Consider the following 230,686-nt stretch of genomic DNA (forward strand, 5'->3'; position numbering starts at 1 on the left):
CAGGATCGGCCCGATCCTGGAGTTGACGCGCCAAGAGTGCACGTCCCTTCTGGACTCGATTCGAGCGACGAGCTGACCGGACGTCCCTGCGCGGTCAGGAGGTGGTCAGGAGGTCTTCTTCCTCCGGCCGCCGCGCTTGAGTTTCTTGGGACGCCAGTTCTTGAGATCGTCGTCCGAGATCCCATACGTGCGCTGCTTGTCCTCCAGATACATGGCGTACGCATCGGCCGGGCTTTGCCCGAACGCCGGATCAACCTCGCCGTGCCACTGCCGCACCCAAGGCAGGACTTCGGCCAGGCCGGCGAGCAGTGGAGTCAACCGAGCCGCGTCCCACCCGTCCTGAGTGGCCCGCTCCTCGAGCAACGTCATGAGCGCCTGAGCCTGCTCCCGGTGATCCCAGCCTGCCCACCCGAGAAGCATGGACGAGTCCCCGTCCGGGCTACTCTCCGGGTACGAGATGAACCGCTCCTTGGGTACGTCCAACTTCCCTCGGTTCCGCCAATACGAAATCTTGAGGAAGTCAGTCGAGGCGTACTTAGGAGGTGCCGGAATGTCGAGCCGCTTACCCGTTCGATCCTCTTCCCGCTGCTGCTGCCAGACATCCCACCACTGTGCTCGCTTCCGCAAGCCGGATGCATCCTTGTACCGGAGCGCAGCAAGGTGCGGAACATGCTCGTCTTGCGTTATCTCATCTATCACCTTGGCCAGCTCACCATCATCACCTGCATACAGACGAGCGACATTCACAAAGTTATGGTTGTAGCGGAGTTGGTCAGCGAGCTGGTTCACCGTCATCACACGAGGCTGCCTGATACCTTGTTCATCTTCCACAAACCAGCACGACTGTTCCTCTATCCGTTCCAGCAACCAATCACGAAGCGCCGACTTCTCTTGTTTATCCCACGACTCACCGATCCATCGGCGTTTGCACTCGGGACGCTCGATCAAAGCAATATCCCTACGCATCTCGATCACCTCGATGCGCTTTTTGACTAGGTCTATATAGTCTTGAGGCCAGCAGCTAGGTATTTCCATCACAGGAGTGATTCCGTGCCGTTTGAACCACTCCGTCCGCACTTCTCCTTGCTTCACTTTACCAGCCAACAGAATCTCAAAAGCGCGCTCACCAGAGCCTACCTCAGGGACTGAACCGACCGGGAGATGCAATTTCTCATTTAGCAACCCGTATAGATAGTATGATTCCCAGTCCAATTCCTCCTGCTCCGCAATCATCTCCTTGCGAAGGGCGTTCCAGCGGGCGCGTGCGTCATCAAGAAGCCTCCGCGTCGGCACTACATCCTTGCATATAGATATCGGGTTGACAGCCTTCAGCCTTCCTGCCAAGGCATCGAGCCGCTTAGCCCGCTCAAACGGAAATTCTGGTGGAAGCGGAAACTCCTCCAGCTTAGTACCGGTGAACTCGAATCGACTTTCCCAAGCTTCATCCTGGACCCCACGCCCGATTCCGCTGCCACCTTTAGGATGGCTAACTTGCTTAAGCCAGAAGCAGGCAGTGGAGCTATTAAGCACTCCAAGAAGTCCGTGGTAATCATGCTCTGAAGCGTTGCCGTGGAGACTTATGAACGTTACGGCCTGGGTGGCAAGTACAGAGTCTCTCCTCAAAGCGAATTGCGGATGAGTCGACACAAGAGCCATCATGAGGCCCAGGGGAGCTTCCCAGCGCTTATCAGAGAAAGCCGAGTAGTGATGCCACGGTATGCCTCGACTTTCTTGCGTACCGCTTAGGCTTCGACGCCTCTTCAACAACAGCCTATTTGGCCACAGGACCTTCTCCACCGACTTAGGAATATAATCGGAATCATAATGTGGATGAGTGAACACCGCTCCAGTTCGTCGACGCATGGACCAATCGCGTAGCTGGTCACCCTCTACAAATTTGCCTCGGCATTCTGGTGGTATCCTCTGGCGCAGCAGCGTTGCACTGCCAAGCAAATAGGCATCGTCTTCACGAGTCACGCACAGGAAGCCGAAGTCTGCCATCCTGCTTCGCAGCTTCGCAGTGCCCGCCTTTTCAATTTGGCTTTTCAATTCCGCTGCACCACCGCCAGATAGCGACCAAGGATGCTTTGCAAGACGCGATCTAGGGACGTCTGCCACGCTGATCCACTCGGATTCACTCCCAGGCTGCCCTATTTGGTCAACGATTGCGCTCCAAACCAGGCCCTTTGCTGGATCACCGGGCTGTGCGGGCTCACCGCGAACTCCCATAGCCACACGGATCGGGAGGTCCCCCTTAGGCCACCGGCGGCGACCGAGCAGGATGACCGTTGGCGTTCCATGTCCCGGGATATAGGCTCCCGAACTGTCCACAATGTGAGTTAGGTCGACAGTCGCGAGGTAGCCCTCAATGAGAGCCTTGCCGAACTCCCGCTTCATAAAGGAGTTAGCGGTAATCTGCCCAACATAGCCAGCCGACGCACCTCCATACCCTCCATATATTGCTAACTGAAAGAAGCGTTCCGCGAACGGAGCAGATAGGGCATACTGCCGTGAACTGCTTTTATAAGCCCGATAGTTTTGGTTCTCTTGCTTGTCTTTTACGGTGATGTATGGAGGATTCCCGACAACCACGTGGTAACTGCCAGCCCCGAGCAGATCGACCGCGCCAGCTTTGGCATCGTCCTCACTGCCGATGAACTCGTAGATGTCTTCCGTGGCGTACGTGTGCGGCTCGGCTTCAGAGAGCAGATCCTCCTGAATGCCCGGCGCCCCACGGCCATGCAGAAGAGAGTCTCCAGTGGCTACGATAATGGGGAACTCCGGCGCCTGCGCGAGCATGGAGACCCCGCCCGCCTTCATAACTGCTGCGAGGAGGCGGAAGCGGGCGATGTTAGCGGCGAAGGGGTTCTTATCCACACCGTGCACCGACAGCAGCGTCCGGCGGATCAACTCCCAGATGTCGGTGGCCGGCTCGGCGGCCCGCCACTTGCCCAAGATCCGATGGAACGCGCCCAGCAGGAAGTGCCCCGACCCACACGTAGGGTCGATCAGCCGCAGCCCGGCCAGGCCGAACTCGTCCACGGCCGGCTCAAGGGTGTAGTCGAGGATGAACTCCTCAACGAACTCCGGCGTCTGCAACAGCGCATACGTCTTCTTCGCATGCTCCGACAAATCCTGGTATAGGTCGCCCAGGAACCGGGTGTCCCAGTCGGGGTCGGTGAAGTCGTGGACGATCTCACCGTCCTCGCCACGCCGCCTCCAGAACGCCAGCAGCGCCTTGGCCGCGTGGTGCGGGATTTCAATCTGCCACATCGGGTTGTGCGCACGATCGAACAACCCTGCGGCAACCGGGGAACGCGACATCTCCGCGAACCCCGCCAGAATCCAGTCCCGGTCGGTGTCGTGCGGGTGCTGCCGGATGTACTCGGCCTGCCGCTCCTGCGCCAAGTCCAGCCGCTCCCCCGGACCGGCCAGGAACGGCACCTCGATCAGGCCGTTGTCCTCGCAAAACCGCAGGAACACCGTCCCCAGCACCCAGGCGACCGCCGCCTGCGTCACCCGATCGTCCAGCCACGACTCATACGTCGCCGCGATCCGGCTCGCCGTACGGGCCTGCTGCCACTCCCCATACAGGCGGGCATGGGTGTCCAAATCCTCGGCCGCGCGCTCTCGCAAGTCGCCTTCGAGGGCACCGACCTGCTTCTTCAGGTCGGTGAGCAGCGCCTTGCGGTCGATCATGAAGCTCTCCCGGTCGACAGTTGATCCTGCTGCCCGAAGGTGCCGGGCAGTACGAGGCGTTCGTTGCTGGTATTGGTCTGGACGACCACGTCGTCCAGCAGGGGCAGGGTCTTCGGGTCCTGCATGGGGCACAGCAGCCACACTCCGTGCGGCGCTTCGTGCGGGTCGCGGGCCGCGTCGGCGAGGCGGGACAGGAGTTCCGGCCCACCCCTGTAGCGCGCGAGGGGCGTCGCATCGTGCAGCAGCGGCACGCGGCCGGCCGCTCGAATCACCTTCTCGACGTCCGCGAACGCTTGGGCGACGAGTTGGTGGTAGACGGGCGGGGCGGTGGCCGGGTCCGCGCCGAGCATCGTCGTCCAGGTGGGCTTGCCGCGGGCCGCGACGATCTCGCGGAGCGCCCGCATGAACTCGATGGTCACGTTGATGGGCGTGACCTCGTCGAACACGGCGAGTGCAGCGAGCACGGCCTCGGCGTGCCTCGTGCGGGTCTTGAGGGCGAGGAAACCGCCGCCGTCGATGCTGCCGAGGAGGCGTCCGGTGACCTGGTCGGTGTCCAGGCGTCCGGTCGCGGACGTCCCGGAGCTGCGCCCGTAGCTGTATGTGCGGGCGGCGTTGTCGTACCGCTTGTCGACGAGGCGCTTCCCGTCCTCGTTCCACTCGACCTGGTAGTCCGCCCTGCGGAGCGCCTTGAACAGCGCGGCGGGGGCCCCGTCGCCGTCCGGCAGTGTGGTCATGCGGGGGAAGCGGGCGAGGACGCGGCGGCGCAGGTCGCGGGGGGTGATGCCGTCACCGGCCAGGTATCCGGAGAGTTGCGCCAGCTTCAGCGCGCGCACCGGGTCCAGGTCGCGCGGGTACAGCTCCAGGCGGGCGGTGACGGCCGCGTTCGTGGACGCGGCCGCCGCCAAGGCGACGAGAGCCGTGTCAGGGAGCAGCGGCATCTCGGCCGGGACGATCACTTCGCGCAGCGTCCCGCGGACGGTGACGGCGCTGGGCAGCGGATCGAGCGCGGCCAGGTCGTCGGCGCGCTTGCCGAGGTCCTCGGCGTAGTCGAACAGGTCGGCGGCGGTAGGCAGGTCCGAGTCTTCGGGTGCGCGGAGGGCGACAAGGACGATCTTTCCGCCGGGGCCGGTGCGGCGTTTGGCGAGGCGCGGTTCGTCCAGGCGTTCCTCGGTCTCGATCGCGACGCGGAGCGCAGCGCCGGCGACGGCGCGGCGGGCGTCCGGGTCGGCAAGGCCGCTGCCCCGGCGGGCGAGCAGCTCGGTGGCGAGCTGGTCCGCTTCGAGGACGCGTCCCTTCTCGGCGAGGATCGCGACGACGTCCTCGCGCAGCGGCCGGATCGCGCTGTCGGCCGTCCAGCGGCGGCGCGCGTCGGCGAGGGCCTGCGACACGTCGGTGGGCTTGATGCGTTTGAGGTCGGCGATGTCCCGCTGCGGCGCCCACAGGTCGAGCGGGGCCTTGGCACCGTCCGGGCCGGGCAGGGCGAGGACGAGCCTGATGATCTGGGCGTCTTGGCTGTCGCCCTTGGGAACGAGGCGGCCGGCGATCTCATCGAGGGTGAGGTTCTTGTACCTGTCCTTGGCGGTGGTGCCGGCGACGGAGACGTCCTCGGCGGCGGTCCGCTGGTCCTTCGCGGCGGCGCTGACCGACTCGCGGGAGTGGAACTTCGCCCGCCATCGGGTCGCCAGGTCCAGCAGCTCGTTGCGGGGTCGGGACCCGACTCCGAGACGGCTCAGCCGGTGGACGCGGGTGGCCGGGATCGCCATCAGGTCCTTGACCGTGGACACGCCCAAGCCGTCGATCGCGGCGGACAGCGCGCGTGGCGACAGCCCGGCCTCCACGAGGGGCGTCCCCGGTTCGGCGGCCTCGGCCCGCGCCTTGCGGGCCTGGATGACGTCGTCGGTGTCCTCGTCGGTGCTGCCCGGTGTGGTCGGCGGCGCGGTCTGGTCGAGGTCGAGGAACATGCCGCGCCAGGCGTCCCGCATCTGCTTCAGCGACGCGAACCGCTTCTCCGCGTCGCGGTGCAGCGCCTTGCGGAAGAACGCGGCGAGGGCGTCGCGGAGGCCGGCGTCGAAGCGGTCCTCGGAGATCTGCGGGGTGGACTCGGCCTTGTCGATGAACTCGGCCTCGGCCATGCCGTCGCCCCAGGACGGGCGTTCCGCGGCGGCCATCTCGTGGAGGGTGACGGCGATGGCGTAGCGCTCGGCGTGCTCGTCGTAGCGGGGACGGCGGTCGGTGCCGACGAACGGGTCCCGGTAGTCGGGCGTCCCGGCCTTGACGGCGGTGTCGGGGGTGCCCGCCATGGAGAAGTCGAGCATGACCAAGCGGCTGGTGTTGTTGGCGAGGCGGCGGATGGCGAGGTTCTCCGGCTTGATGTCGCGGTGCCGGACACCTTCTTCTTCCAGGTAGTCGGCGGCGTCGAACAGCTCGTCGCCGAACTTCTCCAGCTCGTCCGGGGAGAGGCGGCCCTGTCGTTTGATGTGCTCGGCGAGGGTGGCCTGACCGGCGTATTCGAGCGCGACGACCGTGCGGCCGGCGACCTCGAACGGACCCTCGATCAGCACGACGATGCGGGTGCTGCGCAGCCGGGCGAGCAGCGCGGCCTCGGCGTGCAGGCGGTCGGCGGCGGCCTCGGTCAGCGCGACCTTCAGGACACCGGTCTGCGTGCCGTCGGGCGCTTCGCGTTCGGCGAGGAAGGTGCGGGACGTGGAGCCCTGGCCGAGGTTTCGCTGGACCGTCCACCCGTGGACGACGGTGCCGCGGACGGCTTCCAGGGGGTCCTGGTCGGGTTCGGCGTCGGGGGCGGTGAGGTCCTCCTCGATCATGTCGAGGTATTCCAGGAAGTCCTTCGCCGACTCGCAGCGTTTGAAGACCTCGACCTGGGTGGCGTCCTGGATGGCGCCGTCCATCAGCGGGGTGATGGACTCGTCCACCGCGGACGGCGTGAGGCAGTGCTCCTCGGTGAGGCGGCGGGCGAGGGCGCCGCGGCTGTCGGCGGGCGGCGCCCCGGTCATGATCAGGTAGCCGAGGGCGCCGAGCCCGAACACGTCGAGCGGGACGCTGTCGGCCTCGGCGCGTCCGAACTCCGGCGCGAGGTACGCCTCGGCGGAGCGTTCGATGTGCCCGGCGGCGGTGGCGGCGTCCCCGGCGAGGGTGGACGTGCGTCCCTGCGCCGCACCACCGGCACCGCCGCCCGGACGGGCAGCGGCCTGCCAGTCGACGATCTTCAGGGTGGGTTCGTAGCCCGCGCCGTGGAACGCGACGTAGACGCTGCGGGCGGCGAGTGCCCGGTGGTACAGGTGGCGGCGGTGCGCGTGCTCGACCGCCTCCGCGAGCTGCCGGATCATGTTCAGGCGGGTCTCGACGTCGAGGCCGTCGCCGTACTGGGCCATGTAGTGGTCGAGCCGCAGCCACTCGGGACGGTGCGGGAACACGATCGCGGGGCCGGCGTCGTGGTCGTCGCTGAACTGCTCCGCCTTGACGATCCCCGGGTGGTCGATGCCCTGCAGGACGAGGTACTCGCGGCGGGCGGCGCGGCGCGTCGACTCCTGCGCCTCGCGGGACGCGCCCAGCTCCGACAGGTAGAGGCGGACCCGCCGGTGGTCGCCTTCGAGGGCGGTGTTCTCGGCGAGGTAGTCCTCCCAGGTGGGGCCGGTGTCCATCGCCTTCGGCTCCAGCCGCCACGTCCCGACCGTGCGGTGCTTGCGGTAGCCCTGGATGCCGATGGCCTCCATCAGCTCGGGCATCTTGCGGGAGAAGGTGGCCTCATTGCGCGCCGACCCGGCGGGACGTCCCGAGCCGAGCAGGTCGTCCCAGATCGCGGGCAGGCCGTTGGAGCGGTCGCGGGCGTAGACGCCGGTGGCCTGCACCTCGTCCAGCTCCGACTTCAGCGCCGGGTCGGACAGGAACACCGCCGCGCGGATGTAGGGGACGGCGAGGCCGCGAGCCGGGTTGCGGCGCAGCGCCCAGATGAGCTGCTCCTTCAACTCCACGGCCTTGCGGTTGGCGAGGTGCAGGGGGTTCTCGATCGTGCTGACCCGGCCGCGGTGGTGGAACATCCATGTGGAGCCGTTGTTGACCAGGCGGCCCTGGTGGCTCTTGATCTCCACCAGGTAGAGGCCGGACGGGGTGACCATGAGCAGGTCGACCTCGCGGACGTGGCCGGACTTGGCGGTGAAGGTGAACGTCGTCCAGGCGCGGTAGGGCTCGGCGGACGGCATGCTTTCACGAACGAAGTCGAGGGCGTCCTGCTCCCAGGGGAACTCGGATCGCGCCCCCCACCAGCGATTACCGCCCTTTGCCATGCCTGTCTGTCCCCCGGTCTAGTCGTGCGTGGACAGGATAGGAGGCGGGACCGACAGTCCGCACCTCGGACCGGTCACGAACGTAAAACGTTGCCGGAAGCGGACGCGCGGCGTGCGTTCACCGAGAAAACCGGCAGGAACAAGGCTAAGTTCGAACGCATCTGAACACGCGCCCCCAGAGGAGTAAGCGGCGTGCCCTTCGAAACCCCACAGTACGAGTTGCGCGAGCTGGTCGAAATGGTCAATGACGGCCGGATGCAGCTTCCCGACTTCCAGCGACCATGGAAATGGGACGATGAGCGGATCATCGCGTTGCTCGCGACCGTGACCAGGCATTACCCGGTCGGGGTCATGATGGCGCTGGAGACCGGCGGGGAGACCCGGTTCCTGCCGCGTCCGCTGTCGGGGGCGCCCGCCGGGCAGGCCGCACCGGCGCTCCTGCTCATGGACGGCCAGCAGCGTCTCACCTCCCTCTATCAGGCGCTCCACTCGGACGCGCCGGTCGAGACGATGGACGCGCGGAAGAAGAAGCTGAAGCGCTGGTACTACATCGACATCGCGAAGGCCATCGACGACGACGTGGACCGCGAGGAGGCGATCCTGTCGGTCCCCGAGGACCGTGTCCTGCGCCAGGACTTCGGCAGAGGCGTCACCTACGACCTCAGCACCGTGGCAAACGAGGCGGCGGCCGGGATGTTCCCGTTGCGGCTGATCCTCGACTCGTCCGGTACCCAGAAGTGGATGCGCGAGTACGTGGCCATCGCGGGTGACCACTGGGACAGGTGGGCCCTGTTCACCTCGAAAGTGCTGAACAACGTCGGCAAGTACATGATCCCCGTCATCCGGCTCACCAAGGAGACCCCGAAGGAAGCCGTCTGCACGGTCTTCGAAAAGGTCAACACCGGGGGCGTCCCGCTGACCGTGTTCGAGCTGATGACCGCCTCCTACGCGGTGGACGACTTCCAGCTCCACGAGGACTGGGACCGGATCTGGAACGAACTGGCGGCCGGCACCATGCTGGTCGCCCCTCCCCGCACGGGGCTGGGCAACACCGACTTCCTGCAGACGATCACCCTCGTGTCCAGCTACTTCACGCGGAACGGGCGGGCGACCTGCAAGCGCAAGGACATCCTCGAACTGCCGCTGCCGGAGTACCGGACGTGGTCGCCCCGGGTCGTCGACGCCTATCACTGGACGGCGAAGTTCCTCCGGCGGCAGCGCGTCTTCAACGTCAGTGACGTCCCCTACATGACACAGGTCGTCGCCCTGGCCGCGATCCGCACCGTCCTCGGCGACGAGACCGACTCCGACGAGGCCCAGGACAAGATCTCCCGCTGGTTCTGGTGCGGGGTGTTCGGCGAGCAGTACGGCGGATCCCCCGAGACGCGGCTGCCGCGCGACCTGGAGCAGGTCGTCGCCTGGGTGCGCGGCGGCGACGAGCCCGCGTCCGTCGGCGAGGCCATCTTCCGAGAAGCGCGCCTGGACACCATGCGCAGCCGCAACAGCGCCGCCTACAAGGGCCTCTACGCGCTCGTCATGCGGCAGGGCGCCAAGGACTGGACCCACAACCGCGACCCGATCGACGAGCAGATCTTCTCCGATCACCAGGTCGGGCTGTACCTGGTCTTCCCGAAGAGCTGGTGCGAGCGGCACAAGGTACCGCGGGAGAAGTACGAGAGCATCGTCAACAAGACGATGCTGGCCCACCGCACGGGCCAGCTCGTCGGGCAGCGCGCGCCCGCCGCCTACATGCGGGCACTGGAGACCGACACCGGGCTGCCGGCGAACTGGCTGGACGACATCGTCGCCACGCACCTCATCGACCCGGCCGCGCTGCGCGACGAGGACTTCGACCGCTTCTACCAGGCGCGGGCCGCCCGGCTGCGGGAGCTGATCGAGGCCGCCATGGGCAAGTCCGCGATCCCGGCCGCTGAGGCCCCCGAGTCCGCCGCCGACTACGAGTCCGATCCGGAGCTGGTGGCATGAGCCTTCCGCCGGAGCTGAAGAACGCCGCGGACGAGCCCGTCGAGCTGACGGTGGCGGACCTGCTCGCGCTGTTCGGCGAACGCAACCGCGACCCCGAGATCGTCGGCCGGATCGAAGCCGGACTCGCCGAGGCCGAACTCGTCTGCGTCCCCGCGCTGCTGCACGGCCACCTGGACTCGACGGTGACCGTCCGCGCCGCCGACGCCGCCGACCGGGACGCCACCGCCGACACCAATGGGCAGAGCGCCACCGCCGCCCTGTGCGTCGGCGACCTCCCCACGGCGCGCCTGCCGGACGGCGCCCTCGTCAGCCTCTCCCCCGCCGACGACCTGGAACGCGCCCGCTTCGTGATGCTGGAGAGCAACTTCTCCCAGCTCCCGGTGATGGCCGGCCCCTACATGCTGCACGGCGTGGTGAGCTGGCAGTCGATCGCGCTGGCGCATATGCGCGGCCAGTGCGAGACGCTCGCCGACGCGACCGCGAACCCGCACGAGGTCGCCATCAACGCCGAGCTGCTGGTCGCCATCCAGGACATCAGTCGGCACGACTGCGTGTTCGTCCGCGACACCGACCAGAAGATCACCGGGCTGGTGACCGCTGCCGACCTCAGCCTGGAGTTCGGCAACCTCACCGGCCCCTTCCTGCGCCTGGGTGAGATCGAGCGGCGGCTGCGCCGGTGTGTCGACAAGATGTGCCCCACCCTGGACGAACTGCGCCAGGCGTCCGGCTACGGCACCGCCGAATCCCCCGACGACCTCACCATCGGGCAGATCATCCGCGTCTTCAAACGCCCGGACCGCTGGGCGCGCCTCAACTGGGGCCTGCCGCAGGACGGCTTCGTCGGAAGGCTCAACGACGTGCGGATCATTCGCAACCAGGTCGCCCACTTCCGCCCCAGCCCCCTCACCCCGGCGCAACGCCAGCAGGTCGACGTCTTCGCCGGCTTCATCAAAAACCTGATGCCGTAACGAAGTTCAAGTTGCGCTAAGGGGCCATCTCATCTACTCAAATCCCGAGTGGTTCGGGCATGCCTGCGGACAGCGCCCGGGGTCAGGCTGGATTTCGTGCGGCGTTGATGACAGCGTCGGCGTCGTCCTGCCGGCCGGCCCTCGCTGCGGCTTCCCGGATCTCGCTGTCTTCCATAGTTCGCGCAAGCTGAATCGCCTCGTGCACACCATCACCGTCACCGAAATCGAGTAGCTTCAGAAACCACCTGACGGCTTCTATTTTTTCAACCGCACCACCAGTGCCATCCGCATACCATTTTCCAAGAGTGATCATCGCAGTCGGGATGCCGGAATCGGCCGCCTTCACATAGAGATTCCTGGCCTCTTCATATTCTCCGCGATCGGCGTGCCAGTCCGCCAGCAGGGCGGCCGCCGCCGCCGGTACCCCATCAGCCAGTGCCTTACGCAGCATTTCAACTGCTCTCGCCTCATCCGGGCGTATGCCAATCCCCTTCATCAGTAGGCTGCCCAGGTTTAATGCCGCGATCGCGTCACCGGACTTCGCAGCCGCTTCGAACAGGTCGGCCGCTGCGGGGACGTCCTGCTGGACGGCGATGCCATTGAGCAGCATGTATCCGAGCCCGCGCCGGCCAGCCGGGTGACCGGCCGCGGCGGCCATGCGGAAATAGCGCAGGGCGGCATCGTGGTCGCCAATGTATTCGAGCGCCAACCCTCCTACCAGCGCCTGAGCGTCCACCCGGCCGGCGTCCGCCAGCTCCTGTAGCGCCGGGAAAATATCGGCCATTTCGTTGCGCGCGGCGGAATCTCCCTGCTTGATCCGAACAAGGAGACCTTCGCACCGCTCGACCAGGTCGTTGCCCATCCATCAAGGCTACAGCCTTCCGGGACTCCATGTAGTCGTAATCCTGAACGGCAACCCGGCATCTTCGTGCTTAAAATCGAGCGACAGCACTGCTGAACTCATCGGCCACAGTGCGATTATGACCGCATTTATATTTTCCGGGAGTCCTTCGTCTCCATAAGTGCCAACGAATGCAGGCCCGCCCAACCGGCGGCCAACTTGGGCCAGAGTCGTTCTGAACCTGATCTCGAAATCCTCCGCTAGCTGCTCTTCGCTCGTCAGACTTTTTGGGTAATCAGGCCATGCGATCTCCAGTGTCGCCTCCAGGAAGGCATGTTCTCCCTGGCCGAACTGGATCGCCACAATATCCCCCTGCCGCCATTCGCGGCGAAGCCCGCTCGAGGTCTCCCTCCAACCGGCGTCCATGAGACGGGATCTCAACGGGGTCCCTGGAGGGCCGACGGCCATTTCACTGAACATGATCAACGCTTCGGACGCTCTCAGGTCGACCATTTCGACGCCTCACATCCCGTTACCTGACACATAGGACACATGGGGTTCTCCACTTCCGCTCTGCTTCGTCGGCCGGCCGAGTTCGTCGAAGGCCCGGGTGACGGCTACGCGTCGGGCTTGGCGAGCATGGCCGGGGCTCCGTCCGGGCTGGGGGCCGGGTGGTCGGGGGTTCGATGGCCTCTATGCTGCTGGGACGTGGTGGCCGGAGCGGGGCAGGGGCCGGCTTCACACGATCGGATCGTGTCTCTTCCGGGCGGAGACGGGCCGCTCTGCGCGTTGCGGTGCCCTGCGGACTTTCGTCGTCGTTGAGGACCTCTTCATGTCGCAGTCAGGCCCCCGCCGCGAGCCCGCCGAGTCGTTGCGGGAGATCGTCGAGGCGCAGCGGCTGGGCGATGCGCAGGAGTGGCTGGAGAGCCAGCCGCCGCATGTGGTCGCCGATGAGCTCGCGCGGATGGGGGACGTCGGCGGCGGGGTGGCGTTCCGGCTGCTGGACAAGGACCGGGCGCTTGCGGTGTTCGAGGAGCTGGAGCCGGTCGACCAGCAGCAGATCCTGACGGGGCTGCGCGACCGCTCCTTCCTCGAACTGGTCGAGGGCATGGATCCGGACGACCGCGTCAGGATGCTGCGGGAGGCGCCCGCCAAGGTCGCGAAGCGGGTGCTGGCGGGGCTGAGCCCGCACGAGCGGTGGGTGACGTCCGCGCTGCTGGGGTACCCGGAGGGTTCGGTCGGCCGCTACATGACGCCCGAGGTGGTGGCGCTGCCGCAGGAGGTGACCGTCGAGCACGCGCTGCGGACCGTCCGGGAGAAGGGCGCGGACGCCGAGACGGTGTACACGCTGCCGGTGGTGGACGCCGGGCGGCGGCTGACCGGCATCGTGGAACTGCGCGAGCTGGTGCTCAACCCGCCGGACATGATGGTCGCGGACCTGGTGGTCACCGAGCCGGCCACCGCGTACGCCACCGACCCGGCCGAGGACGCCGCCCGGCTGATGGTCGAGACCAACGACATGAACCTGCCGGTCGTCGACAGCGAGGGCCGGCTGGTCGGGCTGCTGACGATCGACGACGCGGTCGAGGTGATCGAGGCCGCCGACACCGAGGACTTCGCCCGGCAGGCCGGGACGGCGCCGTGGGAGGGCCACTACATGGCCGCCTCGGTCTGGCAGCTGGCCCGCTACCGGGCGCTCTGGCTGAGCCTGCTGCTGGTCGCGGCGACGCTCACGGTCGGCGTGACCCGGGCGTTCGAGGCCACGCTGGAGCAGGTCGCCGCGCTGGCCCTGTTCATCCCGATGCTCATCGGGGCGGGCGGCAACGCGGGCGCCCAGGCCGCGACCGCGTGCGTGCGCGCGCTGGCGGTCGGGGAGGTCCGCGGCTCGGACCTGCTGAAGGTGATCTGGCGCGAGTTCCGGGTCGGGCTCGTCCTGGGCGGGCTGCTGGCCCTGCTCGGGCTCGTGGTGGGGACGCTGTTCGTCGGCGCGGACATCGCGGTGGTCGTCGGCATCACCCTGGTGCTCATCTGCGGGTGGGCGGCCACCATCGGCGGCACGATGCCGCTGCTGGCCAAACGGCTGCGGATCGACCCGGCGGTCGTCTCCGCCCCGATGGTCACCACGTTCGTGGACGCCACCGGCCTGATCATCTATTTCTTGACCGCGAAAGCCGTCCTGGGCATTTGACCCCGGCGCCGCCCTGGTCGTCACCCGACGTGAGGTGATTCCGACCCAACTGTCGATGGCCGTGGCGGCGACGCGGGCGGTGGCTGCTGTGCTTGTATATGCCGTTGTGACGGCTCCCCTCTACCTCCCCGCGGGAACTCCTGCACAGCAGATCCCGGAAAGGGACGACCGCATTGTCCGCGTGCTGGCGAGCACCGGGCAGCGGCTCGCGGCTCGCGCCATCGACTTTCTCGTGGCGTTCACGGTGGTGTTGGCGGCCATATCCCCCGTCTACGCGGTCGCCTTGCTGTCGGACGCATCCTCCTCGTCTTCGGTGATTCTCTGGGTGGCCGTGCCGGCCGCTTTCATCGGCATGGCCAGTCCGTTCCTGCTGCGTGCCGGGACGATCGCGCGTTGGGGGTGCACGCTCGGCCAGCGCGTCGCCGGAATCCGGGTGGTGCGCCAGGAGGACGGGTTGCGGCCGCCGGGCTGGCGCCGTTCTTTCCGGCGGTATGTGCTCCCCCGGAGTTCATCGTCCTTCGCCTTGTTCACCGATCCCTGGGAGCACAGGAACGACGAGCGGCTCGGGCAGTGCATGCACGACCGGCGCGCCGGGACGGTGGTCGTCCAGGCGCAGGCGCCGCCGGCGCCGGAGGAGTCGGGCGGACTGGCCGTGCTGCGGTCCTCCGGCGCCGCGGTGCCGAGCGATCACGTCCGGCGCTGGGAGCGGCGGGAGCGGGGGCGGCGTGTCGCGCTCGGGTCCGCCGTGGGAGTTCTCGCGGCGGCCATTCTCGTCACCCCGGTCGTCTTGGCGCTCGGGCCCTCCGGGCGGTCTTCCGTCGGGGACCCCGCATTCGAGGTCAATACTTTCTACGACGACATCCATTTCGAGAACGCCTTCGGCGGGCGTTCCGCGACCTACGACCGCACGGCCGCCGAGGTCTTGGACAGCGAGAAGGGATGCCTCGCCGGTGCGATGAGCGAGCAGGCCCGCGGCGTGCTGCGTGAGGCCGAGTGCGAAGGCCGGATCGAAATCGCGTTCAGGAGCACGGAAGGCGTGCTGGTCAGCAGCCACGTCCTCAGATTCCCGGACGCGGCCGCCGCGCGGATCGCCGAGCGGGGTTTGCAGCACACCGATCTGCGCTTCGTTCCAGGTGGCCCGACCGATCCTCCAGGGGGCGCCCGGATCGGCCAAGTCGGCAGCACGGACCGTTACGTGGTCGCCACGACGGCGGTTTCCCCGGCGCAGCCGGACGCCGCGGCCAAGGCGAAGAACGCTTTCACCTTCATTCACGTCCCCACCCTCAACACCATCCTCTGGCTTTGAGGGCGGCAGGTTGAAAGGAAATACAGTGCACTCTGACGGTCAGCGGGTCGTGTTCGCCGCGCCGCGCAAAGCGTGGCGCCGGATCGTCGTCGCGCTCTTCGGGGTCTGCTCGGTCCTGTTCATCGTGCTCCTGGCGACTTCCCCCGATCTGGATTCAGGCCTCGGACTCGCGCTCGTCATCGTCCTGACTCCGCTTTGGTCCATCTCGCTTTTCGGAACGCTGCTCGCCTTCCTCAGCTGGTTCGTCCAGTTTCGGCGCGGCGGCACCGGGTCCGTGGCGTGGATGGACGCGGAGGGAGTCCATGTGAAGGGCGGTCAGTCGGTCGCGTGGCCGGAGGTGGAGTCGGTCTTCACCCGGCGGGCGGAGAGCGGAGAGCTGCTGCTCTGCGTCAGGCCGGCGGAGGCTGCGGCCTTCATCGCGCGGGCACCGAGTGAGCGGCAGGACGGAATGCGGTCGAACCTCGAAACGTATGAGGCGCCGCTCTTCATCAACGTGAGCGTGTTCTGGCAGGGAACGGCCGATGAGCTGGCGTCCGCGATCACCCGTCTCACCGCCGGCCGCCTCTCGCTCGCGGCCGGCGGTTGACGCGGACGGTCAGGAGGCCGGAGGCACCACGCGGGCCGCGAGGGCCTTTTTGCTGATCTTGCCCACCGGGGTGCGGGGGAAGGTGCCGCTCTCCTCCAGGCGGTCGGGGAACTTGTAGGCGGCCAGGCCGCGGGTGCGGAGGAACTCCTTGACCTCGGAGAGGGCGGGGGCCTTCTCGCCGTCCCTGATGACGAGGAAGGCGCAGGTGCGCTCGCCCATCATGGGGTCCGGGACGCCCACTACGGCGGCGTCGTGGACGGCGGGGTGGGCCAGCAGGTGGTTTTCCAGTTCTTCGGCGGAGATCTTGTCCCCGCCCCGGTTGATCTGGTCCTTTTCGCGGCCTTCGACGATCAGGTGGCCGGACGGGAGCCGGCGGACCAGGTCGCCGGTTCGGTAGAAGCCGTCCGGGGTGAAGGAGCGGGCGTTGTGGTCGGGCGCGCGGTAGTAGCCGCGCAGGGTATAGGGGCCTCGTGTGAGAAGTTCGCCCACCTCACCAGGCGCCACTTGCTTGCCGTCTTCGTCCACTATCCGGGTTTCGTCCGCCGGGGAGAGCGGGCGGCCCTGAGTCTGCTCGATGAGGTCGGCGGGGTCGTCCAGGCGGGTGTAGTTGAGGAGGCCCTCGGCCATGCCGAAGACCTGCTGCACCTGGCAGCCGAGGGTGCCCGGCACTTCGGCGGCGCGTTCGGCGGCGAACTTGGCGCCGCCCACCTGGAGGAGTCGCAGGGACGAGATGTCCTCGTCCTGCCAGGTCACCGCGTCCAGCCAGAGGAGGGCGAGCGGCGGGACGACCGCGCAGACCGTCGCGCGCTCGCGTTCGATCAGCGGGAACGCCTCGTCCGGGGAGCCGGAGGGCGACAGGACCACCGTGCCGCCGGTGGCGAGGACGCCGAGGATGCCGGGGCAGGCCAGCGCGAAGTTGTGGGCGGCGGGGAGGACGACCAGGTAGACGGTCGAGGACGTGAAGCCGCAGACCTCGGCGCTGGCCTCCAGGTTGTAGACGTAGTCGCGGTGCGTCCGGGGGATCAGCTTCGGCAGTCCCGTCGTCCCGCCGGAGAGCAGGAAGACCCCGATGTCGGACGGGGCGGGGCCCTCGATCGGCACCGGGTCGGCGTCGACCGCGGACAGGGCGGTGAACTCCTCGGGCTCGCCGTCCACGATCACGTGGTCCACGGGGAGGGTCCGGGCCATCGCGCGGTAGTCGAAGTCGCCGTCGCGGTCGGCACAGATGTAGGCGCGCGCCTCGGAGAGCTCGCAGAGGTAGCGGATCTCGCTTTCGCGGTGGGCGGGGAGGGCCAGCACGGGGGCCGCACCGATGCGCACCAGGGCCAGGAAGGTGACGACGAAGGCCGTGGTGTTGGGCAGTTGGACGACGACCCGGTCACCTCGGCGGAGACCGAGGGACAGGAGGCCGGCGGCGGCGCGGGTGGCGCGCGCGTCCAGGTCGGCGTAGGTGAGGCGATCGGCGCCGGCCACCAGGGCGGTTCGTGAGGGGTCGCCGCGCAGGACGTCGCCCAGCAGGCGGTCGGTCCAGTAGCCCTCGGCCTTGTAACGGGCCTCCAGGTCCGGCGGCCAGGGGGTGAAGCCTTCCACGGTCACCGGACGGTTCACCGCCCCGCCAGCTGCGCGGGGGCGCCGGGGACCGGCTCGGACGGATCGGAGCCCAGGGCCACGATGCGGTTCGCGGCGTCCACGTGGACGACGTGCGGTTCGTGCCGGGACGGGTCGTCCACGGACGCGTAGGTGATGATGATGACCATGTCGCCGGGCTGCACCAGCCTGGCGGCGGCGCCGTTGATCCCGATGACGCCGCTGCCGGCCGCACCGGTGATGGCGTAGGTGACGAGGCGGGAGCCGCTGGTGATGTCGACGACGTGGACCTGCTCGCCCTCGACGATGTCGGCCGCGGCCATCAGGTCCGCGTCGATGGTCAGGGAGCCCACGTAGTGCAGATCCGCCTGGGTGACGGTCGCGCGGTGGATCTTTCCGTTCATCAGCGTCCGCTGCACGGGTTCGTCCTCTTCTCCACGATTCTCCATGAATCTCCACAATCAACTAAGGCTAGGCTTACCTTAGCTATTTCCCCGGCAGAGGAGAACCCCGAGGATGCTCCGGCGACTGGCCATGGACATCAGTCCGCTGCGCGACAGCAGGCCGTTCCGCAACGTGTTCATCGCCCGCACCGTGTCGGTCTTCGGGATCGGGATGCTCGCGGTCGCGCTGCCCGTCCAGGTGTACGACCTGACGGGCTCGACCGTGCACGTCGGAGGGGTGTCGGCGGCGGAGGGGTTCGCGCTGCTCGCCGGGTTCCTGTGGGGCGGCGTGCTCGCCGACCGGGGCGACCGGCGGCGGCTGATGCTGCGCGCCCGGACGGCCGCAGGCATCGGGTTCGTGCTGCTGGCGCTGAACGCGTTCCTGCCGTCCCCGTCGCTCGCCGCCCTGTACGTGCTGGCGGCGTGGGACGGCCTGATGACCGGCGTCAGCGTCACCGCGCTGCTGGCCGCGACGCCCGCGCTGGTGAAGCCGGACAGGCTCGTGGCGGCGGGGGCGCTGAACGCGCTGACCGTCCGGCTCGGGTCGATGGCCTCGCCGGCGCTCGGCGGGGTCGTCGTGTCGGCGTTCGGCGTCGGCTGGAACTACGCGGCCGCGGCGGCCGGCACGATCGGCACGATCGGGCTGCTGACCGCGCTCCCGCCGCTCAGGCCGGCGGCCGAGGAGGCGCCGCCGAACCCGCTGCGGGCCATCGGGGACGGGTTCCGGTTCGTCGCGTCCCACCGGGTCGTCGGTTCGCTGATGCTGCTCGGGCTGCTGTTCATGGTCGCGGGCGGCATCCCCGTGCTGATGCCCGCGTTCGCGGCGCGGAGCCTGGACGGCGGCGCCACCACGGTGGGGCTGCTGTTCGCGGCGCCCGCGTGCGGGGCGGTGCTCGCGTCCGTCACGAGCGGGTGGGCCGGGTCGGCACGCGCGCCGGGGCTGGCGCTGCTCGCCGCGTCCGTCACCGGGTTCGCGGCGCTCGCCTGCCTCGGGCTGGCCCGCCATCCGGCGCTGGCGGTCGGGATCCTGTTCGTCTACGGGTTCGTCGAGTCGGTCGAGGAGATCCTGCGGTACGGGCTGATCCAGTCGCACACCCCCGACTCTCATCTCGGACGCGTCAACGCGCTCTGGGCGGCTCAGGAGACGGGCGGCGGCGCGATCGGGTCGCTGGGGGCCGGGGCCCTCGGCCGGTACCTCGCGCCGGGTGCCGCCATCGTCCTCTACGGGACGGTCAGCGCGGTCCTCGCGCTGGCCCTGGCGCTGACGCTGACCGGGCTCCGGACGGCGAGGATGCGTCCGGAGCCCGAGCCGGGCTGATCATCCGAGGCGGGCGGCGACCTCCTCCTCGGTCATCGCCTCGACCTCCAGCCAGATGGCGGCGACGGCCTCCAGGCGTCCCGGCGCCTCCTCCAGGTCGGTGAAGCGGCGGCAGACGCGGGCGATGGTCCGCTCGGCGAACAGGACGCGCACCGGCAGCGCGGTCGTGTCGAGCGCCTCCCGCAGCCGCGCGACGACCGTGGTCGCGAGGACGGAGTCGCCGCCGAGGGCGAAGAAGTCGGCGTCCGCGCCGACGCGCTCCTCGCCCAGCACCTCGGCGACGATCCGGGCCAGGACCTTCTCCAGCGGCGTCGCCGGTTCGGCGCGGGCCGCCTCGCCCTTCTCTGCGGCGGCCAAGGCGGTGAGGGCCTTGCGGTCGACCTTGCCGTTCGCGGTGAGCGGCAGTTCCTCCACGGGGACGAGCAGTTCGGGCACCATGTGCGGCGGCAGGAGGCCGCGGGCGTGGGCCAGCACCGCAGCGGGGTCGCCCGACGCGACGACGGCTGCGGCCAAGCGGCCGCCGGCCAGCAGCGCGACCGCCCGCCGCACGGAGGGATGGTCCTGCAGCGCGGCCTCGACCTCGCCGAGTTCGATCCGGAAGCCGCGCACCTTGACCTGGTGGTCGCGGCGGCCGAGGAATTCGAGGGTCCCGTCCGGCCGGTAGCGGGCCAGGTCGCCCGTCCGGTACCAGCGCACTCCCTCGTGGACGACGAACCGGTCGGCCGTGCGCTCCGGGTCGCCGGCGTAGCCGTCCGCGACGCCGGCGCCGCCGATCCACAGCTCACCCGCCACCCAGTCGGGGCGGTCGCGGCCCCGCTCGTCCACGACCCGGCACGCGACCCCGCTCAGCGGGACCCCGTACGGGACGGCGTGCCAGTCGGACGGCACCTCCCCCGCGACCTCCTGCACCGTGGAGTGGATCGCCGTCTCCGTCGTCCCGCCCAGCGCGACGAACCGGCATCCGGGCGCGCGCTCCTCCAGCAGCGCGGGCAGGTGCGTGCCCACCCAGTCGCCGCCCAGCAGGACCAGCCGCAGGCTCTCCGGGCGGCCCGCGTGCAGCAGCATCTCCAGCACGGACGGGACGCAGTTGAGCACGCTCACCGACCAGCAGCGCACCAGTTCGGCCCAGCGGGCGGCGTCGCGCCGCTCGTCCTCGTCCGGCAGGACGACCGCGCCGCCCGCCGACCAGGGCGCGAACAGGTCGAACACCGACAGGTCGAAGTCGAGCGCCGACACCCCGAGCGCGACGTCGTCCTCCCCGATCGCGAACCGCTCGATCAGGTCGCCGATGGTGTTCATGGCCGCGCCGTGCGACACCTCGACGCCCTTCGGCTCCCCGGTCGACCCGGACGTGAACAGCACGTACGCGACCTGGTCCGGACGGACGGCGACTGGTTCCGGCAGCCGAACCGCATCGGCGAGCCCGTCTGCGAGAACCGCGCCTCTGACACTGATGCCGACCGTCGGCTCGCCAGCGGCCCCGGCCGCGACGGGGATCAGGGACGCGGCGACGCCGGCACCCGCGCGGATCCTGGCGCGGCGGGCGTCCGGCTGCTCGGTGCCTATCGGGACGTAGGCGGCACCGGCCGCGAGCACGCCGAGGACGGCGGCGACCTGCGCAGGGCTCTTGGGGAGTTCGACCGAGACCCGGTCGCCGGGCCGCACGCCCGAGGCGACCAGCCCGGACGCGATGCGCAGGGCGCGGGAGGCCAGTTCGCCGTAGGTCAGTGTGCCGTCGTCGCCCCAGTGCACGGCCGGGGCGTCCGGACGGCGCCGGGCGTGCTCGAAGAAGCCTCGGGTCAGCGTCCGCGGCGGCGGCGCGGGGGTCGCGTTCAACGCCCGCCGGACGCGGAGCCGGGACGCGGGAGCCGCGATGCCGAGCGGCGCCGACCAGTCGGCGCCGGGCGCACCCAGCCGCGTGATCGCGGACGTGTACGCGTCGAACATCGCCTCGGCGACGCCGTCCCGGAAGGCCGGCACGCGCACGTCCCAGTTCAGCAGCAGCCCGCCGGACACCTCGGTCACCTGCGCGTCCAGCAGCACCTGCGGCCCCTGCGAGATGATCCACTCCGGCTCCCCGAAGTGCTCGCGCACGCGCTCGCCGAACAGCTCCCCCAGGTTCAGGGCACTGGTGTACACGATCGGCGCCAGCACCTGCTCTCCGCGCAGCCGCGACAGGTCGCGCAGCACCTCCAGGCCCGAGTAGTCGCTGTGCGCACCCGCCGTGTGCAGGTTCGCCTGCAGCCTCCGCGCCCGCTCGACGAACGGCAGGTCCTCCCCGAGGTCGGCTTCCAGCATGATCGACCCGGTGAAGTCGCCGACGACCGAGTCCACGTCCGGGTGGACGGGCTCCCGGTGGAACAGCGGCAGGTTCAGCAGGAAGCGCGGCGTCGCCGACCAGGCGCCGACGACCTCGGCGAACACGGCGGCCAGGGCCATGGCCGGGGTGACGCCCTCGGCATGCGCCCGCGCGATGAACCGGCCCTTCTCCTCGGGCGGCAGCCGGTGGTGCCTGCGCTCGACCCGGTCGCCGGGCTCGGGCACGACGGGCAGTTCGGGCGGGCCGGGCAGGTCGGCCAGCCGCTCGGCCCACCACCGCCGGTCCTGTTCCCGTGCGGAGGCCCGCGGGTCGTCGGCGAGGTAGCGCGCGTAGCCGTAGCGGATCGGGTTGAGCGTCTCGCCCTCGTACAGCGCGGCGAGGTCGGCGAGCATGACGCGGTAGCTCATCGCGTCGGCCGCGACCATGTCGACGTCCAGGTGGAGGCGGGCGGTGCCGCCGGGCAGCAGGCTGAGGCGGGCGTCGAAGACGCGGCCGTCCTCGATCGGGAGGCGCTGCTCCGACATCTCGGCCCGGATCCGCGCCAGCTCGGCACCGGAGTCGCCCGAGCGCAGGTCGTGGACGGTCACCACGGGCTCCGGACGTTCGGGCAGGATCCGCTGCGTCCCGTCGTCCGACACCGCGACCCGCAGCATCGGGTGCCGCCGCACCAGCCCGCGCACGGCCTCCTCGAACCGCACCGGGTCGATCGCGCGCCCGTCCAGCTCGACGTACAGGTGCGCGGCGACCGAGCCGAGCGACTGGCCGGAGTCGCGGCCGATCCAGTACGCGTGCTGCATCAGCGCCAGCGGGAACGGACCATCGGGCTCGATGTCGGCCGGTTCCAGCGCGGGCGGCCCGGCGGCCGCCTCCACCTGGCCCTTGTCGGCGAGCAGCTCCCACCACTCGGCCAGCGTGGGACGTTCGGCCAGCTCGGCGAAGCGGATCTCGATGCCGCGGCGGCGCAGCCGGCCGGTCAGCCGCATCAGCCGGATCGAGTCCATCCCGAGCTCGATGAGGTTGTCGCCCGCCTCCGCGCGCTCGCCCAGCACCTCCGCCAGCGCGGTGTGCAGCTCATCCCAGGTCAGCACGGAACCCCTCTCAAATTAGGTAAGGCTAACCTAATTCACGGGGTTTTCACGGTCAACGCCCGCCGCCGGGCGGCCGGGACGATCAGCGGCGTCTCCGTCTCCGGGTCCGGGATGACGCGGCACGGCAGCCCGAACACCCGCTCCACCAGATCGGCCGTCACGATCTCGGCGGGCGGCCCCTCGGCCAGCACCTCCCCGGCCCGCATCGCGATGAGATGGGTGGCGTAGCGGCAGGCGTGGTTGAGGTCGTGCAGCACCGCGACGAGCGTCCGCCCCTCCTCGTGGAGCCGCGCGCACAGGTCGAGGACCTCGATCTGGTGGGCGATGTCCAGGTAGGTCGTCGGCTCGTCCAGCAGCATGATGCCGGTCTGCTGCGCCAGGACGAGCGCGAGCCACACCCGCTGGCGCTGCCCGCCGGACAGCTCGTCCACCACCCTGTCCGCGAGGTCGGTGACGCCGACGGCGGCCATCGACTCCCGCACGACGGCCTCGTCCTCGTGCGACCACTGCCGCAGCAGGCTCTGGTGCGGGTAGCGGCCGCGGGCGACGAGGTCGCCGACCGTGATGCCCTCCGGGGTGAGCGGCGACTGCGGCAGCAGCCCGAGCCGCCGCGCGAGCCGCTTCGGCGGCAGCGCCGCGATCGGCCCGCCGTCCAGGTGGACGGTCCCCTCACGGGGGCGCAGCAGCCGGGCCAGGGCGCGCAGCAGCGTCGACTTGCCGCACGCGTTCGGCCCGACGATGACGGTGAACGACCCGTCCGGGATCTCCACGCCGAGCCCCTCGGCGACGACGCGCTTCTCATAGGCGAGGGTCAGGTCCTCCGCGCGCAACCGGTTCACCCGCTCGTGAGTCACATCGTCCCCTTCCGTCCGGTGGTGGACAGCAGCCAGGCCAGGTACACGCCGCCGAGGACGCCGGTGACGACGCCCACCGGCACCGCGACCGGCAGATGGAGCGAGATCAGGTCGCCGCAGGCGAGCAGCGCGGCGCCGGTCAGCGCGGCGGGCAGCAGCTGCGCGCCGGGGCGGCGGGTCAGCCGGCGGGCGAGCTGCGGCGCGGCCAGCGCGACGAACGGGACGGGCCCGGCCGCCGCGGTCGCCGCCGCGACGAGGCCCACCCCGGCGACCGTGAGCAGCGCCCGCGTCCGCTGGACCGGGACGCCGAGCGCCTGCGCCGCGTCGTCGCCGAGCTCGCCCATGCCGAGCGGCCGGGCGAGCAGCAGTGCCGCCGGGACCAGCACGGCCAGCGCGATCGCTAGCGGGACGGCCTGGTCCCAGTCGCGCCCGTTCAGGCTGCCGGTCAGCCAGAACGCGGCCTCGTACGCCTCCCGCAGCTCGGCGCGGGTGATGAGGTAGGAGTTGAGGGCCTCCAGCATCGCCGCCGCCGCGACGCCGATCAGCACCAGCCGGACGCCGTGCACGCCGCCGCCCGGCCGGTGGGCGACCAGGTAGACGGCGAGGGCGGTGAACACCGCGCCCGCGACCGAGGAGGCCGTGACGGCGAGCGCGCCGCCGCCGAACACGAGGATCTGCAGCAGCGCGCCGGTCGCCGAGCCGGTGGTGAAGCCGATCAGGTCGGGGCTGCCGAGCGGGTTGCGGGAGATGCTCTGGAAGATCGCGCCGCTGAGCCCGAGCGCGAGCCCGGCGAGCAGCCCGGTCACGGCGCGCGGCAGCCGCAGCGTCCGGACGATGAACTCGGTGGCGCGGTCGCCCTGCCCGAGGACGGCGCGCACCACCTCCGGCGGGGAGATCGGGAACTCCCCCGAGCCGACGACGAGCACCGCGGCGGAGGCGGCGACCGCCGCGAGCACCCCGCACACCGCCGCCGCCCGCGGCTCCCACCGCAGCGAGGCGCCGCCCGCCCGCAGCACCCTCATAGGTCGCGCGTCCTTCCCCGCCGGACCATCACGGCGAACAGCGGCGCTCCGAGGAACGCGGTGACGATGCCGGTCTCCAGTTCGCCGGGCGCGACGACGCGGCCGATGATGTCCGCGCCGAGCAGCAGGACGGGCGCGAGGAGCAGCGAGTACGGCAGGACGAGCCGCTGGTCGGGCCCGGCGGCGGTCCGGACGATGAACGGGACGGCGAGCCCGAGGAACCAGATCGGCCCGGCCGCCGCCGTCGCCGACCCGCACAGCAGCACCACGGCGAGCGCGCCGAGCGCCCGCGTCCGGCCGGGGCGGGAGCCGAGGGCGCGGCCCGCGTCGTCGCCCATGGCGAGCGCGTTCAGCGGGCGGGCGAGCGCCAGCGCCAGGACCGTTCCCACCAGGACGAACGGCAGGACGCGGTAGAACACCGCCATCTCCCGGCCGCCGAGCGAGCCGACCTGCCAGAACCGGAAGCCGTTGAAGTTGCCGGGGGCGAGCAGCATGACGCCGGCCGTCATCGCGCTGAACACGGCGTTGACGGCGGCGCCCGCGAGCACCAGCCGCGCCGGTGACGCGCCGCCCCGGCCGCGCGCGCCGATCATGTAGACGAGGGCCGCGGCGCCCGCCGCGCCGGCGAAGGCCGCCCAGACGTAGACGAGCGCGTCGTCCGCGCGGGTGGCGCCGATGACGAGGACGACCGCGAGGGCCGCGCCGCCGTTCACGCCGAGCAGCCCCGGCTCGGCGAGCGGGTTGCGGGTGAGGGCCTGCATCACCGCCCCGGCCACGCCGAGCGCCATGCCGACGGCGATGCCGAGCAGGGTGCGCGGCAGCCGCAGCTCGTGGACGATCAGCTCCGCCCGCGACGTGTCGTCCGGGGAGAGCACACCGGGCAGCACCCGCCCGAACGGCACGTCCCCGGCCCCGACCGCGAGGCTCGCGACGACCGTCGCCAGCAGCACGGCCGCGAGGACGGGGAGCCAGAGCCTGCGCGAGGCCCGTCCCCCTTTCACCGGGGGGCGTGGCGGAGCGGTGCGCGCGGGCGACAACACAAGGTGAGGCTAGCCTAAGCTAACTTCCCCTTCAAGGTCACCCTCCCCGTGCGCCCTTCAGCAATACACGCGTATGGTATACATTCGTATTGGAGATTGAACGCTTGTATTGGAGTCATGCATGGCGGCGGAGAGGGACCCCGCGCCGGAGGACCTGACGGCCCGCGCCCGCATCCGGGACGCGGCGCTGCTGCAGTTCGCCGAGCGCGGCACGAAGGGCGCGACGTTCCGCGGGATCGCCGAGGCCGCCGGCGTCTCGGTGGGGCTCGTCCAGCACCACTTCGGCTCGAAGGACGAACTGCGCGAGGCGTGCGACGCCTACACGCTCGACACGGTCCGCCGGCTCAGCGACGCCAGCGGCGGCGCCGGCGATCCCGGCTTCCAGGCGTGGGCGGACCGGCTCGCCATGCCGGTGCGCCGCTACCTCGCCCGCGCGCTCGTCGACGGCTCCGCCGCCGCGGCCCGGCTGTTCGACGACCTGGTCGCCACCACCGAGCGGTACTTCACCGACCCGCCGCCCGCGTTCACGACCCCCGACACCCGCGACCCGCACGCGTTCTCCGCCGCGATCGTCGCGATGACCGTCGGCATCGAGGTCCTGCACGAGCACCTGTCGCGGGTGCTCGGCGCCGACACCTTCACCACCGAGGGCTCCCTGCGGCTGCGGCACGCCGTCCTGGAGGTCTTCGCCGGGCAGATGCTCAGCCCGGAGATCGTCGAGCAGGGCCACGCGGCCCTGGACGCCTACGAGGCCGCACTCACCGAGGAGCGCAACGATGAATGACGTCGTCGAGGCCGAGGGCCTGGTCAAGACGTTCGGCCGGACGCGCGCACTGGACGGGCTCGGCCTGTCCGTCCGGTCCGGCGAGGTGCACGGCTTCCTCGGCCCGAACGGCGCCGGGAAGTCCACCGCGATCCGCGTGCTGCTGGGGCTGATGCGCGCGGACGCGGGCACCGCCCGGCTGCTCGGCGGCGACCCCTGGCGCGACGCCACCGCCCTGCACCGCCGCATCGCCTACGTCCCCGGCGACGTGACGCTGTGGCCGAACCTGTCCGGCGGCGAGGTCATCGACCTGCTCGGGCGGCTGCGCGGCGGCCTCGACGAGCGCCGCCGCGCCGAGCTGCTCGGCCGGTTCGAGCTCGACCCGAAGAAGAAGGGCCGCGCCTACTCCAAGGGCAACCGCCAGAAGGTCGCCCTCGTCGCGGCGTTCGCGTCCGACGCGGAACTGCTGATCCTGGACGAGCCCACCTCCGGCCTCGACCCCCTCATGGAGGAGGTCTTCCAGGAGTGCGTGCGGGAGGAGCGGCGGGGCGGCCGGACGGTGCTCCTGTCGAGCCACATCCTCAGCGAGGTCGAGGCCCTCTGCGACCGCGTCACGATCATCCGCAGGGGCCGGACCGTCGAGACCGGAACGCTCGCCGACCTGCGGCACCTGACCCGCACGTCCGTCCACGCCGAACTCGCCGGGCCGCCGGACGGGATCCCGCTGCCCGGCGCGCACGACGTCCGCATCGACGGCACCTCCATCACGTTCGAGGTCGACACCCCGCAGCTGGACTCCGCGCTCCAGCAGCTCACCCGGATCGGCGTCCGCGCCCTGACGAGCCGCCCGCCCACCCTCGAAGAGCTCTTCCTGCGCCACTACGAGGACGACCTCGCCGGGGAGGCGGCCTCATGACCGCCACGACCCTGCGCCCGCCCGCGCGCGCCGCCCGCCGACACGGCGGCCTGTCCGGCGCGGGCCCGCTGCTGAAGCTGTGGCTGCGCCGCGACCGGATCATGATGCCCGCCTGGATCTACGGGCTGACCGCCTACGTCTCCAGCAGCGCCTACAGCTTCAAGAACGAGTACGGCACACCGGAGGCCCTTGCGAGCTTCGCGCGCGGCATCAACGACAACCCGTCCACGCGGGCGCTCTACGGGCCCGTCCTGAACGGCGACACCGCCGGCGGGCTCAGCGTCTGGCGCGTCGGCACGACGGGCGCCGCGTTCACCGCCGTCATGTGCGTGCTGCTGGTCGTCCGGCACACGCGCGCCGAGGAGGAGACCGGGCGGCTGGAGCTGGTCGGCGCCGCCGCCGTCGGCCGCCGCGCGCCGCTGACCGCGGCGCTGCTGACGGCCGCGACGGCGGCCGCCGCCCTGGCGGCCGCGGTCACCGGCGTGCTGGTCCTCTTCGGGCTGCCCGCCGCCGGGGCGGCGGCGCTCGGCCTGTCCTGGTTCGGCACCGGCCTGGTGTTCGCGGGCGTCGCGGCGCTCACCGCGCAGCTCGCCGAGACGTCCCGGCTCGCCAACGGGCTGGCGTTCGGGGTCCTCGGGGCGGCCTACCTGGTCCGGGGCGTGGCCGACACCGGCCCGGCGCACCGGCTCTCGTGGCTGTCGCCGATCGGCTGGGCGCAGCACGTGCGCCCGTACGCGGGCGAGCAGTGGGCCGTGCTCCTCCTGCCGCTCGCCGCGTCCGCGCTCCTGGTCGCCGCCGCCTACGCGCTGACCGGGCGACGCGACCTCGGCGCCGGGATCCTGGCCCCGTCCGACGGCCCGGCCACCGCCGCGCCGTCACTGCGCGGCCCGCTCGCCCTGTCCTGGCGGCTGCAGCGCGGCACGCTCCTCGGCTGGTCCGCCGCGTTCCTGCTGTACGGGCTCGCGCTCGGCGGCGTCGCGGCCGGGGCCGGCGACCTGGCCGGCGGCAACGCGGGGATAGCGGACGACATCCGCGAACTCGGCGGCCAGCAGAACCTCACGGACGCGCTGCTCGCCACCGCCATGGGGCTCATGGCCCTGTTCGCCGCCGCCTACGCGGTGCAGAGCGTCCAGCGGCTCCGCGCCGAGGAGAGCGGCGGGCGCCTCGAACCCGTCCTCGCCACCGCCGTCGGCCGCATCCGCTGGGCCGTCTCCGGCCTCGCGGTCACGGTCGCGGGCACCGTCGTCCTCCTCGCGCTCGCCGGCGCCGCCATCGGACTCGTCCACGGCGCCCGCACGCACGACCTCGACGGCCAGCTCCCCCGCCAGCTCGCCGCCGCCCTCGCGCAACTGCCCTCGGTATGGGCCGTCACGGCGGCCGCGTTCCTGCTCTTCGCCCTCCTCCCCCGCGCCACGTCCGCCGGCTGGGCCGTCCTGACCATCTGCCTGCTTCTGGGCCAGGTGGGCCCACTCCTCAACGCACCGCAGGCCGTCCTGGACATCTCGCCCTTCACCCACACCCCGAAGCTCCCCGGTGCGGACTTCACCCCGCTCCCCCTCGTCGCCCTCACCGCCGCGGCGATCGTCCTGGCGGCGGCCGGCCTGACGGCCTTCCGCCGCCGCGACATCACGGCGTGACGCTACGAGCCGGGGTGGTCGGGGTGGGAGAGGAGCCAGGTCCAGATCTCCATCGGGTCCTCGGCGGTGTGGTGGGCGCCGCAGTGGCAGATGCCGGTGAGGGTGTCGGAGCCCGGGGACCATTCGACCCGCAGGCGGCCCGTGCTCATCGGGACGTCTGCCGCTGCAGGATGCGGCGGGCGGCCAGGCCGCCGGTGTCGATGTTGATGGACAGCTCCTGGTAGCCCTCCGGCTCGGAGGCGATGACCTTCTCCAGGATGTTCAGCGCCTTCACGTCCTGCAGGACGACCGTGCGGTTGCTCTCGGCGAGGAACGCGGAGACCTTCTCGTCGTCCAGGGCGAAGTCTCGGGCGACGAGCCAGAAGTCGTGGGTGCTCGTCTCGGTCTCCGGGGTGATGGCGTAGCCGACCTCGACGTGGAACGCCTTCGAGTCGTCGCCGTCCGGGCCGGGCTCCACGCCGGTGGGCGCGATGCGGCTGTGCAGGAGGTAGAGGCACGGCGGGTAGTACTCGATGTCCTGCCAGCGGTCGATACGGCCCTCGATGCCGGTCGACTGGGAGTAGAACGGCGGGCACTCCACGTCCTTCATGCGGCGGCTCACGTAGACGATGCCCGCCTCCTCGTCGACCTCCGTGTTGATCGGGGTCTGCGCCACCTCCGGTGTGCCGATGTAGCCGGCGTGCAGGTACGTCTCGTGGGACAGGTCGAGCAGGTTGTCGACCAGCAGGTCGTAGCGGGCGGCGAGCGGCTCCATCCCGCGGACGGTCGTGTACTCCGGCGAGTCGAACCAGGTCGCGCGCGGGATCGCGGCGGCGTCGCCCTCGCCGTCGCCGATCCACACCCAGATGAACGAGTCCTGCTCGACGACCTGGTAGGCGGGGACGCGGGCGGTGCGCGGGATGCGGGTCTGCCCGGGGACGGCGACGCACACGCCGTCGGGCGCGTAGGTGAAGCCGTGGTAGCCGCAGACGATCCGGTCGCCGTCCCGGTTGCTCTCCGAGAGCGGGAAGCGGCGGTGCACGCAGCGGTCGGCGAGGGCGACGGCCTCTCCGGCCCGGGTGCGATACATGACGAGGGGCTCGCCGCAGATCGTCCGGGCGAACAGGCCGTCGCCGATCTCCTGGCTGTAGGCGGCCACGTACCACTGGTTGCGTGCGAAGACCATGGGGCGTTCCTCCGTGATCGATGGGGGGTCACGACGACCTTCGCGGCGGGACGGTGACGGAGGCCACACCGATTCCGTCCAATGGAAGAACCCGGTCAGCGGTTGTGCAGCGCGGTCTCCGGGGGGCGCAGGGCCCGGGGCGCGCCGAGGGCCCGGGAGATGCCGCGGGCGCTGGCGCGGACGACCGGGATCAGCGCCCGCGCGTCCCAGCCGTCGGACGGGACGACGATCGCGACGGCGGCGGCGACCCGGTCGTCCGGGCCGTACACGGGGGCGCCGACCGACAGCGCGAACGTCTCGACCTGGCCGTCGCTGATCGCGACGCCGGTGCGCCGGACCTCGGCGAGGACGCGCCGCAGCTCCGGCCCGGTGGCGATCGTCCGCTCGGTGAAGCGGCGCAGCGGCGCGGCGATGGCGCGTTCCTGCAGGGCGGGGTCGGCGTGCGCGAGCATCGCGAGGCCGACGCCGGTCGCGTGGGCGGGCCACCGGCCGCCGACGCGGGACAGGACGTGCACGGCGTCGCGGGCGGAGATCCGCTCGATGTAGACGACGTCGAGGCCGTCCAGGACGGCGAGGTGGACGTTCTCGTGCGTCGCCTCGTACAGGTCCTCCAGGAACGGCATCGCGGCGGCGCGCAGGGCGGGGCCGCGCGGCGCGAGGGCGGCGACCTCGAACAGCCGCAGCCCGATCCGGTACAGGCCGTCCGCGTCGCGTTCGAGGGCGCCCCAGCAGGTCAGCTCGCCGACGAGGCGGTGCGCGGTGGACAGCGGCAGGCCCGCGCGGCGGCTGATCTGCGTGATGGTGAGCGAGGCGCGCTCGGCGGAGAACGCCTCCAGGATGTCCAGGACGCGGCTGGTGACCGTCGCCCGCCCGCGCGCCGTCCTGCCGGGGGCCGTCATGGGTCGCCGTACTCCTCCCGCAGCCGCGCCTTGAGGATCTTCCCCGCGGCGTTGCGCGGGATCTCCGCGGCGAGCACGGCCGACTTGGGGATCTTGTAGCGGGCCAGTCTGCCGGACAGGGCGGCGAGCACCTCCTCCGGGCTCACGTCCGCGCCGGGACGCGGCACGAGGACGGCGCGGCAGGCCTCGCCCCACGTGCCGTCCGGGACGCCGATGACCGCGCACTCCACGACGTCGGGCGCGGCGGCGAGGATCGCGTGCTCGACCTCCGCCGGGTACACGTTCTCGCCGCCGGAGATGACGACGTCCTTCATGCGGTCGACGATGAACGCGTAGCCGTCGCCGTCGAGGCGGGCGGCGTCGCCGCTGCGGAACCAGCCGTCGCTGAACACGGCGGCGGTGTCGTCGGGCCGTCCCCAGTAGCCGCGCATGACGTGCGGGCCCTGGACGACGACCTCGCCGGTCTCGCCCGGCGCGACGTCCGCCATGTCGGGGCCGACGACGCGCACGTCGCTGAAGAAGTGCGGCACCCCCGCCGAGCCCGCCTTCGAGACGGCGTGGCCTGCGTCGAGGAAGAGCGTGCCGGGGGCGGCCTCGGTCATGCCGTATCCCTGCAGGAACGTGAGGCCCCGCTTCTGGTACGTCTCGATCAGGGACGGCGGCACCGGGGCGCCGCCGCACGTCAGGATGCGCAGCGAGGACAGGTCGGCCCCGGCCCAGCCCGGCTCCCGGGCGACCCGCTCGAACATCGTCGGCACCCCGAACATGAACGTGATCCGCTGCTCCTCGATCATAGAGAGGGTCTCGGCCGGGTCGAACGCGGCGACGAGCACGCAGGTCCCGCCCTTGAGCAGGACCGGCAGGGTGAGCATGTTGAGCCCGGCCGTGTGGAACAGCGGCGCCGACACGAGCGCCACCTCCCCCGCGACCAGGTCGTGGTCGATGAGGACGTTGATCGCGTTCCAGGTGATGTTGCCGTGGGTGAGCGTCGCGCCCTTGGGCCGCCCGGTCGTCCCGGACGTGTACATGATCATGCAGGGGTCGTCGAGCGCGACGGGGAGGTCGAGCGGGTCGCCGTCCGCGCCCGCCAGGAGCCGCTCGTAGGCGCCGTCGAGCGCGATGCGCTCCCGGACGCCGTGCAGGCCGTCCGCCATTTCCGCGTGCGACGGCCCGTGCACCAGGACGGACGCGCCCGAGTCGTCCAGCTGGTAGGCGATCTCCGGGCCGGCGAGCCGCGTGTTCAGCGGGACGAAGATCCCGCCCAGCATGCCGGTCGCGAACAGCGTCTCCAGGAACGACGGATGGTTGGGGCCGAGGTAGGCGACCCGGTCGCCGTGCCGGACTCCGAGGCCGCGCAGCACGCGGGCGAGCCGCGCCACGCGGTCGAGCAGCCCGGCGTAGTCGAGCGTCCCTCCCTCGTGGACGAGGGCCGCCGCACGCGGGGTCTTCCGGGCGCGGCGGGCGGGCCACGACCCGAGTCCTTCGTTGCGCATGCGCGTCACCCCTCCATCGGTTTCGAGCCCCTGCGGCGATCCCACCACGCGGTGGCGGACGGCACGAGGCCCTTCGGCAGGAACAGCACGACCGCGACGAGCAGCAGGCCGTACACCGCGTACGACAGGACGGCGGGCGCCGACGCCGGCATCCCCTCCCGCGTGCCGATGTCGTTCAGCAGCTGGAGCAGCAGGGTGATGGCGGTCGCGCCGGCGAGCGCGCCCCAGATCGTCCCGGCGCCGCCGACGACGACCATCACGACGTACTCGAACGACAGCAGGACGGGGAACGAGCCGGGCGCGACGTAGCCGATGTAGAAGGCGTAGACGCCTCCCGCGAGCCCGGCGAACCCGGCGGACAGGCTGAAGACGGCCTGCTTGTAGACGGCGACCGGAACCCCGGACGACGCGGCGGCGACCTCGCTGGTCGCGAGCGCCCGCAGGCCCCGCCCGGGACGGGACGTCACGATGTGCCGGGTGACCAGCACGACGAGGCCGAGGGCGCCGAGCGCCAGGTAGGCGTAGGAGGCCTCACCCGCGAACTCGTACCCGGCGACCTTGAGGCGCGGGATCCCCTGGAGGCCGATGTCGCCGCCCGTCCAGTCCTGCCGTCCGACGAGGCTGAGCAGGATGAGCTGGATGGCGAGGGTCGCGAACGCGAGCTGGTGGCCGCGCAGCCGCAGCAGCGGGACGCCGGCGAGCGCGGCGCACGCCGCCGCGACGACGGGCGCGAGCAGCAGCCCGAGCCAGGTCGGCAGGCCGTGCGTCGCGGTCAGCGCCGCCGTGTAGCCGCCGATCATGGTGAAGGACGCCTGGCCGAGCGAGACCTGCCCGGCGTACCCCATCAGCATCGACAGCCCCACGACGACGATCGCGGACAGCAGGAGCAGTACGTAGACCGACACCTGCGTCTCCGGCAGCAGCACCGGGACGAGCAGCGCGAGCACGCCGGCGGCCGCCGCCGCGAGCGTCCCGGGAGCGGGCCGCCGCCGCACCGCGGGGGCGGCCACCGGCGAGGTCTTGCGGACGGACACGCTCATCGGGCGGCCTCCTCCTGCAGCGCGGTCCTGCGCGAGGCCCGCACCATCATGATCGCCAGCATCAGCGCCAGCGCGACGACGGTCTGGTAGGACGCCTCGCCGTATCCCGCGACCATCGCCTCGGCGATCCCCAGCGTCAGCGCGCCGGCGAGCGCGACGACCGGGCGGTTCAGGCCGCCGAGCACGGCCGCCGCGAACCCGTTGGTGATCAGCAGGACGTCGCTGTCGTAGGAGATGGGCTGCAGCGGCGTGAGCAGCACCCCGGCGAGGCCCCCGAGCATCCCGCCGAGCGCGAACGCGACCAGGCCCATCTTCAGCGGGTCGATGCCCATGGTGCGCGCCGCGTACGGGTTGGACGCGCACGCGCTGAGCGCCTTGCCCGCGTAGGTGCGCCCGAAGAACAGGGCGAGCAGCACGAACACGGCGGCGGCCACCCCGATGACGAGGAACGACTGCTGCTGGACGTGCGCGCCGAACAGCGTCACGGCGCCGCGCAGCCCCGGATGCGAGCGCGGGCCGTCCCCCCAGACCATGATCTCCACCGCGTAGGCGAGGAACCCGACCCCGAGCGTGACGATGAGCGCCGACTGCGGGGACGTGCCGCGCTTCCCGGTGGCGGCGACCCCGACCGCGAGGCCGACCGCGCCCGCCACGGCGACGGAACCGGCCTCCGCGGCGCCGTGCGGCAGCCCCGCCGCCAGCAGGGACCCGGCCGTCATGCCGCCGATGACGGCGAACATGCCCTGCGCGAAGTTCACCACCCGCGTCACCCGGTGGATCACGACGAGGCCGCTGGCCAGCAGCGCGAAGCCGCAGCCGACGGCGATCCCGGAGACGAGGTACTGCACGAAGGCGCTCATGTCTCCCCTCCCCGGCCGGCGCGCCCGCCGAGGTAGGCGTCGGCGACGTCGGGGCCCGCCGCCAGGTCCGCGGCGGCGCCCTCGGCCCGGATCCGGCCCGCCTCCAGGACGTAGCCGCGCCCGCACAGGTCGAGCGCCAGCCGCGCGTTCTGCTCGATGAGCAGGACGGCGAGGCCGCGCTCGGCGTTCAGCGCGCGCAGGTGCTCGGCGAGGTCGGCGGTGACGAGCGGCGCGAGGCCGAGCGACAACTCGTCCACGACGACCGCGTCCGGCTCGGCCATCAGCGCCCGCCCGAACGCGACCATCTGCTGCTCCCCGCCCGACAGCGACCCCGCCCGCCGCTTGCGCAGGTCGGCGAGCCGCGGCAGCACCTCGTACACGCGGGCGGTGTCGCGGGCGCCCTTCGCGCGGCGGCGGCGCCAGGCGCCGAGCACGAGGTTGTCATCGACGGTCAGGTCGTCGAACATCTGCCGCCCCTCGGGGACGAGCGCGACCCGCCCGCGCAGGGCCACCCGTCCCGCCGCCGGGCGCAGCACGCCGAGGACCGCGTTGACGAGCGAGGTCTTGCCCGCCCCGTTCGGGCCGATGAGCGCGACCAGCTCCCCGGCCCGCACGGTGATCCCAACCCGGTCGAGCGCGGTCGCCGTCCCGTACCGGACGACGAGATCCTCCACCTCGATGACGGGAGGGCTCATGCGGCCTCCTCCCCCAGGTACGCGGCGATGACGGCGGGGTCGGCGCGGATCTCCTCGGGCGTGCCCTCCGCGATGAGGCGGCCGAGGTCCAGGACGGCGACCCGGTCGGCGAGGCGGGCGACGAACGCGACGTCGTGCTCGACGAGCATCATCGTCAGCCCCTCCCCGCGCAGGCCCTCGATCAGCTGCGCGAGGGACTCCCGCTCGGCGGCGCGCAGCCCGGACGCCGGCTCGTCCAGCAGCAGGAGCCGGGGCCGCGCGCACAGGGCCCGCGCCACCTGCAGCGACCGCTGCTGGCCGAGCGGCAGGACGTCCGCCGAGCGGTGCGCCCAGTCGCGCAGCCCGACCCGGTCGAGCGCGGCCAGCGCGTCCGCCCGGATCGCGGCCTCCTCGCGGCGGTGCGCGGGCAGCCGGAGCGTGGCGGACAGGAAGCCGTGCCGGGTGCGGGCGTGCGCGCCGACCATGACGTTCTCCAGCGCGGTCATCCCGTGGAAGAGCCGGGCGCCCTGGAAGACGATCGCGACGCCGAGCCGGGCGCGCGCGTGCGGGGGCAGCCGGTCGATCCGCCGGCCCGCGTACGCGAGCGTGCCGTGGTCGGCGGCGAGATGGCCGCTGATCAGGTTGAACAGGGTGGACTTGCCCGCGCCGTTGGGGCCGATCACGGCGCGGGTCTCGCCCTCGGCGACCGTCATCGCGACGTCGCGGACGGCGTACACGCCGCCGAACGCGCGCCCGACGGCGCCGATCTCCAGCAGCGCCGTCATCCGGCGGCCTTCGCGGTCTCGGCGAGCTGCTTCACCGACCATTCGGTGGGGACGAGCTTGCCGTCCTTCACCTGGTTCATGGAGATGTCGGTGGGCTTCAGGCCGGAGTGGTCGGTCTTGGAGTAGGTGTACCGGCCGCAGGGGGTGACGAGCGTGAGGCCCTCCAGCGCGTCCCGGATCCTCTCCCGGTCGGTGCCGGCCTTGCCGATCGCGGCGGCCAGCAGCTTGACGCCCGCGTAGCCGTCCATCGCGAACTGCGGCGGCTCGTAGCCGTACTTCTGCTCGAACGGCCCGGACATCTCCTGGACGGACTGCTTGAGCTTCCCGTCCGGCAGGTGGTCGGCGACGACGCCGATCGCGGACTGGACGTACACGCCCTCGGCCGCCTTCCCGACCGGGTCGATCCACAGCTTGCTGGCCTGCGCGCCGGTCATGTAGAGCGGCAGCTTGAGCCCGGACGACGGGTACTGCTTGGCCATCGTGACACCGGGCGGGCCGCTCGCCCACGCGACGAGGGCCTGGGCGCCCGAGTCGCGGACGTGGGTGAACAGCGGGCTGAAGTCGGAGGCGGTCGTCTCGAACGTCTCCTCCTTGACGATCTGCACCCCGTTCTGGCCCGCGTACTTCTGCATGCCCGCGAACCCGGCCTTGGCGTAGGCGCTCTTGGTGTCGTAGGCGACCGCGACCTTGGTGATGTCGTGCGCCTTGAAGTACGAGAGCATCGCCTGCGCGTAGGTGGACGAGATCGCCGGAACGACGAACGTGTACTTGCGGACCGGGTCGACCTGCTCGTCCGCCGGGCTGAGCGAGATGTAGGGGATCCGCTCGCGCTCGGCGAGCGGCTCCACCGCGAGGCCGACGTTGGAGAACGTCGAGCCGATGATCGCCGTGACCTTCTCGGACCTGAGCTTGTTGAAGTGCAGCACGCCCTGGTCGGGCGCGGTCCGGTCGTCGAGGGTGATCAGCTTGATCTTCCGGCCGTCGATGCCGCCGGCGGTGTTGATCTGCTCGACGGCGAGCTCCACGGTCTTCTTCGCCTCGCCGCCGAGCGGCGCGTAGTTGCCGGTCAGCGACTCGATGAAGCCGATCTTGAGGTCGGAGCCGCCGCCGGACCCGCCCGCCGAGCCGCACGCGGCGGTGGCGAGAAGGGCGGCGGCCAGAAGCGGGACGAGTTTGCGCACTTGGGACCTCCCGGGGTGGGCGTGCCCCGAAGTTAGGCGTATTCTTCACGGCAGTCAATGATTTGCCCAACATCAGCGTGACGGCGGTCCGGGGAACCCCGGCGCCGTCGTTACGCTGGCGGGATGACGGGAGCCCCAGGGGTGAGTGCACACAGCGCGGCCGGGCCGGCGCCGTCCGACGAGCCGTCCCCGAGGCTGCGGCCGCAGTCGCTGATGCTGACCTACCTCGGCAACTACGTGCTGGGACGCGGCATCGCGGTGTTCTCCGGAAGCTTCATCGACACCTTCGCGCGGCTCGGCGTGGGCGAGCACGCCGTCCGGTCGACGCTGACCCGCATGGTCGGCCGCGGCCTGCTGGCGCGCCACCGCGAGGGGCGCCGCATGCACTTCGGGCTGACCCCGCGCTCGGAGGGCATCCTGCACGACGGCGAGGACCGCGTCTGGCGGCGCGGCGTGCTCAACACCGACTGGGACGGCAGCTGGACCGTCCTCGCGTTCTCCATGCCGGAGTCGTGGCAGCGCGTCCGGCAGGACCTGCGCGCCCGGCTGACCTGGGCCGGGTTCGGGTCGCTCGGCAACGGCACGTGGATCGCGCCGTCGCGGGTGGACGTCCGCCCGATCGTCGCGGGCCTCAACCTGAACGGGCACCTGAAGGTGTTCGCGGGCCCGGCCGAGGAGCCGACGGACGTCCCGCACATGCTCCGCGAGGCGTTCGACCTCGACGGGCTCGCGAACGGCTACCGGGCGTTCCTGGACCGCTGGGACCGCCCCGGCCCGCTCCCCCACGCCCCCGACGACCTCGCCCGCTACCTGTGGATGACCACCGAATGGCTGCAGCTCGTCCGCGCCGACCCGCGGCTGCCCGTCGAGCACCTGCCCGCCGGGTGGCCGGCCGTCCGCGGCCAGCAGGTCCTGCTGGAGCTGCGCGACCGCTACGAGGCGACCGCGCGGCGCCTCGCCGACGACGCGATCGAGTACGTCCGGGTGGGCTGATCGCCCCGGCGGAGCTGCATGAGCTCCCCTTTTGGCGGGTACGCCCGGTGCCCGGGCACCAACGGAAGGTGATCAGCATGTCTCTCGGAGCCGGCGACCCGGCGGGCCCCTCCGCCGCCGACACGCTGGAGGTGCGCAGCGAGGTCCGCGGCCCCTGCCTGCTCGTGGAGGCGGACGGGGATCTCACCATCCTCACGGCCGACCGGCTGCGCGAACACGTCCTCGCCGACATGCGCGAGATGGCGGGGCCTCCGCGGATCGTCCTGGACGTCGGCGGGGTCGGCTTCTGCGACTCGTCCGGCCTCAACGCGCTCATCATCATCTGGAAGGCCGCGCACCGGGGCGGCGGCGACTTCATGCTGGCCGGCCTGGACCGGCGTTTCCGCACGATCATCGAGCGCAGCGGCCTGGACCGCCACCTCGTCGCCCACCCGACCGCCGAACAGGCCCTCGCCGCCCTGACCGCACCCTAGCCCGCTCCGCGTCGTCGCCCGCTCCGGACCGCGGCGGGCCGGGCTAACGCGGCGCCGGGAGGGTGATGGTGAGGGTGGTGCCCTGGCCGGGTGGGCTTTTGATGGTCACGTGGCCGCGGAGGGCTTGGACGCGGTCGGTCAGGCCGGCCAGGCCGCCGCGGGGGGAGGGGGCGGCGCCGCCCGCGCCGTCGTCGCGGACCTCCGCCACGATCTCGGTGGGGCCGGGGCGGACGGCCAGGTCGACGGAGCCGGCCCGGGCGTGCTTGACGGCGTTCGTCAGGGCCTCGCAGAGGGCGAAGTAGAGCGTCGACTCGATCTCCGGCGCTAAGCGGCCGGGGGGCAGGTCGAGGCGGACGGGCACCGGGGCGCGGGACGCGACCAGTTCGATGGCCGGGCCCAGGCCGGCGTCGGCGAGGATCGCCGGGTGGACGCCGCGGGCCAGGTCGTCCAGTTCGGCGACGGCCTCGGCGAGTTCACGGCGGCAGACCCGGGCCTGCTCGCGGGCGGCCGGGTCCGCCGCGGCGTCCTCCAGCCGGCCGAGGGTCTCCTCCAGGGCGCGGAGGCGGGCGCGGGCGCTGCGCTTCAGGTCGTCGGCGAGCCGCTCGCGCTCGGCGGCCTGGACGCGGACGAGGAGTTCCTGCGCGTCGCGGGCCCGCTGGAGGGCGGCCTGCGCGGCGACCTCCAGGCGGACGGTCTCCAGCGCCCGGCCGCCCGCGGTCAGCGCCGCCTCGACGAGCGGCTCGTGGTCGCGGAGCGCGGCGGCGACGTCGACGGTGGCGAGGGGCAGGCCGGCGGACGTGCGGACCTCGTGCCGCCAGCGCCCCGGCGCGTCCCCCATCGGACGGCCGTCCACGCCGACGTAGCCGCCGTCGGCCCACAGCCACAGGTCGAGGGCGCCGTCGCCGAGGACGCTGCGCAGGGCGTCGCGGACCTTCTCCACCGAGACGGGAGCGGTGAGGCGGTGCATCCGCTCCACCACGGTCAGCTCGGACAGGCGGGCGCGCAGCGCGGTGAAGAGGAAGACGATCGGCAGCGTCGTGGCGCAGAAGCCCTGGATGAAGTAGACCCGCAGGACATCGTCGAGGGTCACCGAAGTGCCGAGGAGCGTGCCCTGGACAGCGAGGGCGAGGCTGACGCCGACCGTCACGGCCGCCGCGACGGGGACGGTGAACGCCCGGTCCAGCCGCCCGGTGCGGGGCACCCGCGCCAGCAGCAGCACCACGAGGGCGCCCGCGAGGGCGACCATGGCGACCGTCACGGCCCGCTGGGCGCAGCGGAAGACCTCCTCGTCGGGGTGGACGGACGGCCAGGGGACCGAGGCCGCGAAGCCGTTCCAGTGGGGACGCGAGACCGCGCACAGCAGCGCCTGCCCGCCGACCATGATGACGACGGCGGCGGCCGTCCACAGCCGGGTGGCGGCGCCCTCCAGGCGGCCGCCCGGATACGTGACGACACCGGCGCCGATCGCGACGAAGAACACCGACTGGGCGAACACCGAGACCACCGGCGCCATTCCGGTGTTCCAGGCCCCCGACCACGTCACCGCCCAGGCCGCGGCGGCGAAGACGAACGCCGCGCCCGTGCGCCGCCCGAGCCGGCCGGCGGCGAGCAGGCCGCCCGCGGCGGCGAATCCGCCGCAGCACGCCAGGGTGACCGCCGCGGCGGCGGGGTGCCCGCGCCAGTACGGCCAGCCGCACGCCAGCGCGGCCGCCGCGACCGCCGTGCCCGCGCCCAGGGCGCGGCGGACCCGCGCGCCCAGCCACAGCGGCCAGCGGGGGACGGCCCTCACCGCCTTCCTTCCCGTGTCGTCCCGGGAAACCACTGTCCGGGAGTGGGGTTTTCCCGGATGTGCGGAGCATGCGGTACCGGGAGCATGGGAGTGTGCCGGACGAGGTGCCCTGGCACGGGGCCCCGGCACAGGCTCGCGGCGCGTGCCGGTGGCGTGCGGGGGCCACCACCGGAGCCACCGACCGACCCGACTCCTGCGGTCAGTTTTCCGCACCCCGGGTGGAAAGCGGAGGGCCCGTTACCCGATTGATGCGCGGCCTGGTCGATATCCGCGGCGTCAGCGGGTCTCGGCGGCCCGCAGCCAGGTGAGGACCGCCAGCACCCGCTTGTTGCTGTCCTGCGGACCGGGCGGCGCGCCCGCCGAGGCGATCTTCAGCTTGGTGAAGATGGCGCGGACGTGGTCCTCGACCGTCCGGGCGGACAGGTGCAGCCGCTTGCCGATGCCCGCGTTCGAGTGGCCCTCGGCCATCAGCCCCAGGACCTCCCGCTCGCGCCCGGACAGCCGGGACAGCTCCTGCTCGCGGTGCCGGGCCTCGACGAGCCGGCTCACCACGTCCGGGTCGATGACGACCTCGCCGCGCATCACCCGCTCCAGCGCGGAGCGCAGGTTGTCCACGTCGGTGACGTGGTCCTTCAGCAGGTAGCCGACGCCGCGCGGCTGGTCGCGGAACAGCTCCATCGCCTGCGGCGTCTCGTTGTAGGCCGACAGGACGAGGACGCCGAGGCCGGGGTGGCGCTCCAGCAGCCGGCGGGCGGCGACGACCCCCTCGTTGGTGAACGTCGGCGGCATGTGCAGGTCGAGGATCGCCACGTCGGGCGGATCGCCCGCCACGCGGGCGAGCAGCTCCTCGCCGGAACCCGCGGACACCACGACCTCGATGCCTACCGTGGTGAGCAGGGTGACCAGTGCCTGCCGGAAGATCCCGCTGTCCTCCGCCACGGCTACTCGCATGGAAGGTCCATCCTTACCTTCGTGCCCCCACCGGGACCGCCGCCGATTTCCACCTGGCCGTGCAGCGCCCGCACCCGCCCGGACAGCCCGGCGAGGTCGGCGGCGGGGTCGCAGGGACCCGTGCCGTCAGAGGTCATCTCCGCGGCCAGCCGGCCGCCCTCGTGGCCGACCCGGACGTGCACCTTGGTCGCATGCGCGCGGTCGACAGCGTACGACAGCGTCTCGCAAAGCACCGAGTAAAGCGTGGACTCGATCTCCCGGGAGAACCGGCGCGGGGCGACGTCGAGCCTCACCCGGACGCCGACCCGCTCGGCGAGGACCTCCAGCGCCGGGCCGAGGCCGTCCTGGACGAGCAGCGCCGGCTGGACCTCGCGGGCGAGCGCGCGCAGCTCGGCGAGGGCCTCCATCAGCTCGGCGCGGCAGGTCCGGGCGTGTTCCTTCACCGCCGGGTCGTCGGTCACGGCCTCCAGCGTGCCGAGCATCGCGCCGAGCGCGAGCAGCCGCTGCTGCGCGCCGTCGTGCAGGTCGCGGGCGAGGCGCTCGCGCTCCACGGTCTCGGCGCGGACGAGCCGCCGGTAGGCGGCGCGGACCTGCTCCAGGCCCGCGTGCACGCCGGCCTGGAGCCGCGCGGTCTCCAGCGCCCGGCCGCCCGCGGCCAGCGCCGCCTCGACCAGGGACTCGTGGTCGCGGAGCGCGCCGCCCAGCTCGACGACGGCGAGCGGGTCCCCGGCGGCGCTGCGCACCCGGCACCGCCAGCGCCCCCCGGCCGTGTCGTCCGGATCGAGGTCGACGGGGTGCCCGGCGGTGTCGACGTAGGTGCGCTCGATCGGCGCCCAGAACCACAGCTCCAGCGTCGGGTCGTGCAGGACGTCGCGCAGCGCGTCGCGGACCCGTTCGACCGACACCGGCGCGGTCAGCCTGAGCATCCGGCCGGCGACGGTCAGCTCGCTGATGCGGACCCGGAGCCCGGACGCCAGCATGGTGAGCGGGACGAGCACGATGACCGCGCCCTGGACGACGTAGACGCGCAGGAGGTCGTCCAGCGGGATCGAGTCCTCCATGATCGGCTTCTGCGTCAGCGCGGCCAGGACCGCCACGAACGCGACGGCGACGGTGACCGGGAGGGTGAGCAGGCGCCGCATCCGGCCCATCCTCGGCAGCCGCAGCATCAGCACGAGGGCGAACGCGAAGGCGAGGAAGACGTAGAGGGTACCGGAGACCCGCAGGACGACCCGGAAGACCTCCAGGTCGGGGAACGGCGCGGGCCACCACACCGACTCGCCGCGGAACGCCGCCCACTCCGGCTCGGAGGTGACCCACAGCGCGGTCGGGCAGCCCAAGAGGATCACGCACGCCAGGACCGTCCAGATCCGGTCGGCCAGGTACTCCAGCCGCCCGGCCGGGTAGAGCAGGACGCCCACGGCGAGCGCGAGGTAGAAGGTGGCCTGCGCGTACGGGGACATGATCGGCCCGATGGTCGCGTCCCAGCTCGCCGCCCAGTTGACCGCCCAGCAGACCGACGCGGCGGTGAACAGCAGCCCGGTGCGGCGGGTCCGCCCGCCGGTCGAGAGCAGCACGCCCACCACGGCGATGGCGGCACAACTGACCAGCGTGATGGCGGCGGCCCCCGGATGGTGCCGCCAGTACGGCCAGCCTGCGAGCAGCGCCAGCCCGGCCACCGCCGGCCCGGCGGCGAGGGCGCGCCTCGTCTCCGCACCGAACCACGGGGGCGACCTGCGCCGCCGCGGTGCGGAAATCACCACGACCACCCTTTCCATGCTCGGACCTCGCGGGACGTCCTGCCACCGGAAACCCACGGGGCGCCGGTCCGTGCTTTCCCGGACACGGCCCGCCCCATGCCGGCCGCCCCGGAATTGTTCCCGACTCGCGACCGGCTTCACAGTGCCGTTATCCGATCGATGCGCACGCCGTTCCGCGTTTCCGTCCCGATCTTGCAGGGCCGGAGTCCCGCGCGGCCGGGACCATTCGGGACGCGCACCCCTTGACGCGGGACGGACTTCCGTCGTGATCCTGGTCAGACGTCCTTTCAACACCCGGTGAAAGGAATTCACATTCACCGGGTAAACACGGTCGGCCGTCCGGTTCGCCTGGGTTGCCGGGCAAGCCGGGGAATGCCAGGATCATTCCCGCGAACAATGGGGGTCATGTCGAGAAAGGGGCGCGGGGGAAATGAGCAACGAGACGGCCGTGCGCGCCGGGGGGCCGGGGGCGGTGCGGCCCGTGCTCGTCGACGCGTCCGGGCCGCTGTGCCCGGTGGCCGACCGGGTACGGGTCCGGCCGCGGTACCGGGCGATCCTGGCGGTGGACATCGAGGGGTCCACCGCCCGCACCGACCCGGTCAAGGCGGAGCTCCGGCGCACGCTGTACCGGCTGCTGGAGGAGGCGTTCAACCGGGCCGGAATCGGGCGGCGGTACCGGGAGGAGTACGTCGACCGGGGGGATGGGGCGCTCGTGCTGGTGCACCCTTTCGACGAGGTCCCGAAAACGCTGCTGCTGCACCCGGTGGTCCCGATCCTGTCCGCGCTGCTCGCCGAATACAATTCGGCGCAGACGATCTCCCCCGGCGGCGACCGGCGAATTCGCGTTCGCGTCGTCGTGCACGCCGGAGAGGTGCAGAGCGACGGCCACGGCAATTTCGGCGAGGCGCTCGACGTCGCCTTCCGGCTGCTGGACTCGGCGGAGGCGAAGGACGCGCTGCGGCGCACCCGCGCGCCGGTGGCGCTGGTCGTGTCCGAGGACATCTACCACTCGATCGTCCGGCACGGGTACGAGGGGATCCGGGCCGAGTCCTACGTCCCGCTCGTCCGGCTGGAGGTGACCGGCCGCAGCCACCAGGGCTGGGTGCACGACGCCGGCGCCGCCCGGGCCGCCGCCCACCGCCGGGCCGGTGTCCCCGCGTGGCGGCGGCGGCTGCGCTCGCTGGCGGTCAGCGGCGGCGGGCCACACCCGCCAGGGTGAAGGTGCGCTCCGGGTGCGCGGCCGGCGGCGCGGACGCGTCCGGCCGCCACTCCGAGGTGTAGGCCAGGCCCGGCTCCACGAGGTCGAAGCACGCGACGATGTCGCGGATCTCGGCCCGGCTCCGGCCCCAGAAGTGGCCGCTGGTCGGCTTGAACACCCGGCCGACGTCACCGCCGGACTCGGGTTCGGGCTCCTGGGTGATGTGCGTGAACACCAGGTGGCTGCCCGGCGCGAGCGCGTCGTGCAGGCGGCGGAGCGCGGCGGCGGCCTCGGCGGCGTCCTGGATGAAGTGCAGGACGCGGTCGAGGACGACCGCCACGGGCCGCGCGAAGTCGATGAGCGCGCGGACCTGCGGGTCCGCAGCGACGGTCTCCGGGCGCACCGGGTCGCACCGGACGAAGGCCGCCCGCTGCGTCCCGGCCAGGAGCGCGCGGGCGTGCGCGAGCACGACGGGGTCGCCGTCGGCGAACACGACGGTCGCATCGGGCGCGACCTCGGCGGCGACCTCGTGGACGTTCCCGCTCGCCGGCAGCTTGCTGCCGATGTCGATGAACTGCCGGACGCCCCTGCGGGCGAGGAACCGGACGGCGCGGCCGATGAAGGCGTGGTTCTCCAGCGCCGCCATCCGCGCCTCCGGGATGACGGCGAGCAGCTGCTCGGCGACCTCCCGGTCCGCCGCGTAGTTGTCCTTGCCGCCGAGCAGGTAGTCGTAGATCCGGGCCGTGTTGGGCGTCACCAGATCCACGTCGGCGGGAGTCCACCTCTCATCGGCCATTCGCAAAACTCCGCTCGTCCCCGGTCAAATGATCGTCTCATAGCGCGCGGAGCACCCGCACCGGGACCGTCCGTGAGGCCGCCCCGGCGCGTGCGTTCGGCGGTGGAGCTATTCGTGCGAGGCCGGGTGGGCGTCGTGCCGGGCGCCGGCCGTGGCGTTCTTGTGGGCGCAGGCGACGCGCTCGATCTCGGCCGCGTCCGCCTTCTCGCTGATGAGGGCCAGGATGCGCTCGTGCTCGACCACCGAGCGGCGGGCCCGGCCGGGGACGTAGCCGAACGTGGAGCGGCGCATGTGGTCCAGGCGCGCCCACTCGGCTTCGAGCAGGGCGCGCAGGTGCCCGTCCGGGCAGTGCTCGTAGATCGAGAAGTGGAACTCGCGGTTCAGCGCGGTGAACGCGGTCGGGTCGAACTCCTCCAGCGCCTCCGCCATCCGGTCGTTGATCCTGCGGGACGCGGCGATGTGCGCGGCCGTCATGGACGGCGCGGAGATCGCGGTGGCGTAGCCCTCCAGCCGGGCGAGGATCTGCAGGGTGTGCCCGACCTGCTCGGCGTCGAACACCGCGACGCGGGCGCCGACGTTGCGCACCACCTCGACGAGCCCGTCGGACTGCAGCCGGCGCAGCGCCTCGCGCAGCGGGATCGTGCTGACCCCGGTCTCCTGGGCGAGCTGGTTGATGACCAGCCGGTATCCGGGCACGTAGGTGCCGTCGAAGATGCGCGACCTCAGCAGCCCGTAGCAGAACTCCGCCTTGCTCTCCTTGGCCCGGTCGTGCTTCTTCGCGGCGCTCACCCGGTTCTCCTCATCCTCGGCCCGCACCTCCCGGTCGTGTCCGCCGGCCCGGTCACCGCGTCAGCGCGGCCAGGACGGCCGTACGGAAGTACGGCCCGCCCGGCCCCTGGTGGGGGGCGCCGGGCACGGTGACCGTTCGGCCCCGCCGAGCCCGCCGGCGAGCCGCCCGGTTCCTCTCGACAGCTCATCATTCTCGCGGACGGCGAAGACGGGTAGGACCTTCGCGTTCCCCGGACCGCCCGCCGACGGCCTCGGCAGCGTGGACCCGTCCTAGTCGGGCAGCATCGGGACGGACATGCCCGGGTCGCGGCCCAGCAGCACGGCGCGGGTGATGGCGGACGAGCCGAACCGGTCCCGGACGCCGTCGACCGCGCCGTCCACGGCCATGGCCCGGTCGAACGGGAGGGCGAGCTGGACGGCCCGGTCGTCGTGCAGGTTGCCGCTCATCGCCGTGCGCACCCCGTGGGCCTTGGCCTCGTAGCTCGCCGCCAGCACCACACCGCCGCCGACGATCACCGGCCGCCCCCGCAGCGCGGGATCGTCCCGCTGCTCGACCGACGCGTAGAACGCGTCGAGGTCGGCATGCAGGATAGAAGCACCACCGGACACGAACATATGTTCGCATAGTCGCGCCGCGGTAGCCTCCTCGGGTGGCCGACGCCCGGTATGTGACGTCCAAGGACGGCAGCGTCATCGGTGTCAGGGTCTTCGGGGCCGGGCCGCCCATGGTGCTGGTGCACGGCGCGGCGGTCGACGGGCGCTGCTGGACGCCGGTGCTGCCGAGGCTCGCCGAGCGGTTCACCGTGCACGTCATGGACCGCCGGGGGCGGGGCCTCAGCCTGCCCGAGGGCGGCCCGTACGGGATCGAGCGCGAAGGCGAGGACATCGCCGCCGTCGCGGAGGCGGCGGGACGGGACGTCTTCCTGGTCGGGCACTCCTTCGGCGCGCTGTGCGCGCTGAAGGCGTCGCCGTTCCCCGAGGCGGTCGGACGGGCCGTCCTCTACGAGCCGCCGATCTCGTCGCCGTGGCGGGAGGTCGCCTCGCCGGAGGTGCTCCACCGGCTTCGCGGCCTCGCCGACGAGCACGACCACGACGCGGTGCTCGAAGTCGTGATGCGCGAGGTGATCGGCCTTTCGGCCAGGCAGGTGGAGGCGCTGCGCGGGGCGCGGCGGTTCTGGCGGACGTCGCTGGAGAACGCCCCGCCGCTCGTCCGGGAGACCGGGAGCGTGGGGCGCATCGAGGACCTCGGGCGGCTCACCGGCGTGCCCGTGCGGCTGCTCGTCGGGGAGCGGAGCCCCGCGTACCAGCGGACGACGGCGGAGGCGCTCGCCGCGCTGATCCCCGGCGCCGGCGTCACCGTCCTGAAAGGGCAGGGGCACATGGCGATGGTCGAGGGGCCGGACCTGCTGGCCGAGACGCTGCTGAAGTTCGCGGAGTGAGGGGCCCGTGGCGGCGGGGTGGTGCCGCCACGGGCCGTCGGAGGCGGGTTACTCGTTGAAGAGGCGGCCGTAGTCGGCCATGGCGAGGGCTACGTCGGCCTGGGCCCAGAACCGGTGGTAGTTGAACACCGGGACGGTCGAGCTGGAGCCGTTGGCGTAGGCCATGACGCGCTGGTAGTCGGGGTCGTTCTTGTAGAAGGAGCGGATGGACATGAAGGTCGAGCTGGAGTCGATCGGGTCACCGTTCGGCATGGTGCCCGTCCAGCCGGACGGGATGTAGACCGGGTCCGTGAGGCGCTTGTAGTCGGACTTCGACTCCTGCACCGAGACGCCCTTGGTGTCGGTGTGCTTCCAGATGGCGTCGAGCAGGTCCTTGGCCATCTGCTTGGCGTCGGCGTCGCCGGACTTCTTCGCGTAGTACATCAGGGTCTTGGCGTACGCCGCGGCCACGCCGACGTCGTTGGTGTAGTCCTGCACGGAGACGTGCAGGCCGGAGTTGGCGGCCGGCATGCCGCTGGCGGCGGACCAGTCGGCGTCCGGCTGCCCGGTCCACTTGAGCGTCGACGGGATCTGCATGCTGCCCGTGGACGGGTCGACCGTCGTCTCCGACAGCGCCCAGCCGACCCACTTGTCGAGGATCGCCTTGGCGTCCGCGTCACCGGTGACCTGGTAGTACTCGGCGACGCGCTCCATCGACCACGCCTGGAACCCGAACCACTGGTTGCTCGGCGGGTCGTGGTAGACGGGCTGCCAGTCGTAGGCCATGCCGTAGAACTCGGTGAGGCCGGTCGGCGGGGTGCTGTAGCTGCCCTCCCAGCTGTTGGTGACGCCGCCGGCGATGCCGCCCTCGGCGGACTGCAGCCACTTGTAGAGCTGCAGCTGCCGGGTGAGGCTCGTCTTCCAGTCGGACTTGGCCGTCGAGCCCTTGGGTGCGAGCGCCGGGTCGTTCACCAGCGCGTAGGCCGCGAGGGGGTTCTGGTAGCCGAAGTGCGACGCGCCGTCGCCGATGCGCCACGCCCAGCCGGCGTTCGTGTCGTTGGCGCCGCCCCACGCGTAGTACCAGGACAGCAGGTAGTGCTCGCTGTCCTTGCCCGACCCGGCGGGGCAGGACGAGGCGGGGTGGCAGTCGCCGATCTTCTTGAAGTACTTGTCGAAGAACGAGTAGCGCAGGTAGTCGCCCATCTTGCCGGCCTTCGCCACGGTGGCCGAGACGTCGCCGGCCTTGCCCTGGCCGTCGGCCCAGACGTTCGCCCAGTACGCGGCCTGGATGGCGCGCGCGTCGGCGTCCGGGGCGTCGGTGAACTTCCACTGCTTGGCGTAGGACGAGTCCTTGATGAACAGGTCCAGGTAGCCGTTGGTGCCGCCGAACGCGAACTTGTCGCACGTCGGCTGCGGGACGGTCTCGAACACCGACTCCTGGGAGCCGCGCTGGTAGGTGTTGATGTAGGACGGGCCGTCGGCGTCCGGGCCCTCCTCGCAGCCGCCGCCCGGCGTGTTGCCGTAGCCGTAGACGTTGTCGACGTCCTGCAGCCAGTGCATGCCGTAGATGTCGTCGGTGCCGTAGGCGGACTTCAGCTCGCCCGCGATCGGGTCCTGGCCGACCGGGATGTTGCCGTCGATCTGCGACGGGTAGTCGCTCGGCAGCGGGTGCTCGGCGGCGTAGGTGGCGGGTTTGGACGGGTCGTAGAACGAGGTCGTCGGCTGGTCCGCGTGCGTCGGGATCATGTACTTCTCCATCAGCGCCCAGGAGGCGTTGAAGGGGGCCCAGTTCTGCGTGACCTTGCCGTACATGGCCTCCAGCCAGATGAGGTAGCTGTAGGCCTCGGACGTGGTCTCGTGCCCCTGGTCGGGGGCCTCGACCATGAACGTCTCGACCGAGTGGTACGGGATGCCCTCGGGGCTGAAGTACCCGTTCGCCGGGTCCTTGATCTTGTTGTACTGGTCGAGGAACCGCTGGGTGTAGGTGTCACCGCCGGTGGCCACCTCGGTCGCGGTGACCTTGGCCGCCGCGAACCCGGTCGCGGACGAGGTGAAGGTCGCCTGGCCCGTCCCGGAGTCGTCCGCGGTGATCGTCACGTTCTGGGCCGCGGACCAGTTCTGCGGCGTGAAGGCCAGCGTGCCGCCGCCGGTCACCGACAGGCCGCTGTTGCCCGCGGTGCGCGCCGTCGTCACGGTGACGTTCGAGGACGGGGCCTCCGACAGCTTCACCGCGAACGTGGCCGTGGAGCCCTGCGCGACGGTCAGCGTGGCGGGGGTCGCCACGACGCTCGCCTGCGCCGTGACCGTGATGCCGACGGGCGCGGACTCGCCCGTCCCGCCCGCGCTGTCGGTCGCCTTCGCGTAGATCGAGTAGTTGCCGGCCGCCGAGGGCGTCCAGTTCAGGCTGTAGGGGGCGCTGGTGTCGGCCGCGCCGAGCGAGCCGTCCTGGTCGAAGAACTCGACCTTGGACACCGACGCGCCGGCCGCGGCGGACGCGGTCGCCGCGAGCGGCACCGAGGCGCCCACCGAGTACGTCGCGCCGGCGGACGGGCTGGTCAGCGCGACCGTCGGGGCGGACGTGCCGCCGTTGCAGGGCGTGCCGTTCAGGGTGAACGCCGTGGGGTCGGTGTTCGTCCCGCTGTAGGTGAACTGCGCGCCGACGGTCACGGTCGCGCCGTTGGCCAGCGAGCCGTTCCAGTTCTCGTTCTGGACGGTGACGTCCTGCCCCGACTGCGACCACTTGCCCGACCAGCCGCTGGTCAGCTTCTGGTTCCCCGAATAGGAGTACTTCAGCGTCCAGCCGTTCAGCGCGTCGCCCTGGTTGGTGATGTCGACGCTCGCCGTGAAGCCGCTGCCCCAGTCGTTCTTCTTGTAGACGACCTTGCACGCGGCGGCCGCGGCGTGCGCGGGTGCCAGCACGCCGAGGCCGCCGCAGAGGAGGGTCAGCGTCGCGCCCACGGCGGTGAGCGCGCGCCATCGTTGCCGTCTTCTCACTTCGGGTTCCTTCCTGAAACGCCCGCCGTGCGGGCATGGCGGGCCCCACCGCCGGCGGACTCCGGCGGCGGCGTCCCTTCGAGGGCCGCGCGCCCGGTGACGGGACGCGCGTCAGACCGGGGCCGTCAGCCGGACTCCCGGATGATCAACTTGGTGCGCAGCACGACGCCTCGCTCGGTGTTCGGCCTGCCGCCGGTGCAGGCGCGCAGCTCGCGGGCCAGCCGGGCGCCGAGGTCCTCGGCGGGCTGCCGGACGGTGGTCAGCCGGGGCCGCACCTGCCGGGCGACCGGGGCGTCGTCGAACCCGACGACCGCGACGTCGTCGGGGACGCGGCGGCCCGCCCGGCGCAGCGCGCTGAGCGCGCCGACGGCCATCTGGTCGGACGCGGCGAGCACCGCGTCGACGTCCGGGCGGCGCTCCAGCAGCCGGCGCATCGCCCGCTCGCCGGACAGCCGGCCGAAGTCGCCCTGGCAGACCAGCCCGTTGACGCCCATCCCGGCCTCCCGGGCGGCGAGCCGGTAGCCGGCCAGCCGGTCGACGGCCGCGCCCATGTCGGCGGGCCCGGCGATGGTGCCGATGCGGCGGCGGCCGGTGGTGAGCAGGTGCCGGACGGCGGCGTGCGCGCCGCCCCGGTTGTCGACGTCGACGTACGGCAGCGCCACCTCGTCGAGGGGGCGCCCGGCCAGCACCACGGGGGCGCCGGCCGCGGCCTGCACGAGCGGGGCGACCTGGTCGCGGCGCGCGCCGACGAGCAGCACGCCCTCGGCCCGGCCGCCGCGCAGGTAGCCGGTGGTGGCGCGCCACTCGTCCGGCCGGCCGGCCATGAGGACGACGAGCGGCGCCCGGCCGTCGAGCTCGCGGCGCACGCCCCACAGCAGGCGGGCGAAGTACGGGTCGCCGAGGACGCGGCAGGCGTCCTCGCACACGACGGCCGCGATCGTGCCGGACGACTCCCGGTCGGGCGAGCCGCTGCGGCGCCGGACGTAGCCGAGCCGCTCGACGGCCGCCTCGACCTGGAGGCGGGCCGACCGGCTGACCCTGGCGGAGCCGTTGAGCACGCGGGACGCCGTCGCGGGCGAGACGCCGGCGAGCTCGGCCACGTGGGCGAGGGTCGGGGGCCGGTCGGGGAGGGTGGGGTCTTCGGGGTGGGTGAGGGTCACGCTTGGCACTCCCTTCGGGGGGTCCCGGGCCTTGGCGGGGTGGACCGGGTCGGGAGTAGTGGGAGCGCTCCCAAGAATCGGTTCGGAGGCCGATTGTGTCAAGTGTCACAGGCCAAACGGTTTTTGCCCATGGTCCGCCCATCCCCCGTCCCGCACCGCGCGCGCGAGGCGCCGTGAAATTTCGTGAAAGGAATGGAACGGGTCTTCCACACCGCGTCCGGCCCGTTCTACGTTCACCGCAGTCCAGGAGTGGGAGCGCTCCCAAGCAGAAAGAACCGACGTGAAAGCGGAGATCTCATGAGATCGCCTTCCCCGCGCACCGCCGCGGTGGCCGCGCTGACCGGCGCGGTCTGCGCGGCGGGCTCGCTGGCCGCCGGAGCCGCGGCCGTGCTCGGCGCGCCGGCGGCCCATGCCGCCGTCGCCTGCCAGGTCGGCTACACCACCAACGACTGGGGCACGGGCTTCACGGCCGCCGTCACGATCACCAACCGGGGCCCGGCCGTCACCGGCTGGACGCTGACGTACTCCTACACCGGGAACCAGCGGCTGGCGAACGGCTGGAACGGGCGGTGGTCGCAGTCCGGCCAGACCGTCACCGTCGTGAACGAGAGCTGGAACGGCTCCCTCGCGACCGGCGCCGCCGTCCAGGCCGGAGCCCAGTTCGGCTACAGCGGCACCAACGCCGACCCGACCGCCTTCGCGGTGAACGGGGTGGCCTGCAACGACGACGCGGACCCGTCCGAGACGCCGACGACTCCGACCACGCCACCGGACACTCCCCCGGCCGACGGGCCGGCGCCGAAGCTGAAGGTCTCCGGCAACACGTTCGCGGACGCCTCCGGGAACACCGTGCGGCTGCGCGGGGTGAACCGGTCCGGCGGCGAGTTCGCCTGCGTCCAGGGCAACGGCCTCTGGGACGGCCCGATGGACGCGGCCTCGGTCGCGGCCATCAGGAGCTGGAACGTCAACGCCGTCCGCGTGCCGCTCAACTCCGACTGCTGGCTGGGCCTGGGCAACGTCGATCCGGCCTATCGCGGCGCCGCGTACCAGAACGCGGTGAAGGACTACGTCGCCCTTCTCGAAAAGAACGGCATCACGCCCATTCTGGAGCTGCATTGGAGCCACGGACTGTGGACCGGCAATGACAACCATTGCGACACGGCGAACGCGGAATGCCAGAAGCCGATGCCGGACGCCGAATACTCGCCGGAGTTCTGGAAGCAGCTCGCCACCGCCTACAAGAACGACACGGCCGTCGTCTTCGACCTTTTCAACGAGCCGTACCCGAACAATCTGCAGGTCATGGACTACGACCAGTCGTGGAAGTGCTGGCGCGACGGCGGCTCGGCCTGCACCGGCCTCGGCTACGAGGCCGCCGGGATGCAGGACCTCCTCGACGCCGTCCGCTCCACCGGGGCGGAGAACGTCGTGATGGTGGCCGGCAGCAGCTACTCCAACGACCTCGGCCAGTGGCTCGCGCAGAAGCCGTCCGACCCCACCGGGAACCTCGCGGCCGCCTGGCACTCCTACAACTTCAACTACTGCAAGGACGCGTCCTGCTGGGACCAGCAGCTCGCGCCCGTCGCCGCGCAGGTGCCGCTCGTCGCCGGCGAGATCGGCGAGAACACCTGCGGCCACTCCTACGTCGACACGCTGATGGCCTGGCTGGACGCGCACAGTGCGTCCTACCTCGGCTGGACGTGGAACACGTGGGACTGCTCCTCCGGCCCCTCGCTGATCAGCTCCTACGACGGCACCCCCACCGCGTACGGCGCCGGGCTCCGCGACCATCTGCGGTCCGCCGGCTGATCCCGCCGGCACGCCCTCGACCCTTCCGGCACGTCCCCTGCCCCTCCCGCAAGAGATCCGCTCAACCAGATGGAGGAAACCCGCATGAAGCACCCCCCCGCGCGCAGGAGGCCCGGCGCCCGGCGCCGCGGCGTATCGGCCGCCGCGGCGGCCGTCCTGCTCGCCTCAGGCACGGTCGCGCTGGCCCAGGCCCAGGCCAGCGCGGCCGCCGGCTGCACCGTCGACTACACGACCAACGACTGGGGCAGCGGCTTCACCGCCAACGTGAAGATCACCAACCTGGGTGACGCCCTCAGCAGCTGGACGCTGGAGTGGGACTTCGCCGGCAACCAGCAGGTGACGAACGGCTGGAACGGGACGTTCACCCAGTCCGGCAAGCACGTCACCGTGAAGAACCCGAGCTGGGCCGGGTCGCTCGGCACGAACGCGACGGTCACCCCGGGCTTCCAGGGCACCTACTCCGGCTCGAACGCGAAGCCAGCCCAGTTCAAGCTGAACGGGACGGTGTGCGACGGCTCGACCGGCGGCGGCGACGACACCGACCCGCCCACCACGCCGCCGGTGACACCGCCGCCGGGTGACCGCGTCGACAACCCGTACGCCGGGGCGAAGGTCTACGTGAACCCCGAGTGGTCCGCCAACGCCGCCGCCGAGCCCGGCGGCAGCGCGATCGCGAACCAGCCGACCGGCGTGTGGCTGGACCGGATCGCCGCGATCGAGGGCGCGAACGGCGGCATGGGCCTGCGCGACCACCTCGACGAGGCGCTCAGCCAGGGCGCCGGGGTGATCCAGCTCGTCGTCTACGACCTGCCCGGCCGCGACTGCTCCGCGCTCGCGTCCAACGGCGAACTCGGCCCGACGGAGCTCGACCGGTACAAGTCGGACTTCATCGACCCGATCGCGCAGATCCTCGGCGACGCCAAGTACGCCGACCTGCGGATCGTCACGGTCGTCGAGATCGACTCGCTGCCAAACCTCGTCACCAACGCCGGCGACCGGCCGACCGCCACCGAGAACTGCGACGTCATGAAGGCGAACGGCAACTACGAGAAGGGCATCGCCTACGCGCTGCAGAAGCTCGGCGCCCTGTCGAACGTCTACAACTACATCGACATCGGCCACCACGGCTGGATCGGCTGGGACGACAACTTCGGCCCGACCGCGCAGCTGCTCGCCGACACCGCCGACATGTCCGGCTCCAAGAGCAACGTGGCCGGCTTCATCACCAACACCGCCAACTACGGGGCGCTGAAGGAGCCCTACTTCACCATCGACGACTCGGTGAACGGCACGTCAGTCCGCCAGTCCTCGTGGGTCGACTGGAACCGCTACGTGGACGAGCAGTCCTACGCCCAGGCGTTCCGCCAGGAGCTCATCGGCGAAGGCTTCGACTCGGGCATCGGCATGCTCATCGACACGAGCCGCAACGGCTGGGGCGGTTCCGAGCGGCCGACCGGGCCCGGCCCGCAGACGGACGTGAACGCCTACGTCGACGGCGGCCGCATCGACCGCCGCATCCACCTCGGCAACTGGTGCAACCAGGCCGGCGCCGGCCTCGGCGAGCGCCCGAAGGCCGCGCCCGCGACCGGCATCGACGCCTACGTCTGGATCAAGCCTCCGGGCGAGTCGGACGGGGCCAGCTCCGAGATCCCGAACGACGAGGGCAAGGGCTTCGACCGGATGTGCGACCCCACGTACACCGGCAACCCGCGCAACAACAACCACATGAGCGGCGCCCTGCCGAACGCGCCGCTGTCCGGGCACTGGTTCTCCGCGCAGTTCCAGGAGCTGCTGAAGAACGCCTACCCGCCCGTCCAGTAACCGGCCTACCAGGAAACAGGCCCCGTGACCCGCTCCCGGTCACGGGGCCTCTCCCTGTCTCCAGGAGGACGGAGTCCACAGAGGTGCCCAGACCGGCCGGGATCCGGACCGGCCAGGGACCATACCGGCGGGGAAACGGCGGGCCGGGGATCAGATTGGCCAGGACCAGACCGGCCGGGAAACGGACCGGCCGGAGACCAGCCGGAGACCAGACCGGCCGGAGACACGGTAGGTGGGGACCAGACCGGCCGGGAAACGGCGGGACGGGGACCGGAGCGGCCGGGGGAACGGCGGGGCGGGGAAAGGAGCGGCCGGAACGCGAGCGGCCCGCGGCGTCCCCTGTCGGACGCCGCGGGCCGTGCCCGGGTCGGGAGCGGGTGCTGTGTCAGGAGGTCATGCAGTGCGGTTCGAGGTCCGTCGCCGAACTCGGGGCGTTGACCGTGAACCCGAACGTCGCCGAGGCGCCGACGGCCAGCGCGCCGTTCCAGGCCGCGTTCTTCACCGTGACGTCCGGACCGGACTGCGTGTAGGTGCCGTTCCACAGGCTGCCGACCGTCTCGCCGTTGGCGAAGGTGAAGTGCGCCATCCAGCCGTTGAGCGGCAGCGTGCCGGTGTTGGTGACCTTGATCTCGCCCTGGTAGCCGCCGCCCCAGCTGTTGATGGACTGGTAGTCGGCGGTGCACACCATGCCGGGCGTGCCGGGCGGGTCCGTGGGATCGGTGGGCGGATCGGTCGGGTCGCCGTCGCCCTCGCCGACGCCGGTCACCTCGCCGTTGCCGCCGTCGAACACGACGTCGGAGCAGCCGTAGAACGTCTCGTTGCTGTCCGAGCGCTGCCACACGGTGTAGATGATGTGGCGTCCGCTCTTGCCGGACGGCAGCTGGGCGTTCCAGTGGTAGTAGGCGTCCTCGTTGCCCGGCGACCCGACGCTCGCCGGGTCGGTGGCGCTGTAGAACGGCTCGCTCTCCAGGTCGTCCCAGCTGAGCGGCCGGGTCGGACTCCAGGTGTCCTTGGTGATGTAGGTACGGAACGTTCCCGGGTGCGCCGCCCACTTGTTGAACCTGAACTCCATGGTCGCGCCCGACGTCAGGTGCGTGACCGGCCAGTCGTCGCGGGCCAGGTCGTAGCCGCTGAAGTCGTACACGACCGCGCCGCCGCTGCACAGGTTCCCGTCCGGGATGAAGCCGCGGGTGCGGCCGGCGCCGTCCGAGCGGAGCACGGCGAACCAGTTGTAGAGCGAGTTCGGGCCGCTCTGCGCGACCGCCGCCGCGCAGGCCGGGTTGTGCGGGACGATCTGCCCGCTCGCGGTCAGCCCGTCCTTCCAGCACAGGTACGTGCGGCTTCCCGGCATCATCATCGCGCCGTGCGCGGACGCCGGCGCGGCCGTCAGCAGCGCGCCGGCGAGCATGGCGGGGCCGAGTACCGCCCCCGCCAGCAGCGCTCTTCGTCGTCGCTTTCCCATCGTCCTCCCGTCCACGGGGTGAGCAGAGTCCTGTCCAACCGGAAGCTAACTCCGCGTCGGCCGGCCCCGGAACGGCCCTTTCAGCCTTTCATCCGGGGCCCGGGAGGACAGGACCATACGGCCCGGACGAGGTCGTCCGGGCCGTCCCCCGTGACGGGCGCTCAGCCCTTCGTGGCGCCGGCGGTGAGGCCTCCGATCAGCTGGCGCTCGGCGACGGCGTAGAACGCCAGCGCGGGGACCATCGCCAGCACGATGTAGGCGATGACGAGCGCGTAGTTCGTCGAGTACTGCCCCTGGAACTGCTGGATGCCGACGGGGATCGTCTGCCATTTGGGGTCGGCCAGCACCAGCAGCGGCAGGAAGAAGTTGTTCCAGCTCGTCACGATGGCGAGGACCGACACGGTGCCGAGGGCGGGCCGCGCCATCGGCAGCAGGATGCGCCAGAAGAACCCGAACCTGGAGCAGCCGTCCATGATGGCGGCCTCCTCCAGTTCCGCGGGGATCGTCCGGAAGAACGACCGCAGGATGATGATCGTGACGGGCAGCGCGAACGCGGCCTGCGGCAGGACGATGCCGAGCGGGTTGTCCAGCAGCCCGAACGAGCGCAGCAGGACGAACAGCGGCAGCACCGCGACCGCGGGCGGGAACATCAGCCCCAGCGCGAACAGGGTGAAGAAGAACTCCCTGCCCCGGAACGCGTAGCGGGCGAACGCGAACGCCGCCAGCGCCGACACCGCGACCGTGATCAGCGTCGTGGCGACCGCGATCAGGATGCTGTTGCTGATCTGCCGCCAGAAGTCGCCGGACGACAGGATGCCCGTGTAGTTCGAGACCTTCCAGTCGTCGGGCAGTCCGAACGGGTCGGCGGTGAGGTCTCCGGTGGTCTTGAACCCGGAGATCACCGCGTACAGCAGCGGGACGACGATGAAGGAGCCGAGCACCCAGACCATGGCGTGCCTGGACATGCTCCGCGCGAGGGTCGTTCTCATCGGCGGCCTCCCGCGGAGGTGACGGCGCCCTGCAGGTCGCGGCGGAGCGCGTACCGCTGGTAGATCAGGGAGAAGATCATGCTGATCACGAACATGGCCACGCTGATCGCGCTCGCGTAGCCCATCTGGTAGCGCTTGAAGCCGAACTGGAACATGGTGACGGCCATCGTCTCCGTGGAGTGCGTCGGCCCGCCCGTCGTGGTGACCCATACGAGGTCGAAGAGCTGGATCGAGCCGATGACGGACAGGAACACGCTGATCCGCAGGGTCGGGGCGAGCAGCGGCAGCGTGACGCTGCGGAACCGCCGCCACGGTCCGGCCCCGTCGATCGAGGCGGCCTCCAGCACCTCCGACGGGACGCCCTGCAGCCCGGCGAGGTAGATCATCATGTGGAAGCCGAAGTACTTCCACGTCATGACGGCGAACAGGGTGGGCAGCGCGGTGCCGGGGTCGGCGAACCACTTGCCGGCGAGGTCGCCGACCAGCGGCAGGCCCCCGACGAGCTGGTCGGCCAGCCCGTCGCCCGGCAGGAAGATGATGCCGAACAGGACGCCGGCGATGACCTCGGACAGGATGTAGGGCGCGAAGAAGACGGCCCGGTACACCGCCCGGCCGCGCATCTTCTGGTTCAGCAGGACGGCGGTGCCGAGCGCGATCGGCAGCTGGACGGCGATCGAGAACACGACCAGCAGCAGGCCGCGCCAGAGGTCGCCGCGGAAGACCGGGTCGTCGGCGAGCTTGCGGTAGTTGCCGAGGCCGGCGAAGTCCTCGGGCTTGCCGAAGCCGCCCCAGTCGAAGAAGCTCGTGTAGAACGCGACGAAGATCGGGATCAGGACGAAGAAGAAGAACAGCAGCAGGGCCGGCAGCAGGAACCAGGTGGTGGACGCCCAGCCGCGCACCCGCGCCCCCATCGACGCCTGGGGGCCCCGCTTGCGCGGGGCCCGGACGGCGTGCCGCGGCCGATTCTCGGTCGTGGCGGACAATGTCATTGGCTCTTTGCCGCCTTGGTGACCGACTCGGTGACCTGCTGAGGCGTCTTCTTGCCGCCGATCAGCGCCGCGACGCTGTCATTGACCTCCTGCCCGACCGCGGGCGGGAACGCCTGGTCGAGGTAGAGCTGGAACCCGGTGGAGCTGTTCAGCGCGTCGGCGACGAGCCTGCGGTTCTTGTCGAGCTCGCTCTCGGCGCCCTTGACGACCGGCATGAACGCGCCCGAGGAGACGAGCTTGCGCTCGTTCTCGTTGTTCACCAGGAAGGCCAGGAAGTCGATGGCCTCCTTGGGGGCGTCCTTGCTGAGCGCGTGCCCGTTGCCGCCGCCGAACACCTCGGTCGCCTGGCCCTGGCCGCCCTCCACGGTCGGGAAGGGGAACCAGCCGAGGTCGTCGCCGAGGTCCTTGCCGGAGGCGTCCTTCTCCACCGCGGGCGCCCACTGCCCCATCAGCTCCATGGCGGCCTTGCCGGCGCCCATGGTCGCGGCCTGCCCGCCGGGCGCGTCGTAGCCGGCGTTCTGGAAGCCCTTCTGGAAGGGCTGCAGGTCGGCGAGCTCCTTGACCTTCTGGCCGGCGGAGACGAAGGCGGCGCCGCTGAAGTCGTTGTTCTGCTGGGCCTGCTGCAGGGCGGACAGACCGCCGATGCGCATCGCGAGGTAGGCCCAGTAGTACATCTCGGGCCACTTGTCCTTGCCGGCGATCGCGATGGGGGTGACCCCGGCGCTCTTGAGCTTGCGGACGGCGTCCAGGTACTCCGTCCAGGTCTTGGGGGTGTCCTTGATGCCGGCCCTCTTGAAGAGCGCCTTGTTGTACCAGAAGCCGACTCCGCCCATGTCGTACGGGATGGCGTAGGTCTTGCCGTCGAACTGGTACGGCTTCTGCGACACCGGCGTCAAGGTGCTCAGGACGGCGGCGCCGTCGGAGGTGACGTCCTTCACCAGGCCGGCGTCGATCTGCTGCTTGAGGACGCCCCCGCCCCAGGTCACGAAGATGTCCGGCAGCTTGCCGGAGGCGGTGAGCGCCGTCATCTTCGACTTGAACGCCTCGTTCTCCAGGTTGGTGAGCTTGATCTTGACGTCCGGGTGCGCCGCCTCGTAGGCCTTCGCGATCTGCGGGTACAGCGTCTTGGACGGCTCGGTCGTCGCGATGTCCATCCACTCGATGGTGACCTTGCCGCCTCCGGAGCCGGAGCCGGAGTCGCCGCAGGCGACGAGGAGGGGTGCTGCGGTGACCACCACGGCGCCCGCGGAGACTGCGGTCAGGAACGAACGGCGCGACAGGTGTGGAATGCCCATGATGGCCTCCTGGATCGGGGGGTGGGCTTGGCCTGGGAGGGACGGAGCGGGACCGCTCCGCTTCGAAAGTTTTCGAAAGTCTTCGAGCTTGCCGTTGCCGTGGAACTCTAAGAAAGGCCCACCCCAGGGTCAAGGGGTCAGCGCCTGTTGACCTAAATGAAATGTTGAGAAGTCCGATACGGGGGCTAGGAGTGAGCGAAACATTGCGATACTGTTCGCAATCGTTTCCTCGGGGAGGAGTGAAGCGTGCCCGTGCGCACCACCGACGAGATGCCGGACCCGCCGTCCCGGCCCACCCTGGCGCTGATCGCCTCGAAGGCGGGGGTGTCCCCCGCGACGGTCTCCAAGGTCCTCAACGGCCGCACCGACGTGGCCGCCGCGACCCGCGAGCGGGTGGAGGCGCTGCTGCGCACCCACAACTACCCGGGCCCGGGCGGCTCCCGCCGGGCCCGCAGGTCCGGCCTGATCGACCTGGTCCTGGCCGGCCTGGACAGCCCGTGGGCGGTCGAGATCATGCGCGGCGTGGAGGGCGAGTGCGCCGAGCACGGCACCGGCGTCGTCGTCTCGCTGGTCCGCGAGGACGACGCCCGGCCGCCGAGCTGGCAGAACCTGCCCGCGCTGCACCACAGCGACGGCGTCATCCTGGTCACGTCCCGGATGACCCGCCGCCAGCGCGAGCAGCTGGAGCGGGCCGGTGTCGCGCTCGTGCTGGTCGACCCGGTGAACCTGCCGGACACCGAGATCGCCAGCGTCGGCGCCACCAACTGGGCCGGCGGCCTCGCCGCCACCGAGCACCTGATCGAGCTCGGCCACCGCCGCATCGCGATGGTCGGCGGCCCGGCCGACATGCTCTGCACCCAGGCCCGCGTGGACGGCTACCGGACGGCGCTGGAGCGCGCCGGGATCGAGGTCGACAAGGACCTCGTCCGCTACGGCGACTTCCACCACCGCGGCGGTTTCGCCCGCACCCGCGAGCTGCTGGAGCTGCCCGAACCGCCGACGGCGATCTTCGCGGGCAGCGACGAGCAGGCCATGGGCGCCTACCAGGCGGCCCGGCTCGCCGGCCTGCGCATCCCCGAGGACCTGAGCGTCGTCGGCTTCGACGACCTGCCCACCTGCGAGTGGCTCTCGCCGCCGCTGACGACCGTCCGGCAGCCGCTGGAGGAGATGGGCCGCGTCGCGGCCCGCACCCTGCTGCAGCTGCTGGACGGCCGCCCCCCGCTGACCCCGCGCGTGGAGCTGGCCACCGACCTGCGTGTCCGTGCCTCCACCGCCCCGCCGCCCCCCTCGGAGGAACGATGACCGAAGCCGTCCCGGCCGCGAGCGCGACCCGCGAGCCCTGGCAGGACCCCGGGTCGCCGGTCGCCGAGCGGGTCGCCGACCTGCTGGCCCGGATGACGCCGGAGGAGAAGGCGGGGCAGCTCGCCGGGTTCTGGGCGATGCCCGCCGAACCGGGCGAGCCCGTGGCCCCGATGGAGGACGACTCGAACGAGACCGCCCCGTCCCTGGAGGAGGTCATCGACCGCGGCCTCGGCCAGCTCACCCGCGTGTTCGGGACCTCTCCCGTCCCGGCCGCCGAGGGCGCCGCGCGGCTCCGCGAGCTGCAGCGCATGGTCTCCGCCGGCAACCGGTTCGGCATCCCGGCGATGGCGCACGAGGAGTGCCTCAACGGGTTCATGACGTGGGGCGCCACCGTGTTCCCCAGCCCGCCCGCGTGGGGCGCCACCTTCGACCCCGGCCTCGTCGGCGAGATGGCCGCCGCGATCGGGTCCAGCATGCGGGCGGCCGGCGTCCACCAGGGCCTCGCGCCCGTCCTGGACGTCGTCCGCGACGCCCGCTGGGGCCGGACGGAGGAGTGCATCGGCGAGGACCCGTATCTCGTCGGGGTCCTCGGCACGGCCTACGTGAGGGCCATGGAACGGTCCGGCATCGTCACGACGCTGAAGCACTTCGCCGGCTACTCCGCCTCCCGCGCGGGCCGGAACATGGCGCCGACGCCGATCGGGCCGCGCGAGTTCGCCGACATCGTCCTCGAACCGTTCGTCATGGCGCTGCGCGACGGCGGCGCCCGCTCGGTCATGCACTCCTACACCGACGTCGACGCGATGCCCGCCGCCGCCGACGAGCGGCTGCTGACCGGGCTGCTGCGCGACGAGCTGGGCTTCACCGGCATCGTCGTCGCCGACTACTTCGGGATCTCGTTCCTGGAGACCCGGCACCGGGTGGCCGGGTCGCGGGGCGAGGCCGGCGCCCTCGCGCTGCGCGCCGGGATCGACGTGGAGCTGCCGACCGTCCGCTGCTACGGCGAGCCGCTGCTGGAGCTCGTCCGGTCGGGCGCCGTCCCGGAGGAGCTGCTGGACCGGGCCGCCGGCCGGGTGCTCACGATGAAGGCCGAGCTCGGCCTGCTCGACGGCGTGCCCGCCGGCGGGGACGGGGCGGCGCTGGACTTCGACCCGCCCGAGCACCGCGCGCTCGCGCGCCGGCTGGCCGAGGAGTCGGTCGTCCTGCTGGCCAACGACGGCGTGCTGCCGCTGCGGTCCGGCGACGGGGTCGTGGTGACGGGCCCGCTCGCGGAGGACCCCTTCGGGATGATGGGCTGCTACACGTTCCCGAGCCACGTCGGCCGCCAGCACCCGGAGCTGCCGCTCGGCGTGGACATCCCGGCGGTGGCGGACGCGCTGCGCGCCGAGCTGCCCGGCGTCCGGGTGGCGGGCTCGAAGGACGTGCTCGTCGCGGACGACGCCGACATCGAGGCCGCCGTCGCCGCGGCGCGGGACGCCGAGGTGTGCGTGCTCGTGCTCGGCGACCGGGCGGGGCTGTTCGGCCGCGGCACGTCCGGTGAGGGCTGCGACGTCGAGACGCTCGCGCTGCCGGGCCGGCAGGCCGAGCTGGCCGAGGCGGTCCTGGGCACCGGCACGCCGACGGTCGTCGTGATGCTGACCGGCCGTCCCTACGCCATCGAGGGCGTCGCCGACCGCGCCGCCGCCGTGGTGCAGGCGTTCTTCCCCGGTGAGGAGGGCGGACGCGCGGTCGCGGGCGTCCTCGCCGGACGGGTCGATCCGTCCGGGCGGATGCCGATCAGTGTGCCGCGCCGCGCGTCCGGCCCGCCGGTCACCTACCTGCGCTCGCCGATGGACGGCGGGCACGACTGGAGCACGGTCGACCCCGTCCCGCTCTACCCGTTCGGCTACGGGCTGACCTGGACGACGTTCGAGTACGAGGACCTCGAGGTCGGCGGGCGCGCCGCCACCGACGGGACCGTCACGGTCAGCGCCGTCGTCCGCAACACCGGCGGCCGGGCCGGCACCGAGGTCGCCCAGCTGTACCTGTCCGATCCGGTCGCGTCGGTGGTGCGGCCGGCGCGCTGGCTGGCCGGGTGGGCCCGGGTCCGGCTGGAACCCGGCGAGGCGGCCCGGATCGAGTTCGAGGTGCACGCCGACCGGACCGCCTTCACCGGGCCGGACCTGCGCCGCATCGTCGAGCCCGGCGCCGTCGAGGTCGCGGTGGGGCGGTCGAGCGCCGACCTGCCGCTGCAGGGCTCCTTCACGCTGGACGGCCCCGTCCGGGAACTCGGCCCGGACCGCGTCCTCACCGTCCCGGTGGAGGTGACGCCGCTTTGACCCTGCAAGGCGACCCCGTGTTCGGCAACCCCGTGCTGCCGGGCTTCCACCCCGACCCGTCGATCTGCCGCGTGGGCGACGACTTCTACCTGATGACGTCCACGTTCGAGTGGTTCCCGGGCCTGCCGGTGTTCCACAGCCGCGACCTGGTGCACTGGCGGCGGATCGGGCACGCGCTCGACCGGCCGGAGCAGCTCCCCCTGGACGGCGTCCCCGCGTCGGGCGGCCTGTACGCGCCGACGCTCCGCCACCACGACGGCACGTTCTACCTCGTCTGCACGCTGGTGGACGGGACGGAGTGGTCGGGCAACTTCGTGATGACCGCCGCCGACCCGGCCGGGCCGTGGTCGGACGCGCACCGGCTGGACGGCGAGGGCATCGACCCGTCGCTGTTCTTCGACGACGACGGCCGCGCGTGGTGCACCGGCACCCGGCTCACCGGGAGGTACGAGGGGCACACCGAGATCTGGCTGCGCGGGTTCGACCCGGCGGCGCTCGCGCTGACCGGCGACGAGCACGTGATCTGGGACGGGGCGGTCAAGGGCGCGATCTGGTCGGAGGGCTCCCACCTGTACAAGATCGGCGGACGGTACTTCCTGCTCACCGCCGAGGGCGGCACCGCCATGGACCACGCCGTGATGGTCGCGCGCGCCGACGCGGTGACCGGCCCGTACGAGGGGAATCCGCGCAACCCGATCCTGACCCATCGCAACCTCGGCGCCGGCCATCCCGTCGTCGGCGCCGGGCACGCCGACCTGGTGGAGACACCGGACGGCGAGTGGTGGGCGGTGCTGCTCGCCATGCGCCCGCACGGCGGCGACCGGTGCGTCCTCGGCCGCGAGACGTTCCTGGCCCCGGTCGCCTGGGAGGACGGGTGGCCGGTCACCGGCGGGCGGCTGGAGGCGATCTGCCCGGCTCCCTCGCTCCCGCCCCACCCGTGGCCGGCCGCCCCGGTGTGCGACCAGTTCGACGGCCCCGAGCTGGACCCGGCCTGGAACATGCTGCGGACTCCGCGGGAACGCTGGTGGAGCCTGGCCGAGCGTCCCGGCCACCTGCGGCTGCGGGTCCGCCCGGAGAGCCTCGCGGACGTCGCCAACCCGTCGTTCGTCGGGCGCCGCCAGCAGCACCACGACTTCGCCGCCTTCACCGCGCTGGACTTCGCGCCCGCCGATGAGGAGCTGGCGGGGCTGGCGCTCGTCCAGAACAGCGACTTCCACGTCCTGCTCGTGTCGACGAGCATGGGGATACGTCTCATCAAGCGCGAGCAGGGCATCGAAACGGTGCTGGCGAGGGGACCGGCCGCTGCCGGGCCGGTCAAGCTCGGCTTCGAGGCGCACGGCCGCTGGTACCAGGCGTCCTGCAGCACGGAGCCGGGGATCTGGACGCCGCTGGGCGACCCCGTGGACGGCGACATCCTCACCAGCCAGGTCGCGGGCGGTTTCACCGGCGCCTACATCGGCCTCTACGCCACGTCCAACGGGCGGGCGAGCGCGAACCACGCCGACTTCGCCTGGTTCGAGTACTCCCCTCTCTAGAGGAGCAGCGCGGGGCCGGCGATCACGCGCTCCACGACGAGCCCGGCCGCGCCGAGGACGGCGGCGCCCTCGGCGAGGCCGGAGACCTCGACCGGCGGCACCGCCCGCCGCAGCGCGCCGGAGCCGTTCGCGAGGACGTCCTGCAGCGGCGGCCGGACCCATTCGGCGAGCGGGGAGAACACGCCGCCGAGCACGATGGTGTCCGGGTCGATCAGGTTGACGACCGAGGCGAGCGCGCCGCCGAGCGCCCGGCCGGCGCGGGCCACCGCGTCCAGCGCGGCCGGGTCGCCGGCGGCGAGCCGCTCGGCGAGCCTGCCGACCGAGCCCCGCGGGCCGCCGGCCGGCCGCGTCACGGGCAGCCCGGCGGCGCGCAGCATCGCCTCCTGGCCGGCGATCTGCTCCAGGCAGCCGCGCCCGCCGCACGAGCAGGGCGGGCCGGACGGCTCGGCGATGAGGTGGCCGAGTTCGCCGGCGAAGCCGTGCGCGCCGCGGAACACCCGCCCGTCCACGACGATCCCGGCGCCGATCCCGATCTCGCCCGACACGTGCACGAAGTCGCCGAAGCGGGCGCCGCCGCCGAACCACACCTCGCCGAGCGCCGCCAGGTTGGCCTCGTTGTCGTACTCGGCGGGCAGCGCCGCCGCGAGGCCGGGCGCGCCGGTGACGGGGACGTCGGTCCAGCCGAGGTTGGGGGCGCGCCGCACCACGCCGTTCTCGCGGTCGAGCAGGCCGGGCAGGGCGACCGCGGCGCCGGCGACGGTGAGGCCCTGCCCGGCGGCGGCCGCGACCGCCTCGGCCGCGAGCGCCGACAGCGCGGCGAGGACGGCGGCGGGCTCGCGCCCGCGGTTGTCGGAGCTGATCACGTGCCGGTAGCGGACCTGCTTGGCGAGGTCGAGGACGCAGGCGGCGAGGTAGTCCACGTTGACCTCGAGGCCGAGCCCGGCGGCGCCGTCGCCGTGCAGGGACACGCCCACGCCGGGGCGCCCGCGCTCCCCCTCGTGGACGGGCGCGCCGACCCGGACCAGCCCGGCGCCCTCCAGCAGGGCGACGAGGTTGGACACGGTCGTCTTGGTGAAGCCGGTCAGCTCGGCGAGCCGCGCCCTGGTCACGGGCTGGTGCCGGGCCACGTGCTCCAGGACGACGGCGAGGTTCCGCTCGCGCATCGTCGCGTGCCGGACGGGGGCGTTCGCGGACTTTGTCATGAACAAACCTTAAATGAAGCGCTTCTATAGGCAGGGCAGCGACCCTCTGCTACCTTAATTAGTCCAAGCTCTTTACGAAAGGGGTCCGGGATGGCCGGGAGCCTGGTCGCGGGCGTCGACTCCTCGACGCAGTCGACGAAGGTCGTCCTGTGCAGGGCCGAGGACGGCGCCGTGGTCGCCGAGGCGTCGGCGCCGCACCCCGACGGCACCGAATGCCACCCCGACCACTGGTGGGAGGCGCTCTCGCAGGCGCGGGGGCTGCTGGAGCGGGCCGACGCGGTCGCCGTCGGCGCCCAGCAGCACGGCATGGTCGCGCTCGACGGCGCGGGCGAGGTGGTCCGGCCCGCGCTGCTGTGGAACGACACCCGCTCGGCGCCGCACGCCCGCGCCCTCGTCGAGGAACTGGGCGGCGCGAAGGCCTGGGCCGAGCGGACGGGCAGCGTGCCGGTCGCCTCCTTCACCGTCACCAAGCTGCGGTGGATGGCCCAGAACGAGCCCGCGAACGCGCGGCGCACCGAGCAGGTCATGCTGCCGCACGACTGGCTGACGCTGCGGCTCGGCGCGTCCGAACCGGTCACCGACCGGGGCGACGCGTCCGGCACCGGCTACTGGTCCCCCGCCACCGGCGCCTACCTGCCCGGCCTGCTCCGCGCCGCGCTCGGCCGCGACGCCGCGACGCCGCGCGTCGCCGCCCCCGGCGAGAAGATCGGCGAGACCTCCTGGGGCGCCGCGCTCGGCCCCGGCACCGGCGACAACATGGGCGCCGCGCTCGGCCTCGGGCTGCGGCCGGGCGACGTCGTCGTGTCGATCGGCACGTCCGGGACGGCGTTCGCGGTGGCGGACGTGCCCGCCGCCGACGCGTCCGGCCTCGTCGCCGGGTTCGCCGACGCGACCGGCCGGTTCCTGCCGCTCGTCGCCACGCTGAACGCCGCGCGGATCCTCTCGTCCGCCGCCGCGATGACGGGGGCCTCGCTGGAGGAGCTGTCCGCGCTCGCCCTCGCCGCCGGACCCGGCGCCGGCGGCCTGACGCTGCTCCCCTACCTGGACGGCGAGCGCACCCCCGACCGTCCCGGCGCGACGGGCGTCCTCGCGGGCCTGACCACCGCGAACGCGACGCGGGAGAACGTGGCGCGGGCGGCGGTGGAGGCGCTGCTGTGCTCGCTCGCCGACGCGGTCGACCATCTCGCCGCGCAGGGCGTCCGGCCCCGCCGCACCCTGCTGATCGGCGGCGGCGCCCGCTCCGCGGCCGTCCGGGCCCTCGCCCCCGTGATCTTCGGGACGCCGGTGACCGTGCCCGAGCCCGCCGAGTACGTGGCGCTCGGCGCCGCCCGCCAGGCGGCCTGGGCGCTCGCCGGAACGCCCGAGCCGCCCGGATGGCCCGCGCCGCCGGCGACCGAACACACCAGCGACCGCACCGGGACGGAGATCCGCGAACGCTACGCCGCGCTGCGCGACTCCGCCCCGGAGATCTGAGGAGGTTTCCCATGAGCGACTACACGCCTGCGCCGGAGGACCGGTTCTCGTTCGGCATCTGGACGGTCGGCTGGCAGGGCGTCGACGTGTTCGGCCCCGGCACCCGGCCGCCGATGCCCGCCGACCGCGCCGTGCGCAAGCTCGCCGAGATCGGCGCCTACGGCGTCAACTTCCACGACAACGACGTCTTCGACTTCGACGCCTCGCCCGGCGAGCGGCAGGAGAAGGTCGGCGCGTTCCGCAAGGCCCTCGACGAGACGGGCCTGGTCGTCACCACCGCCACCACGAACCTGTTCGGCCACCCGATCTTCAAGGACGGCGCGTTCACCGCCAACGACCGCGACGTCCGCCGGTTCGCGCTCCGCAAGGTCATGGACAACCTGGACCTCGCCGCCGAACTCGGTGCCCAGACCTACGTGTGCTGGGGAGGCCGGGAGGGCGCCGAGTCCGGTGCGGCCAAGGACGTCCGGGCCGCCCTGGACCGTTACAAGGAGGCGTTCGACGTCCTCGGCGCCTACGTCGCCGACCAGGGCTACGACCTGCGCTTCGCGATCGAGCCGAAGCCGAACGAGCCGCGCGGCGACATCCTGCTCCCGACCATCGGCCACGCCCTCGCCTTCATCCAGACCCTGGAGTACTCCGGCAACGTCGGCCTGAACCCCGAGGTCGGGCACGAGGAGATGGCCGGGCTCAACTACGCGCACGGCCTCGCCCAGGCCCTGTGGCAGGGCAAGCTGTTCCACATCGACCTGAACGGCCAGCACGGCCCCCGCTACGACCAGGACCTCCGCTTCGGCGCCGGCAACGCGCGCGGCGCGTTCTGGGTCGTCGACCTCATCGACAACAGCGACTACAGCGGCCCGATCCACTTCGACTTCAAGCCGCCGCGCACCGAGGACGACGAGGGCGTGTGGGAGTCGGCGGCCGCGTGCATGCGCAACTGGCTGATCCTGCGCGACAAGGTCCGCGCGTTCCGCGCCGACCCCGACGTCCAGGACGCCCTGCGCCAGGCCAAGGTGGAGGAACTCGCCCAGCCCACCCTCGCCGATGACGAGGACTGGCACTCGGTCCGCGACGCCACCGCCGACGCCGAGACCCTCGGCGCGCGCCGCACCGCCTTCGAGCACCTGGACCAGCTGGCCCTGGAGCACCTGTACGGCGTCCGCTCCTGACGCCGTTTCCGCGCGGAAGCCCGTCCCCTCCTCCCTGGGGGCGGGCTTCCGCATGTCAGGACGGCCGGCTCTCCCGACTAGGGCGCGGCCAGGGCCTCGGTGGGGGCGAGGCGGGCCGCCCGGACGGCCGGGTAGAGGCCCGCCACGCCTCCGATGAGCAGGGTCGCGAGGAGGCCTCCGGCCATCGCCCAGACCGGGACGACGGTGGGCCAGCCCTGTGTCACCGCGAACACCGCGGTGACGACGATGCCGAGGGCCACGCCGCCGGCGCCGCCGAGCGCGGCCAGCAGCTGCGACTCGGTGAGGAACTGGAGCCTGATCTGGCCGCGGGTGGCGCCGAGGGAGCGCCGCAGCCCGATCTCGGCGCGGCGCTCCAGGACCGAGATCACCATCGTGTTGGCGACGCCGACGCCGCCGACCAGCAGCGCGACGCCGCCGAGGCCGAGGAGCAGGCCGGTGAACGCCTTGTCGGTGGCGTTCTGCGCGGCGAGCGCGTCGGAGGGGCGGCTGACCTCGACCTCGGTCGGCGCCTGCGGGTTCGCGGTGGCGGCGAGCAGGTTCCGCGCCTTCTCCACCGCGCCCTTGCGGGCGCGGGTGTAGACGGTGGTGGGGTGGCCGTCGAAGCCGAGGTGGGCGACGGCGGCGTCCCAGCCGACGAGGGCCGTGGAGTCCACCTCCGGCACCAGCTCGTTCGGTTCGAGGATGCCGACCACGGTGAACCACTGCGAGCCGAGCCACACCTGGACGTTCGGCGCCGCCACGCCGAGCCGGCCGGCCGTGTCCGACCCGAGGACCACGGCCGGGTACTTCGCCGTGCCCGCGTTGAGCCACGTGCCGGCGGCCATCCTGAGCCCCACCGTCTCCGGCAGGTCGAGGCGGGCGGCGAGGACGGCGATGCCGCCGTTCTGCCCGTCCGGGATGTGGTCGTTGCGGTAGACGTTGGTGTCCTCCAGCTTCCCGGTCGCCGACGCGGACTCGACGTCCGGCATCCGTCCCACCATGCCGACCGACTCCTGCGGCAGCTCCGCGTCCTCGCCGAAGAAGTCCCGGCCGGGCCCGACCGTGAGGAGGTTGGTGCCGAGCCGGTCGAGAGTGGCCTGGAGCTGGGCGCGGCTGGACGTCGAGATGCCGACCACGCCGATCATCGCGGCGATGCCGATCGCGATGCCGAGCGCGGACAGGAACACCCTCATCGGGCGGGACCGCAGCCCGGCGGCGCCGACGCGCAGCACATCCCCCGGGCCGAGCCGGGGCGGGGTCGTCGCCGTGGTCACCGTTCGGCCTCCATACTTGCGGCCTCCATACGTACGTCGTCCATACGTACGTCGTCCATACGTACGTCGTCCATACGTGCGTCGTCGTGGACGATCCGGCCGTCGCGCATCCGCACCCGGCGGGGCAGCAGCGCGGCGATGTCCCGGTCGTGCGTGATCAGCACGACGGTCGTGCCGCCGCCGGACAGCTCCCGCAGCAGGTCCAGGACGCCCGCGCCGGACGCCGAGTCCAGGGCGCCGGTGGGCTCGTCCGCCAGCAGCAGCGCGGGCTCGCCGACGACGGCGCGGGCGATCGCCACCCGCTGCCTCTCGCCGCCGGACAGCTGGTGCGGCCGGTGGCCGAGGCGGTGCCCGAGCCCGACGCGCTCCAGTGCGCGGCCGGCCCGGCGGCGCCGCTGCGCGAGCGGCACGCCCCCGTACAGCAGGCCGTCCGCGACGTTGTCCAGCGCGCTGACGCCGGCGGCGAGGTGGAACTGCTGGAAGACGAACCCGATCCGCCGGGCGCGCAGCGCCGACAGCCGCCGGTCGGTCAGCCGCGACACGTCCGTGCCCTCGACCAGGACGGTCCCCGCGCTGGGCCGGTCGAGCGTGCCGAGCAAGTGCAGCATCGTCGACTTCCCGGACCCGGACGGCCCGACGATCGCGATCAGCTCGCGCTCCCCGACGGTCAGCGACACCCCGTCCAGCGCGGTGACCCCGCCCGGATAGGTCTTGGTGACCTCTTTCAACTCCACGACGGGTGTCATGAGGGCACCCCGACCCTCATGCCCTCCGCGAGGCCGGATCCCGAGATCTCGACCTCGCCCTCGGTGAACACGCCGGTCTCCACCGGGACCGTGCGGACCCGCCCGTTCCCGACCACCTGGACGGCGTAGCCGCCGTCGCCTCGGGCGAGCAGCGCGCCGATCGGCACGGCGAGGACGCCGCGGTGCCGTTTCGCGGTGAGGCCCACCTTGACGGGCGCCATGTCGTAGGAGCCGAGCGCCTTCTGCGATGCGACCGAGATCTCGATCTCGACGGTCGCCGGCTCCCCCTCCTCCCTGCCCTTCTTCGCGACCTTCCCGACCGAGGCGACCTCGCCCTTGACGGTGTCGCCGGACGGCAGCTCGACCTCCACACCGGCGCCCTTCCTGACGAGCCGCCGGTACTGGACGTCCAGGTCGACGGTCACGACACGGGTCGTGCCGGTGCAGGTGAGGACGGGGCCGCCGATCCGGTCGCCCGCATGGGCCTTGCGCTCGGCGACCCTGATCCGGCCGGACGCGACGACGGCCGCGCCCGGCTCGACCCGGCCGGTCTCCTCGACCCCGAGGTCGTCCTGCCAGCGCTTCACGGCCGCGGCGGTGGCGGCGCCGTAGGTCTCGTCCACGGTGAATCCGGTGTAGCCCAGGGCGCGGAGGTTGCGTTCGAGCTGCTCGACGTCGGCGCCCTCCTTCCCCGCGGAGAGGGTCCGGTACAGCGGCAGCCTCCCGTACAGCAGCGGCACCGGCTCGTCGTCGACCCGGTACACCGGCCGGCCCCTGGAGATCACGGTCCCGGGCCCGGCCAGCCAGGTGAGGGTGCCGCGCCCCGCGCCGGTGACGGTGCGCGTGTCGCCGTAGCCGAGCGTCCCGTCCACGTCGTGGGTCTCGACGAGGGTCGTCCGCTCGATCGGCGCCGTCGCCGGCGGCAGGGCGCTGCGCGCGGCGGCGGGGTCGCCGCCACCGCCGAGGCCCGCGGTCGCGAGCCCGGCGCCGCCGGCCACGACCACACCGGCCGCGCTCAGCGCGATGGTGCGCGTCCTGGCCACTAGTCCCCGCCCCTCGTGGTGGACCGGCCCTTCCCCTGCGGCGCGAGCTTGTCGCACGCCTTCTGCGCGGCCTTGAACTCCGTGCTCTCCGGGTCCAGCCCGGTCCCCGGGCCGGCCTTGAGCAGCATCGAGCCGTCCGGTTTCGGGTCGGGGAACCCGCTGATGCCGTGGTCGCGCATGCACGCGGAGAACGCGCGCATCCTGGCCAGCTCCTCCGGCTTGGGCTTGCGCGGCTTGCCGCCGTTCGGCATCAGGTGCGCGCACTTCTTCTGCGCCGCCTCGACCTCGCCGCTCTCCTCGGGGCCGCCGCCGGCCTCGCCGGGCTTGCGGGGCCTGCCGGACGCGCGGATCTCGATCCTGCCGTCCTTCGGGTCCGGCATGTCGATCCCGTTCTCGCGCATGCACTGGGCGAACTCGCGCAGCTTCGCGTCGTCTCCGGCGGCCTTGGCGGTGCCGCCCGCTCCGGCGCCGCCCCCGCCTCCGCCTCCGCAGGCCTGCAGCCCGAAGGCGAGGGCCGGGAGGAGCGCCAGCGCTCCGAGCGTCTGTCGTCGCATCGGTCGGTCTCCTTGGTCGGTTCCGCCGGGCGGTGCGCCGGCGGCGACCGCAAGTCCAGCGCCGGCCCGGTAACCCCGGCGTAACCGGATCGCGTTATGCCCGCGTTACGCCCGCTGCCCGAAGCTGGGTCGGCGGGAAGGACGGGGCGGGACCAAGGGAGCAAGGGGACGGCAGCGTGCGGGTACTGATCGCCGAGGACGAGCGGATGCTCGCCGATTCGATCGCCGAGGGGCTGCGGGCCGAGGCTCTCGCCGTGGACGTGGTCTACGACGGGGACGCCGCGCTCGAACGCCTCGGCGTGCACGACTACGACGTTCTCGTCCGGGACCGGGACCTTCCGGTCGTGCACGGCGACGACGTGTGCCGCGCGGTCGTGGAGTCCGGGGCGCTCGTCCGGGTGCTGATGCTGACCGCCGCCGTGACCGTCCCGGCGCGGGTCGCCGGGCTGCGGCTCGGCGCCGACGACTACCTGACCAAGCCGTTCGCGTTCGAGGAGCTGGTGGCCCGGGTCCAGGCGCTCGGCCGGCGCGCCCGCCCGGCCTCGCCGCCGGCGCTGGAGCGCGCCGGGATCCGGCTCGACCCGTCCCGCCGGGAGGTGTACCGCGACGGCCGGTACGTGCACCTGGCCCGCAAGGAGTTCGGGCTGCTCGCCGAGTTGCTGCGCGCGGACGGGACGATCGTGTCGGCCGAGCGGCTGCTGGAGAAGGTGTGGGACGAGCACACCGACCCGTTCACCAACACCGTCCGGGTGACGCTGATGAAGCTGCGCCGCAGGCTCGGCGATCCCCCGGTCATCGAGACCGTCCCGGGAGTGGGGTACCGGATCCCATGACGAAGCTCGCCGAACGGCTGCGGCCGACGATCCGGATGCGGCTCACCGTCCTCTACACCGGGCTGTTCCTCGGCACCGGGATCGTCCTGCTGGGCCTGACGTACCTGCTGGTGCAGAACAACCTGCAGCGGCAGACGGACCCGCCCAGCGTGAACCGGGTGGTCGAGAGCGAGATCCCGCAGGGCGTGGAGGCGGCCGCGCCCGGCGAGCCGTCGCGGGCCGAGGTCCGGAAGGTGCTGATCGCGGGGCGGGAGGACTACCGGCGCGAGACGCTGAACGCCCTGCTCACCCAGGGCGGCATCGCGCTCGGGCTGGTGGCCGCGGCCGGGCTCGGGTTCGGCTGGCTGCTCGCCGACCGGGCGCTGCGCCCCGTCCACGCGATCACCGAGACGGCGCGGCGGGTGGCCCGCAGCCACGACCTCACCGAGCGGATCGCCTACGAGGGCCCGCGCGACGACGTCAAGGAGCTGGCCGACACCTTCGACACGATGCTCGGCCGGCTGGCGCGGGCGTTCGACGGGCAGCGGCGGTTCGTCGCGAACGCCTCGCACGAGCTGCGCACCCCGCTCGCCATCAACCGGACGCTCGTGGACGTCGCGGTGCGCCGCCCGGACGCCACCGACGACGTCAAGCGGCTCGGCGAGTCGCTGCTGGTGGTGAACGGCCGGCACGAGCGGCTCATCGACGGGCTGCTCACCCTCGCCGGCACCGAGAACGTCGTCGTGGACCCGGCGCCGCTCGACCTCGCGGACGTCGCCGGGCACGTCCTGGAGCAGGCCGGGCCCGAGGCGCGGGCGCGGGGCGTGACCACCGGCCGGCGGCTCGGCCCGGCGCCCACGTCCGGCGATCCGGTGCTCGTGGAGCGGCTGGTGCAGAACCTCGTGGAGAACGCGATCCGGCACAACCACGACGGCGGCGAGCTGGCGGTCGCCACGCGCGGGCGGGACGGGTGGGCCGAGATCGCCGTCACCAACACCGGGCCGGCCGTCCCCGGCTACGAGGTCGAGACGATCTTCGAACCGTTCCGGCGGCTCGGCAACGACCGGGTGCGGTCCGACCGCGGCTCCGGGCTGGGCCTGTCGATCGTCCGGGCGACGGCGACCGCGCACTGCGGCACGGTGGCGGCGGCGCCGCGTCCGGGCGGCGGCCTCACCGTGACCGTCCGCCTGCCCTCCCGGAGGCCCGCCGAACCCGGCGCGCCCGGGCTGAGAGATTCCGCCCGGACGGGGTAGCGTCCATCCAATGACCAGTGCGCAACTGCTCACCGACGGGTTCGGCAGGGTCCGGGAGGTCGTCCACGGGGCGGCCGCAGGGCTCACCGCCCAGCAGCTCGCCTACCAGCCCGCCGAGGGCGCCAACTCCATCGCATGGCTCGTCTGGCATCTCACCCGCATCCAGGACGACCACGTCGCCGACGCCGCCGGCACCGGCCAGGTGTGGGCGGAGGACGGATGGGCCGACCGGTTCGGCCTGCCGCTCGACGCGTACGAGACCGGATACGGGCACGGGCCGGACGAGGTCGCGGCCGTCCGGGTCGAGTCGGCGGACCTCCTGACCGGCTACCACGACGCCGTCCACGACAGGACCGTGGAATACGTGTCCGCGCTGACCGACGACGACCTCGAGCGCATCGTGGACCGCGCCTGGGACCCGCCGGTCACGCTCGCCGTCCGGCTGATCAGCGTGATCTCCGACGACCTGCAGCACGCGGGCCAGGCCGCCTACGTCCGCGGCCTGCTCTGACGCCGGGATCCCGAAACGGCTAGACGTCCTTGAGCGGGACGCGCCAGACCAGGATCGTGCCGCCGCCGGGCCGGGCGCGGGTGCCGAAGGAACCGCCGTGGTCCTCGGCGCGCTCGCGCATGTTGCGCATGCCGCTGCGCCGCCCGCCCTCGGGGATGCCGACGCCGTCGTCCTCGACCCGCAGCGTGAGGTCGTCGCCGACGTCGATGACCACCACGGCCTCGGACGCGCGGGCGTGCCGGGCCACGTTCGACAGCGACTCCTGGACGACCGCGAGGAGCTGCTCGCCCACCGCGTCGTCGACCGCGGTGTCGAGCAGCCCCGCGAGCCGCACGGACGGCGCGAACCCGAGCCGCTCGGCGGCCGCGTCGACCAGCGCGTGCACCCGGCTGCGCAGCGACTCCTCGTCCGGCGGCGCCTGCAGCGCGAAGATGGTGGAGCGGATCTGCCGGATCGTGTCGTCCAGGTCGTCCACCCCGCGCTGCACCCGCGTCGCGACCTCCCGCTTCTGGGTGATCTTGATGGCGGCCATCAGCGTCATCGCGGTCGCGAACAGCCGCTGGATGACGGTGTCGTGCAGGTCCTTGGCGATCCGGTCGCGGTCCTCCAGCAGCGCCAGCCGCTCGGTGTCGCGGCGCCGGTCGGCCAGCTCCAGCGCGACGGCCGCCTGCCCGGCGAACGCCTCCAGCAGCCGCTGCGTCCCCTCGGAGAACAGCGCGCCGCCCGGCGGGTTGATGACCGTGATCGCCCCGCGCGCGGACGCGCCGGTGCCGAGCGGCACCACCAGCAGCGGCCCGACCGGCAGTCCCGTCGGGGCGCCGGCTCCCCGCACCGCGGCCGAGCCGTCGGCGAGCCGCAGCGGCGCCCCTTCGGCGAACACCTTCCCCGACACCGAGCGCTCCAGCGGGACCCGCATGCCCCGCAGGTGGTGGGCGCCCTCGCCGGCGGCCGCCTCCAGCACCGCCTCCCGGCCCGCCTCGTCCACCAGCGTCACGCTGCTCAGCCGCGCGTCGGCGATCTCCCTGGCGCGGCGCGCGACCAGGTCGATGACGTCGTGCGGGTCGGTGCCCGACAGCAGCGCGGTGGAGATCTCGGCGGACGCCTCCAGCCACCGCTCCCGGCGCCGCGTCTCCTCGTACAGCCGGGCGTTCTCGATGGCGACGCCCGCGGCCGTGGCGAGCGCGGTCACCACGACCTCGTCCTCCTCCTCGAAGGGGCCGCCGCCGGCCTTCTCGGTCAGGTAGAGGTTGCCGAACACCTCGTCGCGCACCCGGATCGGCACCCCCAGGAACGTCCGCATCGGCGGATGGTTCGCCGGGAAGCCGGACGAGGCGGGATGCCCGGCCAGGTCCGGCAGCCGCAGCGCGTGCGGCTCCCGGATCAGCAGCCCGAGGACGCCGTCGCCGTGCGGCCAGTGCCCGATCGCCTCGATCTCCTCGTCGCTCACCCCGGTCGTGACGAACCGGACGAGCCGCTCGCCGTCGTCGCCGATCACGCCGAGCGCGCCGTAGCGGGCGTCCACCAGGGTGGTCGCGGCGTCGACGATGCGCCGCAGCACCGTCGACAGGTCCAGCTCGCTGCCGATCGAGACGACGGCCTCCAGCAGCGCGTGCACGCGGTCGCGCGTCGACCGGGCCGCCTCCAGCCGGGAGTGCAGCTCGGCAAGCAGATCGTCCAGCTTCAGCTCCGGCAGGACGAGCCGCGCGCGCTCCGCCCCGGAACGAGACTCCTCACTCACACCGCCAGTATCGCCGTATTCTCCCCCGCGCCCGAATCAGGCCCGCCGCGGCGCTCCGGCCCGCCCGTCCGGGACGGCCGAGGCGATGAGGCGGGACCAGCGGGGGCCGATGCGCCCGATGTCATGCCGGCGGACGGACCGCAGCGCCCGCTCGCCGAGGCGGTCGCGCAGGCCGGGGTCGGTGATGAGCTTGCGGAGCGCCGCGCTGAGCGCGTCCACGTCACCGGACGGGACGAGCAGCCCGTCCGCGCCCGGGGTGATCAGCTCGGCGGGGCCGTGCGGGCAGTCGAACGCCACGACCGGCAGGCCCATGCCCATGGCCTCGATGACGACCATGGGCATGCCCTCCCGGCGCGACGACAGGACGTAGATCGACGCGCGCCGCATCTCCGCCGGCAGGTCCGGGGTCTTGCCGCGCAGCTCGACCCGCCCGGTGAGGCCGAGTTCGCCGATCGTCGCGCGGAGCCGGTCCCGCCGCACTCCCGACCCGAAGATGCGCAGGGTCCAGTCGGGATGCTCGGCGGCGATCGGCGCGTAGGCGCGCAGCAGGAGGTCGAAGCCCTTGGCGCGGACGAGCCGCCCGGCCGCGAGCACGACCGGATTCTCGCGGCGGGACGGCGGACCGGGAAGCGGCGGCGCCGCGTTCGGGATCGCGACGATGCGGACGCCGGACCCGGCGAGCGCCCGCTCGTAATCGGCGCGGGCGGCCTCGGTGAGCGTGGCGAGGACGGTGAGCCGCCGGTACGCGCGGACGACCTGCCTGCGGAGCGCGGGCTGGTAGGAGCCCAGGCTCATGTGGTCCTGCCCGATCGTCGCGACGCCGCGGGGGCCGAGTTCGGCGGCCAGCAGGACGAGGGAGGGCCGGGTCGCGATGAGGACGTCCGCCGGTGAGCCGTAAAGGGCGCGCAGGAGGCCGACGTCCGTCCATAGGCTCATGTACCGGAACGACGCCTCGTCCGCCGGCGTCAGGAGGCTCGGCAGCCGGTTCAGGAGGCGGGCCGCCCGGTTCCCGCCGGCGGGGCCGCCGCCCGCGTAGGTCACCGCGACCCCGGCGGGCAGCGGGAAGAACGCCTTCCCGCCGGGCCGCAGCGCGCTGACGATCTCGACGTCGTGGTCGCGGGCCAGGTGCCCGCACAGGTTGAGCACCGTGCGGATCGTGCCGCCCGCCCCGTGCGCGTTCTGCAGCAGGACGCGGACGCGCAGCGGGCCGCCGGGCGGCGGGACGCGGCGCCGCCACCGCAGCGGGCGCAGCGTCCAGAGGGCCCCGCGGCGCAGGGCCCGGTGCGCCCCGCGCCGGACGCGGCGGCGCAGTCTCAGCGGTCGCGGGCGCGGCGGTCGCGCTGGCTCGTTCACCGGGTCCCCGATCGTAGGCGGCCGTGTCCCGGCTCCTGCCCGATCGCGGGCCCGGCCAACGTCAACCGGCGGTCAACGTCGTCCGGTGCCCGGCGTCAGCCGGTGGTGACGGTGCGGTCGAGGGCGCTGCCCTTGACCCACCGGCTCCACGACATCTCGTAGTAGCTCCACCCGTTGTTCCAGTCGAGCCCCCGCTTGCTGCCGGTGACGATCACCGGGTCGCCGCGGTAGGAGAAGTCGTAGAACCACTTGGCGTCCTTGGGCGGGGAGTTGACGCAGCCGTGGCTGACGTTCTGCCGGCCCTGCGCCCACACGGTGGCGGCCATCGAGTGGACGTACTCGCCGCTGCTGGAGATCCGCACCGCGAACGGGATGACCTCCTTGTAGCCGCCGTTCTTCTTGTCCTTCGGGTCGACGCCCATCCACTCCGACGTCATGATCGCCGGGTTCTCCTTGCCCATCGTCAGATGGACGCCGCTGGTGGTGAGGTAGGTGTCGACGCCGTTGACCACGCGGCCGCCGCGGCCGGCGCTGATGGGCCAGCTGCGGACCTTCTTGCCGTTCCGCTTGACGACGGCCCTCTTGGTCTTGGTGCTGATGCGGGTGATGTGCGAGTCGCCGATGCGGAAGCTGCGCGTGAAGTCGGTCACGCCGTACGTCCGCTTGCCCGACTTCACCCCCGCCAGCTTGGCCCGGAGCATGACCTTCTGGTTGGGCTGCCAGTAGTGGCCGTTCTTCGTGCGGAAGACGACGGTGGTGTCGTTCATCCAGAACCACGCGCCGGTGGCCGGCTTGGCGGACTTGACCTCCAGGGACTTCTCCACGGCCTTCTTGTCGGCGACCGCGCGGTTGAAGACCACCTGGATCGGCATGCCGACGCCGACCTTCTCGTTCTTGCTCGGCGTGACGTCGATGATCTCCAGCTTGTTCGCCGCCTTGAGCGTCGCGAACGTGGCGTTGACCGTGGCCGCCTTGCCCTCGGGGCTCTTTGCGACCGCGGTGACCTGGTACTTGGCGCCGGGCCGCAGCGTGCGCGACTTCCAGCTGGTCTTGTCGGCGGCCATCTCGCCGGGGACCGCCTTGCCCTTGAGGGTGACCGACACCTGTTCGAGCGTGCCGCCCGCCGCCGTGACGACGACGCCGTCCTCCGGCTTGGCCTTGGTGTTGCCGTTCCCCGGGTTGATCGTCACCTGCGGGGCGCCGGCTTCCGCCTTCTCCCCGACGGTCACGCCGGAGTCCTTCTCACCGCCCCCGCTACAGGCCGTCGTGAACAGCAGTACTGCCCCCGCGATCCCCGCGCCCGCCCGAACTCCTGCGGAAATCCTCCGCTGCACTGCAACCTCCAGTGACCCCGCCGTCTATCCGAGAGACATTAGCGACAAAATTCGACGATCATGCCACGACCCGGGGTTTTGGCAGGTCTCTGAGATCAAAGCGTTGCACGGCGGTGGCGCGCGGCGGACCCGCGGCGGACCTGGCGGGGCCCGCCGGGAGCCCGCCGCGCGCCGGCGGTCTAGCGGAGGGCGCTGCCCTGGCTCCACTTGCCGAACGGCATCTGCCAGAAGCTCCAGCCGTTGTCCCACTCGACCTCGCGGTCCGAGCCGGTCAGCTTGATGACGTCGCCGCGCTGCATGGTGTCGTAGAACCACTTGGCGTTGGACGGGCTGACGTTGATGCAGCCGTGGCTGACGTTCGCCGACCCCTGCGAACCGACCGACCAGGGCGCCGAGTGGACGTACTCGCCGCTGTTGGAGAACCGGACCGCGTGGTTGACGACCGTCTTGTAGTAGCCGGCGTCGCCCTCCTGCCGGCCCGGCGACGTCATCGTGACGGGGTTGCCCTTCTCCATCAGGAGGTGGACGCCGCTCGTGGTGGTGAACTCCCGGGTCTGCCCGTTGCCGGCGCTGAACGGGATCGTCCGCAGCTTCTTGCCGTCGCGCGTCACGGTCATCCGGTGACCGCCGATGTCACCGGTGGTGATCTGCTCGGCGCCGATGCTGATCGTCGCCTGGGCGTCCTTGGCCCCGTACACGCCGCCGCCCGCGTTCACGCCGGCCAGCGACGCGTGGAAGCGGACCGTCTGGTGCGGCTGCCAGTACGTCTTCGTCCGGTAGACGACCTGGTCGGGCGCCAGCCACCGCCAGGCGCCCTCGACCGGCTTCTCCGGGGTCACGCGCAGCGTCCGCTCCACGGCGGCCTTGTCGGTGACCGGCCGGTCGAACCGGACGAAGATCGGCATGCCGACGCCGACCTTCTCCCCCTTGAGGTTCGGGGTGACGTCCACGATGTTCAGCGTCCCGGCCGGCTTCAGCGTGGTGAACGAGCTCGTCACCGTGCGGGTCTTGCCGTCGTCGCGGGTGTGCGCGGTGACGGTGTAGGACGTCGCGGGCGTCAGCGTGCGGGTGGAGCGCCACGTCCTGCGGCCCTCGCCGAACTTCCCGGTGATGGTCGCGCCACCGCCCTGGACGGTGACGTCCTGCAGCTTGCCGTCCGAGGCCTTGACCTCGATGGTGCCGTCCGGCTTGACCTGAGCGGTCCCGTTGGCCGGGGTGATCGTCACCACGGTGTCGGATCCGCCCGAGGCGAGCTTGCCCGCGCCGCCGATCGAGCAGCCCGTCACGAGCATCGCCACCGCGCCCGTACCGCCGGCCAGCACGACCCCCGCACGACCCTTGATCGCCACAAATCCCCCAAAACCCGTCGAAATCACCCGTATCGGTGAATCTACCTACACATAGAGACGCCCCGAACCATCCGGAAGTTCGGGGCGTTCGACGGGGAACCGCTGCTCAGGCAGCCGTCCCGGAGGCGGCGGGCTCACGGTTGATACGCCGCAGGAGGCGCTTGAAGCTCCAGACCGACAGGCCGATGCCGATCGCGCCCATCCCGGTGACGATGCCGGTGCGGATCCACAGGTACATGCTGATCGACTCGTTGAACAGCATCCAGAGGCTGACGCCGACGTTGGCCAGCAGCACCGCCGACCACAGCAGCGAGATGCGCAGGAAGAACTGGTGGACCCGGTCGTTCTTGTAGAACGCGTCGGGGATCGGCGCCATGTCCTTGGCGAGCTTCATGGCGAGCGGCTTGCCGAGCGGCACCGAGGCGAGGAAGGCCATGCTCACGCAGAGCGTGCCGAGCGTCGGCTGCAGGAAGTAGATGACCGCGCTGTGCGTGGCGGCCGCCAGGCCCGCGCGGACCGTCACGCCGACCGCGGCCAGCAGCAGCATCCCCGACACCGGGTGGCCGCGTACGTAGCGGTAGATGATCCCGCCGTACACCCAGGCGACGGCGGCGACCAGCGCGCCGTTCAGCCCGAGCAGCATGAGCGCGGCGTAGAACACCGCCACCGGGGCGATGACGCCCTCCACGAAACGCGGGAGCGCGTGCAGGAGCATCGCGGTCATCCGCGGGAGCTCGAACACGTGGTGCCCGCCGGCCGGTCCGTGACCGTCCTGCTCCTGGGGGGCCCGGGTCAGGCCGCCCTGCGCCTCGGGCGCGGGAACCCCCGCCCTCGCGGGCGGGCCCGCGGGCGCGGTCGCCGTTGTTTCCATCGAGTGCTGTGCTCCCCGATCGGTGTGCATGGACTCGGATGTGCTCACGATTCGCCCCACCGTACGTGATGATCCGCACGCACTTGTCCGTTTTCGACCGATCCATGCCGTGCGGCTTACTCCCCCCTTAGTTCGGGCGGGAGGGCCGCCGGGTGCGGGTCGCGGCCGAATGCGGCCAGAGTCGAACCGATGGCTCCGGGGCACCTCCGACTCTAGGTGCCCGCCGTCTCCCGCCTTATCCGGGGTCCCCTCGCCCCTCATCCGAGGTCGGCGCCCGTGGGCTGGACGTCCCTGGCGGCGGCGTAGATGGCGCGCAGGGTCACCGCCACCGACGGCCTGCGCACGCTCGCGGCGCGGGTCACGGCGTACACCTCGCGGGCCAGCGTGCACTCGGGGATGCGCCGCACCGCCACGCCCCGGTCGCCGGCGGCGAGCGCCAGCGCGGGCACCGCGGTGATGCCGATCCCCCGCGCCACCAGGCTGAGGATCGTGTGCAGCCCCTCGAACTCCCACGGCACGGGACGGGCGCCGCCGACGGTGTCCAGCAGCCGCTCGACGGCCTGCCGGGACGGCTCGCCGGGCGGCGCGGCCATCCACGGCTCCTCGCGGAGCCGCTCCAGGTCGACCCGCAGGTCCGGGTCCGACATCGGATGCGTCTCCGGCACGACGAGGACCAGCGGGTCGCGGCGCAGGTGGAAGAACTCCAGCGCGGCGGGCGCCTGGTCGGGGACCTTGCCCGTCCAGTCGTCGATGAGCGCGATGTCGACCTCGCCGCTCTGCACCTGGCGGATGCCGGCGCCGGGCGCGGTCTGCCGCAGCACGAACGCCAGCCCGGGATGCTCGCCCAGGCTGCGCGCCAGCGCGGGCGCGAAGGCGACCGCGGCGGTCGGGAACGCGGTGACCACGATCCGCCCCGAGGGGGCGTCGGCCTGCGCCGACAGCTCCGCCTCGGCCGTCTCGACCAGGCCGAGGATCTCCTCGGCGCGCTCGGCGAGGCGGCGCCCGGCGTCGGTCAGCTCCGCGCTGCGGGCGGTGCGGTCCAGCAGCGGGACGCGGGCCTGCCGTTCCAGCGCGGCGAGCTGCTGGGAGACCGCCGACGGGGTGTAGCCGAGGGCGGCGGCGGTGGCCGCGATGCTGCCGCGGCGGCCGAATTCGGCGAGCAACCGCAGGCGGCGCAGTTCGAGCATAAGTACATCTTACGGTAACCATCGATGAGACTCGCTTGTAATGATGCTTGCAGCGGGCAAGAGTATGGGCGAGCCCGGCCGGGTCACACAGGGGGATTCCGCGGTCACCCACCGCTATTTCGTCCTGCCATTTTTCGCCCTGCCCTTTGGAGCGTCGATGCCTGCCCACAATCAGTCCGCATCCGTCCGGCCGCTGTCCTTCGCGCCCCGCCCGGTCCCGCTGTCCGCGACGCTCGCCGTCAACGAGGCGATAGCCCGCAAGCGCAGGGAGGGCGAGCGCGTGCTCCCCCTCGGCTTCGGGGAGGCGGGGATCCCCATCCATCCCGCGCTGACCCGCGAGCTGGAGTCGGCCGCCGGCCGGGGCGCCTACGGCCCGGTCGCCGGGTCCGCCGCGCTGCGCGCCGCCGCGGCCGGCTACTGGGCGCGGCGCGGGCTCCCCACCGACCCGTCCGCGGTCGTCGCCGGGCCGGGCAGCAAGCCGCTGCTGTTCGCCCTGCTGACCTCGCTGGGCGGCGACGTCGTGGTGGCGGCGCCGAGCTGGGTGAGCTACGCGGCGCAGGCGTCGCTGGCCGGCGCGGAGCCGATCCGCGTCGCCACCCCGCCGGGTGAGGGCGGCGTGCCGAGCCCGGCGCTGCTGGCCGACGCCGTCGTGCGCGCCCGCGCGCGGGGAAGGGAGGTGCGCGCGGTCGTGGTGACGCTGCCCGACAACCCCACGGGGACGCTGGCGTCGGAGGAGACCGTCCGGCGGCTGTGCGCGGTGGCGCGCGAGCATGACCTGGTCGTCATCTCGGACGAGATCTACCGCGACCTCGTGCACACGCCCGGGCGGACGGTCCCGAGCCCCGCCCTGTACGCGCCGGAGCGCACCGTCGTGACGACCGCGCTGAGCAAGAGCCTGGCGGCGGGCGGCTGGCGGCTGGGCGTCGCGCGGCTGCCGGACGGGCCATTCGGCCGCGCGCTGCGCGACAGCCTGCTCGGGGTGGCGAGCGAGATCTGGTCGAGCGCGCCGGCCCCGATGCAGCACGCCGCCGCCTACGCGTTCGCCGAGCCGCCCGAGCTGGTCGAGCACGTCGACCGCAGCCGCCGGCTGCACGCCGCCGTCACCGGCGCGGTCGCCGGCCGGTTCGCCGCCGCGGGCGCGCGCGTCCGCCGCCCCGAGGCGGCCTTCTACGTCTACCCCGACTTCGGGCCGCTGCGGGACGTGCTGCGCGAAAACCACGGCGTCCGCACGGCGGCCGGCCTCACCGGCCTGCTGCTGGACCGGTACGGGGTCGGCGTCCTGCCGGGCAGCTCGTTCGGGGACGCGCCGTCGGCGCTGCGCATGCGGGTCGCGCCGAGCCTGCTCTACGGGGAGGACGACGAGCATCGCCGCGCCGCGCTGGCGTCCCCGGCGCCCACGTCGCTGCCGTGGATCGCGAGCGCGCTGGACCGGCTCGGCGAGGTGCTCGACGACCTGACCGCGAGCGTCACCGCCGCGGAGCCCGCACTCACCTGACGGGCCGCTGAGTGAAGGATCGGGAGCGCACCGTCACCCTTGCCGGCGGCGGCCGGTAAAGGGCGCTCGAAGGTCCCCGCCCGGCCCGACCGGCGCGGATAAGCGTGGTGTAAGGTCCAACGACGCACGGGGCGAACGTCACTAATCGACCAGCGGCAGGGCAAGGGGCATCGGGTCCTCCCTGCCCGTGGCAAAACCCGGGACGAGCGCGAGGCCACGCGAGTGATGAAGGAAGGCGAGGGGGCCCGTCATGAGGCATGCACGGGACGGGGCTGCCGCGGCGATGAGCGCCGCCTCCAGGATCCTGGTCGCGCGGGGCAAGAACGAGCCGCAGGAGATGGAGAACCCCGACGTCGCATGGGGCCAGCGGGCCCGTGACGGGGTCTGGGTGCCGACGCGGGACGGTCAGCGCATCCACTTCGGCATCGACGCCACCGCCGCCGACACGGTCGCGCAGGTGCTGCGTCCCAGCCTGCGGGTGTTCGTCGGCGTGGACGTCGACACCGACATCGTCGCGCAGACCACGGCCGGCGGGGTGCGGCTGCTCACGGTGATCCACGGGCCCGACGCCCCCTCCGAGTTCCGGTTCGCCGTCTCCCTGGCCGACGGCCTGGCCCTGGAGTCGATGCCGTCCGGCGGCTACGACGTCGTCCACCTGCGCTACGGCGCCACCGTGGGGCGGCTCTACAACCCGTGGGCGAGCGACTCGATGTTCCGCCAGGTGAAAGCCGACTACACGCTCGACGGCACCTCCGTGACGATGCGCGTCCAGCACACCGACGCCTACTACCCGGTCGTGGCCGACCCGCACTACGAACGCTGACCGAAGCCGCGGTCCTGATCCGCACCGGAATGCGCCTGGTACGCGATTGGAGCGCCGCGGGTTCATGGAACGTTCCGGCCGGATCGGGCCACCCGGCGCGCCGGTGCGTCCGGCCGGGGTGGCCGCCGCCGCCCCCCGCCCGGGTCATATGGTGGGGTCCACGGGCCGCGTTCCGGCCCCGGCGAGGGCGCCGGGAGCACGACCGCCCCGGTCCCCCGAGACTGGAGTCATCGTGATCTTCACTCATGACACCGAGCATGCGCTCGCCGTCGTCGTCGACCTGATCAACACCGGTGCGGCCACGTCCGGCGCCGAGGGGCTCGGCGGGCTGCCCGGCCTGCGCGCGTTCGTGGACCGCAACGCCTTCAGCGACGTGGGCGAGCTCACCGAGGCCGACCTGCTCCGGGTCCTGGAGCTGCGCGCGCGGTTCCACGAGGTGTTCCGCGCCGGCGACGTCCCGTCCGCCGTCCGCCGGATCAACGAGATCGTCGGGGAGGTCCGCACCACCCCGCACCTGACCGACCACGACGGCTACGACTGGCACGTGCACTTCTTCGCGCCCGGCGCGCCGCTCGGCGAGCACCTGGCCGCCGACTGCGGCATGGCGCTCGCGTACGTGGTGGCCGCGGGCGAGCTGGACCGGCTGCGCACCTGCGAGGCGCCGGACTGCGCGCGCGTCCTGGTAGACCTGTCCCGCAACCGCTGCCGCCGCTACTGCGACAGCCGGACGTGCGGCAACCGCATGCACGTCGCCGCCTACCGCGCCCGGCAGCGCGAAGCGGCGCACTGACGGCGGCCGCGGCGGAGCCGGCGGGCCTGACCGGGGGCCGCGGCGGAGTCAGCGGGTCAGGGCGGACACCGCATCGAGGGCGCGGCGCGCGGCGGGGACGTCATGGACGCGGAAGACCCGGGCGCCGAGCAGCGCGGACACGCCGAGGACGGCCATGGTGCCGACGCCGCGCTTGTCCACGGGGCGGCCGAGGGTCTCGCCGATGAAGTCCTTGTTGGACACCGCGACCAGTACCGGCCAGCCGGTGGCGGTCATCTCCTCCAGCCGCCGGGTGATCTCCAGGGACTGGCGGGTGTTCTTGCCGAAGTCGTGCGCGGGGTCGATGAGGATCGCGTCGCGCCGCACCCCGAGCGCGGCGGCCCGCTCGGCCTCGCCGGTGACGTGGGCGATGACGTCCGCGACGACGTCGCCGTAGCCGATCCGGTGCGGGCGGGTGCGGGGGTCGAGGGGCCCGGCGTGCGCGCAGACCAGGCCGATGCCGTGCGCGGCGGCGACCTCGGCGAGGTGCGGGTCGGGGCCGCCCCAGGTGTCGTTGAGCAGATCGGCGCCTGCGCGGGCGACGGCCTCGCCGACCTCGGCGCGCCAGGTGTCGACGCTGATCACGACCCGGGGGTGCCGGTCGCGGACGGCGGCGACGAGGTCCACCACCCGGCGCAGCTCCTCGGCGACGCCGACGTCCGCGCCGGGGCCGGCCTTCACCCCGCCGATGTCGACGATGTCGGCGCCGGCCGCGACGGCCCGGCCGACGGCGTCCAGGGCGGCCTCGAAGCCGTAGGTGGCGCCCCTGTCGTAGAACGAGTCGGGCGTGCGGTTCACCACCGCCATGATCGCGTGGGGGCCGATGTCGCGCCCGTTCAGCCGCAGCGGCGGCACGTACGGAGAGGTCATGATGGGTCTCACCGTGGCACAGGGGCGTCCCGGCGGGCGAACCAGAAGGGAATTCGGTTCAAACGGAACCCTCCCTCGTCATCACCCCGTCGTGGTCGGTAATCTCATATTTCACGCTCGTCGCGGGTTCACCCGTGGTGAGCCCCGCATCGGACTTATTTCAGCCATGGAGGATCCGCTGTCCAGGCGAGCACTCATCACCGGCATCACCGGACAGGACGGCTCGTACCTGGCCGAGCATCTGCTTGAGCTGGGATACGAGGTCTGGGGGCTGGTGCGGGGGCAGGCGAACCCCCATGTGTCGCGGCTGCGCAAGCACATCGGCGACGTGCAGATCACCACCGGCGACCTGCTCGATCAGGGCAGCCTGATCTCGGCGGTGGAGCGGGTGCAGCCCGACGAGGTCTACAACCTGGGCGCGATCTCCTACGTCCCGATGTCGTGGCAGCAGGCCGAGCTCACCGCCGAGGTCACCGGCATGGGCGTGCTGCGGATGCTGGAGGCGATCCGCGTCGTGTCGGGCATCAGCACGTCCCGCACGCCGGACAGCGAGCAGATCCGCTTCTACCAGGCGTCGTCCTCGGAGATGTTCGGGATGGTCCGGGAGACGCCGCAGACCGAGAGGACCCCGTTCCACCCGCGCAGCCCGTACGGGGTCGCGAAGAGCTACGGGCACTACATCACGCAGAACTACCGCGAGTCCTACGGGATGTTCGCGGTCAGCGGGATCCTGTTCAACCACGAGTCGCCGCGGCGCGGCGCCGAGTTCGTGACGCGCAAGGTGTCGCTCGGCGCGGCGCGCATCAAGCTGGGCCTGGCCGAAGAGCTGCGCCTCGGCAACCTGGACGCGCGGCGCGACTGGGGCTACGCCGGCGACTACGCCCGCGCGATGCGGCTGATGCTCACCCAGGACGCCCCCGAGGACTACGTCATCGGAACGGGCCAGACCCAGTCGGTGCGGGAGCTGGTGGAGTTCGCGTTCCGCACGGCGGGCCTGAACTGGGAGGACCACGTCGTCCTGGACGCCAAGTACACCCGCCCGGCGGAGGTCGACCTGCTGTGCGCGGACCCGAAGAAGGCCCGCGAGCAGCTCGGCTGGGAGCCGGACGTCACATTCGAGGGCCTGGTGACGATGATGGTCGAGTCGGATCTGCGGCTGCTGTCGAAGTCCGCGCGCCCCGAGGACGAGCCGTTCAGTCCCGATCATTGGTGATCCGCTGACCTGCCGCGTGGCACGATGCATGTATGGCCACTTGTGAGCATTTGCAGTCCGTTCCGGCGGTGGACCCGTCACCGAACACCCAGCAAGGATGCCAGGAGTGCCTGGAGGAGGGCACCCGCTGGGTGCACCTGCGGCTGTGCCTCGGCTGCGGGCACGTGGGCTGCTGCGACTCCTCCCCCATGCGCCATGCGACCGCGCACTTCCAGAAGGAGGGGCACCCGATCGTCCGGTCGTTCGAGCCGGGCGAGGACTGGCGCTGGTGCTTCGCCGATGAACTGATCGTCTGATGCCGGACGTCCCGCTGCGCAGTGGGCCGGGACGGTGGATCCTGCTGGCGACCGTGCTGGGGTCCGGCGTGGCGCTGCTCGACTCCACGGTCGTGAACGTGGCGCTGCCGGCGCTGGCGCGCGACCTGGACGCCGACATCGCCGGGCTGCAGTGGACGGTGAACGCCTACACGCTGACCCTCGCCGGGTTCATCCTGCTCGGCGGGTCGCTGGGCGACCGGTTCGGGCGGCGCCGGGTGTTCCTCATCGGCGTCGTGTGGTTCGCGTCCGCGTCGGTGCTGTGCGGGCTGGCGCCGAACATCCAGATGCTGGTCCTGTCGCGGGCGCTGCAGGGGGTGGGCGGGGCGCTGCTCACCCCGGGGTCGCTGGCGATCATCCAGGCGTCGTTCGCCGCCGACGACCGGCCCAGCGCGGTCGGCGCCTGGTCGGGCTTCGGCGGCGTCGCGGCGGCGATCGGGCCGTTCGCGGGCGGCTGGCTGGTGGAGGCCGCCGGGTGGCGGTGGGTGTTCCTGCTGAACGTGCCGCTGAGCGCCGTCGTGGTGCTGGTGTCGCTCCGGCACGTCCCGGAGAGCGTCGACCCCGACGCCCACGGCCGGTTCGACGTGCTCGGCGCCGTGCTGGCGGCGCTGGCGCTGGCCGGGACGACGTACGCGCTCACCGAGGCGCCGGGCGGCGGCGCCGCGCCGCCGGTGATCGTCACCGCCGCAGTACTGGGCCTGGCGGCGGCCGCCGCGTTCGTGCTGGTGGAGCGGGCGCGGGGCCGGGGCCGGCACCTGCCGGGCGTGCGGCGGGCCGGTGCCGGCGCGGCGCCGCAGCCGATGCTGCCGCTGGGCGTGTTCGCCTCGCGGCAGTTCTCCGCCGTCAATGTCGTCACGTTCCTCATGTACGGCGGGATGGGCGTGCTGTTCTTCCTGGTCGTCGTGAACCTCCAGGTCGTCTCCGGGTTCTCGCCGATCGCGGCGGGCACGGCGCTGCTGCCGGTGACCGTGCTGATGCTGCTGCTGTCGGCGCGGGCCGGCGCGCTCGCGCAGAAGATCGGCCCGCGCCTGCCGATGACCGCGGGGCTGCTGGTCGCGGCGGCCGGGATGCTGCTCGTCGGCCGGATCGGGCCGGACGCCTCCTACGTGCGGGACGTGCTGCCCGCCGTCGTGGTGTTCGGGATCGGGCTGTCGGCGACGGTCGCGCCGCTCACCGCCACGGTCCTCGCGACCGCCGACGTCCGGCACGCGGGCGTGGCCAGCGGCGTCAACAACGCGGTGGCGCGAGCCGCCGGGCTGCTCGCGGTGGCGGCGATCCCGCCGCTGGCCGGGCTGACCGGCGACGCCTTCGCGAACCCGGCGGACTTCTCCCGCGGGTACTGGACGTCGATGGCGGTGTGCGCCGCGCTGCTCGCCGCCGGGGCCGTGCTGAGCTTCCTCACCGTCGGCGACGACGCGCTGCGAGCCGCAGTCTCACGGCGTCCGCGTACGGGGTGAGCGCCTCGGTGACCTGCTGGGCGAGTTCCCGGGTGGGGACGAGGACCAGGGCCAGCGGGGCGCGCGCCGCCGCGCGCTGCCCGGCGGTGCGGGCGAGCAGGGCCAGGCCGAAGGCGAGGGTCTTGCCGGAGCCGGTGCGTCCCCGGCCGAGGACGTCGCGTCCGGCGAGGGCGTTCGGCAGGCTCGCGGCCTGGATGGGGAACGGGGCCGTCACGCCCTGGCGGGCCAGTTCCGCGAGGAGCGGCGCCGGCATCCGCAGGTCCGAGAACGACTCGACCGCGGGTAGCGGCGGGGTCGACGTGCTCGGGGCGCCGGCGTCGGACGGCTTGGCGGGGCGGCGATGGCGGCGTTCTCGTGCGGGCGGAGCGGTGCGGGGCATGGGAGACCTTCCTCGAAAGCGGTGCGTGTCGAGGGGGTGCTCTCAAGACGAACCGGAATGGTGCCGGCGGCGCTCAGGCCGCCGGCGGGGGGCGCGAACGCGCGGCGGGCGGGCCCCGGAAGGCCGCCCGCCGCACGGCGTGCCACTAGGCGGGGACGATGTTCTCCGCCTGCAGGCCCTTCTGGCCCTGGGTGATGTCGAAGGACACCTTCTGGCCCTCCTGGAGCTCGCGGAAGCCCTGGGCGGCGATGTTCGAGTAGTGGGCGAAGACGTCGGCGCCGCCGCCGTCCTGCTCGATGAAGCCGAAGCCCTTTTCCGCGTTGAACCACTTCACGGTACCGGTGGCCATGGTCGTTCTCCTTCTGGTCGGACCCGGACGCACACCTTGTACGGCCGGGGACGCCGCGATGGCCCATCCGGAAATTCCAGAGCAACAAAAAATGCGCCTGCCGAAGTAGATCCGCAGGCGCATGCACATGTCTTGGGAACCGCAACTACTACGACGCTACCACATGCTCGGCGGGACGGGGCCAGAGCCCGGGTTTTACTGTGATGAATTCCATATCGCCTGCTGAACAGGGCCCCGGCACCGCCCGGGAAGGCGCATACTGCGAGGGTGAAATCCACCGAACCCGGCAGGCGGCGACACCTGCCCACCAGCCCGTTCAAGCCTCCGCCCGCGGCACCGCCGGCGAAGGTGTTCGCACCGGACGACCGGGTCACCCACGACAAGTACGGGCTCGGCCGCATCCTGGAGGTCCACGACGGGCGGTCCGTCCTGGTCGACTTCGGGACGCAGCGAGTCAAGATCCTCGCCCCCTTCGCCAAGCTCTTCAAGCTCTGAGACCCGGCTGAGCCGCGGCCCGCTCAGCCGGCGACGAAGCGGACCGGCCCCGACAGCGCGGTCAGGGCACCGGTGCCGCAGAGGTCGGCGAGACGGGCGGCGATCATGTGCGGTCGCGAGGCGGCCGGAAGCGCTTCGTCGCACTTCAGGCCGCGGACGGCGCGTTCGCCGGCGTCGGGCGGGCAGAATCCGTCGGCGGCGTCGCCGGTGCCCGCCTTCCCCATCGCGGGGGTCAGGCCGGACCGCAGCCGGACGCATCCGTCCTCAACCGCTGCTTCTCGCCGGTGCGCCCGGCGACGGCCGCGACGAGGACGGCGTTGACGCTGAGCCCCGCCCACGTCCCCGCCCACGTCCCCGCCCACGTCCCCGCCCACGTCCCCGCCCACGTCCCCCAGCGGACGTCGCCGCCGGAGCGCGAACCCGGAGCCACCGAAGGCCGTCTTGCGCCGACGCCCTGCCTGGGCGGTCGGACGGTTCGCCGTGGCAGTGCCGCCGCTTCCAGTCGCTCCATACGGCCTGCCGGCTGTGCCCGGCCAGGACCAAGGACGCGGGGGCCGTGGGCGCGCTCGGTGAGGAGCGTCGTGTCCGTGCGGCCGATCTCCTGGCGGCCGGACATGACGATGAATTCGGGCGGGGCGGGGGCCGCGCGGAACGACTCGATCAGCAGCGCTGCGAGGCGGCGCGGATGCCGTCGTTCGCCATGATCGCGAGGGCGATGTCCTCCACCACGATGTCCGGGTGCAGATCGCCCGCCGCCTTCGCGCGCCGGATGAGTTCGAGCAGCATGCGCAGCGAACGGTCGCGGTCGGCGGTGACGCCGGCCGTCCGGGGCAGTTGCGCGACGTAGGCGCGGAACCGCGGTCGCGGGCGTGCGTCTCCAGCAGGTTCTCGACCACCAGGCAGAACCCGCGCCACGGGTCGGACGCCGCCAAGCCCTCGTCCACGACCGCCGAGCAGACGGCCATCTGCTCGGCGAACGCCTAGGCGAACATGGCCGGACGGGTCCGCGCGCCGGCACCGGCCGGGGTGGACGCGGTGTTCGACTGCGCCGGAGGCGCCCTACCCGATCTGATCGCCATCGCCGGGGACCCGGCGCGCGTGGTGACGATCGCCGACTTCGGCGCGGCGGCCCACGGCGCGCACATGTCGCACGGGGTCCCGGCCGGCGAGGCGGCCGGGGCCCTCGGAGCGTCGGCCGATGCTCAGGCGGTGCACGGCCTACAGATCGCGGTCGCGCTCGCCGCGCAGGGCAGGTTGCGGGTGCCGGTCGCGGCGGCGTTCCCGCTCGCCGAGGCCGCGGCCGCGCACGAGATGAGCGAGGCCCGCCACGCCCGCGGCAAGATCGTCCTGGTGCACTGACCGGGCGCTTCTCACTCCGAGCCGGACGGAGCCCAACTGAGATCCACCACGCAGAAGGCGTTGCCGTCCGGGTCGGCCAGGACGACGAAGTCGGGATCCGGCGGATACAGATCCCAGTCGAGTCTGGTCGCCCCGAGCTCGATCAGACGCGCGACCTCGGCTTCCTGCTCGGCCTTCGTGTCCACCAGCAGGTCGAGATGGATACGCGGATGCGCCTGGACGGGCGAGTCGCTGCGCATCAGGCCCAGGGCCTGGCCTGATCCATCCGCGTGCTCCAGTGTCCGCCAGGTCGGGCTCTCGCTCTCTGTCGCCGCCACCAAGTCCAGGGCGGACGTCCAGAACGCCACCGCACGCGGCACATCGGTCACACCGATCACTGGGAACCCGAGTCTGAGCATGAGCACGAGTCTACGAAGCCGAGGTCTTCAGACGAGCACGTCGCGACCTGGCGTCGATGACGATCACGGGCGCGCCGTCCGGCCTTCCGGCAGGGCGCGATGTTCACCGGCACGCCGACCGACGCCCCTGAACCCGCAGCCCCCTCCCGTCCGCGTCCTCGGCGAACAGCAGCAGCTGGGCATTGACGCTCTGGCCGTGCGCAGCGCCGTATGCACGTCGGGCGCGCCCGTGCGGGCCACCGTCTCCAGACCGGCGAGCGCGGGTTGCCAAGGAGGGATGTCGGGGCCAGCTCAGGTGGGGGGGAGCTCAGGCCAGGTCGAGGGTGCCGGTCTTGATCCGGTCCGCGAATGTCTTCCACACGGACGGGCCGAACACCAACTTCGGGCCGTCCGGGTCCTTGGAGTCCCGCACCGCCACCGCCGCCACCAAGTCCGCCACCTCGACGCACTGTCCGCCCGTGTCGGTACTGCGGCTACTCTTCCGCCACTCAGCACCGGCCACCGGAACCATGGACGCCACCTCAACGCACTGGTCACCGGTATGAGTGCTGCGACTGCTCTTCTGCCACTGTGCAGCCGTCACCGCCACGACTGAGCCAACCTCAACGCAGGAGCCCCCGGAAGAGTCACTGTGACTGCTCTTGCGCCAGCAGGTGACGTCAACGTTCCACATCTTCACAACTCCTCGACGACCCTTCCGATCAGGCGCTCTGACTCTTCGGCCGTCAACGCCGACGCCCTCACTTGATCGAAGACTACGACAAGCCCATCAAGATCATGCGGGCTTTCGATCAACCGGCCGTGGCCGCCGGCCGCATCGACGAAGCCCACATCTGGACGGTCGGCAAAGCTCAGAAGAATGATCTCGCCCGCCTGGAAGACGGGCGCATTCGCCGGGATGACCTGAAGCGTGACGTGAGGCAGTTGAGCCAGCTCAAGAAGGTACTCAAGCTGCCCACGCATCACCTCCGCCCCGGCTGCGACGCTCCTGACTGCGATCTCGCTGAGCATGATCAGCAACCATGGAGGCCGCTCCCTTTCAAAAATGGCTCGTCTCGCCAGTCGCGCGGCGAGAAGCTCCTCCACCCTTTCCCTTCGGTGCCCGACACTGAGCACCTTGCCTGCGTACTCCTCCGTCTGGAGTAGGCCAGGAATGAGAAGCGGTTCGAAAATTCGCATGTAGGTCGCCTCTGGCTCGATCTCGATGAAGGGACGGAACCCCGGAGGCACGACTTGGATGTGTTCCAGTTGCTGGTTCCACTTCCAAATGCGATGGAATGCCCCGTTCGTCTCGAAGAAGGAGCCGCAGTCCTTGGCAAAGTCTTCCGAGGGAGCGCTCCTGCCCGACTCGATCTGCCCGATCCACTGGGGCGTATACCCAAGCCTCTCCGCAAGCTGAGGACGAGACAAACCGGACGATTCCCGATAAGTTCGCAGTTCCACACCGAAGTATTCGGTCGGCGAGGACGGGATGCCGGGGTCGCGGGGGCGGCGGGGCACGAGAACCTCCGGGGTTTCGAAAGGCGGGGGCCACTTTCCAACAGAGCCCGAAGATTTCCATCCGTGGGCCTCTTGCTCTTCCAGAAGATAACCCGATCACAGGAAGATTTGGAGCGGTAACGGAGAGAAACCACACCGAAAGTCCAAACGATCATGGACACGCCCGTCAATCCCGCCGGCCAGGCGTTGGCCCGGCTCCGCGAGGACTTCCAGGGTCACCGAATCTGGCGTGCGACACGCTACGACGGAAAGCTCGGCGATTGGGTCGCCACTCTGCACGACCCAAAGGCCGGTATAGACCCGACCGTGGTACGCAACACCGCAGAAGAACTCCGTAGGCCGCTCATAGACGAACTCAATCGCGCGCCCACCCGGCGGAGGTCCGAACCCAGTAAGTGGGTGCAAGGCTAATGCGGTGGATCGAACCAAAGAATCTGAACGCCGGCGCCTCGACTTCTTCCATTACGGTCCACCTTGACCGACTTGCGCAGGAAGTCATCCGGGAAGGTTGGAAGGCCGTCCCGCGATACGACGGCCCGTGCCCGCTCCTGCGCGTGTTCGACCCGGCCGTCCCGGACTTCGGGGAGAGCATCACGCTCGTCCCCGGAACGACGCCCGAGATCTGGTGGTACCGGTCGGGCACGGGCGAGGACCTGGCCGCACACCAAGCCCGCCCGCGCGGCCGAGCGGATCACCCGGATCCTGCTGCCGTATGTGACGGCCGCCCTCGCCGCCCAGACCCACCGGCGGGACACGGCCGACCATCCGCGTCCCGCTCCCCGGCCCCACCCGGATCAGCCCCGCGCGACGACGATCGCCGACCTGCAGGCACGCTCCAGCGTCATCTGCTGGTACGGCGCCCGCACCGCAGAGTGGTGGGCACTCATCCCCGGCGGGACGCAAAGGAGGATCGTCAACGCCCCCGACCCGGAAGCCCTCATCGAGACGATCTTCAAGGCCCGCGCCCGTCGCTGACCATCAAGCCGCCGCGCGGCCGGGGTGGTCCCTCCCGTCCCTCCCCCGCCGCGCGGCCTCCAAGGCCGCCCTGCTCGGCCCGATCATGGACGATGTCAGCGGTCGTCCGCGCCCGGTTGTCCGAGCGGGATGTCATGCTGGTGCACATGCCCGGGACGACCGAACACGCGAAGTCCCCCGAAGCAGCCGTGCGCACGCTGCACGAAGAGCTGCTCGGTGCCTGGAACCGGCGCGACGCCCGTGGGTATGCGGCGCAGTTCGCCCCGGCGGGCGCCATGGTCGGCTTCGACGGCAGCCAGGTGAACGGCTCGGACGTGGAGGACCATCTGACTCCGATCTTCGCGGACCACCCGACCGCCGCATATGTGTGGAAAGTACGGGAGGTGCGGGAGTTGGCCGAGGGAGTGGTCCTGCTGCGCGCCATCGTGGGGATGGTTCCGCCGGGACAGACCGAACTGAATCCGGCGGTGAACGCCGTCCAGTCGCTGGTCGCCCAGAACGCGTCCGGGACATGGCGGGTGGCGCTGTTCCAGAACACCCCGGCTCAGTACCACGGCCGACCCGAACTCGCCGAACAGCACACCGAAGAACTGCGCCAGATACTCCAGAACTCACCCGGCCAGAGCTGACCGGCACGGCGGTGACCGCACCCGCCTGCCACGCCCGGTCCCCAGTACAAGGCGTTCAGGGGCAGGCGGCGGGGACGCGCATGTTCTCTATCTGAGAGAAGGCGATCTTAGTGGGCCGGGACGTACCGGGCCTTTCAACGACGGCCGTCTGGTCGTCGGCGGAGGTCAGTTCGCCGCAGGCGGTCCTCGTACCGGACGTCCCCGACGGGCGGTAGTCGATGCTGATCAGCGGCTTGGCGGGTGCCGGGGGCGCCCACCACCAGGTGAGCATCGCGCCGGCCAGCAGGGCCAGGGCCGGGACGAGGAGCCATCGGGCGTGCTTGAGCTGGACGGCCGCGCGCCGGGCTTGCGCCACGCGGAACGCGGTGACGGTGACGTAGCGGTCGCGGATGTCGGCGGCCCGGACGAGGCCCGGCTCGCCGGCGGCGGCCTGCAGGGCCCGCCACAGCGCGGCGATGGCCAGCGCAAGGCCGAGGCCGAGCAGGACCGTCAGCGTGAGGCGCCAGCGGAGCGGCAGGTCGGCGGCCTTCTCCGGGCCCTTCAGCAGGAGCGCGGTCGTGACGAGGGTGACCAGCGCGGCCATGCCGGTGCGCCAGCGTTCGGCGCTCTCCCGGACGCTCCGGACGGACTCGGCGGTCAGCGCGGCGAAGTCGTCGACGTCGCGCATCGCGGCCGGGTCGGGGCCGCGGGCGGGCTTCGGCGGCGGCGTCATGGCGTCACGACGGTGGCGGGGACCCGGTAGGCGATGCCGCAGCCCTTGCCGTTCTCGGGGCGGTCGGGGTGCTCCCGGCCGCAGTCGCACCGCAGATCGATCTCCTTGAACGCGGACTCGACCCGGTCGGCGCCGAGGGTGCCCCGCTCGGTGACGGCCGTGTGGACCTGATCGTCGGTGAAGTCGTGCTCGCACCGGGGGCAGGGGCCCGTGATGACGCTGACCTCGACGCCGTCGACGACCTTCACCTCCGCCTTGATGCGGCCTGCGAGGAGCAGGTCGTACGCCTTCTCGGTCCAGGTGTAGTCGAATGCGCCGGTCGTGCTCCAGGGCACGGGTGTGGTCATCGGGCATTCCCCTCGGTGTAGGCGCCCAGGCAGACGAGCGGCGCCCAATGGTAGAGGGCCTGGGCGCGCAGGGCGGGGTGCTTGAACAGGGTTTCGGACGCATCGCGCACCGCCTCGGGCATGGGCAGGCGGCCCAGGCGGTGCAGGATCCGGTTGACCAGCATGGTCGCCTCGGCGGTGTCTGCCAGCTCGTCCAGGCAGGACAGCACCTCGTGGCTGCCGCGCAGCAGCGCCACCAGGCCGAACGAGACGGGATCGGCGGGGATGTCGCCTGGCGGGGCACCGCCCCAGCAGCACACCAGGGCGAGCCGCCGGGGCGGGCGGGCCGTCAGCATGTCGGCGAGCGGAAGCACCTCACCGGGGGCGAGTTCAAGGTAGACGGCACCGCCGTTGTGGCGGCCGTGCGCGACGACGGCGAGCAGGTCCGGTCCACCGTTCAACAGGGCCGTCCGGACGTCGGACGGGTTCGATGCCGCCTCCCAGCCCGCAGCGGCCGCGAGTTCGTGGGCGGACAGGTCCGGGTTCCGCCAGGACATCCGCCCGCCGGTGGTCCCAGCTCCGGCGGCGGCCGTCCGGCGCACGAGGGCCCGGTGCACGGTCAGCGACGGGCAGAGTCTGAGCCGGACATGTCCGGCCAAGACGCGCCCGGACGGCAACTGGACGGCGGGCCAGGGCAGCCGCCACATCGCGCCGATCGGCAGGACGACGAGCTCGGCGAGTCCGGTGCCGTCGAGCGCCTCGGCCAGGCCGGGCGGGAGGACGTCCGCCCAGGAGGGGGCGCGTACGGACGGGCCGAGGCGTTCCACCACGCTCGGGGCGCCGGCGCGGTCGATGAGCCGGCGGAGAGGCCCGGTCGCGGGGGCGCGGCCGCAGGCGGTGGCGCCGGACGGGTCGCGCCACAGCCAGGCCAGCTCCGGCTCCGGGGTGCCGGTCAGGCCGTACCCGCAGAAGAGGATGTGGCAGCCGGGCGGGACCGCGCCCAGCAGGTCGCTCGCCTCGGCGGGGTCGGCGGGAAGGTACAGGGCGGCGGCCGCGTCGTCGGCTTCCGCGGCGGCGTGGCCGGTGAGTCCGTCGCGCAGGGCGGTGGCGCCCAGCAGCCGTTTCACGCGCTCCTGCCGGGACGTCCCGCCGGGCAGCGGCAGCCTGCCCAGGAGGCGCTGGTCGGCGCGGGCCAGCATGTGCGCGGCGAGCCCGTCGCCCGGGACCCGCGCGTCCTCTTCCACCATCCCGGCCAGCCGCCGTCCGGCCAGGCATTCCAGCAGGTAGACGACGGCGTCCAGATGGGCGAGGTCGACGGCGCAGCGCAGCGCCGCCCCGTACATCCCGGTGAACCGGTTCCGGTACTCCACCTGGACGTCGTGGCGGTCGCTGCCCGCCCGCAACCGCTCCAGCTCCTGGACCGACCTGACGCGCTCGGCCACCTCCGCCGCCGGCCCGGCGTTGACGCCGCGGCTCAGCGCCAGGCCGTCGAAGGCCCGGACGGTGCCGACGACGTCCTCCATCTCCCGGTACCCGCCCAGGACCTCGCGGTAGAGGTCCTCCGCGGCGGGCCAGTCGCCCTCCTCCCTGGCCGTCCGGGCGAGGCCGTCCAGGGCGTTGAGCCGGCCGCGCCGGTAGCCGTGCCGCGCGGCCTCCCGCTCGGCCCGCCGGTACGCCTCCCGGGCCTCGCCGTACCGCGCGCCGGCCACCGCGACGTCGCCGATCTGCTCCAGCACGTTGACCCGACCGATGACGGTTCCGGCGGCCTCGAAGTTCACCTCGGCCTCGCGCAGCATGTCGCCCGCGTCCCCCAGGCGGCCCTCGCTCTTGAACACCGACGCCAGCCGCTCGTGCACGTTGCCGAGGCCGATGGGCGAGCCGAGCCGCGCGAAGGCGCGCCGGGCCGCCCACATGTGGCGCCGCGCGGCGGGCAGGTCCCGCTGCCGCATCCGCGTCTCGCCGAGGCCGAGCAGCGCGTTGGCCCGGTAGACCCGGTCGTCCAGTTCCGCCGCCAGCCGGGCCGCCTCCTCGAAATGCGCGCCGGCCTCCACCAGCGCCGCCTTCACCATCAGCGCGTAGCCGCAGGAGACGAGGGCGCGGACGAGGCCGGGACGGTAGCCGTCCGTGCGGGCGACGTCGATCGCCTCGCCGAAAAGGTCCAGGCACCTGTCGTCGTCCAACTGCCTGGCGGCGTCCCCCAGGCCGAACAGGGCGTGGACGGTGACGACCCTCAGACGGACGGAGTGCTCCAGGCCGGCCAGGTCCCGGAACGGCCCGGCGGCCTCGCCCGGAACGCGGCCGAGCGCGACGTCGCCCTCGTGCTCCAGGCGGATGACCTCCTGCCAGCGCGCCTCGTCGAGGGACTCGCCGAGCGTCGCGGGCAGGACGGCCGCCGCGTCGCGCAGATGCAGGAACCTCGAACGGAGTTCGACCCGTCCGGGAACCTTGACGCCGTCGAGCGCGCGGAGGGCGTCGGCGCGTTCCGTCGCGCCCGTCCACGCCCGGTAGAGGATCCTCGACACTTCGTCCATGCGCACATCCTGTCCGCTGCGCACCGGCGGTACGGGGCGAAAGCGGCAGGTGAGCCGGACCTGGTCAGGCGGGTTTGACGGCTACGCCGCCGAAGGCGCCGGCCTGGGCCTGGGTCAGGGCGGCGTCGTGGGGGTTGCCGTCCGGGCGCCAGTCGGTGACCGGGACGACGCCCGGATCGACGAGGTCCCAGCCGGTGAAGAACCCGGTGATGCGGTCGCGGGTGCGCGGCGTCAGGTTGACCCCGGCGGCCCGGTAGGTGCGGACCACGGCCGCGGCCTCCTCCGGGTCCGGCGCCAGATCGGTGGTGGAGTGCGAGAAGATCATCACGCTGCCCGGCGGCATGGCGGCCTTGTAGCGCTCCAGGACGCCGCCCGGGTCGTCCTCGTCGGGGACGAAGTGGAGCAGCGCGACGGTGATCAGGGCCACCGGCCGGGTGAAGTCGATCAGCTCGTGCGTTTCCGGGGCGCCGAGGATCTTCTCGTGGTCGCGGTAGTCGGCGTCCAGGTAGGCGGTACGGCCCTCGGGCGTGCCGGCCAGCAGGGCGCGGGCGTGCGTCAGGACGATCGGGTCGTTGTCGACGTAGACGACGCGGGAGTCGGACGCGACGGACTGGGCGACCTCGTGGGTGTTGTCGGCCGCCGGGATGCCGGTGCCGATGTCGAGGTACTGGCGGATGCCCATCGAGGCCGCCAGCCGGACGGCGCGGCCGAGGAAGCGGCGGTTGGCGCGGGCGCCGGTGGCCACGTCGGGGAAGATCTGCAGGACCTGGTCGGCGGCCTCGCGGTCGGCGGAGAAGTTGTCCTTGCCGCCGAGGTAGTAGTCGTACATGCGGGCCGAGTGCGGGACGTCGGTCCGCAGGTCGAGGGACGGTGCGTGGTCGCCCGGCCATGGATCGTCTTGCGCCACCAGAACCCCGCCCTATTTACATATCCGGAGATAACCGATCTTCCCGGACATGCTATCCCGGCCCGCTCCGTCCCGCCCTGCACATCGGAGAACCCGCCAGTTAGCCCATGCGGGAGGGCCGGTCAAGGGCGGTTCGGAAAAATCTTGGTAGAGGACGTTAGGGGCACGGCAGGGCGGTTAGAAGTATCGCGAGGCGATACAACGGCCCGCACCAAGGGCCGGATCGCCGAGCCGTGGGGACGACGAGAGGAAGGGGAGAGAACCCATGACCACTCATCCTGCGGGAAGCATCGAGCAGCACCCCGACATCGTCGAGATGCGCGCCCGGTACGAGGCCGCGGCGGAGACCCCCGTCGCGCAGGGCGTGAACGGTGTGATCGCCCTCACGGGCCTGTACCTGGCGGCGTCCCCGTGGATCGTCGGGTTCAGCGGGCTGACCAACCTCACGGTCAACAACCTGATCGTGGGGGTGGCGCTGGCCCTGCTCGCCGCCGGCTTCGCGTCCGCCTACGGCCGCACCCACACCATGACGTGGGTGGCCCCGGTCATCGGGATCTGGACGATCATCGCACCCTGGGTGGTGGCCGGTGACATGTCCACGACCTCGACCATCTGGAGCAACGTCGTGACGGGGGCGATCGCCGTCGTCTTCGGGGCGGCCGCGATGGGCGTGGCGACCATGCGCAAGCACGTCTAGACCGCGCATCCGACAGGGTCAGGGCCGGCGCCCAGCGCCGGCCCTGACCGCTCAGATCTTTCCGGTGCCCTGCAGGTCCCAGGTGTGGTTGCCCTCGCCGTCGTCGTTGACGTTGGCGACGACATGCCCGTCGGCGGTATTGCCGCTGATGTTCACGTACGAACCGGAACTGGGCAGCCGGCAGGTCTGGGAACCGGAACTGCTGCCGTTCACCGCCGAGGTGAAATCGCACGTCCTGGTCTTGATGTCGGCGTCGTTCTGCTCGATCCGGACCTGGACGTCGAAGTTCTCGAACTTGCCCGCGCCCGAGTCGCCCCAGGTCACCTTGGCCCAGGCCCAGGTGTAGCTGTTGCTGCCGCCGGACCCGCCCCAGTTGCGGCTGATGCAGAGCTCGACCTTGATGTCCGCGTTGTAGCCGTTGGTCGGATACTCCTTCGTGCTGGTCGCGCACTTGGAGTCGGTGGCGTTGGCGGAGCCCGCCGCCACCAGCGTGCCGAGCCCGGCCAGCGATGTCGCGGCCATGCCCGCCACCACGATTCGGCCCATCCGCTGCTTCACGTGATCTCCCGTTCCCCCCGCGGGGCTGGACTTCATCGATCACGCACGACCCTAGGGAGGCTCGCCCGTCAAGATCAACTTAAATGTGCTTAACAGTTCATCCTTCAATCACGTGCCGGGCGGGCGGCGGAGCGGCCCGGAGGCGGCGGTCATTCGGGACGGCGGTCATTCGGGACGGGGATGGGACGCCACGAGCGGGGTGTCCACGCCGAGGGCGCCGAGCTTGGTCGCGCCGCCGGGGGTGTCGAGCGGCTCGTCCCGGCCCGGCAGGGTCTCGGTGAAGAACCGGGCGTTGTCCTCGCGGTAGGGCTCCAGCGACGCCGGCAGGTCGTCCTCGTAGTAGATCGCCTCGACCGGGCAGACCGGCTCGCAGGCACCGCAGTCGACGCACTCGTCCGGATGGATGTAGAGCGAGCGTTCGCCCTCGTAGATGCAGTCGACCGGGCACTCGTCGACGCAGGCGCGGTCCATCACATCGATGCACGGCTCACCGATCACGTAGGTCACGACGGGTCTCCTCAGCCACGTTGATAGCGCACTCCATTTTGCACTATTGTTCCTGTATAAACAATCCAGGGCTGGATGAACCCAGGGAGGTGGGTCCGACGACCACGGTAGATCCGCCCGCCGCGGCCGCTGAGCCGGTGGCGGCACTGACCCGGCTGCTCTCCCGCGCGGTCCGCGCGCTGGGCCAGGCGGGCCACCCCGACCAGGCGAGCCGGCTCGCCGCCGACGGCTGGTCGGTGCTGCGCCACGAGCATCCCGCCGAGGCCGAACGGCTCAACGGCGTCATGCACTACCTGGCCCGCCTGCCCGAGGGCGAACAGAACGACACTGCGAAGGAGACCGCCTTGACCGCTGAGGACCGTCCGCTCGACGTCCGCTCCGAGGCCCCCGCGCGCCGCCACAGTCTGATCTTCGAGACGTGGACCTCGCTCGGCGCCGGGGAGGGCTTCGTGCTCATCAACGACCACGACCCGAAGCCGCTGTACTACCAGTTCGCCGCCGAGCACGACGGGGAGTTCACCTGGGACTACCAGGAGGAGGGGCCGGAGACCTGGCGGGTCCGCATCGGGCGCACCGCCGCCTGAGCACGCAGGACGGGCGGCCCGGTCATCGCGACCGGGCCGCTCTGCCGTGTCTCACGCCTTGGCGCCCTGGCAGACCCAGCCCTCCGGCGTCCGGCCGGACGCGATGAAGCGGTGCAGGTGATCGGCCGCCTCGGGGGGCAGCACCGCGTCGGCCTGCGGGTAGATGATCGGCTCCTCCTTGGAGTTGTGCCGCTCCAGGACGGCGAGCAGCTCCCGGGCGGTGGCGGGCCCGGCGTCCCCGCCGGCCTCGTCCTCCAGCCGGTCCATCGTGCGCCAGATCTCGCCGTGCTCGCGCAGCATGACGAAGATCGGCGCCATCAGGCCCGCGTCCCGCAGCGGCGGGAACAGGAACTCCTCTTCGAGGTAGATGTGGCGGCGCAGCGCGTCCAGCGCGCGCTTGAGCGGCGCGGCGTCCTGCCCGCCGCTCGCCGTGAACGCCTCGATCCCCTCGTCGATCTCGTGGTGCTCGCGCTCCAGCGCCGCCGCCAGCATCTCGGTTCCCATGTGGCCTCTCCCTCACTCCTCAGCTGTCCCTTGTTTTTATACAGCAGTCTCTGTAAAAACTAGGGGATGGAGAGGACACGATGAGATGAGCGAGCCCACAACCGCGGGCCGGCCGATGACGGCATGGCTCGACGACACGCCCGACACGCAGTTGCTCCGCGAGATGCTGCGGGAGGTCCTGGACCCGGAACTCGGCGTCAACATCATCGATCTCGGCCTCGTCTACGGCGTCGGCGTGACCGACGGGGTGGCACAGGTGCGGATGACGATGACCACGCCCGCCTGCCCGCTCAGCGGCTACTTCGAGGACACCATCCGCGCCGCGCTGTGGGGCGCGCCCGGCGTCCGCGAGGTCGAGACGGAGATCGTGTGGGAGCCGGTCTGGGAACCGGAGATGATGACCGACGCCGCGAAGGACATGCTCGGCTGGCGCAGGTGACCGACCGGCCGGAACATGCGACTCTGGACGGGTGCGCATCGTCATCGTCGGCGGCGGCATCATCGGCGCCGCCCTGGCCGACCGGCTCAGCCGCGGGACGAACGCCACCGGCGTGACGCTGGTCGAACGGGACCGGCCGGGCGCGGGGACGTCCGGCGCGAGCTTCGCCTGGCTCAACGCCAACGACCCGTCCGACCCCGCCTACCATTCCCTGCGCGTCGCGGCGCTGGGCACGTGGCGCCGCCTGGCCGCCGGGTTCGGCGACCCGGACTGGTTCCGGATCACGGGCAACACCGCCTGGGCCGTCGCCGACGACGCCAAGGCCGAGCTGGCCGACCGGGCGGCGCGGCTGTCCCGCCTCGGCTATGCCGCCGCGCAGATCACCGGCGCCCGGCTGCGCGACGTGGAACCGGCCCTGCGCCCGGCCTCCGGAGCGCTCATCGTCCGCTACCCCGACGAGGGATACGTGCACGGCCCCGACGCGGTGGCGGCCCTCGTCGAACGTGCCCGCACCGCCGGAGCACGGCTGATCACCGGGACATCCGCCGACCGCCTCAACCTGCGCGGCGACCGCGTCACCGGCGTCCGGCTGGCCACCGGCGACGACCTGGACGCCGACCTCACGATCTGCGCGGCGGGCTGGCGCAGCCCCGCCCTGCTCGCCACCGCCGGTCTTCGCCTGCCCATGGTGGACACCGCGGCGCCCGGGTCGGAGGCGCCCGGCCTCACCGCCACCACGACCCCGGCGGCGCCCGGTCTGATCAACGGCGTCGTCCACTCCCCCGGCATCGACGTCCGTCCCACCCCGGAGCACCGGCTGGTTCTGGAGGCCGGTGACCTGGACACCGCGACCGACCTCACCACGCCCCGCTCCGAACTGGACTCCCGCGCCGCCGAACTCCTCGACCGCGCCCGCGCGCTCATCCCCTCCCTCAGGGCCCGCATCGCGGAGGTCCATCGCTGCGTGCGGCCGCTGCCCGCCGACGGATTCCCGCTCATCGGACGGCACGCCCCGGGCCTCTACACCGCCGTCACCCACAGCGGCATGACCCTCGGCCCCCACCTGGCCGACCTGATCGCCGGCGACCTCCACGAGGACGAACCGGCCCTGGCCCGCTACCGTCCGGACCGGCCGACGCGGTCACCGGCCCGCATCGGTGATTCCTGATCTCCGACCCCGGCCGAGCGCGCCCGATTGGATACTCTGGGGCTGACGGCCGGGACGACGCGGCGCGGTCGTGATCCCACCGCGCATTTCGGCAGAATCGACGGCGAGCGCGGCCTGAAGGCGTTCGACGTGAGCGTCATCGGCGACCGCGCCCCGTCCTTCGCCACCTCCGGCCGCGCGTCCGCCCCGGCCGACGACGAGGGGCTCTGCGACGTCCTCACCACGGCGGAACTGCGCGTCGAGCTGACCGAACTGATCCTCGAGGCCGCCCCGGACCTGACCGGCGCCCACATCCTCAAGCTCCGCGAGAGCCTCCTCGCCTTCGCCCGCAAACACGGCTGGAGCGAAGACTGACCCCCTGACCCGGGAGGGGGCTTTCAGACTGCGGGGGCGTCTTCGGGGGCGGCCTGGTCTCCGGTCGTGCGGGAGCGGACGAGGCGCGCCAGCCACCAGCTGAACGCGCTGAGGACGACGAGGCCGGCGGGGGCGATCCACACCAGCGGGGAGCCGGGCTCGCGCAGCGCGTCGCCGAGGCCGGTGTAGACGAGCGTGCCCGGAACGATGCCGAGCGCGGTCCCGGCGATGTAGGGCGCGAACCGCACACCGGCCACGCCGGCGCCGTAGTTCACCGCGCCGAACGGGAACACCGACGCCATGCGCAGGACCAGGACGGACTCGAAGGCCCGGCGCGACAGGAAGGCGTCCAGGCGGGCGAGCCGTCCCGTCCCGGTGTACCGGGCCACGGCCGGGCGGCCCAGGAGCCGGGCCAGGCCGAAGGAGAGCGCGGCGCCCGCCGTGGCCCCCGCGAGCACCGCGAGCGTGCCCACGCCGACGCCGAAGAGCGCTCCGGCGGACGCGTTCAGCACCGACCCGGGCACCAGCGCCGCCACCGCCAGGACGTAGCACAGCGCGAAGACCGGCGGCCCCCACAGGCCGAGCGACTCGACCCAGCCGCTGACGTTCTCCCACAGCGCGCCGCCGGTCAGCACCACCAGCACCCCGAACCCGAGCAGGATCGCGCCCAGGACCAGCAGTTTCACGAGCGCACCCCGGGCCCGGCCCTCGCCCGGCCGCCCGGCCGGAGGCGGCGTGGACGGGGCCGGCGCGGCGGACTCGCGGCTCATGTGTGCTCCCTGCCGGGCTGCGTTAGGTGTGCTCCCCCATTTCATCGGAACCGCGGCCGTATCCCAAGTCCCGGCTCCCTTCGCGCTCGGACGCGATGGTGGCCGCGGTCAGCAGGACGCAGATCGCGGCGAACGCGGCGATCACCGCGGCCGCTCCCAGCCGCGGCGCCGCCTGCGGGAGCAGCAGGATCGCGGTGACGCAGCCCGCGACCGCGGCGGGATGGGCGAGGGGCTCCGCCACGATCGACGCGTGGACGAGCCAGAGCAGGCCCAGGAACACGCTGAGCGGGATCGCCACGGCGTAGCAGATCGCCAGCGGGGACGCCGGGATGTGGTGGCCTGTCTGCTCGACCGCGACCTCGAGGCCGGCGCCGAGCGCCGCGAGCGCCGCGAAGATGCCGTAGTGGCCGTATCCCCACAGGTAGGAGCGGTGGCGGCGGTCCCTGAGGCCGTCGCCGGCCGGCGCCAGGAAGTAGAGCCACCAGAGCGCGAACAGCACGACCAGTCCGGATACGGCGATCATGAGGAACGGGCTGCTGATCTCGCCCTCCGCGAGCGCTCCCGCGACGCCGCGGGTCGCGGCGAGGACGCTCTCGCCGAGCAGGATGATCGTGAAGAGGCCGTACCGCTCGGCGATGTGGTGCGGATGCCAGGAGGTGGGCGCCGCCCGTTCCGCCCAGGGCGGCACCGCCAGTTCGAGGACGGCCAGCCCGGCGAAGACCGGCACCAGGGCGGACGACGGCAGGACGCCGGTCTCGGCGAACAGCAGCCGCAGCAGCCACCCCACCTGCAGGAGGGAGATGCCGGCGGCGTAGCGCAGCGCGGTGCGGCGGCCCGCCGGGTCCTCGATGCCGGCGCGCAGCCACTGGGCGCTCAGCCCGATCCGCATGATCAGGTAACCGAACGTCACGCCGCGGTAGTCGGCGTGGTCGATCGCGGCCGGCACGCCGGCGGCGAGGACCAGCACGCCGGCCATCTGCACCATGGTCAGCAGCCGGTAGGCGACGTCGTCGGTGTCGTAGGACGAGGCGAACCAGGTGAAGTTCATCCAGGCCCACCACACCGCGAAGAAGACCTGGAGGAAGGGGACGAGCCCGCCGGCGGCGTGCCCGCCGGCGATGTCGTGCGCGAGGCGCGCCGTGACGGCCGCGATCGCGACCACGAAGGTCAGGTCGAACAGCAGCTCCAGCGGGCTCGCGGCGCGGTGCGGCTCGTCGACCGGGCGCGCACTCATCCGCACCCGGAGACGATTCACGTGTCGCCCTCCAGCGCCTCCAGCGCGCCGAGGAGGTTGCGCAGGCCGGCTTCGTCGCGCTCGGCGTCCGCCGGGTCGAACAGCCACTCGGAGGGGGGTGCGCCGGCGGCCTCCTCCGCACCGCTCGACTGGACCATGGTCAGTTCCACCTTGATCTCGGCTTCGAGCTCGACCTCGAACTCCCTGTCACCGTTCATGCTCATTCCCTCTCCTCGCGCGGCCGGGGCCGGATGACGGGCGGCCACGTCCGCGGCGGCCCGCCCGGCGCGGCGGGTCCGGGCGGCGGCGCGCCGCCGCCCGGACGTGGATCCGCTACTTCGCCGCCGGGACGCGGCCCGGCCACTCGCTGTACCGGGTCGTGCCGAGGACGGCGTCGCCGATCGGGACCAGGCTGTGCTCCTCGACCTCGGCGCCGAAGTAGTGCGCGTGCGCATCGGTGACCACTTCGCGCGGGTCGTCCCAGAAGGCCAGGGCGTCCCGGAAGAACTCGTCCATCCGGAACCGCTCGGGTCCGGCGGTCTCGACCGGGCCGTCCAGCGGCGAGCCCATCGCGGCGGCCGCGACCTGCCGGGCGACGTCGTCGCCGGCCATCGGCTGGTACAGCACCGGCGCCATCCGGACGGTGTCCCCCTCGGTGGCCTCGTCGGCGATGGCCCTGGTGAACTCGAAGAACTGCGTGGCGTGCACGATCGAGTACGGGATCGACGACTTCTGGATCAGGTTCTCCTGGGCGAGCTTCGCGCGGAAGTAGCCGCGCTCCGGCGGCCGGCCGGTCCCCACGATCGACAGCCCGACGTGGTGGCCGACGCCCGCCGCCGCCTCCGCGCCGAGCAGGTTGCCGGTCGAGGTCTCGAAGAACTCCAGGACCGCGGCGTCCTCGAACGACGGCGAGTTCGCCACGTCGACCACCACCGACGCCCCGGCCAGGACGTCCGCGAGGCCCTCCCCGGTCAGGGTGTTCACGCCGGTGTTCGGCGACGCCGCCACCGCCTCGTGGCCGTGCTCGCCCAGCTGCGCCACGACCTTCGACCCGATCAGGCCGGTACCGCCGATTACCACGATCTTCATGCCGAGATCCCTCCTGTTCGCGGGGGCGTCCTTCCCCGCCGGCTGCCAGAGCCGCCGGCTGCCGGCAAGGACAGGACGGCCGTCCGCCCTGTGACAGCGCGCCGAACCTCCGGGCGCCATGGCCCAACTGTCACCGCCCTAGCCCACGGACGCACCAGGGTGGATCACTGGCCACATCCCTGGGCTTCCGCCCAGGCTGCCCAGTGTCGCCGTAACGTCACTCTCCGTCATAGACGAGCAGTCCGTCGTCGCGCAAGCGTGCTCCGGACGTGGGCGGATGCTCGGTGAGGCGGCCGTCGTGGGCGAGGTGCAGGACGGGACGGCCGCGGGCCAGCACGGCGAAGTCGGCGATGATCCGGCGATGGCAGCGCCACCACACCGACTCACTGCACATCACGGCCGTGCGGGTCTGGGCGGCCTCGCGCAGCAGGTCGTCCATGGCGTCCAGGAATTCGGGAGTGCGGGTATGGCCCGCGTATCCGCGGAAGGAGTCGTTGCGCCAGAAAGTGTCGGGCGAGTCCGGCCGGGCCCTCCGGAAACCGCCGAGCCGCTTCTCCCACCGGTAGCCGATGCCCTCGGCCGGCAGCCATTCCCGCAGGGCGTCGCGGTGCACGTCCGGGTTGCGCCGGCTGCCGGGCGCGGTGCGCACGTCCACCACGGCCCGCACTCCGGCGCCGTGCAGCAGCGGCACCAGCTCCCCGCGGCCCGCGGTGCCGTGCCCGAACGTCAACAGCGGCCGACCGTCATCCACGGTCCAAGCATCGGACACCGCCCGGACGGCTGAGCGGCCGGCCCACGGTCAGCACCCGACCGATGGCGTGCGGGCCGGGCCACCGGTCATGCTCACCGGTGGCCCGGGTGCGAACGGCGTGGCCGGCCGCGGTGGCGGTCATGGCCCCGCACCCTTCCTGCGGGGCGCAGACCTAACCGTCGATGCGGTGTTGTGCCCAGAAGGCGGTCAGATCGATCGACGTGGCCGCTTGGGCGGCCTCCTTGAATTCGGATGTGGTGGAGATGCCGTACCAGTGGTCCTTGGCGTAGGTCTTGAGCAGGCCGTTCATCGCCGAGTCGCCGATCAGGCGCCGCAGGTCGTGGAGGGCGCATTTGCCGTAGCCGTACACGACCGTGGAATACCTGGAGGAATGCTGGTCCCAGTAGGCCATCGGGTTGCTGATCTTTTCCGCCGAGGACGCCCAGGAGACGTTGTTCCAGCAGCCCGTTCCGTCGACGCCGCGGTACAGGTCGGTGGCGTAGTCGGCGAACGCCTCGTCCAGCCAGGGATGGCCGTACTCGTCGTCGCCGACGATCCCGTACCACCATTGGTGGGCGAGTTCATGCGGGAGCGCCACGTTGCTGACCAGGTCCAGGATGAATCCCGGGTACTCCATTCCGCCGAACCAGAAATTGTTGTCCAGAATGGCGTCGACCTCCCCGTAGGGGTAGTCGCCGAAGCGGCCGGAGTGGGCGTCGATCGCGGACTCGGCGAGCGTCAGCATCTGCTGCGCGCTGGACGAGCCGATGCCGTCCACCCAGTACATGTTGACCTTGACGCCCTTCGGCGAGGTGCCGGAGATCTTGGAGAAGGGGCCGGCGCCCCAGGCGAACTCGCGGACGTTCGCGGCCGTCGCCGTGGTGATCGTCCGGCCGGACGAGCCGGGGGTGTCGACGGCGGTGCCGGTCGAGGGGACCTCCAGCGAGTCCGGATGGTCGAGGGTGACCTTGTAGTCGCTCGCGAGCTGGTAGAACGACTCGCCGTTGTTGGTGTAGGGGTCCAGGTGCCAGCCGTCGCCGTCGTGGACGGTCAGGACGGGCAGCGCGTTGCCGAGGAAGTTGTACGGCCCGTCGTGGCCGAAGCGGTCGGCTCCGGACGGCACCACGATGCCCAGGTCGAACGCGATCGTCGCGCTCTCCCCCTGGTTCAGCGGGCCCGGCAGCGTCACCTTCATGGCCGTGCAGCCGACGGACAGGCCGGAGGCGGTGCCGCCGGTGACGTTGCCGACCGTGATCGGTGTGCTGGACGGGCAGTTGCCGTGGGCGTTGTCCCACAGCCGCAGGTAGACCTCCGAGAGCGGGGCCGACGAGGTGTTGGTGAAACCGACCGACTCGTGGCCCTGCCAGTTGCCGCCGGAGGAGTCGCTGGTGAGGTTCACCGTGTACTTCTGTGAGCCGGGCGTCCGGTTGCCGTCGCCCGGCGGGGGCGGCGGTGGCGGCGGAGTGGTCGTGCCCGAGATGTCGAGGGCCGCGTCGTCCAGCACGAAGCTGGTCTGGAGGCCGGAGTCCTCCGTACCGGAGAAGGACAGCGTGACGGTCTTGCCCGCGTAGGCGGAGGCGTCGAAGCTCTTCTTCACGTAGCCGGAGCCGGCGTCGAGGTTGGAGAAGCTCGCGACGGTGTCGCCGCCGACCTTGGCGGTGAACGTGTCGTAGGCGGTGGTGCTCGTGTTCTCGTCCGTGTCGATGTGCAGGTAGAAGGACAGGGTCGCCTTGCAGCCGGCGGGAAGGGTCACCGACTGCGTCGCCGAGTCGGTGTGGGAACTGCCGTAGCCGTCGAACCAGGCGAAGTGGGTTCCGGTGTGGGCGCTCTCGCCGCTGCCGCTGGACGACACCACACCGGACGTGGTGGTCCACGGCGAGGTGCCGTCCTCGAAGCCGCCGTTCGAGATCAGCTGGGCGGTCGTGCAGTCGGCCGCATGAGCGGGCGCCGCGGCCGCGGTCAGTCCCGCCGCGGCGGCCAGGACGGCCGTGGCGGCGGCCATGAGTCTCTTGGTCATCTCGTTCTCCCCACGGCTGCCGCCGGCCCTCGCGAGGGCCGGCGGCAGGGGCGTGTCCGTCAGGTGGCGTTCACGGCCACGTCGTCCAAGACGAAGCTCGTGTAGAGGGCGGAGTCCTCCGTGCCGGAGAACGAGAGCGTGACGGTCCGGCCCGCGTAGGCGGAGGCGTCGATGCTCTTCTGGACGTACCCGGAGTTGGCGTCGAGGTTGGAGAAGGCCGCGACGGTGCTGCCGCCGATCTTCACGGTGAAGTTGTCGTAGGCGGTGACGCCGGTGGTCTCCTGCGTGTCGATGTGCACGTAGAAGGTCAGCGTCGCGTTACAGCCGGACGGGATCGTCACCGACTGCGTGGCCGAGTCGGTGTGGGAACTGCCGTAGCCGTCGAACCAGGCGTAGTGCGTCCCGGAGTGGGCGCTCTCACCGTCGCTGTTGGACGACACCACGCCGGACGTGGTGGTCCACGGCGACGTCCCGCTCTCGAACCCGCCGTTGGACACCTTGTTCCCCGGCGAGGAGCAGCCTCCGCCGGGCGGGTTGACCGTCCAGGTGAAGGTCGCGGTGCCGGTGAGGCCGGACGTGTTCTTCGCGGTGACCGTGACGGTGCTGGAGCCCGCCGTGGTCGGGGTCCCGGAGATCACGCCGCTGGACGCGCCGATCGACAGCCCGGCCGGCAGCCCGGTCGCGCTGTAGGACAGGGTCTGGCCGTTGGGGTCGCTGGCCTGGACGGCGAGGTTCACCGCCGTGCCGACCGTGCTGGTCTGGTTCCCGGGGTTGGTGACGCGCGGGCTGCCGCCCTGGCCGGGGCACGTGCCCGGCACCGGGTCGGAGCCGGTGACGTCGACCGCCGCCCAGGCGGCCATCACGGTGTTGTACTCGGTGCAGTGCGTGCCGTACAGGTCGGCCGCCGCCTTCAGCGAGTCCGTGCGCGCGTCGGCGTAGTCCTCGTTGCTGTTGGCGTAGGACGCGAGGGCCTTGAACCAGATCTTGGCGGCCTTGTCGTTCCCGATCCCGGTGACGGTGGAGTTGTTGCAGGTCGGGCTGTTGCCGTATCCGTGGTCGCCGCTGCCGACGGCGGTCAGGAAGAACCAGTGGTTCAGCGGGCCCATCGAGTAGTGCGGGTCGAGGCCGCCGTTGCCGCTGTCCCAGCAGTTGGGCGACTGGCCGTCCAGCGACGGGTTGTACATGTACCGCAGCGGGTCTCCGTTGCCGAAGATGTCGATGAGCTCGCCCATCGTGTAGTCGGGCGTGTCGACGGGATTGCCGGCGTAGAACTCCACCATCGTCCCGAAGATGTCGCTGGTGCCCTCGTTCATCCCGCCGGTCTCGCCGTTCTCGCCCCAGCCGACGAGCGCGCCGCTCACGCCGTGGCTCATCTCATGCCCGGCGACGTCGATCTCGACCAGCGGCCTGGCGTTGCCCTCGCCGTCGCCGTAGGTCATCTGGGAGCCGTCCCAGAAGGCGTTGACGTAGGCGTTGCCGTAGTGGGTGCGGGACGGGACGCCCCGGCCGTCGCCGAAGATGCCGTTCCGGTCGTGGACGTTCTTGAAGTAGTCGAACGTCATGGCGGCGCCGTAGTGCGCGTCCACGCCGGCCGACGACGGGTCGGAGTTGCTGCCGTTGCCGAACACGCCGGTGGAGTTGCTGAACGTGGTGCCGGTCCCGGACGTGGCGTGGTTCAGGTTGGTGGTGAACCCGTTGCCGTGCGACGGGTCCTTCATCGACCAGGTGCTGCCGGACTGCGTCAGGTCCAGGTTGACGGTGCCGACGTAGATGCCGTGCCCGCTGCCCTGGGTCAGGGCGGTCCGGGTGGCGGCGGCCGGCGCCGACCGGACGCCGGACGGCACGAACGTGGAGACCGCGTCGTCGCTCTGGACGACGCGGCCCTTCCGCGCGTCCACCATCACGTGCAGCCTGCTGGGCGTCTGGTCGGCGCGGACGCCGGACACGACGGTCTGCCAGACGAGCGTGGCCGACCGCCCCTCCATCTTGATCGCCAGCTTGGGCTTCGAGACGGACGAGACCTTGCCCTTGAGCTGCTTCCGGGCGAGCCGGGCGGCGGCCGAGGCGCCCACGGAGGGCGTCGTCCGGATCGCGCCGGCGGTGTCGGACGCGGTCTCCAGCGCGCTGTAGGAGCCGTTCGCCTTGAGGTGGACGACGAGGTCGCCGCCGTAGACGGGGAGCCCGCGGTAGGTGCGGTCGAAGCGGACGTCGGCCGAGCCGTCGCGGTCGACGGCGACCGACCTGACCTTGAACCGCTGCCCGCTGACGCGGTGCGCGCGGCCCGGGTGCGCGGCGATGGCCTTCTGCGCCCTGCCGATGGCGCGCTTGCGGACGGACGGGGACGGGTCGAGTGTGAAGGGCGCGTCCGTGAAGGCGGAGGGCCCGGCGGGCTGGCGGGGACGGGGTGGGGCCTGCGGGGTGGCCGCGGCCTCCTGGGCGAGGACGACGCCGGTCAGCGCGACGAGTGCCGCCGCTGACGTGGCGATCGCGAGGATCCGTTGGGACATGGGGATGGATGTCCTTTCACCACTGAAGGAGGGAGCCCGTGGTGACGGGGGTGACAAGCGCGAGTGTGCGGAGACCGGGGCGATTTACATAGCCTGACGAAGAATGCATAGGGATATCCCTATGCGCGCCTCAGCGGCCGGAGACGGCGAGCCGGGCGACGTCCACCCGGGAGCGGACGCCGAGCTTGCGGAACGTCCGGGTGAGCGCGGCCTCGACCGTCTTGGTGCTGAGGAACAGCCGGGCCGCGATCTCCCGGTTGGTGGCGCCCTCGGCGACCAGCGCGGCGACCCTGCGCTCGATGTCGGTGAGCACGCCGAGCGGGTCGTCGCCGGCCGCCGGGGGGACCGGCCCGGCGTCGTCGAGCCCCTGCAGTTCGGCCCGGGTCCGGGCCAGCCAGGGCCGCGCCTCGGCCTTCGCGAAGATGGCCCGCGCACGCAGCAGGTCGGCGCGGCCGCGCCGCGGATCGTCCCGCCGGCCGCGCAGCGCGCCCAGTTCCAGCCAGGCCCGGCCCTCCTCCAGCCGGTACGGGAGGGCCTGGAGCAGTTCCGCCGCGCGGACCAGCCCGTCGTGCGCCGAATCGAGATCGCCTTCGGCCGCGCGGGCGAGCGCGGCGGAGCGCTCCAGGACGGCGAGGACGCCGCGCCGTCCCAGCCTGGCGGCCCGCGCCCTGGTCTCGGCGACGAGGGCGGCGGCCTCCCCGGGACGTCCGACGGCGACGAGGGCGTCGGCGAGGTCGGCGTGCCAGCGCCGCAGCGACGGATCGCCGAGCCCCTGCCCGGCCTCCATCGCCTGGACCTGCCCCAGCACCCGCACCGCCGCCCCCGCGTCGCCGAGCTGCAGCCGGACGAGGCCCTCCGCGTGCAGCGCGCGCGGCAGGAACAGCTGGTCGCCGTCGTCCGCGCTGTGCTGGACGGCCTGCTCCGCCGCCGACAGCGCCCGGCCGAGGTCGCCGCCGGCCGCCTCCGCCAGCGCCAGCGCGTACCAGGACGGCCCCTGGCTCAGCCCCGAGTCCTCGGCCAGCTCCAGGCTCTGCCGGGCCACGCCGAGCGCCTGCCGGCAGCGGCCCTGGTAGATCTCCACCTGGGTCATGCAGTACAGGCACATGCACAGGCTCTCGACCACGCCGCGCTGGCGGACGCTGTAGATCAGGGCCCGCAGCTCGGCGCGCGCCTCGTTCACCCGGTCGTGCATCAGATGGTGCCGGTGCTTGAGGTAGACGGGGCCGTTGTGATGCCACATCACGTGCGGTTCCTGCGGCTCCGCCAAGGCCTTGCGGAGCGTCCGCTCGGCGTCCGGATGCCCGAGGAACAGCTCGATGTTCGCCTGCTTGGCCAGCGCGAACAGCTCGGTCCTGCGGTCCCCCGCCAGGGCGGCCAGCTCGGCGGACCGGCGGGCGTGCACGTGCGCGGCCTTCGCGGAGCCCCGCACCATCCACGCCCGCCAGCTCAGCCGGTAGTGCAGCGGCGCGAGCAGCGACGGGTCGCCGCGCGCGTCCTCCATCGCCTTCGGGAAGACCTCCTCCACCTCCGCGAGGGCCTGGCCGGACGAGTCCAGGACGACGATCCAGGCGCGGACCCGGTCGCCGGGCCGCGCCGTCATCTCCAGGACGCGCCGGGCGAGCCGCCTGGCCAGCGGGTAGTCGCCCGCCGCCACGGCGTCCTCGGCGGCGCGCAGCCGCCGGCCGACCGCGGCGTCCCCGGCCGCCTCGGGGGTGTGGTCGGCGGCCAGCTCGCCGAGCTGGGCGGCGGTGGACAGGCCGCCGCGGCGGCGCGCCACGGCCGCGGCCTCCGCCAGCGTCTCGGCGATCCGCCGGTCCCGGCCCGACGTCAGCCGGGCCAGGTGCAGGGCACGTTCCACCGGGTCGCGCACCGCCTGGGACAGCGCCCGGTGCACCGCCTTCCGCTCGGTGGTCTCGGCCTCCGCGTAGATGACCGCCGACAGCAGCGGATGGGTGAAGCGGATCGTCCCGCCGGCGTCCACGTCCACGATGCCCTGCCGCTCGGCCTCCGCGAGGTCGGCGCGGCCCGTCCGGCGCAGCAGGTCGACCGACGGCCGGCTCGCCGCGCTGGCCATGACGAGCGTCTCGCGGGTGCCGGGGGACAGCGCCGCCACGCGTTCGCGGATCAGCACCGAGAGGCTCTGCGGGATGGGCGGCTCGTCGGTCTCCGGATGCTCCAGGACGCTGCGGGCCAGTTCCACGGCGAAGAACGGGTTCCCGCCGCTGACCTCGTGGATCCGCGTGAGCCGCGACCGCGGCCAGGTCCGGCCGAACCGGTGGCCGAGCAGGATCGCCAGCTCGGTCACCGACATGGGCGGCACCCGGACCGTCAGCGCCGGCCGCGGGCACAGCCCGGCCGCGTCCCGCCACCGGCCGCCGCCCTCGCCCGCCGCGGGCCCGGCGGGATCGGCGGGCTCCGGCCGGGCGGAGGCGACGATCCGGAGCCGCGGCGCCAGCCCGGCCGCGCGCCGCGCCACGAAGGCCAGCAGCTCCCCGGACGGACGGTCCAGCCACTGGGCGTCGTCGACCAGCACCAGTCCGGGCCGGTCGGCGCACAGCATCCGGAAGGCGTGCAGGACGCCCAGCCGGAGGTTCAGCACGTCCCGCTCCCCGGTCGGGACGTCGTGCTGCAGCAGCGCGGACCGCAGCGCGTTCCGCTCCGGCCCGGGGAGGCGGCCCGCGACCTCGCCGACGGCCTGCGAGATCAGGTCGATGAGGCCGAGGAACGGCAGGTGGTGCTCGGTCTCGGCCGGGCAGCAGGCGAAGACGCGGTAGCCGGCGGCGGCGTGCTCGTCCGCCAGCACGGACAGCAGGGTGGACTTGCCGATCCCGACGGGGCCGGACAGCAGGACGCCGCCGCCCCCGGCGAGGTGGCCGCGCACCTCGCCCAGCACGTTCGCGCGGCCCATCGCGTTCTTTCCGGCCGGCTGGACCCCATACGTCATGTGCGGCCTCCGAACGCCCGGCGCGGCGATGACCCCGCCGCGGACGGTAAACCTCTCCGCCACCGCCGTCAAGATCCCGGGGGAGGAGCACGGCGGGCCGGGCGCGGCCGGGCGCGGTTTTGCAGGTTTCCCACAACTGAAGGCGCTCAGCGTGCGATGTCTGCGACATGGCGCTACGGGCCGGTAGGCGGAAAGGTGGCAACGTCTGGGGCGCCGTCGCGGCGCGCGCAGTGGTCTACAGGAGGGCTCGGTCGGGTGTTCAGTCGTGTCGCCATCGTCAACCGCGGTGAGGCCGCCATGCGGCTCATCCACGCCGTCCGGGGGCTTGCCGCGGAGACCGGGGCAAGGATCGAGACGGTCGCGCTGTACACCGACGTCGACCGCACCGCCACCTTCGTCCGCGAGGCCGACCTCTCCTACGACCTCGGTCCCGCCTCGGCACGCCCGTACCTCGACCTGGCGGTGCTGGAGCGCGCGCTGGTCGAGACCGGCGCGGACGCGGCGTGGGTCGGCTGGGGCTTCGTCGCCGAGGACCCGGCGTTCGCCGAGCTGTGCGAGAAGACCGGCGTCACCTTCGTCGGGCCGAGCGCGGACGCCATGCGCAAGCTCGGCGACAAGATCGGCGCGAAGCTGATCGCCGAGGAGGTCGGCGTGCCGGTCGCGCCGTGGAGCCGCGGCGCGGTCGCGACGCTGGACGCGGCGCTGGCGGCGGCGGACGAGATCGGCTACCCGCTGATGCTGAAGGCGACCGCGGGCGGCGGCGGGCGCGGCATCCGCGTGGTCACCGACGGGGCCGAGCTCGCGGACGCCTACGAGCGCACCAGCCAGGAGGCCGCGCGCGCCTTCGGCAGCGGCGTCGTGTTCCTGGAGCGCCTGGTCACCGGCGCCCGGCACGTCGAGGTCCAGGTCATCGCGGACGGGCAGGGGACGGCGTGGGCGCTCGGCGTCCGCGACTGCTCGGTGCAGCGCCGCAACCAGAAGATCATCGAGGAGTCGGCGTCGCCGGTGCTGAGCGCCGAACAGGCCGCCGAGCTGAAGGCGTCGGCCGAGCGGCTCGCCGTCGCGGTCGGCTACCGCGGCGCGGCGACGGTCGAGTTCCTCTACCACCCCGGCGACGAGCTGTTCGCGTTCCTGGAGGTCAATACCCGGCTGCAGGTCGAGCACCCGATCACCGAGTCGACCACCGGGTTCGACCTGGTGAGGGCGCAGCTGCACGTGGCGGCGGGCGGCCGGCTGGAGGGCGCGCCGCCGGCGGAGCGCGGGCACGCCATCGAGGCGCGGCTGAACGCCGAAGACCCCGACCGCGACTTCGCGCCCGCCCCGGGCCGCATCGCCCGGCTGGACCTGCCCGCCGGGCCGGGCGTCCGGGTGGACACCGGCGTCCGCGAGGGCGACACCATCCCCGCCGACTTCGACTCGATGATCGCCAAGATCATCGCCTACGGCCGGGACCGGGACGAGGCGCTCGGCCGGCTGCGCCGGGCGATGGCGCAGACCACGGTCATCATCGAGGGCGGCGCGACGAACAAGAGCTTCGTGCTCGATCTGCTCGACCGGCCCGAGGTGATCGGCGCGACCGCCGACACCGGCTGGATCGACCGCGTCCGCGCCGAGGGCGGGCTCGTCTCCCACCGGCACTCCGCGGTCGCGCTGGCCGCCGCCGCCATCGAGGCGTACGAGGAGGGCGAGCGCGCCGCCCGGCAGCGGCTGCTCGCCACGGCGTCCGGCGGGCGCCCGCAGGTGCGGCACGAGAGCGGCCGGCCGCTGGACCTCAAGCTGCGCGGCGCCGGCTACCGGGTGCGGGTCGCGCGGATCGGCGCGCACCGGTTCCGCGTCGGCATCGAGTCGGGCGAGGACGTGCGCACCGCCGACGTCGAGGTCGACCGCTTCGACCGGCACAGCGGGCAGATCACCGTCAACGGCACCCGGTACCGGCTGCTCACCGGCACGCACGGGCCGGTCCACCTGGTCGAGGTGGACGGCGTCACGCACCGGGTCAGCCGGGACGAGGGCGGCGTCGTCCGCTCCCCCGCGCCCGCGCTGGTCGTCGCCACGCCGCTGGAGGCCGGCGCCGAGGTCGAGGCGGGCGCGCCGGTGCTGGTGCTGGAGAGCATGAAGATGGAGACGGTGCTGCGGGCGCCGTTCAAGGCGCGGCTCAAGGAATGCGTCGTGTCCGTGGGCAGCCAGGTGGAGACCGGCGCGCCGCTGCTGCGGCTGGAGCCGCTCGCCGGCGACGAGGCCGAGGACGCCTCGTCCGGCCCGGCGGTCGCACTGGACCTGCCCGCCGCGAACGGGACGGCGCCGGCGCGCCGCCGCGCCGCGCGCGGCCAGGAGGACCTGCGCAGCCTGCTGCTCGGCTTCGACGTCGACCCGCACGACGAGCGCCGGGTGCTCGACGACTACCTCTCCGCGCGCCGGGCCGCCGCCGCCGACGGCCACCGGCCGCTGGCCGCGGAGCTCGCGCTCATCGAGCTGTTCACCGACCTCGCCGAGCTGAGCCGCAACCGCCCGGCGGGCACGGGAGATAGCGGCGACGGCGCGGACGGGCACGTGCACAGCGCCCGCGAGCACTTCCACACCTACCTGCAGAGCCTGGACGTCGAGCGGGCCGGGCTGCCGGAGGGCTTCCAGGCCAAGCTCGGCACGGCGCTCGCGCACTACGGCGTCACCGACCTGGACCGCTCCCCCGAGCTGGAAGCCGCGGTGTTCCGGATCTTCCTCGCCCAGCAGCGCGCGTCCTCGGACGCCGCGGTCGTCACGACGCTGCTGCGGGCGTGGCTGCGGGAGCCGCCGCCGGCCGAGGCGCTGCGCGAGCCCGCCGGGCTCGCGCTGGAGCGGCTGATCGCCGCGACGCAGGTCCGCTTCCCGGTGGTCTACGACCTCGCGTGCGGCGTGGTGTTCGCCTGGTACGCCCAGCCGCTGCTGCGCCGCAACCGCGCCCGCGTCTACGCCGACGTCCGCCGGCACCTGCGCCACCTCGACGCGCACCCGGACGCGCCGGACCGCGCCGCCCGCATCGCCGAGATGGTGCGCAGCACCGAGCCGCTGGTGCGGCTGCTCGGCCAGCGGCTCTTCCGCGGCAACTGGGACAACGCGGTCATGCTGGAGGTGCTGACCCGCCGGTACTACGGCAACAAGGGGCTGACGGGCGTCCGCACCAGCGAGGTCGGGGGCTGCGCGTTCGTCGTCGCCGAGCGCGCCGGCTCATGCCTGGCGTCCGCCGCGGTGAGCTTCGACGCGCTGGGCGGCGCGCTGGACGGCCTCGCGGACCTCGCGGCCGGCAAGGACGCCATCGACGCCGACATCTACCTCTCCTGGGAGAACCAGCCCGAGGACTTCGACGCGATGGCCGCGGCGCTGCACGACGTCATCGCCGCGCACCCGCTGCCGGAGCAGGTCCGCAGGGTGACCGCCACCGTCGCGGGCAGCAGCGGCGCGGTGATGCACCACCACTTCACGTTCCGCCCGTCCGCCGCCGGGATGGCCGAGGAGCGGCTGATCCGCGGCCTGCACCCGTACATCGCGCAGCGGATGCAGATGGAGCGGCTGCGGAAGTTCGACCTCACCCGGCTGCCGTCGTCGGACGAGGAGGTCTACCTCTACCAGTGCGTGGCGCGGGAGAACCCGTCCGACGACCGGCTCGTCGCGTTCGCGCAGGTCCGCGACCTGACCGAGCTGCGCGACCACGACGGCAACCTGCGCACCCTGCCGACCGCCGAGTTCACCATCGCCACCTGCCTGGACTCGATCCGCCGGGCGCAGGAGCGGCGGCCGTCGAAGAAGCGGCTCCCCACCAACCGGATCGTGATCTACGTCTGGCCGCCGAGCGACCTCACCCGCGCGGAGCTGGAGATGCTCGTCGAGCGCATGCTGCCGACGGCCGCGGGCGCCGGGCTGGAGGAGATCGAGTTCATCGCGCGGCGCCGCGACCGGGAGACCGGCGAGCTGGCCAAGGTCGCCGTGCGCATCTCCTTCGACGCCACCGGCGGCACCACGCTGACCGTCGGCGAGCCGTCCGCGGAGCCGGTCGAGCCGGTCGACGGCTACCGGCAGAAGGTGCTGCGCGCGAGCAGCCGCAACACGGTGTACCCGTACGAGCTGACCGAGGTGCTCGGCAGCTTCGCCGAGCACGACCTCGACGAGAGCCACGCGCTGGTGCCGGTCGACCGGCCGAAGGGGCGCAACACGGCGGCGATCGTCGCGGGCGTCGTCACCACGCCGACCCGGCGGCACCCGCAGGGCGTCACCCGGGTCCTCCTGCTCGGCGACCCGACGAAGTCGCTCGGCGCGCTGTCGGAGCCGGAGTGCCGCCGCGTCATCGCCGCGCTGGACCTCGCCGAGCGGATGCGGGTGCCGCTGGAGTGGTACGCGCTGTCCTCCGGCGCCCGGATCTCCATGGAGTCGGGCACGGAGAACATGGACTGGGTGGCGGCGGCGCTCAAGCGGATCGTCGAGTTCACCCAGGACGGCGGCGAGATCAACATCGTGGTCTCCGGCATCAACGTCGGCGCGCAGCCGTACTGGAACGCCGAGGCGACGATGCTCATGCACACCAAGGGCGTCCTCGTGATGACGCCGGACTCGGCGATGGTGCTCACCGGCAAGCAGGCGCTCGACTTCTCCGGCGGCGTGTCGGCCGAGGACAACTTCGGCATCGGCGGCCACGACCGGGTGATGGGCCCGAACGGGCAGGCGCAGTACTGGGCGCCGAACCTGGTCGCCGCGCGGGACGTCCTCATGGCGCACTACGACCACGCGTACGTCGCGCCCGGCGAGGACGCGCCGCGCCGCGCGCCGACGTCCGACCCCGTCGACCGCGACGTGTCCGACTTCCCGCACACCGTGGAGGGCAGCGACTTCACCACCGTCGGCGAGATCTTCTCCGCCGCGACCAACCCGGACCGCAAGAAGCCGTTCGACATCCGGACCGTGATGCGGGCGCTGTCCGACCAGGACCACCCGGTGCTGGAGCGCTGGGCGGGCATGGCCGACGCGGAGACCGCCGTCGTGCAGGACGTCCACCTCGGCGGCATGCCGGTGTGCCTGCTCGGCATCGAGTCCCGCTCGGTGCCGCGGCGCGGCTTCCCGCCCACCGACGGCCCCGACGCCTACACCGCCGGGACGCTGTTCCCGCAGTCGTCCAAGAAGGCCGCGCGAGCGATCAACGCGGCCAGCGGCAACCGGCCGCTGGTGGTGCTGGCGAACCTGTCGGGCTTCGACGGCTCCCCCGAGTCGCTGCGGAAGCTTCAGCTGGAGTACGGCGCCGAGATCGGCCGCGCCATCGTGAACTTCCGCGGCCCCATCGTGTTCTGCGTGATCTCGCGGTACCACGGCGGCGCCTTCGTGGTGTTCTCCAAGGCGCTGAACCCGAACATGACCGTCCTCGCGCTGGAGGGCTCGTTCGCCTCGGTGCTCGGCGGCGCGCCAGCCGCCGCGGCGGTGTTCGCCCGCGACGTCGACGCCCGCACCGCCGCCGACCCGCGCGTCCGCGGCCTGGAGGACCGCGTCGCGGCGTCCACCGGCCCCGACCGTGCCGCGCTGCTCGCCGAGCTGGACGAGCTCCGCTCGTCGGTGCGCGCGGAGAAGCTCGGCGAGGTCGCCACGGAGTTCGACGGCGTGCACGACATCCGCCGCGCGGTCGAGGTCGGCTCCGTCGACGCGGTGATCCCCGCCGCCGGGCTCCGCCCGCGCATCATCGAGGCCATCGAGTCCCGCCTGCCCTGACGGCGGCCGTGCCCCACCGAGGTACCGGTAGGGCACGGCCGCCGTTCCGCTTCTGCCCGTAGCCGATATCGGCCACAGACCGCCAGAGGCCATTACCCCCGGCACAACGAACCCGACACCACGGGATAAAGCGCACACCATGCCGGTGACACGCGCCCCTCCCGCCGGGGTTTCCTGTTTCCTCTTGTGGCCAAAGGTGGAAATATGACGATTTCGAACGGCATTCTGCACTATTAAGGGATGAACGCTATATACCTAGTCATCGGGGCCCGCAACACGACCGAACTCTGGGATGCCGGTTATAGCCGGACGCCACCCCGTGTTTCGTGTAATCTCGTGGGCCTTCCGAAACCATCTTGATATGTGCAGCGTCAAAGCTCCCGACCCGTCAGGCGACCGCTCGTTCTGGAGGAGGAATCTGTGCCTTACCCCGGAGCGAAGGGCCGACCGGAGGCATGGACTGCCCAGCCCGAGAAGCCGGAGAAATATCCTCTACGTCATCGATGGGCTGATTGGCGAGCCGGCCGCGCCGACCGAAAGATCATCGTGTCCGATGCGGCCATGATTTCCTCCTACCCGCAGCTGCCCTATCTCCAGCGTCTCCGTGCGGAACGCAACGCAATGCTGAGTACCGAGTACCAGCGGGCCGAGGTCGCGCTTTACGGGCTCACCGCCGAGCACCGTGAGGCGGTGACGGAGCGGGAGAACCTGAGACGCGCGCTCAGAACGGCGGAGGAGCAGTTCAAGGAAGCGTCGTTGGAGCCGACCGAGGAGCAGCTCGGCCGACGCGGGCACGCCGAACGCGACCCCGACCGCTGGACGGACGGGGACGTCCGCGACCGGCAGGAGCGCCGGTACCGCAACCGGCGGGACCGGGCCGACGCCGAGCGGCGGCGGGTGGCGGACGAACTGGAGCGCGTCGCCCAGCACGTCGCGGGGCACGGCCGGGAACTGCGGGCGTGCTGGGACGTCCACCTTGCCGGCGCATGGCGGATCGTCCACTACTACGCCCGCCGCGAGGCCGGCTATCTGCGGTCCCTCGCCCGCCGCAACAAGAACTGGCCGGATGTGGTCGAACTGCTCGAGCCCTTCGGCCCGGAACTGCCCGAGTGGCTGACTGTCCCGCCCGATCCTGAAACCGAGGAGGCACCATGACCGGCTGGCTGCGCTCCCGCATCGCGCGGCGCACCGAAATGGTCGGAGCCCGCCCGCCCGGCCTCCTGTCCTGGTGGTACCGGCGCGCGGACCGGCGCATCGTCGCGCGCGGCGGCGCGATCCCGGGAGCGGACGCCGTGACCGAGCACCTGCCGCCCGCCGAACCGTTCGTGCCCACCGAGGTGAACGCCGACACGGTGACCCAGCTGATCGTGCAGCGCGCGGCGGGCATGCTGCCGGGCGGCGTGGACGAGATGACCGGGCACGTCCTCGACAACCTGATCAACTCCCGGGTCGACCAGTGGCGCGCCCGCGTGCTGAAGGAGCACGCCGTCTACCTCGCGGCCGCGCGCTACCGGGAGCGGGAGGCCATGGCGACGCTGAAGCAGCAGGCGGTGCTGCTGAAGCAGACCGAGCGCCGGCTGCTGGAGACCGAGATCGCGCTGAACGCGGCGGTCTCCCGGCTGCTCGGCAAGGCATCCGCCAACGAGGCGGCCGGAAGGCGCGAGCGCCGCAGGAGCGGCCGGCTGCTACGGCTGTGGACGCGCGGCACCGGGCTCGGCGGACGAGGCCGGGGCCGCGGCGCACCGGCCCGCAGCGTGGCCGCGACGGGAGGGGAGCACAATGTCTGACCAGCGCACGGCGGACACGGAGCGCGAAGAGGACGAGCCCGCCTCCCCCGATCAGCAGACGTGGGCGCCGTGGGGCGGCGCCGATCACGCGGACCCGGTGCTGCTCGCCGGACGGCCGTCGACGATCTACATCTACGCGGTGGCGCTGCTGCTCGCAGTGATCGCCGACTTCACGGCCTTCTATCAGGTGCTCGAACTCGTCATGGCCGACCTCTACGAGGTCCTGGTCTTCCTGATGGTCGCCGGTTTCACCGGTGTCGTGCTCGCGCTGGCGCATTTCGCCGGGCAGTTGTTCCGAGACCGGCGGGCGGGTGACGCCTCGGCGAGCAGCCTGGTCACGCACGCCTGCCTCATCCTCGCCTGGCTCGCGCTGGGGGCGCTCGCCTTCTGGGTCAGGTACAATACCGACGCCCACGCGGACGCCGGGGCCTCGTCCGGACTGTCCGTGTCTGGGACGCCCTCCCCCTCGCCGGCCGGCTCCGGCGGGCAGTCGACGCTGCAGGGCGCCGCGATCTTCGCCGGGCTGTACCTGGGCACCGGCCTGGTGGCCATGGTCGGCGGTTACCTGACGCACAACCCGCTGCGCGACGGGTTCGTGCGGGCGCTGCGGCACCACCGCGCGGCGACCGAGACGCACGCCATCGCCAGCCGCCGCCACGAGATCGCCGCGGCGATCTCGGAGTTCCGCACCGCCGAGATCGAGGCCGCCGAGCGGGTGGTCGAGGAGTCCATCCGGGCCCACCTCGCGCTCGCCGAGGAGCTCAAGCAGGTGGCCCGGCTGGAGATCACCCGGCGGCTGCAGGACGTCTCGGCCACGGACAACGTCTTCACCGACGACGCCCGGCCGTACACCTACCGGCCGTTTCCCAACTAGCACCCCCGACCAGCACCCAAGGAGTCGTCCCATGACCCAACGGCGCGTCACCGCCCTGTCCGGGGCAGTGCTGCTCTGCCTGACCGCCTGCCTCGCATCCTGCAGCCAGGAGGACGAGGCCGGGGCGTTCCCGGCCACCCGGTGCTTCGCTGAGCGTCCGGCGCCCCTCGCGCTCGTGGTCGGAGCACGGTCGAACGTGCCAGAGACCCGCTTCCCCGACGTCACGATGCCGCTGCTGCGCCTCGCGGCGAAGTCCGGACAGGAGATCTCGCTGATCCGCGTGGACGGCAGGCCCAACGTCATCAAGCTGCCGCCGTTCCACACTACGGCGAAGAACGACAAGGCGAAGAACGCGGTGCTGGACGGCTACATCGGCGAAACCGTGCGCCCCGCGCTGGCGGGCAACGCCGCGGACTCCGTCCACGCCCGGGCCCCCGAGGCGGACGACCTGACGGCGCTCACGCTGGCGGCGGCGGCCGTGCCCGACGGCGGCAACATCATCATGGTGGACTCCGGCCTGCAGACCACCGCTCCGCTGGACTTCCGCCAGACCGGCCAGTTCTCCGCCGAACCGGACGAGATCGTCAAGTTCCTCACCGACCGGAAGCTGCTCCCCGACCTGCACGGCCGGAACGTGCTGCTGTCCGGGTTCGGGTACGCGGCCGCACCGCAGGAGACGCTCAGCCAGGAGTGGCGCACGAAGGTCATCGGGCAGTGGAGCGCCATCGTCAAGGCGGGCGGCGGCTGCATCGCCGTCGATCGCGAGCCCAACACGAGCACCGCGCTGCCGGGGCTGCCGCCGGTCACCCCGGTGAAGCTGCCGCCGGCCCCCACCTTCACCGGCTGCGGTGACGCCGCGCTCACCGCCGCCAACAAGGTCGGCTTCGTCAAGGGCACGGACGAGTTCGCCGACCCCGCGGGCGCGAAGAGCACACTGGGCAAGCTCGCGGCCGTGCTCACCAAGGGTGACCAGCGGTTGCGCCTCATCGGCAGCACCTCATCCGAGGGCGGCGACGCGATCAACGACCCCCTCTCCGAGCGGCGCGCGGAACGGGTCAAGAAGGAGCTGGCGACGCTCGGCGTCGCGGCGGACCGGATCACCGCGGAGGGCGCCGGCGCGCATCTCGAAGGCCGCGAGAAGGACATCGGCCCCGGCGGAGTGCTGCTGCCCGGACCGGCGGCGGCGAACCGGAAGGTGGTCGTCCGGCTGCCGAAGTGCACGAGCTGATCCCGCACGGGCGACGGAGGGGAAGCGCGCGGCGTGACCGAGGAGCGCCCGGACCGGCTCGGCCGGATCCGCTACAGCTGGTGGGCCATGCTGTCCGACTGGTACAACGGCCTGCGTGACGGGTGGCGCCGCATACCGGCCCGGACCATGGCCGAGCCGGTCACCACCCCGCACCGTGAGTCGCTGATCCGGCTGGCGGAGGAGGTCTTCGAACGTGAGCGTATCCGGTACGAGGCCGACCGGGCGGACGCGCACACCAGGGCCGAGGCCGCCACCGCCCGGCTCGCGGCGCTGCACCGGGAGCTGTCGGCGGCGACCGCCCGGCTGGCCGAGATCGGCGTTCCGCTCTCAGTGCCGGAGCAGCTCCGCCGACGGGCGGGTGACCGGCGGCACGGCGACGAGGTGGTCGTCCAGCGGCGCCGCGCCGAGTTCCGCCACACCGTGGACTCCGCGTGGGCGGACGTGGAGCGGCTCCAAGCGGAGATCACCGGCGTGGAGGCAGGGCTGAGCGCCGCCACGGCCGAGGAGGAGCAGTGCCTGCGGGTGGCGACCGCCCGGACGGTACGCGTCTACCAGCACATCCAGCTGCGGATGGCCGCCTACCTCCGGCAGCTCGTCCGGCTCCACGAACACGGCGGCTGGGCGGCGGAGCGACTGCTCGTCCCCGTCCATCTGCCGGCATGGACGAAACCCGCCCTTCTCGACCCGGACGTCCTGGAGACCGAGGACGCGGACGAGAACGAGGAGGAACCGTGGTCCGACGACGCCGGCGGGCCGCAACCGGAGGAGACCGGAGAGCAGGAGGAAACGATCCCCCTTCCGGAGCGGGTGACTCCGTTCGGTTCGGCGATGGACGCCCCGTATCGGATCGACGCCCCGGGAACCGCGCCGCGCCACTTCGCGGTGATCCATGAGGAGGACGGGCTCCGGCTGCGCGACTACGGCCACGGCAACGGCCCCTACGTCAACGGCCATCCGGTCAAGTCGGCGCGGCTGCGCGCGGGCGACGCGTTCGAGTACGCCGACCGGCGGTACCGCGTCCTCGACGGGTGCCGGGAGTTGCGGAGCAGCCCCCTCACCGACATCAAGCTCGTCCTCCTCGATGTGACGGCCAAGACGCCCAAGTCCGACAAGGACCCGAAGGCGCTGCTCTCCGGCGCCTCGCTGGTGCAGCGGGCCAACACGCTCATGGCCGTCCTCGGCCCGTCCGGCGCGGGGAAGAGCTCGCTGTTCAACGCGCTCATGGGGGAACTGCGCGTCGAGGAGGGCGAGATCTACTTCGACCACCTCGACGTCGCCCGGCAGCCGGCCCGGATCAAGGACATGCTGGGCTTCGTCCCGCAGCAGGACGACATGCACCGGACACTGACGATCCGCTCCCTGCTCGGGTACGCGTTCGATCTCCGCGACCCGCGCGGGGAGCCGGCCCGCGGCCGGGCCGTGGACAAGGTCTGCGAGATCCTCGACATCAGCCCGGGTCAGATGGACCAGCCGGTCGCCACGCTCTCCGGCGGCCAGCGCAAGCGGGTATCCACGGCGCTGGAACTGCTCCACAGACCGGCGCTGCTCATGCTGGACGAGCCGACATCGGGCCTGGACGCGGGCCTCGACCTCCGGTTGATGCGGCGGCTGCGCGCGTACGCCCGGGAGGGGCACACGGTGGTGGTCATCACCCACGCCACCGAGAACCTCGGTGTGGCCGACCAGGTGCTGATTCTCGCCCAGCGCGGGCGCCCGCTCTACTGCGGCCCGCCGGGCGGGGCGCTCGACGCCCTCGGCGTCAGGTCGTACGCCGAGCTGATGACCCTCATCGCCAGGGACGAGGAACAGGACCCGGAGCGGCACGTCGAGAGATGGGCCCGCGGCTACCGGGCAGGACCCCAGCACGGCCGGGCGGCCGCCGCCGCGAGCGAGGAGCGGAGGCAGGCGGCGAACGGCGTCCGGGGGTCCCGCATCCGCAGGGTCCGTTCGATCGGCGTCTTCTGGCGGCAGTTCCGGACGCTGGTCAGGCGGCAGGTCCGGCTGCTCCTGCCGATGGGGTCGGGCCAGCAGCCGACGCCCGCGAAACGGCTGTACGCCTGGCGCTCCGCGGCCACGCCGTTCGGGATCGCGGCGGGCGGCGCGCTGCTGGCGGCGCTCGTCGTCCGCGGCGGCGCGATGGGCGCGAAGACCGCGGACCAGATGGGGATAGCGGTCAGCCTGCTGAGCACCCTCTCCGTGCTCAGCGGCCTGGCCCTGACCTACAGCAACCTCGTGTCCGAGTTCCCCGTCATCAAGCGCGAGCACCGCACCGGCACCAGGGTGCTGCCCGTCATGCTGTCGAAGTTCCTGGTGTTCACGGTGATCGCGATCCTGCAGGCGGGCGCGATGACGCTCGTGTTCTGCGCGTTCCATGCGCCGACCGCCTCGGTCCGGCTGCCCGCCCGTATCGAGCTGTTCGCGGACCTGGCCGCCCTCGGCGTCGCGTCGATGTCCCTGGGCCTGCTGATCTCCGCGCACGCCAGGCGGCTGGAGCACGCCGTCGCCGCCTTCACGCTCGCGTCCCTGACGCAGATCGCGCTGAACGGCTACACCTCCGACCTGTCGGACGGCGGCCCGCTGAACTGGTTCTCGATGCTGCTGCCCGACCGGATGGGGCTGGCCGCGATCGCGTCCTCGACCGACCTCACGGCGATCACCGCCCGGGTGGTCCCGCGCGACCAGCTGATCGTCGACGGCAACTGGGCGCACACGGCCGGCGCCTGGCAGCAGGACCTGCTGTGGCTCGGCGTGCTCACCCTCGTCTACCTCGGCCTCGCAGCCCACGGGCTCAGCGTCCGCCTGCGCCCGGCCGGCGGCCCGCGCCGCCCGGCGAAGCGGCCTCCCCCGGCCGGGCAGGAGGGCGAGACGCCTACCGACTGACCTTCGGGTCGCCCCACGCCAGGTCGGGCAGCCTGTTGGAGACGCCGCCGGCGATGTTGGCGCCGGCCATCGCCGGATTGCGGGTGGTGCCCGGCCGGTAGGCGCGCAGCCGGAGCCGTATCACCCCGCGCACATCCAGCTTGATCGTCCTGTGGTGGCCCTGCGTGACCCGGACGGGATCGAGGTCCCGCCCGTCGAGGCTCACCAGGAACACGCCCTCCTGCGGTTCGCCGGCGGCGTCGTTCACTCCGGCGACGGCCCGGAACGTCCGGTAGCTCTTTCCCAGGACGTAGGTGAGGTCGCTGATCCCCTCATCGTTGCAGAAGGCACTGCACGAATAGTGCAGGCTCCGTTCGTACATGGTCCCGCCGATGCTGACGCCCTCGATCTCCACGTCGGAGTCGTCCTTCACCGGCTCGAGGTCGGTGAGCCACTTATTGACGGGCGGCGGCGGGGACGGGGACGGGCTCTCGCCACCGGACGACGACGTGGGCGTCACGGGCGGACTGCCGGTGCCTGCGGTCTGCGGCGGCACGGGAGGGGTCGATGGTCCGGGCGGCGGGGTGCCCGGGGACTGGGGGAAGAACCACGCGCCCAGCGCGACGAGAACACTGATCACCGCGACGACGACGGCCCACGCCTCAAGGCTGGGCGGCGGACGACGGCGGCCGGCTTCTCTGTCGGGTGTCGTCAAATTCCCCATACTGGATTATCTCTTTCCGAAGAAACGGTCGTGGAAGAAATGTCGCTAAGAGCGGCCAAGGCGCCACATCCAGCTCGGGAGCCAACTGAGCACCGCGCCGGTGAACGCCTGCCAATGCAGGTCCGTCGCGCGTCCCACCTGGTGGACCGAGAGCCGCCGCACCTCCGCGAAAAGCTCGACCGCCGCGGCGCTATCCCCTTGTAGCTTCCGGATCACGGCCAGCTCCTGCTGCGTGCGCAATGTTTCCGGATGGGCCCGGCCGAGTACCGCGCGCTGACCTTCGAGCACCGCCGCGAACAGCTCGCCCGCGCGTTCGTCCTCGTGCTGCTGCGCGCAGGCCTGGCCGAGCAGGAACCGGGCCCGCAGGTAGACCGGATGCCGCGCGCCGAGACGGCTCCGCACCGTGGCCAGGACGGCCTCCAGCTCCTCGCACGCCCGCCCGGACTCCCCCTGGGCGACCAGCGCGTGCGCATGCGCGACCGATGCGGTTAGCGCCTGCGGATGCGCGCGCCCGTGCTCGCGGACGTACCGGTCGCGCTCGTCGCGAAGCCGCGCTTCGGCCTCCTCCCATCCGGCCCGGTCCGGGCGGAGCTCCGAGAACTCCGGGGTGAGTTTGGCCTCACACAGGATCTGCCTCGCCTCGATGAGCCGGTGATGCTCGGACCGGCCGAGGCGCGTGTAGTGCCGGACCACGAGCTCGGCGGTGCGCCGGGCCCGGCGCTGCGCGTTCCCGGCTAGCTGGATCCGCGCGAGCTCCAGCCGCAACTCCTGGATCTCCTCGTCCGCCGCCTCGTCCGCTCCCTCCTCCGCCGTCGCGCCGGGCAGGAGCTCCTCCGCCAGCCGTGCGGCCTCCGCGAGCCGGCCGCGGCGGCGCAGCGCGCGGACCCGGGCCGCATCGGCGGGCAGCGCCGCCCACAGCACGTCCGACTCGGCCAACCGTCCCGCCGCGTCGAGCGCCTCGGCGCGGATCCGGTCCGCACCGCACTCCTGCGCAAGCTCCCGGGCGCGGGCCGCGTCCCCGGCGAGCAGGAAGGCCGCTGCCGCCCGCCGGGTGAGATCGGCGTCGCCGGGCAGCAGCCGCTCCAGCATGCGGGCGGCCGTCGCCATGTCCCCCGTGTCCGTGTAGTGGCCGGCCAGCCGGCGCAGCAGCTCCGGCCCGAGATCGGTGCGGTCCGCCAGTTCCGCCGCGTGCGGGAGGACGGCCGGGTCCCAGCGGTCGAGGACGGCCCGCGCCGCGGCATGCGCCATCGCCCGGTCGTGCCCGGCGGGCCGCGCGAGCGGGCTGATCTGCCAGTGCGGACCGGTCCGCGTCGCGAGTAGCCTCCTGCCGAGATCGGCGAGCGCCGCCGTGACGGCCTCGTCGGAGAGGCCGGCCGCGGCGGAGAGGACGCCGGTCGGCAGCGGCGCCGGTGCGCACTCACCGGCCAGCCGCAGGATCTCACGCTGCTCCGGAGCGAGCGCATCGATGGTCTCCGCAACCAGGCGCGCCGCGGGCGGCGGATCGGTCTCCACCCGGGCCGCGTACCCGGCCGCGCTCCCCGGCCCGCCGAGCCGGCGGAGGGCTTCGGCGTGCAGCGCGAGCGAGCGGGCGTGCCACCCGGCGGCGGCGCCGATCCGGTCCAGCGCGGCGGTGTCGGCGTCCACGTCGCCACCGGACAGCAGGAGGCGCCCGTCCTGCCGGGTCATCGTGTCGAGCCGGACGAGCCCGGCTGTCCCGGTGTAGGCCTCGCCGTCCGTGGTGGCGACCGTCCGCACCCGCGTCCCGGCCGGAATGATCAGGTCCTGGAACTCCTCATCCGGCAAGGTCGCGGGCAGGTCGTCGACGACCCACAGCGCGGGCGCGGACCCCTCCGCCAGGCGGTCGGCGACCATGCCGAGCAGCAGTTCCCGGCTCGCGGTGGCGGCCGGCAGGCCGAGCATGCCGGCGATCATCCGGACGGCGTCAGCGTACCGGGCGCGCACGTCGGCCGCCGTGCGCGCGCCTGTGAGGGAGATCCAGTGCACGCCGCCGCGGAACGCCGCGCCGAACTGCCACGCGTAGGCGGCGACCAGCGCGGATCGCCCGCTGCCCGGCAGGCCCGCCACCACCGCGGCCGGGCCGAGCGTGCGGTCCTGGGTGAGTGCGAGGTCGGCGGCGAAGAGCGCGGTGTGCAGATCCCACAGTTCCCGGTAGCGGCCGACAAATCGGGAGGCGCCCGGCACCCGGCCGGGATACCAGCGCGGTCGGTCGGCGAAGTGCACGGCGCCGATCCGCCCGTCGATGCCGCGCACCCGGTCGAGGATCAGATCGGCCAGGGTCGCGGTGTTGCGGGTTCCGGACGGCGCCACGGCGAACCGTGCGTCGGACAGCTCCACGGGCATGATGTGACCAGTGTCCGGCTCGGGGTTGACCACGATGATCCGGCGGCCGGGGTCGCCCTCCCGCTGCCCGGCCAGGAACGCGGCCGTCAGTTCCGCCTGGCACGCGGGCCGCGACGGGTAACCCGCCGAATAGTAGGCGACGAGCGCCTTGGACGAGTTCAGCGCGGACTCGATCGTCGCGGTGACGCCCTCGAAATGCGCGATCCGGTCCGTGTCGAGGAACACCCGGAGGCCGCGTTCGCGCATCGCACGGACGAGCCGAGTCACCGCCGGGCGGTCGCAGCCGCCCAGCGACATGAAGACATCGAAATCTCCCGATTCCGCCATACCGCTATCTTATGTAATTCAGTGCATTTCTCGGGCCCACATTCCGCGGAAACGCGATTGTCAAGACCAGAGGGTCAGTTCGCCGGTACTGGTCAAGGCCAGGAAGAACGTGATCGCGACTCTGCGTCCGCGGGCGCTGGGATCCACCGCGTGGAAGTAGCGCGGGTCGAACAGCAGGGCGTCGCCGGCTTCGACCGACAGGACGATCTCCTGCTCACCGTCGATGACGGAGCGGTGGTAGCCGTATCCGTTTCTCGCCCCAGTGTCCGGCGGATTCCAGCGGCGGCGATAGATCCGCGTGCTTCCCCCTTCGGCGGGCACGGACATCCAGGCGTTGAACGCGAGCTGGGCCACCGGCGCACCGCCGTCGAAGAAGTCCGGACCGTACTCCCGGCGGACGTCGTCGAAATGGACGAGTGCTCCATCGTTGATCTCGCGCAGCGCGCCCGCGAAGAGGTCCCGGCCGCGGATCCGGGCGGGGCCGAGCCGGTCGCGCCATACCTCGGACAGGCGATCGACAGAGAGGGCGAGCGGGTCGGCGCCGCCCATCCGCGAGCGCCACAGCTCGCGCGCGAGCGCCATGTCCCTCCAGTACTCGGAGCGCAGGCCTTCGCCGTCCTTGTACTCGTTGAGGACCGGGCCGAAGCGGGCGATCGGCGGGTCGACCCTCGCCTTGTCGTAGGCGTCCATGGGGAAGTCGGGCTCCGCGATTCTCGCCATGGCCTCCCGGCAGAGTTCCGCCGGGAGGAAGTCCGTGACCCGCAGCGCGGCGAAACCGCCGGCGGCGAGTTCCGCGAGGTGGCTCCGCGACAGTTCCCCGACGGGGATCGAGCGGGCGGTGAAAAGCGGATCCAGCAGGTCCGGGTGCGTCCGGGCATCGGCTGTCGCCATGGTGATCCCCCTGGGCGGTGAGGCGATCGGCGGGGCCGTTCCGCACCCCGCGATCCGTCCGATGCCACAGATGATGTCGCGCCGGCGGGGACCACTGAACGGGGCCGCCGTTTCCTAAACGGATTGGCAACGGGAAACGGCGTCGATGCGGCCGCGAACGATATCCGCGCGGCGGGTATCGCACAGCGCGGTGTAGTGGGCCAGCGCAGCGCGCCAATGCGTCAGCGCACGCTCCGAGTCTCCCTCGCCAGCCTCCACCGTCCCGAGGGCGTCGTGGGCGCGCGCCTCCTCGTACCGGCTTCCGCCGGCCCGGCCGAGCTCGGCCGCGCGGAGCAGGACGTCCCTCGCCTCCGCCGTCCGCCCCAGCCGGTGCTGGGCCTCACCGAGGCAGTTGAGCGCCATGGCCGCGTCGACGTGCAGTCCCAGCCCCGTGAACTCGTCCAAGGCGCGGTGCAGCCGTGGCACAGCATCGGCGTACCGGCCGAGTTCCATCTCGATGAAGGCCATGTCGCGCAACAGGATCGCCGTGTTCCGGACCAGCCCTTGGCGCTCCACGAAAGCCAGGGCCCGCCGACACTGCCGGAGGGCCGCGTGCGCGTCACCCCGGCGGAAATCCACCCACGCGAGGTGCGCGATCGCCGTGTTCTCGCCAAGCTCGTCCCCCAGGCCCCTGAAGATGAGGCGGGCCTGCTCGTAGTGGACGGCGGCGGCATCGTGGTCCCCCCGTTCCAGATGCGCGAGCCCGAGGTTGTTGAGCGTCATGGCCTCGGCGTCCTGATCAGCGGCCCTGCGCGCCGCCCGGAGCGCCAACTCATGCGTCTCGATCCAGACCTCCCAGGGCTTGGCCAGGAACAGGAAGCCCCGGAACGCGTAGGCCAGCCGCCAGCAGTGGTCGTCCAGGCCCGCCGCCGAGGCCGCGCGGCAGATGGCGACCAGGTTGTCCTGTTCGGCGAGGATCCAGTCGAGTGCTTCGCCGTAGTCGCGCGCTTCATGCCGGGGTCCCGCCTCCCCGCCCATCGGCCCGGGGCGATGCCGGTGCGGCGTGATGAGCCGATCGGCCGCCTCCAGGGACCGCAGGTAGTAGTCGGCCTCCCTGCGCAGGGACCCGGCTCGTTCCGTGTCCGGCAGGTCGGTCTCCGCGCGTGCACGCGCGAAGAGCCGCAGCAGGTCGTGGAACTGGAACCGGCCCGGCCGGTGCCCGGTCAGCAGATGCGCGCCGAGCAGCCGCCGCAACCGCCGGCGGGCCTCGTCCCACCCGCACCCCAGCACCGCCGCGGCGGTCTCCAGATCGAAGTCCGGCCCCGGATGGAGACCCAGCGTCAGGTAGGTCCGGCCCAGTTCCGGCGTCAGCGAGCGGAACGAGGCGCCGAAGACCGCGGCCAGGTTCCGTTCTCCGTCATCGAGATCGGCGAGGCGGTTCCGGTCCTGGTCGGCGCCGGCCGGTTCGCCGGCGTCTAGTTCGGCGCGGAACCGGGCCGACGCGATCCGCAGTGCCAGTGGAAGCCCGCCGCACCCTTCCGCGATGCCGTGGAGAACGGAATCGGTCGGTTTCTCACCCGTCCCATGCCCGTTCTCGCGCAGCGTGCGCAGCAGATCTACGGCGCCATCGTGCGACAGCGGCGCGAGCCGTACGCGGTGCGCGTCCTCCAATGCGCTGAGGTCACTCCGGCTGGTGACGAGCACACGGCAGCCGTCCGTGCCCGGCAGAAGCGGCAGGACGTGCGCGGCGTCACGGGCGTTGTCCAGGAACAGCAGCAGGGACCTGCTCGCGACGCAGTCACGGAAGAGGGCGGAACGGTCCTCTGCGTGCGGGGGGATCCCTTCTCCGGGGACACCGAGCCGGCGAAGCAGCCGATTGAGCGCGTCCGCCGGTTCGACCATCGCCGTATCGGCATACCCGTGCAGGTCCATGAACAGGCAGCCGTCCGGGAAACGGTCGCGCAACCGGTGCGCGGCGTGCACGGCGACGGCCGTCTTGCCGACGCCGCCCATTCCGACGACCGCGCAGATGGTCACCACACCGGGACCGTCCGCGCTCTCACCCGCCAGGACTTCGATGATCTCGCCGAGTTCGGTATCTCGTCCCCGCAGACCGGCCGTGTCCCGGGGCAGGCCCGACGGCCGGGCCAGGACCGGTGCAGCCGGAGACGCGGGCCTGCGCCGGGACGCCCCGAGCGCTCGGCTGCTCAGCGCCGACCGGAGGACGCCACCGGCTTCGAGGACCTCGTCGCAGCGCGCCGCCATGGCCGGGTTGGGATGGGCCAGGCCGTTCTCGATCTTGCTGAGATGGCCCTTGCTGTAATTGATCCGCCGTGACAGCTCGGAAAGGGACCAGCCGGCGGCCTCGCGCAGCCGCCGGAGTTCGGAACCGAAGTCCGGAGCGTGGTCCATCGAGCCTCGCCTGGTACCGCCGCCCCAGGGCCCCGCCCGAAGGGAGGTCTGCCGTTACATTTCCAGCGTATCGCGTCCAGCGCGCCCGGCCCGGAGCAGCACTTCGGCGTTCGCCTGGCGAGCGAACACGGCGGGCGTGGCCCACTCATTGTGGTTGGCGCTGAAGAAGATGGCGCGCCTGGCCTCGGTGACGGCCGCGTCTATGGTCAGGCCGTCGACCAGCGACGCGTAGAACTCCTCCGTGAAGGTGACGGCCGCGTCGTCGGAGATGGGGAACTGCATCGTGACGGCCGTCGGAACTCCGCGTTCGACGAGCGCGCCGCCAAGACTGGACATGGCGTCCAACTGGTCCATGGCCCCGGTTTCACACGCGTTGAGAAACACGAGCCGCAGCTGGGGGTGGTTCCGGAAGAGCGTGCCGAGATGAAACCCCGAGACCGGCGCGCTCTTGCCGTCCCTTTCGAAGTCGAGCATTCCGAGGCCTTCTCGCGCGTCCTTGTGGCCGTGCCCCATGAAATGCCATATGTGAATCGGACGGCCCGCCTCATTGGCCCTGCGCAACGTCCGCTGCAGGGCCAGCAGCGTCGCGTCCCGGGTGAAGCTCAGCTCGACGAGACCCAGTTCGATGAGCGGGCCCAACGCCACTCTGATGGTCTCGATCTCGGCCTCGGTGTCCAGGCGCGGCAGGTCCCGCGGGGAACTGACCGTGACGAGCACACGGAGCGGATGCGTGGACGTGGCGGTGGCCGGTGACGCCACGCGGTCGAGGTGGCGGACGACCGAGTGATGGGGCGAGAGGCAGAGGAAGTCGGTGCCGTCGTAGAGCAGTTCCCAAGGGATCGTCTGAAGTTCCGCCGCCTCGGCGAGCCGCAGCCGTACCCGCAGTCCGTTCCCGACGCCTACCGCTTGCGCGCGGGTCTGCTGCAGGAGGTCGCGCACCGATTCCCGGAAGACCCCGGCGAAGAGCCTTCCGCCGAACTCCGCGAGCGGTTCCAGCGCTCGCGGGACGCCGCCCTGCCGGACCGCAGGCTTGGGTCCGCAGTAGGCCAGGACGAAGTTCTCCAGCTCACCCGGAGCGAGATCGAGCTTGAGTGTGGTCCCAGCCGACCCGAGCGGCGACCGCGCGTCCAGCCGGAAGCCGTTCTCGCCCCGCGCGATGCTGAGCTCGAAGTCCACCTGCCACACCGGGGTTCGGTCCCGCAGGAGCGCGAACGCGTCCTCGTTGTCGGCGATGAGCCGCGCCTGCAGTTCGACGAGAGCGGCCGATTCCCGCGTGAACAGTTCCTTCCACAGGTCGAACGGGATGTCGCCGCCCTGACGCCGCAGCAGGAAATAGCTGCTAAGCCTTTCGGCCGCTTGGGCGAAGCGCGCCGCCGTCCCGACGTCAACCCTGCGCAGAAAGGCTAGGACGATCCGGACTTGAGCCATATATGCGGCGAACAGTTCCCTGGTGGCACGGGACTGGTCGGGGTCGGGCGCGAGGACGGTCCGCACCTCGGCGGAGCCGTCGCCGGTCGCGACCTCCTGCCGGTGGACGCCGACCATCCGCATCAGCTCGATAAGCTCCCGGTGGCGGTCGGCCAGTCCCGCGATGTGTCGCTGGTGCAGTTCGTCCCCGCCGACTCGGGTCTGTGCCGCCACCTCAGGCGACCGTGTAGCTGACTCGCGTGCGCCCGGACTTCACCTTGACGTTCCTGACCTTGAGGCCGGTGAGCTCTCCCAGGCGGCGGACATGGGTGCCTCCGCACGGCGACCTGTACCCGGCCGTGACGACCACGCGGGTCGGCTTGCCCGCCGGGATCTCGGCCGGCACGTGGACACCGTCGCCACGGAGCTCTTCGGGCTCGCAGAAGTAGCTCGTCACCTCGGCGTCCTCGGCCACCATGCCGTCCATGGCGTCCTGGACCTTCGCGGCGAAGAACTCCCGCTCCCCGACCGGGAGCGCGCTGTCGAACTCGACGTACGGACCGTTCGGGAAGTGGTAGCCCTTCGTCGGGTGATAGCCGACGAGCCGGTCGACGGCGGTCATCACCAGATGCCCGCCCGTGTGCAGGAGGGCGTGCTCGCGCCGTACCGCCGGGTCGACGGCCAGGTGCGCGGTCTCCCCCGCGTCCAGTTCGCCCTCCGCGGGGCCGATGTGCAGCACCTCGCCGTTCACGAAGGCGACGCGCCGGACGTCCAGGCCGCCCCGCCCCGTGGACAGGCGGCCGCGGTCGGTCGGCTGGCCGCCGCCCTGCGGATAGAAGATCGTCTCGTTCAGGACGACCGTGGTGTCGCCGCCGTCGTTGTGCACTCGCACGATCGTGGCGTCCGCCTCGGTGCGCCGGGAGTCGTCCAGGTAGAGCAGCCGCGTGGGCATGGGGTTCCTTTGCGTGGTACATGCCGGGTGACAAGGCCGGAAGGCCGTCATACACGTCAAGTGTGGCCAGGAGACCATAAGCAAACAAGCGACTCCGGCCGACAGGCATTAACCTTTGCTTATGCTCGATGTAGTGCGGCTGAAGGTCTTCACCCAAGTGGCCCGGACCGGATCGATCGCCCGGGCTGCGAGCACGCTGGGCTACACCCCATCCGCCGTGTCCCAGCAGTTGAGCAAACTGGAGCGGGAGGCCGGCGCAACCCTTGCGACGCGCACCCACGCGGGCGTCGAACTCACCGCCGAGGGACGCGTCCTGCTGGACCACGCCGACGCCATCGTGGACCGGCTCGCGGCGGCCGAACAGGCGGTGCGGGACGTCGCGGGGCTGCGCTCCGCAGAGGTCAGGCTGGGGGGCTTCACCTCCGGAGCCCTGACCTTGCTCGCACCGGCCATCGCCACTTTCCGCGCGCGGTTCCCCGCCGTGCGGCTGTCGCTCACCGAGATAGAGCCGCCGGGCGGATACGACGGTGTGCGGACGGGTGAGCTGGACCTGCTCCTGTCACACGTCTACCCCGGTACGGCACCGCTCGACCCCGCCGGTCTCGTCGTGGCGGAACTGTTCGCCGACCCTCTGGTCGCGGCCATACCGGCGGACTGGCGGACCGGCGCGGACACCGGCGCGCTGCCGGCCCGGCGGCTGGCAGGGCTACCGCTGATCTCCGGCGGCCCCGGCCACGCCAACAGGATCGCGCTCGACCGGATGCTCTCGGCTGCGGGCGCGGCGCCGCGGGTCGAGTTCGAGACCCGCGACTACGCGGTGACGCTGGCGCTCGTCGCGGCGGGGGCCGGGGCCACGGTGATGCCATGGTCGGTCCTGGCCGCGAAGGTACCGGCCGGGGTACGCGTATGTCCTCTCAACGACGGCGAGGCGCGCAGGGTGCTGGTCGTCCATCGCCCCATGCCCGCCGAGGCGACCGTGATGTCGTTCTTGGACGTCATGCGGCAGACGTCCGCCGACCTCCTCAGCAGCGGCACAGATTTCAGGCTCCGGGAAGAGTGAGGGTCCCGTCGTGGCGGCGGGGTAGGTGCCATGGGTTGTCGTCGCGTAGGGGCGGCGGGAGAAGGTGCGGCGGGCAGTTCTGGTAGATGACGGGGCGGAGGAAGCGGGTTATGGCGGCCGTGCCGGGCGGGGCGGCCGGAGTCGGGGTCGGGGTCGGGTATGAGTCGAATACCAGGCGGCCGGCGCGGTCGCGGATCAGGGCGACCAAGCGTGCGGCGAGGTCGGTCTCGTCAGGCTCGCTGTGGAGCGTGACCGTGCGGGTGCCGGGGACGGCGGCGAGGGCCTCGGCCAGGTCGTCCTCACCGCTGTACCCCAGGACGACGGTCATCGGGCCGAAGCATTCCTCCAGGAGGAGTTCGGACCGGCCGAGGAGGGTCACCGGGCCCGCCATGAGATGGGCGGTGACCTGGCGGTCGCCGCTCGGCCGACCGGTCGCGACCGTGCGCAGGCCGGGGATGGCCGCGCGGGCGGCCGCGCCTTCAGTGTAGGCGGCGCGGAGGGCGTCGCCGGGGAGGGTCTGCGGGGCGGCGTCCGTGACGTGCTCGGCCATCGCCTCGGGGAGGCCGGAGCCCGCGGGGGCGAGGACGAGACCGGGTCCGGTGGACGCCGCCCCTTCGGCGATTTCTGCCAGGCGGGACTTCGCCGCGCCGGGGGTCACGATGAGCGGGTTGAGGCCGCAGGGCTCGCCGTAGAACGGGATCGGCTCTGGGCGGGTCAGGGCCAGGTCGTACAGGTTCCGGCCGTCGCGGGCGGTGCCGGTGAAGGCGATCGCCTTCGCTCTGGCGTCCTTGACCAGGGCGGTGCCCGCCTCGCGTCCGTGGACCAACTGGACCACGTCCTCGGGGAGGCCCGCGGCGGCGGCGCCCGCGCGCAGCGCGCCGAGAGTCAGGGCCGAGGTCTCCGGGTGGAGTTCGTGCGCCTTGACGACCACGGTGCAGCCGGCGGCGAGGGCGCTCGCAGTGTCGCCGCCGCCGACGCTGAACGCGAAGTCGGACGCGGAGAGCACGCCGACTACGCCGAGCGGGACGTTCATGCGGCGCAGGTCGGGACCGGAGTCCAGGCGGACGTCCAGGAAGGAGCCTTCTCGGAGGGTGTCGGCGAACACGCGGAGGTGTCCGCTGGTGCGCGCGACCTCGCCGGTCAGCCGCGCCTCGCCGAGGCCGGTCTCGGCGTCGGCCGCCGCGGCGAGTCCGGTCACGCGCGCGTCGAGGGCGGCGGCGACCGCGTCCAGCAGTGCGGCGCGGCCCCGCGGCCCGGCCTCGTCGAGGACGGGCAGCAGGTCGGCGGCGCGGCGGCAGACCGCTCCGACCTCCTGCGGGGTGGCCGACGCGTACTCCCCGCGCGGGCGTCCCGAGCGCGCGTCGACGCTCCAGACCGGCATCGGGGTCCGCCAGGTCAGGTCGGCGGGGCGCGGGCGGGCGGGCGGCAGCAGCGGCCCGGCCTCCGCGAGCAGCAGCCGCGCGGCCTCGATCGCGCCCGCCGCGGTGAAGTGGGTGTCGTCGGCGCTGCCGCGCGGATAGTTGGGATGCGGTCCGAGCCACAGGAAGAGCTCTCTGGTGGCGTCGGGGCCCAGTTCCCGCCAGCGGCGCGCGCTGGCGGCCTGGAGGTCGATCAGCGGGACGTGCTCGCCGGCGGCCAGCGCCTTCATCGCCGCCGGATACTCGCCGTGCGTCGGTGATCCGCCGGGCGTGCGGCGTTCGACCGACGTCACCAGCACCGGGCGGGCGCCTCGTGACCGGGCGCCCGCGACATAGCGGCGCAGGCAGGAGGTGTAGGCGCCGTAGGGGGCGGCGAACCTGCCCTGGTCGTGCCTGCCGTCGTTGTGGCCGAAGCAGATCAGCAGGGTGTCGTCCGGGCCGATCTCGCTCATGATCCGGTCGTGCATGCCGAGCCGCTCGATCGAACTGCGCACGCTGGCGCCCGGGTAGGCCGCGTTGACGACCGGGACGTCCAGCAGCGCGGCGAGGGCCTGCCCCCAGCCCGCCTGCGGCGCCTGGCCGGACGGATAGTCGGCGGCCGTGGAGTCGCCGGCGATGAAGATCCTCATGGGGCCGTCGCTTCGGCGGCGAGGCCGTGGGCCCGGCCGGGGGTCAGCCGCCCGTCGGCGACCACGACCGTGATCGACCTGGTCAGGTGATCCGGGACGGTCAGAGGTTCCTCCCACGCCAGGGCCGGGCCCACGCCGGGGTATTCGGCGACCCGGACGAACCACGGGTCGAGCCCGGTGGTCTGGACGAACAGCAGGCTCCACGCGTCCGAGGTCAGCGCCAGCCAGGGCGTGACGCTGCCGTGCACGGCCTCTTCCCCGGACGCCTCGCCGGTGAAGGCGTTCAGGCCGGCGGAGTCCTTGGGCGCGCGCCAGAAGAAGCCGCCGTAGCCCGCGCCGGTCCGGCCCTTGCAGGCCGAGCTCTGCAGGACGAGGGGCTTCCCGGTCCGGCCGGTGAGCGTGAACGCGAAATCGAGCGCCCAGGCATCGGCGACGGGGCGTGCGGTCAGGGTCCGCTCCTCGGCGGCCAGGACGGTCCCGTCCGGGCCGACCCAGTCGAGGCTCTCCGCGTAGCCACCGCCGACGGGGCGGAGCGTGCGGCGGCGCTGCCGCCCGTGGTTGGGGAGGATCTTCGGGCCCTCACCGGGGACGTAGGTGGAGCCGCCCCAGAAGTTGACCCCGTCGACGTCGGAGATCGCGACGCCCGCCCCGAAGTGGTGGACGTGGTCGTCCGGCTGGGTCTCGGTGACGACCGTCCCGCCGAGGGTCCGGACGGGGTGCAGGTGGGGCCGGGGAGCGTCGGTGGCCTGCAGGTCCCCGCGCTGGACGTAGGCGGCCACCTCCTGCCCGCCCGCACGCAGCACCGTCTCCGGCCACGGAGCCGAAACCGGCCCGAGGCTGCCGGGGAAGCCCAGCTCGGAGAGCGTCTTGAGGCCCTGCGCCGCGCGGACGATCAGACCCTCGACGCCGGGCAGGACCAGCCGGGACGGTTCCGTCCGGACGAACCGCCCCTCGATCGGCTCCGGTTCGGGGGCGAGGCGGATCGCGTCCAGCAGCCGGGTGAACCCGCCCGTGCGTGCCAGCGGCACCAGGAGATCAGCGCCGTCCCGGATGTGCGCGAGGAGGTTGCCGAGCAGATCCACGCGGCCGTAGCCGGTGCGGGCCCCGCCCGTCTCGATCTCGTCGAGGGTGTAGAACAGCCGCGCCGACCGGGTCTCGCCGTGGAGGTGCAGGTAGGGCTCGGTGCGCCGGTCGGAGCAGAGCGAGACGGTGATCGCGATGACCGTCCCGCCGGTGAGGCGAAGCCGGGCGCTGGAGGTGTCGTCGGACTCGATCGCGTTGGCGCGGTACAGCTCCAGTTCGATGCCGGCGATCGAGTCGACCGTGTCCGCTCCGGCGACGGCCAGGGCGGAGGCCACGGCGTGGGCGAAGGGGTTGGTGAGGGCCCCGTCCATGACGTCGGCCCCGTCCAGCCGGCGGCGGCCCGCCCACGCCGAGCGGGTGTAGTAGCCGAACGGGCGGGTCCACGACCCGGCCACCCCGATGGCGCGGACGGGTTCGCCGAGCACGTCCCGGGCGGCCGGGATCGCGTCCGAGCCGAGCGACTGGAAGCCGACCTGGCAGGCGAGCCCGGTCTCGGCCACCGCGGCGGAGATCGCCGCGAACTCCTCGACCGACGGCGCGGGCGGCTTCTCCAGCAGCACGTGCGCCCCGGCCCGGAGCGCGGCCACCGCCAGCGGCGCATGGGTGTGGATCGGAGTGGCGATCACCGCGACCTCGGCCCCGGTCTCCCGGATCAGCGCGGGAAGATCCGGCCCGCTCGGCACGTCCAGCCCGGACGGCGGCCGGACGTCGCACACCCCGGCCAGCTCGGCCCGGCCCGCCGCCGCCAGCCGCCGGACGTTCTCCAGGTGGTTGCGCCCGTAGCCGTTGACGCCGGCGACGACGACCTTCGCCGGTCTCACGACGACCACCTCGTCGGCGCGCCCGTCGCCCGCAGCTCCGCGCCGGTGATCTCCACCGGAGACGGGTCGGCGAGCAGCCCGAGATCGGTGAGGGTGGCGTCCTCGGCGCGCTCCACCATCACAGGGTCGTGCAGGGCGAGGGCGAGCTGGCCCGACAGCTCGGTCATCAGGTGCGGGTAGACCGGCACGTCGAAGACCCGCGCGAGGCCGGCGATGCGCAGGAACGGGGTGATCCCGCCGACCCGCACCACGTTCGGCTGGACGACGTCGCAGGCGCCGGCGGTCAGCAGGTCGCGGAAGCCGTGCGCGGTGGCGACGTTCTCGCCGACCGCGATCGGCGTGCCGATGCTTCGGCGGAGCTCCGCATGGGCGGCGATGTCGTCGGCGGGCAGCGGCTCCTCGATCCAGAACGGGTCGAACCGCTCCAGCGCCCGCAGCGCGGTCCGGGCCCGGTACAGGTCCCACCGCTGGTTGGCGTCGATCATCAGCGCCGTGCCGGGGCCGACGACCTCCCGGACGGCGGCGACCCGCTCGACGTCCTCGGCGAGCGAGGGCCGGCCGACCTTGATCTTGACGGCGGGGTGTCCCGCGGCGGCCCACCGCTCGGCCTGGGCGGTCAGCTCCTCCAGCGAGTAGTGCCGGTTGATCCCGCTGCCGTAGACCGGGACGCTGCCGCGCCGGGCCCCGAGGACGTCCACCAGGGAACGGTCACCGCACTCCAGATCCCACAGCGCGAGATCGACCCCGGCCATCGCGATCGGGACGATCCCCGACCGCCCCGCCTCGCTGAGATGGGCCGACAGCCGGTCCCACACCACGCCGGAATGCGCCGGAAGCCCGATCACGGCGTCGCGGACGTCGTGCTCCAGCAGCGCTCTGACCGAGTGCGCCCCGATCCGCGGGGTCCAGGAGATCCCGGTGCCCGAGCGCCCGTCGTCCAGCGTGAGCGTGACGAACAGGACGTGGTTGTACCGGACGTCCGCGCCCCACGGCCGGGCCAGCGGGACCGACCGCGGGACGACCGACAAATCCTTGATCATGGCGGGCCCTTCAGGCGAGTTCGGTGCGCCAGCTGCGCTTGGCGGTCCAGCCGAGCAGCCGCTCGGCCTTGGCGGCGGAGAACGCCGGGGCCGCGCCGGTGAGCGCGCCGGCGGCCTCCTCGGTCGCGGGGAAGAAGCGGGGCAGCAGCTCGGCCAGCGGCTCGCGGGCCAGCGCGTCCCCCGCGCCGGCGAAGAACACCTCGCCGTTGCGCTCCAGTTCCGGCAGCCGGGCGAGGAGCGCGCCGATGAACTCGCCGGCGTCCCGGGCGTCGAGGTAGTTGAACAGCGAGACGCTGCCGATCTCGGGCCGGTCCAGCCGCTCGCGCAGGGTGTGCCCCGACTGGGTCGGCGCGCCCTCCCACTCCTCGGGCGCGATGACGAAGCAGGGCCGGAACGCGGCCATCCTCGTGCCTGTCGCCGAGCGCGCGAACGTCCGCATCGTCTGCTCGGCGACCAGCTTCGACAGGCTGTAGACGTTCCACGGCCGCGTCGGGTGCTCCTCGTCCAGCGGCAGGTAGTCGGGCGTCCAGCCGCCGGGCGCGCCGTAGCCCAGCACCGTCGGGCTGCTCGCGACGACCAGCTCCGGCACCTCCAGCGCCACCGCCGCCGCGCAGACGTTGAACGCCAGCTGGGTGTTGACCCGGAACGTCGTGGCGTCCGTCCGGCCGAACGGGACGGCGATCGCGGCGAGATGGACCACCGCGTCCGGACGGAACCGGGTGAGGACCGAGTGGGCCTCGCCGAGATCGGTCAGGTCGGCGGGCAGGGATTCGGCGGCCTCCCGGGGGGTGCCCGGGGCGCTGTCGACGCCGATCACCTCATGTCCGGCCGCCGCCAGGGTGGTGACGACGCTGCGGCCCAGTCGGCCCGCGCTTCCGGTGACGAGCACTCTGCTCACCGCATGGACTCCTCAGCTCGCTGCAACCAGTTGCAGTAACGATTGCGCCAGCATGCCCGGCCCGTCAAGTGAGTGGCGCACGACCAGCAGAAACGGTCGCAGTGATCACCTCGAACGTGCAAACGGTTGCGTTAAGGTAGGCGCCATGGCAGTGACTATCCGGGACGTCGCCCACGCGTCCGGCGTACACGTGTCGACGGTGTCGCGGACCTTCTCCGCGCCGCACATGGTGAACACCGAAACGCGGACCCGGGTGATGGCGGTGGCCGAGCGGCTCGGCTACCGGCCCAACCGGGCGGCACGGTCGCTCACCACGGGCCGGACCGGCAACCTCGGTCTCATCGTGGCCGACCTCGCGAACCCGTTCTTCCCCCCGCTGATCAAGGCCGCGCAGGCCGCCGCCCGCGCCCAGGACTACCACCTGTTCGTCGCCGACACCGACGAGGACCCCGCGAAGGAGGAGCAGCTCGTGCTGGCCTTCTCCAAGCAGGTCGACGGCATCGTGCTGTGCAGCCCCAGGTCGTCGAACAAGGCGCTGGAGAGGCTGGTCGAAACGATCCCGTTCGTCCTGGTCAACCGGCGGCTGCGCGGCGTGACGACCGTCGTCATGGACGTCGCCCGCGGCGCCCGCACCGCGATGGAGCACCTCGCCGGGCTCGGCCACCGGCGGGTCGCGCTCGTGTCCGGGCCGTCCGGCTCCTGGACGAGCGGCGAGATCCGCAAGGCCGTCGCGGACGTGCCCGGCCTCGAAACGGTCGTCATCGGCCCCAACGCGCCCACCGAGGAGGGCGGCGTGACCGTCGCCGGGCGGGTGGCGGCGGCGGGCGTGACCGGCGTGCTCGCCTACAACGACCTCGTCGCCATCGGCCTGATCGAGGGGCTGGACGAGCTGGGCGTCGGCGTGCCCGACGACATCAGCGTGATCGGCATCGACGGCTCCATCACCGGACGCCTCTACCGGCCCAAGCTCACCACCGTCGCCATGCCCACGGCGGACGCCGGGCGCATGGCCGTCGACCTGCTCATCACGTCGATGAGCGCGGCCACCGTGCTGGAGACGCACCTGGTGGTCCGCGAGTCCACCGCTCCCCCGAAAGGACTCCCATGACAAGTCACGACATCGCCTTCGGCGTCACCCCGGAAGGCGAGAAGGTCGAACGGCACGTGCTGGACAACGGGCGGCTCCGCGTCGCGGTCCTCACCTACGGCGCGACCGTCCAGCGGCTGGAGGTGGCCGACGGCGCCAACGTCGTCCTCGGCCTCGACACGCTGGAGGACTACCTGCGGCGCAGCCGGTACTTCGGCGCGGTCGTCGGCCGGTACGGCAACCGCATCGCCCGCGGCAGGTTCACCCTCGACGGCACGGAGTACCGGCTCCCGGTCAACGACGGGGCGCACAGCCTGCACGGCGGCCTCCGCGGCTTCGACAAGCGGGTGTGGCAGGTGGAGTCGGCGGGCCCGGCGGACCTGCTGCTGAGCCTGGTGAGCCCGGACGGCGACGAGGGCTACCCGGGGGCGCTGACGGCGAGCGTCCGGTACCTGCTGGACGGCGACACGCTGCGGCTGGAGTACCGGGCGACGACCGACGCCCCGACCGTGGTCAACCTGACCAACCACTCCTACTTCAACCTGGCGGGCGCCGGGGACGTACGCGGTCACGTGGTGATGCTGGAGGCCGACCGCTACCTGCCGGTCGACGAGGGGAAGATCCCCACGGGCGAACTGGCCCCGGTGGCGGGGACGCCGTTCGACTTCACCGCCCCGGCGCGGGTCGACGCACGGCTCGGCGGCCGCTACGACCACTGCTACGTCCTCCAGGGCCGGGCGGCGGTCACCGATCCCGGCAGCGGACGCTCGATGGAGGTCACCACCACCGAACCGGGCGTCCAGTTCTACACGGGCCACATGCTGGACGCCGCCGCCACGCCGTTCGGGCCGTTCGCGGGGCTGTGCCTGGAGACCCAGCGCTTCCCCGACGCGCCGAACCGGCCGGCGTTCCCGTCCGCGGTCCTGCGGCCCGGCGAGGAGCTCGCCTCGGCCACCGAGTACCGCTTCACCGTGTCCTGAGCGACTGCAAACGGTTGTAGTAACAAGCAGCGGGGCCGGAGCTCGTCCGATGGAGCTCCGGCCCCTATTTTTGCCCTGACCTCGCGTTATGCCAGATCAGACCGCATCCGTCAGTGAGGAATCTCACTGCAAAGGGTTGACGTCATCTCCGGATCCGCGCTAAGAAAGCGCTATCTCAAACCACCTCCGACTCACCGAAGGGCCAGTGATGACGCTGAGGCCCGCCGCGGCCGACACGGCGACGGGGACGGCCGAGCCGACGGTCCCGCCCTCCGTGCGGACGGCCATCCGCCGCCCCGCCCGCCGCAAGAGCTCCCGCGCCCGCTCACAGGCATGGGCCGCCTACCTGTTCCTGGCCCCCTGGTTCATCGGCCTGTTCGCCATCACGCTCGGCCCGATGATCGCCTCGCTGTACCTGTCGTTCACCGACTACAGCCTGCTGAGCCAGGCGCACTGGGTCGGCTTGGACAACTACGACAAGATGTTCACGGCCGACAACCGCTACATGAACTCCCTCAAGGTCACGACCACCTACGTGGTCGTCTCGGTCCCGCTGCAGCTCGCGTTCGCCCTCGGGCTGGCGCTGGCGCTGGACAGGGGGCTGCGCGGCCTGTCGTTCTACCGGTCGGTCTTCTACCTGCCCTCGCTGCTCGGCGGCAGCGTGGCGATCTCGATCCTGTGGCGGAAGATCTTCGGGACGGACGGGATCGTCAACACGTTCCTCGGCTGGTTCGGCTACGAGGGCCAGGGCTGGGTCACGAGCCCGGACACGGCGCTGTGGACGCTGATCGTCCTGCACGTCTGGACGTTCGGCGCCCCGATGGTCATCTTCCTCGCCGGGCTGCGGCAGATCCCGCGGAACCTGTACGAGGCGGCGCGGGTGGACGGCGCCGGCCGGCTGCGGCAGTTCCGGTCGATCACGCTGCCGCTGCTCACCCCGATCATCTTCTTCAACGCCGTGCTCGAGGTGATCAAGTCGTTCCAGTCGTTCACGCAGTCGTTCGTCGTCAGCGGCGGCAACGGCGGGCCGGTCGACTCGACCCTCTTCTACACGCTCTACCTCTACCTCAAGGGCTTCAAGAACTACGAGATGGGATACGCGGCCGCCATGGCGTGGGTGCTCCTGCTCATCATCGGGGCCCTCACCGCCGTCAACTTCCTCATGTCTCGATTCTGGGTCTTCTATGGCGACGACAAGTAAGCGCGTGCCGGTGCTGTTCCGGCCCGCCTCGCGACTGACCAAGCACGTCGTGCTGATCGTGTTCGGGCTGTTCATGCTCTACCCGCTGCTCTGGATGATCTCCAGCTCGGTCAAGCCCGAGGAGCTGATCTTCCGGGAGCCCGGCCTCGTCCCGACCGAGGTGACCGGCGCCAACTACTCCGGCGGCTGGGACGCGCTCAAGCACTCCTTCGGCTACTACCTGTGGAACTCCGCGGTCATCACGTCCCTGGCGGTCGTCGGCAACCTGGCCGCCTGCTCGCTGGCGGCCTACGCGTTCGCGCGGCTGGAGTTCCCGCTCAAGAGGCTCTGGTTCGCGATCATGCTGGTCTCGATCATGCTGCCGCACCATGTGACGGTCGTGCCGCAGTACATCGCGTTCAGCAAGATCGGCTGGATCAACACGATCTGGCCGATCGTCGTGCCGAAGTTCCTGGCCACCGACGCGTTCTTCATCTTCCTGATGGTGCAGTTCATCCGCACCCTCCCCCGGGAGCTGGACGAGGCGGCGGCCATCGACGGCGCGGGGCACCTCCGCACGTTCCTCCAGGTGGTGATGCCGCTCTGCGTCCCGGCGCTGGCCACCACGGCGATCTTCACGTTCATCTGGACGTGGAACGACTTCTTCACCCAGAACCTCTACCTGACCAATTCCGACAACCTCACCGCCCCGGTCGCGCTGCGCCAGTTCATGGACTCCAGCGGCGACTCCTCCTGGGGGCCGATGTTCGCGATGTCGATCATCTCGCTCGGCCCGATCTTCGGTTTCTTCCTGGCCGGCCAGAAATACCTCGTCCGAGGTGTGGCGACCACCGGCCTCAAATAGGAACCGGCCCCAGAACCCTCCTCCCCCTTCCTGTCCCCCGGAGGTATGAACAGATGAAACGCATCCTGGCGGCCGCGGCCGTCACCCTGCTCGCGGTGTCGGCCACCGCGTGCGGAAGCGGCGACGACGGTGATTCCGGTGGCAAGACGAAGCTCGTCTTCTCCTACTGGGGCAGCGACTCGCGGCAGAAGCTGACCGAGGCGGCCATCGCCGAGTTCGAGAAGAAGAACCCCGCGATCGACGTCGAGGGCGACTTCTCCGACTGGGACAGCTACTACGAGAAGCTGGCCACCAAGGCGGCGGCCGGCGACGCGCCGGACGTCATGTCGATCGAGATCCGCGGCCTGGCGGAGTACGCGGGCCGCGGCATGCTCGCCGACGTGCACGGGAAGGTCGACACCGCGGGCCTCGACCAGGGCGTCCTCAAGGCCGGCCAGGTCGACGGCAAGCAGTTCGCGATCCCCACCGGCGTCAACGCGTTCCCGATGGTCGTCAACAAGGCGACCCTGAAGAAGTACGGCCAGAAGGTCCCGGACGACAAGACGTGGACGTGGGACGACTACATCGCGACGTCCCAGAAGGTGACCGAGAAGAGCGGCGGCAAGGTCTGGGGCACCGAGTACAACGAGAACCCCGCGTTCCTGCAGATCTACGCCGGCCAGCGCGGTGAGCAGTTCTACTCGGGCGGCAAGGTCGCCCTGTCCGAGCAGACCATCAAGGACTGGTGGGCCCTGCTGCAGAAGATCATCGGCAGCAAGGCCGGGCCGGGCGCCGCCGAGATGCTGGAGACCGGCACCAAGGTCGACCAGGCTCTGCTCGCCACCAACGAAAGCGCTTTCGGAAGCTGGTGGAGCAACCAGCTCGACGCGCTGACCAAGGGCTCCGGCCAGGACCTGGACCTGCTGCGCATGCCGAAGACGCCGGGCGCCGCCGCCTCCGGCATGTTCCTGCAGCCGGCGATGTACTACACGATCTCGGCCAAGACCGAGCGGGCCGCCGCCGCCCAGAAGTTCGTCGACTTCCTGGTCAACGACCCGGACGCCGGCGCGATCCTGCTCAGCGACCGGGGCCTGCCGACCAACGCCCAGGTCATCGCGGCGATCAAGGGCAAGCTGTCCCCGGCCGACCAGAAGGTGCTGGCGTTCATGGACTCGATCAAGGGCGACCTCAGCCCGATCGTCGTCCCGCCGAAGGGCGCGATGGAGATGGAGGACATCCTCAAGCGCGCCACCGACTCGGTGCTGTTCGGGAAGGCCAAGCCGGACGATGCGGCCAAGACCTTCCTGACCGAGGCCAACAACGCCCTGTCCCAGTGACGGGCCCCGCTGACGGGTGACCCCGTGACGAGCCGTGCGGCCCGTGAACAGGCCGGGCCGCACGGCGCCACCCCCGCCCCCTGGAGTTCCCCCACCATGCGATACGCCTTCGTCGGGCTCGGCCACCGGGCGCAGATGTACGTCGACGCGCTGCTCGGCGCGTGGAGCGGCACCGGCGAGATCGCCGCGCTCTGCGACCCCAACCGGACGCGCCTGCGCTACTACCTCGACCGGATCGGCCGCGACGTGCCGTGCTTCGCGCCCGGAGAGTTCGGCGCGATGCTCGGGCACGCCGACGCCGTCGTGGTCGCCACCGTCGACGCCGCCCACGCCCGCTACGTGGTCGAGGCGCTGGACGCGGGCAAGGACGTCGTCGTCGAGAAGCCGCTGTGCACCACGGCCGAGGACTGCGCGGCGATCGCCGCGGCGGCCGAGCGGAGCACCGGCAGGCTCATCGTCACCTTCAACTACCGCTACTCGCCGCGCAACAGCGCCGTCCGCCGGCTCCTCGCGGACGGCGCGATCGGCGACGTCACCTCGGTGCACTTCTCGTGGGCGCTCGACACCATCCACGGCGCCGACTACTTCCGCCGCTGGCACCGGGACAGGGCCAACTCCGGCGGCCTGCTGGTGCACAAGGCCACCCACCACTTCGACCTGGTCAACTGGTGGATCGACGACGCCGCCGCATCCGTCTACGCCCAGACCTCGCTGCGCTTCTACGGCGCCGGCAACGCCCGCGCGCGCGGGCTCGACGACCGTCCCGCACGGGCGTTCCACGCTCCGGGGCTGGGCACGGACCCGTTCCTGCTGGACATGTCCGCCGATCCCCGGCTGAAGAGCCTCTACCTGGACGCCGAGCACGAGGACGGCTACCTCCGCGACCAGGACGTGTTCGGCGAGGGCGTGACGATCGACGACAACATGTCGGTCCTCGTCCGGTACGAGCGCGGCGCGCTGCTCACCTACTCCCTCAACGCGCACGCGCCGGCCGAGGGGTACCGGGCCGTCTTCAACGGCACCGCCGGACGGCTGGAGCTGGACGTCGTCGAGCGGGCGTGGACGCCGCCGCACGCGGCGATCGACCCGACCGCGGCCGGCAAGGAGCACGCCGAGGGCGCGTCGGAGCGGCTCGTCCTGCAGCGGCACTGGCAGAAGCCGGAGGAGATCGCGATCGAGGGGGGTGCGGGCGCGCACGGCGGCGGCGACGCGCTGCTGCTCGACGACGTGTTCCGGGGCCCGTCGGAGGACCCGCTCACCCGCCGGGCCGGGTACCGCGCGGGGGTCGCGAGCGTGCTGATCGGCGTCTCGGCGAACCTGTCGGCGGCGACCGGCGCTCCCGTCGGCCTCACGGCCGGCGGCACCCGGATGGCCGGCTGATGCTCGGCGAGTTCTCCGGCCTGGCGGAGATCGCCGCCCGCGAGCGGGGCCTGTTCCCGCCGCCGGGCCCGGACCTGCCCGAGCGCCTCCGCGACGCGCTGGGCGTCCTGGAGCTGGGCGCCGGCGACGTCCGGGTGGAGCGCCGCTGGACCGACGCCGGGCTGGCGGGAGAGGAACTGTCCTGGACGGTCGGGTTCGGGCCGCGCACCCGCGCCGTCCTGCTCCGCCCGGAGGGCGCCGCGGGCCCGCTGCCCGGAGTCGTCGCGATGCACTGCCACGCGGGGATGAAGTGGGCCGGCAAGGACAAGATCGCGGACGGCCCGGAGCCGCCCGTCGCCGAGATCGTCCGGCTGCGCGCCCGGCTCTACGGCCGCCGCGCCTACGCGGGCGAGCTGGCACGCCGGGGCTTCGCGGTGCTCGCCCACGACGTGTTCGCCTGGGGCAGCCGGCGCTTCCCGCTGGCCGGGTCCACGGACGAGCCCGACCGCTACGACCGTGCCGCCCGCGACCACGAGCACGTCCTGGCGAAGACCTGCACGCTGCTGGGCACGTCGTTCGCGGGCGTCCTCGCCTCCGAGGACCTCGCGGCCGCCGCCTATCTGCGCTCCCGGCCCGACGTCGGCTCCGTCAGCACGATCGGCCTGTCGGGCGGCGGGGCACGGGCCGCGCTGCTGGGCGCACTCGACCCCGGGATCGCCGCCGTCGCCGTGGCCGCGATGGTCTCGTCCTTCCGGGACCTCCGCGACGAGCACGTGGCCGCGCACTCCTGGCTGCTCTTCCCGCCGGGCCTGACCCGGCTGGCCGACTGGCCCGGCGTCGTCGCGGCCCGCTCCCCGGCCCCGCTGATGGTCCTCTACGCCACCGCGGACCCGCTCTTCCCCGCCGCGGGCATGCATCGGGCCCATCGCCAGATCACCTACGCCTACCGGAATGCGCCGGACCATTACACCGGCGCCTTCTTCGACACCGACCACCAATTCGACCGACCCATGCAGGATGCGGCGTTCGGCTGGCTGGCCGACACGGTCGCGCCAATTACCCGGCGTTGTTCCTCATGAAAAGACGGCACGTCCATTGACGCGTTCGCGATGAACGCCTAACGTTCGAGAAAGCGCTTTCTGTAGCACCGGACAACGGACCGTCCGGCTCGTCCCCCGCCATCGAGACGGCCGCAACGGCGCAGCCGCATCGCCACAGAAGGGCCCACCCCATGCGCCCGCTCCCCCGCCGGCGAGCCCGGCCGCCCCCACCCGGGAAAGGCTCGGAACAGCGACCGATACGGCGGTCCGCACCGGTGATCCGACCATCACCGCAGCGCGTTCATCCGCCGCCGCCCCTTTTCCCGAAACCTGGTCGGCCAAGCCGACCGAGCTTGGAGACAACCATGCAAACGAAACCCGTGATCGCGTGCGGCGGCCTGCTGGCCGGCGCGCTCGTCGCCCTGTCCGGCACGGCGGCGCAGGCCGCCACCGTCCGTTACGAGGCCGGGGAGTCCCCGGCGGTGTGCAGCGGAACGATCGACTCCGACCACAGCGGCTACTCGGGCAGCGGATTCTGCAACACCGAGAACGCGACCGGCGCCTACGCGCAGTTCACCGTGAACGCCCCAGCCGCGGGCACGGCGACATTAAGGGTCCGTTTCGCCAACGGAACCGGCACCGCGCGGCCGGCGAACGTCACCGTGAACGGCTCGACCGTCTCGTCGGTCCAGTTCGCGGGCACCGGCTCGTGGGACTCCTGGACGACGGCGACCCTCACGGTGCCGCTGAACGCGGGCGGCAACACCGTCCGCCTCACGGCCACCACCGCCAACGGCCTGGCCAACATCGACTACATCGAGGTCGAGACCGACGGCGGCGACACCACGCCGCCGGACGACGCGGACGCGCTGTACGTGTCGCCGAACGGCAGCGACGGCGCGTCCGGTACGGAGTCGGACCCGACGACCCTCACGTCCGCGATCGGCCGCATCAGCTCCGGCGGCACGATCTACATGCGCGGCGGGACGTACAGGTACTCGCAGACGGTCACCATCCCGCAGGGCGACAACGGCACCTCCGGCGACCGCACGCGGCTGTCCGCCTACCCGGGCGAGACCCCGGTCCTGAACTTCTCGGCCATGAGCGAGAACTCCGCGAACCGGGGCCTGGCGGTGAACGGCTCGTACTGGCACGTGTACGGCATCGTCGTCGAGCACGCCGGCGACAACGGGATCTTCGTGAGCGGCAGCGACAACGTCATCGAGCGCACGGTGACCCGGTTCAACCGCGACACGGGACTGCAGCTCTCCCGGATGGCGTCGGACACCCCCGAGAGCCAGTGGCCGTCCCGCAACCTCATCCTGAGCGCGGAGTCGCACGACAACGCCGACTCCGACGGCGAGGACGCCGACGGCTTCGCCGCCAAGCTCACCTCCGGCCCCGGGAACGTCTTCCGCTACGACGTGTCCCACAACAACATCGACGACGGCTGGGACCTCTACACCAAGGGCGAGACGGGCCCGATCGGCCCGGTGACCATCGAGGACTCGCTGTCCTACGACAACGGCACGCTCAGCAACGGCGGCCAGGCGGGAAGCGGCGACCGCAACGGCTACAAGCTCGGCGGCGAGGACATCCCAGTCGGCCACGTCGTCCGGCGCTCCTTCGCGGTGAACAACGGCCACCACGGGTTCACCTACAACAGCAACCCCGGCTCGATGACGATCTCGGACAACGTCAGCGTCGACAACGCCGAACGCAACTTCTCCTTCGACGAAGGCGGCTCGGTCTTCCGGAACAACACCTCGTGCCGCTTCGACGGCGGCGGGTCGAACGACAAGACCGCCGGCGACGCCGACGGTTCCAACCAGTTCTGGACCGGCTCGAACGGCTCCCGCTGCCCGTCCTACGCCGGCGCCCTCGGCTGGTACTTCGGCTCGGACGGCCACCTCGTCGTGACCTTCGGCGGCAGCGCCGCGACCCCGTAACCCCCAGCACGCGAGAGAAGAGGCAAGGTTGACTTCCTCCCCACGCCTAAAGGCGGGGGATTCCAACCGTCGCCGGTTGGGTTTCCTGCTTCGTCGCCGTCTGCCCGCTCGGCTTGCGCCGTTTGGGTCTTACGTCGGCTCCACAGGCCGTGACCGCCAGCCCGGCGGCCAGAATGTTCTTCGCGGCGTTGACGTCGCGGTCATGGCGGGCGCCGCACCCGCACTCCCATTCCCTCACCTCGAGGGGCATCGCCCCGGCGACCGTCCCGCACGCCCCGCACAGCCTGCTGGAGGGGAACCAGCGGTCGATCACCACCAGTTCGCGGCCGTACCAGTCGGCCTTGTACTCCAGCATGGCCCGCAGGTCCCGCCACGCCGCATCCGAGATAGCGCGGGCCAGGGAATGGTTGCCGACCATGCCCGCGACGTTCAGGTCCTCGATCACGACCACTTGGTTCTCGTGGACGAGCCGAGTCGACAGCTTGTGCAGGAAGTCCCGCCTGCGGTCGGTGATCCGCGCATGGATCCGCGCCACCCTCTGCCGGGCCCTGTCACGGTTGTTCGACCCCTTGGTCTTGCGGGCCAGGTCTTTCTGCGCGCGGGCCAGGCGTTCCCGGTCGCGGCGCTCGTGCCGGGGGTTGGTGACCTTCTCCCCGGTCGACAGCGTCACCAGCGACCTCACCCCGGCGTCGATGCCCACGGCCGTCTCCACCGGGTCCAGGCGGGCGATGGCGTCCTGGCACAGCAGGGACACAAACCACCGCCCCGCCGCGTCACGCGACACTGTGACCGTGGACGGTTCGGCGCCCTCGGGCAGCGGCCGGGACCACCGGATGTCCAGCGGCTCGGACATCTTCGCCAGCCTCAACCGGCCGTCCCGCCACGTGAACGCCGACCGCGTGTACTCCGCGCTCTGCCGGGACTTCTTCCGCGACTTCAAGCGCGGGTAGGCGGCGCGTCCGGCGAAGAAATTGGTGAACGCGGTCTGCAGGTGCCGCAGCGCCTGCTGCAGCGGCACGCTCGACACCTCGCCCAGGAACGCCAGTTCCCCGGTCTTCTTCCATTCGGTGAGGAGCGCGGAGGTCTCCACCTAGGAGACGCGGCGCTGCTCCGAATACCAGGCGCGGGTGCGTTCCTCCAGCGCCCGGTTGTACACCAGGCGTGCGCAGCCGAACGTGCGGGACAGCTCCGCCGCCTGCTCGCCCGTGGGATAGAAGCGGTACCGGAAAGCCCGCTTCACCTGCCGCGCCATGCCTCACACCCTATCCTCCCGCCGGTGAGGTTCGCCCACATGTTCGAGGTGACACCCGGGCATCGCGCGGGGGCGCGTTTCCTCCCCAGGGCTAAAGCCCGGGGTCTCCACACTCAGGAGCTTTAGATGAGACGACACGTCGCACTGCGACTCTCAGCGGCACTGGCCACGACGGCCCTCGCGGCCACGGCCGGCGTGGTCCTGTCGACGCCCGAGGTGTCGGCCGCGGCCGGCGGCGCCACCGGCTACGCGACCCAGAACGGCGGGACCACCGGCGGCGCGGGCGGGCAGACGGTGCGCGCCACCACCGGGACCGCGATCCACGCGGCCCTGTGCAACCGGGCCGCCGCCAGCACCCCGATCACCATCGAGGTCGAGGGCACGATCAACCACGGCAACACCAGCAAGGTGTCGGGCGACAGTTGCAGCACCGCCGCCGACAAGATCGAGCTCAAGCAGATCAGCAACGTCACGATCATCGGGGTCGGCGGCGGCGCCGTCTTCGACCAGCTGGGCATCCACATCCGCGAGTCCAGCAACATCATCATCCGGAACGTGACCGTCCGGAACGTGAAGAAGTCGGGCTCGCCCACGTCCAACGGCGGCGACGCCATCGGCATGGAGAGCGACGTCCGCAACGTCTGGGTCGACCACGCCACCCTCGAAGCGTCGGGCGGCGAGGACGAGGGGTTCGACGGGCTCTTCGACATGAAGGACAACACCCGGTACGTGACCCTGTCCTACAGCATCCTGCGCAACTCGGGCCGCGGCGGCCTCATCGGGTCCAGCGAGAGCGACACGTCGAACGGCTTCGTGACGTTCCACCACAACCTGTACCAGAACATCGACTCCCGCACGCCGCTGCTGCGCGCCGGGACCGCCCACACCTACGACAACCACTTCGTGGGCCTCACCAAGTCCGGCATCAATTCCCGGGTCGGGGCGCACGTCAAGGTGGAGAACAACTACTTCGAGGACTCCAAGGACGTCCTCGGCACCTTCTACACCGACGAGCTCGGCTACTGGCAGGTCAGCGGCAACATCTACGACAACGTGACCTGGACCGAGCCCGGTGGGGAGAACCACCCGGCCGGCCCGAACCCGCAGTCCAACACCTCGGTCAGCATCCCCTACTCCTACAGCCTCGACAGTGCGTCCTGCGTGCCGAGCGTCGTGAGCCAGACGGCGGGCGCGAACAAGGGCCTGCGCGTGTCGGACGGCAACTGCACACCGCAGACACCGACCCCCACCCCGACCGACCCCACACCCACACCCACCGACCCGACGCCCACGCCGACGCAGCCCAGCGGGACCAACCTCAGCATCGGCGCCGGCTCCGACGGCTCCAGCAAGGCCGACGGGACGAGCTACGGCAACGTCCGGGACGGTGACATGAGCACCTACTGGTCGCCCTCCGGCTCGACCGGCTCCATCTCGATCAAGTGGGGCTCCGCCACCACCGTCTCCAAGATCAACATCCGGGAGGCGTCGGGCGCCACCGGCAACATCGGGTCCTGGCAGGTTCTCAACAACGACACCGGCGCCGTCCTGACCTCCGGCAGCGGCGCCGGCGTCATCACTTTCTCCCCGACCTCGCTGAAGAAGATCACCTTCAACATCACCGCCTCGACCGGCACCCCCCGCGTGGCCGAGTTCGAGACCTACGCCGGCTGACGCCCCCGCCCGGCGGGCCCGCAGCACACGGACCCGCCGGGTCGTCCCGCGTTGACCTGCGGCGTGTCGTTGTTATCGGCCTTGCCATAGCAACAACGCGCCGCAGGTCAACGCAGCCGGGCTCGGAGGGCGGCGGCGCGGCCGGCTCTGCGGCCGAAGAACGAGCCCTCGCCGAGCTGGGTGCCCGAGCAGTACCCGGCGCCGTCCTGCGCGATGTTGGACGCGCAGGCTCCGGCCGCGTAGAGGCCGCCGATGACCGTCCCGTCGGCTCGCCGTACCTCGCCGTCGACCGTGGTGGCCATGCCGCCGAGCGTGAAACCGGCGTACAGGGCGGTGCCCAGGCTGAGGTCGTAGACGCCCCACGGGCCCCGGGTCTGCGGGGCGAGCCAGTCGGGGTGCTTGTGGAAGTCGGGGTCCTCGCCGCGGGCGGCGTGCTCGTTGTAGCGGGCCATCGTCGTGGCCAGGGAGCCTGGGGGCAGTTCCAGGCCCGCCTCCATCTCCTCGATGGTCTCGTAGCCGTCCTTCAGCGGCACCAGCGGCATCCGCTGCTCCTCCATGTGGTCGCTGTCGGCGATCAGGTACGCCGTCGCGTCCGGCTGGCCGAGCACGAAGTAGGACGTGCGCGCGTGGTAGCCGTCCTCGGCCGCGAACCGCTCACCGCGGTTGTTGACGATCAGGCCCTTGACCAGGGACGACGGCGGGTAGAACGGCGCGGTGATGAAAGGCTCGTCCATGTGCTCCAGCGCGGCGCCGGCCGACTCGCCCAGCCGGATCCCGAGCCCGTCGTCATAGGTGCTGCCCAGAGTGAACAGTTTCCCGCCCAGGGCCGGTGTGTAGGTGGCGACCATGTCCGGGTTCATCACGAACCCGCCGGCCGCGATCACCACTCCGGCGGCGCCGACAACGCCGGTCCGGTCGTAGTTCCGCCACGCGACGCCGGTGACCGCGCCATTCTCGGACGCCACCAGGTTGGTCGCCCCGGTCTCGTAGCGGACGTCGACCCCGGCTTCCTCGATCCGGTCCCGCAGCAGGTCCATCACGATTCTGGTGCCGTCCGTGTCGCCGGGCACCGGCACCTTGTGCCCTCTGGGCGCCGGCCGGATCTCATCGCGGAACGGCCACACCTTCTCGTTCCCGGTGAACATCAGGCCCTCGGTACCGGGCTGGATCACCGCCTTGCCGGGAAAGTAGGACCGCTCGAACTCGAAGCCCAGCGCCTCCAGCCAGTCGAAATGGGCGACCGACCCTTCGCAGTACGCCCGGATCTTCTCCTCGTCGGGGTCCTTGGTGCTCGCCATCAGGTATCGCACCATCGCCTCGACCGTGTCCTCGTGGCCGGTGGCCCGCTGAACCGCGGTGCCGCCGCCGAGGTAGAAGTGGCCGCCCGACATGCTCGACGTCCCGCCGTGGACGGCGGCCCGCTCCAGCAGCAGCACCCGGGCTCCGGAGCGCGCGGCCTCCAGCGCGGCGCAGCCGCCGGCGATGCCGAAGCCGACCACCACGACGTCGAACCACTCGGCGTCGCCGGGGAGTTCCGCGGCCGGTATCACCTGAGGGACGGCCAGTCCCGGAGAGGATTGTGCGTTCATCGATCCTTGCCTCACGTCGGGTCGTCGGTCGCGGTCAGGCCTTGTGCGGGATCTGGTTCACCGTGCCGCCGTCTATGACGAATTCGGTTCCGGTGGCGAAGGACGATTCGTCGCTGGCCAGGAATACCACGAAGGAGGCGACGTCCTCGGGCTGGCCGGGGCGTCCGAGCGGGATCGGGACCATGTCGTCGGGAATGCCTTCGGTGATGGGGGTGCGAATCAATCCCGGATGCAGCGAGTTCACCCGGACGCCGTGCGGGGCGAGTTCGACGGCGACCGATTTCGTCAGGCCGCGCAGGCCCCATTTCGAGGCCACGTACCCGTGCGCCCAGGAGGTGCCGCGAAGCCCTTCAATGGAGGAATTGTTGATGATCGAGCCGCCGCCGGCCGCGATCAGCGCATCGGTGGCCGCGCGTATGCCCAGAAATGGCCCGGTGAGGTTGACGTCGAGGATCTGCTGCCATTTCTCCAGCTTGAACCGGTTGATGGCCGCGCCGTTGGCGATCCCCGCGTTGTTGAAGAGCACGTTCAGGAGCCCGAACTCGCCGACGGTGTACTCCACGGCGGCCGTCCAGTCCTCGGGGCGCGTCACGTCGAGGTGCACGTACCGGCCCGCGTCGCCCAGCTCGTCCGCGACGGCCCGGCCCTCGTCGTCCAGCACGTCCCCGAGCACGACCCTGGCGCCCTCGGCGGCCAGCGCGCGGGCGCTGGCCGCTCCGATGCCGCGCGCGCCCCCGCTGATCAGGGCGACCTTTCCGGCCACGCGTCCCATCGCTGATCTCCTCTCCGCCGGCGGTCAGCCGGCCAGTGCCGCCGCGAAGACGCCGCGGGCGGTGTTGAACGGCAGGTCGAGCGGTGTCCGGAGTCCGGGGGGCGCCGCGATGACGTCGGGGATCGCGTTGACGATGCGGCCGGCGCCGGCGGCGATCGCGGCGTAGTTGTGGTCGCCCTTCGCGCTGGTCGGGCAGACGTCGACGCGGTAGGAGGGCTCGCCGACGATCTCGACACGGTAGGAGCCGCCGTCCTGCGCCGGTTGCGGCCAGTCGGGACGCAGGTCGCCGCGCAGCCGGGTCGTGTGGTCGATGACGAGGACCTCCCTGCCGCCGGCCACGCCGCGGATCTGGAAGCGCATCGCCGCCACTCCGCCCGCGGGGATGTGCCCGGCGGCCACGTCGAACGCCTCCGGCGCCGGCTCCTGCTCGAACCACTCGGTGATCTCGTCCAGCTCGAAGCCGAACCCCCGGGCCAGCATCCGGAGGCTGACGCCCCAGGACGCCGCCAGGATTCCCGGCTTGAACATCCTCGGCAGGTCGCCCACGGGCCGGCCGAAGCCCATGAAGCCGAACATGACCGGGCCGCCGTCATAGCTCGCGTAGTCGGCGATCTCCGAGCAGCGCACCTGCTCCACCCGCTGGCAGGTGCTGGCGATCGCGAAGGGCAGCAGGTCGTTGACCCAGCCGGGGTCGACGCCGGTGGCGAAGACGCTCGTCCCGCCCGCCCGGCAGGCGTCCTCGATGGGATCGATCATGCGGTCCGGCAGCAGGCCCCAGGGGTAGATCAGCGGTACCGGCGAGGAGGCGGCGACGTTGCTGCCCGAGGCGAGGATCCTCCGGATGTCGTCGAGCGCCTCGGACAGCCGGGTCTCCCCCAGCGCGCAGTAGACCGTGCACTCCGGCCGGACGGCGAGGGCCGCGTCCAGGTCGTCGGTGGCGACGACTCCCGTGACCACGTCCAGGCCGGCGAGTTCACCGGCGTCCCGCCCGGCCTTCCCGGGGTTCGACACGACCAGGCCGGCCAGCTCGAAGCGGGGATCCTCGATCAGCTGCGCCAGGGCGATGCGGCCGACGTTGCCGGTCGCCACGTGAAGGACGCGGATGGCCATGGCACTCCTCGGCTAGACAGCTGTCCAGTCAGTATTCCAGAAACATAGAACACGTTCTAGTATGGCGCCATGCGCAACGGAATCGTGCTCTTCACCTCCGACCGCGGCATCACCCCGGCCGCTCTCGCCAAGGCCGCCGAGGAACGCGGCTTCGACACCCTCTACGTGCCCGAGCACACCCACATCCCGGTGCGCCGGGACGCGCTGCACCCCACAGGCGGCGAGGACCTGCCCGACGACCGCTACCTGCGCACCCTCGACCCGTGGGTGTCGCTGGCGACCGCCGCCGCGGTGACCGGGCGGATCGGCCTGGCGACCGCGGTCTCGCTGCCGGTGGAGTCCGACCCGATCACCCTCGCCAAGACGCTCGCGACCCTGGACCACCTGTCCGGCGGCCGCGTGACGCTCGGCGCCGGCTTCGGCTGGAACACCGACGAGCTGGCCGACCACCACGTCCCCGGGGACCGGCGGCGCACCGTCCTCAAGGAGTACCTGGAGGCGATGCGCGCCCTCTGGACCGAGGAGGAGGCGTCCTACGACGGCGAGTTCGTGTCGTTCGGGCCGAGCTGGGCCTACCCCAAGCCCCCGCAGGGCCGGATCCCCGTGATCATCGGTGCGGGCGGCGGCCCCAAGACCATGAAGTGGATCGCCCGCAACGCCGACGGCTGGATGACCACCCCCATCGAGACCGACGTCGCCGCGCGGGCCGACCTGCTGCGCAAGGAGTGGACCGACGCGGGCCGCGCGGGCGAGCCCGACGTGCGGATCCTGGTCGCCAAGAAGCCCTCCCCCGGCGACTTCGCCGACTGGACCGCCGCCGGCGCCTCCGAGCTGATCTGGGGCGTACCGGACGCCGACGAGGCGACGGTGCTCACGTACCTGGACAAGACGGCCGCGCGGCTCGGCCTGAGCCCCAGCTGACGGCCCGGCCGACGCGACCCTCCGCCCCCACGCGCTCCCTCCGCACGCGCCCCTTCCGCCCCCGACCGAGGAGACCGGCAGATGCCCCAGACACCTCCGAGCCGCTACGCCGATCTGTCCCGCGAGCGGCTCGCGGTCCTCGTGCCCGAGCTGCTGCTGATCGGGCAGCTCATCGACCGCTCCGGGATGGCGTGGTGCATCTCCGCGTTCGGACGGGAGGAGATGGCGCGGATCGCGATCGAGGAGTGGGCGGCGTCCAGCCCGATCTACACCAGGCGGATGCAGCGGGCGCTCGGCTACGCCCCAGAAGTCCCCGGGAAGGGCGACGTCCCGACCATCTTCAAGGGCCTCCAGCTCGACATCGGCGCTCCGCCGCAGTTCATGGACTTCCGCTACACCGTCCACGACCGCTGGCACGGCGAGTTCCATCTCGACCACTGCGGCGCCCTCATGGACGTCGAGCCGATGGGCGAGGCCTACGTCCGGTCCATGTGCCACGACATCGAGGACCCCACCTTCGACGCGACCGCGGTCGCGACCAACCCGAAGGCGCAGGTGCGGCCGATCCACCGGCCGCCGCGCCAGCCCGCCGACCGGCAGCCCCACTGCGCGTGGACCGTGATCATCGACGAGTCCCACCCGGAGGCGCAGGGCATCCCCCTGCTCGCCGTCAACGAGCGTTCCCGCGCCGCGGACCTCGAACTGGCCCCGGTCGACCCGGCCGGCGACGGCCTCGCCGACTACTCCGGCCCGCTGCTCTCCGACCTGGACTTCGCCGCCTTCTCCCATTCCGCGCTGGTCCGGATCGCCGACGAGGTGTGCCTGCAGATGCATCTGCTCGACCACGCCTTCGCGCTCGCCGTGGGCGAGCGGGCCGCCGGCGCCGACGAGCTGCTCCGGATCCGCCGCAAGCAGCTGGTGGGCATCGCCGGCGTCGCCGCGCAACGGCTCGCCCGCGCCCTGGACCTGCCCCGCGACGCGGAGGGGGCGACCCGCCTCCTGGAGCTGCACCCGCTCCTCAATCCGTCGGCCTACGTCGACGCCGGCATCGACGCCGCCGGGATCGTCGTCCGCCCGTCCGCCGCCCACGAGGACGACGCCTGGATCTCGCTGTGCGGCCCCGGCTGGACGGCACCGCTCCAGGCGATCGTCCGCGCCGCCGACCCCCACCTGGACGTGGACGCCACCGCCGACGGCGAGGGGTGGCGGCTGACCGTCGTCCGCCGCGACCGGCCGGCTCCCGAAGCCGACGAGGTCGCCGTCGTGCGGTTCAGCACCGGCGCCGACTTCGCCTTCAAGCCGCGGCGCGCGCTGCCGATCACGCCCGTCTGACACCCGCCCGGCCCGGCCCGGCCGGGCAGGTCGGGCCCCCCGCTCACAGGTAGCCGAAGAGGCGGCCCGCCACGCGGCGCATCTGGATCTCCTCGGAGCCCTCGGTGATGCGGTAGCGGCGGTGGTGGCGGTAGATGTGCTCGAACGGCTCGTGCCTCGTGTAGCCGATGCCGCCGTGCACCTGCATCGCGCGGTCCGCGGCGTCGCACACCAGGCGGTTTCCGCGGTAGTTGCACATGGACACCAGGTGCCCGATGGTCACCGCCGGCTCGCCGGCCGCGTGCACCTCGTCGAGCCGCTGGGCGGTCTTGTGGATCAGTGTCCGCACCATCTCGGCCTCCGTGTGCAGCTCGACCAGCGGCCACTGGACGGCCTGGCGGGACGCCAGGGGGCGGCCGAAGGTCGTGCGCTCGCGCGCGTAGGCGACCGAGCGGTCGATGCAGTACTGGGCCGCGCCCACCCCGCTGGCCGCCTGCCGGATGCGGTTCTCGTGGACGAACGTCTGCGCGACGGCGAGCCCCTCGCCCTCCTCGCCGAGAATCGACGAGGACGGGACGCGGACCTCGTCCAGCGTCACCTCGGCGTGGTCGGTGGGCATGTTGAGCGTCCACCAGTAGTGGGGGACGTCGAGCCCGGGGGCGTCGAGCGGCACGATGAAGGCCGTGATCCCCTTGGCCTGCCCGGCTTCGCCGGAGGTGCGGGCGAAGACGACGTCGTGCGTCGTCGCGGGGCCCAGCGTGTTGAACCGCTTGACCCCGGTGATCACCCAGTCGCCGCCGGCGCGGACCGCGCGCGTCGACATCCAGGTCGCGTCGCTGCCGTGCTCCGGTTCGGTGAGCGCGAACGCCAGGCCGTTCTCGCCCCGGATCGACGGCTCGACGAACCGCTCCCGCTGCTCGGCCGTGCCAAACCGGTGCAGCAGCTCGACGAAGACCAGGTTGCCCACCACCGAGTGCTCGGTCTGCAGGTCGTTGTGAAGCCCCAGACCACGGTGTGCCAGGTGCTCGCGGATCACCGCCATCTCCAGGTTGGTGCCCCCGTGCCCGCCGAGCTCGGACGGCAGGCTGTACCGGTAGAACCCGGCGGCGTCCGCGCGCCGCTTCGCCTCCGCGAGGAGCTGCTCCCATTCGGCGCGGGCGACGCCGTCCCGCTCGAAGTCGGTCCGCGCCCACTCCCTGCGGTGGTCGAAGAACCTGCGGTTGTCGCCCTCCTCCTCCAGCGGGACGATCTCGCGCTCGATGAAGGTGTCCAGCGCCCCCAGCAGATCGCGGGTCGTCTCGGAGATCTCGAAGTCCATGCGGTGGCTCCCGTCGTTCTCACGCGCGTCCGAGGAGGATGTCACGCGCGAGCGCGGCCGGTTCCCGCGGGCGGCGTTCCAGCACGGGGTCAGCTGAACGGGATGACGGCGACCGGGCAGCGGGCGTGGTGGATGACTCCGTGGCTGATCGAGCCGAGCTGGGGTGCGGTCCAGCGCCGCTGGTGGGCGCCGACCACGAGGAGGCGCGCGTTGCGGGACGCGTTGGACAGCGCGGTGACCGGGTGCTCCAGGACGATCTCCTCCACGACGTCCACGCGCGGGTACTTGGCGCGCAGCGGCTTGTAGGTCTCGATGACCTGGGCGCGCAGGTCCAGTTCGATCTGTCCGGCGTCGATGGCGTAGCCGGCCTCGATGAGGGTGCCGAACGTCTGCCAGGCGTGCACGACCCGGAGCCGGGCGTCATGGAGCGCCGCCGCGTCGAAGGCATGGTCCAGGACGGTGCCGGGGTCGCGCAGCGGGTCGACGCCCACGACGATCTCGCCGTGGTCGGAGGTGTCCCCGCGCACGATCACGACGGGGACGGTGGAGTGGCCGGCCATGCGCAGGCTGGTGGAGCCCAGCAGCATGCTGGCGAACCCGCCGCGGCCGCGGCTGCCCAGGACCAGCTCGAACGCCTTGTCCGACTGGTCGCGCAGGGCCTGCGGGGTCTCCTCGGTGACCAGGGCGGTCGTGACCTCCAGGCGGGGCCGGCGTTCCTGGACGCGTTCGCGGGCGGCGGCCAGCAGCCGGCGTCCGGCGTGCGCCGCCCGCTCGGTGGTCTCGGCCGGCATGAACAGCGGCGCCCGGTAGGGCCAGCTCTCCAGCGCGTGGACGATGTGCAGCGGACGTTCGCGCAGGACGGCTTCGGCGGCGGCCCACTGTACGGCGCGGTCCGACTCATCGGAGCCGTCGGTACCGACGACGATCGGCTCGGTCATCGCGTTCTCCTTCGGCTGCTCGGTTCCCTGCTCCCACGTTCCTTTCCGGCCTCGCACGCTCCCAGAGGCGAAGGTCCCCGGCCGGGCGGGCCTTTATGCCCGGGGCGGAGGAGTCCGTGGTCTCTGGGTCCTGGAGCATGGAAAGGAAAGGGTGGAACGTCCGGATACGTGGGACGGCGAGGTGGACATGCGGGCTTTGATCGCACGGCGCGGCCCCGAGGCGCTGTTCGCCCTGGCCGGTGGCGGCCTGGTGGCGGGCGCCGCCGTCCGCTGGACGGCCGGGGCGGGCGCCGGTGACCTGATCTGGCTGCTGGTGACGGTGCTCGCGCTCGTCCCGGCGGTCTGGTGGGTCGCGGACGGGCTGCTGCACCGCCGGTTCGGCAGCGACGTGATCGCGGTGCTGGCGCTGGCGGGGACCGTCGCGGTCGGCGAGGCGCTCGCCGGCGCGGTGATCGCGGTGATGCTGACCGGCGGGCGGCTGCTGGAGGAGCGCGCGGGACGGCGGGCCCGCCGCGACCTCAGCGCGCTGCTGTCGCTGGCGCCCCGCGTCGCGCACCGCCGGACGGACGGCGGCGGCCTGGCCACCGTCGACGTCGCCGAGGTGCGTCCCGGCGACCGGCTGCTCGTCCGCCCGGGCGAGGTCGTGCCGGTCGACGGGCTGGTGGAGCGGGACACGGCCGTCCTGGACGAGTCCACGCTGACCGGCGAGCCGCTGCCGGTGGAGCATCCGGCGGGCGACGCGGTGCGCAGCGGCGCCGTCAACTCGGGGCGGCCGTTCGAGCTGCGCGCGACCAACGACGCCGGATCCAGCACCTACGCGGGGATCGTCCGGCTCGCCGAGGAGGCCGCGGCCGAGAGCGCGCCGTTCGTGCGGCTCGCCGACCGGTACTCGGCCCTGTTCATCCCGGTGACGCTGGTGCTGGCCGGCGCGGCGTGGCTGGCCGCCGGGGACCCGGTGCGGGCCGTGGCGGTGCTGGTCGTGGCCACGCCCTGCCCGCTGATCCTCGCCGCGCCGATCGCGTTCGCGTCCGGCCTGTCGCGCTGCGCGCGCCGCGGCGTGGTGGTGAAGGGCGGCGGCGCGCTGGAGCGGCTCGCCGGGGCGCGGGTGCTGCTGTTCGACAAGACCGGCACCGTCACGACCGGGCGTCCGGCGCTCGCCGAGATCATCCCCGCCGATCCCGCGCCGGCCGGCGATCCGCTGCAGCTCGCGGCCTCGCTCGACCAGGTGTCGCCGCACGTGCTGGCCTCCGCGATCGTGCGCGGCGCCCATGAGCGCGGGCTGCCGCTCGCCACGCCGTCGGACGTCGCCGAGACCGCCGGCCAGGGCGTCCGCGGCACCGTGGGCGGCCGCACGGTGAGCGTCGGGAAGGCGAGCTGGGCCGGGGAGGCCGCCCCCGCCTGGCTGGACCGGGTGCGCAACCGGGCCGCCGCCCGCGGCGCGATCACCGTGTTCGCCGGGGTGGACGGGCGGGTCGCCGCCGTGCTGCTGCTGCGCGACCGCATCCGCCCGGACGCGCCGCGCACGTTCCGGCTGCTCCGGCGGGCCGGCATCGAACGCGCCGTGATGGTGACCGGCGACCGCGCGGACGTCGCGGATTCGATCGGCGAACTCGTGGGCGCGGACGCCGTGCACGCCGGGCTGACCCCGGCCGAGAAGGTCGCGGTGGCCCGCGCGGAGAGCGAGCGGGCGGCGACCGTGATGGTCGGCGACGGCGTCAACGACGCGCCCGCGCTGGCGGCCGCCGGGGTCGGCGTGGCGCTCGGCGCCCGGGGCGCGACGGCGTCGTCCGAGGCGGCCGACGTGGTGATCACCGTCGACCGGCTGGAACGGCTCGCCGAGACGCTCGCGATCGCGCGGCGGACCCGGTCGGTCGCGCGGCAGAGCGTCGTCTTCGGCATGGGCCTGTCGCTGGCGGCGATGGTCGCCGCGGCGTTCGGGCTGCTGACGCCGGCGGCGGGCGCGCTGCTCCAGGAGGGCATCGACGTCGCCGCGATCCTCGCCGCGCTGCGCGCGCTCGGCCCGGGCCGCGACCGGGAGCCGCGGCTGCGCGGCGACGCGGCCGAGCTGGTCCGGCGCCTGGACGAGGAGCACCGGATGCTGTGGCCGCGCATCGAACGGCTGCCCGTCCTGGCGGACACGATCGGCGCGTCCGGCGGCCGGGAGCGGGACGCGGCGCTGGACGCGCTGACGGGCTTCCTCACCGACCTCGCCGAGCACGAGCGCAAGGACGAGCGGCTGCTCTACCCGGCGGTCGCGCGGGCCCTCGGCGGCGCCGACCCGACCGGGGCGATGAGCCGCGGGCACACCGAGATCGCCGAGCTGACGCGGCGCATCGGCGCGCTCACCGCCGAGCTCCGGGCCGCGCCCGGCGCTCCGGAGCCGGTGCGCGATCTGCGCCGGACCGTCCAGGAGCTGTACGCGGTCCTGCGGCTGCATTTCGCGCAGGAGGAGGAGAACTACTTCGTCCTCGCCGACGTCCACGACTCCGCCGAGCGTTGAGGCACCGACGTTCGGCGGTGGTGACGGGACCTTGGTCACTCCTGCGCGCGGGTGTGCGGGCGGACGCTGGAATCCCCACCGAAGGACGTGAGTCCGATGCGAGGCTTCACAGCGTTCTCGACGGCGGTGCTGCTCCCGGCGACCCTGGTGACCGCACCCGCCCTGCCCGCTCTGCCCGCTCTGCCCGCTCGGGCGGCGTTCTCCCCCACGGCCCGCGCGGCGGCGACGGCAGAGGTCCCCACTTACACTCCCGGCGTCGCCGGATGGCCCAGCGGCAAGGGCTTCGACGTCGCCTACCGGGCCGCCACCACCAACGTGCTGTACCGGCGGCTGGTCGACGGCGCCTGGTCCGCCCCGCTCAACGTGGCCGGACGCCTGATCGGCGGCCCGGCCGTCACCTTCGCCGCCGGCGACCCCCACGTGTACGGGCGCGGCGTCGACGGCAGGCTGTGGGAACGCGTCCGGGCCGGCGGCACCTGGCAGCCCTGGACCAAGGTCGACGACCTGCCCATCAGCACCTCGCCCGCCGCCGCCGGGCACCCCGACGGGCGCGTCGAGGTCTTCGTCCGCGACGCCGCCGACGGGCTGCAGACCAACACCTACACCCCCGGCACCGGCTGGAGCGGCTGGACGGCCATGGACATGACCGCCGACTCCGCACCCGCCGCCGCCGTGACCGGCACCGACACCGTCCGCGTCGCCGTCACCGGCCGCGACCACGCCGTCTGGACCCGCACCCGCACCGGCGCCACCTGGTCGGACTGGACATCCCTGGGCGCGAGCACCTACAGCACCCCCGGCATCGCCGCCGACCCCGCCACCGGCAAGACCTGGGTGTTCATCCGCGACGCCGGCACCCACCGGCTGCACGTGCGCGCCTACACCGGCACATGGGGCGACTGGCAGACCATGGGCGGCCTCTACGTCGACGGGCCCGGCGCCGCGTCCGCCGGCGGCAAGACCGTATCGATCGGACGCGGCCGCGACGCCGCACGGTGGAGCCGCACCATCACCGGCACCACCTGGACCACCGACGTGAAGGCCTGGACGCCCGGACCACCGCCCGGCGTGCCCTCCGCACTGCGCGGCAAGAACGTCACCAAGATCCCCACCACCTCCAAGGTCGCCGCACTGACCTTCGACTCCGCATGGGACGCCTCCGGAGTCTCCTCCATCCGCGCCACCCTGCAACGCCAGAACGTCCCGGCCACCTTCTTCCTGGTCGGCGACTTCACCCGCGGGTTCCCCGTCTACAGCAACCTGCTGGCCGGATCGGGGTTCCGGATCGGCAACCACAGCAACACCCACCCCGACTTCACCAAGATCAGCGACACGACCGCCAAGACACAGGTCACCACCGCCCGCACCGCCATCTTCAACACCAACGGCGCACAGCCCGCACCGCTGTTCCGCTTCCCCTACGGCGCCTACACCGCCTCCGACGTCACCCTCCTCAACAGCCTGGGCTACGTCCCGGTCGGCTGGACCGTCGACTCGCTCGGCTGGCAGGGCACCACAGGCGGACAAACCGCCGACAAGGTCACCGCGCGGGTCCTGGCCGCCAAAACACCCGGGATGATCGTGCTGATGCACGTCGGCGCCAACCCCGACGACCACACCACACTGGACGCCGACGCGCTCCCCGCGATCATCACCGGCCTCCGCGCCGCCGGCTACACCTTCACCACCCTCGACGCCCTCATCCCCTGACCGGTGGGCACGCAGACCACCCACAGCGGCCCCACCGACCCGCCCACCGGGGGCCGCCGGGCAAGACCGGGACGCGGCCGGACCCGGCTCGGCCGCGTCCTCGCCCTGCTCACCGTCGCCGCGATCTTCGGCAAAGTGCTACCCGACCTCGTCGACCTGGAACAGGTCACCGCCATCCTGCGGACACGAGTACACGCCACAGACCTGGCCCTGCCGGCCGCGTTCACCGGCCTGTCGATACTGCTGTCGGCCCTCGGCCTCAGCGCCGCACTACCCGGACTGCGGCTCGCACCCGCCTCCGCGATCAACGTGGTCACCACCGCCCTCTCCTACGCCCTGCCCGGCGGAGGCGCCGCCGGCGCGGCGCTGAACGTCACGATGTCCCGGGACCTCGGATTCCGGACGGCTCCGATCGCGCTGCAGGTACTGGTCACGGGCATCTGGAGCCTCGTCGCCCGGCTGACGCTGCCGCTGCTCGCGCTCGGGCTGCTCGCCATGGCGTCGGACGTCCCGCCCGGAGTGCGCGGCGCGGGCGCCCTCGGGCTGGCGCTGGCCGCCGTCCTCATCGTGCTGACCGTGGTCATGCTGCGGAGCGACCGTGCGGCGCCGGCGATCGCGGCCGGCCTCCTCCGGGCCGCGCGGCCCGTCGCGCGGCTGCTGCACCGCCGGATCACCGACCGCACCGGTGACGTCGGACGGTTCCAGGGCGAGGCCCGCGAGCTGATCCGCGCCCGCTGGCCGGCGCTGACGCTGTCGGCCGTCGGCTACCACGTCTGCGTGTTCGCGGTGCTGTACGTGTCGCTGCAGGCGGCGGGCGTGTCCCGGGTCGGGGTGCTGGAGGCGTTCACCGTCTACACGGTGGCTCGGCAGGTGACCGCCGTCCCGCTCACGCCCGGCAGCGCGGGCGTCCTCGAACTCGCGCTGATCGGCGGGCTCGACCTCACCGGCGCGGACCTGCCCGCCGCCACGGCCGGCGTCCTGCTGTTCCGCTTCTTCACCTACCTGCTCTACCTTCCGGCGGGCGGCGCGGTCTGGGCGTGGTGGCGGTGGCGCCGCCCGCGGGTCGCCGCGCGCCCGCACGAAGCCGTGTTCCGCCACCCGATGGACGCCGTCCGGCTGGTGCTCGCGCTGGCCGTGCTGACGGCGCTGGTCGCGGTGAGCCGGGGCGTGCCCGGCTGGGACACCGACCTGTTCCGGCTGGTGAACGACCTCCCGGACGCCGTCGAGCTGCCGCTGTGGCTGCTGATGCAGGCCGGCTGGGTCGGCGCGGTCGCCGTCGCGGCGGCGGCCGCCGCGGCCTTCCGCAGGTTCCGGTTCGCCGGCACGCTCGCCGCGGCCGGAACGCTCGCGTGGGAGCTCGCCAAGGTCGTCAAGGACGTGTCGGGACGCCCGCGCCCCGCCGCGCTGCTCGACGGCGTCGCCCTCCGAGCCGACGCGACGCCCTTCGGCACGGGTTTCGTCGCCGGTCACACCGCGGTCGCCGCGGCCCTGGTCACGGTGGCCGGCGCCTACCTCCCCCGCCCGTACCGGCGGATCCTGTGGGGCGTGGTCGCCGCCGTCGGCGCGGCCAGGGTGTACCTGGGGGCGCATTTCCCGGTGGACGTGCTCGGCGGCGCCGCCCTGGGCTGGGCCGTGGGCGCGGCGGCGCTCCTCGTCATCGGAACGCCCGCGCACCGCCCCAGGCTCGCCGCGATACGCCAGACGCTCACCCGCCACGGGTTCGCGGTCACGGACGTGCGGGCGGTGCCCGGCGACCTGAGGCACGCCGCCCCCTACGCCGTGACGACGTCCGCCGGGCGGCTCTTCGTGAAGGTCATCGGACGCGATCAGCGCGACGCCGACGTCCTCCACCGGCTCGGCCGGCTGTGGCGGCGCAGGCCGGGCGAGCCGCCGTTCGCCACCGCGAAGCACCTGGCCGAGCACGAGGGCTACCTGCTCATGCGCGCCCGCCGGGCGGGCGCGCGGGTACCGGCCGTCCGGTTCGTGGCGGAGGCCGGTCCGGGCAGCTGGGCCCTGGTCATGGAGCACATCGACGCGCGTCCGCTCGGCGAGGCCGACGCGCTCCCCCAGGAGGCGCTGGACGACCTGTGGCGGCAGTGCGCGGCGCTGCGGCGCGACCGCATCGCCCACCGCGACCTCCAGCCCGGCAACGTCCTGATCGACCGGCGGGGGCGCCCGTGGATCACCGGCTGGGGACGAGCGGAGACCGACACCGCACCGGCACTGCTCGACGAGGACGCGGCCCGGCTGATCGCGATGACCTCCGCGGCCACCACCCGCGACCGGGCGATGGCCGCCGCCCTGAACGCCGCCGGCCCGGCAGTGCCCGCCCGGCCCGCGGCCATCCCACGGCACCGCCGCGCGCCCGCTCTCACCGGCCCGTTCCCGCCGGACGCGCCCGCGACCGCACGGCACCCCGGCGACGTGATCCGCCTCGCCGCCGGGCTCGCGATCTGCCTCTCGCTCGCCGTCTTCGCGGCGGACGGGTTCCTGCTGCGCCCCGAGATCGACGTCTTCCGGCTCATCAACGATCTGCCCGGCTGGCTGATCCGGCCGGTCGACGTCGTGATGCAGGCCGGCGCGCTCGGCGCCGCCGGGGCGACCGCGGCGGCGGCCCTCGCCGTCCGCCGGGTCCGGCTCGCCGTCGACCTGGCCCTCGCCGGCTCTCTGGCCTGGCTGCTCGCCAAGCTGGTCAAGGACGTCGCCGACCGCGGGCGCCCCGGCGCGCTGCTGTCGGAGGTCGTCCTGCGCGGCGCGCACGAGGGCGGGCTCGGCTTCGTCTCCGGCCACGCGGCCGTGGCCGCCGCCCTCGCCACCGTGGCCGCCGCGCACGTACGCCGCCCGGTCCGGTGGGCGCTGTGGGCGGTCGCCGTCGCCGTCCCGCTGAGCCGCGTCTACGTCGGCGCCCACTTCCCGCTCGACGTCGTCGCCGGGGCGGCCCTCGGCTGGGCGGTCGGCGGCGCCGTGCACCTCGCGCGCGGCACGCCCGACCACGTCCCGGCGCCGGCGCAGGTCGCCGCCGGTCTCGCCCGCTGCGGCCTGCCCTCCGCCGCGGTGGAGCCGGTCCGGGCGGACGCCCGCGGCTCGGTCCCCTTCGCCGCCCGCGCCCCCGGCGGGCGCACCGCCTTCGTCAAGGCGCTCGGCCGCGACCAGCGCGACGCCGACCTGATGTTCAAGGCGGCCCGCTTCCTCCTCTACCGCGAGGTCGAGGACGAGACTCCGATGGCGAGCCCCAAACGCCAGGTCGAGCACGAGGCGTACATGCTGATGCGCGCGGCCGCCGCGGGCGCGCGCGTCCCGGCCGTCATCGGCGTGGCACCCGCCGGGTCCGGCACCTGGATCCTCGCGGAGGAGACCGTCGACACCGACGGCCGGCCCCTGCGCTCGCTGGACGACGCCGCCCTCCGCCGCCTGTGGGGCGAGGTCGCCAAGCTCCACGCGGCACGGATCGCGCACCGCGACCTGCGCCTGGCCAATGTGCTCGTCGACACCGGCGGCGATCCCGTGCTCGTCGACTTCGGCTTCGCCGAGGACGCCGCGAGCGACGGGAGGCTGGCCCAGGACGTGGCCGAACTCCTGGTCTCCACGGCACTCGTGACCGGCCCCCGGCGGTCCGTCGACGCGGCCGTGGACGTCCTCGGGCCGGCCGCCGCCGAGGCCGCCGTCCCCTATGTGCAGCCGCTGGCGCTGGCGCGGTCCACCCGGCTGAAACTGCGGGACGCCCCCGGCCTCCTGGACGAGATCCGAACCGCGCTGACCCGTGCGGGCGCCACCCGCGCCACCACGCCCCGCCCCCTGTCGCGGATCCCGTCGCGCCCCTGGGTCCTGCTGCTGCTCGTCGCCGCCGGGTACGCCGTCTACCACGGCCTCATCGGCGTCACTGGCCTGCACTCCCCCATGGCGGTCCTCGCGGACGCCCGCGTCCGGTGGCTCGTCCTGGCGGTGCTGCTCGTGGCGGCGTCCTACGCGGCGGGCGCGCTCGCCCTGATCGGCGCCTCCCGGCGCGGCCTGGCGTTCGGGCGCACGCTCCTGCGGCAGGTCGCGGCGTCCTATGCCTCGCGCCAGCGGCCGGCGGGCCGGGGCGGCGGCGCCGTCCTCGGCGCCTACCTCCGCGAGCACGGGGCCGGGCCGAACGAGGCCGCCGAGACCGTCGCCCTCACCCGGCTGACCGGCGCGTTCGTGCACCTGGCGGCGCTGGGCCTCGCCCTGGCGTCGGCGCTGCTGGACGGCCGGGAGTCGTTCGACGCGCCGCCCTGGTCGCGGACCCTGGTGGCGGCCGTCGCGGGCGCGGCCGCTCTCGGCGCGGTCCTGCTGTGGCGCCGCCGGGCCGAGGTCGTCCCGCCGCTGCGGGCCGCCGCGGCGGGACTCCCCCGGCTCGCGCACCGCCCCCGGCACCTCGTCGCGCTGCTCGCCGGCACCTCCGCCGTCACCACCTGCTCGGTGCTGGCCTTCCTGGCGGTGTGCCACGCGATGAACGTGCCGCTACCCGCCGCCACCCTGGCCGCGCTCTACCTGCTGCTCATCCCGCTGCGCCTCCTCGGCCCCCTCCCCGGCGGCCTGGGCGTCGTCGAACCCGTCCTCGTGCTGGCCCTGGCCACCCTCGGGACGGGACCGACCGAGGCCGTCCTGACCGTGCTGGCCTACCGGGTCCTGAGCTTCTGGCTTCCGCTGCTCCCCGGCGCCGCGGCCTTCAGTCGCCGGTGAGGTCGCGGCGCTCGAAGAGCAGCAGGCCCGCGCCCGTGAGCAGCGCCGCCACGCCGATCATGACCGCGGCGGGGACGGCCGCGAACGGCTCCGCCGGGACCGCCGCCACGTGGTGGAACGGGGAGACGGCGAGGACCGGGTCCGGCCAGTCCAGCGTCGAGCCGATCATCTCCATCAGGTAGGCGGTGACGACCGCCGCGGCCGAGCCGGGAGCGGTCAGCCGGGGCGAAGCGCCGAACAGCAGCACCGCCAGGCCGGTCGCCAGGGCGGCCACGGGAAGCGGGTTGAGGGTCGCGGCGAGCGTGTCGGGCAGGCCGGTGCCGGCGCCGGTGACGGCGGCACCGGCCCACATCGCGGCCGCCGCCGCCGGCGCGATCAGCAGCGCCGACGCCAGCGCCTGCACGATGTGACCGCCCAGCCAGCGGTGCCGCGTGACGGGCCGGGTGAGGACGTGGTCGAGCCGCCCGGCGGCCTCCTCGGCCCGCGCGGCGCCGATCCGCCAGCACGCGTACAGGGCGATGAGCAGGCCGACCACGATGCCCATGACGCCGACGAAGCCGTCGGCGACGTCGCCGGCGTCCCAGCCGAGCCGCTTCAGGACCTCCTTGTAGTTCGGGTCCGCGGCCGCGAAGTCGGTGACGGCCGCGATCAGGGCGCCGCTGACGAACGCGTACGCGGCGATGCCGAGCATCCAGCCCGCGAGCATCCCGCGCGCGCCGCGCCAGGCGAACACCGCGGGGCCGCCGAGCAGCCGGAGCCGGGACCGGGCCCGGTCCGGCTCGCTGATCAGCGAGCCCCCGGCGTCGCGGCGGCCCCGCAGCGCGACGGCGGCGCCGCCGAGGACGGCGGGCACCGCCAGCGACACCGCGAGCGCCGCCCAGTCCGGGTCCTGGTACGGGTGCAACTCGTCCAGCCAGCCGAAGGGGGTGAACCAGCGGAGCCACCCGCGCGAATCGGTGCTGTTCGCCGCCATCCGCAGCAGGAACAGGGCCCCGAAGACGGCGGCCGAGGCACCGGTCACGCGCCGCCGCATCCCGAAGAGCTGGGCGAACACGGCCGCGACCGCCGCGAACGTCGCGGCGATGCCGGTGAGGCCGAGGCCGAACAGGACCGCGCCCGCCGTCCCCGTCCCCATGAGCGCCAGCGAGACGGCCACCGCGGCGCCCGCCACCGCCGCCGCGCCCGCCACCACGGCGGCCTGCACCAGCACGACCCGGGCCGGGCGGACCGGCGCGGCGAGGACCAGCTCGGCGCGGCCGGACTCCTCCTCGCCGCGCAGCAGCCGCCCGGCCACCAGCAGGCCCCAGATGCCGGTGATCGCGGCCAGCACCCAGCCGGCGTCCCAGACGACGAAGCCGCCGGGTGTCTCGACGGCGTGCGGGACGCCCTGCAGCATCCGCATGGCGGGGTCGTCCGACAGCGTCGCGAGCTTCTGCCGCGAGGCGAGGTCGGGATAGGTCCGCTCGTAGGTGAAGATTTCGACCGCCGCGTAGAAGGCGAGCGCCGCCGCGAGCCAGCCGGCCCCGCGCCGGATCAGCCGCACGGTCAGCCCCGCGACCCGCGCGTCCACCGGGTGGCGCCCTTCCCGCCGCGCTCGCGGAGCGGCCCCGCGCACGGCCACGGTCCTGGTCACCTGTCCGCCTCGTAGTAGCTCAGGAAGATCTCTTCGAGAGTCGGCTCGTGGCTGCGCAGCCGGACCACCGGCACGGTGCTCAGCCGGGACAGCGCCGGGGACGGCGAACCGGTGACCGACACGCGGACGCCGCCGTCGATGGGCTCCACGCCCGTCACGCCGGGCACCCCGGCGAGGTCGGGAACGGGGCCGTCGATGACCGCCTCCAGCACCGTCCCGCCGAGCCCGCGCAGCTCCTCCAGCTCGGCGACCTCGACGAGCCTGCCGGCCCGCAGGATCGCCACCCGGTGGCAGACGTCCTGGGCCTCGTCGAGGATGTGGGACGAGAGGAACACCGTCTGCCCGCGGCCGGAGGCCTCCCGCGCCAGCGCCTGGAACTCGGCCTCCATGAGCGGGTCCAGGCCGGACGTCGGCTCGTCCAGCAGGAGCACGTCCGGCCGGGTCATCAGCGCCGCGATCAGCGCGAGCTTCTGCCGGTTGCCCTTGGAGTAGGAGCGGGCCCGCATGCCCGGGTCGAAGCGCAGCCGCTCGACGAGCTCGTCCCGGAACGGCACGTCCACATGGCCGTGCAGGTTCCCGAGGTACGTGAGCGTCTCCAGGCCGGTCAGCTGCGGCCAGACCGCCACGTCCCCGGCGACGTAGCCGACATGCCGGTGGGCGCGCTCGACGTCCCCGACCGGCACGTCCATGAGCCACGCCTTCCCGGCCGTCGGCCGGGCGAGCCCGAGCAGCAGCCGGATCGTCGTCGACTTCCCCGCTCCGTTCGGCCCCAGGAACCCGAAGATCTCTCCGCGCCCGACCTCCAGGTCGAGCCCGTCCACCGCGGTCACCCGCCCAAAACGCTTGGTCAGGCCCTCAGTCCGTATCGCCGACGCGACCACCGCGCACCTCCTTATGATCCGCTCTTGAAAGTAGAGGCGCGGCGGGCGCCTGACAGCAGCCGAAAGTCCCCAAACCACCCACCGTTGGGCACCTGCCGGGAATCACCGTGATCCCGGTCCGGAGGGACGGCCTTCCGCCGGGTGCCATCAGGACCTTGGACTCTGGCAGCGCGGTGGGCGACTACGGAGCCTGGTGTCACACCAAGGAGGTGACGACATGACCATCCTGGTGGCGTACGCGAGCGCGCACGGGTCCACCCGGAGCATCGCCGAACGGATCGGTGCGGCACTGGCCGAGCGCGGTGAGCGGGTGGAGATCCGCGCCATGAGCGGTGTGAGCGACACCGGGTCGTACCAGGCGTTCGTGCTCGGCAGCGCCGTCCACAGCCGCGCCTGGCTGAGCGAGGCGACCGGCTTCCTGGAGCGGGAGCGCGACGCTCTGGCAGGGCGGCCGGTGTGGCTGTTCAGCGTCGGGATGCCGGCGGCGCTGCGCGGCCCTTGGCGCGGCTTCGGCGCCAAGGAGGAGGCCTTGCTGGCGGACGGCCTGCACCGGACGCTCGGCGCGCGGGAGCACCGGCTCTTCTCCGGGGTCTTCCGGCGCGAGCACATCCCCCTCGCCGGGCGCCTGGTCTGCGGGCTGCTCGGCGTCCGGTACGGCGACTACCGGGACTGGCCGGAGATCGACGCCTGGGCGGCGGAGATCGCGGACGGGCTGGAGTCCCGCGGATCAGTGCCTGCGGCGGCTCCAGCGGCGGAGTTCGTCGGTGCCCCAGACGATGAGCGGGAACGTGGCGATGATCGCCAGGACGTCCCAGGGCAGGGCGGCGGTGCCGAACAGGTGCTGCAGCGGCGGCAGGTAGATCAGGGCGGCGGCGAACAGCAGCTCGAAGGCGATGCCGGCCAGCAGTAGCGGGTTGGTGGTGAGGCCCACCTCGCGGAGGGAGGCGTGGTCGGCGCGGGCGGCCATGGCGGTGCCGACCTGGCAGGTGACCAGGCCCGCGAAAGTGGCGGTGGTGGCGGCCAGGTAGGCGTGGTGCAGGGCGGTGCCCTGGCCGGTGGGGTCGCCGGGATGCCAGCCGGCGCGCCACAGGACGTAGAAGAACACGAGCATGACCAGGGCGGCGGAGACCAGGCCGAGGTAGCCCCAGGCGCGGATCAGCATGTCGCGGGAGATGACGCCCTGGGAGGACGGGCGCGGCGGGCGGTCCATGATGCCGGGCTCGGCTGGTTCGCGGCCGAGCGCGAGCGCGGGCAGCGTCTCGGTGCCGAGGTCGATCGCGAGGATCTGCAGCACGGTGAGCGGGAGGGGCACCAGGCCGCCGCTGAGCGCGAACACCAGGAACGGGACGATCTCCGGGACGGCGTGGGCGAAGATGTACAGGATGAACTTGCGGACGTTGTCGTAGACGCGGCGCCCGGATTCGATCGCGGTGACGATGGTCGCGAAGTTGTCGTCGGTCAGCACCATGGTGGACGCCTCGCGGGCCACGTCGGTGCCCGAACGTCCCATCGCGACGCCGATGTGGGCCTGGTGCAGGGCGGGCGCGTCGTTGGCGCCGTCCCCGGTCATCGCCACGACCAGTCCGTGGGCGCGCAGCGCGTCGGCGACCTTCAGCTTGGTCTCCGGGGATGAGCGGGCGAAGACGATCTCGGCGTCGCTCGTGACCAGCTCGTCCAGCTCGTGGTCGTAGACCTGCTCGGACTCGGCCACCACGTGCAGGCGGGGGACGCCGATGCCCACTTCCGCCGCGACGGCGGCCGCGGTGGCGCCGTTGTCGCCGGTCACGATGTGGACGCGCAGCCCCGCGTCGTGGCAGCGGCGCACCGCGTCGGCGACCTGCGGGCGCGGCGGGTCGTACAGCCCGACCAGGCCGAGGAGGCGCAGTCCCGTCTCGGCCTCCTCGCGGCGCCCGGGCACCTCGGTGCCGGGCGGCAGGTCCCGGACGGCCACCGCCAGCACCCGCAGCCCCCGGCGTGCGAGGTCGTCGACGGCGGCCATGACCGCGGCGCGGTCGGCGCCGGGGACCCGGGCCAGGACGGCTTCGGGCGCCCCTTTGACGTAGACGGTGAGGTGGTCGCCGCGCTGCCCGACCGTGGACATCAGCCGCAGCCGCGCGTCGAACCGGAAGACCCTGCGGCGCCGCTCGTCGCGGGCGGCCAGCCGCGCCGCGACGTCCGGCCCGGCCCCTTCGACCAGGGCGATCTCGGTCGGGTCGCCCTGCAGGTCGCCGTTCCCGGCGGCGGAGACGGTGGTGCATTCGGTCATCGCCCGCGCCAGTTCGGCGGGCGGCGCCGCGGTGGCGGCGGTTCCGGCGTCCGGGGTCCAGTGGGCCTGGAGGCGCATCCGGTTCTGGGTCAGGGTGCCGGTCTTGTCGGTGCAGATGACGTTGGTGGAGCCGAGCGTCTCGACCGCGCTGAGCCGCTTGACGACCGCGCCCTGTTTCGCCAGGACGCGCACGCCGACCGCGAGCGCCAGGGTGATGGTCGGCAGGAGGCCTTCGGGGACGTTGGCGACCAGCAGCCCGATCGCGAACATCAGCGCGTCCCTCAGCGGGAGCCCGACGAGCGCGCCGAGGAGCAGGAAGACGACGCCCATGCCGACCGCGACCGCCGCGATCAGCCAGGCGACCTTCTTGACCTGCACCTCCAGCGGGCTGTCACGGCGCGGCGCGCGCTGGCTGAGCGCGGCGATGCGCCCCAGCTCGGTGTGCCCGCCGGTCGCGAACACGATCGCCCGCGCCTCGCCGCCGGTGCAGGTCGTCCCGGAGAACACCAGGTTCGGCTCGCGCAGCAGCGGCGCGCCCTCCTCGGCGGCGGCCGCGACCCGTTCCACCGGCGCCGACTCGCCGGTCAGCATCGACAGGTCGGCCTCCACCGCCCCATCGGTCAACCGGGCGTCGGCCGGGACCTTGTCGCCCTCCGCCAGCACGATCAGATCGCCCGGCACCAGCCCGGCCGCCTCGACGGCCTGCCGTTGTCCGTCCCGGATGACGTGGGCCTGCTCGGGCAGGTAGGCCGCCAGCGCCTCCACCGCGCGTTCGGCCTGATGTTCCTGCAGCAGCGCGAACACCGCGTTGATGAGGATGACCGCGAGGATCGCCCAGCCCAGCACGCCCATCCCGGCGATGAAAGCCAGCGCGCCCGCGCCCCACAGCAGCAGGGCCAGCGGATGCGCCAGCTGGCCCGACAGCAGCCGCACCAGCGACCGCTTCTCCCGCCGCCGCACCTGGTTGGGCCCGTAGACCGCCAGCCGCCGGGCCGCCTCCCGCGCGGACAGCCCCCGGTCGCCGGTGCCCAGTTCCTTGCGGAGCAGCGGCAGCGGCTCCCGCGGATCGGCGCCCGGCTCGGCCGGGCCGGTCGCGGTGCCCGCGTGATGCCGTCTGGCGGGCATGGCTCAGCGGAGGCGGCGCAGGTAGGGGTCCCAGCCGCGGCGGGGCGCGAGGCGGACGCGGGCGTCGACGGCCACGACCCCGCCCGGGCGGACCATCGTGGGGTTGAGGTCCAGTTCGGCGATCTCCGGATGGTCGGCCGCCAGCCTCGACAGCCGCAGCAGCACCGCGCGCAGCCCCGCGAGATCGCCGGCCGGGCGCGCCGGGTGGCCGAGCAGCAGCGCCGACAGCCGCGGGGCGCGGATCAGCTCGTCGGCCTCCCGGGTCGTGAGCGGCGCCAGCCGGGCGGCGCGGTCGGCCAGCGCGTCGGCGTCGACGCCCCCCGCTCCGAAGACCACCACCGCTCCGAACACCTCATCCTGGACGGCGCCGCACAGCACCTCGACGCCCTGGTCCGCCATGGCCTGGACGAGCATGCCCTCCAGAGCGTCGCCGAACCGCCCCGACAGCCGGCCGAACGCCGCCCGGACGGCGTCCTCCCCGTCCAGGCCCAGCTCCAGCGCGCCCGCGGCGGTCTTGTGGACCATGCCGCCGACGTGCGCCTTCAGCGCCACCGGGCCGCCCAGGTCACGTGCCGCCGTGACCGCCTCTTCCTCGGTCCGGGCCCAGCGCCACGCGGCCACCGGCAGCCCGTAGGACTCCAGCAGGCGGTACGCCTGGGCGGGCGGCAGCCAGCCGCCGTCCGGCTCGCCGGCCAGGAACCCGCCGATGACGCCGGCCGCCTCGTCCGGGCGCACGTCGCCCAGCGCGGGCGGCGCCTCCCGCGGGACGTCCCGCCGCCGCGCGTACGTCCAGGCGCGGGCCAGCGCGCGGGCGGCGTTCTCCGGGTAGGCGTAGCACGGGAGCGCCTCGTCGTTGATCGTGACCGTCTCGGCCTGCCCGAGCACCACCGCCGCCATCGGCACGCGGCAGTTGCGCAGCGCGGCCCGCAGGTCGCCGAGCGCGGTCGGGGCCACCAGCGCCAGCACTGCGTCCACGGCGCCGTCCGCGGCGACCAGCTCGACGGCCGCGCGGAACACGTCGGCGGAGACGGCGGCGGTGGTGTCGACGGGATTGGCGACCGCCGCGCAGGACGGCAGCAGCTCCGCCAGCCGGCGCCGGGTGGCCTCGTCCAGGACCGGGACGGTCAGCCCCGCGTCGGAGCAGGCGTCGGCGGCCAGCACTCCGGCGCCGCCCGCGTTGGACACCACCGCCACCCGCGGCCCGGCCGGCAGCGGCTGCGTCGCCAGCAGCGCGGCGGCGTCCACCAGCTCCCCGAGGTCGTCGGCGGCCACGATGCCGGCCTGCTCGAACAGCGCCCGGCGGGTCAGCTCGGGGGTCGCGGCGGCGGCCGTGTGCGACGCCGCCGCCCGGGAGCCGGGCGCCGACCGTCCGGCCAGCACGGTCAGCAGCGGCATCTTCGCGGCGACCCGGCGCGCCGTCCGGGCGAACTTGCGGGGGTTGCCGAACGACTCCACATGCAGGATGCCGAGCCGGGTCGTCTCGTCCGACTCCCACCACATGAGCATGTCGCTGGCGCTGACGTCGTACTTGTCGCCCACCGAGGCGAACGTGGAGACCCCGATGCCGAGCCGCGACAGCTCCGCGATCAGGGCGATGCCGACACCGCCCGACTGGACCGCCACGCCCGCGCTCCCGAACGCGGGGCCGCGGGCGCCGAACGTCGCGTCCAGCCTTATCCCGGTGTTGGCGATGCCCAGGCAGTTCGGACCGACCAGCCGCATGCCGTACTCCCGGCAGACGGCCAGGAGGCCGCGCCCCTGGTCGGCGGTCAGGCCCGAGCTGATCACCACCAGGGCGGGTATACCGAACCGCCCGCACGCCGCCGCCACGCCCGGCACCGACGACGCGGGCACCGTGATGATCGCGAGGTCGGGCGGCTCGGGCAGGTCCGCGAGCGTCGCCACGCAGGGGGCGCCGTGCATCTCGCTTCCGGCGCTGTGCGGGTTCACCGCGTAGACGGCGCCCTTGAACCCGCCGCCGACGATGTTGTGCAGCAGTTCGGCGCCGACCGTCCCGCGTTTGCGGGACGCCCCGATGACCGCGACGACCCGGGGCCGCAGCAGCGGCTCCAGGCTCGCCACGTCCGCCCGCCGCTCCCGCTCCGCGACCGCGTCCAGGTATCCGTCGTCGTCGGAGACCAGCGGGATCGTCAGGTCGACGACGCCGTCGGCCGTCCGCTGCCGGACCGCCATCCCGGCGTCGGCGAACACGCGCAGCATCGCGCTGTTCTCCGGCAGCGTGTCGGCCCGGAAGGCCACGAGCCCGTCGTCGCGGGCCAGCGACGCCAGGTGTTCCAGCAGCAGGGTCCCGACGCCCCGGTGATGCATCCGGTCGGCGACCGCCATCGCGACCTCGGCCTCCCCGGGCACCCCGGTCGGCTCGTACTCCGCGACGCCGATCAGGTCGCCGTGCAGCCAGGCGCCGAGCGCCGCGTGATCAGGGCCGTCCGCCCGGCAGACCCGTCCGGCCACCTCGCCCGCCATGGCCCGGTTGAGGCCGAAGAACCGCAGGTACAGGCTCTCCTCGCACAGGCCCTCGTGCAACTCGCGCACCGCGTCCAGGTCCGCCGCGCCCAGCCGGCGTATCTGGACCTGCGTGCCGTCGGTCAGCAGCGCGAACGCCCGCGCACCGGAAAGCCGCTCTGTCATGCCTCCAGCGTCTGACGGGGCGAGTCGAAGATCAGCGTCCCAAGGTCACCGGCGACCGGGACTTTGGTCCCATTCCGGGCCGCCCGCAGCCCGGCGGAGCCGCTCGACGCTCGCGGAGAGTCGCGCGCCGGGGAGGGGAGGGCATGCGAGAGGCGGGAGAAGTCCTCCGCCGCTTAGGCAGCGTTTCGAGCTGGACGGTGCGCGGTCTCCCGCTTCTCCGTCCCTTTCTTTGGCTTCTCCCGCCACCTCCATTCCACCGCGCCGGCACCGCCGGCGACAGGGACGAAGGTCCTCGTTCGCCGGGAATCAGCTTCCCGCGACCGGGAGAGTGACGCGGAAGACCGTGTGGCCGGCGCCGGCGAGTTCGGCGCGTCCGCCGTGCGCGGCGGCCACCGCCTGGACGATCGCCAGTCCGAGGCCCGTGCCTCCGGCGGTGCGGGAGCGGCCGTGGTCGGCGCGGACGAACCGGTCGAAGATCTCGTCCCGCTGGTCGGGCGGGATGCCGGGCCCGTCGTCCGCCACGTCGAGGACGACAGCGCCGCCGCGCACCGCGAGCCGGACGGTGACGTGCGTGCCGGGCGGCGTGTGGGTGCGGGCGTTGGCGAGCAGGTTGGCGATCAGCTGGTGCAGGCGGCGGTCGTCGCCGGTGACCGTGACCGGCTCCTCGGGCAGCACCAACTCCCAGCGGTGCCCCGGACCGGCGGCGCGGGCGTCGGCGGTGGCGTCCAGGACGAGCCGGGTCAGGTCCACCGGACGCGACTCCAGCGGCCGGCCGGCGTCCAGGCGCGCGAGGAGGAGCAGGTCGTCGACCAGTTCCGACATGCGCACCGACTCGGCCTCGATGCGTCCGAGCGCGTGCCGCACCTCCGCCGGGACGGGCTCGGACGTGCGCAGCGCGAGTTCGGCATGGCCCCGGATCGCGGCGACGGGAGTGCGCAGCTCATGGCTGGCGTCGGCGGCGAACCGGCGCAGCCGCTCCTCGCTGGCGTGCCGCCGGGCGAGCGCGTTCTCGACGTGGCCGAGCATCCGGTTCAGCGCCGCGCCGACCTGGCCGACCTCGGTGCGCGGGTCGGTGTCGGGGACCCGCTCCGGCATCGCCACCTCGCCGCTGGCCAGCGGCAGCTCGGTCACGCGGGAGGCGGTGGCCGCGACCCGGCGCAGCGGGCGCAGCGCCAGCCCCACCAAGAGCGCCGCCGCGATCCCGGCGGCGCCGAGCACGGCCGCGAAGACGACGGCCTCCACCAGGATCAGCCGGTGCACGGTCTCCTCGACCGGATCCAGCGGCAGCCCGGTGATCAGCACGTCGCCGTCGTCGCCGTGCACCGCCGCCACCCGGTACTCCTCCAGCGCCGACAGCGACAGCGACCGGCCGCGGCCGTCGGGCGGGACGGCGGCCAGGGAGCGCCGGTCGGCGGCGGTGAGCGGGACGGGCTCGACGTCGTCGGCGCGGACGACGACCGCCTGCGTCACCGAGCCGCCGAGCAGCCGGGCGCCGAACGTCCCGGGCGCCTGGCCCCGGGAGTCGGGCCTGTTGTCGGCGTCGCGGGGACGCTCGTGCTCCAGGCTCGCCGGGAACCGCCCGCCGGACGCGGCCAGCTGCTCGTCCAGCCGGCCGACGAGGAACCGGCCGAGCGCCGCCGCCGTGCCCAGCCCGACCAGGAGGCAGCTCAGCGCGAGCAGGACGACCAGCCCGGCGGTCAGCCTCGCCCGCAGCGTGCGGGCCGCCGCCGGGACCCTCACCTGGCCTCCGGCTTCAGCACGTACCCGACGCCCCGGACGGTGTGGATCATCGGCGTCCGGCCCGCGTCGATCTTCTTGCGCAGGTAGCTGATGTACAGCTCGACGACATGGGCCTGGCCGCCGAAGTCGTAGTCCCAGACGCGGTCGAGGATCTGCGCCTTGGACAGCACCCGGCGCGGGTTGCGCATCAGGAACCGCAGCAGCTCGAACTCGGTCGGGGTCAGGTCGACGAGTTCGCCGTCCCGGGTGACCTCGCGGGCCTCCTCGTCCATCGCCAGGCCGCCGACCGCCAGCAGCCCGGCGGCGCCGGACTGCCGGGTCATCCCGGCGCGGCGCAGCAGCCCGCGCAGCCGCGCCAGGACCTCCTCCAGGCTGAACGGCTTGGTCACGTAGTCGTCGCCGCCCGCGGTGATCCCGGCGATGCGGTCCTCGACGGCGTCGCGGGCGGTCAGGAACAGCACGCACACGTCGGGGGCGTCGGCGCGCAGACGGCGCAGGACCTGCAGGCCGTCGATGTCGGGGAGCATCACGTCCAGCACGACCGCGTCGGGGCGGAAGTCGCGGGCGGCGGCGACCGCCCCGGCGCCGTCGCCGGCGGTGCGGACCGCCCAGCCCTCGGACGCCAGCACGCGCGACAGCACCTCGGCCAGATCCGGCTCGTCGTCGACGACCAGGACCCGGACGGGCGTGCCGTCCGCGCGGCGCAGACTCGCGGAACCGGGTTCGTCACTTGTCATGGTGCGGCCAGCATCCCTCTCCGACCTCTGAGTCTCCTCTGAAAAGGCGCTGAAGGAGCGTCTTTCCCATGGTGTCAGAGGGAACACAGAAACTGCGTTGGCAGGGTGGCCGGCATGACCACGACCAGGTTCGACATCCCGCGGCACGTGGCCCGGCCCCCGCGTCCGGCATGGCGCGTCCCGTCCTCGTGGCCGCAGGTCCTCGTCTACGCGGGCGCGGCGCTGGTGCTGGCGCTGTGGTGGCGGAGCACCGGCTCGGTCACCGGGCTGGACGGCTGGCTGACCGAGGCGGGCCGCGTCACCGGGCTCCTCGCCGGCTACGGATGCGCCGTCCTGCTCGCCCTGATGGCGCGCATCCCGGCGCTGGAACGGGGCGTCGGCACGGACCGGCTCGCACGCTGGCACGCGATGGGCGGCCGGTACACCGTCGGGCTCACCATGGCGCACGTCCTGCTGATCATCTGGGGATATTCGGTGACGTCCCGCACGGACGTCGTCCACCAGACCGTGTCCGTGGTCCTCGACTATCCCGAGATGCTCAAGGGGACGGCCGGGTTCGTCCTGCTGCTGGGCGTCGGGATCACCTCGGCGCGGGCGGCGCGGCGCAGGCTGCGGTACGAGACATGGCACTACCTGCACTTCGCGACCTACCTGGCGATCTTCCTGGCGTTCTCGCACCAGCTCGCCAACGGCGCCCAGTTCGTCGGCGACGCCTGGGCGCGGGCCTCCTGGTACGCCCTGTACATCGGGGTCGCCGTCACGCTCGCCTGGTTCCGGTTCCTGATGCCGGCCGTCCACGGGATCCGGCACGGGCTGCGGGTCGCCGCCGTGCGGCCCGAGGCGCCCGGGGTCGTCTCCGTCTACATGACCGGACGCGACCTGGGCAGGCTGCGCGCCGAGCCGGGGCAGTTCTTCCGCTGGCGGTTCCTCGCGCCCGGCTTCTGGTGGACGGCCAACCCGTACTCGCTGTCGGAACCGCCGCGCGGGCACCGGCTCCGGATCACCGTCAAGGAGGCCGGGGACCACAGCCGCGCCCTGGCCCGGCTCCGCCCCGGGACGCGGGTGGTGGCGGAGGGCCCCTACGGCGGCTTCACCGGCGCGCGGCCCCACCACGACCGGGCGCTGCTGCTCGCCGGCGGCGTCGGCGTCACCCCGCTGCGGACGCTGTTCGAGACGCTCCCCGGCGACGTCACCCTGATCTACCTCGCCCGCCGCCCGGAGGACCTGGCCCTGCGCCGCGAACTGGACGCCGTCGCCGCCGCGCGGGGCGCCCGCGTGCACTACTTCGTGGACGAGCCGTCCGAGTACTCGCTGCCGCTGACCGGGCGGGCGCTGCGGTCGGTCGTTCCCGACGTGCGGCACCGGGACGTCTACCTGTGCGGGCCGCCCGGCATGACCGCCGCCGCGCTGCGGGCCCTCCGCCAGGCGGGCGTGCGGCGCCGCCACATCCGTACCGAGTCGTTCGAGTTCTGAGAGGCCGAGCATGCGCCGAGCCGTGATCACCACGGGCACGACGGTCGCGGGCGTGGTCCTGCTGCTGTCGCTGAAGCCGCACCACCAGGCGTTCTCCGGGGCGCTGCCGCCGAGCCCGGAGCCGTCCGGCTCGGGCGGGGGCGCGACGGCGCCCGCCACGAGCGGAACCTACAAGGGGCAGCGGATCGACACCCGGTACGGGCCGGTCCAGGTCGAGATCACGATGTCCCGGGGCCGGCTCACCGCGGTCCAGGTTCTGCGCGCCCCTTCGGAGAACGGCCGCGACCGGGAGATCGCCGCCTTCGCGCTCCCCCGGCTCACCAAGGAGGCCATCGCGGCGGGCAGCGCCCACATCGACGCCGTCTCCGGAGCGACCTACACCAGCGAGGGGTACATCACGTCCCTGCAAAGCGCATTGGACAGCGCGCGTGCCTGAGACGATCCGCCACGTCGAGCACGTCATGGGGACGGCGGTCACCTTCGACGTCCGCGCGGCCCCCTCCCCCGCGATCAGCGGCGCACTCGCGGAGGCCGTCGCCTGGCTCCACCACGTCGACCGCGTCTTCTCCCCCTACCGGCCCGACAGCCAGATATCCCGCCTCGCCGAGGGGCGCCTCACGGTCGGCGAATGCGATCCCGAGGTCGCCGGCGTCCTGCGCCGCTGCGAGGAACTGGAGCGCATCACCGGCGGGACGTTCACCTGCCGGCCCGGCGGACGGCTCGACCCCAGCGGCCTGGTCAAGGGATGGGCGGTCGAGCGGGCGTCCACGATCCTGCACGACGCCGGGGTCCGCGACCACTGCGTGAACGGCGGCGGCGACATCCAGGCGCGCGGGGAGAGCCGTCCGGGACGCCCCTGGCGGATCGGCCTCACCGACCCGCGGCACCGCGACCGGCTCATCGCCGCCGTGACCGGCCGCGACCTCGCCGTCGCCACCTCGGGGACCGCCGAACGCGGCGCCCACATCGTCGACCCGCGCACCGGCCGCCCCGCCGCCGGCCTCGCCTCGATCACCCTGGCCGGACGGCACCTGGCCGACGTGGACGCACTCGCCACCGCCGCCTTCGTCATGGGCGGCGCCGCCCACGCGTGGGCGGACGCGCAACCAGGCATCGAGGCGCTGGCCGTGACGTCCGACGGCTCCGCGTGGTGGACGCCCGGCTTCGAGGATGTCGCCCTCTTCCTGCCGCGCGCGGGCATGAGCCGCCCGGTCGGAGCGCAGGACGGACACGGTTGACGCGGCGCGCCTCGAAGACCCGGACGACCGCCTCGGACTCACGCCGGCCGGCCGGCCTCGCTCTCCGCGGAGGCGTGCACGACGGCCACTGGGACAGGCGCATGGTGGACCAGCGCGTGGCTCACCGAGCCGAGCAGCAGACCGCGGAAGCCGCCCACTCCGCGCGAGCCGACGACGAGCAGGCGCGCCTCGCCCGCCGCGTCCATCAGGACCTTTCTCGGAACGCCGGTGACGACTTCTATCTCGGCCTCCACCCCGGGATGGCGCTCGCGCAGCGGCGCCATCAGCCGGGCCAGCCGCGCCTCGGCCGCGGCCCTCAGGCCGGCCTCGTCCACCAGCGGCGGCAGTTCCTTCCCGGGCAGCGGGTCCCAGGCCACCAACGCGCGCAGCGAGAGCCCGTGCGCGTCCGCCTCGGCGAACGCCAGCGCCAATGCCGCCCGGGACGCCGGTGAGCCGTCCATCCCGACCACGACGCGGCCCGGCCCCTGCTGCGGGCCCTGATCGGGATCGCCTCGGACGATCACGACCGGGCACGAGGCGTACGCGGCCACCTGCGCGCCGACCGACCCGAGCGTCAGGCCCGCGAAGCCGCCGGTGCCGCGCGGGCCCAGCACGATCAGCTCGGCGGTCCCGCTCGCCTCGATCAGCCTGGCCGCGGCCGGCGCACGCGCGAGCACCGCCCGCACCTTGAGGTCGGCCGCCACCTCCTGGGCCCGCTCGATGCCGGCGTTCAGGATGTCCTGTGCCGCGGCCCGCGGATCGATCGCGGGCATGGCGGCCAGGCCGCCGGCACGGACGTCCCACGAATGCAGCACGGTCAGCGGCGCGCCTCGCCTCCGAGCGTCCTCGGCGGCCCACTCCAAGGCCCGCGCACTTCCCTCGGAGCCGTCGTACCCGACGAGCACACCGGTCACGGGTTGTTCGCTCATGTGTTCCCCCCGAAGTCGATTCCCCCCGGTCATCGATTCTCCCCATTGATCTCGCACATCAGTCTCGCTCACGGCCGTCGCCTCGAAGAGGGCCCTGGGTCCGGCCGGGCAGGGACCTTCGCCCCTCGGACGGCGCCAGGCCCTACGGCGGCGTCATGAGGGACCAAGGCCCCTTGGGGAGGCCTCCATGCGAGACCAATGTTGGCGCTACTGGTCCGTGCGTATAAGGAGGCCCACGATGCCTGGCACAGCTCGCGACGAGCTCGACATCCAGTTCACGACCACCAACGACGTGCTGCAAGAGGACATGGAGCGCACCCGCGAGATCGTCGCCGGAGTACTGGCACGCGCCCCGCGCCCCGTCCTGCACGCCAGGGCCACGCTCAGCGTCCTCCACGATCCGGCCGTGCCCCGGCCCAATCTGATCTCGGTCCAGGTCGATCTCAACGGCCTGCCGGTCGAGGCCCATGCCGCGGCGCCCTCGATGCCGGAGGCCATCAGCCTCGCCGGCACGCGCCTGCGGGCCCGTGTCGAGAACACGATCCAGTGCACGGAGCCCGGCCGCAGGGCGCCTCAGCACACCACGACGACCGGCCACGGGATCGGCCGCGGCCGGTAACGATGCCCGGACGGGGCCAACTCGCCCCGGCACGTTCGGACGCGGCGCCTCCTCAGCCCCGCAAGGTCGCCGCGTGGTCCGGGACGTAGGTCTGCTCGTCGCGCGGGGGCCGCTCGTATCCCTTGGGAGGGGGACGCTGCGGCAGCCGGAGCGCCGGGCGCTCCACTTCGCGGTACGGAATGCTCGACAGCAGATGGGAGATCATGTTGATGCGGGCCCGGCGCTTGTCCTCGCTCTCGACCACGAACCAGGGCACCTCGGGAATGTCGGTGTGGACGAACATCTCGTCCTTGGCGCGCGAGTACTCCTCCCAGCGCGAGATCGACTCCAGGTCCATGGCGGACAGTTTCCATCTCCGCATCGGGTCGTCGAGCCGGCTGCGGAAGCGGCGTTCCTGCTCGGCATCGCTGACCGAGAACCAGTACTTGCGCAGCAGAATGCCGTCCTCGACCAGCATCCGCTCGAATATCGGGCACTGATGCAGGAAACGCCGGTACTCCTGACCGGTGCAGAACCCCATGACCCGCTCGACTCCCGCGCGGTTGTACCACGACCGGTCGAACAGGACGATCTCACCGGCCGCGGGCAGGTGTTCGACGTACCGCTGGAAATACCACTGGGTCCGCTCCCGGTCGCTCGGCGCCGGAAGCGCCACGATCCGCGCGACGCGGGGGTTGAGGTACTCCGTGACGCGCTTGATGGTGCTGCCCTTGCCCGCGGCGTCCCGCCCTTCGAACACCACGGCGACGCGCGCGCCCTCCGCGCGCACCCACTCCTGCAACACCATCAGCTGCTCTTGCAGCCGGAGCAGTTCACGCTCGTAGATCTGCCGGGGCAAACGCCGGGAACCGCCCATACCGCCTCCAAGCATCGGACCTGTGCCCTCCAGTCTGGCCGATGCGGAAACCTTCGGAGATACGCGGTACGGACCGGCCGGGACGGCGCCCGCGCCGACCCCGACCGCCGCCGCGTCGGCCCTGACCCGGCCCTCCGTGCTGGCCGGCCCGTGCTAGCCGCCGGAATTCTGGGACGCGTGGACGACCGCCACCGGGCAGGGCGCATGCTGCACCAGGGCGTGGCTGACCGACCCGAGGAGCAGGCCGCGGAAGCCGCCCAGTCCCCGCGAGCCGACCACGAGCAGGCGCGCCTCCGCCGCGGCGGCCAGCAGGACCTCACGCGGCGGGCCGACCACGACCTCGGCCTGCACGTCCACGCCGGGGTGAAGCTCCCGCAAGGGGATCACCATCTGCTCCAGCCGCGCGGTGGCCGCCTTCCGCATGCCGGCTTCGTCCGCCAGCGGCGGAAGATCCTGCACCTGCACCGACTCCCAGGCCACCACCGCGTGCACCGACAGCCCATGCGACTCGGCCTCCGCGAACGCCATCGCCAGCGCGGCCCGGGACGCCGGTGAACCGTCCACGCCGGCCACGACGCGCCCCGGTCCCGTCCCCTGGTCCGGGTCGCCTCGGGCGATCACCACGGGGCACGAGGCGTGCGCGACCACCTGAGCGCTGACCGATCCGAGCACCAGGCCGGCGAACCCGCCCAGCCCGCGCGGCCCCAGCACGATCAGGTCGGCGCTCTCCCCCGCCTCGATCAGCATGCCGGCGGGCCGCCCGCATTCGAGCGCGCCCCGCACCGCCACGTCGGGAGCCTGCTTCCGGACGTGCTCGAGACCACCGTCCAGGGTCTCCTGCGCCAAGGACCGCAGGTCCACCATGGGCATGGCCACCGGGCCCCCGATGTAGACCTCGTAAGCGTGGACAACGGTCAGCGGCACGCCGCGAATCCGCGCCTCGCCGGCGGCCCAGTCCAAGGCCCGAACGCCGTTCTCCGAACCGTCGTAACCGACAACGACACCAGTGATCGGCTCTGCGTTCATGGCCTTCTCCCCACCTCAGGCTTATCGATCGGGTTCGTGCATCACCAGGCTTGCTCGCGGCGGCCCGTCCCCGAGAGTGACATCGGTCCGGATTAGGAGGGACCTTGGCCCCTCGGACGACGCTGAATCCGGCCGGCGCAGCGAAGGATGCCCAATAGCCGAGCGCGCAATCTCGGCGAGCCGGACGCCGGCGCGGGGCCGAATGGCCGCGCACGCGATGACGAAGGTCCCTAGGACGGACGTCCGTTCAGAACAACGCTTATGGCACCGATCCTCTCGCGCGACTCCCCCTAATTAGTGACAACCCACCCCCAGAGGAGAGAGCACATGTCCACGCAACGAGCGATCATCCTTGCCGGAGCCGACGGCTCCGCGCCGTCCGACCACGCCATCGACTGGGCCGCGGACGAGGCCGCGCGGCTCGGCAAGGCGCTCGGCCTCGTCCACGTCGTGGAGACGGCCACCCTGGACATTCCGGGGCACACGACCGATGTCATCTCCGAAGAGCTCGCCGAGACCGGGACCCGGATCCTGCGGGACGGCCAGGCTCGCGCATCGCTGCGGCAGCCCGGGATCGCCGTCCAGACCATGCTCGTCCACGAACGGAGCGTGCCGGCCGGGTTCCGGCAGTACGCCGCCGAGGCCGCCGAGGCCGTCGTCGGCCATCGCGGGCGGGGTGGTTTCGTCGGGCTGCTGCTCGGTTCCACCGCCCTGCGGCTGGCCGGGCACTACCCCGGCCCGGTGATCGTGGTCCGCGATCAGGCCGAGGCCGCGACCGGCGAGATCGTGGTCGGGCTGGACATGGCCGAGGACCCCGGGCCGGTGCTCACCCACGCGTTCGCCGCGGCGTCCGCCCGGGGAGCGCGGCTGCGGGTCCTGCACGCCTGGCACCCCGCGCCGCTCGCGATCGAGGGCGGCGTGGACCTGAAGATCACCGCCGACGCCCTCCGCGAGCACCTGGCCGCCGCGCTGGCGCCCTGGCGGAGCAGGCACCCGGACGTCGAGGTCGCCGAGGACGTCGTCATCGGCCACCCGGTCGAGACGCTCGGCCTGGCGTCCGCCAGGGCCGACCTCGCCGTCGTCGGCTCCCGGGGGCGGTCGCTCCCGCTCGGCTCGGTGAGCCACGGCCTCATCCACCATGCCCGCTGCCCGGTCGCGGTCGTCCGCCCGTACGAGTGACCGCCGGGTTCCGGCGCGCCGGGTGCCGCGTGCCCGGATCGGGTCCGGTGGGCCATGCAGGACAGGACTTTGGTCCACCGGGCTCGGGCCGACGCCCGGCGCCCGGCGGGCGGCCGCGGTGATCAGCTGACATCGCGGCGGTTCCGCCGCTGACCGAAGGAGGCCGCTCATGACCGCGCAACCCTCCCGCCGGCGGCTGGGGCTGTGGATGGCCACCGCCCTGGTGGTCGGCAACATGATCGGATCGGGCGTGTTCCTGCTGCCCCCTCCAGCGCGACGAGGCGACCCCCAGCAGCGGTGATACGGCGTAGAGGACCTTCGTCCCTGACGCCGCCCGCCGCGACCCCGGCACTCTGGATCCATGCAGCTCGATCAGAGCGGCCTGCAGCACCTGGACGAGGACGAGTGCCGCGCTCTCCTCGCGCGCGCCGTGATCGGACGCATCGTCTTCACCCACCAGGCGCTCCCCGCCGTCCAGCCGGTCAACTTCGTCCTCAGCCGCGGCGACATCGTGATCAAGGTGTCGCGGAGGTCGAGGCTCGCGACGGCCGCCGCCGACACCGTCGTGGCCTTCGAGATCGACGACTACGACACCGAGGCCGAGACGGGCTGGTCGGTGGTCGCCGTCGGCCGCGCCCGGCGCGTCACCGACCCCCGTGAGATCACCGCGCTGGAGTCCCTGCCGCTGCGCACGTGGGCACCGGTGGAACGCGACACCTTCATCCGCGTCCGCCCCGAATTCGTCACCGGCCGCCGCATCGGCAGCGCCACCGAGGCGACCGCCGCGCCCTGAGGCCCTGAGAAGGGCGAGGCCGCCCCTCTCGAACCGCCGGACATGCGGACCTTGGTCCCGTCGATCATGAGCCGAACGGACCTACAGCGCCGGCCGCGGACGGCGTTGAGTAGGAGGTGAAGAAACCAAGGCGATGTGATGGAAGGTGAGACGGCGATGGCAGTCTCCGAGCACAAGACGCACGTGAGGCGGAGCACTCTGATCCGCGTGGTCGCCCCCAAGCCGCTGACCGAGACGCCCGCCGCTCGCTACATCTGGGCGGCCGCGCGACTGGCGCTGGGCTGGGTGTTCGCATGGGCGTTCGTGGACAAGCTGTTCGGGCTGGGCCACGCGACCCCGGCCGGCAAGGGCTGGCTGGACGGCGGAAGCCCCACCGAGGGGTTCCTGGCGCACGCACCCAAGGGCCCGTTCGCCGGGTTCTACAACGACCTGGCCGGCGCGGCCTGGGCCGACTGGCTGTTCATGATCGGGCTGGGCGGGGTCGGCGCGGCGCTGATCCTGGGCATCGGGATGCGGGTCGCGGCCGCCGGCGGCGCGGCGCTGCTGGTCCTGATGTGGACGGCCGTTCTTCCTCCGGAGAACAACGTCTTCATGGACGACCACATCATCTACGCACTCCTGATCGTCGGACTGGCCCTGGTCAGCGCCGGCGACACCCTGGGACTCGGCCGCTGGTGGGGCAAGACCCCGCTGGTGGAAAGGCTCCCCTTCCTCAAGTAGCCGACGGTAGTCGCCAAGGACGCCCGCCCAGCGGCGGGCGTCCTGCTGTGCATCACCGTCACCGCGCTTCGTGCGGGGAGGACGCCTGCGGCGTCCGGGGAAGCCGGATCGTGACGCGGAGGCCGCCGGTGGGGCGGGGCGTGAGGTCGAGGGTTCCGTCGTGTGCCCGGACGATGCTGTGCACGATGGCCAGCCCGAGTCCGACGCCGGCGTGTTCGTTGGTGTGTACGCGTTGTGTCCCGCGTTGGAAGGGTTCGGTGAGGGTCGGCAGGAGTTCTGCCGGGACTTCGTGGCCGGTGTTCTCCACGCGCAGCATGCTTGCGTCGTGCTGGGGTTCGGTGTGGACCGTGACGGTGCCGCCGGTGGGCAGGTTGTGGACGATGGCGTTCTGGACGAGGTTGGTCACCATCCGCAGGAGGAGTTCCGCCGAGCCGTTGGCCATTGCTGTTTCGCCGGTGACGTCGAGGGTGATCCGGCGCTGTTCGGCGAGAGGGAGCAGTGTCTCGGCGGCTTGTTCGGCGACGAGGGACAGGTCGACGGGTTCGCGGGTGAAGCTTCTGCTGTTGCCGCGGCTCAGCAGCAGGAGGGCCTCGGTGAGGTCGATCGCCCGGGTGTTGACGGTGTAGAGGCGCTGGATGAGTTCGCCCTGATCTCGCGCGGGGTCGTTGCGGGCGACGTCCAGGAGTGCCTGGGAGATCGCCAGCGGGGTGCGCAGCTCGTGGGAGGCGTTGGCGGCGAACCTCTGCTGTTCGCGGACGTGGGATTCGAGTTGCTGGAGCATGGTGTCGAACACGTCGGCGAGCTCCCGGAATTCGTCCCTGCGCCCGTGGAGCCGGATCCGGTGGGACAGTGATCCGTCCGCGGCCAGCCGAGCCGCGTCCGTGATCCGGGCGAGCGGTGCGAGCATCCGGCCGGCCAGGATCCATCCGCCCAGCAGGCCGAACACCAGCAGGAAGGCCATCGCCTGGGCCGCGCGGGGGGCGAAGGCGCGCAGGAGGTCGGAGCGGTCGGGCATGAACTGCGGGGACGGCGCCCCGTACCTGCCGAGCCTCGGCTTGGTGACGAACGCGTTGTCGGGTACATAGCGCAGCAGGAACACCCACACCACGGCGAGCAGGAGACCGCCCGCGAGGATGAGGAATCCGGCGTAGCTGAGGGTGAGTTTCAGGCGGGCGCTGAGCCCCGGGGGCCTATTCACGGGTGCCGCCGGGGCCGGTGTCGATGCGGTAGCCGACGCCGGGCACCGTGGCGATCAGCCGTGGTTCGCCGAGGCGTTTGCGCAGGGCGGAGACGGTGATGCGGACGGCGTTGGTGAAGGGATCGGCGTTGGCGTCCCAGGCCCGCTCCAGCAGCTCTTCGGCGCTGACGACCCCGCCTCGGGCGGCGACGAGGACTTCGAGCACGGCGAACTGCTTGCGGGTGAGCGCGACGTAGCGTCCGTCCCGGAAGACCTCCCGGCGGAAGGGATCCAGCCGCAGGCCCGCGATCTCGCTGACCGGGGGCCGGGCGTGCGCGCGCCTGCGGTCCAGCGCCCGCAGCCGCATGACCAGCTCGCGGAGCTCGAACGGCTTGGTGAGGTAGTCGTCGGCGCCGAGCCCGAACCCCGAGGCCTTGTCGTCGATCCGGTCGGCGGCGGTGAGCATGAGGATCGGGATGCCGCTGCCGGAGGCGACGAGGCGCCGGGCGATCTCGTCGCCGGACGGGCCAGGGATATCGCGGTCCAGGACCGCCAGGTCGTAGGAGTTGACGGCCAGCAGCTCCAGGGCGGTGTCGCCGTCACCGGCGATGTCGGCCGCGATCGCCTCCAGCCGCAGACCGTCCCGCACGGCCTCCGCCAGGTAGGGCTCGTCCTCCACAATCAGCACGCGCATGCCTGAAGGCTAGGCAACCCGGCATATCGCCGACATATTCAAACGGCAGCGTCCACCAGGCGCGTCACCAGATCCTCGTAGGGCAGTCCTGCCGCGGCGAACATCCTCGGCACCTGGGACTCGGCCGTCATTCCCGGCATCGTGTTGACCTCGTTCAGGACGGGTCCGTGGTCGGTGAGGAAGAAGTCGATGCGGGCGACACCGGGCCGTTCGAGCCACCGCGCTCCCTCGGTCGGCCGGACGTCGGAGCCGGTGCGCCGCACCTCCGCGGTGAAGATCCGCTGCTGCTCGATTCCGCGCATACGACGGGCCGGCGCTGACAGTGATGCGCTGTGGTCCATGCCCTCACTGAAGGCGGACGCCTGTTGCGGTGCCGTATGCGGTTTTCGATACGCCCGCGATACGTCGAATTCCCGCCGTCAAGGAACCCGCGGACCGGCGGCGAAGAGGCCCCAGAACTGGTGGTTCCGAAGGGTCATTCGGTGCCCGTCGGGCCCGTTCCCTGCGAGTTGCCGTTCTGCGTGCTGCCGGGGTTGCCCGGAGAACTGCTCTGGATGTGATCTTGGACCACGGTATGGGCGCGTGACAGCAGGTCTGTGGCGCGGGGATAGTCGGCGAGCTGCTCGACGAGAAGGTCCAGTGCGGGCAGGAGGACGTGCGCGGGGACGTCGCGGGCGGCGAGGATGTCGACGGTCCATGTCATGAACGCGGTGAACAGCCCGGGATCGTCCAGGTACAGGGCGGTGCTGAAGAACTCAACGATGTGGGAGATGTCCTCGGCCGTCCGGGTCCGCTGCTCATCGGTGTAACCGGCCATCGCCGGGATCCGCGACTGCAACCCGCTCAGGACATGCCGGACCAGCTGGGGCGTCGTCCGGGTGACATGGGCGTAGGTCCGGTCGGCAAGGTGCGGCAGGTCATCGACGACGCGGTGCGGGCGCGGCTTGGGCAGCGGGCCGCGCGCCAGCCGGTCGGCGGCGGCGCGGGCGTCGGGCGCCCACGCGTCCGCGCCCAGCAGGACGGCGTAGCGGCCGTCGGGGCCGTAGGCTGCGCCGCCGACCATGACCGGGGTGCCGGTCGACTGGCACGCGGTGATGGCCGCGTGCGCGGCCGGGAGCCGGGTGGCGATCGAGGACGACAGCGCCACCGCGGCCGGGCCCGTCTCGTGCAGATGGGAGATCAGATGCGGCGTCGGCACCTGGGCGCCGAGGTAGTCGACCTGCCAGCCGCGCAGCCGCAGCACCTCGGCCATGAGCCGGGCGGGCAGGGCGTGCCACTCGCCGTCGATGCACGCCACCGCGATCCGGCCGCGCCGCTCCGCGGCCGGCACCCGCCGCCGGGCGGCCGGATGATGCGCGACCGCACCGATCACGCGCTCGTTGACGGCGGTGGCGGTGTGCTCCTGCGCGACGCTGATCCGGTTGGCCGCCCACTCGCGCCCGACCCGGGCCTGCAGGGGGGCGATGACGTCCAGCAGCAGGTCCTCGGGATCCATGCCGTCGTCCAAGGCCGCCATCACGATGTCGGTGGCGGCGTACTCGTCCCCTGCGGTGACGGCCTCCCAGAGCGCGTCCGTCCGGATGCCCGTCCCCGCCCTCCCGTCGGACGGCCGCGCCGAGCGGGTCATGGCGAATCCCCTTCCGGTTGCCGGGCCGCCCCGGCGGAACCCGCCCGGACGCGCCCCGGAGCGGTGATCGCGATCACCGCCATGTCGTCGTGCCGGCCCGCCCCGACCCATTCGGCGGCGAGCATGTGCACCCGCTCCACCAGCGCTTCCGGGGGCATGCCGCCGCACCCGCCCAGCTCGGCGCGCAGCCGCTCGTCGCCGAACATCTCATCGCCCAGCGGCCCGCCGATGGCCTCGGTGATGCCGTCGGTGTACAGCAGGCAGGTGTCGCCGGGGTCGAGCGTCGCCTCCGCGGTCGTCGAGTCGATGTCCTCGAGCACGCCGATCAGCGAGCCGCCGGTCCGGGCCGTCTCGACCGTCCCGCCGACCCGGACGATCAGCGGGGCGGCGTGGCCGGCGCTGGTCAGCCGCAGCCGCACCCGCGCGCCCTGCCGGCGGGCCGAGGCCAGCACCAGCGTGACGAACCTCGTCGAATCGTCCAGCAGCAGGGCACCGTTGAGCAGTTCCAGCAGGCGCCGGTGGTCGCCCGCCATCGGCAGCAGGGCCCGCAGCGTGGTGCGGATCTTGCCGGTCAGGACGGCGGCCTCCAGGCCCTTGCCGCACACGTCCCCCAGCACCACCAGAGACTCGGCCCGCGAGTCGGCCGTGCCTGCGGGAAACACGTCGTAGAAGTCGCCGCCGACCAGGTCCTCGTCACCGGACGGCCGGTACCGCGCCGCCAGCTCCACCCCGTCCAGCTCGTGCGTGCGGGGCGGCAGCAGCTCGCGCATCAGGGTCGCGGTGATGGACGCCTGCTCGGCGTAGAGGCGCGCGGCCGACAGCATCGCCCCGGCGCGGCCGGCGAAGAGGCGGATGGTCAGCTCCTCCCCCGCCGGGAACGCCTCCGGACCCGACAGGCGCAGCAGCACCAGCGCCCCGGCCGGAACACCGTGGCCTGGAAGCGCGATGACCACCATCGCGGCCGGCTTTTCCGGCGACGGGCGCGCGAGCCACGCGGGAGCGGCCCGTGGATCGATCCAGCGCGGGGGCACCGGAGGGAAACCCCGCAACGCCTCGGCCAAGCCCTCGACCTCCGCCGGGTCGATGGGCAGTTCCTCGTGGTCGACCCGCCCGTCCGGCCCGGAGTAGGCGACGGGATGGCCCCGCGCGGACCTCGGAACGATCACCACCGCCGCATCGGCCAGGTGCCGGGCGGCCAGCCGCGCCGTCACCTCCATGCACCGCTCCAGATTGAGCGACGCGGGCAGCTCCTCGGACACCTCGACCAGGAACGCCGTGCGCTCCCGGTCCGTGACATCCAGCAGCCACCAGATCGTCTGCGCCTGGTTCTCCGGCGTCCTGCCCTCCGGCACCGGATGAGCCTCGACCACACGGCCGCCGATCGGTCCCCGCGCGACGGCGCCCGTGCGCCGCCCTCCGGCATCCGTTCCTCCCGGACCGGCTCGATCGCCGATCGACCGCTGGGCATCGGCCAGCCATTCCGGGACGGCGGCGGCCGGCGGACCACCCGGCGGGATGCCCAGCAGCAGCCGCGCCGCGTCATTCACCTGGACGATCCCCCCGGACGGGTCGACGGACAGAACCGCGCAAGGAGCGGAGCGCAACACCGGATCGAGCACGTCCCGCACGCTGCCTTCGCCCTGGGTCGGTTCCGTCACGCCATAGCCTCCGAAAGGTCGTTCTTCCTGACTCCGAATGCCCCCACCGGCCTCAACCGGGACACGCCGCGCAGCCCATCCCGACCGCCTTGCCGGGACACGGCCCTCCATCGCCCGGACGGCTCAGCTCTTCACCCCGTACCCGCAACAGGAGCGAATTCCCTGCCTGCGGCCCGTAGACCCGGTCGGCCGGGGAGCCGCCTCCGGCAGGCGGCTGATCGCGATCCTCACCGCGCGGTGCTCTGGGTGGCGCGGTAGTGGGACGGCGAGACGCCGTACAGGCCGCGGAACGCCTGGCGCAGTGCCTCCTCGCTGCGGAACCCGCAGCGCGCGGCGATCGTCTCCACGGTCAGCGCCGTGCCGGTCAGGAGGTGCGCCGCGGCCTCGCTGCGGGCCCGGCGCACGAACCGACCCGGGGTCATGTCCAGCTCCGCCAGGAACAGGCGTGCGAGATGACGCCGGCTGACCCCCGCGCGGGCCGCGAGCGCCGCCGTCGACAGGTCCGCGGCGGGGTTCCCGGCGATGTGCGCGACGGCGTCCTGGACCAGGGAGTGGCGTGGCGAGGGAGCGGTGAACATGCTCATCTGCGCCTGGTTGCCGGGCCGCTGCAGGTACGTCACCAGCTGCCGCGAGACGTCCCGGGCCAGGTCGGGGCTCACATCGGACTCGATGAACGACAGGGTCAGGTCCAGCGCGGCGGTCACCCCGGCGGACGTGCACACGTGCCCGTCGGACACGAAGATCGGCCCGCTGTCGAACTCGACGGCCGGGAACCGGCTCGCGAGGAACGCGGCGTGCTCCCAGTGCGTCGACGCGCGCCGTCCGTCCAGGAGCCCCGCCGCCGCGAGCACCCCGGCGCCCGTGCACACCGACGACACGCGGCGCGAGACCAGGCCGAGCCTGCGCACGTGCGCGACCAGCCGCCCGTCCTCCATCGCGTCGACGTAGCCGATCCCCCCGGACACGACCAGCGTGTCGAATGGTCCGGTGGCGCGTTCCAGCGACTGCTGCGCCTGCACCGTGAGGCCCGTCCCGGTGTGGATCGGCCGTCCGCCCGGTGAGGCCAGCGACACCTCGTAGATGCCGCGACGGTGCAGGTGGTTGGCCACCTGGAGCGCCGTCACGACGCAGGCGATGTCCAGCAGCTCGGCCGCCGGGTAGCCCACCACGAGGACGCGGCGCAATTCGTGCATAGGGTCGTGCATAGGGTCACGGTATTGCCCTTCCGCCCGATCGCTGCGATGTCCGATGGACGGCCACCCCAAGATTTCGGACCCCGCCGCCTTCAGAACTGGCAGGCGAGCCACGGCGTGCGGACAGTGGTGCCATGGCTACCAGCACGCACACCCCGAGATCCGATACACAACCCCCCGCGCCCGCGACCGGCGCGTGGCGACGGCTCGCCCTGCACTACATCGAGATGGTGCTCGCCATGTTCGCCGGGATGCTCGTCCTCGGCGCTCTCCGCGATCTTCTCGGGCTCACGGTCGCGTTCGACGGACGGCCGGGCGCCCACTACCTGCTCATGGCCACCGACATGGCGATCGGCATGGCCGCCTGGATGCGCCTGCGCCGCCACGGCTGGGCCTGCACGGGCGAGATGTGCGCCGCGATGTACGTCCCGGCGGTGCTGGTCCCGCTCGTCTGGGCCGACGCCATCAGCGCCATGGCGTTCATGACGGCCGCGCACATCCTGATGATGGCCGCGATGCTGGCCGTGCTGCTCCGGCACCGGCACGCGTACGCCCGCTGAGTCGCCATGACCCCGCCCGATATCAAGGTCGTCATCCCGCTGTACGACGGGTTCACCGCCCTGGACGCCGTCGGCCCGTACCAGATGCTGGCCTCCGCACCCGGCACGCAGGTGGTGTTCGCCGCCGAGCAACCGGGCCCGGTCCTGGACGACCACCGTACGCTCCAGTTGACCGCCGTGGCCTTCGACGAGGCGCCGCGCCCGGACGTGGTGGTCGTCCCCGGCGGCCCGGGCACCGTGCACGTCCTGGACGGTGCGCTCCCGTCCTGGCTGCGCGACGTCCATGCCACCACACGCTGGACGACTTCGGTGTGCTCGGGATCGCTCATCCTCGGCGCCGCGGGCCTGATCAAGGGCCTGCGCGCGACGACCCACTACAGGCACCTGGACAAACTTCCCTTGTTCGGCGCCGTCCCGACTCCGGAGCGCGTTGTGGTCGAGCACGACGCCCGTGTCGCGACCGCCGCGGGCGTCTCCAGCGGGATCGACATGGCGCTGCGGCTCGTCGAACTCCTCACCGACGCGCGCACCGCACAGGCCGTCCAACTCTGGACGGAGTACGACCCGCAGCCTCCGTTCGACACCGGATCCCCGCTGCGCGCCCCCCAGGACGTTCTGGAACTGGCCGCCGAATACGACGCGGCCGCCCTGGACGCCGCGACACGATCAACCGAACCGCCGCACGAGGGCCACCATTTCTCATAGATACGTGCCGCGTAGTACGCGCCGTGTATTATTCCGGACGTGGCTACCAACGATGCCCCCGTTGTGCTCGACAACGTGACCAAGAAGTTCGGCGCCACCACGGCCGTCGAGTCGGTCTCCTGGGCCCCGCGCCCCGGCAGGGTGACCGCGCTCGTCGGCCTCAACGGCGCGGGCAAGTCCACCTTGATGCGGCTCATCACCGGCCTGGTCCGTCCCACCGCGGGACGGGTCTCGGTCGCCGACGTCCGCGACGGCCGCGCCCTCTCGGCGATGATCGAGGCCCCAGCGCTGTTCGGCGGGCTGTCGGCGCGGCGCAACCTGCGCATCCACGCGACGCTCACCGGCGCCGGCGCCGCCGACATCAGGCGGGTCGGCGAGCTGGCGCGCGTCGACGACGTCCTCGACCGCCGCGTGAGCGCCCTGTCGCAGGGCTACCGGCAGCGGGTCGCCATCGCGATCGCGCTGCTCGGACGGCCCCGCATCCTGCTGCTGGACGAACCCACCAGCGCATTGGACCCCGAGGCCATCCGCCGGCTCCGCCAGCTCATCCGGCATGTGGCCGACGAGGGCGCCGCCGTCATCGTCTCCAGCCACCAGCTGCGCGAGCTGGAGGGCACCGCCGACTCGCTGACCCTGATCCATGAGGGCCGGGTCCGCTACGACGGCCCGTTCGCGTCCTTCGTCGGCCCGCCCAGCCTGCGCGTGCGGACCGCCGAGGAGACCGCCAACCGCACCCTGCTGACCCTCCTGGCGAACACTGGCATCCCCGGCGAACTCGACGGCCCCGCCATCCACATCAAGGAACTCTGCGGCGACAGCGACAAGACCGCACAGCGGATCTTCAGCACCGCGGCCGCCGCCGGGATCGACCTGACCGAGCTCAGCCACGTCACCCCGACCCTCGAAGCGGCCTTCCAGACCGCCACCACCGCCGGAGCCCAGCCGTGAAGTCCTACCGCGCGGAACTCCTCCGCTTCGCCAACCGGTCGTCGGCCGCCCTCATCCTGCTGTGCATCGCCTTCACGCTCTTCTCGATGAACAACGCCGGCCCCCAGCACCACAGCCCGCTGTGGGGCTTCCGGCAAGTGGCCATCTTGACCGCCACCCTCCTCATGGGACGCGCCGCGGTGGTGGCCTCCAGCGACTTCAGCAGCGGAACCATCCGGTCCTGGCTCATCTCGCGCCCGTCGCGCACCGAGGTGTTCAGCGGCAAGCTCACCGCCTCACTCACCTTCGCAGTGCTCACCTCACTCATCACCGGCCTGGCCGGTTACGCGCTCAGCGGCGCGATGGGCGACGTGCCCGGCTTCGGCGCGATGGCCGCCGCCACAGGGCAGCTGGCGTTCGCCGGAGCCGCCCTCACCTTCTTCGGCCACGCCGTCGGAGTCCTGACCCGGTCGGTGCCGGTCGCCCTCACTCTCACGCTCGTCTGGATACTCCCCGCCGAGAAGGGCCTGCAGGGACGCTCGGACACCCTGGACAAGTGGCTGCCGGGCAGCATCCTGCAGGACATCACCCTCAACCACCTCCAGCAAGGGATGTCACCGCTCGGAGCAGCCCTGCACTCGGCGCTCCCGTTCATCGTCCTCGACGTCATAGCGCTCGCCCTCTTCCTCCGCCGCGATGTCAGCAGCTAACGCGATGTCAGCAGCTGAGGGGCGCGCACTGGCAGAGCAGCTACTCGATGCGTAATACTTGCCGCGTAGCACAGGTCGGCGGAGGGGGGAGCCGTGCAGGTCAATGATTCACAGACTTTGGTGTTGTGCGTGCTGGCCGATGGGCCGATGCACGGCTATGCCATCAACACCGCGATCGAGGAACTCACCGGGCGCCGGCTCGGCCCGGGCAGTCTGTACGGGGCCCTCACCCGGCTGGAGGCGAAGCAGTTCGTCGAGTACCTGGAGGGCGAGGGCCGCCAGCGCCCTCTCCGGCTGACGGCCGAGGGACGCCGGGCGCTCGAGGCCGAACTGCGGAGCATGGCTCACGTCGCCGCCGTCGGCCTCCGCAACCTCGGGGTGACTTCGGCATGACACCCGGTCGCGTCCTGGTGCGGTTGTACCCGGAGGCGTTCCGGGAACGGTGGGGCCCCGACCTGGAGACCGAGATCGATTCGGCCGGCTGGCGGTCCTGGCCCAACACCCTGCTCGGCGTCGCCGACATGTGGTTGCATCCCGCGCTCTGGCCGGCCCGCTCCCGGGCTCAGCGGCAACTGCGGATCACCACGATGGCCATATCCCTCACGGCGCTGTGCTGGTTCATCTCCCACATGGCCATCGAGGCGGACGGCGCGCTCTCCCGTGGCGTCGGCCACTCGCCGATGATGTCCGCCGGACTCGCGCTCATGGCGGCCGGGCTCGCCCTCGCGGCCCCGCTGCCACGACCGTCCGTCGCCGGAGTCCTCGTCCTCACCCGCACGTTCGCCGCCCGGTTCGCCGTCCCCGCGGGGACGGCCGCGGCCGTTGTGGCGGCGGCCCACCTCTGGGTGGACGGCCGCACGCCGGTACTGGCCCGGGCCGTCCTGCTCGCCTGCTGGTGGGCCGCCCTGGCCCTCGGAGCCGTCCGCGCCTGCCGGATCGCGACAGACCTCGGCACCCGCGTGGTCGCGCCGCCCCGGCCCGGCCGGCTGCGCCTCGGCACGTGGGTCCTGGCCGCCGGCGCGGCCACCGAGGCCGCGACCGTGCTCGGCTTCTCCCTAGGCCGTCGAGCCGACCTGCCGACGATCGGGGTGGCCATGGCCCTCCTCGCGCTCCTGCCGGCCTTCAGCCTGGTACTCCGGGACAGCCGCCAGCCGATAATGACCGACGGCGGATAACGGTCGCCCAGCAGGCGGAAACATGTGTGTACCGGCATCAGCTGACGACCGCCCTCAAGGGGAAAGGCGCGCTGAACACGGGTGAGCGACCTGAGGCATTACAGGTGATCACCTCGCGTGGCCGTTCCAATCCACGCGCACGTTAACGGAACGCGGCGCTCCTTCTTTTAGCCCATCCGATATCACGCCCCGGCGAGTGACTGATGGCGCGTCAGCGCTGCCCGCTTTCGACGTTCGTGGCCGGACGTGGTCGTCGCACACCCGAGTCGCTGCGAGTCGGCCGATCTATAGTCGCGGCAAGCCAATTTGTCCCATTTGCGTGGTTAAGTGCCGGGAGTAGGCGAATGCTTCGTCGATACGCAGGTCAACGCTTATGCGCCGTCTTGGTCGCCTTCTCGGTCGTGCTGGCGCTCCTGCCCGGCTCGCCGGCCGGCCTGCGGGTCACCGAGGCGGCCGCCGACGTGGCAGATGCACCGCAGGGCGGGTGGTGCGCCGGCATGACCGAGCCGGAGGAGAACCACGCCTCCATCCGGCTGCGGGTCGACGAGCCGGCGGAAAGCGGCCGGGTCGCCGTTGACGAACACGGAAAGATCCAGGTCAACGGCATCCTCCACAAGCACGCGGACATGGTGGACGTCACGGACGAGCGGGTGGCGGTGTCCGAGTTCACCATCGGCCCGCCGCCGGACGGCGTTGCGGCCTGGGCCTCGTCATGGACGGCGAGCATGCGGCCGCCGCACCTGGGTCCGAACAAGCTGTGCGCCCGCGCCGAGCGCGACCCCAAGCGCACCGCGCGGATCGAGCGCTCCTTCACCGTGGTCGACCTGATCCCGCCGAGCGACGTCCCCGGCCTGACCGTCGGCAACATCACCGCGACCTCGGCCAAAGTGAGCTGGGGCGCGGCCACTGACAACTACGGTCTCGCCGGATACGAGATCAGTGTCGACGGCGGGTCCGCGCACCACATCTCGACCGGAACCCGTTCCTACACCGTCACAGGGCTGGCGCCGCTCAGCCACCACACCGTTTCCCTGGTGGCCGTCGACCTGGCCGGCAACACGTCGAAGACGCCCGCCACCGCGTCCTTCACGACGAAGGAGCCGCCGCCGCCGTCCGACGCCGACCTCACCCTGGACGTGAGCCAGGGCGGCGCGGTGGCCTCCTGGCACCCCTATCTCCCCCCGACCGCATCGGCGGACGCCACCTACCGGGTCTTCGTGGACGACGAGGAGATCGAGGAGTTCCCGCTGGACCGGTACTGCACGAACGCCGCCGGCGCCCCGGCGACCCCGTGCACGGAGGACGACGTCGTCAAGTATCCGGTCTCCGAGCTGGAGGAGAGCACGCCTCACACGTTCCGGGTGGACGCGGTGCGCGCCGACGGCACGAAGGGCCGGGATCTCAACGGCTCGTTCACGACCACCACCGGCCCCTACCTGGTGTCGCCCGAGACGACGCAGACGACCGCCACCGAGGCCTCGGCGTGCACCGGCCGGGGAGGCGACATTTACATCGCGGCGTCGTCGCGCGGGAGCGTACCGGCACCGGCGGGCGGCACGGAGCTCTTCACGGGCTGCTACTCCGTTCCGGACAGCACGTGCATCGACAGCTTCCGGCAGTCCGACAACAAGGTCCTGAAGTGTTCCGACGACGTCACCGAACTCCTCAAGGACGTGGCGCCGCCCAACCGCGGACCTTTGCTCTCGTCCGTGGACGACCTGGCGGGCCTCACCCCCGGCCAGCTGCGCGCGAAGTTCTTCCAGCCGGGCGTCCAGCCGATCACGTGGTGCCTGCAGGGCGGATGCGCGGTCGTCCTGGAGAAGGCGGTGGAGGCCGCGGCGACCGCCGAGGTCGCCGCGGGCAGCGCCGCCGCCGTCTCCTGGCTCCTCGTCATCGCCATCGGCGTCGTCGTCGGAGTCGTCCTCGGCACGGTATGGGCGATCATCGACGCCTCGCCCATCGCCATCGGCGGGCTCCTCGAGTATCCGATCGACTACACGACCGACTTCGGGACCTACGAGGACTGGTGGCTGCAGGAGGGCGAGTTCTTCAACAGCCTGACGGTCTACGCCGAGACGGTCAAGATCACGAAAGACCTGACCGGCCTGTACGCGCTTCCGTTCGCCTGGACGAGCGGAGACGACAGCAGGTTCAGGACGACCGTGGACCGGGCGTGCGCGGCCCAGCAGGGGCACCCGACCAGCCCCTACGCCGGATGCGGCGACAATTTCTCCGTCTATGTCCCCGGGGGGACCAACTACAAGTTCGCGCCCATGAAGGAGACCGGCCGCCACATCGTGGAGGCCATGGGCAACGGATTTCCGCAGCCCCCGCAGCGGGCGCAGTGGTTCTGGCCTGCGCGCAGCGTGAACGGCCAGGCCGCACGGTCCGCCGGCTACAGCCGCCGCTGGTTCGAGACGGCGAAGTTCAAGCCGAACGCCTGTGTCGGCCGTCCGAGGGGCGACGTCTGCGACGAGTTCCCGTTCTGGAGCACGAACCAGGCGGTCGACCTGACGGGCATGGTGGCGAGCCTGAAGCCCGTCCCCGCCGCGGAGGCGGTGCCCCAACGCGATGACATCAACCAGTTCTACCGAGAGTGCAAGGTGAAGGACACGGACAAGTTCATCGTCCTGCCGGTGAAGCCCTGGGTGGAGGCGAACGCGCCGAGCTTCGGCTTCCGGGTGACCCCGACCGGGGCTAGCGTGTGCATGGCGCCCGCCAAGCCCTGAGGACGGTCATGCTCGATGATCTTCGCACCCTGCGGGAGGCGATCGACGGCTACCGCGCGGCGGCGACGGCCGCGGGCCTGACCTGGCCCGATCACGCCGCCGCCGGCGGGCAGCCGCCCGGCCTGGTCCACCGGGTGTTCGACGTGGACCGCGTCGCCGGGCAACTCGTCTGGCTGCACGCCCAAGGATGGGCCCTGGAGCGGCTCTGGCCCAGCAGCGGATGGCTCATGCCATGGCCGGACGACGCGGGCGAGGCGCTCACCAACCTGTCCTTGTCGGTGGCCACTCCCTTCCCTTGGCGGCATCAGGTGCCGCTGTTCCACTTCGATTTCATCCTCTACACCTTCGTGCTCGCCGGTGACCGCGAGGGAGAGATCTGGCGCTACGACATCGACCCGGACAGCAGCAACACGATGCGCGCCGCCACCAGCCTGGCCGCTCTCTTCACCGAATGGACCAAGGGCTTCGCCGCCGGTGTGCTCTTCTACGCCGACGACGACAAGTGCCTCCACACCGGCGAGGACATGGGCGAGCCGTTCGACATGATCGTGGAGCGGGCTCCCGGCCTCGACCCGGCCGCGTTCCCGGAGCCGATCACGGACATGTCGCTGCTCAGAGCATGGCAGCGGGAATGCGGCGTGGACATGGACCGCATCGACGATCCGGAGGCCTACGCAGAACTGAGAGACGCCATCGACGCCGCCCAACGGTCCCTCGGCCTGTAAGAGCGTCCGCGCGGCATGCGGCGTGACGTGCGGGTATCGGGTAGGTCCGGTTGGCGTGCAGGTGCCGGTCGGGGTCTGTGGCTGTCAGCCCAGTTGGTCGCGGCGGCGGATCAGGTGGGCGGTTTCGGCGGTGTTGCCTGCCAGTTCGATCGCCTTGTCGTACGCGGCGCGCGACTGCCGGCTTCGGCCCAGCCTGCGTAGCAGGTCGGCGCGGGTGGCGTGGTAGGCGTGATAGTCGGCCAGCTCGTCGTCGAGGCGGTCGACGGCGGCCAGTGCCACGTCCGGGCCGTCGAGTTCGGCGACGGCGATGGCCCGGTTGAGGGCGATGACCGGTGAGGGGTCGAGGCGGACGAGTTGGTCGTAGAGGGCGAGGATCTGTGACCAGTCGGTGTCGCGGATGTCGCGGGCGGAGGTGTGCACGGCATTGATCGCGGCGAGGATCTGGTAGCGGCCCGGAGTGGCTCCGGCGGCGGCAGCGGCGAGGCGCTCGCGTACCAGCCGGTGGCCCTCGGCGATCAGATCCGCGTCCCAGGCCCCACGGTCCTGCTCGGCCAGGGGGACCAGTTCGCCGCCGGCCGAGACCCGGGCGGCGTGGCGGGCCTCGGTGAGGAGCATCAGCGCCAGTAGGCCGGCCACCTCGCCGTCGTCGGGCAGGAGGGCTCGGATCAGGCGGGTGAGCCGGATCGCCTCGGCGGTCAGGTCGCCGCGTAGGGGGTCGGTGCCGGGGCCGGTGGCCAGGTAGCCCTCGTTGAAGACGAGGTACAGGACGGCGAGTACGCCGGACAGGCGTGCCGGGAGATCCTCGGCCGACGGCACCCGGTAAGGGATGCGGGCCGCCTTGATCTTGGCCTTGGCGCGGGTGATCCGCTGCTCCAGGGCGGTCTCCCGCACGAGGAAGGCGCGGGCGATCTCCGGCACGGTGAGACCGGCGACCATGCGCAGCGTCAGCGCCACGCGGGCCTGCATGGCCAGCGCCGGGTGGCAGCAGGTGAAGATCAGTCGGAGCCGGTCGTCGTCGATGGCGCCGACAGGCTCGGGTGGGTCGTCGTCGTACACCACCTGCGCCTCCTTGTGCTTGTCGTCGCGCTTGTTCTCTCGCCGGATCCGGTCGATGGCCTTGCGGTTGGCGGTGGTGGTCAGCCACCCGCCGGGGTTGGGCGGCACGCCGTCGGCCGGCCATCGCTCGACGGCGGCCGCGAACGCCTCGGCGGCCGCTTCCTCGGCGGTGTCGAGATCACCGAAACGCCTGGTCAGGGACGCGACCACTCGGCCCCATTCCTCCCGGTGAGTGCGAGTGATCGCCTCCCGGACGCCGGCGTCGTTCACAGGAACGGCCGCACCTCGATCTTCCGATCGCAGACCTTGGACGCCTCGGCGGCGAGCTTGAGCGCCACGTCCAGATCGGGGGCCTCCCACACCCAGACACCGGCGAGGTACTCCTTGGACTCCACGAAGGGCCCGTCGCTGAACACCGCCTCCTCGCCCCGGTTGTCGATGACCGTGGCCGCGTCGGTGTCCGCGAGGCCGCCCGCGAAGACCCAGTGGCCCTCGGCGATCAGCCGTTCGTTGAACGCGCTGATGGCCGGTTGCCTGTCCGTCCTGCCGGGATTGGTCTTGTCGTCGATCACGGAAACCAGGTACTGCATCTGAAGATCATCTCCTGTGGTCGAGGGACGTGTCCCGTGCGGGCCGCCGCACCTCGGTTGCCAACACCTCTGCCCCGATGGTCGTTCTATGTCGGAGACACCGCCAAGACCTGCACGGGCGTGGGCGCCGACGTGCCGCCCGTCCGTTACCGGCCTGTCGGCCCGCCTAATGTCCGGCCAGCTCGGCCACGACCGGAGCGAGCACGTCGGCGGAGCCGGCGCCGAAGACGAAGTAGGAGATGCCGAGTTCCTCCCGTCGCCGCCGGATCTCCTCGGCGGCCGCCGCAGGGTCGTCCGGGAGCACCGCCAGCGAGTCCGCCGCGCGCAGCGCCGCGGCGTCGGTGTCGGGGGGCGCCATGAACGGCGCGACGGTATCGCCGATCACCGCCACATGCTGCGCGAGTTCGATGTCCCGGGTGGCGAGGGTGCGGAAGTCGCGCACCACCCGGGTGATCTCCGCCCGATCGTCTCCCGGCATCAACGCGAAGGCGACCGTGTCCGCGAGGCCGGCCGCCAGTTCCCGGGCCTTCGGCCCGCGCACGGCCATCACCACCGGCGTGCGCAGGGCGGCGCCGTCGAGACCACGCAGCGCCGTCACGGTCTCGCGCACCTGGGCCAGCCGCTCGCCCGGTGGGACGACGGGCAGTCCCAGCTCGCGGAGTTCGTCCTCGATACCGGGCCTGCCGGTACCGATGCCCAACTCGAAACGTCCCTCGGTGAGCACCGACAGCGAGTGCGCCTCCCAGGCGGTGCTCCACGGCCGGCGCAATGGGGAGGCGTACACCCAAGAGCCGACTCGCAGGTCGGTGAGGGCGGCCGCCACGGCCAGCGTGGGGGCAGGAGCCGGCTGCCACCGCGGCACGTCGGGCATCAGCAGCGTGGAGTACCCGTTGCCGGCGATACGGCGCACTTGGTCTCGCCACGTCGGCAGATCTGTTCTGAGCGGGGCAACGACCCCGAATCGGAAGGGTCGGGTTCCGCCGCTTGCCGTCGAATCGGTCATCGTTCCTGTCCTCGCCAGTAGTCGGGATGGCTTCCGGTCCTGCCGGCGTACGACCGCGCGCCGGTCAGCACAGCGCGGTCGACGTCTCACCCCTGCTACGAACGCGACTCCCCCGATCCGACACCGCCTCCCAGAAATTCTGTCGAGGATTTTCGGCAGCCGACTGTCAGCAACCCGACAACGCGCCAGTTCGCGGCCACCAACCGTGCCCGGCGGCCGGCATCCTGCAGGTCCATGACCACGTTCCGGGCCGCCTGTGTCGCCCAAACTGCGGCCAGGTGAGCGGTGGTGCCCTTTCGCTGGATGGGGCTAAGCCAGGAAGGTGACGCGTTCGGCGGTCTCGATCATCTGCAGGGCGAAGTCGCCCGGTGTGAAATCGGCCGGATCGGTGTCGAAGGCCGAGGCCATGGCCGACACCAGATCAGCGATGGGCAGCGTCCGCCGCGGACCCAGCGACAGGGGAACCCGGGACCGGGCCGGGACGGTGCCGTCGCCAGTAGCCCGCAGGCTCTTGCCGTACCCGTCCGTGTCCGGCGCCTCGACCGCGAAGTGCTGCGACTCGGGTCGCTGGTGGAGATCCAGCCGGGACAGCACGCCATTGAAAAGGCACAGCAGCACGTTCGGGGCGAGCCGGTCACACCGGACGACTTCAAGGGGGGCCTTGGTGTCCTTCTGGTGGGGGTAGCCGTCGATGAGGAGCCCGGGATATCCGGCGACCACCTCGGAGCGGATCAGTGCGCCGGTGACCGGCGGATGGGAGAGGGGAAGCGGCGAGGCGGCGTCGAGGACGGCGTCGGCCCGGCTCAGCCGGCCGATGCTGTAGGCGCCGTCGATCAGGTGCCGCATCCACTGCTGGTCCAGCCCGAAGAAGCGGATGGTCTCCATGGGGAGCAGCCGTTCGTCGGGGACCAGGTAGGCGAAGGGGACTCCTTCCAGCCGGTTCAACGCGGTGAGCCAGGCCAGGACGTTCTCCGGCAGCGAATCGTCGATCTCGGTGACCGCCAGCGGGTAGTCGGCCCGTTCACGCGCGGCCCGTTTGTGCTTCTGCGCGCGGCGGCGCTTCCATTCGTAGAGCGCCGTGGCCGAGTCCCCGCTGCGCAGCATGAGCAGGCGGCCGAGCTGCCAGGCCGCGGCATGGCCGACGTCGAACATGCCCGTCCGGGGGTGGAAGCGCAGCAGGCCGTCGGCACTGCGGGCCGGGCTCACCGGCTCCCCCTCGACGGCGCCCGGCACTAGTGGCCCCCGGTACCACGCGACGCTCCGGCCGCCGTCCCGCAGCCGGTGCCGCGCGGGCACGAAGCCCTGGCGGAGGAACCCGTCGGCGAGGGGCTCGCCGCTGTCGGGAAGCCGGAAGGTGGCCGCGTCGTGCGCGAGGGCACGGGTCATGGCGGGCAGCGTCTGCCTCTCGTCCACGCAGGCGAAACGCCAGTTGGCCAGGCTGACGAGGCGGATCTCGTCGTGCGCTCCGTAGTCGAAGTCCGGGCCGCCGGGGGTGTCGTGGAACCGGTGTTCCAGGGAGACCAGGTGGACGGAGCTGGAACCGCCCGGCGCGGGAAGCCGCCCTGCGGTGATCACGGCCGCCTCGGAGCCCTCGCCGCCGCGCACATGCGTCAGGTAGCGCAGGTCCGCGTACGAGGGCAGCAGTGTGCGCAGCAGCTTGGCGGGAACGTCGATGACGGTGACGCTGCCGGTGGACGACTCGTGCCGGTCGAGAACGACCTCGGGGAAGTACGCGGGCCCCTTGGCGATCTCGCCCAGTGGGAGCACCTGCGTTTTCACCGGGTCGTCGTCGGCGAACAGCAGCAGCGCCAGCCACGGCGACCGCACGGCGGCGTCCTTGAGGGGTTCGCGCTCCCAGGGCAGTGTGGGACGGGTGAGCGTGATGTGCGGCAGCACGTTGGAGTGGTCGCCGACGCTGCCGCCCGGCGGGAACATCTCCTGGATCACCGGCGGAGCCAGCAGGAACCGCTCACCGGCGACCGTGAACCTGGCGGTCTTGGCGAAGGTCTCCAGTGCCGTGCCCCCGCGTCCGACCTCCTGCCGGACGGTGATCTCGTAGTCGCCGGCCTCCAGCGCCGGCACCAGGTGGTCGGTGAAGGTGATCGTCGTATCAGTCATGGGCCACCTGCGGCGTCTCGTGGAAGTCGGCGAGGTCGAATCCGGCCAGGTCGATCTCCGCGTCGGGAAGGACGGCCGCGACGGCGGCCGCCCTCGCCGCCGCCGTGCCGGGGTCGGCGAGGCTCGCGGTGATCGCGGCCTGGCGGCGGGCGTCGTCGTCGCCGCTGACGGCGACCGGCGGCGGGGCGTCCAGCCGGATCACCCGGGACTCGCTGTAGGGGGTCGACGCCTGGAGGGCCGCCCGGGACAGCCAGGGGCTCCGGGCGGGCGACGTGGGCGGCAGTGGACGGATCGTGTAGCCGCCGAGCATGTCGTCGATGAGCTGCGGCCCGGTCGCCGAGGGGACGAGCCTCTCACCCCAGAGGGCGACGGGCAGGTTCTTCCCCACGGGCGTGTAGCCGAACTGGTCGTCGACCTGCTCGCCGCCCATCGTGATCTCGATGTGCTGCGTGACGGACGCCTCGCCCCTCCCGATCCCGACGGGGCCCACGCCGAACTCGGTGGTCATCCCGTCGGTCCGCAGCCGCGCCGACTCGGTGCCGCGCGTGCCCGCCGTGCTCGGCACGACGGAGTCGGTGCGCAGCGCGAGCCCGGCGGCGTCGACGACGCCCAGGTCCGGGTTGTCCGGGTCGTTCGGCGCGGCCTCGCCCTGCCGGCTGTCGCCCTGGAGCGCGATCGTCACGATCTTGCCGGGTTCGGGCAGCATGGCCGCGCTGAACCGGGACCACTCGACCGCCTTGGGCTCCGGGGCCTCCCGGGTGTTCTCGGGGAAGGTGACGGTGAGGGAGATGATTCCGAGGTCGATGGCCGCGGTGCCGCCGAAGTCGGGCCCCCACAGGCGGACGTCGGCCGAGGCGTGCACGCTGATCGGGTTGTTGCCGTCGGAGGTGAAGGAGTACGAGGCGCCCACGTTCACGTGCGCGGCGGCCGTGTAGTGGTAGGGCTGCCAGGCGATGAGGAAGTCCATCGCGGCGTCGAACCACGCGTGCAGCGAGTCGTCCTTCCAGGTGGCCTTGAGGCTGCCGCCCGCCATCAGCGCGGAGGGCGTCAGCGCGAAGTAGGCCCCGCCGCTGAGCGACAGCTGCTTGGACACCTGCCAGGAGAAGCCGAGCCGGGGCACGGCCGGGTAGTGCTTCGGCACGACGACGTGCGGGTGGTACCCGCCCACCGAGACGACGAAGTCGCCGTGGTGCTCGGCGCCGAACCAGGTGGCGAACGCGAACCCGCCGGTGAGGTGGCAGTCGCGGCTGAGCAGGAACGAGTTCTTGGTCAGCTGGGCCTCGACGATGAGGTAGCCGTCCTCGGGGGCGAAGCTCGCCCGCAGCGCCAGCTGCACTTCGGCGATCGGGGTGACCCCGCCCGCCTGCGCGTCCGGCGCGGGCAGCACCAGCGTCGACAGGCCGAGGACGTCCACCTCGAACCGGTGCCCGAACTGCACGGCCAGCAGCACGAACGAGTCGATCATCTGGAACGAGGTGAAGTGCACGCCCACCGCGAGGAAGTAGTCGCCGATCGACGGCGGCAGGTAGTCCGCCAGCCGGGCGAGCTCCGCGGCCAGGTCGATGTCCCCCTCCCGTTTGCCGACGGCCTCGGCGACCAGGGGGAACTCCGCGATCTTGTCGACCGGCGGCGGGACGAGCCGGCGGTTGTACCCGAATCCGGCGGCCAGGCCCCGGACGAAGAAGACCGGGGGCCCGCCGATCGGGTAGTCGAGGATGGCGTAGACGAACAGCGACGGACCCTCGGGAAGCTGGACGTAGGAGCCGATGGCGCCTAGCCCGAGCGTGGAGGTCTTGATCTGGGCGGTGCCCCCGTACGCCGGGTACTTGTTCCCCTTGTAGGCGATCTCGCCCTTGAGGAAGGCCCCGCTGATCTGGACCGGTCCGGAGGAGTAGGACAGGCCCAGTCCGTTCAGGTCGAACTTGGGGTCGGGCTTGGCCGAAAGCGCCAGTTCGACGGCGAGCCCCTGCAGCGCGAGCGTGAGGCCGGCGAGGCTGATCGAGGCGTCCAGCAGGAACGCGAGCCTGCCGTCCCGGTAGGCCAGCCCCAGCCGCTCGATCTTGATCGGCCCGAACGAGCGCTGCACCTTCAGCCAGGTCACGTCGTCGCCGGTCTGGCTCTGCGGCGCGGTCGCCGGGGGCTGACCGTCGGTCAGGGCCTTCACCGGGGGCGGTTCCTTCGGTGCGCCGCCCACCGTGACCGCGACCGGCAGGGCCGCCGTCCCCAGCTTGAGGACGGCGTCGACGGCGAAGCCCTTCGCGATGTCGCGCTCGGGCAGCTTGCCGACCTTGTCGGGGAGCAGCGCGTTGAGCGCCTTGACCTCGTCCGCACCGAGCCGCGCCGAGGACGCGATGATCCGCAGCGGGTCCACGCCCGCCGGTGCGGGGCCGGTGAAGTGGTCCCCGACGAGGGGCAGCTTCGCGAAGTCGATCGTGGCGGCGATGCCGACCCCGAACAGGTAGCCCTTCCCGGCGGCGGCCTGGTCGAGGGCGAAGACGACGTCCCGGACGTCGATGGTGATCCCGCCGGGGATCGGCTCGGCGGCGGTCGGGGAGAACGCCCGGACCAGGCTCTTGACGTCCGGCATCGGGGCGTCGCCCGGATGGGAGTAGGTCGCCGCGAACCGCTTGGCGGTGGTGTCCTTGCTGAAACGCGCGTCGAACCGCAGGTCGAACGTCTTCTCGTCCCCGGCCGGCACGGCGACGTCCAGCCACCCGGTGAAGATCTCGCCGGGGCCTTTCGGCGCGATCGCCACCCCGAGCCGCACCGCGACCTCGGTGATCGTCATGTCCCCCTCGGCGGTGAACACGAACGCCCCGGACCCGGTCCGGTAGGAGACCGACAGGTCGCTCAGGGCGAGGGTCCGCAGCGGTTCGGGCACGTCCTTCAGACCGAACTCGTCCTCCAGCTTGGCGAGCAGGTCGCCGATCTGGAGCCGCGATCCGGGCACGGTGCGCCCCTCGAACGTCCACCCGTCCTGCGCGCCCTCGTACGCCGCCAGGACCAGCAGCCGGATCGACGTACCGATATCGATCTCCCCGTGCAGGGTGCCGGTGAAGCCGGCGCCGCCGCTGGAGTAGGTGACGGCCAGACCCAGTTCCGCGATGTCGACCGGTCCGGCCTTCCAGACGTCGTCCAAGGCGAGCTGGAGCTGGTAGACCCCGTTCCCGGGGGACGCGGAGAACCCGGCCTGGGTGACCTTCAGCGTGTCCGGGAGGCGGCCGGCGGGCAGTCCGAACCCGGTCAGCACGTCGGCCAGCGGCACCGGCTTCCCCTCGTCCAGGGAGCCGGTCAGCTCGATCTCGGGGACGCGCAGCGCGACCTGGAGCCGGAGCGCGCCCAGCGTGAGCAGGCTGGTGATCCGCAGATAGTCCAGGGCCGGGGTCCGCCAGTCGAAGCCGACCTCGACCGCCTTGATCGCGGCGTCGAACGCCGAGGTGTCGAACCCCACCTTTCCGAACGCCGATGCGGTGTCCGAGCCCGGCTTCTCCCCCGAGCCCAGGGCCCAGCGCGCGAGGTCGGCCAGACCGGGGAACGCCTCGGCCGCGGTCGGCTTCACGAACGCGTACCAGTGCTGCCCCGACTGCATGCCGATCCCGATGTCCATCGGCACGCCGCCGATGTCCGTATGGCCGACGAGCAGCACCGTGAGGGAATTGGTGGTGGCGCTCGCGCGCACGTCGACACCATCGAGCGCCGGGACGCCGGGCAGGAACGTCCACCCCGCCAGCGGCAGCGGGACGGTGAAGGTCCACTCGGCCTCGGCCCCGGTCCCCGGGTAGAAGACGAGTTCGAAGCCTGCGGCCGGCACCGTCGTGTCCTCGGTCAGCGCGCCCAGGCCCGGCGGGACCGGGAGAGCCGTGGAACCGCCGGGTTCGCCGAGCGTCAGCAGGCCGAACGGTGAGACCCGGGGAACGTCGCCGGTAAGGGTGAGCCGCCATCCGCCGGGATACGGCTCCCGGCTGGAGGCGACCTTCACGGGAGCCTGGACGGAACCGGTGAGGGGCATCGTTCCGCTCACCCAGGCGGTCGCCGCCGGCTCGGCGCCGTCCGTGAGGACCACCTCCGCGTGATCGAGAGCGATCTCGACACCGTCGAGGCCCTGGACCGGCCATCTGTCGGCTGAGGCGCCGGAGAGCGTGAGCGTCTGGCCGACGGGAGTGGCGATGGGGTCGGAGAGCGTGAGACGGCGGTTGGGCATCGTGGCCAGAAGACCGCGCAGGACGCCGGGGAAGTGCGGGTCGTCGGCGCTCAGCGAAGCAGGCTTCCCCAGGCCGGTGGAGACGTAGGTCGCAAGCTCTTGCAGGTCCATGAAGCCCTCACATCGGCTGCCTGTGCGGATATTCCCCGACCACCGGAAGTCCCTTGTCGCCGTGGTACTGGATTAGAATCTTGCCTTGCCGGTTCGAGGCCCCCTCCGTGACGGTCAGTTGAATATTTCCGGCTACTACAGGCCTTCTTCCATTGCTGCCCGCCACTCTTGACTTGTCCACCGGATCATTCTTTGCCTGCGGTCCCGGGCTTTGCCGGACATGCTCCCGGTGATATCTGCAGTTGGTCAGGAAGAACCTGGAGATCGAAGTGCTCTCGTGCAGCCTCGTAATGGTCGACTGCGTGGGCAGTTCGGGTACGGCGACGCCCTGTCCGCAGGAGATGAAAGCGATGAGCGGCCTGGCCGATTCCAGAAAATCGTCCAGTACGGTCCTGTCGCCACCATGGCCGCTGCACTTGAAGCTGGTGACCTGGTCGGCGGCGGGGAATTCACCGCCCCCGGGATTCGCGAGACCGTGTGCCCTCACGGCACCGGCGATGAGCGCGGAGGCTCCCGGCGGCAGGTCGCTGGCGCTGTAGTGCAGGAACCGGTTGAAGCGAACGACAACGCCGATGGCGTCACTGCCCAGGCTCGCGGTGTCGGGGACCGGGACCGGAGGATTGTCGTTGCCCTGCCAGACGTTTCCCTTCGCCGCCACCACGAACACGGTCGGCGCACCCACCGGTGCGAGCATGGCCCGCGACCCTGAGTTCCACAGAATCTCTGCGCCCAACGCCGGCGTCTGCGTGTGCGTGCGCCCGAGACCCGGCACCTGGGCGTAATCCCCATCGACCATCAACTGCCCCGCCGTCGCGTTGGCGACCACGTCCGCGCCGAGCGTCTCCTGGGGGCCGACCTCTATCAGATGTGTGGAATTGTAGAATCCCTCTGTATTGAATCGCGTTCCCTCGGCGACGTACCGTCCGCGTGGTTCGCCGGTCGCCTGAAGCCGGGCCAGCAGCGTTTCTATGATCTCCTGGCGGAGGGCCACCCGGGTTGCCGTCCGCACCTGGGCGTCCGGAACAGTGGCGCCCGCGCCCAGCAGGACAAGGGTCCGAGATGCCAGAAGGCCGATTTCGACGGCGATGGCGCTTGCCGATCTGGCTCCGATCAATGGGCGGTTGATCGGGGACACCTGCGGCATATGGGCCACCGCATAATCGCGTCCGAAAACGGCACCGGACTGGTCGTCGAAGACGTTCAGGTCGGCCTGTGCGCCATTTGCCATCCGTGTTATCTGTGCGATCACATCGCCGAGCGCAGGGGTGTCGTAACCGCCGAGGCAGGCGCCGTACGCCCCCACCGCCGCGCGGGCCGCGCGGCTTGTGTTCCCGATGGTGTTGGCGGCTTCGCGCACGGCGGCTGCGGCGATCTCGTCGGCGAGACGAAACAGGTTGTCGGCCTGAAGCAGTTTGACAATGCCGCTGCGGTGCTCGGTCTTGTAGTTACTCACCAATATGTGATCGAGCGGTATGTCACCCAGCTGGTTCAGGACGGCTCTGACGAAGGTGTGCACATACTCGGCTCTGTCGATGTCGCCGCCATCGATCAGCATCGTGCGCGCCTCGGTCGTGGCGGGATTCGACGCGACGATGAGGGCCGCGTCGCCATGCCCCACGTCAAGGGTGAAGATGTGCAGTTCCCAGGCCATGTGTTCGGGCTCCTCACTGCGGGGAGGTGACGCGCCAGCGGCGGAAGTCGCCTGCGGTGGCCGAGGCGAACATGTAGCTCCGCTGGGCGTCGTAGGTGATGTCGGAGGCGTAGGCGTACGCGTTGTGGGCGACGTTGAGGAGGTCGATCTCCAGCTGGCCGGCCGCCAGCCGCCGCAGGATCTCCAGTTCCGCCCGGCCGATGGCCACGTCCCCGATCGCCAGCGAAGTCGTGTGCAGGGTCCGGGCGTACAGGTCGGCCATGTCGTCGGAGTCGAGCTGGCCGGTCTTCACGTAGAGCCCCTCAGGGCGGGCCTCCAGCCGGTGCCAGAACCTGTTCGAGTGGTGGAACCGGATGCTCGGGTACACCACGTCGGCCGCGTCGTTCTGGAACAGTTCCAGGAAGAGCACCTTGTTCCCGGCGGGCGGCGCGGTATCGCGGCGGAGCTGAAGGTGCTCGGACTCAGCGCCGACGGTCAGGCGGGCGGGGACGGTGTCGGTCCCGATGCCCGCGTCGCCGGTCACCCGCAGCGACGCGAGCGTGGCGCCGTCCCCGTACACGAACTTGACGTGCAGGTCGGCCGCCGACTCCGATTCCGGGGGGCCGGTCCGCAGGTGGAGCCCGTCGGGACGGCCCTCGATCCGGTGCTGGAACAGGCCGGTCTGCTGGAGCCCGATGCCCGGGTACACCTGCACGGGCGTCTCGTCCTGGACCAGGTCCAGGAACAGGACCGCCCCGGTGGTCGCGGTGGAGGGTTCGCGGTACAGCCGCAGATGGTCCTTCTCGGCGCTGACCGTGAGCCGTGCGGACGGCGTCGTCGTGCCGATCATGACGTCGTCGGCGGTGTACAGCAGCGGGGTGCGCTCGGCCATGACGGTGTCGAAACCGTCCTGGTAGCCGGGGACGTTGCGATAGGCCACGGTGATCGGCGCGTGGCCGGCCAGGGGCAGGGCGTGGATGTTGGACAGCTTCAGGTCCAGCGGCGACGCGGGCGACAGCTCGGTGTCCTCCCGCGGCGTGACCGTCCACTGCACCGTCCGGCCCAGGTCGTCCCGCGCGATGTCCCATTCCGCGGACGGGCCCGCCGCCGTTTCCAGGATGACGTCGTCGGCCTCGCCCGCATCGGTCAGCGCCCACTCGCGTTCCTCGTCCGGGTGCTGCACGTCGAAGGACAGCACGAACTGCGAGGCGGCGTCCGCCGCGCCGGCCGTACCGGTGAGCTTGACGGCGGCGTCCGGGGACACGTTCGCGAGGCGGACGCACAGCGAGCTCGGGCTCACGCCGTCGCTGAGCACCCGGTCTCCGCCGGCGAAGCCCACGTGCAGCGGGATGTCGGGACGTCCCTGGTGGTTGACCACCTCGAGGAAGTGCAGCCGGGAGCCGGTCACCTCCTCCGGCCGGCCCACGCACCCCATCCGCTGATAGGCCCCCTCCACCCGGGTGCCGCGGGTGCCGCCCGCGCCGTCCGCCCGGACCCCGGCCAGCTCCAGGTCGGTCGATCCGCCCGCAGGGATCACCATCGGGTCGGTGCGCAGCAGGTGCAGCGTGGTCCCGTCCGCCTGCATCGACCACCCCGGCGTCTGCAGGACCGGCGGGCCGGCCAGGGTACCGGCGCGGAAGCGCAGCGCCAGGTGGTGATCGGTTTCGGACGCCTCCGGCCCGGCGGACCGCAGCTCCAGGTCGTCCCGCGAGGTGTTGACGATCCGCAGCGTCATCGTCTGGCCCGCCGGGGCGTCGTCGATGTAGAGCACGTGCTGCCCGTTGGCGTTGAACAGGTCGAAGTCGAGCGGGTGGGCTCGCGTGAACGCCGCCGCCGCCGACTCGTCGCGGTCGCGGTCCCGCTGGATCTCCACCGGGCCGAGGGCGCCGTCGTAGACCCGCACGTGCGCGACGGACCCTGCCAGGTGGTCTCCGCGGGTGGACGGATCGCGTCCGGCCACCGGCGCCGCCCCGGCCGCCGCGGCTCCGGCGGGGACCGCGTTCCTGGCGATTTCGGCGCCGTCGAGGTAGGTCACCGCGGAGCTTCCGTCGCTGGTGACCGCGACATGGTGCCAGGCGCCCCGCTCCAAAGCGCCCGGCGGGCTGGCGTAGGAGGCGCCGGGGAGCGTGTGGTGCAGGGCGCCCTGCGGGTCCACCGACACCGAGAAGCCGTCCACGGTGCCGACGATGACCATGTGCGCGTCCGCCTGCGGCGGCTCGGCCTTGACCCACGCTTCGGCGGTGTAGGCGGTCAAACGCAGGTCGGGGACGTCCCCGAGCAGCACGGCGTCGTGGACGCCGTCAAGGACCAGGCAGCTGCCGAACCGCTCGTCCGGCTTGACGGTGGGGGCGCCCTCGGCGGTGCCGTTGCGGCGGTTCCCGGAGGAGTCCAGGGCCAGGCCGCCGGGTGTGAGGCGGTCGAGAGGCCAGTGCAGCAGCAGGTCGCCGCTCATGCCGCACCTCCCGCGGACACCGGTGCGACGGGCGCGGGAGCCGGCCCGACGTGCGGCCCTACATGCGGCTCGACGTGCGGCTCGACGTGCGGCTCGGCGTGCGGCTCGACCTGGGTGAGAGTCTGCCGGTGGATCGCGTTGACCAGCTCGTACACCCGCGCGTACGGCAGGTCGCCGAGGGCCTCCAGGATCAGGTTCGTCTCCTGGAGCGACAGCGTGAGGGTGATCTGTGGCATCACGGATTTCCTTGCTCGGAGGGGGGAACGGCGCGCAGGACCAGCTCTCCTTCGCGCACGGTGAGGCCGGCCGGGAACCGGGCGTCGGCGTGCGGCACCTCGATGCAGGGACGGTCCAGCAGCGCCTCGATCCGTGCCCGCAGCGGCTCCAGCGCCGGGGGCGGCGCCGGGCGCCGGTCCGCCGGGGTGATCAGCGCCGTCCCGTCGCCCACCTCGGTCAGCCAGCCCGCCCGGGTGAGCGCCTGCCAGGCCGCGTCGCCCAGTTCGGCGAGGTCGGCGCGGCGCACGGTGGGCGGGCTGGAGGTCTCCAGCCACGCCGTCCCGTCGCGTTCCCGCCAGGACCAGAACGAGTCCTGCTCGGCGGGCAGCGGGACGGCGATCCGGTCGCCGTCGGTCAGCACGGGCGCGGCCAGGAATCCCACTTCCAGGTCCTGGGCGGCGGCCTGGTGCTCGGCGGCGATCCGCACCGACTCGGTGGGCAGGATCCCGGTGGTGGCGTGCACGGCGGCGCGGGGATCGGCCAGCAACGTGAGGTACCGGGGCGCCAGGTCGGCGGCCACCACCAGCGGGGTCTCCTGCTGGTCGAGGGGTGCGTGGTAGCGGTCTTCGAGGGTTCCGTCCGGGCGCTCCAGCCAGTAGCAGAGCGTCCCGTCCCCGAGGCGGCCGGCCTCGCCGATCCGGACCGGGAAGCGGACCAGGGGGTAGCCGTTGCTCTCCCGGACGCCGCGGCCCAGGTCCTTCCGGAAGATGTTCCAATCCTGGTGGACGGCGGGCGGCTCCCTCAGGTCCAGGCTCACCTCGGCGCGGACGACGGCGACGGGACGGCCCGCGAGCACCGCCCTGTCGCGGTGCCGGGCGGCGTCCGCCGGTTCGACCGCCGCCAGGGCGTCGTCCAGGACGCCGAGAAGGTCGCCGACCCCCTGGGCGTCGCGCAGCCAGGCGACGACCCTGCGCAGGTGGGCGTTGCCCAGCGCGTCGATGTCGGCGGCACCTCCCCCGAGGGGGGCCGGTTCCCAGGACGCGGGGCCCGCCAGGGCGGACAGGGAGCCCAGCCAGGTACCGTCCGCGGCGTACACCCGCAGGCTGTCGTCGAGGTTGTCCGGGACCAGCCAGCCGCAGACCGGTGAGCATTCCGGCAGTCCGGTGAGCGGCCTGGTGGCGTGGCCGGCGTCGAGCAGGCGCAGCCGGAGCCGGGCAGCCTGTACGAGCCGGGGCGGCATCGCGACCCGGTCGGGGTGCTCGGCCGCCCGCAGCCGTGTCGTGGTGCGGATCCGTGTCACGTCGACGTCGTGGCCGATGCCGAAGTTGTCGACGATCCGCAGCCGCTCGATCTTGGCCTCCCCGGCCCGGATCGGGTTGAAATCGTGGTTCGGCTGGGGGGCGTACCGGTTCTCGCCACCGACCCTGGCCGCCACCCGCCCCGCGAGCTCCTGCTCGGTGGGGAACCCGACCGGGTCGGCCACCGGCAGCTGGCGGGCGAGTTTGAGCATCAGCAGCGAGTCGTTGAAGCCGCCCAGGCTCTGCGAGAGGTTGTTGTCGGCGTTGGCGGACAGGTGGCGGTGCACGGCTGTCAGCGTCCTCAGGCGGGCGTCGGTCCCGTTGGTCTCGTACCAGTCGAGGACCTCGCCGGGCGCGTCGCGGAACTCCTTGGGCTCGACCGTGGGCAGCCCGGCCTCGCGCCGCGCCGCGTTGTAGCCGTCGAGCACCTTTCCCGCCAGGTAGTACAGGATCCGGGCGGACAGGACGGGGCGCGCGGCCGGCGACAGGACGGTCGTGCCGGTGTAGACGTTGGCGCCCCCGTCCGGGATGGCGTCGCCGGTGCGGGCCTGCAGTTCGACGCCCTCGTCGGGCAGCACGTAGTTGCGGGTGATGTAGTCCGCCGAGTAGTCCCGGTGCGCGGAGTCGAGGTTGCCGCCCGCTTTCGCCGGGAAGAACTCGGCCTCCCACTGGAGCAGTACCGGGTGCCACGGCGCGTGTTCCCACTGCCGGACCGCCGGGTTCGGGACGGGGAGCGCGGCGGCCGAGCCCGCGACGCGTTCCCGCAGCGCCGCGACCCGGTCCGGCGTGTCCAGCTCGCCGGTTTCCGCGTCGAGCCGCGCGCACTGCAGCATCCCGTCCGGGCGGTATGCGCCGTCCTGGCCGTAGCGGTCGGAAGGTGTCGCGGCCGCCCCGGTGAGAAGCACCACGGGGTCGTTGGGCTGATAATGGCTCGGCGCGGGCACCCCCCGCAGGACGTGCGCGGCCCGCGCCCCGCTTGTCGCGTCGACCTCCGAAAGGGCCGCGTCCACGGCTTTGTACGCGGCCTCCAGGCGGTGCGCCAGGCTGTCGCCCGGCCCCTGCGGCGGGTAGGCGCCGGTGCGGTCGGCGAGCTCGTCGATGTCGGCCATACTGCGCTCAAGGAAGAAGGCGACCTGGCTGGGATCGGGATAGCCGCCGTCACCGATCTCGGGCGGGTCGGCGCACACCAGGTACTTGTGCCAGTCGGCGAACAGCCGCCCGCGCAGCCCCGTCAGGATCTGCCGTGCCCGGTCGTACCGCTCCTGGGCCTCGTTGAGCTCGCCGAGCAGGTCGTCCAAGGCCGGGGGCAGGACGATCCGCTCACGGTCCTGCCGCTCGCGCGCGGTGGGGGCGGGGCGTCCCGCGATCCGCGCGCCCGCCTCTGTCTCGTCCTGCCGCTGGATCGTCCAGAGCGTGCCCCCCGGAAGGGGCGCGAAGGTGGCGGTGTGCCTGGCCTCGGCGAGCCCGATCGAAAGGTCCACCGGCGCGTTCTCCAGGTCGCCCGCCACCGTCAGCGCCTCCAGCAGGTCCTCCAGTCCTTCCGGCGTGACGCCGGGGAGCACGGCGCCGAGGTGCGCGGCCAGCGCCTCGGTCGCGGTGTGCCCGACGCATGAACCGGTCTCGGCGCCCGCGACCAGGGGGTTGACCATGCTCTGGGCAGGCGCGAAGGTCAGCTGCCCGAAGCACAGCATCCGCCGGGGCGCGTCGGGACCGGGGTCGGCCGCCCACCCCAGCCGCTCCGCGACGGTCTTGTGCCAGGCGGTGCCGGGGGCGGGGGCACGCAGCACATGCGCGAGTTCGTCCCGGCCGGCGTCCTCGTACCAGCCCATGACGTCATAGCGCAGGCCCGCCGGTGGCCGGCCGGTGAAGTCGGGGTCGTGGAATCCGAAGACGCTGTGGCAGTTGGGGTAGAAGGCCGCGAAAGCCGGGTCCCCGTGGCCGACCACGCTGAGCGCCGGAAGCCGGTTCCGCGGGTCCCGGGTGGGCGTCCACGCCGCCAGCGGCGTCCTGCGGCCCAGACGCCGGTAGGGGCGGCCCGGCGCGTCGAGGACGGGGTAGGCGACTCCCGCCTCGCCGTAGTCGCAGAACACGTCGCTCTCGACCACCCATTGCCCATCGACCGCCCCGTCGCGGCTGCGGGTGACCAGCCACCGGTCGGGGACGACCGGCGCCTCGGCCGTCCCCCCGGCCTGCTGTAGCCGGGTCAGGGCGTCGGGCAGCGCCCAGTGCAGATGGATCCCGGCCTTCAGCCGGAGGTTCTGGTGCTGGAACGGCGCGGACAGCAGGCTCTCCCCGAGGTACGGGAGGTCCGCCCCCACGTCGCGGCCGGTGTCCGGGTCGACGTAAGGCAGTCGGGTGAAGTCGGTCGAAGGGCCGGTGACGTCCAGGTCATCGGCGAGGCATAGGGCGTCCAGATGCACTGGGACCACAAGTGCGCTCAACGGAGCATCCTCATCGGGATCGGCTGGGCAGCGGATTGCGGTGGCCGCGTTCCTCTTCGAGGGCGAGCTCGACCGCGCGGACGAGCGCCACCCATCCGGCGAATGACTTGTCGGCTCCATGCCGGTGGCGAAGCACGCCCGTTATGGGTTCGGCCATCAGATCGACGGCCACCGCGAGCCGCGCGATCGGTTGTCGATGGTGCCGGGAGGCGTTCACGCGGAAAGTGTCACCCGGCCTCCGCGGGGCGCGCGTCAGGGTCGGCACCCTGACGTTTTCCGGCCGCATCCGGCGCTGGGCGGGACTGCTCCGGCGACATACGGTGATGGCGTTCGGTGACGGGCCGGCGCGCACCGCGCCGAAGGCCGCGGGGGCCGCGAGGGGGATGCCATGGGCACTGGATCAGCCGTGCGGCGCGCGGACGGCCGCCGGCCGAGGGCGGACGGGGACCTGCTGGAGCGGGAGCGGGAGGTCGCACGGCTGCGCGAGGCGGTCGATGCGGCCGGCCGCGGCGACGGCTCGGCCACCGTGGTCTGCGGCGCGGCCGGAACGGGCAAGACCAGGCTGCTCGCCGCCGCCGCCGAGTACGCCCGCGACGCGGGGCTGCGGGTGCTGGCCGGGTGCGGACGGGACCTGGAGCGCCGGATAGCGCTGGGCGCGGCGGTCGACCTGCTCGCAGGGCCGCTGGCCGCCGCCGGCCCGGACGAACGCCGGCGCCTGCTCGGCGGCCCCGCCTCCCCCGCGGCCGGGCTCTTCACCCCCGCGCACCGCGACGGCGAGTCTTCGCGCGGGGGCGTGCCATACCCCGCCGCGGGCGCGATCCTGCTGGGGTTGTGCTGGCTGGTGGCACACCTGACCGGGTGGGACATGCCCGGTGCGGCACAGCAGCCGACTCTGCTGCTGATGGACGATGCGCAGTGGGCCGACGCGGCGTCACAGAGTTTCCTCGCCATGCTGGCCGATCGCCTCGGCCAGCTGCCGCTCGCCCTGGTGATCGCCGTACGGGACGACGAGGACTGGACCGAGACGGCCACGCTGCGCCGGCTGATGGCGCGACCGCGCGGCCGGCTCCTGACCCCGGCCCCGCTGACGGACGAGGCCGTCGGCCGGCTGGTCACCGCCGCGTTCCCGACCGCGGACCGCGCGTTCGCCGGCGCGGTCGCGCACGCCAGTGGCGGCAACCCCTTCCTGGTCGACGAGCTGCTGCGCTCCCTGCGCGGCGACGGGGTCGCCCCGGTGGCCGGTGCCGTCCCCGACCTGGTCCCCGACACGGTGCTGCACTCGGTGCTGGTGCGCCTGGCCCGGCTGCCCGGGGACGCCGCCCGGCTGGCCGCCTCGGTCGCCGTCCTCGGCGACGGCACGCCGCTGCGCCGGGCCGCCGCGCACGCCGGGCTGGAGGTGGAGCCCGCCGGGCACGCCGCCGACGCGCTCGCCGCGGCGCACCTGTTCCAGCCGGGCAGCCCGCTGTCCTTCGTCCATCCCCTGATCGGCGCCGCCGTGTACGCCGACCAGCCGGCGTTCACCCGCTCCAGGGCCCATCGGCGGGCCGCCGACCTGCTGACCGCGGACGGCGAGGGGGTGGCGAAGGTGGCAGGGCATCTGCTGGCCACCGAGCCCGAAGGCGACCCCGCCGCCGTCGCCGGGCTGCGCGAGGCCGCGGACCGGGCGCTGCGCCTCGGCGACCCCGGCGCCGCCGTGCGCCTTCTCCAGCGCGCCGTCGGCGAGCCGCCGCCGGCCGGGCTGCGCGGCGAGGTGCTGCTGGAACTCGCCCGGGCTCAGCGGCTCGTCGGTGACATCGCCGCGGAGGCCACCCTGACCGAGGGGCTCGGGCTGCTCGCCGGCGACGCCGGCGGCCGGGGCAGGGCGCTGACGCTGCTCGCGGCGGTCCGGCACGGTCGCGGCGACCAGGCGGGGGCGGCCGCCGCCTGCGAGGAGGCGCTGGGTCTGCTCGGACCGTACGCCCCCGGCCGGCAGGACGACCTCGCCGAGTGCCTGGCGATCGCGATCTTCCACCCCCGGCTGCGGCGGAAGGCCGAGGAACGGCTGCGTCCGCTGCTGGAAGGCGCGCGCCACGGAGGACCGGTCACCAGGCCCGCCGTGCTGGCGCACATCGTCCTCTGGCGTGCGCTGGCCGGCGATCCCCCGGCGCTCGTGCGGAGCATGGCCGATCGTGCGCTGACCGCACCGGCCGCCGGATCAGAGCCGACCCCGTCCCCGCACGGCGCGCTGCTGGGGCTGGCCCTGCACGGCCTGGTCATCGCCGGCGAGCTGACGGCGGCCGAGGACGCCGCGTCCGCCGCGATGGTCGCCGCGCGCCGCCGTGGCGACACCCTCGCCTACGGCTACGCCAGCTACCACCGTGCGCTGTCCCGCCTCAACCAGGGCTCCCTACCCGAGGCCCTCGCCGACCTGGAGGCCGCGCAGGTCCCGTACGCGGCCGGCTGGACGTCGGCGGGCGGCTGGATCGGCTGGCTGCTCGCCCGGGTGCTGATGGAGTACGGCGACCGCGCGGCCGCTGCGGAGGCCCTGCGCATGGCCGACCGGCATTCGGCGGATTCCATGGAGGCGGGGCTGGTCCGGCACGTGCGCGCCCAGCTCGCCCTGGCCGAGGGCAGACCCGACGTGGCGCTGGAGGAGGCCCACGCCGCCGGACACCATCTGGGGCAGATCTACGGCATCGACCATCCGGGTCTGCTGCCGTGGCGTACCACCGCGGCCCTGGCCGCCGACCTGCTCGGCGACCACCCGCAGGCCGCCCGGCTCGCCGCGCAGGCATTGGAACGCGCCCGCGAGGTCGGCGTGACCCGGGACATCGGCATCGCGCTGCGCGTCTCCGGCCTGGTCGCGCGTCCCGTCCCCGACATCGCCCTGCTGACCGAGGCGGCCGCCACCCTCCAGCGGACCCCGGCCGCCCTGGAACAGGCCCGGGCCCTCGTCGGCCTGGGTGCGGCCCTGCGCCGGACCGGGGACCGGGATGCCTGCACCCGGCCGTTGAAGGAGGGGCTGGCGCTCGCCGACCGCCTGCACGCCCGCCCCCTCGCCGAACGCGCCCGCGCCGAACTTCGCGCCGCCGGCCTGCGCCCCCGCCGGACGGCCGTCACCGGCATCGACGCCCTGACCGCCGCCGAGCGCCGGGTCGCGCTGCTGGCCCTGCACGGTCACACCAACCGGCAGATCGCCCAGGACCTGTTCATCACCACCAAGACCGTGGAAACCCACCTGGCCCGCGCCTACCGGAAACTCGCCATCAGCAACCGCCGCGAGTTGCACACCGCCTTCGCCACGGTCGCCCGCCATTGAATTCCGGGAGCCTTGGGCCGTCCTCGTCGTCGATGTAGACCTCTACGCTCCGCCGCTTCGTGCTCATGGCGACCCGCCTTCATGTCTCATTTCCATTGTCGGCGGGGTGGGAGCCCGCGGCGGGGCGGTGCACGGGCCGCAGGGCGACCTTCCGGATGAGGTGGACGTCGGTGAGCGGTCCGGTGGACGCGGCGAAGCCGAACTTGAAGGTGTCCGGGACGGGCGTGGGGGCGCGGAACCGCAGCACTCGCTGGAAGCCCTCGCCGTCCTGGAAGTCGATGTCGACTGTCACCACCGGGTCCGGCCTGGGCGGCACTGTGACGCGCACGACCCGTTTCACCGGTTCCAGCAGGGCCTCGGCTCGCGCCGGGGCAACTCCGGCGGGCATCCTTCGCAAAGCACCGTGCAGACGTCCGGGAAGCGCGGACGGCCAAGGGCCGGTGTCCGTCTTGTTGCTCGTCGTGGCGTCGAGAGAGCAGTACCCATCGGCGCCGTTCCCCGGACCGCGGGCGGTCACGACGTTGGGGCCGGGCGGAGGCGGCTGGAAGCCCGTCCCGGCCGGGGAACGCCGCTCGCAGCCGTTCCCGCGCGATTCTCCATCGCCGAAGTAGTCGCCCAGCACGTCAAGCCCGATGCCGAGGTATCCGCCCTCGACACCCGGGACGATCTGACCGCCGGGCCTGCCGTCCGGCAGCTTCTGGGCGTAGCCGAGGCTTCCGCCGAAAGCACCCGGGGTGGTGAGCCGTTCGGCGCCGTCGGTGAGGAAGAAGGAGATCCCGTCCGCCGGTGTCCGCGTGGTGTTGCCGTACTGCCACTGCTCGAAGGTCACCTCCAGCCCATCCTCCGCCGGAATCGGCGCGTCGAACAGCACGGCGCCGGTCTCCTCGAAATCGGCATCGGTGAGCTGGAGATACCCGCGCGGCGCCGCACCGACCGGTGGGACGGGCCCGGCCGGGTCCGGGTGGCATCCGCCGAGCGGGTGGTTCGCGCCCTCCACCACCGGGCCTCCGCGTCGCGCGCCCGTCAGGCAGGCGGCCCCGTACCCGATGAAACGCGAGTCCGCGGTGGCTCCGGTGAACGACTCCTCGACCGGCGCCCATCCCGGACCCCGGTGCGCCGCCGAGGCGGCCCCGGTCGACGAGACGACCGCGGCGATTCCGATCGCCGCGATGGCACGGGGCATCCCACGTCTCATGTTTAGGTCTTCCTTCTCGAATTCGCGAAACGATCCTTCCGCTGTTCTCATGGGAACACGGCCCCACGGCGTGAACCGGACATTTCCGCGCCCGTAGCGGCATGGGCACCAGATCATTGCAAATATGCGTGGCATCCCACCGAGTGGTCACACCTTCGCCATTACCTGGCACATGGCAGGCCGTACAAGCACCGATAAGTACGTGTTTGAGACGTTGATCTCGGTCGGCGTGTCTGCATGGTGTCGTGCGCTGGTTCATGTCGGTGACGATGAAACGCTTGCGGCCAGACGATGTTGTTGACGTCGGGTCAGGGCAGCCGGTGGAAACGCCGCGCGTCACCTTGTCCAGGTGTGCGCGCGGTTGAGGTGGGCACGGGCGGTGGATCAGGTGAGGACCTTGGTCTTCGCCCGCTGGTACTCCACCTCGCTGATGTCGCCATGCTTCCTGAGCTCGGCCAGTCTGACCAACTCGTTGGTGCTGGTCGGCTCTGGGGTCCCGGCGGTCTCACGAACGTAGGCGCGGAACTGCTCATCGCGCTTCTGGATCGCTCGCAGGTCGCGTTCCCCCATGCCCCGGCCGCGTGCGATCAGGTACACGAAGGCGCCGAGGAATGGCAGCACGATCACGAAGACCGACCATCCCGCCTTCCCCCAGCCGCTCAGCCGGTCGTCGCGGAAGATGTCGGCGATGATCCTGAAGAGCAGCATCAGGAACAGCACCCATAGGAAGAACCAGAGCATGGTCCAGAAGATGTTCAGCAGGGGGTAGTCCGTGGCGGCGATGGGTGTGGCGAGCTCGTTCATGGTGGTCCTCCAGTCGTGAGGCCCTGCGCATCCGATGCCGCCTATGCTCCCCACACCCGTCTTCCCTTGCATCACCCGCAGCGGGTGGCTCTCGACGTGCGACGCACTACCGCCCCCGGCTGC

General features: G+C 72.4%; 182 protein-coding genes and 4 pseudogenes. 77 read left to right on the forward strand and 109 right to left on the reverse strand.

What is annotated here, in order from left to right; translation table 11 throughout:
• Positions 1-105: 105 nt before the first annotated feature.
• Entirely contained in the window at positions 106-3,699 is a 3,594-nt protein-coding gene (gene pglX / locus AL2_RS23920) for a BREX-2 system adenine-specific DNA-methyltransferase PglX (protein WP_067637150.1), read from the reverse strand.
• Entirely contained in the window at positions 3,696-8,000 is a 4,305-nt protein-coding gene (gene pglW / locus AL2_RS23925; RefSeq protein WP_067637152.1) for a BREX system serine/threonine kinase PglW, read from the reverse strand. Before pglW ends, pglX begins: the two co-directional genes overlap by 4 nt.
• A 192-nt stretch (positions 8,001-8,192) precedes the next feature.
• Between pglW and AL2_RS23930 the strand changes: the two genes are divergently transcribed.
• Both AL2_RS23930 and AL2_RS23935 read left to right on the forward strand, forming a co-directional pair.
• The gene (locus AL2_RS23930; RefSeq protein ID WP_210748599.1) at positions 8,193-9,986 is read left to right on the forward strand and encodes a GmrSD restriction endonuclease domain-containing protein; all 1,794 of its coding nucleotides are present in this window, start codon (positions 8,193-8,195) and stop codon (positions 9,984-9,986) included.
• The gene (locus AL2_RS23935) at positions 9,983-10,954 is read left to right on the forward strand and encodes a CBS domain-containing protein (protein WP_067637156.1); all 972 of its coding nucleotides are present in this window, start codon (positions 9,983-9,985) and stop codon (positions 10,952-10,954) included. The genes AL2_RS23930 and AL2_RS23935 overlap by 4 nt, the downstream gene beginning before the upstream one ends.
• Before the next feature lie 82 nt (positions 10,955-11,036).
• Here AL2_RS23935 and AL2_RS23940 read toward each other — a convergent pair whose 3' ends face one another.
• Together AL2_RS23940 and AL2_RS37645 are read right to left on the reverse strand one after the other, a co-directional pair.
• Positions 11,037-11,816 carry a tetratricopeptide repeat protein gene (locus tag AL2_RS23940; RefSeq protein WP_067637158.1) on the reverse strand — a complete coding sequence of 260 codons (780 nt, stop codon included), beginning with the start codon at positions 11,814-11,816 and terminating at the stop codon, positions 11,037-11,039.
• Positions 11,817-11,825: 9 nt separating this feature from the next.
• Positions 11,826-12,158, reverse strand: a complete 333-nt coding sequence (locus AL2_RS37645; RefSeq protein ID WP_157438329.1) for a hypothetical protein — start codon at positions 12,156-12,158, stop codon at positions 11,826-11,828.
• A gap of 469 nt (positions 12,159-12,627) precedes the next feature.
• Here AL2_RS37645 and mgtE point away from each other — a divergent pair, with 469 nt between their 5' ends.
• Genes mgtE through AL2_RS23955 form a run of 3 tightly spaced genes read left to right on the forward strand, consistent with a single transcriptional unit; the run spans position 12,628 to position 15,875 of the window.
• Positions 12,628-13,983: a magnesium transporter gene (mgtE, locus tag AL2_RS23945; RefSeq protein WP_067637160.1), complete on the forward strand. Its 1,356-nt coding sequence runs from the start codon at positions 12,628-12,630 to the stop codon at positions 13,981-13,983.
• A 55-nt stretch (positions 13,984-14,038) separates the two neighbouring features.
• Positions 14,039-15,289, forward strand: coding sequence for an RDD family protein (locus AL2_RS23950; RefSeq protein WP_157438330.1), 1,251 nt, complete (start codon positions 14,039-14,041; stop codon positions 15,287-15,289).
• A gap of 49 nt (positions 15,290-15,338) precedes the next feature.
• Positions 15,339-15,875, forward strand: coding sequence for a hypothetical protein (locus AL2_RS23955; protein ID WP_067637164.1), 537 nt, complete (start codon positions 15,339-15,341; stop codon positions 15,873-15,875).
• Between the two features lie 9 nt (positions 15,876-15,884).
• Here the strand turns inward: AL2_RS23955 and AL2_RS23960 are convergent, their stop codons facing one another.
• A complete protein-coding gene (locus AL2_RS23960) occupies positions 15,885-17,465 on the reverse strand; it encodes a (2,3-dihydroxybenzoyl)adenylate synthase (protein WP_083946871.1) in 1,581 nt (526 codons plus the stop codon).
• 14 nt (positions 17,466-17,479) lie between these two features.
• Positions 17,480-17,881: an aspartate 1-decarboxylase gene (gene panD / locus AL2_RS23965; RefSeq protein WP_067637167.1), complete on the reverse strand. Its 402-nt coding sequence runs from the start codon at positions 17,879-17,881 to the stop codon at positions 17,480-17,482.
• A 97-nt stretch (positions 17,882-17,978) separates the two neighbouring features.
• Here panD and entS point away from each other — a divergent pair, with 97 nt between their 5' ends.
• The gene (gene entS, locus AL2_RS23970) at positions 17,979-19,223 is read left to right on the forward strand and encodes an enterobactin transporter EntS (protein ID WP_067637169.1); all 1,245 of its coding nucleotides are present in this window, start codon (positions 17,979-17,981) and stop codon (positions 19,221-19,223) included.
• Here the strand turns inward: entS and AL2_RS23975 are convergent, their stop codons facing one another.
• The 4 genes from AL2_RS23975 to AL2_RS23990 are packed head-to-tail and all read right to left on the reverse strand — an operon-like array spanning position 19,224 to position 25,508.
• A complete protein-coding gene (locus AL2_RS23975; RefSeq protein ID WP_067637171.1) occupies positions 19,224-22,631 on the reverse strand; it encodes a non-ribosomal peptide synthetase in 3,408 nt (1,135 codons plus the stop codon).
• Between the two features lie 35 nt (positions 22,632-22,666).
• Entirely contained in the window at positions 22,667-23,485 is an 819-nt protein-coding gene (locus AL2_RS23980) for an ABC transporter ATP-binding protein (RefSeq protein WP_245666871.1), read from the reverse strand.
• Complete coding sequence (locus AL2_RS23985) at positions 23,482-24,507, reverse strand: FecCD family ABC transporter permease (protein WP_067637174.1); 1,026 nt, start codon at positions 24,505-24,507, stop codon at positions 23,482-23,484. The genes AL2_RS23980 and AL2_RS23985 overlap by 4 nt, the downstream gene beginning before the upstream one ends.
• The gene (locus AL2_RS23990; protein WP_245666873.1) at positions 24,504-25,508 is read right to left on the reverse strand and encodes a FecCD family ABC transporter permease; all 1,005 of its coding nucleotides are present in this window, start codon (positions 25,506-25,508) and stop codon (positions 24,504-24,506) included. Before AL2_RS23990 ends, AL2_RS23985 begins: the two co-directional genes overlap by 4 nt.
• 160 nt (positions 25,509-25,668) lie before the next feature.
• On the opposite strand from AL2_RS23990, the gene AL2_RS23995 reads away from it, so the two are divergent.
• The 3 genes from AL2_RS23995 to AL2_RS24005 are packed head-to-tail and all read left to right on the forward strand — an operon-like array spanning position 25,669 to position 28,863.
• Positions 25,669-26,331, forward strand: a complete 663-nt coding sequence (locus AL2_RS23995) for a TetR/AcrR family transcriptional regulator (protein ID WP_067637178.1) — start codon at positions 25,669-25,671, stop codon at positions 26,329-26,331.
• A complete protein-coding gene (locus AL2_RS24000) occupies positions 26,324-27,226 on the forward strand; it encodes an ABC transporter ATP-binding protein (RefSeq protein ID WP_067637180.1) in 903 nt (300 codons plus the stop codon). Before AL2_RS23995 ends, AL2_RS24000 begins: the two co-directional genes overlap by 8 nt.
• Entirely contained in the window at positions 27,223-28,863 is a 1,641-nt protein-coding gene (locus tag AL2_RS24005) for an ABC transporter permease (RefSeq protein WP_067637182.1), read from the forward strand. The genes AL2_RS24000 and AL2_RS24005 overlap by 4 nt, the downstream gene beginning before the upstream one ends.
• Positions 28,864-28,865: 2 nt before the next feature.
• Here AL2_RS24005 and AL2_RS38140 read toward each other — a convergent pair whose 3' ends face one another.
• The 9 genes from AL2_RS38140 to AL2_RS24045 all read right to left on the reverse strand — a co-directional run bounded on the left by AL2_RS38140 (position 28,866) and on the right by AL2_RS24045 (position 36,960).
• Positions 28,866-29,012, reverse strand: a complete 147-nt coding sequence (locus AL2_RS38140; protein WP_168444794.1) for a hypothetical protein — start codon at positions 29,010-29,012, stop codon at positions 28,866-28,868.
• Positions 29,009-30,028 carry a Rieske 2Fe-2S domain-containing protein gene (locus AL2_RS24010; RefSeq protein ID WP_067637184.1) on the reverse strand — a complete coding sequence of 340 codons (1,020 nt, stop codon included), beginning with the start codon at positions 30,026-30,028 and terminating at the stop codon, positions 29,009-29,011. The genes AL2_RS38140 and AL2_RS24010 overlap by 4 nt, the downstream gene beginning before the upstream one ends.
• A gap of 95 nt (positions 30,029-30,123) precedes the next feature.
• Positions 30,124-30,927 (reverse strand): IclR family transcriptional regulator, encoded by an 804-nt coding sequence (locus AL2_RS24015; protein WP_067637186.1) that lies wholly within the window; start codon positions 30,925-30,927, stop codon positions 30,124-30,126.
• Complete coding sequence (locus AL2_RS24020) at positions 30,924-32,420, reverse strand: acyl-CoA synthetase (protein ID WP_067637482.1); 1,497 nt, start codon at positions 32,418-32,420, stop codon at positions 30,924-30,926. Before AL2_RS24020 ends, AL2_RS24015 begins: the two co-directional genes overlap by 4 nt.
• A 5-nt stretch (positions 32,421-32,425) precedes the next feature.
• Entirely contained in the window at positions 32,426-33,460 is a 1,035-nt protein-coding gene (locus tag AL2_RS24025; protein WP_083946844.1) for a branched-chain amino acid ABC transporter permease, read from the reverse strand.
• Positions 33,457-34,320, reverse strand: a complete 864-nt coding sequence (locus AL2_RS24030; RefSeq protein WP_067637188.1) for a branched-chain amino acid ABC transporter permease — start codon at positions 34,318-34,320, stop codon at positions 33,457-33,459. The genes AL2_RS24025 and AL2_RS24030 overlap by 4 nt, the downstream gene beginning before the upstream one ends.
• The gene (locus tag AL2_RS24035) at positions 34,317-35,015 is read right to left on the reverse strand and encodes an ABC transporter ATP-binding protein (RefSeq protein ID WP_067637189.1); all 699 of its coding nucleotides are present in this window, start codon (positions 35,013-35,015) and stop codon (positions 34,317-34,319) included. The genes AL2_RS24030 and AL2_RS24035 overlap by 4 nt, the downstream gene beginning before the upstream one ends.
• Complete coding sequence (locus AL2_RS24040) at positions 35,012-35,779, reverse strand: ABC transporter ATP-binding protein (protein WP_067637191.1); 768 nt, start codon at positions 35,777-35,779, stop codon at positions 35,012-35,014. The genes AL2_RS24035 and AL2_RS24040 overlap by 4 nt, the downstream gene beginning before the upstream one ends.
• On the reverse strand, positions 35,776-36,960 hold the full coding sequence (locus tag AL2_RS24045; protein ID WP_067637193.1) for an ABC transporter substrate-binding protein: 1,185 nt from the start codon (positions 36,958-36,960) through the stop codon (positions 35,776-35,778). Before AL2_RS24045 ends, AL2_RS24040 begins: the two co-directional genes overlap by 4 nt.
• Before the next feature lie 141 nt (positions 36,961-37,101).
• On the opposite strand from AL2_RS24045, the gene AL2_RS24050 reads away from it, so the two are divergent.
• Complete coding sequence (locus AL2_RS24050; RefSeq protein ID WP_210748601.1) at positions 37,102-37,953, forward strand: PaaX family transcriptional regulator; 852 nt, start codon at positions 37,102-37,104, stop codon at positions 37,951-37,953.
• 77 nt (positions 37,954-38,030) lie between these two features.
• A complete protein-coding gene (locus AL2_RS24055) occupies positions 38,031-38,426 on the forward strand; it encodes an STAS domain-containing protein (protein ID WP_067637197.1) in 396 nt (131 codons plus the stop codon).
• A gap of 43 nt (positions 38,427-38,469) precedes the next feature.
• Here AL2_RS24055 and AL2_RS24060 read toward each other — a convergent pair whose 3' ends face one another.
• The 3 genes from AL2_RS24060 to AL2_RS24070 form a co-directional block, all read right to left on the reverse strand.
• A complete protein-coding gene (locus AL2_RS24060; RefSeq protein WP_067637199.1) occupies positions 38,470-40,215 on the reverse strand; it encodes a sensor histidine kinase in 1,746 nt (581 codons plus the stop codon).
• A 276-nt stretch (positions 40,216-40,491) separates the two neighbouring features.
• A complete protein-coding gene (locus tag AL2_RS24065; protein ID WP_067637201.1) occupies positions 40,492-41,166 on the reverse strand; it encodes a response regulator transcription factor in 675 nt (224 codons plus the stop codon).
• Positions 41,157-42,944, reverse strand: a complete 1,788-nt coding sequence (locus tag AL2_RS24070; protein WP_157438331.1) for a sensor histidine kinase — start codon at positions 42,942-42,944, stop codon at positions 41,157-41,159. Before AL2_RS24070 ends, AL2_RS24065 begins: the two co-directional genes overlap by 10 nt.
• 412 nt (positions 42,945-43,356) lie before the next feature.
• Between AL2_RS24070 and AL2_RS24075 the strand changes: the two genes are divergently transcribed.
• The gene (locus tag AL2_RS24075; protein ID WP_067637206.1) at positions 43,357-44,145 is read left to right on the forward strand and encodes a hypothetical protein; all 789 of its coding nucleotides are present in this window, start codon (positions 43,357-43,359) and stop codon (positions 44,143-44,145) included.
• Here the strand turns inward: AL2_RS24075 and AL2_RS24080 are convergent.
• The 3 genes and pseudogenes from AL2_RS24080 to AL2_RS39375 all read right to left on the reverse strand — a co-directional run.
• Positions 44,114-44,920 (reverse strand): SAM-dependent methyltransferase, encoded by an 807-nt coding sequence (locus AL2_RS24080; RefSeq protein WP_067637208.1) that lies wholly within the window; start codon positions 44,918-44,920, stop codon positions 44,114-44,116. The two genes, AL2_RS24075 and AL2_RS24080, sit on opposite strands and share 32 nt — an antisense overlap.
• 108 nt (positions 44,921-45,028) lie before the next feature.
• Complete coding sequence (locus AL2_RS24085) at positions 45,029-45,709, reverse strand: GntR family transcriptional regulator (RefSeq protein ID WP_067637486.1); 681 nt, start codon at positions 45,707-45,709, stop codon at positions 45,029-45,031.
• A gap of 444 nt (positions 45,710-46,153) precedes the next feature.
• A pseudogene (locus AL2_RS39375) lies at positions 46,154-46,324 on the reverse strand (Y-family DNA polymerase); the annotation flags it as partial.
• 35 nt (positions 46,325-46,359) lie between these two features.
• Here AL2_RS39375 and AL2_RS24095 point away from each other — a divergent pair.
• A complete protein-coding gene (locus AL2_RS24095; RefSeq protein ID WP_067637212.1) occupies positions 46,360-47,148 on the forward strand; it encodes an alpha/beta fold hydrolase in 789 nt (262 codons plus the stop codon).
• Between the two features lie 48 nt (positions 47,149-47,196).
• On the opposite strand, the gene AL2_RS24100 is transcribed toward AL2_RS24095, so the two are convergent.
• On the reverse strand, positions 47,197-50,121 hold the full coding sequence (locus AL2_RS24100; RefSeq protein WP_083946846.1) for a glycoside hydrolase family 48 protein: 2,925 nt from the start codon (positions 50,119-50,121) through the stop codon (positions 47,197-47,199).
• Positions 50,122-50,246: 125 nt separating this feature from the next.
• The gene (locus AL2_RS24105) at positions 50,247-51,281 is read right to left on the reverse strand and encodes a LacI family DNA-binding transcriptional regulator (protein ID WP_067637215.1); all 1,035 of its coding nucleotides are present in this window, start codon (positions 51,279-51,281) and stop codon (positions 50,247-50,249) included.
• Between the two features lie 297 nt (positions 51,282-51,578).
• On the opposite strand from AL2_RS24105, the gene AL2_RS24110 reads away from it, so the two are divergent.
• The gene (locus AL2_RS24110) at positions 51,579-53,090 is read left to right on the forward strand and encodes a cellulase family glycosylhydrolase (protein ID WP_083946847.1); all 1,512 of its coding nucleotides are present in this window, start codon (positions 51,579-51,581) and stop codon (positions 53,088-53,090) included.
• Between the two features lie 84 nt (positions 53,091-53,174).
• On the forward strand, positions 53,175-54,911 hold the full coding sequence (locus tag AL2_RS24115) for a glycoside hydrolase family 6 protein (protein WP_067637217.1): 1,737 nt from the start codon (positions 53,175-53,177) through the stop codon (positions 54,909-54,911).
• 385 nt (positions 54,912-55,296) lie between these two features.
• On the opposite strand, the gene AL2_RS24120 is transcribed toward AL2_RS24115, so the two are convergent.
• From AL2_RS24120 to AL2_RS24135, 4 genes are all read right to left on the reverse strand, one after another.
• Positions 55,297-56,373, reverse strand: coding sequence for a lytic polysaccharide monooxygenase auxiliary activity family 9 protein (locus AL2_RS24120; RefSeq protein ID WP_067637219.1), 1,077 nt, complete (start codon positions 56,371-56,373; stop codon positions 55,297-55,299).
• Positions 56,374-56,534: 161 nt separating this feature from the next.
• Positions 56,535-57,362 carry a carbohydrate ABC transporter permease gene (locus AL2_RS24125; RefSeq protein ID WP_067637221.1) on the reverse strand — a complete coding sequence of 276 codons (828 nt, stop codon included), beginning with the start codon at positions 57,360-57,362 and terminating at the stop codon, positions 56,535-56,537.
• Complete coding sequence (locus AL2_RS24130; protein WP_067637223.1) at positions 57,359-58,351, reverse strand: carbohydrate ABC transporter permease; 993 nt, start codon at positions 58,349-58,351, stop codon at positions 57,359-57,361. The genes AL2_RS24125 and AL2_RS24130 overlap by 4 nt, the downstream gene beginning before the upstream one ends.
• Entirely contained in the window at positions 58,348-59,646 is a 1,299-nt protein-coding gene (locus AL2_RS24135) for an extracellular solute-binding protein (RefSeq protein WP_067637225.1), read from the reverse strand. The genes AL2_RS24130 and AL2_RS24135 overlap by 4 nt, the downstream gene beginning before the upstream one ends.
• A 270-nt stretch (positions 59,647-59,916) precedes the next feature.
• On the opposite strand from AL2_RS24135, the gene AL2_RS24140 reads away from it, so the two are divergent.
• Genes AL2_RS24140 through AL2_RS24150 form a run of 3 tightly spaced genes read left to right on the forward strand, consistent with a single transcriptional unit; the run spans position 59,917 to position 64,801 of the window.
• Positions 59,917-60,948, forward strand: a complete 1,032-nt coding sequence (locus AL2_RS24140) for a LacI family DNA-binding transcriptional regulator (protein ID WP_067637490.1) — start codon at positions 59,917-59,919, stop codon at positions 60,946-60,948.
• Complete coding sequence (locus AL2_RS24145) at positions 60,945-63,266, forward strand: beta-xylosidase/alpha-l-arabinosidase (protein ID WP_067637227.1); 2,322 nt, start codon at positions 60,945-60,947, stop codon at positions 63,264-63,266. The genes AL2_RS24140 and AL2_RS24145 overlap by 4 nt, the downstream gene beginning before the upstream one ends.
• On the forward strand, positions 63,263-64,801 hold the full coding sequence (locus tag AL2_RS24150; protein WP_067637229.1) for a glycoside hydrolase family 43 protein: 1,539 nt from the start codon (positions 63,263-63,265) through the stop codon (positions 64,799-64,801). The genes AL2_RS24145 and AL2_RS24150 overlap by 4 nt, the downstream gene beginning before the upstream one ends.
• On the opposite strand, the gene AL2_RS24155 is transcribed toward AL2_RS24150, so the two are convergent.
• Complete coding sequence (locus AL2_RS24155; protein ID WP_067637231.1) at positions 64,798-66,003, reverse strand: ROK family transcriptional regulator; 1,206 nt, start codon at positions 66,001-66,003, stop codon at positions 64,798-64,800. The two genes, AL2_RS24150 and AL2_RS24155, sit on opposite strands and share 4 nt — an antisense overlap.
• A gap of 90 nt (positions 66,004-66,093) precedes the next feature.
• On the opposite strand from AL2_RS24155, the gene xylB reads away from it, so the two are divergent.
• Together xylB and xylA are read left to right on the forward strand one after the other, a co-directional pair.
• Positions 66,094-67,476, forward strand: a complete 1,383-nt coding sequence (gene xylB, locus AL2_RS24160) for a xylulokinase (RefSeq protein WP_067637233.1) — start codon at positions 66,094-66,096, stop codon at positions 67,474-67,476.
• An 11-nt stretch (positions 67,477-67,487) separates the two neighbouring features.
• Positions 67,488-68,648, forward strand: coding sequence for a xylose isomerase (xylA, locus tag AL2_RS24165; RefSeq protein ID WP_067637235.1), 1,161 nt, complete (start codon positions 67,488-67,490; stop codon positions 68,646-68,648).
• Between the two features lie 77 nt (positions 68,649-68,725).
• Here xylA and AL2_RS24170 read toward each other — a convergent pair whose 3' ends face one another.
• Genes AL2_RS24170 through AL2_RS24185 form a run of 4 tightly spaced genes read right to left on the reverse strand, consistent with a single transcriptional unit; the run spans position 68,726 to position 72,265 of the window.
• Positions 68,726-69,922, reverse strand: a complete 1,197-nt coding sequence (locus AL2_RS24170; RefSeq protein ID WP_067637237.1) for an ABC transporter permease — start codon at positions 69,920-69,922, stop codon at positions 68,726-68,728.
• The gene (locus AL2_RS24175) at positions 69,919-70,668 is read right to left on the reverse strand and encodes an ABC transporter ATP-binding protein (RefSeq protein WP_067637239.1); all 750 of its coding nucleotides are present in this window, start codon (positions 70,666-70,668) and stop codon (positions 69,919-69,921) included. The genes AL2_RS24170 and AL2_RS24175 overlap by 4 nt, the downstream gene beginning before the upstream one ends.
• The gene (locus tag AL2_RS24180) at positions 70,665-71,711 is read right to left on the reverse strand and encodes a peptidoglycan-binding protein (RefSeq protein WP_067637241.1); all 1,047 of its coding nucleotides are present in this window, start codon (positions 71,709-71,711) and stop codon (positions 70,665-70,667) included. Before AL2_RS24180 ends, AL2_RS24175 begins: the two co-directional genes overlap by 4 nt.
• The gene (locus tag AL2_RS24185) at positions 71,711-72,265 is read right to left on the reverse strand and encodes a hypothetical protein (RefSeq protein WP_067637243.1); all 555 of its coding nucleotides are present in this window, start codon (positions 72,263-72,265) and stop codon (positions 71,711-71,713) included. The genes AL2_RS24180 and AL2_RS24185 overlap by 1 nt, the downstream gene beginning before the upstream one ends.
• Before the next feature lie 176 nt (positions 72,266-72,441).
• Between AL2_RS24185 and AL2_RS24190 the strand changes: the two genes are divergently transcribed.
• The 3 genes from AL2_RS24190 to AL2_RS24200 are packed head-to-tail and all read left to right on the forward strand — an operon-like array spanning position 72,442 to position 74,841.
• Entirely contained in the window at positions 72,442-73,098 is a 657-nt protein-coding gene (locus tag AL2_RS24190; RefSeq protein WP_083946848.1) for a response regulator transcription factor, read from the forward strand.
• Positions 73,095-74,330, forward strand: a complete 1,236-nt coding sequence (locus tag AL2_RS24195; RefSeq protein WP_067637245.1) for a sensor histidine kinase — start codon at positions 73,095-73,097, stop codon at positions 74,328-74,330. The genes AL2_RS24190 and AL2_RS24195 overlap by 4 nt, the downstream gene beginning before the upstream one ends.
• Positions 74,331-74,340: 10 nt before the next feature.
• Positions 74,341-74,841: a mycothiol transferase gene (locus AL2_RS24200; protein ID WP_067637247.1), complete on the forward strand. Its 501-nt coding sequence runs from the start codon at positions 74,341-74,343 to the stop codon at positions 74,839-74,841.
• Between the two features lie 19 nt (positions 74,842-74,860).
• Here AL2_RS24200 and AL2_RS24205 read toward each other — a convergent pair whose 3' ends face one another.
• The 6 genes from AL2_RS24205 to AL2_RS24230 all read right to left on the reverse strand — a co-directional run bounded on the left by AL2_RS24205 (position 74,861) and on the right by AL2_RS24230 (position 82,673).
• Positions 74,861-76,579 carry a sensor histidine kinase gene (locus tag AL2_RS24205; RefSeq protein WP_067637250.1) on the reverse strand — a complete coding sequence of 573 codons (1,719 nt, stop codon included), beginning with the start codon at positions 76,577-76,579 and terminating at the stop codon, positions 74,861-74,863.
• A 36-nt stretch (positions 76,580-76,615) separates the two neighbouring features.
• Positions 76,616-77,932, reverse strand: coding sequence for a glycosyltransferase family 4 protein (locus tag AL2_RS24210; RefSeq protein WP_245666874.1), 1,317 nt, complete (start codon positions 77,930-77,932; stop codon positions 76,616-76,618).
• A 95-nt stretch (positions 77,933-78,027) separates the two neighbouring features.
• Positions 78,028-79,161 (reverse strand): L,D-transpeptidase, encoded by a 1,134-nt coding sequence (locus tag AL2_RS24215; RefSeq protein ID WP_245666875.1) that lies wholly within the window; start codon positions 79,159-79,161, stop codon positions 78,028-78,030.
• Between the two features lie 284 nt (positions 79,162-79,445).
• Positions 79,446-80,615: a L,D-transpeptidase gene (locus AL2_RS24220; RefSeq protein ID WP_083946850.1), complete on the reverse strand. Its 1,170-nt coding sequence runs from the start codon at positions 80,613-80,615 to the stop codon at positions 79,446-79,448.
• A gap of 106 nt (positions 80,616-80,721) precedes the next feature.
• The gene (locus AL2_RS24225) at positions 80,722-81,534 is read right to left on the reverse strand and encodes a VC0807 family protein (RefSeq protein WP_245666876.1); all 813 of its coding nucleotides are present in this window, start codon (positions 81,532-81,534) and stop codon (positions 80,722-80,724) included.
• A 209-nt stretch (positions 81,535-81,743) separates the two neighbouring features.
• The gene (locus tag AL2_RS24230) at positions 81,744-82,673 is read right to left on the reverse strand and encodes a LysR family transcriptional regulator (RefSeq protein ID WP_067637251.1); all 930 of its coding nucleotides are present in this window, start codon (positions 82,671-82,673) and stop codon (positions 81,744-81,746) included.
• Between the two features lie 157 nt (positions 82,674-82,830).
• Between AL2_RS24230 and AL2_RS24235 the strand changes: the two genes are divergently transcribed.
• The 3 genes from AL2_RS24235 (at position 82,831) to AL2_RS24245 (ending at position 85,781) form a co-directional block, all read left to right on the forward strand.
• The gene (locus AL2_RS24235; RefSeq protein WP_083946851.1) at positions 82,831-84,168 is read left to right on the forward strand and encodes a pyridoxal phosphate-dependent aminotransferase; all 1,338 of its coding nucleotides are present in this window, start codon (positions 82,831-82,833) and stop codon (positions 84,166-84,168) included.
• Between the two features lie 250 nt (positions 84,169-84,418).
• Positions 84,419-84,991, forward strand: a complete 573-nt coding sequence (locus tag AL2_RS24240; protein ID WP_067637253.1) for a hypothetical protein — start codon at positions 84,419-84,421, stop codon at positions 84,989-84,991.
• 232 nt (positions 84,992-85,223) lie between these two features.
• Positions 85,224-85,781, forward strand: coding sequence for a CGNR zinc finger domain-containing protein (locus AL2_RS24245; RefSeq protein ID WP_067637255.1), 558 nt, complete (start codon positions 85,224-85,226; stop codon positions 85,779-85,781).
• Positions 85,782-85,829: 48 nt separating this feature from the next.
• On the opposite strand, the gene folP is transcribed toward AL2_RS24245, so the two are convergent.
• Positions 85,830-86,669, reverse strand: a complete 840-nt coding sequence (gene folP, locus AL2_RS24250; protein ID WP_067637257.1) for a dihydropteroate synthase — start codon at positions 86,667-86,669, stop codon at positions 85,830-85,832.
• A gap of 178 nt (positions 86,670-86,847) precedes the next feature.
• On the opposite strand from folP, the gene AL2_RS24255 reads away from it, so the two are divergent.
• From AL2_RS24255 to AL2_RS24265, 3 genes are all read left to right on the forward strand, one after another.
• Positions 86,848-87,882: a GDP-mannose 4,6-dehydratase gene (locus AL2_RS24255; protein ID WP_067637504.1), complete on the forward strand. Its 1,035-nt coding sequence runs from the start codon at positions 86,848-86,850 to the stop codon at positions 87,880-87,882.
• Between the two features lie 68 nt (positions 87,883-87,950).
• Positions 87,951-88,178 (forward strand): UBP-type zinc finger domain-containing protein, encoded by a 228-nt coding sequence (locus tag AL2_RS24260; RefSeq protein ID WP_245666877.1) that lies wholly within the window; start codon positions 87,951-87,953, stop codon positions 88,176-88,178.
• A complete protein-coding gene (locus tag AL2_RS24265) occupies positions 88,178-89,653 on the forward strand; it encodes an MFS transporter (protein WP_067637261.1) in 1,476 nt (491 codons plus the stop codon). The genes AL2_RS24260 and AL2_RS24265 overlap by 1 nt, the downstream gene beginning before the upstream one ends.
• On the opposite strand, the gene AL2_RS24270 is transcribed toward AL2_RS24265, so the two are convergent.
• On the reverse strand, positions 89,595-90,032 hold the full coding sequence (locus AL2_RS24270; RefSeq protein WP_067637263.1) for a DEAD/DEAH box helicase: 438 nt from the start codon (positions 90,030-90,032) through the stop codon (positions 89,595-89,597). The genes AL2_RS24265 and AL2_RS24270 overlap by 59 nt on opposite strands.
• Before the next feature lie 145 nt (positions 90,033-90,177).
• Positions 90,178-90,381, reverse strand: a complete 204-nt coding sequence (locus tag AL2_RS24275; protein WP_024936225.1) for a cold-shock protein — start codon at positions 90,379-90,381, stop codon at positions 90,178-90,180.
• Positions 90,382-90,648: 267 nt separating this feature from the next.
• Between AL2_RS24275 and AL2_RS24280 the strand changes: the two genes are divergently transcribed.
• Entirely contained in the window at positions 90,649-90,876 is a 228-nt protein-coding gene (locus AL2_RS24280; RefSeq protein ID WP_218003702.1) for a hypothetical protein, read from the forward strand.
• 23 nt (positions 90,877-90,899) lie between these two features.
• On the opposite strand, the gene AL2_RS24285 is transcribed toward AL2_RS24280, so the two are convergent.
• The 3 genes from AL2_RS24285 to AL2_RS37655 form a co-directional block, all read right to left on the reverse strand.
• Positions 90,900-91,100, reverse strand: a complete 201-nt coding sequence (locus AL2_RS24285) for a hypothetical protein (RefSeq protein WP_067637264.1) — start codon at positions 91,098-91,100, stop codon at positions 90,900-90,902.
• 8 nt (positions 91,101-91,108) lie between these two features.
• Positions 91,109-91,306, reverse strand: a complete 198-nt coding sequence (locus AL2_RS37650) for a hypothetical protein (protein ID WP_067637267.1) — start codon at positions 91,304-91,306, stop codon at positions 91,109-91,111.
• A 230-nt stretch (positions 91,307-91,536) separates the two neighbouring features.
• On the reverse strand, positions 91,537-91,791 hold the full coding sequence (locus AL2_RS37655; RefSeq protein WP_157438332.1) for a hypothetical protein: 255 nt from the start codon (positions 91,789-91,791) through the stop codon (positions 91,537-91,539).
• Positions 91,792-91,866: 75 nt separating this feature from the next.
• Between AL2_RS37655 and AL2_RS24295 the strand changes: the two are divergent.
• Positions 91,867-92,235, forward strand: a pseudogene (locus AL2_RS24295) (zinc-binding dehydrogenase); the annotation flags it as partial.
• 11 nt (positions 92,236-92,246) lie between these two features.
• Here the strand turns inward: AL2_RS24295 and AL2_RS24300 are convergent.
• From AL2_RS24300 to AL2_RS24310, 3 genes are all read right to left on the reverse strand, one after another.
• Entirely contained in the window at positions 92,247-92,633 is a 387-nt protein-coding gene (locus AL2_RS24300) for a VOC family protein (RefSeq protein ID WP_067637508.1), read from the reverse strand.
• A 307-nt stretch (positions 92,634-92,940) separates the two neighbouring features.
• Complete coding sequence (locus AL2_RS39380) at positions 92,941-93,306, reverse strand: DUF397 domain-containing protein (protein WP_067637269.1); 366 nt, start codon at positions 93,304-93,306, stop codon at positions 92,941-92,943.
• Between the two features lie 2 nt (positions 93,307-93,308).
• Positions 93,309-94,133 carry a helix-turn-helix domain-containing protein gene (locus AL2_RS24310; protein WP_168444667.1) on the reverse strand — a complete coding sequence of 275 codons (825 nt, stop codon included), beginning with the start codon at positions 94,131-94,133 and terminating at the stop codon, positions 93,309-93,311.
• Between the two features lie 714 nt (positions 94,134-94,847).
• On the opposite strand from AL2_RS24310, the gene AL2_RS37660 reads away from it, so the two are divergent.
• Positions 94,848-95,108, forward strand: coding sequence for a hypothetical protein (locus tag AL2_RS37660; RefSeq protein ID WP_157438333.1), 261 nt, complete (start codon positions 94,848-94,850; stop codon positions 95,106-95,108).
• Between the two features lie 146 nt (positions 95,109-95,254).
• Positions 95,255-95,737 (forward strand): SgcJ/EcaC family oxidoreductase, encoded by a 483-nt coding sequence (locus AL2_RS24315; RefSeq protein WP_067637510.1) that lies wholly within the window; start codon positions 95,255-95,257, stop codon positions 95,735-95,737.
• Between the two features lie 55 nt (positions 95,738-95,792).
• Here AL2_RS24315 and AL2_RS24320 read toward each other — a convergent pair whose 3' ends face one another.
• From AL2_RS24320 to AL2_RS24335, 4 genes are all read right to left on the reverse strand, one after another.
• Positions 95,793-96,449 carry a hypothetical protein gene (locus AL2_RS24320; RefSeq protein ID WP_067637274.1) on the reverse strand — a complete coding sequence of 219 codons (657 nt, stop codon included), beginning with the start codon at positions 96,447-96,449 and terminating at the stop codon, positions 95,793-95,795.
• Entirely contained in the window at positions 96,446-96,796 is a 351-nt protein-coding gene (locus AL2_RS24325; protein WP_067637276.1) for a hypothetical protein, read from the reverse strand. The genes AL2_RS24320 and AL2_RS24325 overlap by 4 nt, the downstream gene beginning before the upstream one ends.
• Positions 96,793-99,306 (reverse strand): tetratricopeptide repeat protein, encoded by a 2,514-nt coding sequence (locus AL2_RS24330; protein WP_067637278.1) that lies wholly within the window; start codon positions 99,304-99,306, stop codon positions 96,793-96,795. The genes AL2_RS24325 and AL2_RS24330 overlap by 4 nt, the downstream gene beginning before the upstream one ends.
• Before the next feature lie 64 nt (positions 99,307-99,370).
• Positions 99,371-100,213: an SAM-dependent methyltransferase gene (locus tag AL2_RS24335; protein WP_245666878.1), complete on the reverse strand. Its 843-nt coding sequence runs from the start codon at positions 100,211-100,213 to the stop codon at positions 99,371-99,373.
• 265 nt (positions 100,214-100,478) lie between these two features.
• On the opposite strand from AL2_RS24335, the gene AL2_RS24340 reads away from it, so the two are divergent.
• A complete protein-coding gene (locus tag AL2_RS24340; RefSeq protein ID WP_067637283.1) occupies positions 100,479-100,910 on the forward strand; it encodes an SPW repeat protein in 432 nt (143 codons plus the stop codon).
• A 51-nt stretch (positions 100,911-100,961) separates the two neighbouring features.
• Here AL2_RS24340 and AL2_RS24345 read toward each other — a convergent pair whose 3' ends face one another.
• Together AL2_RS24345 and fdxA are read right to left on the reverse strand one after the other, a co-directional pair.
• Positions 100,962-101,468, reverse strand: coding sequence for a hypothetical protein (locus AL2_RS24345; RefSeq protein ID WP_067637285.1), 507 nt, complete (start codon positions 101,466-101,468; stop codon positions 100,962-100,964).
• A 165-nt stretch (positions 101,469-101,633) separates the two neighbouring features.
• On the reverse strand, positions 101,634-101,975 hold the full coding sequence (fdxA, locus tag AL2_RS24350; RefSeq protein WP_067637287.1) for a ferredoxin: 342 nt from the start codon (positions 101,973-101,975) through the stop codon (positions 101,634-101,636).
• A 137-nt stretch (positions 101,976-102,112) separates the two neighbouring features.
• Here fdxA and AL2_RS24355 point away from each other — a divergent pair, with 137 nt between their 5' ends.
• Positions 102,113-102,559, forward strand: a complete 447-nt coding sequence (locus AL2_RS24355; protein ID WP_210748085.1) for a DUF2249 domain-containing protein — start codon at positions 102,113-102,115, stop codon at positions 102,557-102,559.
• A 51-nt stretch (positions 102,560-102,610) separates the two neighbouring features.
• Here the strand turns inward: AL2_RS24355 and AL2_RS24360 are convergent, their stop codons facing one another.
• A complete protein-coding gene (locus tag AL2_RS24360; RefSeq protein ID WP_067637289.1) occupies positions 102,611-103,063 on the reverse strand; it encodes a hemerythrin domain-containing protein in 453 nt (150 codons plus the stop codon).
• A gap of 85 nt (positions 103,064-103,148) precedes the next feature.
• On the opposite strand from AL2_RS24360, the gene AL2_RS24365 reads away from it, so the two are divergent.
• From AL2_RS24365 to AL2_RS24375, 3 genes are read left to right on the forward strand one after another with little or no spacing between them, the layout of a single operon-like run.
• Entirely contained in the window at positions 103,149-103,502 is a 354-nt protein-coding gene (locus tag AL2_RS24365) for a metal-sulfur cluster assembly factor (protein WP_210748086.1), read from the forward strand.
• Between the two features lie 31 nt (positions 103,503-103,533).
• Entirely contained in the window at positions 103,534-104,670 is a 1,137-nt protein-coding gene (locus AL2_RS24370; protein WP_067637291.1) for an NAD(P)/FAD-dependent oxidoreductase, read from the forward strand.
• A 27-nt stretch (positions 104,671-104,697) separates the two neighbouring features.
• On the forward strand, positions 104,698-105,024 hold the full coding sequence (locus AL2_RS24375; protein WP_067637293.1) for a hypothetical protein: 327 nt from the start codon (positions 104,698-104,700) through the stop codon (positions 105,022-105,024).
• A 23-nt stretch (positions 105,025-105,047) separates the two neighbouring features.
• On the opposite strand, the gene AL2_RS24380 is transcribed toward AL2_RS24375, so the two are convergent.
• The 8 genes from AL2_RS24380 to AL2_RS24415 form a co-directional block, all read right to left on the reverse strand.
• Positions 105,048-105,794 carry a TVP38/TMEM64 family protein gene (locus AL2_RS24380; protein ID WP_067637295.1) on the reverse strand — a complete coding sequence of 249 codons (747 nt, stop codon included), beginning with the start codon at positions 105,792-105,794 and terminating at the stop codon, positions 105,048-105,050.
• A 22-nt stretch (positions 105,795-105,816) separates the two neighbouring features.
• Positions 105,817-107,028 (reverse strand): low temperature requirement protein A, encoded by a 1,212-nt coding sequence (locus AL2_RS24385; protein ID WP_067637297.1) that lies wholly within the window; start codon positions 107,026-107,028, stop codon positions 105,817-105,819.
• Between the two features lie 17 nt (positions 107,029-107,045).
• Positions 107,046-107,252: a hypothetical protein gene (locus AL2_RS24390; protein ID WP_067637299.1), complete on the reverse strand. Its 207-nt coding sequence runs from the start codon at positions 107,250-107,252 to the stop codon at positions 107,046-107,048.
• A 109-nt stretch (positions 107,253-107,361) separates the two neighbouring features.
• On the reverse strand, positions 107,362-108,117 hold the full coding sequence (locus tag AL2_RS24395) for an SDR family oxidoreductase (RefSeq protein WP_067637301.1): 756 nt from the start codon (positions 108,115-108,117) through the stop codon (positions 107,362-107,364).
• Positions 108,118-108,334: 217 nt separating this feature from the next.
• Complete coding sequence (locus AL2_RS24400) at positions 108,335-108,868, reverse strand: DUF488 domain-containing protein (protein WP_210748087.1); 534 nt, start codon at positions 108,866-108,868, stop codon at positions 108,335-108,337.
• Positions 108,869-109,040: 172 nt separating this feature from the next.
• On the reverse strand, positions 109,041-110,885 hold the full coding sequence (locus AL2_RS24405) for a M1 family metallopeptidase (protein WP_067637306.1): 1,845 nt from the start codon (positions 110,883-110,885) through the stop codon (positions 109,041-109,043).
• A 59-nt stretch (positions 110,886-110,944) separates the two neighbouring features.
• Positions 110,945-113,392 (reverse strand): M4 family metallopeptidase, encoded by a 2,448-nt coding sequence (locus AL2_RS24410; protein ID WP_067637308.1) that lies wholly within the window; start codon positions 113,390-113,392, stop codon positions 110,945-110,947.
• Positions 113,393-113,522: 130 nt separating this feature from the next.
• Positions 113,523-116,336, reverse strand: a complete 2,814-nt coding sequence (locus tag AL2_RS24415; protein ID WP_067637312.1) for a helix-turn-helix transcriptional regulator — start codon at positions 116,334-116,336, stop codon at positions 113,523-113,525.
• Positions 116,337-116,591: 255 nt separating this feature from the next.
• Here AL2_RS24415 and AL2_RS24420 point away from each other — a divergent pair, with 255 nt between their 5' ends.
• From AL2_RS24420 to AL2_RS24445, 6 genes are all read left to right on the forward strand, one after another.
• The gene (locus tag AL2_RS24420) at positions 116,592-122,060 is read left to right on the forward strand and encodes an ATP-binding protein (protein WP_067637314.1); all 5,469 of its coding nucleotides are present in this window, start codon (positions 116,592-116,594) and stop codon (positions 122,058-122,060) included.
• Between the two features lie 621 nt (positions 122,061-122,681).
• Positions 122,682-123,215 (forward strand): hypothetical protein, encoded by a 534-nt coding sequence (locus AL2_RS24425; RefSeq protein WP_067637316.1) that lies wholly within the window; start codon positions 122,682-122,684, stop codon positions 123,213-123,215.
• Positions 123,212-123,847 carry a hypothetical protein gene (locus AL2_RS24430; RefSeq protein ID WP_067637318.1) on the forward strand — a complete coding sequence of 212 codons (636 nt, stop codon included), beginning with the start codon at positions 123,212-123,214 and terminating at the stop codon, positions 123,845-123,847. The genes AL2_RS24425 and AL2_RS24430 overlap by 4 nt, the downstream gene beginning before the upstream one ends.
• Positions 123,840-124,721 (forward strand): hypothetical protein, encoded by an 882-nt coding sequence (locus tag AL2_RS24435; protein ID WP_067637319.1) that lies wholly within the window; start codon positions 123,840-123,842, stop codon positions 124,719-124,721. The genes AL2_RS24430 and AL2_RS24435 overlap by 8 nt, the downstream gene beginning before the upstream one ends.
• Positions 124,722-124,752: 31 nt before the next feature.
• Entirely contained in the window at positions 124,753-125,949 is a 1,197-nt protein-coding gene (locus AL2_RS24440; protein ID WP_067637321.1) for an OmpA family protein, read from the forward strand.
• A gap of 33 nt (positions 125,950-125,982) precedes the next feature.
• Complete coding sequence (locus AL2_RS24445) at positions 125,983-128,850, forward strand: ATP-binding cassette domain-containing protein (protein ID WP_067637323.1); 2,868 nt, start codon at positions 125,983-125,985, stop codon at positions 128,848-128,850.
• Here AL2_RS24445 and AL2_RS24450 read toward each other — a convergent pair.
• The 6 genes from AL2_RS24450 to AL2_RS24475 form a co-directional block, all read right to left on the reverse strand.
• Positions 128,840-129,544, reverse strand: a complete 705-nt coding sequence (locus AL2_RS24450) for an NPCBM/NEW2 domain-containing protein (RefSeq protein WP_168444669.1) — start codon at positions 129,542-129,544, stop codon at positions 128,840-128,842. The genes AL2_RS24445 and AL2_RS24450 overlap by 11 nt on opposite strands.
• Before the next feature lie 54 nt (positions 129,545-129,598).
• Positions 129,599-132,241, reverse strand: a complete 2,643-nt coding sequence (locus AL2_RS24455; RefSeq protein ID WP_067637327.1) for a tetratricopeptide repeat protein — start codon at positions 132,239-132,241, stop codon at positions 129,599-129,601.
• Between the two features lie 60 nt (positions 132,242-132,301).
• On the reverse strand, positions 132,302-133,132 hold the full coding sequence (locus AL2_RS24460; protein WP_083946855.1) for a 2OG-Fe(II) oxygenase: 831 nt from the start codon (positions 133,130-133,132) through the stop codon (positions 132,302-132,304).
• A 114-nt stretch (positions 133,133-133,246) separates the two neighbouring features.
• Complete coding sequence (locus tag AL2_RS24465; RefSeq protein WP_067637329.1) at positions 133,247-135,523, reverse strand: helix-turn-helix domain-containing protein; 2,277 nt, start codon at positions 135,521-135,523, stop codon at positions 133,247-133,249.
• A 54-nt stretch (positions 135,524-135,577) separates the two neighbouring features.
• Entirely contained in the window at positions 135,578-137,164 is a 1,587-nt protein-coding gene (locus tag AL2_RS24470; protein ID WP_067637331.1) for a CHAT domain-containing protein, read from the reverse strand.
• 1 nt (position 137,165) lies between these two features.
• Positions 137,166-137,882, reverse strand: a complete 717-nt coding sequence (locus tag AL2_RS24475; protein WP_067637332.1) for an alanine--tRNA ligase-related protein — start codon at positions 137,880-137,882, stop codon at positions 137,166-137,168.
• Between the two features lie 121 nt (positions 137,883-138,003).
• On the opposite strand from AL2_RS24475, the gene AL2_RS24480 reads away from it, so the two are divergent.
• Positions 138,004-138,942, forward strand: coding sequence for a LysR family transcriptional regulator (locus tag AL2_RS24480; RefSeq protein WP_067637336.1), 939 nt, complete (start codon positions 138,004-138,006; stop codon positions 138,940-138,942).
• On the opposite strand, the gene AL2_RS24485 is transcribed toward AL2_RS24480, so the two are convergent.
• From AL2_RS24485 to AL2_RS24500, 4 genes are read right to left on the reverse strand one after another with little or no spacing between them, the layout of a single operon-like run.
• Positions 138,923-140,989, reverse strand: coding sequence for an aldehyde dehydrogenase family protein (locus AL2_RS24485; RefSeq protein ID WP_083946856.1), 2,067 nt, complete (start codon positions 140,987-140,989; stop codon positions 138,923-138,925). The genes AL2_RS24480 and AL2_RS24485 overlap by 20 nt on opposite strands.
• The gene (locus tag AL2_RS24490) at positions 140,986-142,893 is read right to left on the reverse strand and encodes a DUF6807 family protein (RefSeq protein ID WP_083946878.1); all 1,908 of its coding nucleotides are present in this window, start codon (positions 142,891-142,893) and stop codon (positions 140,986-140,988) included. Before AL2_RS24490 ends, AL2_RS24485 begins: the two co-directional genes overlap by 4 nt.
• Positions 142,890-143,933 carry a mandelate racemase/muconate lactonizing enzyme family protein gene (locus AL2_RS24495; RefSeq protein ID WP_067637340.1) on the reverse strand — a complete coding sequence of 348 codons (1,044 nt, stop codon included), beginning with the start codon at positions 143,931-143,933 and terminating at the stop codon, positions 142,890-142,892. The genes AL2_RS24490 and AL2_RS24495 overlap by 4 nt, the downstream gene beginning before the upstream one ends.
• 10 nt (positions 143,934-143,943) lie before the next feature.
• A complete protein-coding gene (locus AL2_RS24500; protein ID WP_067637341.1) occupies positions 143,944-144,831 on the reverse strand; it encodes an NAD-dependent epimerase/dehydratase family protein in 888 nt (295 codons plus the stop codon).
• Between the two features lie 145 nt (positions 144,832-144,976).
• On the opposite strand from AL2_RS24500, the gene AL2_RS24505 reads away from it, so the two are divergent.
• The 8 genes from AL2_RS24505 to AL2_RS24540 all read left to right on the forward strand — a co-directional run bounded on the left by AL2_RS24505 (position 144,977) and on the right by AL2_RS24540 (position 154,607).
• Positions 144,977-145,939: a LacI family DNA-binding transcriptional regulator gene (locus AL2_RS24505; protein WP_067637342.1), complete on the forward strand. Its 963-nt coding sequence runs from the start codon at positions 144,977-144,979 to the stop codon at positions 145,937-145,939.
• Positions 145,936-146,898, forward strand: coding sequence for an aldose epimerase family protein (locus AL2_RS24510; protein WP_067637344.1), 963 nt, complete (start codon positions 145,936-145,938; stop codon positions 146,896-146,898). Before AL2_RS24505 ends, AL2_RS24510 begins: the two co-directional genes overlap by 4 nt.
• 208 nt (positions 146,899-147,106) lie before the next feature.
• On the forward strand, positions 147,107-148,099 hold the full coding sequence (locus AL2_RS24515; RefSeq protein WP_083946857.1) for a carbohydrate ABC transporter permease: 993 nt from the start codon (positions 147,107-147,109) through the stop codon (positions 148,097-148,099).
• Complete coding sequence (locus AL2_RS24520; RefSeq protein WP_067637346.1) at positions 148,083-148,943, forward strand: carbohydrate ABC transporter permease; 861 nt, start codon at positions 148,083-148,085, stop codon at positions 148,941-148,943. Before AL2_RS24515 ends, AL2_RS24520 begins: the two co-directional genes overlap by 17 nt.
• 53 nt (positions 148,944-148,996) lie before the next feature.
• Positions 148,997-150,259, forward strand: coding sequence for an ABC transporter substrate-binding protein (locus AL2_RS24525; RefSeq protein ID WP_067637348.1), 1,263 nt, complete (start codon positions 148,997-148,999; stop codon positions 150,257-150,259).
• Positions 150,260-150,283: 24 nt separating this feature from the next.
• A complete protein-coding gene (locus AL2_RS24530; RefSeq protein ID WP_312032878.1) occupies positions 150,284-151,639 on the forward strand; it encodes a Gfo/Idh/MocA family protein in 1,356 nt (451 codons plus the stop codon).
• Positions 151,639-152,697: a dienelactone hydrolase family protein gene (locus AL2_RS24535; protein WP_067637354.1), complete on the forward strand. Its 1,059-nt coding sequence runs from the start codon at positions 151,639-151,641 to the stop codon at positions 152,695-152,697. Before AL2_RS24530 ends, AL2_RS24535 begins: the two co-directional genes overlap by 1 nt.
• A 326-nt stretch (positions 152,698-153,023) precedes the next feature.
• Positions 153,024-154,607: a right-handed parallel beta-helix repeat-containing protein gene (locus AL2_RS24540; RefSeq protein WP_067637355.1), complete on the forward strand. Its 1,584-nt coding sequence runs from the start codon at positions 153,024-153,026 to the stop codon at positions 154,605-154,607.
• Positions 154,608-154,653: 46 nt separating this feature from the next.
• Here AL2_RS24540 and AL2_RS24545 read toward each other — a convergent pair.
• Positions 154,654-155,859 (reverse strand): annotated as a pseudogene (locus AL2_RS24545) (RNA-guided endonuclease InsQ/TnpB family protein).
• 126 nt (positions 155,860-155,985) lie between these two features.
• Between AL2_RS24545 and AL2_RS24550 the strand changes: the two are divergent.
• On the forward strand, positions 155,986-157,533 hold the full coding sequence (locus AL2_RS24550; RefSeq protein ID WP_067637356.1) for a pectate lyase family protein: 1,548 nt from the start codon (positions 155,986-155,988) through the stop codon (positions 157,531-157,533).
• A gap of 107 nt (positions 157,534-157,640) precedes the next feature.
• Here the strand turns inward: AL2_RS24550 and AL2_RS24555 are convergent, their stop codons facing one another.
• From AL2_RS24555 to AL2_RS24565, 3 genes are read right to left on the reverse strand one after another with little or no spacing between them, the layout of a single operon-like run.
• The gene (locus AL2_RS24555) at positions 157,641-159,122 is read right to left on the reverse strand and encodes an FAD-binding protein (protein WP_083946858.1); all 1,482 of its coding nucleotides are present in this window, start codon (positions 159,120-159,122) and stop codon (positions 157,641-157,643) included.
• 34 nt (positions 159,123-159,156) lie between these two features.
• Complete coding sequence (locus tag AL2_RS24560) at positions 159,157-159,894, reverse strand: glucose 1-dehydrogenase (protein WP_067637359.1); 738 nt, start codon at positions 159,892-159,894, stop codon at positions 159,157-159,159.
• Positions 159,895-159,918: 24 nt separating this feature from the next.
• The gene (locus tag AL2_RS24565; RefSeq protein ID WP_067637361.1) at positions 159,919-161,004 is read right to left on the reverse strand and encodes an NAD(P)H-dependent amine dehydrogenase family protein; all 1,086 of its coding nucleotides are present in this window, start codon (positions 161,002-161,004) and stop codon (positions 159,919-159,921) included.
• Positions 161,005-161,073: 69 nt separating this feature from the next.
• On the opposite strand from AL2_RS24565, the gene AL2_RS24570 reads away from it, so the two are divergent.
• Positions 161,074-161,925, forward strand: coding sequence for an LLM class F420-dependent oxidoreductase (locus AL2_RS24570; protein WP_067637363.1), 852 nt, complete (start codon positions 161,074-161,076; stop codon positions 161,923-161,925).
• Positions 161,926-162,006: 81 nt separating this feature from the next.
• Positions 162,007-163,257 carry a hypothetical protein gene (locus tag AL2_RS24575; RefSeq protein WP_067637365.1) on the forward strand — a complete coding sequence of 417 codons (1,251 nt, stop codon included), beginning with the start codon at positions 162,007-162,009 and terminating at the stop codon, positions 163,255-163,257.
• A 43-nt stretch (positions 163,258-163,300) separates the two neighbouring features.
• On the opposite strand, the gene AL2_RS24580 is transcribed toward AL2_RS24575, so the two are convergent.
• Positions 163,301-164,554: an acyl-CoA dehydrogenase family protein gene (locus AL2_RS24580; protein WP_067637367.1), complete on the reverse strand. Its 1,254-nt coding sequence runs from the start codon at positions 164,552-164,554 to the stop codon at positions 163,301-163,303.
• 89 nt (positions 164,555-164,643) lie between these two features.
• Entirely contained in the window at positions 164,644-165,492 is an 849-nt protein-coding gene (locus AL2_RS24585) for a universal stress protein (RefSeq protein WP_067637369.1), read from the reverse strand.
• A 151-nt stretch (positions 165,493-165,643) separates the two neighbouring features.
• On the opposite strand from AL2_RS24585, the gene AL2_RS24590 reads away from it, so the two are divergent.
• The 3 genes from AL2_RS24590 (at position 165,644) to AL2_RS36720 (ending at position 174,406) form a co-directional block, all read left to right on the forward strand.
• Positions 165,644-167,992, forward strand: a complete 2,349-nt coding sequence (locus AL2_RS24590; RefSeq protein ID WP_245666879.1) for a heavy metal translocating P-type ATPase — start codon at positions 165,644-165,646, stop codon at positions 167,990-167,992.
• Positions 167,993-168,088: 96 nt separating this feature from the next.
• Entirely contained in the window at positions 168,089-169,702 is a 1,614-nt protein-coding gene (locus AL2_RS24595; RefSeq protein ID WP_067637370.1) for a polysaccharide deacetylase family protein, read from the forward strand.
• 3 nt (positions 169,703-169,705) lie between these two features.
• A complete protein-coding gene (locus AL2_RS36720) occupies positions 169,706-174,406 on the forward strand; it encodes a lysylphosphatidylglycerol synthase domain-containing protein (RefSeq protein WP_083946859.1) in 4,701 nt (1,566 codons plus the stop codon).
• Here AL2_RS36720 and AL2_RS24605 read toward each other — a convergent pair.
• Together AL2_RS24605 and AL2_RS24610 are read right to left on the reverse strand one after the other, a co-directional pair.
• Positions 174,393-176,039 carry an efflux permease Rv1217c-related protein gene (locus tag AL2_RS24605; protein WP_157438335.1) on the reverse strand — a complete coding sequence of 549 codons (1,647 nt, stop codon included), beginning with the start codon at positions 176,037-176,039 and terminating at the stop codon, positions 174,393-174,395. The genes AL2_RS36720 and AL2_RS24605 overlap by 14 nt on opposite strands.
• Positions 176,036-176,920 (reverse strand): ABC transporter ATP-binding protein, encoded by an 885-nt coding sequence (locus AL2_RS24610; protein WP_218003703.1) that lies wholly within the window; start codon positions 176,918-176,920, stop codon positions 176,036-176,038. Before AL2_RS24610 ends, AL2_RS24605 begins: the two co-directional genes overlap by 4 nt.
• A 217-nt stretch (positions 176,921-177,137) precedes the next feature.
• Here AL2_RS24610 and AL2_RS36725 point away from each other — a divergent pair.
• Positions 177,138-177,392 (forward strand): annotated as a pseudogene (locus tag AL2_RS36725) (flavodoxin domain-containing protein); the annotation flags it as partial.
• A gap of 255 nt (positions 177,393-177,647) precedes the next feature.
• Here AL2_RS36725 and AL2_RS24615 read toward each other — a convergent pair.
• The 4 genes from AL2_RS24615 to AL2_RS24630 form a co-directional block, all read right to left on the reverse strand.
• Positions 177,648-180,311, reverse strand: a complete 2,664-nt coding sequence (locus AL2_RS24615) for a cation-translocating P-type ATPase (protein WP_067637376.1) — start codon at positions 180,309-180,311, stop codon at positions 177,648-177,650.
• Between the two features lie 3 nt (positions 180,312-180,314).
• The gene (locus tag AL2_RS24620; RefSeq protein ID WP_067637378.1) at positions 180,315-182,960 is read right to left on the reverse strand and encodes a bifunctional acetate--CoA ligase family protein/GNAT family N-acetyltransferase; all 2,646 of its coding nucleotides are present in this window, start codon (positions 182,958-182,960) and stop codon (positions 180,315-180,317) included.
• Positions 182,961-183,266: 306 nt separating this feature from the next.
• Complete coding sequence (locus AL2_RS24625; protein ID WP_067637381.1) at positions 183,267-184,700, reverse strand: sensor histidine kinase; 1,434 nt, start codon at positions 184,698-184,700, stop codon at positions 183,267-183,269.
• Entirely contained in the window at positions 184,697-185,437 is a 741-nt protein-coding gene (locus AL2_RS24630; RefSeq protein WP_067637383.1) for a response regulator transcription factor, read from the reverse strand. The genes AL2_RS24625 and AL2_RS24630 overlap by 4 nt, the downstream gene beginning before the upstream one ends.
• A gap of 114 nt (positions 185,438-185,551) precedes the next feature.
• Here AL2_RS24630 and AL2_RS24635 point away from each other — a divergent pair, with 114 nt between their 5' ends.
• Genes AL2_RS24635 through AL2_RS24645 form a run of 3 tightly spaced genes read left to right on the forward strand, consistent with a single transcriptional unit; the run spans position 185,552 to position 188,148 of the window.
• Entirely contained in the window at positions 185,552-186,910 is a 1,359-nt protein-coding gene (locus AL2_RS24635) for a ferredoxin reductase family protein (protein ID WP_067637385.1), read from the forward strand.
• A gap of 10 nt (positions 186,911-186,920) precedes the next feature.
• The gene (locus AL2_RS24640) at positions 186,921-187,346 is read left to right on the forward strand and encodes an FMN-binding protein (protein WP_067637387.1); all 426 of its coding nucleotides are present in this window, start codon (positions 186,921-186,923) and stop codon (positions 187,344-187,346) included.
• Positions 187,339-188,148, forward strand: a complete 810-nt coding sequence (locus AL2_RS24645) for an FAD:protein FMN transferase (RefSeq protein ID WP_218003704.1) — start codon at positions 187,339-187,341, stop codon at positions 188,146-188,148. Before AL2_RS24640 ends, AL2_RS24645 begins: the two co-directional genes overlap by 8 nt.
• A 38-nt stretch (positions 188,149-188,186) precedes the next feature.
• On the opposite strand, the gene AL2_RS24650 is transcribed toward AL2_RS24645, so the two are convergent.
• Complete coding sequence (locus tag AL2_RS24650) at positions 188,187-189,077, reverse strand: universal stress protein (protein WP_067637389.1); 891 nt, start codon at positions 189,075-189,077, stop codon at positions 188,187-188,189.
• A 238-nt stretch (positions 189,078-189,315) separates the two neighbouring features.
• Here AL2_RS24650 and AL2_RS24655 point away from each other — a divergent pair, with 238 nt between their 5' ends.
• Positions 189,316-189,696 (forward strand): hypothetical protein, encoded by a 381-nt coding sequence (locus AL2_RS24655; RefSeq protein WP_067637391.1) that lies wholly within the window; start codon positions 189,316-189,318, stop codon positions 189,694-189,696.
• A 52-nt stretch (positions 189,697-189,748) separates the two neighbouring features.
• On the opposite strand, the gene ppk2 is transcribed toward AL2_RS24655, so the two are convergent.
• Both ppk2 and AL2_RS24665 read right to left on the reverse strand, forming a co-directional pair.
• Complete coding sequence (gene ppk2, locus AL2_RS24660) at positions 189,749-190,552, reverse strand: polyphosphate kinase 2 (protein ID WP_067637393.1); 804 nt, start codon at positions 190,550-190,552, stop codon at positions 189,749-189,751.
• A 153-nt stretch (positions 190,553-190,705) separates the two neighbouring features.
• Entirely contained in the window at positions 190,706-191,578 is an 873-nt protein-coding gene (locus AL2_RS24665) for a universal stress protein (RefSeq protein ID WP_067637395.1), read from the reverse strand.
• 327 nt (positions 191,579-191,905) lie between these two features.
• On the opposite strand from AL2_RS24665, the gene AL2_RS24670 reads away from it, so the two are divergent.
• The 4 genes from AL2_RS24670 to AL2_RS24680 all read left to right on the forward strand — a co-directional run bounded on the left by AL2_RS24670 (position 191,906) and on the right by AL2_RS24680 (position 194,270).
• On the forward strand, positions 191,906-192,757 hold the full coding sequence (locus AL2_RS24670) for a universal stress protein (RefSeq protein ID WP_067637396.1): 852 nt from the start codon (positions 191,906-191,908) through the stop codon (positions 192,755-192,757).
• Positions 192,758-192,926: 169 nt separating this feature from the next.
• Entirely contained in the window at positions 192,927-193,058 is a 132-nt protein-coding gene (locus AL2_RS39830) for a hypothetical protein (RefSeq protein WP_281181609.1), read from the forward strand.
• A 60-nt stretch (positions 193,059-193,118) separates the two neighbouring features.
• Positions 193,119-193,550, forward strand: a complete 432-nt coding sequence (locus tag AL2_RS24675; protein WP_067637398.1) for a pyridoxamine 5'-phosphate oxidase family protein — start codon at positions 193,119-193,121, stop codon at positions 193,548-193,550.
• Positions 193,551-193,706: 156 nt separating this feature from the next.
• Positions 193,707-194,270, forward strand: coding sequence for a DoxX family membrane protein (locus AL2_RS24680; RefSeq protein WP_067637530.1), 564 nt, complete (start codon positions 193,707-193,709; stop codon positions 194,268-194,270).
• Between the two features lie 58 nt (positions 194,271-194,328).
• Here AL2_RS24680 and AL2_RS24685 read toward each other — a convergent pair whose 3' ends face one another.
• From AL2_RS24685 to AL2_RS24710, 6 genes are all read right to left on the reverse strand, one after another.
• Positions 194,329-195,468, reverse strand: a complete 1,140-nt coding sequence (locus tag AL2_RS24685) for a sensor histidine kinase (RefSeq protein WP_067637400.1) — start codon at positions 195,466-195,468, stop codon at positions 194,329-194,331.
• Entirely contained in the window at positions 195,461-196,141 is a 681-nt protein-coding gene (locus AL2_RS24690) for a response regulator transcription factor (protein WP_067637402.1), read from the reverse strand. The genes AL2_RS24685 and AL2_RS24690 overlap by 8 nt, the downstream gene beginning before the upstream one ends.
• 38 nt (positions 196,142-196,179) lie before the next feature.
• Positions 196,180-196,443 carry a M15 family metallopeptidase domain-containing protein gene (locus tag AL2_RS38665; protein ID WP_067637404.1) on the reverse strand — a complete coding sequence of 88 codons (264 nt, stop codon included), beginning with the start codon at positions 196,441-196,443 and terminating at the stop codon, positions 196,180-196,182.
• A gap of 173 nt (positions 196,444-196,616) precedes the next feature.
• Entirely contained in the window at positions 196,617-197,768 is a 1,152-nt protein-coding gene (locus AL2_RS24700; protein ID WP_067637406.1) for a cobalamin B12-binding domain-containing protein, read from the reverse strand.
• Entirely contained in the window at positions 197,765-199,426 is a 1,662-nt protein-coding gene (locus tag AL2_RS24705; protein WP_245666880.1) for a SpoIIE family protein phosphatase, read from the reverse strand. The genes AL2_RS24700 and AL2_RS24705 overlap by 4 nt, the downstream gene beginning before the upstream one ends.
• Before the next feature lie 227 nt (positions 199,427-199,653).
• Positions 199,654-200,631 carry a GlxA family transcriptional regulator gene (locus tag AL2_RS24710; protein WP_245666881.1) on the reverse strand — a complete coding sequence of 326 codons (978 nt, stop codon included), beginning with the start codon at positions 200,629-200,631 and terminating at the stop codon, positions 199,654-199,656.
• Positions 200,632-200,753: 122 nt separating this feature from the next.
• Here AL2_RS24710 and AL2_RS24715 point away from each other — a divergent pair, with 122 nt between their 5' ends.
• The 8 genes from AL2_RS24715 to AL2_RS24750 all read left to right on the forward strand — a co-directional run bounded on the left by AL2_RS24715 (position 200,754) and on the right by AL2_RS24750 (position 208,150).
• The gene (locus AL2_RS24715) at positions 200,754-201,179 is read left to right on the forward strand and encodes a hypothetical protein (protein ID WP_210747932.1); all 426 of its coding nucleotides are present in this window, start codon (positions 200,754-200,756) and stop codon (positions 201,177-201,179) included.
• Between the two features lie 6 nt (positions 201,180-201,185).
• Positions 201,186-201,884 carry a DJ-1/PfpI family protein gene (locus AL2_RS24720; protein WP_210747931.1) on the forward strand — a complete coding sequence of 233 codons (699 nt, stop codon included), beginning with the start codon at positions 201,186-201,188 and terminating at the stop codon, positions 201,882-201,884.
• A gap of 39 nt (positions 201,885-201,923) precedes the next feature.
• Positions 201,924-202,832, forward strand: a complete 909-nt coding sequence (locus AL2_RS24725; protein ID WP_067637410.1) for an ABC transporter ATP-binding protein — start codon at positions 201,924-201,926, stop codon at positions 202,830-202,832.
• Entirely contained in the window at positions 202,829-203,521 is a 693-nt protein-coding gene (locus AL2_RS24730) for an ABC transporter permease (RefSeq protein ID WP_067637412.1), read from the forward strand. Before AL2_RS24725 ends, AL2_RS24730 begins: the two co-directional genes overlap by 4 nt.
• A 129-nt stretch (positions 203,522-203,650) precedes the next feature.
• Positions 203,651-203,914 (forward strand): PadR family transcriptional regulator, encoded by a 264-nt coding sequence (locus AL2_RS24735; RefSeq protein ID WP_210747930.1) that lies wholly within the window; start codon positions 203,651-203,653, stop codon positions 203,912-203,914.
• Positions 203,911-204,696: a hypothetical protein gene (locus AL2_RS24740; RefSeq protein WP_157438337.1), complete on the forward strand. Its 786-nt coding sequence runs from the start codon at positions 203,911-203,913 to the stop codon at positions 204,694-204,696. The genes AL2_RS24735 and AL2_RS24740 overlap by 4 nt, the downstream gene beginning before the upstream one ends.
• 383 nt (positions 204,697-205,079) lie before the next feature.
• Complete coding sequence (locus AL2_RS24745; protein WP_157438338.1) at positions 205,080-207,425, forward strand: fibronectin type III domain-containing protein; 2,346 nt, start codon at positions 205,080-205,082, stop codon at positions 207,423-207,425.
• A gap of 8 nt (positions 207,426-207,433) precedes the next feature.
• The gene (locus AL2_RS24750) at positions 207,434-208,150 is read left to right on the forward strand and encodes a hypothetical protein (protein ID WP_067637422.1); all 717 of its coding nucleotides are present in this window, start codon (positions 207,434-207,436) and stop codon (positions 208,148-208,150) included.
• An 84-nt stretch (positions 208,151-208,234) separates the two neighbouring features.
• Here the strand turns inward: AL2_RS24750 and AL2_RS24755 are convergent, their stop codons facing one another.
• The 10 genes from AL2_RS24755 to AL2_RS37665 form a co-directional block, all read right to left on the reverse strand.
• A complete protein-coding gene (locus AL2_RS24755; RefSeq protein WP_067637424.1) occupies positions 208,235-209,476 on the reverse strand; it encodes an RNA polymerase sigma factor in 1,242 nt (413 codons plus the stop codon).
• Positions 209,473-209,796 carry a YciI family protein gene (locus AL2_RS24760; RefSeq protein ID WP_067637426.1) on the reverse strand — a complete coding sequence of 108 codons (324 nt, stop codon included), beginning with the start codon at positions 209,794-209,796 and terminating at the stop codon, positions 209,473-209,475. The genes AL2_RS24755 and AL2_RS24760 overlap by 4 nt, the downstream gene beginning before the upstream one ends.
• Before the next feature lie 166 nt (positions 209,797-209,962).
• Positions 209,963-210,799, reverse strand: a complete 837-nt coding sequence (locus tag AL2_RS24765; protein WP_067637428.1) for an LLM class flavin-dependent oxidoreductase — start codon at positions 210,797-210,799, stop codon at positions 209,963-209,965.
• A 309-nt stretch (positions 210,800-211,108) separates the two neighbouring features.
• A complete protein-coding gene (locus tag AL2_RS24770) occupies positions 211,109-212,917 on the reverse strand; it encodes a hypothetical protein (RefSeq protein WP_067637430.1) in 1,809 nt (602 codons plus the stop codon).
• Positions 212,910-217,229, reverse strand: coding sequence for a DUF6603 domain-containing protein (locus tag AL2_RS24775; protein ID WP_067637433.1), 4,320 nt, complete (start codon positions 217,227-217,229; stop codon positions 212,910-212,912). The genes AL2_RS24770 and AL2_RS24775 overlap by 8 nt, the downstream gene beginning before the upstream one ends.
• A gap of 7 nt (positions 217,230-217,236) precedes the next feature.
• A complete protein-coding gene (locus tag AL2_RS24780; RefSeq protein ID WP_067637435.1) occupies positions 217,237-218,880 on the reverse strand; it encodes a ComEC/Rec2 family competence protein in 1,644 nt (547 codons plus the stop codon).
• Between the two features lie 13 nt (positions 218,881-218,893).
• Positions 218,894-221,311 (reverse strand): LamG domain-containing protein, encoded by a 2,418-nt coding sequence (locus tag AL2_RS24785; RefSeq protein ID WP_067637437.1) that lies wholly within the window; start codon positions 221,309-221,311, stop codon positions 218,894-218,896.
• Entirely contained in the window at positions 221,308-221,547 is a 240-nt protein-coding gene (locus tag AL2_RS24790) for a hypothetical protein (protein ID WP_067637439.1), read from the reverse strand. Before AL2_RS24790 ends, AL2_RS24785 begins: the two co-directional genes overlap by 4 nt.
• Positions 221,547-225,266: a hypothetical protein gene (locus tag AL2_RS24795; protein ID WP_157438339.1), complete on the reverse strand. Its 3,720-nt coding sequence runs from the start codon at positions 225,264-225,266 to the stop codon at positions 221,547-221,549. Before AL2_RS24795 ends, AL2_RS24790 begins: the two co-directional genes overlap by 1 nt.
• A gap of 10 nt (positions 225,267-225,276) precedes the next feature.
• Complete coding sequence (locus tag AL2_RS37665; RefSeq protein ID WP_157438340.1) at positions 225,277-225,483, reverse strand: hypothetical protein; 207 nt, start codon at positions 225,481-225,483, stop codon at positions 225,277-225,279.
• Between the two features lie 171 nt (positions 225,484-225,654).
• Between AL2_RS37665 and AL2_RS24800 the strand changes: the two genes are divergently transcribed.
• On the forward strand, positions 225,655-228,564 hold the full coding sequence (locus AL2_RS24800) for a helix-turn-helix transcriptional regulator (protein WP_083946864.1): 2,910 nt from the start codon (positions 225,655-225,657) through the stop codon (positions 228,562-228,564).
• A 79-nt stretch (positions 228,565-228,643) separates the two neighbouring features.
• Here the strand turns inward: AL2_RS24800 and AL2_RS24805 are convergent, their stop codons facing one another.
• On the reverse strand, positions 228,644-229,759 hold the full coding sequence (locus AL2_RS24805; protein WP_157438341.1) for an L-type lectin family protein: 1,116 nt from the start codon (positions 229,757-229,759) through the stop codon (positions 228,644-228,646).
• A gap of 384 nt (positions 229,760-230,143) precedes the next feature.
• Positions 230,144-230,563 (reverse strand): SHOCT domain-containing protein, encoded by a 420-nt coding sequence (locus AL2_RS24810; protein ID WP_067637446.1) that lies wholly within the window; start codon positions 230,561-230,563, stop codon positions 230,144-230,146.
• Positions 230,564-230,686: the final 123 nt, after the last annotated feature.

Source organism: Actinomadura latina NBRC 106108 (genome assembly GCF_001552195.1).
Classification (GTDB): Bacteria; Actinomycetota; Actinomycetes; order Streptosporangiales; family Streptosporangiaceae; genus Spirillospora; species Spirillospora latina.

Coding starts and splice junctions, on each gene's coding strand:
- pglX (WP_067637150.1), bottom strand. CDS start 3,699: ATGATCGACCGCAAGGCGCTGCTCACCGACCTGAAGAAGCAGGTCGGT.
- pglW (WP_067637152.1), bottom strand. CDS start 8,000: ATGGCAAAGGGCGGTAATCGCTGGTGGGGGGCGCGATCCGAGTTCCCC.
- AL2_RS23935 (WP_067637156.1), top strand. CDS start 9,983: ATGAGCCTTCCGCCGGAGCTGAAGAACGCCGCGGACGAGCCCGTCGAG.
- AL2_RS23940 (WP_067637158.1), bottom strand. CDS start 11,816: ATGGGCAACGACCTGGTCGAGCGGTGCGAAGGTCTCCTTGTTCGGATC.
- mgtE (WP_067637160.1), top strand. CDS start 12,628: ATGTCGCAGTCAGGCCCCCGCCGCGAGCCCGCCGAGTCGTTGCGGGAG.
- AL2_RS23950 (WP_157438330.1), top strand. CDS start 14,039: ATGGCCGTGGCGGCGACGCGGGCGGTGGCTGCTGTGCTTGTATATGCC.
- entS (WP_067637169.1), top strand. CDS start 17,979: ATGCTCCGGCGACTGGCCATGGACATCAGTCCGCTGCGCGACAGCAGG.
- AL2_RS23985 (WP_067637174.1), bottom strand. CDS start 24,507: ATGAGGGTGCTGCGGGCGGGCGGCGCCTCGCTGCGGTGGGAGCCGCGG.
- AL2_RS23995 (WP_067637178.1), top strand. CDS start 25,669: ATGGCGGCGGAGAGGGACCCCGCGCCGGAGGACCTGACGGCCCGCGCC.
- AL2_RS24000 (WP_067637180.1), top strand. CDS start 26,324: ATGAATGACGTCGTCGAGGCCGAGGGCCTGGTCAAGACGTTCGGCCGG.
- AL2_RS24005 (WP_067637182.1), top strand. CDS start 27,223: ATGACCGCCACGACCCTGCGCCCGCCCGCGCGCGCCGCCCGCCGACAC.
- AL2_RS38140 (WP_168444794.1), bottom strand. CDS start 29,012: ATGAGCACGGGCCGCCTGCGGGTCGAATGGTCCCCGGGCTCCGACACC.
- AL2_RS24010 (WP_067637184.1), bottom strand. CDS start 30,028: ATGGTCTTCGCACGCAACCAGTGGTACGTGGCCGCCTACAGCCAGGAG.
- AL2_RS24015 (WP_067637186.1), bottom strand. CDS start 30,927: ATGACGGCCCCCGGCAGGACGGCGCGCGGGCGGGCGACGGTCACCAGC.
- AL2_RS24020 (WP_067637482.1), bottom strand. CDS start 32,420: ATGCGCAACGAAGGACTCGGGTCGTGGCCCGCCCGCCGCGCCCGGAAG.
- AL2_RS24025 (WP_083946844.1), bottom strand. CDS start 33,460: ATGAGCGTGTCCGTCCGCAAGACCTCGCCGGTGGCCGCCCCCGCGGTG.
- AL2_RS24030 (WP_067637188.1), bottom strand. CDS start 34,320: ATGAGCGCCTTCGTGCAGTACCTCGTCTCCGGGATCGCCGTCGGCTGC.
- AL2_RS24035 (WP_067637189.1), bottom strand. CDS start 35,015: ATGAGCCCTCCCGTCATCGAGGTGGAGGATCTCGTCGTCCGGTACGGG.
- AL2_RS24040 (WP_067637191.1), bottom strand. CDS start 35,779: ATGACGGCGCTGCTGGAGATCGGCGCCGTCGGGCGCGCGTTCGGCGGC.
- AL2_RS24055 (WP_067637197.1), top strand. CDS start 38,031: ATGTCTCTCGGAGCCGGCGACCCGGCGGGCCCCTCCGCCGCCGACACG.
- AL2_RS24065 (WP_067637201.1), bottom strand. CDS start 41,166: ATGCGAGTAGCCGTGGCGGAGGACAGCGGGATCTTCCGGCAGGCACTG.
- AL2_RS24070 (WP_157438331.1), bottom strand. CDS start 42,944: ATGGAAAGGGTGGTCGTGGTGATTTCCGCACCGCGGCGGCGCAGGTCG.
- AL2_RS24075 (WP_067637206.1), top strand. CDS start 43,357: ATGAGCAACGAGACGGCCGTGCGCGCCGGGGGGCCGGGGGCGGTGCGG.
- AL2_RS24080 (WP_067637208.1), bottom strand. CDS start 44,920: ATGGCCGATGAGAGGTGGACTCCCGCCGACGTGGATCTGGTGACGCCC.
- AL2_RS24110 (WP_083946847.1), top strand. CDS start 51,579: ATGAGATCGCCTTCCCCGCGCACCGCCGCGGTGGCCGCGCTGACCGGC.
- AL2_RS24115 (WP_067637217.1), top strand. CDS start 53,175: ATGAAGCACCCCCCCGCGCGCAGGAGGCCCGGCGCCCGGCGCCGCGGC.
- AL2_RS24120 (WP_067637219.1), bottom strand. CDS start 56,373: ATGGGAAAGCGACGACGAAGAGCGCTGCTGGCGGGGGCGGTACTCGGC.
- AL2_RS24125 (WP_067637221.1), bottom strand. CDS start 57,362: ATGAGAACGACCCTCGCGCGGAGCATGTCCAGGCACGCCATGGTCTGG.
- AL2_RS24130 (WP_067637223.1), bottom strand. CDS start 58,351: ATGACATTGTCCGCCACGACCGAGAATCGGCCGCGGCACGCCGTCCGG.
- AL2_RS24135 (WP_067637225.1), bottom strand. CDS start 59,646: ATGGGCATTCCACACCTGTCGCGCCGTTCGTTCCTGACCGCAGTCTCC.
- AL2_RS24140 (WP_067637490.1), top strand. CDS start 59,917: ATGCCGGACCCGCCGTCCCGGCCCACCCTGGCGCTGATCGCCTCGAAG.
- AL2_RS24145 (WP_067637227.1), top strand. CDS start 60,945: ATGACCGAAGCCGTCCCGGCCGCGAGCGCGACCCGCGAGCCCTGGCAG.
- AL2_RS24155 (WP_067637231.1), bottom strand. CDS start 66,003: ATGACAAAGTCCGCGAACGCCCCCGTCCGGCACGCGACGATGCGCGAG.
- xylB (WP_067637233.1), top strand. CDS start 66,094: ATGGCCGGGAGCCTGGTCGCGGGCGTCGACTCCTCGACGCAGTCGACG.
- xylA (WP_067637235.1), top strand. CDS start 67,488: ATGAGCGACTACACGCCTGCGCCGGAGGACCGGTTCTCGTTCGGCATC.
- AL2_RS24175 (WP_067637239.1), bottom strand. CDS start 70,668: ATGACACCCGTCGTGGAGTTGAAAGAGGTCACCAAGACCTATCCGGGC.
- AL2_RS24185 (WP_067637243.1), bottom strand. CDS start 72,265: ATGCGACGACAGACGCTCGGAGCGCTGGCGCTCCTCCCGGCCCTCGCC.
- AL2_RS24195 (WP_067637245.1), top strand. CDS start 73,095: ATGACGAAGCTCGCCGAACGGCTGCGGCCGACGATCCGGATGCGGCTC.
- AL2_RS24200 (WP_067637247.1), top strand. CDS start 74,341: ATGACCAGTGCGCAACTGCTCACCGACGGGTTCGGCAGGGTCCGGGAG.
- AL2_RS24230 (WP_067637251.1), bottom strand. CDS start 82,673: ATGCTCGAACTGCGCCGCCTGCGGTTGCTCGCCGAATTCGGCCGCCGC.
- AL2_RS24235 (WP_083946851.1), top strand. CDS start 82,831: ATGCCTGCCCACAATCAGTCCGCATCCGTCCGGCCGCTGTCCTTCGCG.
- AL2_RS24240 (WP_067637253.1), top strand. CDS start 84,419: ATGAGGCATGCACGGGACGGGGCTGCCGCGGCGATGAGCGCCGCCTCC.
- folP (WP_067637257.1), bottom strand. CDS start 86,669: ATGACCTCTCCGTACGTGCCGCCGCTGCGGCTGAACGGGCGCGACATC.
- AL2_RS24265 (WP_067637261.1), top strand. CDS start 88,178: ATGCCGGACGTCCCGCTGCGCAGTGGGCCGGGACGGTGGATCCTGCTG.
- AL2_RS24270 (WP_067637263.1), bottom strand. CDS start 90,032: ATGCCCCGCACCGCTCCGCCCGCACGAGAACGCCGCCATCGCCGCCCC.
- AL2_RS24275 (WP_024936225.1), bottom strand. CDS start 90,381: ATGGCCACCGGTACCGTGAAGTGGTTCAACGCGGAAAAGGGCTTCGGC.
- AL2_RS24285 (WP_067637264.1), bottom strand. CDS start 91,100: ATGGGGAAGGCGGGCACCGGCGACGCCGCCGACGGATTCTGCCCGCCC.
- AL2_RS24300 (WP_067637508.1), bottom strand. CDS start 92,633: ATGCTCAGACTCGGGTTCCCAGTGATCGGTGTGACCGATGTGCCGCGT.
- AL2_RS39380 (WP_067637269.1), bottom strand. CDS start 93,306: ATGTGGAACGTTGACGTCACCTGCTGGCGCAAGAGCAGTCACAGTGAC.
- AL2_RS24315 (WP_067637510.1), top strand. CDS start 95,255: ATGCCCGGGACGACCGAACACGCGAAGTCCCCCGAAGCAGCCGTGCGC.
- AL2_RS24320 (WP_067637274.1), bottom strand. CDS start 96,449: ATGACGCCGCCGCCGAAGCCCGCCCGCGGCCCCGACCCGGCCGCGATG.
- AL2_RS24325 (WP_067637276.1), bottom strand. CDS start 96,796: ATGACCACACCCGTGCCCTGGAGCACGACCGGCGCATTCGACTACACC.
- AL2_RS24330 (WP_067637278.1), bottom strand. CDS start 99,306: ATGGACGAAGTGTCGAGGATCCTCTACCGGGCGTGGACGGGCGCGACG.
- AL2_RS24340 (WP_067637283.1), top strand. CDS start 100,479: ATGACCACTCATCCTGCGGGAAGCATCGAGCAGCACCCCGACATCGTC.
- AL2_RS24360 (WP_067637289.1), bottom strand. CDS start 103,063: ATGGGAACCGAGATGCTGGCGGCGGCGCTGGAGCGCGAGCACCACGAG.
- AL2_RS24365 (WP_210748086.1), top strand. CDS start 103,149: ATGAGCGAGCCCACAACCGCGGGCCGGCCGATGACGGCATGGCTCGAC.
- AL2_RS24380 (WP_067637295.1), bottom strand. CDS start 105,794: ATGAGCCGCGAGTCCGCCGCGCCGGCCCCGTCCACGCCGCCTCCGGCC.
- AL2_RS24385 (WP_067637297.1), bottom strand. CDS start 107,028: ATGAGTGCGCGCCCGGTCGACGAGCCGCACCGCGCCGCGAGCCCGCTG.
- AL2_RS24390 (WP_067637299.1), bottom strand. CDS start 107,252: ATGAGCATGAACGGTGACAGGGAGTTCGAGGTCGAGCTCGAAGCCGAG.
- AL2_RS24395 (WP_067637301.1), bottom strand. CDS start 108,117: ATGAAGATCGTGGTAATCGGCGGTACCGGCCTGATCGGGTCGAAGGTC.
- AL2_RS24405 (WP_067637306.1), bottom strand. CDS start 110,885: ATGACCAAGAGACTCATGGCCGCCGCCACGGCCGTCCTGGCCGCCGCG.
- AL2_RS24410 (WP_067637308.1), bottom strand. CDS start 113,392: ATGTCCCAACGGATCCTCGCGATCGCCACGTCAGCGGCGGCACTCGTC.
- AL2_RS24415 (WP_067637312.1), bottom strand. CDS start 116,336: ATGACGTATGGGGTCCAGCCGGCCGGAAAGAACGCGATGGGCCGCGCG.
- AL2_RS24425 (WP_067637316.1), top strand. CDS start 122,682: ATGCTGAGTACCGAGTACCAGCGGGCCGAGGTCGCGCTTTACGGGCTC.
- AL2_RS24430 (WP_067637318.1), top strand. CDS start 123,212: ATGACCGGCTGGCTGCGCTCCCGCATCGCGCGGCGCACCGAAATGGTC.
- AL2_RS24435 (WP_067637319.1), top strand. CDS start 123,840: ATGTCTGACCAGCGCACGGCGGACACGGAGCGCGAAGAGGACGAGCCC.
- AL2_RS24440 (WP_067637321.1), top strand. CDS start 124,753: ATGACCCAACGGCGCGTCACCGCCCTGTCCGGGGCAGTGCTGCTCTGC.
- AL2_RS24455 (WP_067637327.1), bottom strand. CDS start 132,241: ATGGCGGAATCGGGAGATTTCGATGTCTTCATGTCGCTGGGCGGCTGC.
- AL2_RS24460 (WP_083946855.1), bottom strand. CDS start 133,132: ATGGCGACAGCCGATGCCCGGACGCACCCGGACCTGCTGGATCCGCTT.
- AL2_RS24465 (WP_067637329.1), bottom strand. CDS start 135,523: ATGGACCACGCTCCGGACTTCGGTTCCGAACTCCGGCGGCTGCGCGAG.
- AL2_RS24475 (WP_067637332.1), bottom strand. CDS start 137,882: ATGCCCACGCGGCTGCTCTACCTGGACGACTCCCGGCGCACCGAGGCG.
- AL2_RS24480 (WP_067637336.1), top strand. CDS start 138,004: ATGCTCGATGTAGTGCGGCTGAAGGTCTTCACCCAAGTGGCCCGGACC.
- AL2_RS24485 (WP_083946856.1), bottom strand. CDS start 140,989: ATGAGGATCTTCATCGCCGGCGACTCCACGGCCGCCGACTATCCGTCC.
- AL2_RS24495 (WP_067637340.1), bottom strand. CDS start 143,933: ATGATCAAGGATTTGTCGGTCGTCCCGCGGTCGGTCCCGCTGGCCCGG.
- AL2_RS24505 (WP_067637342.1), top strand. CDS start 144,977: ATGGCAGTGACTATCCGGGACGTCGCCCACGCGTCCGGCGTACACGTG.
- AL2_RS24510 (WP_067637344.1), top strand. CDS start 145,936: ATGACAAGTCACGACATCGCCTTCGGCGTCACCCCGGAAGGCGAGAAG.
- AL2_RS24515 (WP_083946857.1), top strand. CDS start 147,107: ATGACGCTGAGGCCCGCCGCGGCCGACACGGCGACGGGGACGGCCGAG.
- AL2_RS24520 (WP_067637346.1), top strand. CDS start 148,083: ATGGCGACGACAAGTAAGCGCGTGCCGGTGCTGTTCCGGCCCGCCTCG.
- AL2_RS24525 (WP_067637348.1), top strand. CDS start 148,997: ATGAAACGCATCCTGGCGGCCGCGGCCGTCACCCTGCTCGCGGTGTCG.
- AL2_RS24535 (WP_067637354.1), top strand. CDS start 151,639: ATGCTCGGCGAGTTCTCCGGCCTGGCGGAGATCGCCGCCCGCGAGCGG.
- AL2_RS24540 (WP_067637355.1), top strand. CDS start 153,024: ATGCAAACGAAACCCGTGATCGCGTGCGGCGGCCTGCTGGCCGGCGCG.
- AL2_RS24550 (WP_067637356.1), top strand. CDS start 155,986: ATGAGACGACACGTCGCACTGCGACTCTCAGCGGCACTGGCCACGACG.
- AL2_RS24555 (WP_083946858.1), bottom strand. CDS start 159,122: ATGAACGCACAATCCTCTCCGGGACTGGCCGTCCCTCAGGTGATACCG.
- AL2_RS24560 (WP_067637359.1), bottom strand. CDS start 159,894: ATGGGACGCGTGGCCGGAAAGGTCGCCCTGATCAGCGGGGGCGCGCGC.
- AL2_RS24565 (WP_067637361.1), bottom strand. CDS start 161,004: ATGGCCATCCGCGTCCTTCACGTGGCGACCGGCAACGTCGGCCGCATC.
- AL2_RS24570 (WP_067637363.1), top strand. CDS start 161,074: ATGCGCAACGGAATCGTGCTCTTCACCTCCGACCGCGGCATCACCCCG.
- AL2_RS24575 (WP_067637365.1), top strand. CDS start 162,007: ATGCCCCAGACACCTCCGAGCCGCTACGCCGATCTGTCCCGCGAGCGG.
- AL2_RS24580 (WP_067637367.1), bottom strand. CDS start 164,554: ATGGACTTCGAGATCTCCGAGACGACCCGCGATCTGCTGGGGGCGCTG.
- AL2_RS24585 (WP_067637369.1), bottom strand. CDS start 165,492: ATGACCGAGCCGATCGTCGTCGGTACCGACGGCTCCGATGAGTCGGAC.
- AL2_RS24595 (WP_067637370.1), top strand. CDS start 168,089: ATGCGAGGCTTCACAGCGTTCTCGACGGCGGTGCTGCTCCCGGCGACC.
- AL2_RS24615 (WP_067637376.1), bottom strand. CDS start 180,311: ATGCCCGCCAGACGGCATCACGCGGGCACCGCGACCGGCCCGGCCGAG.
- AL2_RS24620 (WP_067637378.1), bottom strand. CDS start 182,960: ATGACAGAGCGGCTTTCCGGTGCGCGGGCGTTCGCGCTGCTGACCGAC.
- AL2_RS24630 (WP_067637383.1), bottom strand. CDS start 185,437: ATGACAAGTGACGAACCCGGTTCCGCGAGTCTGCGCCGCGCGGACGGC.
- AL2_RS24635 (WP_067637385.1), top strand. CDS start 185,552: ATGACCACGACCAGGTTCGACATCCCGCGGCACGTGGCCCGGCCCCCG.
- AL2_RS24640 (WP_067637387.1), top strand. CDS start 186,921: ATGCGCCGAGCCGTGATCACCACGGGCACGACGGTCGCGGGCGTGGTC.
- AL2_RS24650 (WP_067637389.1), bottom strand. CDS start 189,077: ATGAGCGAACAACCCGTGACCGGTGTGCTCGTCGGGTACGACGGCTCC.
- AL2_RS24655 (WP_067637391.1), top strand. CDS start 189,316: ATGCCTGGCACAGCTCGCGACGAGCTCGACATCCAGTTCACGACCACC.
- ppk2 (WP_067637393.1), bottom strand. CDS start 190,552: ATGGGCGGTTCCCGGCGTTTGCCCCGGCAGATCTACGAGCGTGAACTG.
- AL2_RS24665 (WP_067637395.1), bottom strand. CDS start 191,578: ATGAACGCAGAGCCGATCACTGGTGTCGTTGTCGGTTACGACGGTTCG.
- AL2_RS24670 (WP_067637396.1), top strand. CDS start 191,906: ATGTCCACGCAACGAGCGATCATCCTTGCCGGAGCCGACGGCTCCGCG.
- AL2_RS39830 (WP_281181609.1), top strand. CDS start 192,927: ATGACCGCGCAACCCTCCCGCCGGCGGCTGGGGCTGTGGATGGCCACC.
- AL2_RS24675 (WP_067637398.1), top strand. CDS start 193,119: ATGCAGCTCGATCAGAGCGGCCTGCAGCACCTGGACGAGGACGAGTGC.
- AL2_RS24680 (WP_067637530.1), top strand. CDS start 193,707: ATGGCAGTCTCCGAGCACAAGACGCACGTGAGGCGGAGCACTCTGATC.
- AL2_RS24690 (WP_067637402.1), bottom strand. CDS start 196,141: ATGCGCGTGCTGATTGTGGAGGACGAGCCCTACCTGGCGGAGGCCGTG.
- AL2_RS38665 (WP_067637404.1), bottom strand. CDS start 196,443: ATGCGCGGAATCGAGCAGCAGCGGATCTTCACCGCGGAGGTGCGGCGC.
- AL2_RS24700 (WP_067637406.1), bottom strand. CDS start 197,768: ATGACCCGCTCGGCGCGGCCGTCCGACGGGAGGGCGGGGACGGGCATC.
- AL2_RS24710 (WP_245666881.1), bottom strand. CDS start 200,631: ATGCACGACCCTATGCACGAATTGCGCCGCGTCCTCGTGGTGGGCTAC.
- AL2_RS24715 (WP_210747932.1), top strand. CDS start 200,754: ATGGCTACCAGCACGCACACCCCGAGATCCGATACACAACCCCCCGCG.
- AL2_RS24720 (WP_210747931.1), top strand. CDS start 201,186: ATGACCCCGCCCGATATCAAGGTCGTCATCCCGCTGTACGACGGGTTC.
- AL2_RS24740 (WP_157438337.1), top strand. CDS start 203,911: ATGACACCCGGTCGCGTCCTGGTGCGGTTGTACCCGGAGGCGTTCCGG.
- AL2_RS24750 (WP_067637422.1), top strand. CDS start 207,434: ATGCTCGATGATCTTCGCACCCTGCGGGAGGCGATCGACGGCTACCGC.
- AL2_RS24760 (WP_067637426.1), bottom strand. CDS start 209,796: ATGCAGTACCTGGTTTCCGTGATCGACGACAAGACCAATCCCGGCAGG.
- AL2_RS24765 (WP_067637428.1), bottom strand. CDS start 210,799: ATGACCGATTCGACGGCAAGCGGCGGAACCCGACCCTTCCGATTCGGG.
- AL2_RS24770 (WP_067637430.1), bottom strand. CDS start 212,917: ATGACTGATACGACGATCACCTTCACCGACCACCTGGTGCCGGCGCTG.
- AL2_RS24775 (WP_067637433.1), bottom strand. CDS start 217,229: ATGGACCTGCAAGAGCTTGCGACCTACGTCTCCACCGGCCTGGGGAAG.
- AL2_RS24780 (WP_067637435.1), bottom strand. CDS start 218,880: ATGGCCTGGGAACTGCACATCTTCACCCTTGACGTGGGGCATGGCGAC.
- AL2_RS24785 (WP_067637437.1), bottom strand. CDS start 221,311: ATGAGCGGCGACCTGCTGCTGCACTGGCCTCTCGACCGCCTCACACCC.
- AL2_RS24790 (WP_067637439.1), bottom strand. CDS start 221,547: ATGCCACAGATCACCCTCACGCTGTCGCTCCAGGAGACGAACCTGATC.
- AL2_RS24800 (WP_083946864.1), top strand. CDS start 225,655: ATGGGCACTGGATCAGCCGTGCGGCGCGCGGACGGCCGCCGGCCGAGG.
- AL2_RS24805 (WP_157438341.1), bottom strand. CDS start 229,759: ATGAGACGTGGGATGCCCCGTGCCATCGCGGCGATCGGAATCGCCGCG.
- AL2_RS24810 (WP_067637446.1), bottom strand. CDS start 230,563: ATGAACGAGCTCGCCACACCCATCGCCGCCACGGACTACCCCCTGCTG.